Raw genomic sequence first — 230686 nt, forward strand, 5'->3', positions numbered from 1 at the left:
GGCCGCCAACGTTTTGGATGCGCACCTGGCGACGGCCCGGGAGCGGCTGGCGGGGGCGCTGGAAAGCCGGGTTCTATCGACTGTCCCGGAGGAAAGCGCCGCGGTATAGCCGCCATCTTCGTTCGGCCGTGACGGTGGATTTGGCGCCATTTGGCAGCGTTCTCTGGGACCTCGGGGCGCCTTGGCCGATGCACAGACCATCACGACCTATATCCGCAGCAAGTAAGTCCTCTTCTTGCTGATCTGCCAATCGCGGGCGGGTCGATTTCCGAGCGTAGCCGATCAACTTCGTCACGACACTCCGGTGTCTGGCAGCTAATAAATAGCACTGAGATTCAGCGACAGCGTTTCGACACATGGTTATGAGAATCTCCGCCAGCAGCGTACTGCCGTTCCTTTTGTCATTTTTCGAAGTCGTCTGCACGGAATGGCCGAAGCCGTCTGCACAACTCCGTATGGTCTTTGGATGCTGATCGCCGGCCACGGCACATTCCTGCCCGGCCATGCCAGCCGGCGCGGATCCGTGGCAGCCGTAGTCCTCGCTGATTCACGTTAGGCGACGCCGTAGAAGTGGTGCAGACGACTTCGAAAAATGACACTTGAGTCTCCTCGGTTGCAGAGTCATTTTCCACCTTCACCTACAGTCGACAAGCGGCCGACGAGTACAGGCCACTACGGCCTATTTGCCGACGGCCGTGGCCAGCGAACCACTCCCGTCCACAATGGCCCGGCGAAGCATGGCAGTAAAAGTCACATAGTCGCAATCCATTTGCCGCTGTCATTGCCCGATCCAGAGGTTTCACCCTGGGGCGCCCGGCCGATGGGATGCCGACGCAGTGGATTGTGAGTCGTGGCGGATGTCGCTATCCAGGATGCCGCCCAGCGTTTCGAAGGCCCTGGTTCCGCCTTCCAGAAATGCCCGGGGGATGCTGACCGGCGGAATTTTGGCGAGGATGCTCATGCGATGCGGCGGAGTTTGTCATCGACCAGGCCCTTCCCCCGAAACCGGGGAGCCTGCGCAGGGCGGTTAGGTGCCCACAACGCCCAAGCAATCACGGCTTCACCATTGCCATTACCCTTGCCCTTGCGGTCCACCAACACGTCCTCGTTCGTGATGAAGAAGACCTTGAAGAGTGGCGGATTTATAGAGTAATACCGTCAAGTTAGGCGAGCATCGGTAGTTGATTGCGTATATGTGGCGGATGTGCCACAATGTATTGAACGTGAACTACGCCACACAATCTTCGCCTCAAAGGAACAATGATGTCTCTTCGATCAGCCGGGCATGCCCCCCAAAGTGATCTTGATCTTTCAGAGGGTGCCTTCCTTGATGGGCGAATCACCGCTTTGGAAGGTGCCGAATCGGTCCCCGTAACGAGCCCGCGCGACGGATCCACGCTCGGGTCGATTGACTCGGCCGGGCCCGAACATGTTGACCAGGCGGTGGCGATTGCCCGCCGGGCGTTTGAATCCTCTGGATGGGCGCAGGCCACGGCGGCCAACCGTGGGATCGTCCTCAAGAAGTGGGCCGATCTCGTGGCGCAGAATGCCCGGGATCTGGCGGTGACCATTTCTTTGGAGATGGGAAAGCCGCTCATGGATGCCCAGAATGTTGAAGTTGCTGCGGTGGAGCGATGCCTGCGGTGGTATGGGGAGCTGTGCGACAAGGTCACGCACTCGCTTCTCGCCAACGAAGGCTCGGCCTTTGCCTACTCTTTCGAAGCGCCGGCAGGTGTGGTCGCTGCCGTGGTTCCGTGGAACTTCCCGTTGACCATGCTGACGTGGAAGATTGCCCCAGCCCTGGCAGTGGGGAATTCCGTCGTTGTGAAACCGTCCGAGCAGACGCCCTTCTCCGCATTAAAGCTGGCTGCCCTCGCTGTCGAGGCCGGGCTCCCCAACGGTGTCCTCGGAGTTATCAACGGCCGTGGTCCCGTCACAGGGCAGGCCCTTGGCCGTCATGGCGATGTCGATGTTCTGACGTTCACCGGCTCGCCCGCGACCGGCCGGGCGTTCTTGAAATACAGTGCCGAATCCAACGGGAAGCGGGTATGGCCCGAGCTGGGTGGAAAATCCGCCACCATCATCCTTCCGGGAGCCGATGTCAAAGCAGCAGCGTCCTCTGCCGCCTGGGCAGCGTTCTACAACCAGGGCCAAATGTGCAGCGCATCGGCCCGGCTCATCGTGCTGGAAGAGGATGCCGATGAGGCTGTGGCGGCAGCCTGTGAAGTGGCTGCCACCATGCAGCCGGGCGATCCCCTGGAGGAGGCAACCGTGTTCGGCGCGATTGCCAGTGCGGCATCGGTGGCAGCAATCGAAGCCAAGGTTGCTGACGCCCTCGCCCAAGGCGCAAGCCTCATGGCTGGAAGCCCTGACCGCACTGTCGTCCAAGGGCTGGAGAGCGGTTCCTACTTCGCCCCGGTCGTTCTGGACCATGTAGACCCTGCATCGCGCATTGGGCGTGAAGAGGTGTTTGGTCCGGTGCTCTCCGTTATCCGGGTCAGTAGTGAAGAGGAAGCCATCGAGGTAGCCAACGGAACCCGGTACGGCCTGGCCGCCGCGGTCTGGAGCAATGATATTTCCACCATCCACCGGGTCACCCGATCCCTACGGGCCGGGGTGATCTGGGTCAACTGCTATGAGGAAGGCGACATGCGCTTCCCCTTCGGCGGAGTCAAGGAGAGCGGGTTTGGCCGCGACAAGGGTGCGGACGCGCTGAAGAAGTACACCGACACGACATCCGTTTGGATGAACCTCGATGTCTAGCCGGCCCACCGTTGCCATGACGGTATGGCGCAGGGAACTCCCCACCTACTTGGGTGAACATACGGATCTATACACCCTCGGCACGGAGTATGTGCAGTTCATCTCGGACGCTGGGCTGAAGGTGATCCTGATCCCGGAGTGCGACGCGTTGGAGGCAACGGATCTTTTGGCCTCCGTGAGCGGACTGGTGCTCACGGGCGGGGAGGATCTGGGCTCATGGATTGCGGATGGAACGGCGTCCCTGGCGCCGGCCGAAGCCAACCCCCGGGATGCTACAGAGCAAGCTTTGCTGGTGGCAGCGAAGAATGCAGGGCTGCCGGTGTTCGGGATATGCCGTGGAATGCAGCTCTTGGCCGCCCATCATGGCAGCCGGGTGATCGACCTGCCGCACCACCGTGGCGAGCACCCATATGGGCTGATGCCCGAGAACCAGCTGGACCACCGCCATCGCGTCCTGGTCCACCAGCCGCAAGCAACCAGTCCGAAGGAAATGCTGGTGAATTCCATCCACGAGCAAGCCATCTCGCACTGCCCGGAAGGCTTTGTGGTCATGGCAACCGCTGAGGACGGCGTCATCGAGGGCATCGAGTCGACTACCCCCTGGTACGCGGCAGGGGTTCAATGGCACCCGGAAAAAATGCGGAACCCCGAGGAACAGGCCGGCCAGATCGGCCTCATCGCTCCGTTCGTCACCGCCGTACAGACTTACCAATCACACAAAACCCATCAATCCCGTAAGGAAAACTGACATGACTGAGAACCGCAAACTGTACTTCGAGTACGAAAATGGCCCGCGCGCCATTGCAACCTTCCACACCGACCTTGCCCCCAAGACCTGCGAGACGCTCTGGAATGCCTTGGAAAAGCCGGTGACCATGGACGCCATGCACGCCATGTATGCCGGTCCCGAGGTCATGGTCGGACTGCCCGAAGAAGCGCAGACCTTCGACCCGGAATCGATTCCCTTTGAAAACCAGCAGGTCATCCCTGGTGTCGGCGACGTCATCTGGTACTACCAGCGTCCGTACCAGATGGGTGGGCTGCCATTCGAGTGGTGGGAAATCGGTGTTTGCTACGACCGTGGCGTCCGTACGCTCGGCCCGCTCGGCTGGACCCCCGTCAACATCTTCGCCACCATCACCGAGGGCCTTGCCGAGTTCGCCCAGGAATCGGCAGACATCAGGGTCACCGGCCAGAAAAAACTCACCATCGGCCGTGCCGAATAACTTCCCGAACAAGAAGGATCTTCCGATGAAACGTCGTACAGCACTGATTGCTTTCACCTCCACAGCCGTCCTGGCATCGCTCACGGCCTGCATGCCAGGCACCGGGTCGGGTTCGGCTGCGGGCGCCCCGACCGAGCTGGTCATTACCACCTTCGGTGGGGACTGGCAGAAGAACTTCACCGACGCCGTCGTGAAGCCCTTCGAAAAGGCCAACAACGTGACCATCAAGCAGGTCACCTTGTACAGTGCGGACGCACTGGCGCAACTGCAGGCGCAGAAGTCCAGCCCCCAGATCGACGTCGTCTTTTTCTCCGGCGGCCAGGAAGCCACCGCGGCCAGGGACAAGCTGATCGCACCGATCAGTGCATCCTCGCTCAGCAATGGCGCTGATCTGATCGACTCGGCGAAGTCCGGATTGGAGCAGGGTGAAGGGCCGGTCATCCAGATCAGCCCCGTTGGCCTGACCTACCGGACGGACAAGATCGACAAGCCAACGTCCTGGAACGATGTCTTTGACCCGAAGTACAAGAAGCACGTCGCCTTCACGGACCTTTCCAACAGCTATGGCACGCTCGGCATGCTCTCCATCAACCAGGCCAAAGGGGGTACGGCGGATGATGTAACCCCGGGAATCAGCGCCATGGGCCAGGCAGCCAAGGCCGGCGATGCGGTGGTTATCAAGACATCCTCCGATCTCCAGCAGGCCTTCAGCTCCCGGGACATCTGGCTGGCACCGTACGCCCAGGACTACGCCGAGACCCTCCGCAAGGCCGGGCAACCGGTCGAGTTTGTCCTCCCTGCGGAAGGATCCATGGCATCGTTCATCACCGCAAACGCCGTTGCCGGCAGGGCCAATATTCCCCTGGCAACGAAATTCATCGACTTTGCCCTGAGCTCCGATGTCCAGGCGAAGTTTGTGAGCGGCATGACGTACTCGTCGGTAAACCAGAAGACGGAAATTCCGGAGGATCTGAAGTCGAAGGTCGTCTGGGGAAGCAGCCTCGACAAGCTGCAACGCCTCAGCGGAGCCACCTTTGGCGAAAAGTCGGCAACCTGGCTCAAACAATGGAATGAAGCCATCGCCCAATGAACAAGTCACGCACTGAACCCTGGCTCCTGGTGCTGCCGGTCATGGCACTGCTCGTCATAGCATTCGTCATACCGGTTGCCAGCTCCCTGATAGCCAGCTTCACCAGCACCGGGAGCCCGGGGTTCACCCTTGCCAACTTCTCGGACTTCTTTGAGTCCAGCGTCCACCTCACCGCCTCGGCGCGCACGCTGCGGATGGCGTTCATCCAAACGATCGCGTCCATCCTGATTGCCGTTCCGCTGGCCTACATCATGTCCCGGCTGTCGGCCCGGGCCCGGGTGGTCATGATGATCGCGACGATCCTCCCTCTGATGACCAGTGTGGTCATCAGGACCTTCGGCTGGGTGATCCTGATGGGCCCCAGCGGACCCCTCGCCCGGATTCCAGGCTTTTTGGAGCTCAGCAATTCCCACCAGGGATTGTTGGGAACTGAACTCGGCGTCAACATCGCCATGGTCCAGGTCCTGGTGCCGTTCGCCGTGCTTTCGGTGCTGGGCGTGATCAACGGAATCGACGTCCGGCTCCAGGAAGCATCCCGCACCATGGGGGCGAGCTTTCTTCGCAACTTCTGGCATGTGGTGCTTCCACTCGCTCTTCCCGGCATCGTTTCCGGTGCAACGCTCTGCTTCGCACTCTCGATCAGTTCGTTTATCACCCCGAACCTCATTGGCGGCGCCCAACTGCCGGTCATCGGTGCGTTCATCTACCAGGACGCCACAGTCAACGGCGATCTTCCCTTCGCCGCTGCCCAGGCGATGCTCATGCTGATGGCCGTCCTGATTACCATCGCCGCAACCAACCGTCTTGCAAGTTCAAGGATGAAGTAATGGTCCGCTCAACTCCCCTGCCCCTGAGGATCGCTTCACGCGTTTTCCTCGTCGCCGTTGCCGTCTTCATGCTTGGCCCGCTTGCCGTGGTGGTCGGGGCCGCTTTCACGACCAGCAGGTTCCTTTCCTTCCCCCCGACCGGTTTCAGCCTGCAATGGTTTGCCGAGGCACTCTCCGATGCCACCTACATCGCACCGTTCCTCTTCAGCCTTCAAGTTGCCGTGGCCACTGCGGCAGCAACGGCAGTTCTCGGAACGCTGTTCGCCCTCGGAATCGCCCGCCACAGCATCCCTGGATCCGGCGTCCTCCAAGCAATCGCGATGTCCCCGCTGACCATGCCCAGCATCATTTTCGCCATTGCGATGCTGCAGACGGTCTCGCAAGTGCTGGGCGGCTCCGCGTCCTGGATTCTGGTCCTCGCGCATGTCATTGTCACCGTCCCGTACGTGATCCGGACGGTACTGGGCGTTATCGCCAGATCGGATTCCTTCACCGAGGAAGCGGCCCGCACCATGGGCGCGCGTTGGTGGCAAAGGTACTGGCATGTGCTTCTGCCCATCTGCCGTCCGGGCATCGTGGCCGGCGCCTTCCTGGCATTCATCGTTTCCTTCGACGACGCGGTGCTTGCCCTTTTCCTCCGCACACCCCAGTTCGAGACCTTGCCCCTGGCGATCTACGGGCAGCTCGAATTCAGTGCATCCCCCACCGTCGCGGCGGTCTCGACCATGTCGATGGCCCTCACGGCTATCTCTATCCTGGCGATCGAAAAGATCGTCGGCCTTGGAAAGGTCTTTAGTTAACATGGCTGATCTCGAAATCCTCGATGTCCGCAAAACCTTCGGAGACATCGAAGTGCTCAAAGGCATCGATGTCCACGCCCCGTCCGGCAGTTTTGTTTCCCTTCTCGGGGCCAGCGGATGCGGCAAGTCCACACTCCTGCGCTGCATCGCAGGACTGGAAGCCGTGAATTCAGGAACAATCTCCGTAGGAGGCGAGGACGTCACAGGCCTCGCTCCGGAGAAGCGCCGGCTGAGCATGATGTTCCAAAGCTATGCCCTGCTGCCCCACATGAACGTCCTGGAGAACGTCCGCTTCCCGCTGCGCATGCGCGGAAAGCAGCATGGAACCAAAACCGCCCAAAGGGAGCTGGCGGTTCATGCGCTGGAACAGGTCCAGATGGATCACTTGGCCTCGCGGATGCCCCGGCAACTCTCGGGAGGGCAGCAGCAACGCGTCGCGCTGGCCCGCGCGATCGTCGGGGACCCGCGCCTGCTCCTTTTGGATGAGCCCCTTTCCAACCTCGATGCCCGGTTGAGGGAGGACATGCAGGTTGAACTCGTCTCGCTTCAAAAACGGCTTGGCCTGACCACGATCTTCGTCACCCACGACCAGGACGAAGCACTCAGCATGTCTGACCAAGTCATCCTCATGCGCGGCGGCGTCGTGGAACAAGCCGGTACGCCGGAAGAGCTTTACGCCAGACCAGCCACAAGTTTCGCGGCCGACTTCCTTGGTGCCGCGAACCTCCTGAGCGTGACATCTGACGGTGTCCGCCGGGCCCGCCTGGGATCGGCTGTTGTTCCCACTCCCACGGAATTTAGCGGTGATGTAAACCTCATGATCCGCCAGGAGGATTTGAAAGTGAACAATGCCGAAGGCCTTGACTCGACAGTCCCGGCAGTCGTGACGGCGCGCGTGTTCCGGGGAAGTGAGCTCCTTCTGGTGCTCGATGCCGCCGGCCAGGAAATCCGTGCAGTTGCCCCTGTATCCACGGCCGCCGAACCAGGAACGGAAGTCACTCTTTCCTGGAATAGCCGCCAAAGCAGGGTGCTGGCGAAGTAATGGTAGCGTTTGAACCGTCAAGCGCCGGTCGAATCATATGCTGAGGTCAGCCACCATGGAATCCCGCAACCACGACGGCCCCGACCTCGACCACATCATCGCCAATGCCTTGCAGGTGAACGGGCGGGCCTCTTGGGAAGCGATCAGCCGTGCAATCGACGTCCCGTCCCGGACCGTCATGCGGCGCGGGCAGAGCCTACTTGAGACCGGTCGAGTGCGTGTGTCCACCTATGTCGATGCGAGCAAGCTGCTGCATGCTCGGGGCGTGCTGCTTCGCGTCCGCGCTGAAATCAGCAAAGTTGCTTCGGTCGCACGGAGCATAGCTGCGCTGCCCGACGCCTCCTCCGTTTCAATTCTGGAAGGCGCCGGAGACATCGCGGCACTGGTTCTCGTCAGGAACACCGGAACCCACCGGACGTTGCTTTTGGAAACCCTTCCTGACATCGCCGGAATCGAATCCTTCGAAGTCAGCACCGTGCTGCGTCCCTATCGGATCGGCTTGGACTGGCAGGCAGGCCTCCTTTCAGATGACCAGATCCGGATCCTGAGCAAGGGCCTGCCCGACCAGGGAAACATGTCCGGCCCGGGACCGGTTGTCCTCGACGAACTCGACCAAACCCTCATCCAGCAATTGAGCGAGGATGGCCGGGCCACGATTTCCATGCTCGCCTCACACGCCAATATCAACTCCCAGACCGTCCGCCGGAGGCTGGATGCTCTCTTGGGTGTTGGCGTTCTCCGGGTCAGGACCGAAGTGGATCCTGAATTCTTCGACTACAAGGTCGAAGCACTGATATGGCTGCACATTAACAGCGGAGACGTCGAAACCATCGGCTCCGGCCTTGCCACGCATCCACTCGTCCGATACTGCGCCGCCACCACCGGCCACGCCGGGCTCCTCGTCGATGCCCTGTTCAAGGACGAAGAAGCGCTTTTCCACTTCCAGAATGACACCATCGGTGCACTCAGCACCGTCGAAATAGCCGAATCACGGGTCGTCCTCGAAGCAGTCAAACGGGGTCCACTGCTCATCGGTGAGCATGCAGCCTGAACTGAGGCTGTTGGGGTCTGCCCCGGCTTTTGTTGACTCGGTCAACAAAACCGGTGGCAGACCCTCTCGTCGCGTCGGAGACAGGCGGTTAGCTGGCGGAGGATGGATCGTCCACCTGGTGAAGCTGCCTACCGGCCCTCCTCCGTCGGCCTCGCACGCCAGGCCCCAATCTCAGCACCCGCTTGTTCATTTTTTATGAATATTCAATTAGAGTGAATGTTCAGTCCAAATGAACAGAGGAGGCGACGTGCTGGAAAGCAGCATCGCCATTGTTGTTCAACATCTGACCCGCTACGGCATCGACGCACGCGCGGAAGAGTCCGATTGGTCCCGCCCCGCGTTCGAGCACCCGCTTCTCACACTGCAGCGCGGAGCCGAACGCCAGACCTTCATGATCCTGGATCATGCCCTGACACAACGACCCCTTCCCTCCGGAGAGCAGGCCAAGCCCCTGATCATCCAGGACTACATCGACGAACGGCAGGCCCGAGACTACCGGGAACGGCACCTGAATTTCGTCGATGAGGCCGGCAACGCCTTCATCGCCTTCGGGAACGTCTATGTCGACGTCAGAGGCCGCCGCCTCAGCCGCCGGATACCCGGGCGGAAGGACGCCCGGACCGGCGCTTCCGCCCCGGGTGTGAATCTGTTCAGCGCAGGCAGATCCCGTCTGCTGTTCGTCCTGCTGACCTGGCCCTACGTCCCGCGCCTGACGATCAGGGAGATCAGCACACTCTCCGGGGTATCGGTCGGCCTTGCCCAGGAAACCCTGAAAGTGCTCCAACGGGAGGAATACCTCTCCCTCGGGCCCGGCCCGCAACTGCTGAGGCAACGCGAGCTCTTCGAACAATGGGTCATCACCTATCCCCACCAGCTGGCCCCCAAGCTGGCCCTGGAATCCTTCAGATCATCAACTCCGGGCCTTCACGGGCCCTTGGCGTCGGGGATGGAAGTCAGCGGAGAAAGCGCCCTCCCCGATCTGCTCAAACCATCGACACTGACCATCTACGTCGACGAGTTCACCCCCCGCATGGCAGTGGAGAACAAGTGGCGCAGGGATGAGCACCCCAATGTCTTCCTCAGGCACAAATTCTGGACGGACCCGGGCAGTCTCGACATCGAAGCCCCGACACCGGCCGGGACCCTGCCCGCTGTTCCCAGCACCCTCGTGTACGCCGATCTGCTCGCCAGCGGCGAACCCCGACAGCGCGAAGCCGCCTCGATCCTGAAGGAGCACGATGACCGACTTCTCCGCATCTTCCGCTCATGAGTTCGGCCCCCTGTGCACCGTCCTGCGCAGCATCATGGGCATCGCCGCCGGACCGGATGAGCAGATCATGCTCGTAGGCGCGCCGGCACGCGACCTGATCCACAAGGGCCTGGGGTTTGATTCGGAGCTGGCCAGCACCACCGACATCGACATTGCCGTCGCCGTTGCCGACCGTTCCGCCTACCAATCCCTCACCACCGATCTCGAACCCGAGGGAGACACCCGGATCCGTTTCCGCATCGACAACCGGTCCGTGGACCTCATACCCTTTGGCGGCATCGAGCACCCCACAGGAACAGCCATCCCCCACATGGACGGACACACGGTGGACGTCTTCGCCTTCCAGGAAGTCTTCGACGGAGCCGACCTGTACCGGCTGCCCGAGGGCATCGAGGTTCGGGTGCCCACGGCCGCCGGCTATGCCGCCTTGAAAATCAAGGCATGGGTGGACACGGGAGCCCTGGGCTGGACAAAGCATGCCCGGGACCTCAGCTACGTCTGCATGTGGTACCAAAACAGCCCGTCCCTCCACGACTCCCTCTACGACTATGAGAAGGACGCCGACCTGTTCGAGCGTGCCGACTTCGACCAGGACCTGGCCTCCACCCATCTGTTGGGCAGGCACATCCGCACCGCCATCGGGGACGACCTTGCCGACCAGCTGGGGACTCTATGGAACCTCGAAAGCCGGAAACTCATGGCATCAGCTGAACGAAACGACAGGTTCCTCACCATGGCAAAGGCCCGGGACTACGACACCAGACTTCAGTATTTCCACGCGATCCATACCGCCCTCTCAACTACCCGAAGCCAGGGACACGCGGATTGATTCGACGGCCGCCACTCCCGTTACATTTGTTGGCACCCCGGTAACCGGGGTTTGGTCGCCAGGTCCGGTATGACTGTCCTGCCCCGTTAGTCGATGACCTGGGGGTGTTGTCGCCGGGCCATGACCATCTGGCTGGCCGCTTTGGGAGATGCGCTCTAGTGGTCTTGAGCATCGGGGCCGCGTACTTTTCGTTGGTCCGGGGAAGCAGCTACAGGTCCAAAGCGCGGACACGTGCCCCACGACGTCGGGCCGAGGTGCCGGCAAACAGTACGCACAGCATCGGCCGCGGGCCGGTGAACCCCGGGGTTCACCGGCCCGCGGCCGATGCCGTCGCCAGGCACGACTATGCTCCGCACATCGTGGAGCTGCGTGCAGATCGGAATCAGGGGCCACGACCGGAGGCGCACCGAGGGGCAGCCAGATGTTGGCTGCCCCTCGGTGATGCCTGTCAGCAGTTCCGGCGGGTTCTGCCGGCCTGTCTGCCCACGGAGGGTTGACGTGGGTACGCGGCGTACCTTCGAGTAGTCAATGCGCCGCTGTCAGATCAGCGGGCCGGGCCGAAGTCAGGGAACACGAACGCACTGAACAGCGCGGTTTCGCCCGCGGAGGCACCGCGCAGGCGCAGGGCGTAGCTGAGCAGGGCGTGATCGATCATGGAGACCCGGTCGCCTTCCACCAGGGCGTCGTCGGAGAGGTTGTCGATGGCCCAGGTGATGGCGGAACGGCCTTCGTAACGTTCCCGCGGGGTGAAGAGCAGCTCTGGTTTGCCGATCTCTCCGAGAATATTGAGCACGTAGCTGACCGGGAAAGGACGGTTTTCCCGGTCGAGGGGGCTGTCCAGGTCAGGGAACGAATCGGCCATGCGTTCCAGCGCCTCGTCCGGGATCAGGTCCATCCGGCCGGTCATCATCGCCAGTTCGATGATGTACGGGTAGGCGTTGCCCCGTGGCGAGTAGTTCTCCCCAGGGTCCACGATGTCCAAAACAGCGGCGACGTCCTCCATGAAGGAGTCAAGGTCCGGGATTTCCTCGGCCAGGCGGCCCAGGTTGTGCAGGGCAATGACGTAGTACTGGGCCATGTGGACCCGGATGTTCCAGGGGATCTGGCCCATCAGCTCCTTGGCCACGGCCAAGGCGTCCACCGGCCGGGTCAGGTACTCGGGCCTGCCGCACATGGCGACCGCGTTGAGCATGGTCAGGAGGGGGTAGACCTTTTTCCAGGGGATCGTGAGGTGGTTGTCGAAGGCTGGCCAGTTTTGGATCTCGTCGGCCCTCGTCAGGTATTCGAGGACTTCCTGCATGTAGTCGCGATCGCCGTCAAAGATATGCTCCGTGTAGCCGAGCAGTGCGATCACGGACATCAGCATCCCGCCGGCCCTGCCGCAGAAGTAGGGAATGGGGATCCGGTCCAACAGGTCCAGCGCCTCGATGATGTGGTTCCGTTCGGCGGCAACCAGGCGGTCGCCCAGGCCCAGCTGGCCGAGGGCGAGGAAGACAGCGCTGCTGGCACAGACACGTTCGTATTCTCCGTGGCGGCCCTGGTTGTCGTCCGCGATCTGGTCCGGGGCGATCTCGTCGAGCATGCCAAGCACCTCCGCGGGGAAGTCACGGTCCGCTGTAAGGAGCGGTCCCAGCCCAAGTTTGGCGAAGGCGTCCATGAGGATGCTTCCGGCCATGGCACGGTAGTACGCGTTGGGCACCGAGCGGACGGATTCCAGCAGCGGATCCACCGCGGATTCCACCCAGCTATGGTCGCTGCCCGGTTCGGCAGTCTTGAGCGTGAAGTCCGCCAGCTCGCGGCAGGACCGCGTGTAGGTGTCCAGCGGGGACACTTTCGCGACCAACTGATCGAAGGTGTCCCGGATGTAACCGGCGACGGTCTGGTCATAGTCGATCGGGTACTGACCCAGGCCGATGCCTCGGAGCATCCGGCTCCACGGGGTCGCGATCATCCGGGATTCGATAGGCATGTCGGCCAGCCCGGAGATGGGAAGGGAACGCAGGACAGGGTTCATTTGTCAGTCCTCAGATAGGAATGGTGTTCAAGGAGTTTTGGGTTCGGCGGTGCTACGTAGTGGCCGCGTTTCCGGTCGCCGGGACCGGAATTCCGAGGAACTCGGTGCGGGTGCCTTCGAGCATTTCAAGAGCCCAGTTCAGCCACTTGATGCCTTCGGCGTAGATCGCGACCGGTCGGCGTTGCGCCAGCGGAGTGTCTGTCAGGGACCCGTCTACTTCGGAGAGGAAGTGGAACGGCGGCATCGCGGTGAAGTGCGTGCCCATGGTGAACACAAAGCGGGTCAGCCAGTGCGGGTCGTCCCGGTGCTGGGCGGAGTCGGGATCGTCGAGCTGGTAAACCGATCGCATTACCCGGGCGAAGTGTGCCTCCATCCCGGACTGGTCGGTGATTGGTTCACCCTGCTCGACGACGTCGCGGACGTTGTACGCGCGTTGGTAGGGATTGCCGGTGCGGAACCGGACGTCGATGGTGGGCACCCCGTCGACGGTGCGGGTGTCGAGCTCGAACTGTTCGTAGTGCATCTCGTCGTAGTGTCCGAGGGAGTTGTGCCACGGCTTGTTGTCGTACATCGGGTCATCGCTGGTGTCCGCGCCGTCGCTGCGGTAGCCGATGGCGCGCGGGTCGAGGAACATCACCCCGATCGAATCGGCGGTGATTGCTTGAAGTGCCGAGTCGACCTCGGCGGGGGCGGCGCCGGATTCGATGACCCGCTGGGCGGTGAGCAAGGGTTCGACGTTGATGATCTTGACGTTTTCCGTGTTCGTGTCACCCATGACCAGGGCGTGGAAACAGGGTTCCAGGGTGTCCTGGAATTCCTTGCTGGCCCGCAATGCCACCAGGAGGGGCCCCACGTTGCGCAGGGTCCGCCCGTTGATCACGATCTGTTCCGGGTCAAGGAGCCATGACCCGAAGGTTTCCGGTGCGGTGCGTCGGCAGAGTTCCAGGCGGTGCTCGATCTTGGTGAGGTACTGCTCTTCGAGCGTTTCCCCGGGAGCCGGCTGGCGCCGTACCGTGTGTACGTCCCGGTGCAGCACGCCGAGGATCACTTCGTACACGCGGGCAACGACCGCAGACGGCGGGCTGGTCCTTTCGACCCATCTGCTGACTTCTTCGCCGGGAACATAGGACATTTCGTAGATGAGTTCCCGGAACTCTTCGGAGCGGTCCGCGGCGAGGTGCAACGGCACGGGGAGGCCACGGGCGGTGATTTTCCCGACCTGGGGGAACACCCGGCCGAGTGAGGGAGGTAATGCCCGGAGGTATTCTGCCTGACGTTGTGCCTTCGCGAACGGCGGCAGCATCACTCCCGTCCCCTCCGGGTCCCAGTTCACGGTGGTAAGGGCATCGCTGAGGACCTTGCGCACCCGGACTCCCGGGACGTCGTCGTGTTCGAAGAACATCGTCATCGATTCGCTGCCCCCGGCGCCGAAACCGATCACGGTCTCGCCCGGCTCAATGTACGCGTTCACGGTGCTGCTGAGGATCTTCCGACCCTGGGCATACCGGAGGACCCGTTCACCTTCGTGGGAGCGGACGAGGGACGAACCTTCGTCCGCCGCATCGAGTGCACGGTTGATCCCTTTCCGCCACAGTTCCGCAGGTACCCGGACGGAGACGACCCGGGCCTGGTGCGGGGTCGACCGGACCCGGTACGATGCCAGCACGGAGCCGAGCGAGACGACCAGGCAGGCACCGTTGAGCTGGACGAGCCGTTCGGGGCGGTCCAGGGCGGCGTTGTGGAACACCCGGGCGGTGGCGTCCTGCAGCTCGCGCCGTGTATGCAGTGGCACCCCGTCGGGCGACAGCACGGGAATCGTGGAATCACCGATCTCGGGCAGGAGCCTTTCCAGCTCCGCGTTCACACGGTCCGGCCAGGGCTCAGGGTCGAACGTCAATGCCACCAGGGGGATGATGCTCGCCGGTGTCACCGAGTGGGCCACGGCGAGGGCTAGCAGCCAGCCGGACCGGTCGCTGCCGGCGAGGTTGTGGTCTGTTTGGGCTATCAGCGACGGGCGGTAGATCCGCAGCAGTTCAAACAGGGCAAGCCGGTGCGCCACGAAGGCGACAGCGGCCTGGATGCTCACCAATCCGTGACCGGCCTGCCGCAGGCGCGGGGTCACGGAGGCGATGTCGGTGTAGATCCGGTCTGCTGGCGGTTGGGCCCGGGCCAGGGCCCGCGCGGCCCGGACAATCTCATCCGCGCTGGTGTCGGGGGACTTTTCGAAGTGGAACACTATTGATTCGGCGTGGCTGGCCCGGTCCAACAAGACCACCTCGACTTTGCCGTCCGGGTGCAGCGCCTCCAACTCGGTCGCGGCGTGGCCGAGCGTCGAGGCCTCCCCGTTCAGCCGCTTCTTCACCCTGGATCGTGCGACAAGCAGGCCTTCGGCAATGTCTTCCCGGTGTGCCAGGGTGTGTCGGAATAGATCGAGGAAGCGGCGCAGCCCGTCAAGATCATCACGGCGGGGCCGGCTGACTACGTCGGTGATCGCTTCCCCGATCACGCGCCGCACCCAGAGCAGCGGCAGCGGCGAGGCGGACGGACCGAAGACGTCACGCAACAGTTCCAGATGTGCCGGACTAATGGAGGCGCCCGGTGACCGCAGTTCACGCAGCGCGGAGCGGAAGCGGTCGGCGACGCTCATCGCGTCCAGGACGCCGGTGTCATCGGCCGTCCATGACGTGGCGGGCACGTCGACCCCGTTCGCCGTCAGCAACTCCACGGAGCGGTTCCCCAAACCGATTTCCAGGATCACATCGGGATCGATGTGCTTGATCTCCTCGGCGGTGCCCTCGGAGTCCATGATCCGGTCGGCCATGGCGAGCACGGCGTCGCGGATCTCCTCGGCGGACGTCAGCACCGCCTTCCGGTGGTTCGCGATGACTGGTGTGTGCGGTGTGCGGAACTCGATCCGCTGCGAGGCCATCCAACTCGATAGAGCATCCCGGACAACGCTCATCCGTGCGGAATGGGCCAGGAATGTCGTGGGCGTTTTGAGCTCGGTCGCTTCGATGAGCGGGTAACGCTCAAGCCTCTTCATGAAGCGAGGCAGATAGCCGCCGCGGACGTACACATTGGCCTGGCGCCACGAGTACCGCTTATGCACCTCCACGTCCGTCGACAGAACAGACGAGGCGAGGTCCTTCAGTAGTTCCTCCAAATGCTCCGGGTCGCCGACAAGCCCCAGGACGTGTGCCGGTTCCTCGACCGGGAATTCCCCGGGCGTGAACGGGGGCAAATGTCCGCGCAGTTCCTGCAAAAACTCGTCCCCGGTGTCGGCTGCCCCGGCGTCGGGGGCGGAAGCGAGGAGCATGAGAGGTGTGAACGCCTCCGCAATGCGGACGCCCTCTCCCACCGTCAGCGCTCCCGAGGCGACTGCAGCGCTCAGAACCCCGAAACTCTCCCCCGTGAATGCGGCGAAGGAGTACCCCACCCCGCGGATTGCGGCCAGATGTTCGAATCGGTCGGCCAGGGCCAGGTTTGCGGCAAGTACGCCTGCGCCGATCCTGCCCTGCCTGCGCAGTCGGTCCGGCGGCAGGCTGCCCTCAAGCAGCAGCTCTGCTTTTGTCGCCGGGTCCCGCAGGGCCGCTGCCGCTTCGTCCAGAAGCGTCAACGTGCGCAGCGGCGCGTCGTTCAGAATCGCGGCCGCCGCCCCACGGTATGCGGCCCGGCTTCCCAGGCCGGGAAAGAATCCGACCAGCCGGGCCTGCGCCGGGGCTGGGTCTTGGATTGGGATGCCGGGTGTTCCCTTTGGAACGGCCGGCAGAACGGAAGTTGCCATGAACATGCCTTACCCCTTTACTTCAACACGAAGACGATTCCTGGTTTACTTCGGCACGGTCCAATTCTGTGCCTTTCTGACCGCCAAGGTTTCCGTGGGGGACGGCCGCATCATTCGCGGCGGGTCCCCGCGTCAATCTGGCGGCGGTGGTGTCCTCAGGCCGTGGTTTTGCTGCTGGCAGGCAGTCGCAGGAAGAGCGCGACCACGACGGCGGAGACCAGGCAGATGGCCGCGTTGATGCCGATTGCGGCCTGGAGTCCGGGGAGGAGCGTTGAGGCAGCGAAGGCAGTGACGATTGCTGACATGACGGGGGTGCCGAGGGTGATGCCGACCTGCTGGCTCATGGTGATCAGGCCGGTGGCGAGGCCCTGCTGTTCGGCCGGCACTCCAGTGGTGGAGGCGACGGTGTAGCCGACGATCGCGACCAGGTTGGCGACGCCGCCGATGAAGGTGACGGCCAGCAGCGGAATGACCCAGGCCTGGTTGTCGGAGACGAAGGCGAGTGGGAGGGTCGCGGCGCCCTGGATGATGAAGCCGATGACGATTGCGTTCTTGGAGTTGATCTTTCCGATGACTTTCGGAGCGATGAGTCCGCCCAGGACGGTCCCGATGCCGAGCCAGGCGAAGATCAGGCCGGCGGTGACGGCGTTGAATCCGAGGGTTTCCTGCAGGTAGAGGGTGAGCGGGAACACCAGCGACGTCTCGGTCGCGAACGCAAGGAGCCCGGCGAAGTTGCCCCAGGCGATGTTGCGGCGCTTCAGCAGCGCCGGGTCGAGAAGGGGTTCGGCGACGCTGGATTCGATCCACAGGAAGACCGCGAACAGGATCGCAGCTGCGAGGATCGGGCCCCAGGCGAGCGGGTCGGCCCATCCGGCCGCGCCGGCGGTGGTAATGCCGTAGACGAGGGAGACCAGGGCAAGAGTGACGGTGATCGCGCCGGGAGTGTCCAGGCGGGGTCGGCGTTCGGTGGGCTTGTCGGTCAGCGCGAACGGGGCCGTGGCCAGGACGAACAGGGCGATGACGACGTTGATGAAGAAGGCCCAACGCCAGCTCACCAAGCCGGCGAGCACACCGCCGAGGGCGGCACCGGTGGTGAACCCTGCGGCCATGAGGGCGCCGCTGAGGCCGAGGATGCGGGCGCGGGCCGGCCCTTCGGTGAACATGGTGGTGAGTAGTGACAGGGCCGCCGGGGTGACCATGGCGGTGGCGAGGCCCTGCCCGACGCGGGCAGTCAGCAGCAGCACGGGTTCGGCGGCGAGGCCGGCGACAAGGGAGGAGGCACCGAGAAGGACGATGCCGAGGATGAATAGGCGTTTGCGGCCGAACAGGTCGGCGACGCGGCCGAAGAACAGGGTGAAGCCGGCCGCGCATAGGGCGAACGCGGTGACGATCCATTGCAGGTTCGCGGTGGTGAAACCGAGGTCGCGGCCGATGTGCGGCAGGGCGACATTGAGGACGGAGAAGTCCACGGCGAGGGTAAAATTCGCCGTGAGCAGCACGGCGACGGCCAGACGCTGGCGGCCGGTAAGCCGTTCCGCCGCCCTGGTCGCGAGCAAAGTATTCGCGGTCATGGTGGTCTATCCCTTTCTGGTGCGGTATCCGGAAGTCCGGATGGGCGCAGTTGAGCTGCGGACGGGCATGATGCACTGTCCGCTGTCGTGATGGTGAGGTAGTTAGGAAGTGGCGGCCAGGGCGCGGTAGCGCGTGGAAGCCGCCAGGGGCCTGTGGTGAAGATTGCTGAAAGCGTCCCGCACCCGGTGGAGCGCTTCTGCCCGCAGGGCATCGTCCAGGTGGGCCGGGCCGTAAGTGATGATTGGTTCGAGGGCGGCGTAGCCGACGAACTCGAACATTCCGCGGTTGATGTGGAAGAGGAAATCATTGATGTCCCCGAACGCCCCGTCGGGGGCGAAGGCAGCGGCCGAACCGCCGGTCGTGGCCAGGACCACGGCTCGCCGCCCGGTCAAAGCGGCCTGCTCGAAGGCGCCGAGGTCGCCGCCGCTGACGCCGCCCATGACGAAGACCCGGTCCAGCCAGCCTTTGAGGATCGCCGGCAGGGAGAACCACCACAGCGGGAACGACAGCACCAGTAGATCGGCGTGGAACACCGCGTCCAGATCGGCGCGGACGTCCGCCGGCAGGGTCCCGTCCTTCACGGCATTCCATTGCTCGCGCTGCGGTTTGAACGGCCCCTCGAACGGCTCGAACTCGTCCCGGCCCAGGACAGGCTCCCATTTTTTTGCGTACAGGTCGATGAACTTGACGGCGTAACCCTGCGCCCGCAGGGACTCGGCGGCGGCGTGCGCCTGAGAGGTGGAAAACGAGTCGGTCTCGGGATGGGCGTGGATGATGAGCGCCGAGGCGCGGGTGTCTGGTTGCGTGCTCACCCGCCCAGCATATCTACAGATCGCGATATGTCGATATGTTGCTAAGTGTTGCCCGCAATCTTGTCCCCCACTTGGCGCAGGAGAGTCTCGTTGCGCCTGTAGTGGGTCCACTTGCCCACACGAGTGGATTGGACCAACCCGGCACGTTCCAGGGTGGTCATGTACGAGGAGACCGTCGATTGGGCGAGGCCGCTTTTGGCTTTGATGTGGCTGCCACAGACCCCGACTTCGATCCGGTCGGCGATGGGATCATACTCGGCGAATTCAGCGACCGGGTCACGGAGCCAATCCATGATCTGCAGGCGCACAGGATTGGCCAGTGCCTTGAGCGCATCAAGCAGCTCATTGGCAGAGAGACCGTCTTTGTCACTCATGGCACACACCTCCTCGGCAAACAGTCTATCCACCCGGTTCGCACCCAAAACAACCGATACACACCGGAGATCCGGAATTCAGGTGAACCGTCTGTAAGTGTTGGTGGTGGCTGGCCTGGGGCTAGCTGGCAGGGTAGTACTGGTTCCTCCGACCAGGTGTGACTCATGAACCGTCTGACCCCGGTGGGGTGTCATTCCCGGGATCTGTCCGCCTGGTCGCAAGGGCCGGCGCCGTCCCGGCCCACCACGATGGCTTGACTAGAAGCCTGCCCAACCCCTTTGGGGTTGTGGCCCCTTACAGACGGTTCACGTTGGCAACGCCGATCGTCCGTTGCAATCTGCGCCTTTCCTTTACGTGGCGACAGCCATCGAGGCGGTCGACCGCCCCAGGGCGTACTGGGCCGTGGGGTCGTTCTTGTCGCCGCTGATCAGGACGCCCACCGCCGGGGCATGCGCGGGGCGCCGAAGCTTGTCATCAACTAGGCCACATCGAAGCCTAGCTTCCCGGCCTGCACGGGCTGGAAATCCCCTGTCTCTATTTCAATCACGAAGCAGCCCGTTGACCGCACTAATCGTAGGCACGCCCATTCACTGTCGATGGTCCTCTTCAGGCTGGCGTATACCCCAAGATGACATCAGGGGCCAGATCCAGGCAGATACCGTGACGGGCAAATGTCCATGGGAACCGGTGCAGAGCTGCCGGTGCCGTGGGTGCGGTGTGGCCTATACGGTGGCGTAGGGCTGTTGTTGGGGTTCGAGCAGTCGTGTCTGGAGTTCTGCGGAGGTTGGGGGGTTGGCTCCGGGGCGGCTTACGGTGATGGCGGCAGCCAGGGAGGCGGTTTGTCCGATGGTTTCGAGCGCGGCGGGTGTGAATCCTTCTTCGTTCCGGGACAGGAGTCCGAAGATGAGCGCGGCCATGTAGGCGTCGCCGGCGCCGATGGTGTCGGCGACAGCTGTTTTCACGGACGGGATGCTGAAGCGGGCCCCGGGTGTAGCCAGCAGCGATCCCTGGCTGCCTTGGGTGATGACGGCCAGGCGCGCGCCCAGGCCCAGCAGGTGCGTGGCGGTGTCCTCCAGATCTTGTCCGGGGTAGAGCCAGCGGGCGTCCTCGTCGCTGAGTTTGAGGACGTCGGTCAGTGGGAGCAGGTCTTCGAAGATGGTCTTTGCCTCGGCGTGGCTGCCGAGCAGGGCGGGGCGGATGTTGGGGTCATAGGTGACCAGGCAGGAGCGGTGGGAATGCTCCAGAAGGGAGCGGACTGCGGCAGCACCGGGGGCCAGGAACGTGGCTATCGAACCGGTGTGAAGGATCTTCGGGATCACTGCCGGTGCGATCTGTCCCAGTTCCCAGGTGATGTCGAAGTCATAGCTGGCGGAGCCATCTGCAGCTAAGGTGGCCGTGGCGGTCGCTGTCCGTTCCAGGGACGTGGATCCAGGCAGCAGCCTGACCTCGGCGCTGTGGAGGTGGTCGGTGATGGCGGCGCCGTGTTCGTCGTTGCCGATCGCCGTGAGCAGCCCGGTGCGGACGCCGAGGCGGCCCAGTCCGTAGGCGACGTTCGCCGGGGACCCGCCGGGGTACCCGATGGATCCGTCGGGGGCATTGACGATGTCGATCAGGGCTTCGCCGATGACGATGACGTCGAGCAGGTCGTGGGCGTAGCCGCCCGTTTGAGGCTTGTGCATCTGGATTCTTTCGTCGGGGTGTACCGGTGGCCGGTCCTGGGATGGATCCGTCCGCGGACCGGTGAGCAGGTCCGCGGACGGAGAAGGACTGCCCTGGTGGGAGCAGGAGATGGCCGGGCCGGTCAGGCCGTGGCGGCGCCGGTCATGATGGCGACGGCGCCGCTCATGGTGTGGGATTGCGGGGTGGGCGCGGCCGGATTCTACTCCTGATCTTCCACAGCGTTCCACAGCAAAGAGACCAGGCAAGCAGCGCGAGTGACCACATCCAGGCGGGCTGTCCACTCATCTGGACCACCACGGTGACAATGACCAGGACGAGGCCGGCGAAGGCGAGGAGCCCGAGCAGAACGTCGAGGTTTTCGCCGATGCGTTGGGCCTTCCTGTCCCGGTAGCCGCCGTTGGCCATTACTTGACGGCTCCGGCGGTCAGGCCGGCGACGATCTTGCGCTGGAACACCAGCACCAGGATCACCAGCGGGATGGTCACCACTGTGCCGGCCGCCATGACGGCGGTGTACGGCTCCTGGTGCGGCTGCGCCCCGGCGAAGTAGGCAATGGCCACTGTGACGGTCTTGGTCGATTCGTTGGAGAGCTGGCTGGCAATCAGGAACTCATTCCAGGCCGCGATGAACGCCAGGATGGCCGTGGTGAACACCGCCGGTGCGGCCAGCGGCATGATCACCTTGCGGAAGGCCTGGCCCTGCGTGCAGCCATCGATGCGTGCCGATTCCTCAAGCTCCCACGGCATCTCGCGGAAGAACGAGGTCAGCGTGTACACGGTCAGCGGGAGCACAAAGGAGATGTTCGGAATGATCAGCGCCTGGTAGGTGCCGTACCAGCCAATGTTGGTGAACAGCTGGAACAGCGGGGTCACCAGTGCCACACCGGGGAACATCGAAGCCCCAAGGACAAACCCCAGCACCAGGAACTTGAAGCGGAACTCCAGCCGGGCCAGGGCGTAGGCGGCAAAGACGCCGAACAGCAGGGCGACGATGGTGGTCACGCCGGCCACGAGGAGCGAGTTGAGCAGGTTCCGGGCAAAGTGGTTGCCCAGATCCTCGGAGAACACCGTGGTGAAGTTGTCCCAGGTGACGTGGGTGAAGAACGGCGTGGGGTCGAAGGTGTAGCCGACATCCCGAAACGCCGTGACGATCATCCAATAGAACGGCAGCAGGCACCAAATGAAGATCAGTGCGGCGCTGATGTAGGTGCGGCCGTTCGCCCAGCGTTCACGACGCTTGGCGGCCAGATGCGGCGCCGCGGCGGCGGCACTGGCGGCTTTGGCTGTTGAGATGCTCATTTGCCCTTCCCCTTTCCGGGGCCGGTGGCGGATTGGACGGCATTGGCCCCCAGGAAGCGGACAAAGATGAACGCCACGAGGAAGATGACAAGGAACGTGATGGTGGACAGGGCCGCGGCGGAGTTGAAGCCCTGCCTGATCTGGTCCACCACGAGGATGGACAGCGTGGTGGTGCCGTTGGCTCCTCCGGTCATGATGGCCGGAAGGTCGTACATGCGCAGGGCGTCAAGCACACGGAACAGGATGGCCACCATCAGCGCCGGCTTCACCAGCGGCAGCGTGATCTGGGTGAAGCGCTGCCAGGCGGAGGCGCCGTCCACCTTGGCGGCTTCGTAGACCTCGGCCGGGATCATCTGCAGACCGGCCAGGATCAGCAGCGCCATGAACGGGGTGGTCTTCCAAACATCGGCAATGATGATCGCCGTCCGGGCGGGTCCCTCGGAGCCGGTCCAGAGGATGGCGGTGCCGAAGAGCTTGTTGGCGATGCCGTCAAAGGCAAAGATGAAGAACCACAGCTTGGCCGTGACGGCCGTGGGGATGGCCCACGGAACCAGCACCGCGGCCCGCAGGGCGCTGCGGCCCTTGAAGGTCCGGGCCATGATGATGGCCATCCAGAAGCCCAGCACCGTTTCCAAGACCACCGTGACAACGGTGAAGAAAAACGTGGTGCCCATGGCGGACCAGAACTGCGCGCCAAGGCTGCCGGGCGAGCAGGCGGTGGTTCCGCCGTCGGGGGCGGGGCACTGTTGGAACAGCCAGTGCACGTAGTTGGCCACCCCGGCGAAGCCGCCGGCCACAAAACTGCCGGTCACCGGGTCCAGGCCCTCATCCTGTTGGAAGGACATGATGATCGCATTGACCACCGGATAGACGATGACGATGCCCAGCACGATCACGGTGGGAAGGATGAGTGTCGCCGCCCACCGCCCCTGGGTTTTGGCCTTGCGGTCCTGGCCTACTTCTTTGTTTTCGTGTCCTGCGTTGGGGCCGGCGGTCCCGCGAACCGTCGTTGGCTGCGCGTGGGTGGACATGGCCTCTCCTTTCACCGTATGGATGGCAGCTGTGCGCCCGCTGCCGGGACATGGCGCCGGATGGCGCCGTTGGTGGTGCCGCAGCACCCACCTCTTGCCTGGCCGCTGGCGGCACGGTGCTCAAGAGCCGTGTGCTGCGGGAGGCGGGGAGGCCACCCGCAGCACACGGACGTCGGCGGCTACTGCGAGCCGGCGGAGGCGATGGCGTTCTGCATGTCCGCCAGGGCCGCGTCAACGCTCTTCTCACCCTTGATGGCGGAATAGGCATTGTCCTGGATGGCCTTGGTGACCGCCGGGTAGAACGGGGTGACCGGACGAGCCACGGCGTTCTCGATGGAGGTCTTCAGCACGGGGAGGTACGGCAGCTGGGCCACCAGGGCCGGGTCGTCGTACAGCGAGGTGAGGACAGGGGCCAGCGAGCCCTGGGTGGCGTAGAACTTCTCTGTTTCCTCGCTCGTCATGAAGGCCAGGAAGTCCTTGGCGGTGGCCTTGTTCTTGGAGTAGACACTCACGGCCAGGTTGTGCCCGCCCAGGGAGGAGGCGCCGGGGCCGTCCTTGCCCGGCAGCGGGGCGATGCCGAAGGTGTCCTTCACCGTGGAGGCGCCGTCGGCCTTGGCCAGGTTGTAGACGTAGGGCCAGTTGCGCAGGAACAGCAGCTTGCCGTCCTCAAAGGCCTGCCGGCCCTGCTCCTCCTGGTAGGTGATGCCTTCGGTGGGGATGTTGCCGTCCTTGTAGGCGGCGGCCAGGTTGTTCAGGCCTGTCTTGGCGTCGGCCGTGTCGAGGGTGGGCTTGCCGTCCTCGCCCACGATGGTGCCGCCGGCGGTGTTGATGGCCTCGGCCACGTTCACCGTCAGGCCCTCATACTTGGCAAACTGTCCGGCATAGCAGCCGATGTTGTTGGCCTTGGCGATGGAGCACATGCCCATCATCTCGTCCCAGGTCTTGGGCGGGGTGGGGACCAGATCCTTGCGGTAGTAGAGGATGCCGCCGTCGGAGGTCTGCGGTGCGGCGTAGAGCGTGCCCTTGTACGTGGCGGTCTTCACCGTGGCCGGCAGCATCTTGGAAGTGTCGACGGCCATGGTGTCCTTCAGCGGCTGGAGCCAGCCCTTGGCGGCGAACTCCGCCGTCCAGACCACGTCGACATCGACGACGTCGTAGTCGGTGGCCTTGGCCTGGAACCGCTGGACCAGGTCATCGTGCTGCTGGTCCGCGTTGTCGGACTGCTCCTTGAACGTGACGATCTGGTCCGGGTGCAGGGCGTTCCACTTGTCCAGCAGCGGGCGGACAACATTGGAGTTGTCCTTGCCCTGCACATAGGTGATGGGGCCGCGGTCGTTGAGGCCGTTCGCGGCATCGCCGCCACCGGCGCTACTGGCGGCAGGGGTGCCTCCGGCGCATCCGGAGAGGGCAATGGCCCCGACGATCAATGCCGCTGCCGCGATGTTCAGACGTGCTTTCATGGGTACTCCTCGTTGAGTTGCAACTGTTGGGGATTGGGTGTGGGGATGGAGGCGCGGATTAGACGATCCAGGCCGTGGTGTTCCTCGGGAGCTTGCCGCCCTCCAGCGGACCGCTGCTGAGGATGACGGTGCCAGCGGGCAGTTCCACGAGCCCACTGCCGAAGTTGGTCACCGACTGCCAGCCGTTGGGGCGGCTGAAGTGCAGGACCGATGCATCCGCACGCACCCATTTGAGCTGCTCGGCGCTCTGCAGGTGGCGGCGGTACAGCAATGCTTCACGGTAGAACTCCAGGGTGGAATCCTCGACGTTTTCCTGCGCGTCCACCGCGTAGCCGGCGAACCATTCCGGCTGCGGCAGGTGTGCCCCGCCGTCGCCGAATCCGAAGGAGGTGCCCTCGGACGTCCACGGCAGCGGCACGCGGCAGCCGTCACGGCCGATGTCCACGCCCGGGTTGCGGAAGAACGCCGGGTCCTGGCGTGCGGAGTCGGCAATGCAGCCCACTTCCTGCAGGCCCAGTTCCTCACCCTGGTACAGGTAGGCGGAACCGGGCAGGGCGAACATCAGCAAGGAGGCGGCGCGCGCACGGGCCAGGCCCAGTTCGGTGTCGACGGCGGATGCCGAACCGCCCTGGCGCAGCCAATCCTGGCCGTGGCGCCCGCTGCCGGCTGGCAGTCCGTAGCGAGTGGCGTGGCGGACGACGTCGTGGTTGGAGAACACCCACGTTGACGACGCGCCCGTCGCCTCGGCCTCGGCCAGGTTCTTGGTGATGATGCTACGGAAGGCGTCGGCGTCGAAATCGGCCTGCAGCAGGTCGAAGTTGAACGCCTGGCCCAAGCCCTCGGGGCTGGCGTAGCGGGCGCGGCGGGAGGCGTGCACCCAGGCCTCGGCGACGGCGGTGCGCGGCGGGGTGTACTGGTTGAACAGCTTGCGCCACTCGGCGTAGATGCCGTGGACGTCGTCGCGGTCCCAGAACGGGTGGGATCCGTCGGCCAGACCATCCGCACCGGTTCCTTCCACGGGCAACTCTGCTTTGGAGGGCAGCGGCTCGGAGAGGTCCTTGACCAGGGCGTGGGCGACGTCGATGCGGAAGCCGTCCACGCCGCGGTCCGACCAGAACTTCAGCGTCGTCAGGAAGTCCTCGCGGACCTCGGGGTTGTCCCAGTTGAAGTCCGGCTGCTCCTTGGCGAAGATGTGCATGTACCACTGGCCCGGGGTGCCGTCGGCCTCGATGATGCGTTCCCAGGCCGGGCCGCCAAATTTGGAATCCCAGTCCGAGGGAGGGACTTCCCCGTCCTTGCCCAGCCCATCCCTGAAGATGTAGCGCGCACGGGCAGCGGAGCCCTTCGGTGCGGCCAGTGCCTCCTTGAACCACTCGTGCCGGTTGGAGGAGTGGTTGGGGACGATGTCGGCGATCAGCTTGATGCCGGCGGCGTGCAGCGCGGCGGTCATCTCGTCGAAGTCGGCCAGCGTGCCCAGCTTCGGATCCACGTTGCGGTAGTCGTCCACGTCGTAGCCGCCATCGGCCAGCGCCGAGGGGTAGAACGGGCTCAGCCACACGGCGTCGATGCCCAGGGCCTGCAGGTAGGGCACCTTGGCGGTGATGCCCTTGAGGTCGCCGATGCCGTCGCCGTTGGAATCGGAGAAGCTGCGCGGATAGATCTGGTAGACCGCCGCCTGGCGCCACCAATCCGGGCCGGTTGTTGCGCCGGCGGCGGATACAAGGTTCAAAGAGCTGGAACTGGGCAAAGAAGCATTTCCTTCACTTGTGCGCACGGATGGAGCTCATTCTCCGGTCCGGGAAGTGGTGTTTGAAATCTATCGACGCGCGTCGATAACGAGCATAAGGGAGTGCCTCAAAGCGTGTCAAGGGTCACGTCGTGTATTTCGCCGGCGCCCGGCCGTGGAGGCAGGGCCGCAAGGCTGCAATGCCAATTGCCCAGCCGGGAAGGCTTGAGCGCGGCCGCAATGTCCCGAAAGGTCAGTGGGAGCGGGCGGGGGCCGTGCTTTCACGCACCGTCAGGAATGGCTGGACCAGGGTTTGGAACGAGGAGCTGTCTTCGCCGCGAAGGGACCGCAGCAAGTAGCTGGTCGCGAGTCGGGCTATTTCCCGGTGGTTGGGAGAGACGCTGGTGAGTGCGGGGCGGCCTAGCCGCGCTGCCGCCTCGCTCGTGTTGAGCGCAACGATGGCAAGGTCCCGGGGCAGGCTGAGGCCATGTTCGATGGCCACCCCCATCAGACCCAGCGTCGCGGGCCTGTTGATTTCGATGAGCGCCGTGACCGGCGGCGCGGCCGCCAAGATCCGGTCAAGGACGTCCCGGCCGGGCGGATGCGTCGGTGGCGCAGCGAGGACGGTGACGTTCATTCCCCGGATTTTTGCCGCAGCCACCACCGCGTCGCGCGATCTGACGAAGGGGCCAACCCCGGCGTCCAGGTACTCCTGGGACTGGGAAAGGAACACTATTTCTGTGTGTCCGAGATCGGCAAGATGTTCCACCGCCAAGGCGCCCGTGGCCTCAAAATCTGTGTCGACATAGGACAGGCCGCCGGGATCGGCCGTCCGGCCGATCATCGTGAAGGGAATGTCCGCCTCACTGAGGACGGCGACACGTTCGTCGACGGTCCGGACCTCCATCAGGAGCACGCCATCGACCAGGCCCTGGCTGACGACCTTGCGGATTTCGTCGAGGTCATCGTAGCCAATGGGCCACAACAGCAAGTGGTAGCCGTCCTCGCGCGCTCGTTCCGCCGCCGCATTGATGTATTCAAACTCGGTGAGGTTCAGTCCACGCTCACCGGCCGGAAACAGCAAGGCGATCAAGCCGGTGCGTCGTCCCGCCAAGCCCTGGGCCAAGGCATTGGGGGTGTAGGCGAGCTCCTTCATGGCACTCAGGATCCGCTCACGGGTCGGGTCGGAGATGGGCCGTGCCCCGCTGAGCACGTACGAGACGGTGCTCCTGGACACGCCCGCCATGCGCGCAACATCGGCCATCGTAGCCACTGGACAATCTCCTCCTTCACCGAATTCATACCGACGCCGGGCATCTTGGCGTCAACAGGACCACCGCGGCCATTGAGGCACTCGATCCCGAAACCAGACGTTCATCCCACCTAGGACCACCGTGATGGGCCCACGAGGATCCTCCCATGGTAATTGGACAGGAGAATGTCCGCGTCCTGGCAGCAACCGGCCGCAAAGTCACCGAAGGCAGTTCTTCCACCTACCAATACGGGCCCGGAGGCTCACCTCTGGGCACAGACCCTAGGCAGGGGGCACGCGATGGCGACGTGCAGCGCTGTTGTCTCGGTGCGGCTGTAGGCTGAAATTGACGTAGAACTTGTTTGCCTTTCATGGCGGGTTTGCCGCTCCGGCCGGCGGCCTGTCGTCATTCACTGGCCCGTCAATGATGGACCGCCGACTCCGAGGGGATCATTTTTTGGTAACTATGGCCGATGTTGCACGGATCGCTGGCGTGTCCAGGAGCACCGTCTCGTACGTGCTCAGCGGGGCACGGCCCATCTCCCCCGAGACGCGTGAGCGCATCCTGCACGCCATGGCAGACCTGGGCTACACCCCGAATCTTCTGGCCCAGGGCCTGGCGGGAAAGCGGACGGGCATCGTCTCGTTGATATTCCCGGTCGGGGAACACGGAATGAACACCACAGAGTTTGAATATGTGCAGGGCGCCGCCGAACAGGCCCGTGCCGACGGCTACCATCTCCTGTTGTGGCCCATCAATGCCGAGGACGTCGGCGAGATCCAACGGGTGGTGGCCCAGGGCCTGGTGGATGGGATCGTCTTGATGGAAGTCCGGTCGGTCGACAAGCGGATTCCCATCTTGGCGGAGACGGGTGTTCCGTTCACGATGATCGGACGGCCGACGGCGGCGGAGGGACTCGCGTTTGTGGACGCGGACTTCGAAGCCATGGGTGAGCTGGCCGTGGCGCACCTGGCAGCCCTGGGCCACACGAAGATCGGCCTCGTGACGCATTCACAGGAATCCCTGGACGCCGGGTACGGCCCCATGGTCCGATCGCGGGACGCGGTTGCGGCCTCGGCGGCCCGGCACGGCATCGGCGTGCGGTTGTTTCCTGCCCTGAGCACGCTCGCCGGTGGGCGCGAGGTCTTCGATCAGATCCTGGCAACGGCTCCGACAACCACGGGCATCGTGGCCGTCAATGAGGCCGCCACGGTCGGTCTTCTGGGTGCGGCGGACAACCACGGCTGGAAGGTCCCCCGGGACCTTTCCATCGTCGCCATCAACACCAGTGCAGGCGCCGCGGAGCGTACCATGCCCGCCCTCACGACGGCCACCGCCGACCCTCGGGCAATGGGCCGCCAGGCAGCACAATTTCTGTCCCGGCGACTCAAGGGCGAGGATGCGGCGGGCCTGCAGGCCCTGGCCGCACCCGTGCTGACCGTGCGCAACAGTACGGCGGCGCCACGCACAAACCTACCCTAGCTCCCTGCTCAGGCCCGGGCGGAGCCGGCAGCCACCACGCATGCCCCTTCCCGGGCACACCCGCCCTGATTGTGACATTTGACACAGTCCCCCGCATGGCTCTAATGTCACGGATATCGAAGCGCGTCGACAAGGCGCGTCGACGATGCAGCGATGAGATTCCTCCCGGTACAACCTCGGTGGACGGTCTTCGTTCGACATTTGTCAGAGGCTTAGGAATCACGACGTGTTCGAAACCATTCGTTTTCCATCCAGGTTGCCTGCGCCGCAGACCGCCGGCCATGACCGGCAGGGCCGGGCGGCCGCTCCCGGGCACCGCATCACTGGCTACCGCATCGGCGCGAACCTGCGGCACGCGCGCCACAGCGCGGAACATCACGGCCCAGGCCGGCCCGGTCCGCGGTGCACTGGCCCGGGCTTTACGACCTGGGCCGCATCACACCCGGATCCGATCATGAGCGGCAAACCCCCGTCGTCGTCGCCCGGCAGCTGAATCCCCGCCGGCAACGCACAACGCACACTGTTGCGGCATAACACCGTCGCCTGTCCCGTCGCCACCCCAAACACCGGTCTCGCACCTGGTCCGGCAGCAAGCCCGCGCACAGCCCCTGCCACCAACCGGACCAACAACAGGCTCTTCCCGTGGCCGTACAGACGGAAACATTCCGTCTCCAGCCAACGGCTGGCATCAACGTCCCACCCATGAATATGACAACTTCCCGGAGGTATACAGCATGGAAATCATGACCGCACCGGCCATGGCCCGCCAGCACAGGACCACGCCCGCCGGCTGTGAAGGCCCGACCTTCAGCAGCCTGGCCAAGACGACCTTCCCACTCGGCACCCCTGACGCAGGAGACACCAAGTGAAGGCCATCCGCAGGTTCACCGTCCGCACCGTTCTGCCCGAGCCCATCGCGCCGTTGTCCCGTCTGGCAACCAACCTGCGCTGGTCCTGGCACCTGCCCACCCGCGAGCTCTTCGCTTCCCTGAACCCGGCCATCTGGGCCGAAAGCGGCGAGGACCCGGTCACCTTCCTGGGCACCGTGAGCCGCGAGCAGCTCCAGCAGCTGGCCGCCGACCCCGCCGTCGTCGAACGAGTCCGGGCCGCCGACGAGAATCTGAACCACTACATCCAGTCCCCGCGCTGGTACCAGACGCTGGGCGAGGAAGCGCCGGAGTGCGTTGCGTACTTCTCCCCCGAGTTCGGCATCACGGAGGTGCTGCCGCAGTACTCCGGCGGTCTGGGCATCCTGGCCGGCGACCACCTCAAGGCCGCCTCCGACCTCGGCGTGCCGCTCATCGGCGTCGGGCTGCTGTACCAGGCCGGGTATTTCAAGCAGTCCCTCTCCCGCGACGCCTGGCAGCAGGAGACCTACCCGCTGCTGGACCCGGACGGACTGCCGCTGACGCTGCTGCGCGAGGCCGACGATTCCCCGGCCCAGGTGTCCCTGCCGCTGCCGGACGGGCGCCGGCTGCTGGCCCACATCTGGCGCGCCGACGTCGGCCGCGTTCCGCTGCTGCTGCTGGATTCCAATGTGCCCGGCAACGACGACGCCGCCCGCGCCATCACCGACAGGCTCTATGGCGGCGGTGGCGAGCACCGCCTGCTCCAGGAACTGCTGCTGGGCATGGGCGGGGTCAAGGCGCTGCGCGTCTACGCCCGCCTCACCGGCGCTCCGGCACCGGAGGTGTTCCACACCAACGAGGGCCATGCCGGCTTCCTGGGCATCGAACGCATCCGCGAGCTCATGGACCCGGCCGTCACGGCCTACCCGCTGGACTGGGACCAGGCGCTGACGGCGGGCCGGGCCTCGACGGTGTTCACCACCCACACCCCCGTGCCCGCGGGCATCGACCGCTTCCCGCGCGCCCTGGTCAAGCACTTCTTCGATGCCGGTCTGGCCCCGGGCGTACCGCTGGAGAAGGTGCTGGCGCTGGGCGGCGAGAACTACGACGGCGGGGATCCGGCCATGTTCAACATGGCCGTGATGGGGCTGCGGCTGGCCCAGCGGGCCAACGGCGTCGCCAAGCTGCACGGCGTGGTGTCCCGCGAGATGTTCTCCGGGCTGTGGCCGGGCTTCGACCACGAAGACGTGCCCATCGGCTCCGTGACCAACGGCGTGCACGTGCCCACCTGGGTGGACCCGCGGATGAGTGCGCTGGCGGCAAAATACTCTGGCGGCTCCGATGTGGACGCCACGGGCTGGGAAAACGTCTACGACGTCAGCGACGCCGAGCTCTGGTCCCTTCGCAAGGAACTCCGTGGGTCCCTCGTGGAAGACGTGCGCCGACGCCTGCGCGCGTCCTGGAAGAAGCGCGGCGCCTCCGACGCGGAGCTGGCCTGGACGGACAATGTGCTGGACCCCGACGTGCTCACCATCGGCTTTGCCCGCCGCGTGCCCACCTACAAGCGGCTGACCCTGATGCTGCGCGATCCCGCCCGGCTCAAGCGCCTGCTGCTGGATGAGGAGCACCCGATCCAGCTGGTCATCGCCGGAAAATCCCACCCCGCCGATGACGCGGGCAAGAAGATGATCCAGGACCTGGTCCGGTTCACCGACGACCCCGAGGTCCGGCACCGGATCGTGTTCCTGCCCAACTACGACATCGCCATGGCCCGCACGCTGTTCCCGGGCTGCGATGTCTGGCTGAACAACCCGCTGCGCCCCCTGGAGGCCTGCGGCACCTCCGGCATGAAGGCTGCCATCAACGGCTCGCTCAACCTGTCCGTGATGGACGGTTGGTGGGACGAGCTCTACGACGGCGAGAATGGCTGGGCGATCCCCACGGCCAACAACGGCGCCGACCCGGAAGAACGTGACGACATCGAGTCGGCGGCGCTCTACGAGCTGCTGGAGACCCAGGTGGCGCCGCGCTTCTACGGCGACACCGTGGCCGACAGCGCCGGTGCTGCCGGACCGTCCCTGCCCGCCCCGGGCGGTGTGCCCACGCACTGGATCTCGATGATCAAGCACACGCTGGCCCATCTGGGCCCGGCGGTCTCCGCCGAACGCATGGTGCAGGACTACGTCAACCGGCTGTACCGCCCGGCAGCGGAGTCCGGCCGCAGTGCCCGTGCGGACGGCTACGCCGAGGCCAAATCGCTGGCGGCCTGGATCGGCAGCGTGCGCACCGGCTGGCCGCGGGTGGCCGTGGACCATGTCGACTCGGTCGGGGTCACGGACGATCCCCAGATTGGCGATGCGATCCAGGTGCAGGCCTATGTGGCCCTGGGCTCCCTGAGCCCAGACGACGTCAGCGTGGAGGTGGCCTACGGCCGCGCGCTGGACAACGACGAGCTCAGCGAGACCACCCTGGCGCCGCTGGCACCGGTGCGCGATCTGGGCAACGGCCGCCACCTGTTCGAAGCCGGCGCCGTCATCGACCGCTCGGGCAGCTTCGGCTACACCGTGCGCGTGCTGCCGGCCCACTCCGCATTGGCCTCCCCGGCCGAGCTGGGATTGATAGCCAACGCCTAAAAAGGCATGCCACCCCCGCAGGCGGTCGAGCCGCAGGGGTGGCATGCCTCCACCCATCCTGGCCACATGCACCGCCTGGGCCAGGTCAACAGCAACATCAAACACCAGGGAGTGAAGATGGCTTCGAAGAAGGTTCTGGCAATTGTTCTCGCCGGCGGTGAAGGCAAACGGCTCATGCCGTTCACGGCGGACCGGGCCAAACCGGCGGTCCCGTTTGCCGGCGGCTACCGGCTGATAGATTTTGCCTTATCCAATCTCATCAACTCGGGCTACCTGCAGGCCGTCGTCCTGACCCAATACAAGTCACACAGCCTGGACCGCCACATCTCCGAAACATGGCGGATGTCCACGCAACTGGGCAACTACATCGCCTCGGTCCCGGCCCAGCAGCGCATGGGCAAAAGCTGGTTTCTGGGCAGCGCCAACGCGATCTACCAGTCCCTGAACCTCATCCATGACGCCCGGCCGGACATTGTGGTGGTGGTCGGCGCAGACCATGTCTACCGCATGGACTTTGAGCAGATGGTACGCAGCCACATCAATTCCGGGGCGAAGGCTACGGTCGCCGCCGTACGCCAGCCGTTGTCGATGGCCAACCAATTCGGTGTAATCGAAGTCGATGAATCCGCCGAATCAGATGCAGGCACGGCCCACAGGATTTCCGCCTTCATCGAAAAGCCGGACTCGACACCGGGACTCACCGATGACCCGTCCCAGTTCCTGGCCTCGATGGGCAACTACGTCTTCGATGCGGACGCACTGGAGGCCGCGCTGGAACACGACTCCCTGCGTGAGGACACCGAACACGACATGGGTGGGGACATTGTCCCGTATTTCGTGGGCCGCGGCGAAGCCTTCGTCTACGACTTCACCACCAACGACGTCCCCGGCGCCACTGACCGCGACCGCAACTACTGGCGTGATGTGGGCACCATCGATTCCTACTTCGATGCCCACCTGGACCTGGTCTCCCCCCTGCCCGTGTTCAACCTGTACAACTCCAGCTGGCCCATCTACACCAGGCAGAGCATCTCGCCACCGGCAAAGATGGTCCGCGGCAACACTGACACCGCCGGAACCGCCCTTGACTCCATCCTTTCCAGCGGTGTCGTCGTCTCCGGCGGGGCCGTGGAGAACTCCGTGCTCTCCCATGACGTATACGTCTCCAGCGGGGCGCGGGTAATGGACTCGGTGCTCATGGACAAAGTCTCCATCGGCGAAGGGGCCGTCGTCAGACGGGCGATCCTGGACAAGAACATCAACGTCCCGGCCGGGGCAACCATCGGCCTGGACCCAGACCATGATCGCCGACGCGGCTACAAGGTCACCGAGTCCGGGATCACCGTTCTTGGCAAAGACCAACATGTCCCCGCCCCCGACGAACGCGACAAGGAACTGGCACGGGCGGCATTGGCAGACCCCCTCCCGGCCGGAACCCGCTGACACAGCGCATCCGTACGTCCGGCCGGGCTGGGATCCTGAACGGCCCCACCGCCACCCTGCGGTGGGGGGATTGTCCAAACCAGCCCTGGGGGATGCGGCATATGTTGGACCTTGCCACGATGAGTATGGTCTTTGCGGTCCTGACGTTTACCATGCTGGTTCTGTTCTTTGTGGAGACCTACCGGCGCACCTCGGCCCCGTATTGTGCGTGGTGGTGTGGAACCGTGACGGCGTTCCTGATCAATGCCGTGCTCCAAATGGTGGGAAGCACTGGAGGCCAGGAGTGGCCTCGGCGATCTGTTCCCTCTATTTCCTGACCCGCGCCGTGGCGCTGGGTGCCCTGGGCCATGATGCCGTGGCCGGCATCATGATCTTCGGTCCGGGAGCGGGGACCTCACTGGCATTGTTGCTGCTCATCGTGGTGACCTTCAGCATGGCGTCGCTGAGCAGTGAGCAGCGCCTGCGGATCCTCAAGACCCAGGCCGCCCACGATGGGCTGACAGGGCTCCTCACCCGCACGGAGTTCCTCAAGCAGGCCCGGATGCGGATGCGGCTGCAGGCCGCCGCCGGGTCCGGGACACCGGCAACACTGGTGATAGCCGATCTGGACCGCTTCAAGTCCATCCACGACACCCTCGGGCACGGGGCCGGGGACAAGGTGATCGAGGCCTTTGCCGCGGCCTGCCGGGAATCCGTGCGCTCCACCGACCTCATCGGACGCCACGGCGGGGAGGAATTCCGGTTGCTGGTGACCGGTGCGGATGCGGACGGTGCGGCGCGCATTGCCTCCGGCATCAACCAGAGGCTGTGTCAAGCTCCGTTTGATGGAGGCTCGGTTACACCCGTCTCACCGATGTGGTGGCGGGCTGGTTTGAATAGAAGTTGGATTCGGCCTCCACCGGCGGAATGTGGCCGATCTCCCCGTGGAGGAGGCGGTGTACCAATCGATGTATTCAGCGATGGCAACTTCGAGGTCGTTGATGCCCATCCACGGCCCCTTGTTGCGGACCAGTTCAGCCTTGAACAGCGAGTTCTGCGCCTCGGCCAGCCGCTCGGTCTGGCGGATGGTCCAGTACACTTCGATCCGGTACACCGACACGCTGGAGGGCCTTAAGCCCTCGATTGGGTCTGTCGGGGACTATGACAACGCCACCGCGGAGACCGTGATGGGCTTGGTCAAGAACGAAGGGGTGGCCATGGGATCCCCGTTCCGGACCGGGCGTTGAAGGCCGAAGCGGACGTGATCGAGGTCGTGTTCGAGTGGGTGCACTGGTACAACAACCACCGCCTGCACTCCGCTCTGGGACACCGGACCCCGAGGAATATGAGCAGGCATACTATGCTCGATAAATCGGCTCGTTTCCCGACGCCGCCAACAAGCAGGCGGCATGATTCCCGGGATGCTTCACGCTGGCAACGCCGATCGTCCGTTGCAATCTGCGCCTTTCCTTTACGTGGCGACAGCCATCGAGGCGGTCGACCGCCCCAGGGCGTACTGGGCCGTGGGGTCGTTCTTGTCGCCGCTGATCAGGACGCCCACCGCCGGGGCATGCGCGGGGCGCCGGGTATCCATTCTTATCGCGAATCGTCCAGACTGTCCGGTGGGCCAGGACTTCGTCGTAAAACGCGCTTGCTTGTGCGGCACTGATTCCCATTCAAACACCATGCCATGCCGGAGATGAATTGCTTCGGCCCGCGTTGGTAATGGTCGGGCAGGTGCACGCATATGATCAATTGTGAATGCTGCACCGCAGCCGAATTGGGGGAGAAATGACAGTGGACGAGGTCCATAGCCGGAACCTGCTCAAGGGACCCTCGGCTTTCCTACTCCTGCGCTGGCGATACGCAGCTACGACCCTGTTCCTCATCATCACCCTCGTGATGTTGGCTTTTATGCACCTACTGCACATACCGCAGTCATGGTTCACCAACACCCTCGTTGCCATCTGGTTTGCTTCTACGATCCCGGTCCAGATCCTGGTTGCACGGTCCAACCGCAAGATCCTCGCTGAACGGAAGGCCGGCTACACCACGCGGCAAGGCAAGAATGGAGATTTGGAACAGCGCGACCCCTACGTCGGACGGGTCATCCGCGAAGTAGGCGGCGAGTACCTGACTGGAACAACATTCCGCGCCCTCATCCAGGCCGCCAAACGAACCCAACGGTCGCATGCCGCGGCGCCCGCACACGACAGGCAAACAACCGCCGGGTAGGCTGGCCGCAGCAACCGCAGCCCCACAAGAGGAGCCCGAATGAGCATCGCCACCGCCGACCTTTACGACGAACGCGGCCATGAATTGGCCTCCGTCTCGCTGCAGCTGCGCAACTACGGCGGCGTCACGGAGTTCAACGGCCCGGTCCGCACGGTGGTCTGCTTCCAGGACAACGCACTGGCCAAATCCATCCTCTCCTCCCCCGGCGGTGGCGCGGTGCTGGTCATCGACGGCGGCGGCTCGCTGGAGACGGCGTTGATGGGCGACATGATCGCCCAACTGGCGCTGGACAATGGGTGGGCCGGCGTCGTCATCAATGGCGCCATCCGCGACTCCGTGGCCATCGCTGCACTCCCCCTCGGCGTGAAGGCGCTGGGCACCAACCCGGCCAAGAGCTCCAAGACCGGCGCCGGCGAGGCCGACGTCGTCGTACTGCTGGGCAGCGTGGCCATCCGCCCGGGCGCCCACCTCTGGGCCGATGCCGACGGCATCCTGGTGGAACCCTAACCGGACCGCCCACGGCGATGGACCTGGACTTCAGCGGCACCATCTTCTACTGGCGCGGCCCCGCGCCGTTCCACTTTGTGTCGGTCCCCGAGGAGGAATGCCGCGAATTGGCGGCGGTCTCCGCCCTGGTCACCTACGGCTGGGGCATGATTCCCGTGACGGCACGCATCGGGGGCACGACGTGGACTACATCCCTGTGGCCCAAGGACGGCGGCTACATCGTGCCCCTGAAAGGGCGGATCCGGGACGCCGAGCGGATCGATGTCGGCGACACCGTCGAGGTCCGGCTGACCGTCGGCGGCTGAGGACCGAATACTGGGCCCTAGATGGTGCGCGGCGCCCGGGCCAGGTTTTCCGCCAGTTCGACGGCGTTCTGCCGCACCACGTAGGCGGGACGGTCCCGCTCCACGCGCCAGCTCTCATCCAACGGCCCGATGTTCACGGTGTCGAAGCCGAAGTCGTCGTACAGCCGCACCACGAAGTCCGCGGCGTCGGCGAAGTCGCTGGCCGTGGCCAGGGCGCGGCGGTTGGCCGTGCCCGCCGGCGTGCCGTCGGTGGTGATCTGCGCGGCGGCGATGTGGTTGAAGCCCTTGGCCACCTTGGACTGCGGCAGGTGCTCCTGGAGCAGCCCGGAGGTGGTGGCCTCGCCCTCGTCCAGTGCGGGGATGCGGCCGTCGCGCTCCCAGTAGTAGTTGTTGGTGTCGATGACCACCTTGCCCGCCAGCGGCTCCACGGGGATGTCCCGGTAGCTCTTCAGCGGGACCGTCACGACGGCGACGTCGCCCGACGCTGCCGCCTCGGCCGGGGTCGCGGCCCGGGCCTTGGGCCCCAGCTCCGCCACCAGATCCGCCAGGGTTTCGGGGCCCCGCGAGTTGGAGATGACGACGTCGTAGCCCGCTTCCACGGCCTTGCGCGCCACCTGGCTGCCAATATGTCCTGCACCGATGATTCCAATGGTTGTCATGCCCTGTGCAACCCGGTGCCTGGGCGCCCTATTTCCCTGTGACGAACTGTTGCGGGCATCGGCGGCGGGTGGAATGCACGGCGGGTGGAATGCGCAAAGGGGCGCCCTCTCCGTGGGAGAGGACGCCCCTTCCAGCGTCAGCGAGTGGCCGCTACGGCTGGCGGCCGGCCGTTGCGCGGCGGCGGACCATCACTGCCCCGCCGGCGGCGAGCAACAGGACACCTGCCAGGGCAAGCCCGAGCGAAGTGAATCCGGTGCTGCCCAGGGCCTCGGCACCACTCCCGGCGGGCGGAACCGGGAGAGCCGGCTTCAGGACGAACCCGAAGTCCAGCGTGGCATCCTGGTCGCCATTGTTGGTCAACCCCTGGGAGGCGGACGTCCACGTCGAGGAATCGTCCCCACGGCTGCCCTCCGTCTCCTTGGTCGGCACATAGGGGGCCAGAGCCTCTGCGGAGGCGGTCCTGTCGATCGAGACCGTGTAGGACTGGCCCTCCTTCAGCACGGGCAGTCGGGCGAAGAGGTACCCGCCGTTGCCGTCCGTGGACACCGGGTGGACGGCGTTGCCGTCAATGTCCGTGACGGGCTTGCCGTCGGGGCCCGCCAGCGTCAGGACGACGCCCGGGATGCCCTTCTCGCCGGCACCCTGGCGGCCGTCATTGTTGGCATCGACCCAGACGTAGTCGCCCACGGAGACCATCGGCACCACAAACCCGAAGTCCAGGGACGGATCATGGTCGCCGTCCTTGGCCAGCCCCGTGGAAACCGCCTGCCAGGTTGACGAGTCGGTGCCGCGGCTGCCGTCCGTTTCCTTGGTCGGAACGTAGGGTGCCAGCACCTCGTGTGAGGCCTTGCGGTCGATCAGCACCGTGTAGGACTCGCCGCCGGCCAGGGCCGGCAGGTTCTCAAAGATGTAGGCACCGTTGGCGTCCGTGGCGGTTGGCAGCACCGGGTCGCCGAAAACATCTGTGACCGCCTTGCCGTCGGGGCCGGCCAGTATCAGCACGACGCCGGGGAGGCCCTTCTCGCCCGCGCCCTGCAGGCCATCGCGGTCGCCGTCGATCCAGACGTAGTCGCCCACGGAGACCTTCGGGAGGACAAACCCGAAGTCCAGTGACGAATCGTGGTCGCCATTGCTGGACAACCCTTCCGAGGAGGACTTCCAGGTGGAGGAGTCGCCGCCGCGGTTGTCGTCGGTTTCGATGGTCGGGATGTACGGGGCCAAGGCATCTGCCGAGGCCTTGCGGTCGATCGAAACCGTGTAGGACTCGCCGTCGGCCAGCGTGGGCAGGTTCTCAAAGACGTACCAGCCATCGCCATCAGTGGTGGTCGGGAGCACCGGGTCGCCGAAGACATCTGTGACGTCCTTGCCATCCGGACCCACCAGTGTCAGGACAACTCCTTCAATGCCGGGTTCGCCCTTGCCCTGGCTGCCATCGCGGTCAATGTCGTTCCAGACGTAGTCGCCCAGCGAGACCATCGGCACCACAAAACCAAAGTCCAGCGTCGGATCACGATCGCCGTCGTTGACCAGGTCCTGCGAGGACGCCGTCCACGTTGAAGAATCATCCCCACGGTGCCCGGCGGTTTCCTTGGTCGGGACATAGGGTGCCAAGGCCTCGGCCGAGGCGGCCTTGACGATCTTGACGGTGTAGGACTGGCCGGCCGTGAGCACCGGAAGATCATTGAACGTGTACTTGCCATGCTCGTCCGTGGCCACGGCGCCAACGGTCCTGCCGTAGATGTTGGTGACAGGGTTGCCCGTCGGGCCAACCAGTTCCAGCACGACGCCCTCGATGCCGGGCTCGCCCTTGGACTGCAGGCCGTCACGGTCCTCATCAACCCAGACGTAGTCGCCCACGGAGACCTTGGGCTTGAGCACGAAGCCGAAGTCCAGGGTCGGGTCGTGGGAGCCATTGCTGAGCAGCGGAACCGTCGACTCCGCCGACCCCGTGGAGGAGTCCTTGCCGCGGTCGCCGCCGGCACCGGCAGTAGTAGGCAGGTACGGGGTGAGCGCCGTCTTGGAGGCCTCGGCGTCAATGGAGACGGTGTAGTGCTGGCCGTCCGTGAGCACCGGCAGGTTGGCGAAGATGTACTTGCCGTCCACGTCGGTGGCCACCGGTCCCACGGGATTGCCGTTGATGTCGGTGACGGGCTTGCCATCCGGGCCCGCCAGCGTCAGAACGACGCCGGGGATGCCCTTCTCGCCCGACCCCTGCAGGCCGTCGCGGTCGGCATCGAACCAGACGTAGTCGCCCACGGAGACCATCGGAACCACAAAGCCGAAGTCCAGCGACGGATCGCGGTCGCCATCGCTGGCCAGCCCCTGCGAGGAGGCCGTCCAGGTGGACGAGTCCGAGCCACGGTTGCCGGTGGTTTCCTTCGTCGGCACATAGGCCGCCAAGACCTCTTCCGAAGTCTTGCGGTCGATCGAGACGGTGTAGCTCTGGCCGTCCTTCAGGACGGGCAGCTTCTCAAAGGTGTACAGGCCGGCCGTGGTGGTGGCCACCGGCCCCACGGGATTGCCGTTGATGTCGGTGACGGGCTTGCCATCCGGGCCCGCCAGCGTCAGAACGACGCCCGGGATGCCCTTCTCGCCCGACCCCTGCAGGCCGTCGCGGTCGGCATCGAACCAGACATAGTCGCCCACGGAGACCATCGGAACCACAAAGCCGAAGTCCAGCGTCGGATCGTGGTCGCCATCCTTGGCCAGCCCCTGCGAGGAGGCCGTCCAGGTGGAAGAGTCGCCCTCGCGTCCACCCTGGTTGGCCAGCGTCGGAATGTACTGTGCCAGCACGACCGCCGAGGCGTCCCTGTCGATCGAGACCTTGTAGGACTTGCCAGCCGCCGGGACCGGCAGGTTCGCAAAGAGGTAGGCGCCGGCGGCATCTGTCATGGTCTCCAGCACAATGTTGCCGTAGACATCCTTGACCTGATTGCCGTCCTGGTCCGTGAGCTTCAGGACAACGTCCTTGATCGCCGGTTCGCCCGCATCCTGGCGGCCGTCACGGTCCACATCCACCCAGACGTAGTCGCCCACGGACACCATTTCCTTGGCCTCGGGCCGGAAGGTGATGCCCGTCTTGATGGGCTCCTGCACGCGGCGGTCGACCTTGCCGTCCACCGTGGCCTCGGCGTAGTAGCCGAAGGAGTTCCAGGCGGGGGCCAGGCCAGCCACCCCCGCCGGCATTTCCGTGGCCGATTGGGTGCGGAAGGTCAGCGATGCGCCGTCGGTCGGGGCCAGGCCCTGGGGAAAGTCCAGGACCAGCTTGAGTCCGAAAATGTTCTTCGGGTTCGCCGGCTTGTCCTTGACCCAGCCCTGGCTGCAGCCCGCCCACGGATCGCCGCTGGTCGCGGTGCCAGTGGTCTTGCAGGTGTCCGCAGCAGACGTCAGATACTCGAGAGTGTAGTCGGCCCCCTTCACATCGAGGCCGGTGACGCCCAGGAACGTCGGGGTCCACTGGGAACCGCGCGGGGAGTTGGCCAGGGCGGCGACGACGCCGTGGTCTCCGGCCCACGGGAAGATGTCGACAAGCTCCACGTGGCTACTGTCAACATTTCCGGCGTTGGTGAGCTCAATCTTCCACTCGGCAACGCCGCCGGGCTTGGTTTCCACGACACAGGGCGCACGGTAGAAACCGCCCTTGAACTCGTGGCACGCTGCGGCAGCGTTGATCGTGTTGTGCACGCCGGTGGCCTTGTCGCCGTCGGCGGGGACTTCACGGACCAGCTTGCGGCTGTCGTAGGCCTGGCCGGACATGACGTCGACCTTGGCCGTGGACTGGCCGACCGTCACTTCGCCGGTGGTGATGGCAAGGGTGTTGACCGGATCAATGGAACCGGGCAGCCCCGCGCGCACGCTCATGGGCACGGTGATGGTGTAGCTCTCACCGGGATAGAGGACTGTGCCGCTGGGGAAGCTGAAAACCAGCTTCGCCGGATCGTCCGCAGTGGCCACCACCTTCGTGGGGTCAACGGTGATCGACGCGGTGTCGGGTGTCTTGGTGAATACCAGCCGCGAGGCGAAGTCCTCGGCCAGGACCAGCTGCGGGCCTTTGGCGTCGGTGGGGATGGAGTCAGTGAACACGGGGTCGACAAGAGGTTCGGAGCCCTTGTTCTCGATCTGCAGCGTGTACGTCAGCTCCTCACCGGCGGAGGCCTGGACGGAGGCCGCGCCGTTCACCTTCTTGGACACCTTGCCATCCATGACTCCTGGCAGGAAGTGGCGCTCGGCGGTGGCATCGGCAGGCTTGTGCTCCTTGCCCAGACGCCAGGCATCACCCGAGACGGTATTCGCTACTGTCGAGTTCTTCGCCTCGGATGGGTTGGCCGACTTCTGGTCGGTGCTGTTCAGTCCACCGCTGCGAAGCGTGTAGCGCGGGGTCGCGGAGAACACGATCTCGTGCTTGGTGCGGTCCAACTCGGTGTAGTCGTCCCCGGCAATGGTGATGCGGAAACCCTGGATGTCACCGCTCGGCAGACCGTTCTTGGTGGTCTTCCCGGTATAGGTCTTCCACTCGCCCCCGGTGGCTGCCAGCGGGCCGCCGGCCGTGGAGAAGGTGGCTCCGGTGAGGTATTCGAGCGTCAACGTGGCCTTGGTGGGACCCGAGTTGATGGCCTTCCACGCCGTGAAATCGAAGGCATTCCAGAAGGTCGGATCGGTGTCCTCAAAGAGGATCTTGTCCGCCTTGTCGGTGACGGTGTCCAGTCCCAGAGTGACGTCGATCGGCTTCCGCGCCCCGCCGGTCGGGAACAGCGTAGTGTCCTGGCCCGGGGAGAAGGACTTGGTCAGATTCTTTCCGATGGTCACGGAGTGCTGCGTGATGACCTGCAGGTTCGCCGTTTTGGGTGTGTCCACGAGTTCGTCGGCACCGCGGGAGATCGACGCGACAGCGGTGTTCGGGATGGTGTACGCCGGGGACAGGGCCCGCAGGGCGGTGTCGATGTCAGTCGCGGAGCCACGCAGCGTGCTGCGCAGTTTGGTCTTGACGGAAAGGTCGAATCCCGAGTCGCGCGGAACGGCAGTATTGCCGGTCTTCTGGAGGGAGAACTCAATCCCCGTGACCTGGGCCCACTGCGCCGCGGTGACCGAGGCGGGAGTGACGGCCGCGGCACCGGAGAGCTCGATGGTTGTCGTGTCGGCCAGGGTGAGCTTCAGGCGTGCCGTTTCAGGGGTGGCTCCGCCGACCAGATAGACCTCCACATTGGTGGCATCCACATAGTCGAAGGGCCGGGCGCCGCCCTGCGGGTCGGTGATCGTCAACGAATCCACCGCGTAGGTGGAGGTGTTGGTGGCCGAGAGGTTCACGCTCGTTTTCGGGTTCAGGTCCGAGGGTTTCTGGGTGATGGCCCGGTCCTGCCAGCTCTTGCCGCTGGAAATGTGGAGCTTCTTGTCTGCTGCGACGGAGGCCGCGGCTGAGGTGCCGTTGGGAACCACCAGCACGTTCTCGAACGCGCGCAGGTCCGCCACGGTGGCCTTGAGTTCCACACCAAGGTTTGCCTTGACGGCGGCACCAACGGGGAAGCTGCCGGCGTTGCGGGTGTAGGTGACCCTGATGCCCGCGGCATCAGCCGGCGGGTACGCCTTCCCGGGCAGGGCGCCGGGGACGGGAAGCCAGGCACCGCTGGAATTCTTGTATTCAGCGATGACGCTGTCAGCGCCCTGGACCTCGTTGGCCTTCACCTCAAGGAAGGTTGTCCTCCAGGCGGCGGAAAAATCGCTCGAAAATTCATCGCTCAGGACAATCTTGCGGACATCGACATTGGTGGTGGAATCCACAGCGCCGGACAGCGTGGCAACCGTGGCGTCGCCGGCAATGCCTTCAACCCTGTTGGGTGAGAAGGACTTTCCACCTGTGGTCTTCTCGATGGGCGCACGGACCTCAAGGGTGGCGCTCTCCTCATCCACCACGGGGGTCCCGCCGGCACTGCCGGCAGCCTGCACCGTGTTGACATAGTTGCCCTTGGCGTCGCCTGTCACAGTGAACTTGATGCCGACACTGCTCTGCGGAGCGAAGGTTCCAGTGAACGCGACTTCGAAGCTGGAAATCGTTTCGGGGAGTCCGGCCGGGAAGACGATGTTGCCCCCGGCCTGCACCAGCGGATACTCCGTCTTGCCGATGGTCAGCACACCCGACTGGGCGCCCGCCGGCCAGGGAGTGGCGACAAACGATTTGAAGCTGATGCCCTTGCCAAAGGGGTCGGTGCCGGCGGCAGGCTCCTTCACGCCAAGCGTGGTCAGCGGCTGCTTGGAGGTGTTCTTGGCACCGAGCGTCACGGTGGAGGTGTTCGGGCTGCGGCCCTGCGTTTCGGCCGTCTCTGCCACCACAGACGGGGGGGTGAATGACTTCGCGGCTTCGACCGAATAGCCCGCGATGGTGAACTTCGCAGTGTCCGTCGCCGGGGCGGAGGTGTCCTTGGGGGTTTCGGCAGTGATCGACACGGTGTTGTCCACCGTGCCGGTCTTGGCACCGGCACGGACATTGGTGTTCAGCACGATGCTGCCGGCGGTGCCATTGGAGACAATGCCGCCCTTGGCGTCGGTTGATGCCGTGGAGGTGAACAGGAACTTGAAGCCCTTCACATCGGCTGCCGCAACGCCGTTGGGGAGCACCGCTGTGGCCGCGGCGGCGCCGCGGACCTCGCCCGCGCTGGTGATGGCGATGACCTGGATGCGGTCGGCACCCTCGGGGAAGACCAGCTGCCCAAAGCCGGTGAACTGCACCGCGGCGAACGGGTCCGTTCCGCCGGACGGCTCGGTGATGGTCAGCGAGCTGGCACCAACGTTTGAGGTGTTGGTGATGCTGTGGAGGGTCAACGCATTGCTGGTTGTCGCCCCCTCCTGGATGTTGGGTTCCGCCCACGATTTCTTGATCGAGGCGCCCAAGGTGGGCTTGGCGTTGACCACCACGGCGGGGGCTTCCGCCGGCACAGAGGTGGCGTTGTCGGCCTTGATGGTGGCCGCGTTGACCAGCTTGGTGCCATCCAGCTGCGGGCTGGTGCCAGCCGGGAGCTGGACCGTCAGCAGCACGGTGCGGTCGGAACCAGCCGACAGCACCGGGATCCCCGGGTAGTCCTCCGCGGATTCCTTCATGGTGATGGTGATATTGCGGTCGCCCTCCCCGGCCCGGACAATCACCGGCAGCTGCGCGGGATCGAATCCGACCGCCGCACGCACATCCGTGACCACCAGGGGCGCTGGAACCACATCTTCGAGGACTGCATTGAAACACGGCACATCATTGGAGGAGCAGCCGAACTGCAGCGAATAGGTGGCCGATTCGCCCGGCGCCAGGGAGGTCTTGTCAACGGTCTTTGACAGAGTCAATGACGCATTGGCCAGTGGGGCGGGGTCTGCCAACGCCGGCACCGCACCGCCGATGCCAAGACCCAGTGTCGCCACCAGCAGGGCGGCCAGGGCGCGCCTCCACCGATGCCGTACGTTTGCCGGATTTCTGCTGTCCAAAACGATCTCCCCCAGAATTTTGCTGGCGGAATCGGCGCGCACGAAAGCGGCGCGGATTCCACGAATTCGTGCTCAGAGTTGATCATTGCGTATTGAAATACCGGTTTATGGCCTAAAAGTGGCCAAAATCCCCAACTGGCACAGAATGTCCACTACTGGTGCACAAAAGCGGCGGCCCGGCAAAAATCCGCCGTTTGCTGTCAATTTCTGCCAAGCGACGTCGACTATTGGAACGACGGTGGGGCCGTCGGGGCAGAAGCCCGGCCCAGCCGGTATTGCGACGGAGTAATTCCGGCCAGCTCCTTGAAGGCCCGGGACATGGCGGCCGGCGTGCTGAACCCGGACAGCCGGGCGATCCTGGCCAGCGACAGATCCGCAGAGCCGGTGCGCAGCAGGGCCACGGCTTCATCCATGCGGCGCGTCTTGATCAGGGAGGCGACCGACAATCTGCGGCCCTCGAACAGGCGGTAGACATAGCGGCGGCTGGCCCCCAGCCTCCGGGCCACGGTGTCTACGCTGAAAGCCGGGTCGGCAAAGCCGCCCTCCACCAGGTCCAGGACGCGGTCGCGGCTGGTCTGGGCGGCGTCGTCGTCCAGCGCGAACCCCGACTGGAAGCCGCCCAGCAGACCGGTGGCCAATTCCAGCACGGCGCGTTCGATGAAGGGTGCGTGCCGGGCGCCCTCATGCTCCGGCAGGTCCAGGGTGGATGACACCAGGGCCCGCACGGCGTCGACCATTGGGCCACCGGAGAATGCGGCGCCCTGCAGTTGGTCCGTGTCGATCCCGCGGTACTCCAAATAGCCCACGGGGATGTGGAGCAGCGTGGCGTCGGTGCCGTCCAGATTGTGGACCGCATAGGGAGCCCGGGGCAGCACGGTGGCCACATCGCCGGGCCCGGCGCGGAACTCCGCTCCACCCTGGACGGCAATGATGCCGCCGGCGTGCACCAGCACCAGGTGGACAAAGGCGTCAAAGGGATCGCCCAGATGGTGTTCGCGGCGGAACAGGCTGCTGGCATCGCCCCGGCAGTGCGTAATCATCAGCCAATCGCAGTACCAGGTGGTCGCGGTGGCTTGATAGCCATCGGGCTGGGCGGGGACCATGTCCCAGGCGGCAGGCGCCGTCCACAGTTCCGCGGCGCTGCTGTGCGCCCCCCGCCGGCGGAATTCGTCCCCATAGGCGCGCACGGGCGTCTCCACCACATGATCTGCAACTGCCACGTTCTGCATCCCCCAATGACCCAACCGACACTTGCTACGATGCTAGCCGAGGCAAGGAAAGGGGTGCGCCACGTGGCCGGCACCAATTTAAAAGAAGTGTCCGATCGAACCCGCGCCCTGCCGATGCTGCTGCGCGGCGCCCCCTGGTGGCTGCCCGCCGCCGTCGGTGCCGCCGCCGTCGTGCTGGGGCTCTTCCTGCTCACCCGCCCCCTCAGTGCCCTGTCCACCCTGGCCATCTACATCGGCCTGAGCTTCATCGTCTCCGGGATTGCGGACCTGCTGTCCCCCGGTGCCACCACGCCGGCGTGGATCAAACCAATGCTGGCCGGGCTGTGGATGGCCGGCGGCGTGGCTGTACTGGTGGCCATTGGCACGGCCATTGACCTGTTGGCACCGTTTGTGGCCATCTCGCTGATCGTGTCCGGCGTGCTGCGCGGGTTTGGCGCCGTCCGTGGCGGCTCCGTACGTGCGACGGGTGATTCCCGGATTGCCACGGGCATCGCCGCGGCCGCGGACCTGCTGCTGGGCGTGGTGGCCCTGTCCTGGCCGGATGTGACGCTGCTGCTGGTGGCCGTCCTCTTCGGCGCCCGCACCGTGTTCTTTGGCCTGGCCAGCCTTTGGGATGCCGGGGTAGCCCTGCGGACCGGGCGGCGCCGGGACGATGCCGGCACTCCGGCCGGCCGCATCCAAAGGTTCGTCCGGGTGTCGGGCGCCGTCGTCTCCCTGGTGCTGGCCGTGGCGGCGGTGGGGATCGGCCTGAAGTTCAGTGCCGGCTCCCCTGTCCTGGACGCCTTCTATGCGGACTCCGCGCCACTGCCGGATCAGCCGGGGCGGTTGATCAACGCCGAGCCGTTCAGCAGCGGCATCCCCGAGGGCGCCACCGCCTGGCGCGTGCTCTACAGCACCCGGCTGAACGACGGCGGCATGACCCTGGCCAGCGGTCTGGTGCTGGTGCCCACAGCGCCGTCGTCCCAGCCGCGTCCAATCATCGCCTGGGCGCACGGCACCACCGGCTACGGGCCCAACTGTGCTCCGTCAAACCTGCCCGATCCCTTCACCGCGGGCGCCATGCCCGCCTTGGGCGAGGTCGTGGCCAACGGCTGGGTGACGGTGGCCGCCGACTACCCCGGGCTGGGCACCGCCGGCGACCAGCCGTATCTGGTGGGCACGGGCGAGGGCCAGGCGGTGTTGGACAGCGTGCGGGCCGCCAAGGAGCTGCTGGATCCCACCACACCCACCGGCGCCACCACCATCTGGGGCCATTCCCAGGGCGGCCACGCGGCACTCTGGGCCGGCGGGTTGGCCGCCGGCTACGCCCCCGAACTGGACATCGCCGGCGTTGCCGCGATGGCCCCGGCCAGCGATCCCATTGGGCTGGTGCGGAACCTGCCCAATGTTCCCGGCGGCAGTGTGTTCGCCTCCTATGTGGCGTCCGCCTATGCCGGCGCCTACCCGGACGTGAAGATCAACAACTACGTGGATCCGGCCGCGCGCACGGTGTTCCGGGAGATGTCCACCCGCTGCCTCTCCGAGCCGGGCGTGCTGGTCTCGATCCTGGCAGCCCTGTCCCTGGACAAGGACCGCAGCATCTTCAGGACGGACCCCAGCACCGGGGCGCTGGGTGCCCGGTTGGAGGAGAACACGCCGACGGCGGCCATCGCGGCCCCGCTGCTGCTGGCCCAGGGCGCCACGGATCCCCTTGTCACGCCGAGCGTGCAGGACGGCTATGTGGCCTCGCGCTGCGCGGCCGGGCAGGCCGTGGACTACCGCACCTACGCGGGCAGGGACCACATGGGGCTGGTCACCGGCGACTCCCCGCTGCTGGGCGAACTGGTTGATTGGACCAAGGACCGCTTCGCCGGCCGCTCCGCCACGCCCACCTGCCAAGGCTCCCAGTAGCGGCGCGTAGGGTGGGCTGATGAACCTTCTCCACCGCCCACTGTCCGGCCCCGGCACGTTGAAGGGGCGCATCACGCAGGTTGACCGTGCCGTGGTGGCCAAGGTGGTGGCCCTTCCTCCGGGCCCCTGGGACGGGGGTCTGCGCTGGCTGACCAATGCCGCCACCAAGGGCAAGCTGTGGTTTGCCGCCTCGGCCGCCATGGCCGTGGTGCCCGGAACTCCGCGCCGGGCCGCGGCCCACGGATTAATGGCCCTGGGGGTGGCCTCCGCCGTGACCAATCTGGTGTTCAAGACCGCCCTCCCCCGCCTGCGGCCCCACCCGGGGCTGTGGCCGGCGTTCCGCTTCAACCACCCCCAGCCCACCAGTTCCTCCCTGCCCTCGGGGCATTCGGCCTCGGCTGCCGCCTTCGCGACGGGCGTTGCCTTCTCCAGCCCGGCGCTGGGGCTGGCCGTGGCGCCGGTGGCCGCCGCGGTGGCCTATTCGAGGGTCCACACCGGGGCCCACTGGCCCTCGGATGTGGCACTGGGCTCGGCAGTCGGCGTCGGAGCTGCGTTTCTCACCCGCGGCTGGTTCCCCGCCGCCGGACCCGTGCCGCCGCCGTCGTCCACGGCCGCCGAGGCGCCCGCCTTGGGCAGTGGCGAGGGCCTGGTGGTGGCCATGAACACCATGGGCGGCTCCTTCTCCCCCGAGGCCGTCCAGTCGGTCAAGGAGGCATTCCCTGAGGCCGACGTTGTGGAAATCGGTCCGGGTGAGGATGTGGCCCAGGCGTTGGCGGACGCCGCCGGACGGGGGACGACGACGGCGCTGGGCGTCTGGGGCGGCGATGGCACCGTGGGTGCCGCGGCACAGGCAGCGGTGGATGCCGGGCTCCCCCTGCTGGTGTTCCCCGGCGGAACCCTGAACCACTTTGCCCGCGACATCGGCGTCGACAGCGTGGAATCCGCCGTCAACGCGGCCGCCCGCGGCCAGGCCGTGGTGTCCGATTTGGGCACAGTGGATCTGGAACGCGGCGACGCCGGCAACCCGGAACACCAGAGCCGCCCCATGCTCAACACAGCCAGCGTGGGCGTCTACCCCGACCTGGTGCGGCGCCGCGAGCGCCTGCAGGGTGAACTGGGCAAGCCGCTGGCGGCCCTGATCGCCGGGCTGCGGACGTTCGCCTCGGCGCAGCCCGTGCTGGTGAAGATCGACGGTGTGCCGCACAAGTTGTGGACCCTGTACATCGGGCGGGGGCGGTACTACCCGCACGATCTGGCACCCCTGCTGCGCCCGGTGATGGACGATGGGCTGCTGGACATCCGGATGGTCTCGGCGGACAGGCGCTTGGCCAGGACGCGGCTGCTGTTCTCCGTCTTCACCGGCACCACCGCCACCTCCCCCGTGACCACGCTGCGCACGGCCCGGACCATCAGCGTGGAATCGGACGGCGCACCGTTGTCCCTGGCGATCGACGGCGAAGCGCTGGCCGGCGTCCACGCCGCACATTTCGCGGTGGAAGCGGCGGCGCTGCGCATCTACGCGCCGGCCGCGCCCTGAGCCTCAATCCCTGAAGCGGGGGCCGCCGCGGACAGCGGCAGTCAGCGGAAGTTTGCCGCCCCCAGCAGCGGTTCCAGATGCCGCTTCTTCTGCTCCGAAATGCGCAGCAGGCGCCCGGACCCGGGGTTGAAAAAGGCCAGCACCGTCTCGGCAATGACGCATTTGGCCCCGTCCACGGGATCGAAAATGGCATACGCCACGGTGAACGATGCTCCCTTGACGGCGCTGATCCAGACCTCGATCCGAGCCGGGACGTTGCGGTAGTTCAGCGGCGCGAGGTACTTCACCCGGTGCTCCACCACCAGTGCCTGGGTGCCCTCGGGCAGGTCGTTGAAGACGGGCAGGTCCACCTCGACGCCGGGCAGCCCGGTGCCGGCCGGCGGGCCGAAGGCGTGGACGCGCGCCTCCTCCAGAATGCGCAGAACCTCCACATTGTTGATGTGCCCGTAGGCATCCATGTCTCCCCAGCGCATGGGGACGCTGAGCACCAAGCGGGTTCCGCCGTCGTCGTTCATCGATTCCTCCACCGTCCAGCACCTCGGCTCCCAGACTATCGCTGGCCGGTGCCGCCGGGGCGGAGCAGGCACGCACCACGGCAGCGGACGGCCGCCGTGGTGCGCCGGGATCAGCTGCCGGTGTAGACCGTCTTGCCCCAGGTGTAGAAGTCCACCGCCGTGCGGCCCTGCTCGCGGAAGGTGTTGGTGGAGGAATCCTTGACGCCGCCAAAGGGGACGTTGAGATCCAACCCGGCCGTGGGCCTGTTGACCTTCACCACGCCGGCCTGCACGCGGGCGGCGAAGTCGGTGGAGAGCTTGAGGCTGTCCGTGCAGATGCCGGCGGTGAGCCCGTAGCGGGAATCGTTGACGGCGGCGAGCCCGGCCTCGTAGTCGGGCACCTCCAGCACCGCGACCACCGGGCCGAAGATCTCCTCCGTTACGGCAGGGTCGTCGGCCGCCAGACCGGTGAGCACCGCGGCCGGGAAGAACAACCCGGCCTCCGGATCGGCGTCGACGCTGCCATGCAGCAGCGTGGCGCCACGGTCGACGGCGGTGCGGACGGCGTCCAGATCCTGGTCGAACTGCGCCCGGCTCACCACGGCGCCCAGACGGGTGCCCGGTTCCAGGCCATCGCCCGGCAGGTACCCCGAGGCCTCCGCCACCAGCGCGTCCAGGAACGTCTCCCGGATGCCGGGGGTGACATAGACCCGCGAGGTGGCTGTGCAGGCCTGGCCGGTCAGCCCAAAGGCACCCGCCGCCACCACCTGCGCGGCGGCCACAGGATCGGCGTCGTCCAGCACCAGGACGGCGTTCTTGCCGCCCATTTCCAGCTGGACCCGGGCCCGGCGGGCGTTGAGGACCTCCTGCAGGCCCAGGCCCACGTTGGTGGAGCCGGTGAAGGACAGTCCGGCGACGCGCGGATCACTGGCCAGGGCGGCCCCCACCACCCGCCCCTTGCCGTGGACCACGTTGAAGACGCCGGCGGGCAGGCCCGCATCGTGCAGGGCGCGGGCCAGGTGGGTGGCGGAGAGCGGGGTGAGTTCCGCCGGTTTGAGCACGACGGCGTTGCCGGAGACCAGCGCCGGGGCCGCCTTCCAGGCCGGGATGGCGATCGGGAAATTCCACGGGGTGATGAGCGCAAAGACGCCCATCGGTTCGCGGCGGGTGGTGATGGTGGTGCCCGGGAGTCCGCTGGGCAGCACCTCGCCCGTGGCGGCCCAGCCGAGGGAGCCGAAGAAGCGGAGCACATCCACAGCACGCTTGACCTCGCCGCGGGCCTCGGCGAGCGTTTTGCCCTCCTCCCGGACGAGGTCGGCGGCCACCGTGGATTCACGCTCCTGCAGCAGGCCGGCCGCCGCGATGAGGATGGCGCCGCGGGCCGGGGCCGGCAGTGCCGCCCAGCCGGGCTGGGCCGCGGCGGCAGCGGTGATGGCTGCGTCAACGTCGGCGGCACTGCCGATGGGCGAATATGCCGCCACCTCCTGGGGGCGGGCCGGGTTCATGCGCTCGGTGTCTGCCGCACCGAGCCATTGGCCGTTGATGAGATGCTGCGCGGTGGATGCAGCAGCGGACGAGGTTGAGGTGGAGGAGGCAAAGGCTGTGGAAGTCATGGGGATTCCTTAATGATGGTGGGCCGCCGGATGTCGGAAGCGGATTAGAGGCTGCGGATCAGGCCGCCGTCGCAGCGCAGTGCAACGCCTGTGACGTAGGAGGCCGGCGCGCTGCACAGGAAGGCTGCAGTAGCGCCGAATTCCTCGGGGTTTCCATAGCGGCGCACGGGGATGGTCTTGAGGGATTCGCGTTCGATGTCAGTCACCGTCACACCGCGCCGTTTGGCGGCGGCATGGTCGAGTTCGGCCACCCGGTCGGTGGCGATGCGGCCCGGCAGGAGCAGGTTGACCGTCACGGAATCCAGGGCAACCTCCGCCGCCAGGGTCTTCAGGTAGGCCGCAAGTGCTGCGCGGCCGGTGTTGGAGACTGCGAGGTTGGGCAGCGGTGCCACAACACCGGAGGAGCCGATGGCCAGCACCCTCCCCCAGCGGCGCTCGCGCATGCCCGGCAGAACCTTGGAAATCAGGCCGTGGTGCGGGCGCACCAGCAGGTCCAGGGCGGCGGTGAAGTCGCCGGCATCCATGGAGGCCGCCGCGCCGGGCTTGGGGCCCGGGCCGTTGAGCACCAGGATGTCCACCGGGCCCAGCAGTTCCTCGGTGCGCTCGACGGCGGACGCCGCCCCGTCCGGTGCCGACAGATCGACCTCGACGGCGACGGCGCCGGGCAGTTGCGCGGCGATCTTCTCGGCGAGTTCACGCCGTCGTCCGGTGATGGCCACCCTGGCGCCCTCGGCCGCGAGGGCCCGCGCCACAGCAAGTCCAAGCCCTCCCGTGGAGGCGGCCACCAATGCCGTCTTTCCTGCGATGCCCAGATCCATCAGAAACCACCTACGGCAAGAGTGTCCAGCGCGCGAAGCGCCTCGCCGGCTTCCGCCAGATGGGTGTCCAGCCCCGCCCTGAGCACCTCGGGGAAGGGTGCGGCCGGGGCGCGCACCGAGGCATCCTTGAGCAGGCCCCTGCTCTTAAGCAATTCCTTGCGCACCGCCAGGGCGATCCTGGCCTGTTGTTCAAAGTTGATGAGCGGCAGGAACGGCGCCAGGACATCCCGGGCCGGGGTGTAGCCGCCCTGCTGCCAGGCCCGCACGCAGGCAACGAGCGCCTCGGGGTAGGAGAAGCCCGTCATGGCGCCGGCGGCACCGGCGGCCAGTTCGTCCAGCAGCCCCTGCCCACCCAGGCCGCCAAACACGGGCACGTCCACCGCGGCGGCGAGTCCGGCGATCGCCACGGAGGTGGGCGGCGCCTCGGCCTTGACGGCCACCACAAAGGCGCACCGCTGCACCACCTCGGCCAGGGCGGCGCCGCCAATGGCGACGCCGCTGGCCAGCGGGTAGTCCTGCAGCACGATGGTGGCGCCGGTGGCCCGGTTGATGGCCTGCAGGTGCTCCACCACGACGTCGGCGTTGGCACTGTTGGCCTGGACCATGAACGCCGCGATGCGCTCCCCCGCCACGGCCTGGGCCGCACGGACCTCCTCGATGACCACCCTGGTGCCCAGCGAACTGGCGCCCACCACCAGCGGCAGGGTGGTGGATTCGACGACCGTCTCCAGCACCAGCGCCCGCTCATCGGCCGTCAGGGACGCGGACTCGCCGAAGACACCCAGCACCGTCAGGCCAACGGCCCCGATGGATTCGTAGTGCTCGGCCAGCCCGGCCAGGCTGTCGCTGTCGATGTCCAAGGTGCTGCCCTGGAATGGCGTGGCGAGGACTCCCCACACGCCCGGTTCTAGTGGATTCCGCATTGTTTGTTCCTTCCTCAAAGTCTGTTCAAGGCCCTATTCGCCGGGCCAGACGGGGGCGCGCTTTTCCTGGAACGCGAGCACTCCTTCGGCGGAGTCCTTGCTGTCCAGCGCGTCCATCAGGGCCGGCAGCCGCAGGCCGCGGGCCTCTGCGGCGCTCAAATGCGCAGTACGGGTGACCATCTGCTTGACGGCGCGCACGGAGGTGGGGGCGCAGGCCAGGATCTGCTCCAGCCAGCGGTCGACGGCGGCGTCCAGCTCTGCCGCGTCAACCACCTCGTTGACGAGGCCCATGGCCTGCATTTCCGCCGCATCGGCCTTGCGCCCCGTCACCAGCAGTGACATGGCCTGCGTGTACGGGATCCGGCGCACCAGCTGGTGGATGCCGCCGTCCAGGGCGAGGCGCCCGACCCGCGGCTCCGTCAGGCCGAACTTCGCATGGGAGGCCGCGACGACGATGTCCGCGCCGAGCACCATTTCCATGCCCCCGCCCAGCGCATAACCGTTGACCTTGGCGATCACCGGAACGTCCAGGGTGGTGCGCAGGCTCAGCCCGCCGAAACCGTTGGGGTCCAGGCCGGCCCAGTACTGCAGGCCCGTCTCATCGACGGCGGAGGCGCTCATGTCCGCGCCAACGCAGAAGGCCTTGGTGCCGGCGCCGGTGAGGACCACCGCGCGGATGCTGCGGTCCCCCTCAAGCTGGGCCCAGATGGCGTTCAGCGCGGCGGTGGTGGGACCGTCGACGGCGTTGAGCACCTGCGGGCGGTCGATCACCACCGTGGCCACGCCGTTCTCGATCGTCAGCGACACCTCGCTGCCGGCGCTGCCCTGTGCTGCCTCATTCATCGTGTTCACCGCAGCACCCCCAGCTCCACCAAGCGGGCGATCGCGTCGTCGTCGAACCCGTTCTCCTTCAGGACCTCGGCATTGTGCTCCCCCAGCCGCGGAGCGCTGCGCCGGATGGAGGCCGGCGTGGCCGAGAGCCGGATGGGGGCGTTGAGCATCTTGACGGTGCCCACGGTGGGGTGGTCCACCTCCACCACCATGTTGTTGGCGCGGGTCTGCTCATCGGCCAGGGTCTGCTCGAGCGTGTGCACCGGGGCGTTGAGCAGCCCCTCCTCCTCCAGCCGCTGCGTCCAATAGGCGGTGGTGTTGGTGGCGATGCGTTCGCGGAAGATGGCCTGCAGAGCGGGCTTGTTCTCAAACTGGTGTTCCAGGGTGGAGAACTCCTCCCGCAGAGTGAGGTCCTCGTCCAGACCCAGTGCGCGGGAAATGTGCAGCAGCGGATCCGCGGTGAACCCGCCCACCATGCAGACGGCGCCGTCGGTGGTGGTGAACACGCCGCTGAGCGGCATGGCACCCCAATTGACCTCATAGCCGCGGTTGAGCTGCATGCACGCCTCCTGCATCTGCATGTGAAGCATCGAGTCGTACATGGTCACCTCCACCTTTTGGCCCACACCCGACAAATCGCGGGTGCGCAGGGCCAGCAGGATCCCCTGCAGCAGATGCATGCCGGTGGTGTAGTCGCACAGGGTGGTGGGGTAGATCGTGGGCGCCGTCTCGTCCGAGTCCCGGCGCCACATCACCCCCGAGTAGGCCTGGGCAATGGCATCCTGGCCGCCCTTGTGCGAGTAGGGGCCCTCGGGGCCAAACCCGGTGCCCGAGGCCCAGATGATGCTCGGATTGTGCTCCTTGAGGTCCTCGTAGCCGAAGCCCATCCGCTCCATGACGCCGGAGCGGAAATTGCTCACCACCACATCGGCGTCGCGCATCAACCGGTGCAGCACCGCCCTGCCGTCCTCGGTGCGCGTGTCAACGCTGATGCTGCGCTTGTTGCGGTTGATGGACAGGAAGATCGGGTTGTCCTGGCCGTCCGGGTCGGGAAAGGAGTTGCGCGAAATGTCCCCGGCGCCCGGGCGCTCCACCTTGATGATGTCAGCACCGTAGTCGCCCAGCAGCTGGGTGCAGCTGGGGCCCATGAACACCTGGGTGAAGTCCACAACCTTGATGCCGGCCAGCGGCTGCGGCGGGCTCTGGAGCTCCAGGGCCAGTTCCGCTGCTTCCTCTACAACAGTGCTCATGCCGACACCGCCGCATCGGCGTCGATGGTGGCATTGGCCGAAGGCACATCGCCCGGATCCGCATTGTGGCGGCGCATCCCGGTCTGGATGTCCAGGGCCGAGACGTCCCGGACCAGCACGCCGTCCTGGACGGCCAGCGCAGCGGCAACGCCCACTGCCTGGCCCATGGCCATGCAGGGCGGGATTTCGCGGGACATCTTCTGCGCCTCCGGGGTGGCGGAGTAGTGGCGCCCGGCAACGAGCAGCTGGTCCACCTCCTTGGGCAGCAGCGAACGGTAGGGGTAGTAGTAGTCGCGGCCTCGGGCCACGGAGTCGGCAAAGTGGCGGCGCTGGGTGACGTCGTCCTTGGTCATGACGTACTCGCCCTGGAGCAGGCGGGTCTGGCGCACACCCATCTGCGGAGCGACGTCGAGCATGTAGCAGTTGCTGAAGCCGGGCAGGTTGGCCTTGACGTAGTCCACGGCTTCGCTGATGCGGTCGCGGGCGGCAAACTCCGCCGCCGTCAGGTCGGCCGGATCGGTGCCGTCGAAGCCGCTCATGTGCGGGGCGTTGCACCAGACCACACCCTCGATGGGGGTCTTGAGCCACCAGAGTTCCCAGGCCCCGCCCAGCAGCCGCTTGATCTTGCGGTTGATGGCCCGGGCCTCCTTCGGGTTGGCCTGTTCGAAGCGCTCGGCTTCGGCGGTGTCCACGCCGCCCAGGCGGAAGACCAGGGTGGTGATGTAGCTGTCCTTGATGTGGCTGGCACCGGCGCGGGAGGCAACGTCGATGTCGCCCGTCGTATCGATCACGACGTCGGCCAGGAAGGCCTGCGGACCGGACTTGGTTTCACAGACCACGCCCTTCATGACGCCGTTGTCGACGATGGGGCGGGAGAACCAGGAGTGGAGGCGGAGGGTGACGCCGGCCTCGCGGACGAGGTCGTTGGAGACCCGCTTCCAGCCGTCCGGATCGAACGCGGCGGCGTAGCAGATGGGCTTGGGGGTGGTGTGGGAGTGGAAGTCGAAGGTTCCGTAGCGGCCCCACTTGTTCCAGAGTTCCTCGGAGGTTTTGCGGTCCTCGACCGGGGGGACGACGGCCAGGCCCAGGGCCTGCAGACGCTCAACGTATTCGGACACGATGCCTGTGACGGTGATGTCCTGGCCGTTGATCATGTCATCGAGCACCAGCACCATGCCGCCGGAGGCCAGACCGCCCAGGGAGGAATAGCGTTCCAGCAGGGTGACTGTGGCACCGGACCGTGCGGCCGTGACGGCTGCCGCCACACCGGCGGGTCCACCGCCAACGACAAGCACCTGCGAGCGGTTGATGACGGGGGCTTTGAGGTCGTCGCTGGAAATGCGCAGATCAAGAGTTGTCATGGTGTGTATTCCTTACTTTCCGACGAAAATGCCGTTGGCCCGGCGGGCGAGCAGATAGAAGACGATGCTGAGGATTGACAGCACTGCCACATAGACCGGGAAGACCCAGTCCAGGTGCAGGGACTGGAGCCAGACCAGCAGGTAGGACGCAGTGCCGCCGAAGACGGCGACGCCGATGCCGTAGCCGAGCGACACCCCGGCTCCGCGGAAGGTCTTGGGCATCAGGGAGGTGCTGATGACGTTGTAGAGGGTCATGTTCAGCACCAGGACCACCGAGCCGCCCAGCAGCACCGCGGCAAAGCCGCCGATGCCCGGCTGCGTGTACATCAGCATGAGGAACACCGAGGGGACGGCCAGCCACCGGGTCCACAGGAACCAGCGGGACATGGCCCGACCGTCCGCCAGCTTGCCGATGATCCAGCTGCCCGCCACCAGGACGACGCCGAGCGCCGTCGTGAGTGCGAAGACGGCCGTGGGGTCTTCCTTGAAGTTGCTGCGGGCGGCGCTGGGCAGGCCGACGTTCCACGCGTAGTTGTAGGCCTGTGCCGCTCCCACAATGAAGACGATGGCCAGGACGCTGAGCCAGTGCTTGCGGACGCCCGTCCAGACGGCGCCGGTGGAGTTGTTTGCCAGTTCCTCCGGGTGCATGGTCTCCGGCAGCGAACGGCGCAGGTACAGGACCAGGAAGCCGAAGAGTGCGCCGACGATGAACGGCAGGCGCCAGCCCCATTCGCCCATGGCGGCTCCACCGATGGCGAGGCTGCACAGGAAGCTGACCAGGGATGCCAGCAGGATGCCGATGTTGACGTAAAAGGACATCAGCCCTGCGACCATGCCCTCGCGCCCGTCGGGGACGAGTTCGACGGCGTGGGCTGTGGAGAGCGGTGCCTCCACGCCGGTGGAGACTCCTTGGACGATGCGGCAGGCCACCAGGATGATGCCGGCCCACGCGCCAATCTGTTCATAGCCCGGGGTGACGGCGATGACCAGCGTTGTCGCGGCCATCATGGAAATGGAGACCAGCATGACCCGGCGGCGGCCGATCCGATCCGCCACGGTGCCCAACAGGATGCCGCCCAGGGGCCGGAAGGCGAATCCGACGGCGAAGACGGCCAGCGTGTTCAGCGTTGAGGACAGGGGGTCGGTGGAGGGGAAGAAATTCGGTCCGATGTAGGCCGACAGGAGTCCAAAAATCATCCAGTCGTACCATTCAAGGGCGTTGCCCAGGCCGAGGCCGAGCAGGCCCTTGCGGACAGCGGGGGTGAGCCGTTGTGGCTTGCTTGGTGCTTTGACGACGGTGTCCAGCATTGTCTTGTCCTTACTGCGGCGCCCATGGTGGGGTGCCAGAGGGTATGACGCATCACGGCATGGGGGTGCACAGAGTGGATGCGAAGGTGGCAAGGATTGTCCTGGGCCCGATGTGGGCGGAGGACAGCAAGGGTTAGGGAGCAGACGCCGGCAGGGGTGCCGGCATCACCACGCGTGTGGTGCGTTAACCCAGATCGCTACGCATACCTCTTCGTAGCTGTTTTTGTACCAGTGCGGGGTGTCGGAGGCGAAGGTGATCGAGTCCCCGGCTTCCAGGGAATGGCATTCGCCATCCAGGTAGATGTCCTTGCGCCCGGAGATGATGATGCCGAACTCCTCGCCACTGTGCCGAAACGGTGTGGCGCTGGTGTCGTGTCCGGGCGGGCTGACAATCCACTGGGCCTCCAGGGCCCCATTCAATCCGGGGGTCAGCAGTTCGTAGACGGCTTCGCCCACTGACTTGCTGGTGATGCCCTTGAGATTGCGACGCTCGGATTTCCGGACCACCGGGGACCGGGTTTCCTCCTGGCCGCTGAAGAACCTGCCCACGGGGATGTCGAGTCCATGGGCAAGCTGGGCCAGCGTCGTAAAGGAGGGGTTTGCCAGACCGCGTTCGATCTGGCTGACAATCGCCTGGCTCAGGCCAGTGGTCTCCGAGAGCATTGCCAGCGTCATACCCTTTTCCTTGCGCATGGAACGGACCTTGTTGCCGACAGTCATCAGCAGGGCGCTCGTCGCGGGCGGGGTGTGGGTGGTGCTCTCGGTAGTCATTGGCCTAGCCTCCATTGAGTGATCCAACTCACACAACTATAGTGAAGATCTTCAGCGAGTCAATGATTTTCTTGATTATCGTGAAAAAATTTACGAAAGTACGTGTTTTGGCCGGTTGGTCGACCGCACAGCCGTACTCGAACCGGGCGCTACGCCCGGGCGGCGCGGGGCGCGCGGCGCTCCGGCAGCGGACTGGCGTCAAAGAGTTCGGGGCGCTTGAGGCGCATGGCGTCCACATCATCCAGGACAAAGCGCAGGTGCATGCGCAGGGAATCCTCCGCCGCGGCAAGGTCCCCGCGCTCAATCGCGTCCACAATGGATCTGTGGTCGTGCACGTATTCTTCGATGCCGCGGAAGCCGCTCAGCCCCAGATAGCGGGCGCGGTCCAGATGCCCCTTGGCATTGGCGACGGTGGCCCAGGCCGTCTCGTGCCCGGCGATGGCCAGCAGCATGCGGTGGAACTGCTCGTCCAGCGGATAGAACTCCTCGCGGCTGGTGCACAGCTCCTGCTGCGCCAGTACAGCCCGCAGTGGCTTGGCATGCTCCGGCTGGAACTGCCTGACGCATTCACGCAGCGACGCAATCTCGATGGCCTCGCGGATGAACTGCGCCTGGGCGACGACGGCGGGGTTGATGTAGGTGACATAGGTTCCGCGCTGCGGGCGGACCTCCACCAGGCCCTCCTGGGCGATGAGCAGCAGCGCCTCGCGGACGGGCGTGCGGCTGAGTCCCAGCACCACAGCCAGTTCATTTTCGGACAGCAGCGCCCCCGGCTGCTCCTCGCCGGAAATGATGCGTTCGCGGATCCGGCTGTAGGCCACGTCGCGGGCCGATGTCCTGGCAGGGGTGGCTTCTGGCATGCTCCCAGCCTATCCCCACCCGCTCCCCCACTCATCCGGTCCCTCCGGCCCACGGCGCGGAGGCAGCCCACCTTTGGGGAGGAACGGCGTCGAACATCGGCCAAAGATGGGCTGGTTCAGCGCGGCCCGAACCGGCGTCACAATGGGAACGCCCTTGACGGACTTGTATGGCAGTGCTTGAATGGCAGTGATTTGTTTTGAGACGCAGGCCACACGGCCGCCCAATGATGGGCGGATCGGGAACAGAGGAGTTCATGACGGCAGCAATCCAGGTCGGGCACACCACCCGGTCAGTAAAAGACCTCACCAAGGCAGCGGTGTCCGGCTGGTTGGGCACCGCCATGGAGTACATGGACTTCCAGCTCTTCTCGCTGGCCGCTGCCATCATCTTCAATAAGATCTTCTTCCCCACCTTTGATCCGGCCGTTGGCCTGCTCGCCTCCTTCCTGACCTACGCCGTCGGCTTCCTGGCCCGCCCACTGGGCGCCTGGTTCTTTGGCCGGATGGGCGACCGCCTGGGCCGCAAGAAGGTTCTCGTCATCACCATTTCGCTGATGGGCTGCTCCACCATGCTGATCGGCCTGCTGCCGACCTATGCCCAGATCGGCTTCCTGGCCCCCGCACTTCTGGTGGCCCTGCGCCTGGTCCAGGGCTTCGGCGCCGGTGCCGAGCTCTCCGGCGCATCGGTGATGCTGGCCGAGTACGCCCCGCCCGCCAAGCGCGGCCTGGTGGCGTCCTTCGTCTGCCTGGGCACCAACTCCGGAACCCTGCTGGCCTCCGGCATGTGGGTTCTGCTGACCATGCTCCCCGAGGACGCCCTGTTCAGCTGGGGCTGGCGCATTCCGTTCATCCTGAGCATCCTCATCACCATCTACGCCCTGTGGATGCGCCGGAACCTGAAGGAAAGCCCCGTCTTCGAAGAGGCCAAGCAGCACGCCGCCGTCCACGCCAAGGCGGGCACCGGCGTGAAGGCCCGCAAGGGCAAGGCCTTCCTTCTGGCCGTCTGCCTGCGCATCGGCGAGAGCGGCAACTCCGCACTGATCCAGACCTTCCTGGTGGGCTATGTTGTTTCGGCGCTGAAGATGGACAAGGGCGTGGGCACCATGGCCCTGCTGATTGGATCCATCATCGGCTTTGCCACGGTTCCCCTGGCCGGCTGGCTCTCGGACAAGATCGGCCGCCGCACCATGTACCGGGCCCTCTCCGGCTTCCAGCTCGTCTTCGCCATTCCCGCCTTCCTCATGCTGAACTCCAAGGATCCGCTGCTGGTCAGCCTGGCCCTGATCATCGGCCTCTCGGTGTCCGTACTGGGCATGTTCTCGGTGCAGTCCGCCTATGTCAATGAGCTCTTCGGCTCCCGCAACCGCTACACCCAGGTGGCCCTCGCCAAGGAAATCGGCGGCGTCGTCTCCGGCGGTGTTGCACCGCTGATCGCCGGCGGCCTGCTGGTCGCATTCACCAACTCCTGGTGGCCGATTGCCGCGCTGATGATGTTCTACTCGGCCATTGCCTTTGTGGCCACGTTCTTCGCCCCGGAAACCAAGGGCCGCGACCTGACACTGGTGGAGGATGCAGCATGAAGGCCGTAGTGGTCCACGGGCGCAATGACCTGCGCCTGGATGAGCTCCCCGAGCCCGCCTGCGGACCGGACTCCGTGGTGGTCCAGATCGAATTCGGCGGCATCTGCGGCTCCGATCTGCACTATGTCAGCCACGGCGCGTCCGGGCTCAGCGAACTGCACCACCCCATGGTGCTCGGCCATGAGGTGGCCGGTCGGATCAGCGCCGTCGGCGGCCAGGTCCTGGGGCTGCAGGTGGGCCAGGCCGTAACCATCCACCCCGCGACGCCCTGCGGCAACTGCGAGGCCTGCCGCGCCGGCCGCACCAACCTCTGCCCCGAGGTCACCTACTTCGGCAGCGCCGCCCACGATCCGCACACCGACGGCGCCTTTGCCAGCGCCAAGGAGGTGCCGGCGTCGCAGATCAGGGTGGTGCCCGACGGCGTCAGCACCCGCCGCGCGGCCGTGGCGGAACCGCTGGCAGTCGCCATCCACGCCGTCGCCCGGGCGGGGGACATCCGCGGCAAGTCGGTGCTGGTCAACGGCTGCGGTCCCATCGGCGCGCTGGTGGTGGCCGCCGCCCGGAAGGCCGGGGCCTCCTACATCTATGCCAGCGACGTGGCCGAGAACTCGCTGCTGATCGCCAAGGCGATGGGTGCAGACGAGGCCATCAACGTGGGCCAGGGCGCGCCCCTGCCCGAGGTGGACGTGGCCTTTGAGGCCTCGGGCGTCGCCGCGGCCCTGGGCTCCGTGATCCTCGCCGTGCGCCGGGGCGGCGTGCTGGTCCAGGTGGGCAACCTGCCCGCGGGCCCGGTCAGCGTGCCGCTCGGCGCCCTGGTGTTCCGTGAAATCGACTACCGCGGAACGTTCCGCTTTGTCGATGAGATCGCCACGGCGCTGGAGTACCTGGCGGACGGTCTGGACGTGGAGCCTCTGCTGACCCACACATTCAGCATCGACGACGCCGCCGAGGCCTTCCGGATTGCGGGCGACCGCAGCACCGGATCCTCCAAGGTCCTCCTGGCGTTCTAACCCGGGGTTTCATGATGGTGCCACCCGCCGGGTGTGTTTGGCCGGGAAAGGTACCTCCCCGGCGGGGGCCTGGGCCGTGGCTGCTGGTTGTTTGCCAATCTCCCAGCTTGTGTCGGCATACTTTTGCCCATGACCTCCCCGTACCAGCCCTTTCCAGCGCGCCCAGCTGGCGTGGCCACCCTTGACCCGGTCCGGACCGCAGCACTCAAGGTTCCCCAAGTCACTGCACTCTTTTGGATCATCAAGGTGTTGACCACCGGCATGGGAGAGACCACCAGTGATTTCCTGGTCCGGCAATTCGATCCCGTGGTGGTCATTCCGGCCACGGCCCTGGCACTGGCAGCAGCGCTTCTTCTGCAGCTGAGGCTCACACGCTATGTTGCCTGGGCCTATTGGCTGGCGGTGGCCCTGGTCAGCGTGTTTGGCACCATGGCAGCCGACGTGCTGCACGCCGGTGCGGGCATCCCGTATCTGGTTTCCACGGGATTCTTTGCGGCGGCACTCGCCGCGGTCCTGTACCTGTGGAAGCGGACGGAAAAGACACTCTCGATCCACAGCATCAACACAAGGCGCCGCGAAGTCTTCTACTGGCTGACCGTCCTGGCCACCTTTGCGCTCGGGACGGCGGCCGGGGACCTCGCCGCCAGCACCTTCCAGCTCGGCTACCTGGGCTCGGGCATCCTGTTTGCCCTGCTCATTGCCATTCCGGCGGTGGGGTTCCACCGGTTCAAGATCAATGCCACCCTTGCCTTCTGGTCCGCCTACATCCTGACCCGGCCCCTGGGTGCGTGCTTCGCAGACTGGATGGGCGTCCCCGCCACCCGTGGCGGACTCGACTGGGGTACCGGGCCGGTGAGCCTGGTTCTCGCCGCGGCCATAGCCGTTCTGGTGGCCTTTCTATCCATCACCCGGGCGGACCTGCAGAAGGAACCCTAGAGCGCCGGGCCGCCAAGGCACGAAGCAGGCGTCCGCGCCGCCCTGGCACTATGCGCCCCCGGCCCGCCGGGGTCGGGTTTGTGGCAGCGCTTGATCTGCCGGAGTCCGTCCGCACCGTGGGCCCCGTGCCGTTCAACGGGGACGAGGGCTACCGCACCTGCTGTTCTTCCCTTTCGGCCAGGCCCGCCAGATGACAGCCCGCCTACGGACGCTGAAGGCCGCCAACGCCGCCAAGAAGCTGCCCGGCGTCCAGGTCTGCTGTGATGGGCTGGACGTGCTGCAGGCGCAGTCCCCGGAGGCTCTTTCCGGAGGCGGTTTTTTGGCGGGAACTTCGCTCGCACACCTGTTCTAATCAACAAACATGGAATAGAATAAGATCATGAGCGTTCCGGTCGGCAGTTCCGGTGGCGCCGCCACCACGGCAGGGCCGACGATGGCGGAGCAATTGGCCGCGCTGAGGCTCCCCACCCTGCCACCGGCCGCCCCCGGCACCCGCGGCGAAGCACGTGACGCCCTTGGGGCGGTGCGGGCGGACTACGGCGCCTGCGTTGACGCCCTCGCCGAGGTCGCAGCCCTGGAAGCCCGGGTAGCGGCCTGCAAGGCCGCCCTGATTGACAGGCTCGCCGCCGCCGGCACCGCCGAAGCAGCGGCGTTGGGCTTCGACACCCGGCAGCAGGGCATCGGCGACGCCTCCACCACCGCGGAACTGGCCACCGTGTTGTGCATCCCGGAACGGAGCGCCGCGAACCTGCGGGCCCAGTGCGTGGCGCTCGTACGCGAGCACCCCCACACCCTTCAGGCCCTGGGGGCGGGCAGGTTCTCCTGGCAGCACGCCCTCGCCATCCTGGACCAGGCCCTCTCCATCCAGAACGTGCCCGACATGCCCCGGGACGTGGTCGACGCCTTCGAACGCGACCTGGTCGAGGCCGCCTGCGGGGTGACGGTGACCCGGTTCACCGCCGCGGCCAACCGCCGCCGTGAACGCCTGCACCCCGAGAGCATCCAGACCCGGGCCACGGCCGCCCGGGCGGGCAGGTGCCTGGACCTGCAGCCGGGCCGGGACGGCATGTCCTACCTGGGCCTGTACCTGCCCGCCGAAACGGCCCAGGCCGTGTGGAACCACGCCACCGCCGCCGCCCGCGCCCTGCAGGGCCCCGCCGAGCCGCGCACCCTTACCCAGCTGCGCCTGGACGTCGCCGCGGCCCTGCTGCTGGGCCAGGAGACGGCCGACGCCAAGGCCGGGCACCCGGCACCCCGGGCCCAGATCCTTCTCACCGTGCCCATCCTGTCCCTGCTGGGCGTCTCCGACGGGCCGGCCGAGCTGGAGGGGTGCGGGCCCGTCCCGGCCTCGATCGCCCGCCGGCTGGCCGCGCAGGCCCCCTCGTTCCAACGCCTGCTCACCGACCCGCACACCGGGGAGCCCGTGGCGCTCTCACCGGGCACCTACCGGGTGAGCGAGGCCATGCGGGCCTGGCTGCGGGCCAGGGACAGGACCTGCACGTTCCCCGGCTGCAGCACCGTCACCGCCGACACCCAGCTGGACCACCTGCTGGCCTGGGAACACGGCGGGAAAACCAGCGAGGACAACCTGGCCAGCGAATGCCCCAAACACCACCTCGTCAAACACCATAAGGACGGGAAGACCCGCACCGGCCCCACAAAGACAAACCCCACGAAAACAAAACAGCCGGGAGGTGCGCCCGCCGGGCCCGGGATTAGGGGCTGGACACCGCAGATGACCGAGACCGGGCGCCCCGGCTGGACCTCACCCGCGGGCCGCTACCACCCGCCCGAACCGCTGGATTCCACCCCGCCCGACTACCCGGACTGGCTTCAGGACAACATCAACGGGCGGACGGGCACCGCGGACTACAGCATCCTGGAGCACGCCGTCACCGTGCGCCTCGCCGGATGACGTGCGGCGGGACAGGCAGCCCGATGGGACAGGCCGCGGCCGAAACAGACTTGCCGGCACGGTGGCACCAAGCCGGCACCGAAGTCGGACGACTCCACGAAGGACCAACGCCGAAGCGTCGGGACCAAAGTGCGTCGACTCATCGAGGAACCTTCCACGACGGACCAACAGGGGAACGCCGGCACCGAAGCGGGTCGGCTCCGCGAGGAACACTCCGTGAAGGACTAACGGCGGAAACTCGGGGCCAGCGTCGACAAAACTCGAAAGCGGCCCGCCGCCTGTGAATTGGACAGGCAGCGGAGCGCTTTTCGCGTGCCGTCGGTGCTGCCGCCGTCGCCAGCGCAGGACCGCGGCGCTAGTTCGACCGGCGCTGCGCCGGCCGGCGCCAGCGCAGGGCTGCCACGCCCCAGACCGCTAGGAACACGGCCACGAGGGCCAGGCCGGCGTGGCCCAGGTCCAGCTCGGCCAGCCAGGTAGTGACGGGGTCGTTAAGGTCCAGCACGGTGTGCAGGACGCCGCCAATGGTGATGAGCGAGATGAAAAGGGCCGAGGTCGCGGACATGCCGGTGATGACCATGTTGAAGCCGATCCGGCGGACCGGGTCCACCACGGCCGAGCGGTACATCTTCATCATCGCCATGCCGTTGGCGGTGTCGCAGAGGGTCATTGCAGCGGTGAAGCCCAGCGGCAGTGCCATCAGCGCGATGGGCGAGATGCCGGCGAGCGCTGCGGAGGCCGTCAGCAGCAGGAAGGCGATGGTGGAGGCGGTGTCGAAGCCCAGGCCAAAGAGGAAGCCGAGCACGTAGATGTCACGGGGGCGCTTGACCTTGGAGAGCGGCTTGTTCAGCAGCCGGGCGACGGCGCCCGTGGGGGCGAGCTCGTCCTCGGTGACGGTGCCGCCGCTGCGCACGCGCCGGTAGAGGACGTTGGCGCGGCCGAAGGCAGTGCCGTTGAACAGGCCGATGGCCAGCAGGAACAGGGCGGAGACTGACGCGCCGAAAACGGCCAGCACCGTGTTGGCGGCCGAGCCGTCCTCGAGCACATTGGCCATGACGCCCGCGCCCGCCACCACGAGGATGCCGGCTAGGACCACCACGGAGCTGTGCCCCATGCTGAAGGCGAAGCCCACGCTGACCGGTGCGCGGCCCTGGGCGGCGAACTTGCGGCTGGCGTTGTCGATCGCGGCGATGTGGTCCCAGTCGTAGCTGTGCTTCACCCCGGCCAGGTAGGCGGTGACGAGCAGGCCCAGCGCCAGGGGGTGCGCGTCGGACAGCAGTGAATAGGCGAGCAACCCCAGCACGGCAAGGTGCAGCAGGACGACGGCGCCAAAGGTGGCGCCGATGCGGCGGGCCGCCGGGAGCTTTTCGCGGTCCAGATAGTGGGTGCGTGCCAGTAGTGCCATTAGTACTTCCTTAGGTTCAGCGGCTGCTGGCCGTGCCAGCGGGCGCGGAGCAGATCCCCCGCAGCCCCAATGAGCGCATTCAGCGGTTCCGTGGCCGTGGACAGTGCGCGCACCACCAGCCCCGGGCCCTCCAGCAGCGAAATGCCCAATTGGCCCGCGGGGTCCATCGGGGCCAGCAGGGCGTGCAGCTCCTCCACCAGGGCGGCGTCCACCCGGGCGTCGATCACCAGCAGCGAGCCCAGGTGCGTGTAGTGCTCCATGAAGGCCATGCCGTCCACCGGGGAGCCGGAGCCGGGGGTGATCTGCAGATTGTCCAGCACCACCAGCCGGCCGTCGACCCAGATGTCGGTGCGCAGGCGCACGGTGTCGTAGCGGAACAGCCGTCCGTCCGGGGACCAGCCGGGGGTCACCACCTCGGCCATGACCAGCGAGGCCGTGGAGTCCATCTCCACCACCGTGTGCTGGAGGTAGGAGGCGCCCTCATAGGCGATCAGCTGGTCCGGCATGAACTCCACGGCGCTGCCGGGGGCCAGCTTCAAGCGCATGTCCTGCCGCGCCCGGCTGCCCGGGGTGCGGTAGATCTTGGTGGCGGACTGGGTGGTCAGCAGCAGCCGGGCCTCGGGCTGGACGTCGACGTCGATGCCGTAGCGGTCCCCGCCCAGGTAGGCGCCGCCGGGGTTCACGACGACGTAGCAGACCTGGTCGCCATCGTCGAGGTAGTGCGGACGCAGGATCCGCAGCGCACCGCGGTGGTACTGCTCCGTGGCGATGGCTCGCCCGGCCCTCAGGCCGATGCTCATCCGCAGCTCGCCCACCAGCGATTCATCGCGCGAGCCTGGCATCGGGCCTGGCGCCGGCAACATCCGCGGCACCGGTGGAGCCACCGCGGTGCGCTGGCTGGTCACGGGGCCAGGTCCAGCATCAGCACATCGTGCTTGATCCAATCGAGAACGGCGTCCAGGCCCTCGTCCGTCTTGAGGTTGGTCATGCAGAACGGCTTGTCGCCGCGGAATTCCTTGGAGTCGGACGCCATTACGGACAGGTCCGCACCAACATAGGGGGCGAGGTCCGTCTTGTTGATGATGAACAGATCGCTCTTGATCATGCCCTGGCCGGCCTTGCGCGGGATCTTCTCGCCCTGGGCCACGTCGATGATGTAGATGGAGAAGTCCACCAGCTCCGGGCTGAAGGTGGCGGAGAGGTTGTCGCCGCCGCTTTCGATGAAGATGATCTGCAGGTCCGGGTGGCGGTCCTTGAGCTCCTGCACGGCGGCGGAGTTCATCGAGGTGTCCTCGCGGATGGCTGTGTGCGGGCAGCCGCCGGTCTCGATGCCGATGATGCGGTCCAGCGGCAGGATGCCGTTGGCGGCCAGGATCTTGGCGTCCTCGATGGTGTAGATGTCGTTGGTGATGGCGGCCATCGAAATGGTCTCGCTCATGTGGCGGGTGATGCGCTCCACCAGCTGCGTCTTGCCGGCGCCTACGGGGCCGCCGACGCCGATTTTGATGGGTTCCATGGTGTTCTCCTTGCTCCGGCCCGCGGGGGCCACTTCGTTAGGACATGAAGATGCGGGCGCGTTGGCGCTCATGCCGCATCTGGGCGATTTCCAGCCCGGGGGCCGCCGCACCGAATTCGCTCTCATCCAGCGCCGCGATGGCAGCCACGGCCTCCCCCACCACCGAATGGGCGCCGCGCAGCACGCGCTGCCCGGCGTTCTGCCCGATCGGGATGGCGCGGATGGCGTTCTGCGTCAGCGAGGTGACGGTGGAAAAGAGGTAGGCGGCCACGAGTTCGGGCGCCGGGATGGACAGCGCCCGCCCCACGAGGCCGACGGCGATGGCCGGGTGCCCGGCGCAGCGGCCGTCGGCCACTCGGACGGCGTACTCGTCCAGCTCGGGGCCGGGGGCCACCTGCCGGGCGATGTCCAGCATGCGCAGCCCCATCTTGGTGCCGGCCTCGCGGATCTCCCGCGGCAATGCGGCGGCCGCCAGCATGGCATCGAGCCGGAAGACGTCCTCTACCGGGCCCGCCTCCAGCGCCAGCCGGATGGCCAGGCCGTCGTTGTGGACCAGCTGGATGGCGACAAACTCCCCCAACCAGCGGGCAAAGTCCGCCTCGTTGGTGATCAGCCCGCGCTCCAGGTACATCTCCATGCCAAAGGAATGGCTGAAGGCGCCCGTGGGCAGGGCCGAGTCGCTGAGCTGCAGCAGGGCCAGCAGGTACGACGGCGGGCCCGCGGGAGTCTGTTCCACGGCTCTAGTGCGTGTGGCCGGCGTGCCGGAACGGCACCGGCATCACGCGGTCCTGGCGGGTGTAGGGCACACCCACGTGGATGAGGTGGTCCACCACTGTGTGGTCGTACTGCACCACCATCACCTCGGCGCCGTACTCGCTGACGGCGTCGAAGAACTGGGCTTGCAGGTGCTTGTTGCCCAGGTTGTGGGCCACCGTGCCCATCTCCAGGATGCTGCGCGGGGCGATGACCAGCACATCGGTGGATTCCACCGACACCACGATGGCACCCTTTTCATCGCGGAAGAGAATGTCGCCGTCGCGCAGATCGCCGGCGGTGCCGGCCGTCGCGTTCAACCGCAGACCCAGCTCGCGGCCGTGGTCCGTGGTGACGCGCTGGATCCGCTTCACCAGGGCGGCGCTGGGCAGCACCACCTTTTCCAGGTGCAAGCCCTCCAGCTCGCCGGAGGGCAGCTCGTGCACATTGCCAAGAACGTTTTCAACAATCAAGAGGTACTGCTTTCACAAGAAATCGGCCGGCCCCTGGCGGGGTCCGGTTCTAGAACAGGAAGTAGCGCTGGGCCATCGGCAGCACGGTGGAGGGTTCCGCCGTCGCCGGGACGCCGTCCACGGTGACTGTGTAGGTCTGCGGATCCACCTGGATGTCCGGCGTCTCGCCGTTGAGCTTCATGTCCGCCTTGGTCAGGTTGCGGATGCCGTGGCAGGCACGGATCTCGTGCTGCAGACCCAGCGCCGCCGGGACGCCCGCTTCCACGGCCGCCTTCGACAGGAAGGTGATGGAGCTGGAGTGCACGGCACGGCCCAGGGCCGCGAAGTTGCCGCGCAGCGTGCGCGGCTGCGGGGTGGGGATGGAGGCGTTGGGATCCCCCATCACGCTCATCACCATCTGGCCGCCCTTGATGACCATTTCCGGCTTCACGCCGAAGAACGCCGGGTCCCAGAGCACCAGGTCGGCAAACTTGCCCTCTTCGATGCTGCCCACGTAGTCGTCGATGCCGTGCGCAATGGCCGGGTTGATCGTGTACTTGGCGACGTAGCGCTTGAGCCGGGCGTTGTCGCCCACGGCCGGATCGTCGTCGAACTTTCCACGCTGGCGCTTCATGGCGTCGGCCACCTGCCAGGTGCGCAGCACCACCTCGCCCACGCGTCCCATGGCCTGGGAATCGGAGCTGGTGATGGAGAAGACGCCCAGATCGTGCAGCACGTCCTCGGCTGCGATGGTCTCCTTGCGGATGCGCGAATCGGCAAACGCCACGTCCTCAGGGATGTCCGGGCTCAGGTGGTGGCAGACCATCAGCATGTCCAGGTGCTCATCGACGGTGTTCACCGTGTACGGCAGCGTGGGGTTGGTGGAGGCCGGCAGCACATTGGACATGCCGGCCACCTTGATGATGTCCGGGGCGTGCCCGCCACCGGCACCTTCGGTGTGGAAGGTATGGATCACGCGGCCGGCGATGGCGGCGATGGTGTCCTCCACGAAGCCGCACTCGTTGAGCGTGTCCGAGTGGATGGCCACCTGGACGTCGTATTCGTCCGCCACACGCAGGGACATGTCGATCGAGGAGGTGGTGGAGCCCCAGTCCTCGTGGACCTTCAGGCCGATGGCACCGGCGCGGATCTGCTCGGCCAGCGGCTCGATGGAGCTGGCGTGGCCCTTGCCCAGCAGGCCGATGTTGATGGGCAGGTTGTCCACGGCCTGGAGCATCCGGGAGATGTGCCAGGGGCCGGGGGTGACGGTGGTGGCCTTGGAGGCATCCGAGGGTCCGGTGCCGCCGCCGATCATCGTGGTGACGCCGGAGGCCAGGGCCACCGGCACCTGGTCCGGGCTGACGAAGTGCACGTGGGTGTCGATGCCGCCGGCTGTGAGGATCTTGCCCTCGCCGGCGATGATGTCCGTGGCCACACCGATGGTGATGTTCACGCCCGAGGAGATCTGCGGGTTGCCCGCTTTGCCGATCTTGAAGATGTGCCCGTCGCGCAGCGCCACATCGGCCTTGTAGATGCCGGTGTAGTCCAGCACGATGACGTTGGTGATGACGGTGTCGGGGATGTCTTCCTCGCGGATCAGCTGGCCGTTTTGGCCCATGCCGTCGCGGATCACCTTGCCGCCGCCGAACACCACTTCCTCACCGTAGTTGGTGTGGTCGTACTCGATCTCGGCGATCAGCTCCGTATCGGCCAGCCGGACGGCGTCGCCCGTGGTGGGGCCGTACAGGTCCGAGTACTGCTTGCGGCTCAGTTCAAAGCTCATTTGGTGTCATCCTCCAGGGAAACCAGGCCGCGGGAAGCGTTCAGGGGGCCGTTGACGGCGTCGCGGAAGCCGTAGACCTCGCGGCTGCCGCCGAGCGTGACAAGGTTGACGGTCTTGGCGTCGCCGGGCTCAAAGCGCACGGCGGTGCCGGCGGGGATGTCCAGCCGGAAGCCGTAGGCGGCGCCGCGGTCGAACTCCAGCGCGTCGTTGACTTCGGCAAAGTGGTAGTGCGAGCCCACCTGGATGGGCCTGTCACCGCGGTTGGTGACGGTCAGGGAAAGGGGAATCAGCCCCGCATTGCAGCTGATGTTCTCATCCAGCAACAGGTATTCACCGGGTTTCATGGTCGTCCTCCTGCACTCAGCGGATCGGGTTGTGGACGGTTACAAGCTTGGTGCCGTCGGGGAAGGTCGCTTCCACCTGGACGTCGGCGATCATGTCCGCCACGCCCTCCATGACATCCTCGCGGCGCAGGATGGTGGCTCCGTAGCTCATCAGCTCGGCCACGGTGCGGCCGTCCCGGGCGCCCTCGGCCAGCTCATAGCTGAGAATGGCGATGGCCTCTGGATGGTTGAGTTTCAGGCCGCGGCCCTGGCGCCGGCGGGCAAGATCGGCTGCGACAACGATCATGAGTTTTTCGTTCTCACGGGGCGTCAAATGCACTAGGAACTCCTTAGTCCACAATGAATAAATGAGCGTCCACCCGTTATCTGCGACCGGCCAAGAGAAGGCCGGGAGGTCCGTGGATACGGCTAGGTTATCAGAGATACTACGCCCGGAAACGCCGAATGCCAGCGGACCGAGGGGAACAACCCCCGGCACGCTGGCACCCGGTTGCCGATGGTGGTATCGGCAACGTGTTGTGTTTTTTTGCTACCTCGCGGACGCCAAGGCATCCCAGGCGAAGCTCGCCAGCCAGTGGCTGGACATGAACTCCTCCGTGATCACTGACTTCATGCCGGCGGACAGCAGCGGCTCCAGCGCGGCGTCCAGCACGGCGACAGTGCCGGCCGCGCCACCGGCGGAGGCGGCCAGCGCCTTGCGGATGCGGATGATCTGGCCCGCACGGGTCAGGTTCAGCCCGTTCAGGTGCGCCAGGTAGCCATCGGACTCATCTGTCACGGTGGCCTTGGCCACGATGCGCGACTGTGGGGACAGCTCCGGCAGGAAGGCGGCAAACCAGGCGGCGAAGGCATCGGCGTCGAGCACGCGGGCCATCAGGTCCGCCTCGCTCAGACCAGCGGACAGGAAGTCCTGGCCGCTCATTTCCCACTCGCCCGGCCAGCCGGCGTCGTTCGCGAACCAGCCAAGGGCGGCCTTTTCACAGACGGCGGCAGCCTCGTCCCGGCCCAGCATGCGGAAGGAATCCAGCATCATGCCCAGCCCGAAGGCGGCGTTGGTGTGCAGACCGTGGCGCACCGGGAACTCCGCCTTGGCGGTCCAGCCGGCCACCAGGGAGGCGACGATGTCCACCAGCGGCTCAAGGGCAGCGCCCCAGCGGCTGATCTGCTCGTCCGCCGAGGTGCCTGCAGCGGCGGCCAGGCGCACCAGCCAGGCCCAGCCGTACGGGCGCTCCCAGGAAGGGTTCGCCAGCAGGTAGGCGCCCTCGACGGCCAGGTTCTCGGCCGTCAGGTTCGCCTCCAGGGCGGCGCGCAGGGCGGCGTCGCGGTCGGCGTCGAGCCCGTGCTCCAACAGGCTCACACCCAGCCACGTCATGTGCACGCAGGAGTGCCAGTCAAAGGATGTGTAGAACGCCGGGTGCAGTTCCTGCGGGCTCGGCCGGTCATCCAGGGACGTCTCCACGTGGTGGGAGGCGTACGGGTAGGGCCGGGACAAGTTGTCCAGGACGATGTCCGCGTAGACACCAGCAAGCTGGTCCATCTGGGCGGCGGCGTTCTCGGTCATGAATGCTCCTTTGAACTGGTTTGTACGTTAGTTGAAGGCGAGGAAGTACATCAGGACGATGTTGGCGCCCAGCAGCGGAACGGCCGTGGCCCACTGCGCCTTGATGACACCGAACTTGTTCTTCATCTCCAGCAGGGCCGCCGGCACCAGGTTGAAGTTGGCGGCCATGGGCGTGCACAGCGTGCCGCAGAAGCCGGCGAGCATGCCGATGGCGAAGATGATGGCCGGGGTGCCGTCAAAGGTCTGCACCAGAACCGGCCAGCCAACGGCGGCGGTCATGATCGGGAAGGCGGCGAACGCGTTGCCCATCAGCACGGTGAACAGGAACATGCCCACGGAGTAGACGATGACGGCGGCGATCAGCGAGCCCTCGGGCAGGACGCCCTTGGCGAGCGTGCCGACGGCGGTGCCGACACCGGCCTTGGTGAAGAGGATGCCCAGGGTGGAGAGCATCTGCGGCAGCAGTGCCGCCCAACCGATGGACTCCAGGATGCGGCGGCCCTCGAACACGGGGGCGAGCTTCTGCTTGGGCTTGAGGATCACGACGGCGACGACGGCTGCCGCAACGGCGCCGATGGCCAGGGCCACGAGGGTGGTGTTGGTGGGATCGATGATCGGCTGGCCGCCGACCTTCAGCACCGGGGCCAGCAGCACGATGAGCACCGTGACCACGGGCAGGACGAGTGCCGGGATGAAGAGCTTGTTGCCGAACTTGGCGGCAAGCTCGGTGCGCCGCTCAATGCTGGTGGTCTTGGTCTTGCCGTCACCGAGCACTCCGGTGCTGGCCAGGGCGACGAGGACGAGGACCGCCACACCCAGGATCCAGGCCGGTGCCGTCTTGGCCTGGACCCAGGTTCCGTAGAAGAAGCACAGGCCCAGGATGCCCCAGAAGGCGGCGCTGCCCCAGCGCTTGGGGTGGGTGGTTTCGCGGGCGATCAGCAGCGACCACGCGACGAAGAGAATGCCAATCAGCCAGAAGACTGCCTCAACCTTGATCATGCGTTGCCTCCGGCGGTGACAGTCTCATTGTTCTTCTCTTCTGCTTCGATCGCGCGGACTTCCTTGTCCAGCTGGCGGTCGAGGCGCAGCAGGCGGAAGCCGTGGATCAGGAAGGCGATGATGGCGGTGGGGATGGCCCAGACGGCCAGCTCCAACGGCTCAAGGTGCAGTCCGTAGGTGGTGTCCACGAAGGTGGTGATCAGCAGGATGGAGCCGACGGCGACGAAGACATCTTCACCGAAGAACACGCCCACATTGTCGGCGGCGGCGGAGTGGGCCTTGATCTTCTCCTTGACCTTGTCCGGGACCTTGCCATAGCGGCGCAGCGCGGCACCCTCGGCCATCGGGAACACCAGCGGACGGACGGCCTGGGCGTGCCCGCCAATGCCGGTCAGGCCCACGGCTGCCGTGGCCTGGCGGATCAGCAGGTAGCCGAGCAGGACGCGGCCGGCAGTGAGCTTGGCCAGCTTGGAGATCAGCGTCTTGGCCTGCTCCTGCAGACCAAAGCGCTCGATGATGCCGATCACCGGCAGGACCACCACAAAGATGGTGACCGAGCGGCTGCTGGCGAAGCCGGTGCCAAAGGCCTCAAGGATTTCCATGGGCGACAGGCCACCCAGAAGGGCCGTGACGATGCCGGAAACTGTGACAACGATCAGTGGGTTCAGGCGGATGGCAAAGCCAACAATCACCAGCAATACCCCGATGAGTACGAGCATGATCTTCCATTCCCGCGTGGACCTGGAGCGGTCCGCGGTCGAGTGTAGTTATTGAGGCACGGCGGCCAACGGCCTGGTGTGGATCGAGTGTCCCCCGGATAGTGGTGCCTATCACTGTGAACCACAGCATATGCTTTTGTTGAACAATCTGGCAAGATTCGGCCAACAACAAATTTCGGCCACTGGGGCCGTCGCAGGGGTTGTTTAGACCGGTCTAGCCAGCCATGGCGCGCAACAGCTGGGCCTCCGCGCGGTCCAAATAGGTGCGCATGAACGCCGCCGCAGCGGCATTTTCTCCCGCGGAAACCAGCCGGATCAGCTCCGCATTGTCCTCAACGTAGGGCTCATGGAACTCGGGATTGGCCCCCATGGCATGGAACACGAGGCGCATTTCGGCCAGGACCTGGGCCATCAGGGCATCAAGGCGTTCACTGCGGGCACGGGCCACCAGCGCCCGGTGGAAGCTCTGGTTTGCGCCGGCCATGCCGGGGATGTCCCCCTGCGAGGCGGCCACGCGGGCGGTGGCCACGATGGCTTCAAGATCGTCGACCGCGGCGGGCTCATGCCACATGATGGCCGCCGGCTCCAGGAAGCGGCGTACGCGGTAGATTTCCTGGACGTCTGCGGCGCTGGGCTGGGCCACGAACACTCCGCGGTTGGGGATGCGGGTGATGATGTGCTCGGCGTTCAGCGAGGTGAAGGCCTCCCGCAGCGTATTGCGCGAGACGCCGAGAGCCTCGCCCAAGGCCTCCTCTGAGAGCTTGGTTCCGGGGGGCAGTTGGCCGTCGGCAATCCGCTGGCGCAGCTGCTGGGACACCCACAGCCCGGTGTGCGCGTGCTTGGCACCCTTGGCCAGGGGCCGCAGCTCTTCCAGTACCGCCTCAAACGTCATGGCACCAAGCCTAGTGTTTGTTGCGGCGCGCATGGCCAAGCCGGCCGCCACGTGCGTTGACGGGTGGCGCCTGCGGGGACAGAATCGCAGCATGGCCGAGGAGAAGATCACGCACCCCAGCGTCGAGGAACGCACCGCGGCGGGCAAACGGCTCCGGGATGCGGTGCCCGTCGCCAGCCACGCCGGCTGGGCCCCGGTGCCCGGCCGCCCGGATCCGGTGGCGCTTCTGGAGGAGCAGAACCGCACCCGCGAACAGGACCTCGTGCCGGTGCGCCATGGCCGGATGCTGGCCTCGCCGTTCGCGTTCTACCGGGGCGCCGCCAAGATCATGGCCGCCGATCTGAAGGACACCCCGCGGGCCGGGCTGGCCGTCCAGCTGTGCGGCGACGCCCATCTGGCCAATTTCGGCTTCTTCGCCTCCCCGGAGCGGAATCTGCTCTTTGACCTGAACGACTTCGACGAGACTCTTCCGGGGCCGTTCGAGTACGACGTCAAACGCCTGGCCGCCAGCTTCACCATCGCAGCGCGGAACAACGGCTTTTGGGAAAAGGACGTGCGCAAGGCGACCCTCACCGCTGTGCGGACCTACCGCGAGGCGATGGCCAGATTCGCCCGCATGCGCACGCTGGACATCTGGTACGCCCATTTGTCCGAGGAGCAGCTGTCCGCGGCCCTGGATGCCGCCGTCGCATCCCAAAAGGGCAAGGCCCTGAAGAAGGCCCGGAACGGTGCCATTGCCGCCCGGCAGAGCGTGGCCAAGGCCCGCTCCCGGGACAGCATGCATGCACTGTCCAAGCTCGCTGAGCTGGTGGACGGGACGTACCGGATCGTCAGCCAGCCGCCGATCATCGTCCCCGTCCGTGAGCTGGGTGAACTGTATGGGCTGTCCGGCGATGACATTGGGCGCGCCATTGCCGAGCAGCTCCGTTCCTACCGGGCCACCCTGCCGGACGACCGCCGCCACCTGCTCGAGCAGTTCCAGATCATCGATGTCGCCCGCAAGGTGGTGGGCGTCGGCAGCGTGGGCACGCAGGCGTTCATCGCCCTGCTCCAGGGGCGGGACCAGCAGGATCCGCTGTTCCTCCAGGTCAAGGAGGCAACGACGTCGGTGCTTGAGGACCACCTGCCCAGGAGCCGGTTCAGCCAGTCCGGCGAGCGCGTGGTGCGGGGGCAGCGGATGATGCAGGCCGCGAGCGACATCTTTCTGGGCTGGAGCCAGGGCTCGATCGACAACAGATGCCTGTACTGGCGCCAACTGCGGGACATGAAGGGCTCGGTCGTCGTGGAAGGGATGCGGCCGCCCGGCATGACGTTCTACGCCGGCGTGTGCGGCTGGACGCTGGCACGCGCCCACGCCCGATCGGGCGACCCGATAGCCATCGCCGCCTACCTGGGCAAGAGCGGCAAGTTCGATGAGTCGATCAGCGATTTTGCCGAGCGGTATGCAGACCAGAATGAACGCGACTACGAGGCCTTTGCGGCAGCCGTCCGGTCAGGACGTTTGGAGGCGGCCGACGGCGTTTAGGGCGCGCACACGGTGGCCGAGCCTGTCGAGACCCCGCCAGCGTCTCTTGGCTCCGCACAATCAACTGTTGGAGGGCCCCGCTCGCAGCGCCATCCACTCGCGGCGCAGCATGCCGTAGTAGCAGAGGGTGGACCAATCACCCTTGAACCAGTCCGCGTCCTTGAAGGTGGCCTCGCGCCGCATGCCCAGTCGTTCCATCAGGGCCGCGGAGCGAACGTTGCGCTCATCGCAGATGCCTTCCACGCGGTGCCAGCCAAAGTCCTCGAAGGCAATGCGGAGCGCCTCGGAAACCGCCTCCTGGGCGATGCCCTGGCCGTGGACCTCGGGGTTGAAGACAAAGCCGATCTCGCCCTGGCGCGGGTCGCCGGCGTTCCATTTCAGCAGAACTTCGCCCACCGCCGTCGGGCTTCCCTCCACCTCAACGGCCAGGTCCAGCCACTGCCCCGGCACCTGCAGCCCGGTCTGGGCCGTCATGGAGCGCAGCGTGGCCTCGGTGTCGGCCATGGTGTGCGGCCCGTGCGGCAGGTAGCGGGTGACCTCCGGCAGCGAACGGTAGGCGTTGATGGCCTTCAGATCCCGCATGCGCACGGGGCGCAGGCGCAGGCGCGCGGTGTGGACGGGGTACTTTGGCTGCACAGGAGTGCTGGCCTTGGGCATCTCGGACGGCAGCATGGACCGATCTTAGCGCGCCGGCCGTTTTTTGACTCCCGCTTCCTGTGGGCCACCCCTGCGGCCACCCCGGAAACGGTCGGAATCCTCCCGGCAGACGTCCAGCCTGCGCCGGTAGCATGGCTGGAATGCGGGTCAGAACTGAGAGCCGGCACCGGATTGAGCTCATTGTGGTGCCCGTCGTGGCAGCCATTGCCATGGCGTTGATCATTGGCGCCATCATGCGCGACTCCACCCCCGGCGCCTGCCCCGCCATCGGCTGGGGCAACAGCCTCACGATCACCACCACCGGCAACAGCGCCGCCGTCGCGGCCATTACCGTCTGCGGCATTGGCGACTGCGGCCCCGGTGCGGCCGCGGCCACCACGCCGGCCTCCCCCGTCCTCGGCGAGGACCGGGCCACCCGCGCCGGTGGCACCGACTGGAGCTTCCAGGTGGGCATGAACACCCCCGGCACCCTGACCTTCCAGGCCCTGGACGCCGGTGGCGTCATCCTGACCCAGAAGACGGTTGACCTGAACTGGAAAAGGGTGGGCGGCACCGACCAGTGCGGCGGCCCCGCTGTCACCAACGACGTCGTCCTCGCCATCCCCTAACGGCCGGCCCGCCGGGGATCACCCCGCCAGCCCCGTCAGGTCGGGGATGGCCCACGAATCGCCCGCCGGCTCCAGCGGCAGCACCGAGGCAATGACGGGCTCCTCCATGGGCAGCGCGCCCATGATCCGCGGCCGGGGATTCGCATCCGACGTCGGTTCCCAGCGCAGCTCGATGCCGGCGTCGGCGAGCGCCCCGGCGTCGACCACCACCAGCACCAGCGATTCGCGGATCCCCGCATAGACCCTTTCAAGCACCGCCGGCAGCGGCCCAGGGGTGCAGGCGTGGATGAACCCCGTCTCGTCCAGGGGCACCCCGCGGGTGGAGACCTCATATTCGCCGAAGCGCAGGCATGCCTCCCAGTCGTCGGCGAGGGCAACGTGGAGAATCCGGTTTCCTGTCATGGCCGTCCCTTCTAAAATGAAACGTCAGCGTATCATTAATACTTCGGGCATCAACAAGAGGGTGGGCATGGGCATGGAAACCAGCGCCAGGCGGGGCCGTCCGGCGGCCGCGGAGCAGGCTGCACGGCGCGAGGCAATCCTCAACGCCGCCACGGCGGAGTTCCTCGCGAACGGCTTTGCGGGCACCACCATCGAGGCTGTGGCGACCCGCGCCCAGGCCACCAAGCGGACCATCTATGTCCACTTCACTGACAAGACGGGGCTGTTTGCCGCCGCCATCGGGCGCCAGCATGAGTACATCCGCCAGTACGACGGCGGCGGCGGCCTTGAGGATGCCTCCCTTGCCATCGTGGCAGCCCTTCACAGCGACCAGGCCGTGGCCCTGCACCGCCTGGTGATGGCCGAGGCGCTGCGCTTCCCGGAACTCGCGGCCGCGTTCTACGAGAACGGGCCCGCCCGGTCCATCACCTTCCTGGCGGACCGCCTGGGCCCGGCGGATGCAGCGGCCGCCAAGGCCCAGTTGCTCTATACGCTGCTGCTCGGGGAGAACCACCGGCAGCGGCTCCTGGGATTGGCGGATGCGCCGAGTCCGGCCCAGGCGCGGGCTCAGGCCCGCGAGGCGCTGGCGGCACTGGGCCTGGGCTGACGGACGCGGTCACGCATCGCGGCTGCGCCGCGCGTAGCGGGCCGGGCTGGTGCCCACGGCGGCGGAGAAATCCCTTGTGAAGTGGGCCTGGTCGTACCAGCCCAGGCCAAGGGCCAGCTCGGACAGATCCCGCCCGGGGTCCGCCTGGAGGTCCGCAAGGGCGTCGTGCAGCCGGTAGCGGCCGATCAACCACTTGGCCCCCACCCCCACATAGCGGCGGATAAGCCGCTGCAGGGTGCGGACGCCGATGCCGTGGCGGCGGGCCAGCTCCTCCACGGTGGTGATGGAGCGCTCGGCCAGGGCGTCGGCGATGATGGCCAGCACCTCGGGATAGCGGGGGTCGGGATCCGGCAGCCGCTCCACCAGAAACCCGTCCAGCGCACGGCAGCGGGCGCCGTCGTCGTCGCCCTCCGGCACCAACCCCAGCAGCCCGGCGGCAGCGGGCCAGAACGACTCCGCGGGCCGGACGGCGTCGGTCAGTCCATCCACCGCCAGACCGGAGAACGCGGCGAAACCGCCGGGGCGGAACTTGGCGCCGAGCACCCGGCCCTGACCACTGAGCCCGATCTCGAAGCGGCGGGTGGGCACGCCGTGCAGCAGGGCCGCCGGCATCGCCACGCCAAAACGGTCGGCGCTGCCCTCCTCAATGGTCAGGTGGACGGCCGGATGCGAGAGCACCTCCGAGGGCTGGACTGCGGCCTGCGGGAGGGACCACGCCACGGCCCAATAGTGCTCGATGTAGGGCTCCAGCGCCGGGTGGCAGGCGAAGCGCTCCAGCGCGAAGGCCCGCCCCACCAGCTCCGGCCGCAGGATTCCGACGTCCGTGGTGGTGGGCGGCGCGGTTGTCGCGTCTGTCCAAGACTCCATAGGGGCAGTCTAGGCAGGATGGATTTCATGACAACAGAACCCACCGCCACCGCGCCCATCCCCGCCGGCTACACCTCCATCACGCCGTATCTGGTGGTCGCGGACGGCAATGCCGCCATAGCCTTCTACACCTCCGTCTTTGGCGCCACGCTGGTGGGCCGGACGGACGGGCCGGAAGGCACGGTGGCCCACGCCGAGCTGGATTTCGGCAATGGCCGCCTGCAGCTGAGCGACCCCGTCCCGTCGATGGGGCTGCTCCCGCCGGACGGAACCAACGCCGTCAACCACTCCTATGTGCTCTACTGCACCGACGTCGATGCCATCTGGCGTGCCGCCGTCGACGCCGGGGCCACGGCATTCGAAGAACCCTCCACCTTCGTCACGGGCGACAGGTTTGGCGCCGTGCTGGACCCCTTCGGCCACCGCTGGGCCATCATGACCCGTGTGGAGGACGTGGACCCGGCCGAGGCCCAGCGCCGCATCGACGAGTGGATGGCCACCCAGCTTTAACCACATCTGTCCCGCACTTGGCGGACCAAGTGCGGGACAGTTTGGGGTGTTTAGCCGATGGTGGTCAGCACCGTGTTGAGCACAACGGCGCCGCCGGCTGCGATGGCCGGCTCGCCCAGGATGCCGGCGCGGTGGGCGCTGACGGTGGTTTCCATCTTCATGGCCTCCAGCACCAGCACGGCCTCGCCCTCGGCGACCTCGGTGCCCGGGGCCACCAGCCACTTCACCACGGAGCCGGCCATGGTGGCGCGCAGCTCGGCGGGGTCCTCGGCGTCGTCGTCATCCGTGTCGGCGAAGCGCACGCCGGCAGCCATGCCGCCGTTGCGCAGGCCGTCCAGCAGTTCGGCGGGCAGGCCCAGGGCCACGCGCTTGCCATCGAGCTCGATGCTGATGGTGCGGCGCTCCCCGGCGGGGGCCTCCACGCTGAACTCCGGGTCTGCGGCCAGGCGCTCGGCAAACTCGTTCTCGATCCAAGTGGTGTAGACGCCAAACTCTTCGGTCTTGGTGAAATCGGCGTCGCGGACCACGGCGCGGTGGAAGGGCAGCACGGTGGCGAGGCCGCCGATGGTGAACTCGGCCAGTGCACGGCGGGCGCGGCGCAGGGCCTGGGTGCGGTCGGCACCTGTCACCACCAGCTTGGCCAGCAGGGAGTCGAAGCTGCCCGGCACCACGGAGCCGGCGCGCACGCCCGAGTCGACGCGGATGCCCGGGCCGGTGGGCACGGTGAACTCGCCCACGGTGCCGGGAGAGGGCAGGAAGCCGCGGGCCACGTCCTCGGCGTTGATGCGGAACTCGAAGGAGTGGCCGCGGGGCTGCGGGTCCTCGGTCCAGGGCAGCGGCTCGCCGGCGGCGATGGAGAGCTGCACGGCCACCAGGTCGATGCCGGCGGTCTCCTCGGTGATGGGGTGCTCCACCTGCAGGCGGGTGTTGACCTCCAGGAAGGAGACGGTGCCATCGGCTGCCACCAGGTACTCCACGGTGCCGGCGCCGGTGTAGCCGGCCTCGCGGCAGATGGCCTTGGCGGAGGTGTAGATGCTCTCGCGCTGGGCGTCCGTCAGGAACGGGGCCGGAGCCTCTTCCACCAGCTTCTGGTGGCGGCGCTGCAGCGAGCAGTCGCGCGTGCCGACGACGGAGACGTTGCCGTGGGTGTCGGCCAGGATCTGCGCCTCCACATGGCGGGGGCGGTGCAGGAACTTCTCCACAAAGCACTCGTCGCGGCCGAAGGCGGCCTTGGACTCGCGCACGGCGGAGGCGAAGGCCTCCTCGATGGCGTCCATCTCCCAGACGACCTTCAGGCCTCGGCCACCGCCGCCGAAGGCGGCCTTGATGGCCACCGGCATGCCATGGATTTCGGCGAACGCGCGCACCTCGGCGGCGGAGGCCACCGGGCCGTCGCTGCCGGGGGCCAGCGGGGCGCCGGCACGGACGGCGATCTCGCGGGCGCTGACCTTGTTGCCTAGGGTGCGGATGGCGTCCGGGGACGGGCCGATCCAGATGAGGCCGGCGTCCAGCACGGCCTGGGCGAAGTCAGCGTTCTCGGCCAGGAAGCCATAGCCGGGGTGGACGGCGTCGGCGCCGGAGGTGGCGGCGATGGCCAGCACCTTCTCCACGTTCAGGTAGGTGTCGGCCGGGCTGTTGCCGCCCAGCGCGTAGGCCTCGGTGACGGCGCCCACGTGGACGGCGTCGGCGTCGACGTCGGCGTAGATGCCCACCGACTCCAGCCCGGCATCGTCGCAGGAGCGGGCGATCCGGACGGCGATTTCGCCGCGGTTGGCAATGAGGACCTTGTGCATGGGAGTTTCCTTCGTGAAAAAGCTGTTGCTAGATCGACCTCAGTCAGATCTGGCCGGATGTGCGTGGGTGCCTGGATCAGGCGGTGCCGGAGACCGGGACAAACCGGATCCGGGATCCGGGCGGCAGCTGGGCGGCCTTGTCCAGATCAGCGGTGGCGACGACGCCGATGACGGGGTAGCCGCCCGTGACGGGGTGGTCGGAGAGGAACAACACGGGCTGGCCCGACGGCGGGACCTGGATGGCGCCGCGGACGGTGCCCTCGCTGGCCAGTTCGCCCTCGCGGCTGCGTTCCAGCGCATTGCCGGACAGGCGCAGGCCGATCCGGTTGGACTGCGGTGTGACTGTCCATTCCCGCTCCCCGAAGCCGGCGACGACGGCGTCGTCGAACCAGTCCTGGCGCGGGCCGGGGACCATGTGCAGGACCGTGACCTCGTCCGCGGCGGGGCCGGGCAGTTCCGGGCTGCCCACCACCGATGACGGCGGCGCCGGCACCACGGCCAGCGGCATTCCGGCCGCCAGCGGAGCCGGGCCGATGCCGGACATCGTGTCGGTGGAGCGGCTGCCCAGCACCAGCGGGACGTCGATCCCGCCGCGGACGCCCACATAGCTGCGCAGTCCGGCGGAGGGGGTGCCCAGTTCCAGGACCTCCCCGGCAAGCAGGGCGAACGGCGCCAGCATCGGTACGTCGCGCACCTCGCCGTCGGGGTCGGTGATGGTGAGCCCAACGGCGGCACCGGCAACGGCCAGCACCTGGTCCGCGGCGGCGGCCAGCACCAGGCCGCCGTGCAGCACCTCGATGCCGGCGTGGCCCACGGGGTTGCCCGCCAGCCGGTTGGCCTGGCGCAGTGCGCCGCGGTCCATGGCGCCGGCGGTGGTGACGCCCAGATCGGCACTGCCGGGGCGGCCGAGGTCCTGGATGGTGGACTGCAGCCCGGGGCGGACCACCAGCAGGCCGGCGGCGTGGTTCTTGTCGACAGCCGGGGCTGCGGCAGCGGGGGCGGCGCTGGGGGCTGCGACGGTGGCGCGGACGGCGTTGAAGCGGACCTTGTTGCCCGGGCGGATGAGCGCGGGGCTGCTGCGGTCCAGATCCCACATCACGGCCTCGGTGCGGCCAATCAGCTGCCAGCCGCCGGGCGTCTGGCGCGGGTAGACGGCGGAGTAGGCGCCGGCCAGGGCCACGGCACCGGCGGGGACGGCGGTGCGCGGCGTGGAGCGGCGCGGCACCTCCAGGCGGGCATCGCCGCCGGCGAGGTAGGCGAAGCCGGGGGCGAAGCCGCCGAAGGCAGCGGTCCAGATGGTGCCGGTGTGCGCGGCGATGACGCCGTCGGCGCCCAGGCCGGTGAGCTCGCCGACGGCGGCCAGGTCCGCGCCGTCGTACACGACATCAATGGACACCTCGGTGGCGTCGGTGGCGGCCTCGCCGGACAGGTCCAGGGTGCGCACGTGGGCGGCGATCTGCCGGGCTTCGGCGGCGGTCTTGGCCGTCACCAGAACGGTGGAGGCCGCTGCCACCACGTCGATCTGGCCCGGCTGCGGACGCGACTGCAGGGCAGCCTGCAGGGTCAGCACGGTGGCCAGGGAGTCCAGTTCCACCAGGATGGCGCGGTCGCCCGCGGGGAGGATGGCGAGAATGCCTGCATCGGTCACGGCAGCCACCTACGCAAAACTTTCAATGCTGACACCGGCGGTGCGCAGGGCCGCGTTGACGGCCTCGGCCATGGCGACGGCACCGGGGGTGTCGCCGTGCAGGCAGATGCTCTCGGCAGCCACCTCGATGACGGTGCCGTCGATGGCCGTGACCGTCCCCTGGGTCACCATTTGAAGGACGTGGGCGACGACGGCGTCGGTGCTGTGCAGCACGGCGCCGGGTTCGCGGCGGGAGACAAGGGTGCCATCGGCGTTGTAGGCGCGGTCGGCAAAGGCCTCCGCGACGGTGCGCAGGCCGGCAGCCTGGGCGGCACGCTGGATTTCGGAACCGGGCAGCACCATCAGCGGCAGGGTGGGGTCAACGGCCAGAATGGCTTCGACAACCGCCTGGGCCTGGGCCTTGTGGTGGACGATGGTGTTGTAGAGGGCACCGTGGGGCTTCACGTACTTCACCGAGGTGCCGGCGGCGCGGGCCATGCCCTGCACGGCGCTGATCTGGTAGATCACGTCGTCGGTGAGTTCCTGCGGGTCCATATCGAGGAAGCGGCGGCCGAATCCGGCCAGATCGCGGTAGCCGGGGTGGGCCCCGACGGTGGTGCCGGCTGCGGCGGCGGCGGCGCAGGTGGCGCGGATTCCAATGGGGTCCCCAGCGTGGAATCCACAGGCCACGTTGACGCTGGAGACCTGGCGGATGATGGCGGCGTCGTCGCCGAACGTCCAGTTGCCGAAGGACTCCCCGACGTCGCTGTTTAGATCAATGGTGGGCATTGTGATCCCAGTCTCTAGGGGTGTGGTCACTCCAGAATGCCGCATTAATCCAAATTGTTCAACAATCTTGAGGTATCAGTTTGCCTCTTGTTGGTTTTCCGGACCCCGACACAAGGGTCGGGCGGCCAGAGCCGGTCAGGGTTCTGGCCCCGATCCGGCGGCGGATCCACCCCGGAACCCGCCCAACCCCTCATCTGTGTGACAGTTAACGCTGTTCTGAGGCCTCAGAACAGCGTTAACTGTCACACAGATGGTTAGATCCAGGCGTGCGGGGCGGGGCGGCGGGAGCCGGGCAGGGCGTTGGCCTCGCGCCAGCCGTGGATCCACTCCGGCAGAATGAGGTCCGACGGCGGCTGGCCAATTTCGGCGAAGATCTCCTCGTTGCTGATGGGCCCCTTTTTACCCACCAGGCGTGCGGCGATGTAGGCGCGGGCGTAGATCTCGCCGCCGGCCACCATGCGCTGCTCGAAGTACATGGCCTTCTCATCGAAGCCGAGGACCTTGGATTCGATGGTGTAGCGCTGGCCCAGTTTCAGTGACTTCCTGAAGGCGATGGTCTCCGCGTTCACCACGGGATTCCAGCCCTTGCGCCGGGCCACCTTCCAGGCCCCCGAACGCACCAGCAGGTCGAAGCGACCCAGGTCCATCAGCGAGAAATACATGCCGTTGTTGATATGCATATTGATGTCGACATCCGTGAAAAGTACGCGCATCGGCATGGACGAGGCGTCCCACATGGTCAGCCGGGACTGCCGGCTGGACGTGAAGAGGTGCCAGAGGGTGCGGAGAAGGAGGTGCATGGCCCCATGCTACCCACCAGTAACTTATGTACGGAAGTGCCGCACGGGCCCGCCCGGCAGCCGGTAGGCTCACTCCATGCCCCACGACCACAGCAAAGACGCCCCCGCCGCCGCACACCCCGCCGACACCGCCGCAGATGCGCCGGCAAGCGATGACTTCGCCACCCGCTCCCACGCCCTCCCTTCCGGACTGCGCTACACCAGCACCGCCGGACGTCTGGTGCTGCGCCAGGAGGAGACGAAGGACGGAAAGACCAAGGGTTTCAAGCCCAAGGCGGAGATCTTCGTGGTCAGCTACGTCAAGGAGGACGACGGCGCCCCGGCGGCAGATGCCACCCCCCGCCCCATCGTGTTCGCCTTCAATGGCGGCCCCGGCTCCTCCAGCGTCTGGCTGCACATGGGGCTGCTCGGCCCGCGCCGGGTGGACAGCGGCGACGTCGGCACGCTCACCCCGGCCCCGTTCGCCGTCGTCGACAATCCGCAGACCATCCTGGAGCACGCGGATCTGGTGCTGATCGACCCGGTGAACACTGGATTCTCGCGCGTGGTGGACGGTGGCGCGGCGGATGAGTTCCACGCCTTCATCGAGGACCGGGACCTGGTGGCCGAGGTGATCCGGCTCTGGACCACCCGCAACAACCGCTGGCTCAGCCCCAAATATCTGGTGGGTGAGAGCTACGGGACGCTGCGCGCAGTGGCCGTGGCCGGGCGGCTCTTCGACGCCTACGGCATGGCCGTGAATGGCCTCGGGTTGATCTCCACGGTGCTGAACCTGTCGACGCTGGATTTCCAGCCGGGCAGCGACACCCCCTACGCACTGCACATCCCCACCTACGCCGCGATTGCCCACTTCCACGGCCGCCACCCGGGCCGGGAACTGGAGGATGTGCTGCGCGAGGCCGAGGAGTTTGCCGCCCGCGGCTTCGGCTACGCGCTGACCGCCGGTGCCCGGCTCAGCGCCGAGGAGTTCGACGACGTCGTCCGCCGCCTGGCCGCGATCACCACCCTGGGCGAGGACTTCATCCGGCGCGCCAATCTGCGCTGGGACTACTCGGAGTTCTCTGCGGAGCTGCTGCGCGCCGAGGGGTTGACGGTGGGCCGGATCGATGGCCGGTTCACGCAGCGGCACCTGCGCGGCCACGCCTCCGTCAACTGGGACGATCCCTCGATGGCGGCCATCACCGGCCCCTATTCCGCCGCGATCAACCACTATGTGCGCGCCGAACTCGGCTACGAAAACGACCTCCCCTATGAGATCCTCACGGCCCGTGTGCACCCGTGGAGCTACAAGACCTTTGAGGGTGCGCCGGTGGATGTCACGGGTGATCTGGAGCGGCTGCTCAACTACAACCCGGCCCTGCGCGTGCACGTGGACTACGGCTACCACGACGGCGCCACGCCCCACTTTGCCGCGGAGTACGTCTGGGCGCACCTGAACATTTCAGACGATGCGAGGGCCCGGTTCAGCCACCACTACCACCAGGCCGGACACATGATGTACCTGAAGGACAAGTGCCGGGCGGACCAGCTGGCCGCGCTGGCGGCGTTCGTCACTCACGGTGGTTGAGCCCGTCGAAACCACCGGTCGGGTCAGCGGCCGGCGAAGTGGAACCAGACGCCGGCCGCCCAGGTCCCCGCGGCCAATGAGGCGAAGCCGAACTCCACCAGAATGCCCAACCCCGTTGCCTTCAGGGCGGCGCCGCTGGAGGCCAGGGCCGGTTTGAACTGGCGGTGCCGTTCCAGTTCACTGAGGAAGAGCCCGACGGCGAACCCCAGCAGGAGCCCCACCACCGGGACCACGAAGAAGCCGACGATGCCCAGCACCAGGGCGGCGATGATGGAGCGGCCCGGGATCTGGCGCGCCTTCATGGTCCGCCCGGTCAGGACGGCGCTGGAGAGCATCCCGGCGGCCACAAAGGCCGCGCCGATGCCGAACACCACCCAGCCCACCGGCTGGCCGATCACGATGGCCCAGACCAGCAGGCTGAGTCCGATCAGGATGCTGCCCGGCAGCACCGGCACGATGACGCCGGTGGCGCCGACAGCGATCGCCAGGCCGCAGACAATGGTCCAGATGAGCTGGGCGTCCATCTAGGCCCGCACGGCGGGGGCGCCCAGCAGGGTGCCCAGGTCCACGAACACGGCGCGGTTCAGCTCGAAGGAATCCGCGGCGTAGGCCAGGATGGCGTCCTTCTGGGTGCGGGTGAAATCGGCGCCGTCCAGGCGTTCGCGGTAGGCGTCCTTGTACGGCTTTGTCTTCTCGATCGCCGCGAAGTGGTAGAAGTTCAGGCCCTCGGCGGGGATGCCGTAGTGGCGCTGCACCAGGGAGGCGATGATCTGGCCGCCGGAGAGGTCGCCCATGTAGCGGACGTAGTGGTGGGCGAGGATGAACTCCGCGGATTCGCGGCCCAGCGTGTCCAGCAGTTCGGCGTAGGCCACCGTGGCCGGGGCGATGGCAATCCGGCCGCCGGCCAGCTGGGCCTCCCAATCGGCGCCGTAGTGGAACGCCATGTCGGCCTCGAGGGCTGCGACACGGTCCAGCTTGGCATCGATGAAGCCGCCCAGCTGGGGGTGGTCCACATGTGCCGTCTGGGCCTTTTCCAAGGCCCGGTAGATCACCAGGCTCTGGGCCAGCAGGCTGGCCAAGGCGGCGGCGTCGCGCTTTCCACCCATCAGCTCGGCCACGAAGGTGGCCTCCTCCGCGCGGGAGTGGGCGGCGGCGGTGTGGGACTTCAGTTCTTCAGACAGTGGTGCAGACACGGGCACTCCTAGTTAGGCAAGGTTTCCCTTACCTAATCAGGGTTGGTGACACCGTGTCAACATATTTCCCATCTTAGCGACAATGTGTCAGCGATGTCTCAATCAACGCCCCGGATTTTGACGACAAACACGGCCCCCAGCAGTCCAATGACGGCCGCCACGACGTAGAGCGTCACATAGCCGCCCAGCGAATAGACCAGCGGAAACGCGATGACCGGGGCGATCACCTGGGGCAGCGAGTTGGCCACGTTGATGACGCCCAGGTCCTTGCCCCGGCTCAGGGCCGAGGGCAGCACCTGGGTCAGCAGGGCAAAGTCCACGGCCAGGTAGGCGCCGTAGCCCACACCCAGCACGGCGGCACCCACCAGCGCACCCGCCCAGGTGGGGAAGAAGGCCAGAATGAGGGCCGCGAGTGCAATGATCACCGAGGATCCGATGACGAAGGGCTTGCGCCGCCCCACCCGGTCCGTCCAGCGCCCGCCGATCACGGAGGTGATGAGGGTCATGATGGCGTAGATGCCCGTCAGAATCAGGACTCCCAGCTCCGGACTGTCGTACCCCACGGCGTCGCGGAGGAAGAACAACAGGTACAGCGTCACCAGGTGGTTGCCCACATTCACCAGGAAGCGGGTGATCCAGGCCCAGCCGAAGTCCGGGTACTTCCGCGGCGAGACCCAGAAGCCGGTGAAGAAGGCATGCCAGCTGAAGGCCGGCCGGAGTGCCGGGTCGAGGCGCTGGTCCTCGCCGACAAAGAGGTAGTAGAGGACGCCCAGCAGCAGAACGGCCGCGCACACGGCGTAGCCAGGGACGAAGTTGGTGCCCACGGCGGCGGCAATGGCCGCTCCCACGAGGATGCCCAGCACCGTGCCCATCGAGGCCATGCCGCCGATGGTGCCGCGCTGGCGGATGGGCACCCGGTCCGGGACGGCGGCGGTGATGGCGGCCAGCGCCCCATTGCAGCCCAGCTGCACAACGCACCACAGGGCCGCCATGGCCGCCACAGTGGGCGCCACGGCCAGGCCCAGCAGGCCGATGACGCCCAGGATGGCGCCCAAGAGGACCCAGGGAATGCGGCGGCCAAAGCGGGAGGTGGTGCGGTCGGAGAAGGTCCCGAACAGCGGGTTGGCCACCAGGGAGACGGCGGCCCCGCAGCCGGTGACCAGGGCCAGGATGCCTTCCTTGTTGGCCTCGTCCATCGCGATGGCCTGCTGGCCCAGCAGCACCTGGATGGGGCCGAAGAAGGCGGCGTTGATGCCGACGTTGACCAGCACGACGGCGGTGGTCCAGCGGGCCCGGACGTTCACCTGGGGCTCGTCCAACGCCGTGGGAACGTTGGCGTACTTTTCTGCGCCGGCTCCTGTCGGTTGCGCTTCCAATGCCACGTCTCCCCCTCGAATCCAGCGCCGCCACCGGGCGCCCAGAACGCCAGAATATCTGTCCGGAGCCCATTCGGCCCTGCCGGATGAAGGAATTGTGGACGGCCGAGGCGTCGCCGTCGGCCATGGAGCGTAGCCTAGGACTGAAATTGCAGGATCCCATTGCGCCCCTTGGAGCCCCCGCCATGTCCAACCGAACCAACGCCGCCAACAAGGCAGGGGCCGTCCGGCGTTCCGGCCGGCCCGCTCCCGGACCCGCCGCCGGTGCGGACGGCGCTCCGTTCACCCACCGCCAGATCATGACGGTCCTGGTGGGTCTGCTGCTGGGCATGTTCCTGGCCTCCCTGGACCAGACCATCGTTTCCAGCTCGATCTATACGATCGCCAACGATCTCAACGGCCTGTCCCTGCAGGCCTGGGCCACCACCGCCTACCTGGTCACCTCCACCGTCAGCACTCCGCTCTACGGCAAGCTCTCGGACATCTTTGGCCGCCGCCCGCTGTATCTGACGGCCATCACCATCTTTCTGGCGGGGTCCATCTACGCCGGCAGCGTGCACAGCATGGGCGAGCTCGCCGTCGCCCGCGGCATCCAGGGCCTGGGCGCCGGCGGCCTGATGGCGCTGGGCCTGGCCATCATCGGGGACATCGTTCCGCTCAAGGACCGCGGCAAGTACCAGGGCTACTTCATGTCCGTCTTTGGCGTCAGCTCGGTGCTGGGGCCGGTGGTGGGTGGGTTCTTTGCCGGCAGCGGCGAAATCCTGGGCATCACCGGCTGGCGCTGGGTGTTCCTGGTCAACATTCCCATCGCCCTGGCCGCGCTGGCCGTGGTGTGGATCTTCCTGCACCTGCCCGCCAAGCACGTGCGGCAGAAGATCGACTACTACGGCGCCGCCGCCATCACCCTTGCCCTGGTGCCGCTGCTGATCGTGGCCGAGCAGGGCCGCATCTGGGGCTGGACGTCCTTCGAATCCTTCCTCTGCTACGGCCTGGGCGTTGCGGGCATCGTGCTGTTCCTCCTTGCGGAAAAGCGCGCGGGCGATTCGGCGCTGATTCCGCTGCGCTTCTTCAGGATCCCCGCGTTCGGCATTTCCGCGCTGCTGAACTTCATCATCGGCATCGGCATGTTCGGCGCCATCGCGATGATTCCCATGTACCTGCAGCTGGTCAAGGGGCTGACCCCCACGGAGGCCGGCCTGCTGATGATCACCTTCACCGTAGGCATCCTGATCGGCTCCATCTCCAGCGGCCAGGCCATCTCCCGCACCGGCATCTACCGGATCTTCCCCATCCTGGGAACCTTCGTCCTCGCGGTTTCCTCGCTGGCGATGGGGCTGAGCCTGGGCGTGGACACCTCGCTGCTGGTGCCCGGCGGCGTCACTGTGGCCTTTGGCCTGGGCCTGGGGTTCTGCATGCAGCCCCTCACCCTGTCCATGCAGATGGCCGTCCCGCCCAAGGACATGGGGGTGGGGACGTCGACGGCGGCCTTCTTCCGCTCGATGGGCGGCACGGTGGGCACGGCGGTGTTCATCTCGATGCTCTTTGCCAATGCCGCGGACAAGATCGGCTCGGCCATGACCGCGGCCGCCAAGGACCCCGCCTACCTTGCCGTGCTGAAAGATCCCGCGGTGGCCAAGGATCCCGCCAATGCCAAGCTCTTTGATTTCTTCAAGAACGGCGCCAACCAGGATTCCCTCAACGACACCAGCTGGCTCCACCACGCCAATGAGACCCTCACCCGGCCGATCCGCGAGGGATTTGCCGAGTCCATCGACATCGTCATGCTGACGGCTGCAGTCCTGGTGGCCGCGGCGTTCGCGATCAGCTTCCTGCTGCCCAAGGGCCGGCTGGTGGACTCCCGGGAGATGCCGGCAGCCCTGCCCGAATAGGAGATACACACATGACAAACATTGCACTGGTCACCGGCACCTCCTCGGGCATGGGTCTGCATGCCGCCGTCGAGCTCGCCCGCAGGGGATTCACGGTGGTTGCGACGATGCGCGACGTCGGGCGCGCCCAGCCGCTGCGCGATGCAGCGGCTGAGGCGGGCGTCACCGTCGAGGTCCGCGCGCTCGACGTCGTCGACCACGCGGCAGCGGCACGGGTGGTCGAGGGGATCATTGCCGATTTCGGCGGCATCGACGTGCTGGTGAACAACGCCGGCCGCGGCTGCGTGGGTACGGCAGAGCAGCTGGACATGCAGCAGGTGCGCGACCAGCTCGACGTCAACTACCTCGCCCCGGTCAACCTTGCCAAGCTGGTTCTGCCCGGCATGCGTGAACGCGGCAGCGGAAGGATCCTGACGGTCACCAGCGTCGGCGGGGTGGTGGGCCAGCCGTTCGCCGATGCCTATTGCGGGGCGAAGTTCGCCGTCGAGGGGTTCATGCAGTCGCTCGCCGTCGTGGCCGAGCGCTTTGGCGTTCTGGTCAGTGTCGTCGAACCCGCGGCGGTGTCCAGCTCGTTTGTCGGCAATGTCGACCGCCCCGACGACGGCGGACCCTACTCCGAGCTGTTCGATGCCTACGTTTCCCGCACCTCGGGGGCGTTCGCGAACGCGCAGACTCCCGAGTCCGCCGGTGCGGCCATCGCCGATGCTGCGACAGCCGAGGAGTACCGGTTCCGCTGGCAGACCTCGGACGGCGCGGCTGCCTTCATCGGCACTTCGCTGGCCGATGTGGACGGCAGCCGGGTGCTCGGGTTCACCCGCCCGTGGATTGCCTCGGACCAGGCACCCGCCTAACCCTGCTGCGCCCGCACCTCTTCGATGATTCGCAGAGCGGCGACGGAATCAGCCGGATCCACCGGCACCGGCCCGCCGTCCAGCAGGGACGCTGCCAGCTGCGTGTAAAAGTCGGCAAAGTTTCCGCGCTCCGTGGGCACCGGCACCAGCGCGCCGTCGCGGCCCAGCAGACCCCAGTTGGCCTCGGGGTCCACGCCGTAGTCCGCGTGTCCGGGCAGGATTCCGGCCAGGATCTGCGCCTCCTGCTGGTCCGGCACCCGCTTGGTGTAGGCCGCCTCGGAGCCCAGGACACGGAGGCGCGGGCCCAGCTGCGGCGTGGAGAGGTTCATCCACAGATGCGAGCGCACGCCGTTCTCGTGCTCGAGGGCGACAAAGACGTCGTCGTCGACCTTCTCTTGTGGGCGGCGGGCGTCCAGCTCGCCATAGACGCGGCGCACCGGCCCGAAGAGCTGCAGCGCCTGGTCGATCAGGTGCGTGCCGAGGTCGTAGAGGATTCCGCCACCCTCCGCGGGACCGGCCGCCGCCTTCCAGGCCTTGGCGATCTGCGGGCTCCAACGCTCCAGGCGCGATTCAAAGCGGCGCACCTCCCCCAGGGAACCTGCGGCCATCAGCTTCTTCAGCGTCAGGTATTCGCCGTCCCAGCGGCGGTTTTGGTAGGTGGTGATGAGCAGTCCGGCCGCCTCGGCCTTGGCAATCAGCGCCTCGCCCTCGGCGGAGGTCACCGTGAAGGGCTTGTCGACGACGACGGCGGCACCGGCGTCGAGCGCGGCCTCCGCAAGGGTCACATGGGTGGCCGGCGGGGTCGCCACCACCACCAGATCCACCCCGCGCTCCCAGAGCTGCGCGGCCGAGTCCAGCACCACGGCGTCCGGATGGGCGGCGCGGGCCTTGGCCTGCCGGCCGGCGTCAGAGGTGACGATGTAGTCCAGCGAGAGCCGGGGATCGGCGGCGATGGCGGGGGCGTGGAAGACGCTGCCGGCCAGGCCAAAGCCCAGGACGGCGGTGCGGATCGGCTCAGTCATGGCCACCACCCTACCGGCGCTCCGGCGCCCGGGCCCGAGTGTGTCGGACGGGGTCCGCCGGGCCGGTACCGTGGAGCGAGCAGAACGAAATGTGCCGCAGCAAACGCGGCCCCCGATGGAAAGAGTGCTGGCATGAGCCTGATCGAACCGCGCGCCACCGACGCCCTGCCCGCGGCAGAGCGCGATGCGCTGGCCAGGGCCTTGGCGGGCAGCGACGACGTCACCTTCTTTGTCGACGGCACGGCCCACCGGCTCGGCGACGGCGCACGCGGCGCCGTCGTCGACCTGCTGGCCCGGCTCGCGCGCGGCGAGGCTGTCACGGTGGCGAGCATCGAGGACATGCTGACCACCTCGCAGGCGGCCACCCTGGCGGGGATCAGCCACACCTTCCTGCGGAACATGACGGACCGCGGCGAGATTCCGGTGCAGTACCGCGGCTCGCACCGGCGCATCCGCCGGGCGGATGTGCTGGCCTGGCTGGCCGAGCAGAAGAACGCACCGGGTGCGGGAACAGACACCGGCGGCGGCACGGCCTAGCTGTCTTGGCCGTCTTGGCCAGCGGCGCGTTCTGCCAGCCAAGTATGGAAATTGGCAGCATAGGAGCGATCATTCTCGGCCCACGGCAGGTCGATGCCGGCCGCTGATGCGACGAGAGAGTCCATATTGTCGGTGGCTTCGTTGAAACGGCCCATCAGTGCCAACAGAACTGGTTTGGAACGGGAGCTCACGCCGGAATTAAGTACCAGATTCTGCGCCATGGCGGACAGCATCGCCTCGTTGGTGGCGTACTTGCGGATGAATGGCAGGCCATAGTCGCGGATGGCATCAACCATGTCCTGGGCATTGAGATCAGCCCCGGGAAACGTTCCCATCTCCCATTGGAGGGGGTTCCCCCGGTGCGGGGTGAGGTACCTCAGCGGGTTGCCGATCTGTGGCACGTGATAGGGGTGGTATTCCCGTCCGGCCAGTTGCGCCGCAATTCTCGATACTTCCTGGTGGCGGACGGCAATGTTGGGCTGGCCTGCCCACCTCGGCTCCGACATGTATTGCGCCCTGGTCGCGATGCTCACCCAACCCAAGAATCCGGGTGCCACCTCCATGGTGAAGATCAGGCCGGCACGCTTCCTGAACCCAAGGGCCAGCATCGGGGCCTTGACCAGGGGCGCGACAATCGAATGGCTGCTCATGTGCCGAATCTACTATCTGGGCCGTCCCATACCGGGCGCTGCGAGCACGCTAAGGCACCCCATGCAGACCCTCCGGCCGCCCGCCGCACGGCCCCAGGGTCATAAGAAACGCTTATCCGTCCACGCAGATTAGGTCTTATCCATTCGTTCACCGAGTCCCTACGCTCGAATGAATGAACCGTTCTTTGGTTGCACCCACTCAAGAACTTGGAAGAGACCATGACTGACTTTGCGCCGGCGGAGCGAGTACTCCGCATCAAATCCTCCCCCAGCGTGGCCGCGGCCGCCCGGGTCCGCGAGCTCAAGGCGGAGGGGCGCCGGATCCTGGACCTGACCGTGGGCGAGCCGGATTTCGACACCCCCGCCCACATCAAGGACGCCGCCAGTGCGGCCATCATGGCCGGGGAGACCAAGTACACCTCCGTCAGCGGCACGCCGGCGCTGCAGCAGGCCATTCTGGGGCGGCTGGAACGGCACACCGGCATCCGGTACTCAGCGGATGAAATCACCATCGGCGGCGGCGCGAAGCAGGTCATCTTTCTTGCGCTGATGGCCACTCTCGACGCCGGGGACGAGGTCATCATTCCCGCCCCCTACTGGGTCTCCTATCCCGACATGGTGCTGGCCAACGAGGGAACGCCAGTGATCGTGCCCTGCCCGGAGGACGCCGGTTTCAAGCTGACGCCGCAGGCCCTGCGCGATGCCATCACGGAACGCACCACCTGGCTGATCCTCAACTCCCCCTCCAACCCGACCGGTGCCGTCTACAGCCCCGCCGAGCTGCGCGCCCTGGCGGAGGTGCTGGCTCAGTTCCCGCAGGTGTACGTGCTGACGGATGAGATCTATGACGAGGTCTACTTCGGCGAGGGCCGGATCTCCAGCCTCGTCGAGGTGGCGCCGGAACTGCGCGAACGCATCTTCCTGGTCAACGGCGTCTCCAAGGCCTACGCCATGACCGGCTGGCGGCTGGGGTACGGCGCGGGCCCCGCGGCCCTCGTTGGAGCGGTGAACAAGCTGCAGTCCCAGATGTCCTCCTGCCCCTCCTCGATCAGCCAGGCCGCGGCGGCCGCGGCGCTCTCCTCGGACCAGCAATTCGTCCGGGACAGCGTTGAGGTGTACCGCCGCCGCCGGGACGCCGCTGTGGCCGGGCTGAACACCATCGACGGACTCTCCTGCACCCCGGCGGAGGGGGCGTTCTACGCCTACGTCAACTGCTCCGGCGCCATTGGCAAGACGACGCCGGACGGCGTGCAGATCGGCACCGACGAGGACTTCACCCTCTACCTGCTGGATGCGGCCCTGGTCGCCACGATCCACGGCTCCGCCTACGGCCTCGGCCCGTACTTCCGCATCTCCTTTGCCACCAGCCTCGACGTTCTCGATGAAGCCATTGCTGCCATCGACAAGGCCGTCCGGGCCCTCAGCTAGCCCCCTCCAACCAGCCTAGCCTCCCCCAACCAGCAAGGACCCCTCATGATCCACGTCAAGACCACCATCGAGCGCCCCACGGCCGACGTCGTCGGCCGCCTCGCCGCCTTCTCCTCGGCCACCATCCACGAGGCCCAGGGCCGCAAGGGTGCGCTGAACTCCAAGATCAAGCCGATCGACCGCACCATGTCCTTCTGCGGACCGGCCGTCACCGTCCGCTGCGCTCCGCAGGACAATCTGATGCTCCAGGTCGCCATCCACTATGCCCAGGCGGGCGACGTCGTGCTGGTCGCCGCTGGCGAGTACGAGGAAGCCGGCACCTTTGGCGACGTCCTAGGCAATGCGATGAAATCCAAGGGCATCGCCGCGATGGTCACCGACTCCGGCGTGCGCGACACCGCGGACCTGATCGAACTGGGCCTGCCGGTCTTCTCCGCCAATGTCTGCATCAAGGGCACCGTGAAGGAGACGCTTGGCCCGATCAACCACCCCGTGGTCTTCGGCGACGAGATCATCTACCCCGGCGACATCCTGCGCGGCGACGCCGACGGCGTGGTGGTCATCCGGCGCGAAGAGGCCGAGGAGGTCATTGCCCTGTCCCAGGCCCGCGACGACGCCGAGCGGGAGCTGATCAAGCTGTACCACGACGGCGGCACCACCATCGAGCTGTGCAAGCTCACCGACGTCTTGAAGGCCAAGGGCCTGTTGGTGGAAGACTAGGCGGGACAACTCCGCACCCGGAAGGCACTTTCATGGCGTCCCCCTCGTTCCTTGTCACCACAGCCCTGCCGGCCCCCGGTATGGACATCCTCGCGGCCGCGGGGTCCGTCACCCTCGTGGGCGGACCACTGCCTGCGGATGAACTGGCGGCGGCCTGTGCCTCCGGGCTGTACGACGTCCTGGTGTCCCAGCTTGGGGACGGACTGGATGCCGGTCTGCTGGAACGCGCGCAGTTGAAGGGTGTCTCCAACTACGCCGTCGGCTACAACAACATCGACGTCGACGCCGCCACCCGCGCCGGGATCATGGTGGCCAACACCCCCGATGTGCTCACCGATGCCACGGCCGACATCGCCCTGCTGCTGATGCTGGGCACGGCACGCCGGGTGGTTGAGGCCGAGCACTACATGCGCTCCGGCCAGTACACAGGGTGGCATCCCGAGCTGCTGCTGGGCGCGGATGTTTCCGGCCGGACGTTGGGACTTGCGGGCTTCGGCCGGATTGCGCGCGCCACGGCCCGCCGGGCGCTGGGGTTTGGCATGGAGGTGCTCTTTTCACCACGGCCGCCCGGGGACCGTGTGGTCTCCGCGGAGGAGCTGGGCGAATTCGCCGGCAAGGTCCGCCAGGTCGAGTGGACCGAGCTGCTCGCCGGCAGCGATTTCCTCTCGCTCCATGTACCGCTGGCCGCTTCCACACACCATCTGATCGATGCGGCGGCCCTGCGGGCCATGAAGCCGAGCGCCATCCTGGTCAACACCGCCCGCGGCCCGATCGTGGACGAGGACGCGCTGGTCCACGCCCTGCAGACCGGCGAGATCGCCGGAGCGGGGCTGGACGTCTACGAGAACGAGCCGGCCATGGCCGCCGGGCTGGCCGGGCTGCCCAACGCGATGCTGCTCCCCCACGTGGGCAGCGCGACGGTGTCGGTGCGTTCGAAAATGGCCAGGCTATGCGCCGAAAATGCCGTGGCGATGGCCCTCGGGCGCCGGCCGGCCCATCTGGTCAATCCCTAAAGGCGTTTATCCACGGCCGTTAGTATTGCTATTCGCTGAGCATTTCCGCGAGCACTTCCTTTAATACCATCAATACGGCCGACGCCGCCTCGGAAAGCGGTTCGTGGTCCGGTGTGCACAGCGCAATTTTGGATTGCAGGGCCGGCCCCGTGATCCTCAGAACCTGGAAGTCTTCCTCATGGAACAGGGCGTCGGCTGCCGACTTGGGCAGGATGGTTGCGCCAAGATTGGCCCGCAGCAGGCGCGCCAACGATGGAACGGATTCCACCTCGCCCATGAGCTGAAGCTCCAGCCCGTTCTCGCCAAAGCCCTTCTCCACGATCTGGCGCAGCGTGTGGATCTTCTCCGGGAGGAACAGGCGGTGGCTGGCAGCCTCCCGCAGGCTGATTTCGCCGTCGTCCGTGGCCACAGCGGCGTCGCGGTTGGCGACGAAGTACAGGTCCTCGACGATCACCGTGGTGAATTGAACGCCGTGGATCTCTCCCGGCTCATAGATCAGGGCCATGTCCAGGCGGCCGTTCTTGATGGCCTCGCTGAGCACCCCGCCAAAGATCTCCGTCAGGTGGACCACGATGTCCGGGTACCTGGCGCTGACCTCGCTGATGATGCGCGGAGCAAGGCTGGAGGCCATGCTGTAGGGCGCAATGGCAATGGATACGCGGCCCGCGGGCGCTGCACCGGAGGTTTCGACATCCTGGCGGGCCTGCTCCACCTGGCGAAGGATCATCTGGGCGTGGCGGTACAGGGTGTGGCCGGCGGCCGTGGGTTCGACGCCCTTCTTGCTGCGGATCAGCAGTCGCTGTTTCAGCTCCGCCTCCAGCCCGGAGACCTGCTGGCTCAGGGCCGGCTGGGCAACGTGGAGGGCCGCGGCGGCCTTGGTGATGCTTCCGGAGTCAACGATCTTGACGAAGTAGGCCAGCTTCCTGGTATCCATGTCCACCACCCTTTCCCGGCACTGCCCTGGGGCAGGCGGCCGTAGCTCGATTCTATGCCGTGCGCCCCAGCGGAGCCGTCCGCCCCGGGTCATAAGGAATGCCTATCGCATGACACAAATCGCGTCTTTGTGTGATGTGGACCGCAATGCCAGAATTTATCAATCGGAGAAAACGGAAATGGCCGGCAATGTCGACAATTTCCACCGGCGGGAAATCCCCCACCGGCATTTCCCGCACCAATGAAGAATGTGCCCAAGGCATGATATTTGCCCGGCAATCGACCACCTCCGGATTAGGGGAAGCAGACATGAATCCAATGGTTGACCTCGTTGCGGATCTGGGCGAAGGATTCGGCACCTACTCCCTGGGCGATGACCATGCCCTCCTAGGCATTGTGTCGAGTGCAAACATTGCCTGCGGATTCCACGCCGGCGATCCGGACATCATGGACGCCACCGTGGCCGAATGCGTCAGCCGCGGTGTCGGCATCGGCGCGCACCCCAGCTTCCCGGACCTGCGCGGCTTTGGCCGCCGCACCATGGACCTCACCGCTGCCGAAGTCCGCACGGACATCCTCTACCAGCTGGGAGCCCTGGCCGCCTTTGCCGCTTTCCACGGCACCCGTGTGGCCCACCTGGCCCCGCACGGCCGGCTCGGCAACCTGGTCGGCACCCGCGCCGACTACGCCGCCGCCGTCGCCGATGCCGTCCTTGGCGTGGACCCCGGAATCATCATCGTGGCCCAGGACGGGGAATTGGCCCAGGCCGCCCGGCTCAGAGGCCTGCAGGTGGGCATCGTCGGCATCGCCGACAGGGCCTACCAGAGCGATGGCACCCTTGTCCCCCGCGGCCAGAGCGGCGCCGTCCTCCACGACCCCGCCGCCATCGCGGCACGGACGGTGCGGATGGTTGTCGAGGGCCTCATCGACACCATCGACGGAACCGACATTTCCATCACCGCCGACACCATCCTCCTCCACGGCGACAACCCCGGGGCCGTTGATCTGGCCCGCCGGATCCGGACGGACCTGGAAGCCGCCGGTGTCACGATTGCCCCACTGGCCCGGGTTTTGGCCGCCAAGGCACAGGTCTAGCGCGATGTCACCGATGACGGCCGCAACAGTTGAGTTGCACGAGTCTGGAGACGCCGCACTGCGTGTCGTCGCCGTCTCGGACGACAGCGAGCGCAACTGGTCCACGGTCCACCGGCTGGCCCAGTGGCTGGAGTTCGCCGGGGCCGAGGGCGTCCACGGGGCCGTCCCCACCTATGATTCGGTGCTGGTGGAATTCGATCCCTGCGCCACCTCGGCCCGGCAGGTGGGCGCCTATGTGCGCATGGGCCTTCGCCAGCTGGATTCCGATGGCATTCCGGCCCGCATTCCCAGGGAATTTGACGTCCCCGTCGTCTACGGCGGGCCGTACGGACCCGACCTGGAGTCCGTCGCGGCACAGCAGCAGCTGAGCCCCGAGGGGATCATCGCCCTGCACAGCGCCAAGACCTACGTCATCCGCTGCCTCGGCGCTCCTGCCGGGTCGCCGATGATGGACGGGCCGGATTTTCCGTTCCCCGTGCCACGGCTGAAGGACCCCCGGCTGAGCGTGCCCGCGGGCGCCGTCGCCGTGGCGGGCCGGCAGGCAGTGATTGCCCCGGCCACCGCCCCCGGCGGCTGGTGCGTCATCGGACAGACCCCGCTGGGCCTGTTGAACATCGCCACCGAGCCGCTGGTTCCCTACCTGCCGGGCGACGTCCTGCGCTTCCGCCCGATCCCCGCCGAGGAGTTTTCCGTCTACGCGGGCCAGGAACTGAGGGCAGTGCAGTGAACTCAACCCTGACCATCCTGCAGCCGGGAAACTCCGTGGTGACGGATCTGGGCCGCGTGCGCGGACCCCAGTATGGGCTCCCCGTGAACGGCGCACTGGACCAGTTCTCCGCCCGCGCCGCCAACATCCTGGCCGGCAATGACGACAATGCCGCCCTGATTGAAATCACCGCCCTCGACTTCCGCCTGCAGACCGACGCGGACCTGCTGGTGTCCGTGACGGGCGCCGCCGTGACGCTGACAGTGGGCGGGCGGGAATGCCAGCAATGGGAACCGGTGTCCGTCCGGGCCGGGGAAATCCTCGCCATCCGGGGCATGACCGGGGGCCTGCGCACCTACCTGGCCATCCGGGGCTCGGTCTCGGCACCCCTGCTGCTGGGCAGCTGCGCGCCGGACACGGTGGTCGGCTTCGGGCTCAGACTCCTCGAAGGCACACGCCTCACCGCCCTGACCAGCACCGGGCCCATCCGCCAGCCCTACTTCGACCTGCCACTGTTCCGACTCGGCCTGGAGCGTCCCCAGTTCGGCACGGAGCTGGTGGTCGAGGTCACCGACGGACCTGACATCGAGGAGTTCGGCGGCTCGGCGGAGCTGCTCTTCAACTCCAGCTACACGATCAGCGCCAGAAGCAACCACATCGGACTGAGGCTCGGCGGCGAACTGCCGGAGCGGATGTCCAGCACTGAACTGCTCTCCCGCGGCGTTCCCGTCGGCGCCATCGAGGTGCCATCACGGGATGAGCTGCTGGTGCTGCACCGGGGGCGCGGCGTCACGGCCGGATACCCCGTGCTCGCCGTCGTCACCAGCCAATCGCTCGACCTGCTGGCACAGGCGCGGCCCGGCCACACCGTCACCTTTCGAAAAACGTCAGTCGCCGCGGCAACCGCCGCCCACCGGGCCTCAATGCACCGGCTCGAATCCCTGCGAAGGGCCGTTGCCACGGTCTTTGGTCTGCTGGGAATCGGGGAACCGGCGCATTGGACCGATCTCGCCCCCGCCATAGGAAGCTAACAGCCCCTCGTCACCACCTGCACTCCTTTGCTACTCTGCCCCTAGTTAGGAAAATCATGTCTACATCAACGCGCTCGGACACTGAGCAGCACTCGCGGCTCGACGGCCGACAGACCCGCAAGGTCGTAGCCGCTGGATGCGTCGGCATTTTCGTGGAACTCTACGACAACGGCATCTTCGCCTTTATGGCCGGCACTCTGGCGCTGGTTTTCCTTGCGCCCGGCAACCCCGACAACGCCCTGCTGTTTGTCTTCGCCGGCTACGCCGTCTCCTTCTTCGTCCGGCCCCTAGGCGCGGTGGTCTGCGGCTATCTGGGCGACAGGATCGGCCGGCAGAAACTGCTGGTCTTTGTGATCATGCTGATCAGCATCGCGACCGCCGGCATCGGTCTGCTGCCCACCTATGCGGCCATCGGCGTTGCGGCTCCGATCCTCATGGTGCTGATGCGCCTGCTGCAGGGCTTTTCCGTGGGCGGCGAGTCCGCTGGTGCGATGACCTTCCTGGCCGAGCACGCCCCCGAGGGCAAGCGCGGCATCATCACCTCCTATGCCCAGATTGCCTCCTTCGCCGCACTGCTGACGGGCACCATGGTTGCCTATGCCATGTCCCCCTGGCTGAACCAGGCAGCGATCGACGGCGGCGGCTTCGGCTCGTTCGCCTGGCGCATCCCGTTCCTGGTCGCCATTCCCATGGGCGTCATCGGCTGGTACATCCGCAAGGCCATCAGCGACACCCCCAACTTTGAGCGGCTCAAGGAGTCCGGCGGACTGTCCAAGAACCCGCTGAAGGAAGCCTTCTCCTCCCGCGAACACCGCCGCGCCATGCTGCTGGCCCTGTTCATCCCACTGATGAACGGCTCCGGCTACTACGTGCTGTTCTCCTACATGCCGACGTTCCTCAAGGGCAAGCAGTTGAACTTCAGCATTGGCGACGCCCTGATCGTCACCGCCTGCTCCCTCGTCGCCATCTGCATCGCGATCCCCTTCATGGGCGCCCTTTCGGACAGGATCGGCCGCAAGAAGGTCATCGCCGGATCCGCCATCGCCATGGCCATCGTCGGCATCCCGGCCTACGCCCTCATCACCACGGGCAACATGGCACTGGCCATCCTGGGTGCCTGCATCATGGCAGTCGTCTTCGCCGGCCACACCGCCGTCATCCACATCCTGATCGTGGAGCTGTTCCCCACCCGTGTGCGGTACTCCGCCTACGGCCTGGGCTACAACATCTCCTCGGCCCTCTTCGGCGGCACCGCGCCGCTGCTGATGACCTGGCTCATTTCCTCCACCGGCAACATCTACATGCCGGCGTTCTACGCCGTCGTCACGGCCCTGGGCACACTGATCGCAGTAAGCACCGTCAAGGACCGCGCCCACGTGCCGCTCCGCGACGCCTAGGCCGCACCTCCCTCCTTCGGCCCCACCGGCCGCCCCCTTTCCACCCTCGTTCTTGGAGACCCACATGCCTTTTTCCGACTACACCACAGCCCTCGTCACCGGCGCCTCGACCGGAATGGGCGCGGCGATTGCCGAGCACCTCACCAAGCGCGGCCTGACCGTCCACGCACTCGCCCGCAATGAGGAGCGCCTGGCCGATCTGGCCGACCGCACCGGAGCCATTGCCCACGTCGTCGACCTCACCGACACGGCCGCCCTGACGGCGTCCCTGGCCGGCCTCAAGGTCGATGTCCTGGTCAATTGCGCCGGCGTCTCGCGCCCCGGCAACATCCTCGATTCCTCCGAGGAGGACATCGACGAGCTTGTGGACGTGAACCTGCGTGGACTGCTGCACCTGACCCGACTGGTCCTCCCCGGCATGGTGGAGCGGGACAGTGGCCACGTGGTGAACATCAGCTCGATCGCCGGCATCTACAACTTCTACGGCCACACGGTCTACCACGCGACCAAGGCCGCTGTGCACCAGATCTCCCGGCAGCTGCGCAACGACACGGTGGGCAAGCGCATCCGCGTCACCGAGATCTGCCCGGGGCGTGTGGAGACGGAGATCTTCGGCCGGAACATGGGCGGCACCCCGGAGGCCCTCGATGAGGCGTGGAAGACCTACTACGAGGGCTACGAGTCGCTGACCACCGACGACATCGTCAACGCCCTGGACTTTGCCATCGCGGCCCCGGCCCACGTGAACATGGGGATGATGGAAATCATGCCCACCTTCCAGGTCCCCGGCGGGCTGGTCTTCGACAGGCGCGAGGGCTGAGACTCCCGCCCCGCCAGAATGCTTCCGGCCCCCCGTTGCCGGCAGGTGCCTTCGGCCGCGGCCTCGTGTCGTGGCCGAAGGCATTTAAGCCCACCGGATCGTCGCTGCCGTCGGCGTTGGTGCCCAGATCCTAGCTGCGGACGCGGCGGCCGGCCCGCGCGGCGAAGTCATCCAGCGCGGCGATGATCTGCGGGGCGACCCAGACGCTGACGCCGCGGATCTTCCCGGCCGGGACCAGGATCCCGTCAGCCTCCAGCCGTTCGATGGCACGGTAGGCGGTCGCAGGGGCCATCCCCACCTGCTCTTGCACCATCTCCGCTGTGACGGCCGGCTCACGCGGCAGCATCTCGGCGACCGATCTGGCAGACCGCGGGGCTGCGCTGAGGACCGCCATGTAGCCCTCCTCGGCCGCCTCGATGTCCTTTGCCAGCAGGCGCCCGTTGTCGACGGCGCTGGCACCTGACTCTGCGAACCGTTCAACGATGGGCTGGACATTGCCGCTGCGGTAGGACCCCAGCGCGTCGAAGTACAGTCCTGTGTTGGTCAGCAGCCCAGAGGAGACCGGGATGGTGACCTTCTCGGTGACGCCTTTGGCGCGCAGCAGGGCGCTGACGATGGCGCGGCCGGTGCGTCCATTGCCATCGGTGAACGGGTGGATGGTTTCGAATTGGGCATGGGCGATCGCGGCCTGGGTCAATGCCGGTATGTCGTCGCGGCGCATGAACGCGACCAGATCATCCATGGCCGCACTGACCCGCGATGGGTGTGGCGGGACGAATTCCGCCGTATGGGGAGCGTTGCCGCGGATCCAGACCTGGGCATCCCGGTATTCACCCGCGATCACCTGGTCGGAGGCGTTCAGCAGCGCGTGGTGCATGACGGCGATGTTCTCCACCGACAGGTCTTCGGACAGATCGATGGCCGCCTGCAGGGCACGGACGTTGGAAGCGATCAGAGCGGCATTGGAGCTGGAGGTGTCCCCCAACTGCGCCAGGGCGATCTTCCGTGCGCCGGCAGTCAGGTCTTCGATCTGGGAACTGGAGGCTGATTCGCTGCGCAGCAGCAGGGCTGCGAAGGGAGCGGAATCCTTGCCCAGCTCCGCATCGAAGCGGACCATGTCCATGGTGGCGGCTTCGACCAGCGCCTGCGTGCGGGAGTCGACCTGCGGATCCAGGTCCGCAATCTCAGGAGCAACCGCCGACTGGTAGGGACCTCGGGCCAGCAGCCGCTGGCGGCGGGAGGCGCCGTGCTCTGGTTCGGCATCCCAAGGGTGCTCCTCGTACGTGATCCCTGGCCACGCGTGGAGGCGACCTGTGGACATGCCGCGCGGCTCTCGTGTCTGGCGCATGGTTCTCCTCCGAGAAAGCTAGGTCACTATTTTCTCATAAACTATCAAAGAAGATAATATTAGCTACTTAAATTCTCTCCATTCAACCTTTCTGATACGGCTAAAGCCGCGGCCGGGTTGCCCAGCGAGCGGCCTTGAGCGCCAGATGCAACTCCAGACGCACGCGGCCGGAGAGTGGATCCGCGCCGGTAAGCGAGCGGATCCTGCCCAGCCTGTTGTAGACGGTGGAGCGGTGCAGGTGGAGCTTCTCCGCCACATCCGCCACGGCGCCGTCGTTGTCGTAAAGCAGTTCCAGCACCGGCAGCAGCAGGCCGGATTTGCCGTGCACCCTGTCGTGCTCGCGGAGAAGACGGAAGTAGACGCTGGCGGGCGGTTCCGTGCCCTGCCCGGAGAGCAGTTGGTAGACGCCGGTGGTGCGCACATCCACCAACTGGCCCAGTCCGGGGTCCACGGCGGAGGCCTGCGCGGCCACCCGGGACTGCCGGTAGGCCTCGGACAGATGCCGGAAGGCGCTGAACGGTTCGCTGATGCCCATGATGACCGACGACGGCGGCAGTCCGGTCCGCTTGGCCAGTTCGTCGTGGAAGCGCTCCAGCACCGCTTCGTGGCTTGAGCGGCCCGTGGAGGAGCGGAACAGCAGCACGGCATGGGTGCTGGCCCCGGCACTGAAGAGGGCGTCATCCACACCGATCGTGGCCTGCAGCCCGGCACTGCGCTGGACCAGCGTGGCCGCCAGCGGATCCCTGTGCGCATCCAGGGGCGCGGCCGCGGCGGCTGCGGCGCCCGGCGCGGCAAGCACCGTCACCACCTGCCACGGCCCGCGCTGGAACACCTCCGGCCACTCGGACACCGCACCCATGGCAGCCTTGTCCGCGGCGCAGGCGGCGAGGAAGAGCTGCTCGCGGGCCCGGCGGTGCTCGGACTCGGCGGTGTTGGAGTCCAGCAGCAGGGCAGCCAGCAGATCCAGCTCATCCCGCACGCCGGGCAGCTGGGCGAGGATCGCCGTCGCACTCGCCTCGTCCTCGTCCTGCTGGACCCACAGGTAGCCCACCCGGAAACCGCGCACCAGCAGCGGCACGCAGACGCGGCCCAGCATGCCCAGCTCCTCATTGGCCGGAATCACCACCGGGCGCACCGCCGCCGCGATCCCGTGCGAGAGCTGCCAGGCGCTCACATCCGCCGGGACACGCTTGCTGAGCAGGAAGTTCACCCGCACGCGGTCGGCGTGGGATTGGTTGGAGCTGTAGGCCAGCAGCACGCCGTCGAGGTCCTCCAAGGACAACCCGCGGCCCAGCCGGAGCGCCACCCGCTCCACAATCTCCTCAACCTCTTCGTTGCGCATGGTTCCAGCCTACGGTCCCGGCGCGGACAGCAGGCGACACTTGACCCGCCGTCATGCGACATTTGTCGAACCGCTCCGCCAAGAATCCCCTAGATTGCGCGGCTTCCGCCGAGCCGCCCCAGCACTTTCCTGTCTGGTGGGTCACAGCCGCCCCTAATCTGGAAAAACCAAAAACGGATAAAGCCGGGAGGCCTCGAGCCCCCGCCACCAGCAGGAAGAATGCCATGATCATCGGTGTCCCCAAGGAAATCAAGAACAACGAATTCCGCGTCGCAATGACAGCTTCCGGCGTCCATGAATTCACCACCCACGGCCACACCGTGCTGGTTGAGCGCGGCGCAGGCCTGGGCTCCTCCATCTCCGACGACGAGTACGCCGCCGCCGGTGCCGAGCTGGTCGACACGGCCGCCGAGGCCTGGAACCGCGCCAATATGGTCGTCAAGGTCAAGGAACCCATCGCCAGCGAATACCAGTACTTCCGCAAGGATCTGGTGCTGTTCACCTACCTGCACCTGGCCGCCGAGCCCGAGCTCACCGCTGCGCTCATCGACTCCGGCATCACGGCCATTGCCTACGAGACCGTCCAGGAGGGGCGCGCGCTGCCGCTGCTGGCCCCGATGTCGGAAGTAGCCGGACGCCTGTCCGTCCAGGTGGGTGCCCAGTGCCTCACCAAGCCGGCCGGTGGCCCGGGAATCCTGTTGGGCGGCGTCCCGGGCGTCCGTCCGGCCAAGGTTGTGGTGCTGGGCGCGGGCGTGGCCGGCACCAATGCCGCAGCGATGGCTCTGGGCGCCGGCGCCGATGTGACCATCATGGACATCAACATCAACCGCCTCCGCGAGCTGGATGCGGTCTACGCGGGCCGGTTGAAGACCGTCGCCTCCAACAAGTTCGAGATCGAGCGCTCCGTCGTTGAGGCCGATCTGGTGATCGGCTCCGTGCTGATCCCCGGCGCCAAGGCCCCCAAGCTGGTCACCAACGCCCTGGTGGCGAAGATGAAGCCCGGCTCGGTGCTGGTGGACATCGCCGTGGACCAGGGCGGCTGCTTCGAGGACACGCACCCCACCACCCACGAGAACCCCACCTTCAAGGTGCACAACTCGCTGTTCTACTGCGTGGCCAACATGCCCGGTGCGGTGCCCAACACCTCGACCTACGCACTGACCAACGTCACCCTGCGCTACGCCGTCGCCCTCGCCAACAAGGGCGTCAAGGCAGCCCTGGCAGCGGATCCGGCACTGGCCGCGGGCCTGAACGTGGCCGCCGGCCAGGTCACCCACCACTCCGTCTCCACCGCGCACAACCTGCCGCTGGCCGAAGACTGGGCCGCCCTGGTCTAACCCACCACACACGCCCCACCCCTCCCGCGAACAAGCAGTTGGGGACAATGTTGAAGCCCGACACTGTCCCCATGTGATTGTTCGCGGAGGGGTTTAAGGGGTGGTTGCGGTGGTTGACGGCATTGGCGGGAGGATGGCGTCCACAAGGAAGTTCCAGTGGGCGGTGATCCGCTCCGGGTCCAGACGCTGGTCGTTGAGGTGGTGGGCAAGGGCCGACGGCGTGAGGGTGCCCAGCAGCGTGTAGGCCAGCAGTTCAATGTCTCCGGTTGCGCCGCCGGCGCGCAGCAGCATGGCCACATGCTGGCGCAGCAGGTGGAAGGCCGGAACGGCGTAGGGGCTGTGGTCGCCGGCGGTGGCGGCCAGTTGGAGGTCCCCCACCATGCGGAAACGGTTGACGGCGGCGCGGCCAAAGGCCTTCAACCGCTCGGCCGGCTCCGCACCCGGCCCCAGCGGCGGCGGTCCGGAGAGGAAGCCGCGCTGGAATTCCGTCTCGGAATGCGTCAGCAGCTCCAGCATCAATCCAGAACGGCTGCCAAAGTGCCTAAAGACCGTCCCCTTGCCCACGCCGGCCGCCTGGGCGAGGCCGTCCATGGTCAGCGCGTCCGCCCCCTCGCGGGAGATGATGTCGACGGCGGCATTGAGCAGCAGCTCGCGATTGCGCAGGGCGTCGCCGCGGAGTCCCGTCGGCGCGGACGGACCCTGCAATGGAATGAGACGCAGATCACTCAAAAGATTTTCCTCCTCCCGGAATAGAAAGCGGACCGCGGTCCGTTTAGACCTATGAGCTGTTCGATGAGCCTATCAACGTCCAGCGGATCCATTTCGGCTACTCATAAGGAATACCTGTGACCACCACGAATGTTTTGACCCTCGTCGGCAGCCTCCGCAGCGGCTCCACCAACGCCCAGCTCGCCCAGACCGCAGCCAGCCTGGCTCCGGCCGGCGTTGAGGTCACCATCTACGAAGGCCTCGCCGACGTTCCCTTCTACAACGAGGACATCGACGTCGAAGGCTCCGTTCCGGCCGCCGCTGCCAAGCTGCGCGAGGCCGCCAACGCCGCCGACTCCTTCCTGCTGGTCTCCCCGGAGCACAACGGCACCATGCCCTCCGTGCTGAAGAACGCCATCGACTGGCTGTCCCGCCCCTACGGTGCAGGCGCCGTTGCCGGCAAGCCCGCCGCCGTGATCGGCACCGCCTTTGGCCAGTTCGGTGGCGTGTGGGCGCACGACGACGCCCGCAAGTCCCTGACCATCGCCGGCGCCAAGGTGGTTGAGGACGCCAAGCTGTCCGTGGCCAACTCCGTGGTCCGCTTCGCCGAGGTCCACCCCTCCGACGACGCCGAGGTTGCCGGCCAGGTTGCCGAGGTCATGACGACCCTGGCTGCCGCCAGCGCCAACTAGCACCCAGCGACACCAACGAATGCGGGGCCCGCCATCCGGCGGGCTCCGCATTTGTCATGTCCGGCGTCTTTTCCCGTGGCCTGCGGCCGTGCCGCAGGCTCCGGGAGAAGGCCGTCGGGTCTAGCTGTGCCGGCTGCTGCGGCGGGAGCGGACCAGCGCCAGGCATGCACCGACCATCAGCACCAGGACGCCCAGCCCTGTCAGCAGGGCCGCCGGTGCGCCGGTGGACGCCAGCCCATCGCCGGGGCCGCCGTCGGCCGAGCCACCCTGGCCGGAGCCAAGACCGTTGCCGTTGCCGTTGCCGTTGCCGCCGTTGGAACCGCCCTGAACCGGGAGGGTTCCCGGATCGTTGCCAGGGTTGGAACCCGGATCGGTGGGCGGCGTCGTCGTTCCCGGGTCCGTGGGCGGGGTCGTACCCGGGTCGGTGGGCGTCGGCGTCACACCCGGATCCGTCGGCTCAACCTCCGGTTCCGCAACCGTCACCGCGGTGACGGCCACTCCCCCGGCACCCACGGCGCGGATGTGGTGGCTGCCGGCAGGCGCCGCGGCCGGGATGGCCACGGTGGTGCTGAAGGCGCCATTTGCGTCAGTACGCACGGTTCCCAGCGCAATGGGGTCCGAGTGCAGGGTCAGCGCCACGTCCTCATTGGGCTTCAGGCCCGAGCCGGACACCGTCCACTTCCCCACACCCGCGGTTGCGGCCAGGGAACCCAGCCGGGAGTCCGCGGCCGGGGACAGCAGCGCCTGGGCACCGCTTGAATCCACACCGGAGACGGTGGCCGAGTTGCCACCGGCGACGGCGGGGGCGGAGAAGCTGAACGGTCCGGAGGCCGTGAGCGGGTGCGCCGTTCCATTGACCGTGGCCACCAGCTGGGCGCCGGAGCCTGCCACGGTGCCCGTCACGGTGAAGACCGGGTTGCCGCCGCCGTCGAACGTGATGCTGGAGGCCAGATCGGACAACGTCACGGACGCTGCGGCCGGCAGCGCCGGAGCACCCACGGCCTTCCACGGCACACCCGCCGCACGGTAGTAGCCAATGCCCTCGGCGTCCCAGCCCTGGGCGTGGTTCACCAGCCGGGCCTGGAAGTCGTCAAACTGGGCCGGATCGTTGGCCCTGTCGGCCTTGGCACTCCAGGCGATCTCCGCCACGGCGGGCAGACGCGGGAACAGCATGTGGTCCATGTACTTGGAGACCGGGTCGAACGGCTTGTCGGCAGCCCACGGCGTCAACGTGCCGTTCTGGTTGGTGGCGTCGGCCCACAGGGCCGCCTCCACACCGAGGATCTGCTCCTCGGCCACGGCCATCTTGCCGCCGCCGCTGACGGCCGGAACTGCCGTCGTCGGCTCCCACTGGTAGGCGCGGGCCAGGTCGATGTAGCGTCCATTGATCCAGGTCAGGCCGTAGGCGGTCGTGGCGTCGTACTTCATGTCGAGGTACGTGCGGTCGGCCGGGGACATGATCAGCTGGTTTCCATTGGCCAGCGCCGATGCAACATTGCCCACCAGCGTCGGATCGCCGGATGCCTGGGCGTAGTTCTGCAGCACGCCGCCGGCCGGCAGGCCCACGCCGTCCGTCCAGGAGTTCCAGGCCATGACCTTCTTGCCCGTGGCCGTGACGGCGTCGTTGACGAACTGGGTGTAGTCCGTGAACTGCGGCGCCGTGATGCCGGCAGACTCGTCACCGCCCACGTGGATGTAGTTGCTCGTGGTGGTCTGGCCCGCCACATCGGCGAACACAGTGGTCAGGAAGGCCTTGACGTTGTTGCGGTGGGTGGGGTCGGACAGGCAGAAGTTCGGTCCCCGGCCAAAGGCCGTCCACGGCACCAAGGCCTGGTCGTTGCAGTTCAGATTGGGCACGGCGGCCATCGCGGCACCGGCATGGCCGGGTCCGTCGATCTCCGGAATGACCTCGATGAAGCGTGCGGCGGCGTAGTCCACCAGCTCCTTGTACTGGGCCTTGGTGTAGAACCACGGTCCGGCCGCGCCGTTGTCCACGGTGCCGGCGGGAATGCCGCTCTGCACCGAGGCACCCACCTGGGTCAGCGCCGGGTACGCGTCAATCGCCAGACGCCAGCCCTGGTCCTCGGTGAGGTGGAAGTGGAAGGCGTTGAGCTTGTACTCGGCCATGTAGTCCAGGAACTGCTTGACGTCGGCCATCGGATAGTAGCGGCGGCCCACATCGAGCATGGCACCGCGGTAGCTGAAGCGCGGCTTGTCGGCAATCTCCACCGGAGCCACGGTCCAGGCGCCGGCCTGAACGGTGCGAGCGTTGATCTGGGCCGGCAGCAGCTGGCGCAGGGTCTGGATGCCATTGAAGACACCCTCGGCTGTGTGGCCGGTGATGACGACGCCGCTGCCCTTGACGCTGAGCGTGTAGCCCTGCTCGCCGAGGTCCGCCGGGCCGGCTGCGGAGAGCGTGATGGCCGGGTAGGTGGCCGGGGCGCTGCGGACAGGGGTCAGCGTGAAACCGGTGGCGGGCTTGAACAGATCGGCCAGGTAGCGGCCCTGGGCGGCGGCTGCCTCGTCGGTGACCAGTGGAGTGTTTGCACTCAGGCCAAAGCTAGGACCCGTACCAGCCGTGACGGAGTTCGGCTTCGGCAGCAGTGCCGGCAGCCCTGTGGGGGCCACATAGTTGGGGTCGACGGCCTTCAGGGACAGTTCAGCCACGGTGGTGGTCTCCGTCTTGGCAGCGCCAATGTCGCTGTAGGACACCAGCTTGACGTAGCGGCCCGTGGCGGGGGCGGCAAAGTGCACGCTCTGTGCAGCGTTGCCGGTGGTGAAGCGACCGCCGGCGACGGGCGTACCAAAGGAGGACGCATCGTCGGATACGTAGATGCGGTAGTCGCCGATGTTGCCGTTGGAATTGTTCTGCCGCGCCACATAGGTGAGCCCGCAGAGGGTTTTGCTGGTGCCGAGGTCCGCGGTGATCCAGTTCGGGAACTCGCCGGTTCCCACACCCCAGCCGGATGACCAGAAGGTGGCGTTGTTGCCATCGACGGCAAAGCTGGCCGGAGTGTTCTCCTTGCCGTTGGTGGCCGTGGATTCCTCGGTGTTGGCGACGGCGGACACCGGGCGGACCGGCGTCGGGGCGCAGCCGCCGGGGGCGGCGGCCAGGCCTGCCGGAGCGGCCGGAAGCGTGAACGGCTCCGGCAGCACCACCGTGTCGCCATTCGCGGTGGCCGTGAAGGGCGCACCGGCGGCCGTGGCCGTCACCGTGACGGTGGGGGTGTAGCCGCGGGCATCGACGTCGGCCTGGGTGAAGGTGTGCTTCACGGCCCGGCACAGCAGATTGGCGCCCGGAGCCAGCGTTCCCGTGACGCAGCTGCCCAGCTCGATGCTGGACGTGGCGGCCAGGCCGGTGAGCGGCACGTTGCCGGTGTTGGTCAGGCGCACCATGTAGGAGCCCTTGTCATTGATGCCCAGCCCCGGCGGGGAGGTGTAGTTGTAGACGTCCAGGATCGGTTCGATCTTCAACGACGGCGCGGGCGTCAGGACTGCCGGGCCGGTGGCCGGGGCGGTGATGCTGACGTTCTTGATGGTGCCGTTGAACTTCCACTGCTCCGTGGGGCCGGCGTCGGCGCTGGTCTTGAAACGCACGCCACCCATGGTCAGCGTGTCCAGATTGGGCAGCGAGGCGAAGAAGTACTCGCCGTTCTTGGTGTAGATCTGGGTTCCGTCCACGGAGAAGGTGGTCTTCCCGCCCGCGGCGGTCAGCACCATGGTGTGGTCGCTCCCGTCGGCGACATTCAGGGTCGACGCCGGGCTCTGGTTGGCCAGGTAGCCGGTGGCACGCGAGGGCCGGATCTCAAAGTACGGCCTGCCACCGTTGTTGATGGTCATCAGCAGATCGTGGTCATCCACGCTGCCCTGGGCGGCGCCGAAGAGCACCTGCGGCTTGGCATTGGCCACGGCCGTGGTGTTGAAGGTGATGGAGACGCTGCCGCTGGCCAGGGACTTCACGGCCGGCAGCTGCGCGGTGATGTCCGCCAGCGTGGTGCCGGTGAAGGTCTGGGTGGTGCCGTTCGAGTACACGGACACCGGAGCACCCGTGCCGACAGCCGTCGTGGCGTTCTGCACCGTGGCCGAACTCTTGCCGGCGGCCGTATATGTCGCCTTCAGGGGAACGGTCTGGGCTGCCTGGTCCTTCGTCACGGCCACGGGGACTGGCACGACGGCGCTGGCGCCGGGGGCGATGACAGGGGTCGCGGCGGTGCCGGCGATGTAGGAACCGCCATCAATGGCCAGCTGGCCGGCGGGCAGCGCCGTGGTGTTCTGGTTGGTGATGGTCACCGGAACGTTGGTGGTGGCGCCGGTGTTCAGGGTGGTGGAACCCGGAATGGACAGCGGTGCGCACTGGCCGTCCAGCTCGCTGAGCGGGAAGGAGGCGAAGGTGATGTTGGCGTAGCCCTTGCGCTCATAGAGCACTGCCACGGTGTCCGCATTGAGCATGTCCGCCGTGGAATAGGCCGACGCACCCGTTTCAAGCACCTTGGCGATGGGCCAGGTCTGGCCGTCGTCGCAGGAGAGGCGGATGGTGGTGTTCATGCGGATCTGGGAATCGTTGTTGTTGGTGGAGATCATCCACTTCGACTTCGGGTCCGACGCCGGCAGCTTGGGGTAGACGCGGGTGATGGAACCGTTGTCGGCAGGGTCCACGAGGGCCGGGTCCGAGGTGATGGGGCCGTAGCTCTGGCCGCCATCGGTGGAGATGGCGCGCTTGCGCAGTCCACCGGCGCGCAGGTTCAGCAGCAGGTTTCCATCGGAGGTGGCGGCAGTCTTGTTCTCATCGGCAAAGCCAAGGGCCGTGGCATCGCCGTAGTGCCAGGTGGCGCCATTGTCGTCGGTCCAGGCGCTGGCGAGGCCGTTCTGGCCACCCACGCGGAGCACGTACTGGGCCACCATGCGGCCCTTGTAGGGGCCGGTGGAGATGAAGGTTGTCATGCCGGAGGAGACGAAGGTTCCGGCCCAGGCCGGGTTCTTGGTGCCCTCGGTGATGTTGACGTCGGTCCAGGTCTCACCGTTGTCATCGGAGTAGCTCATCAGGTTCTGCACGACGGCGGGGTCGGTGGCGCTGGTCCCCACGGCTCCGGCAAAGAAGCCGGTGGTCACGGAGCCGGAGTAGAAGCGGAACACACGGTTGGTCTCTGGGTTGTAGCCCATCGCCGGGTCGCCGTAGGCGCGGGGGTAGGCGCCCGCCCGGGCCACCACCTGGTCGCGCCAGGTGGCGCCGCCGTCCTTGGAGATGCGCACAATGTTGTCGATGTTCGAGGGCAGGTCCGCCACCGTCTTGCGGCCATCGTAGGTGGTGATGATGGTGCCATCGTTCGTGACGATCATGCCGGGAATGCGGTACTGGCGGTACTGGCGGTACTCGCCGTCCTGGCTGGTGGCAATGTCCACCTTGCGCATGGTGTTGATCTCCCCGGGCCCGGGAGGCGTGGGGTCCGCCACGGCGGGCGCGGCCGGGGCGGCAACGGCCGGCGCGGCAGCAGCGGGCGCTGCTGCAGGCTGGAAGGCGCTGGAGACGGCGGCCTGTGCGGGTATTGCGGAGGTGGCAAGGGCGAGCAGTGCTGCAGCCGTTGCGGTCGTAAGGAACCAACGATTCATGTATCCCCCCAGGGATGGGCGTGGAACTGGTCAGTGGACGGTGGAGCGAAAGTGGGTGGGACGTCGGATATCCCACCCACGACGATATCCAGAGTGTTTCCCATCACAAAGGGATTTGTGAATCTTTCTGCGTATTACTCAGCCATATCGATCACCTTCCTGCGACGGGACGTGCCATCAAACCGTGTCGCGGTTGCAGTTCGGCGGCATTTTCCACCCACCCCTCCCCCGTGTCGGCACACCGGCCTAGGCTCGATGCACCGCAGATACCGCTGCATTCGACGGCGGCCGCGGCTTTGGAGGGATCCCATGGGAAAGACCAGCACCTTGGTCCTGGCGGCCGCCGCAGCAGCGATTGTGGCCCTGGCGGGATGCACCGGCACGCCACCCGGCCCCACGCCAAGTTCCAGCACCTCGGCCGCCACTACTACCTCGTCGAGCCCCGGCACCGAGCCCGGCACTCCCAGCGCCACCACACCGCCGTCGTCGCCACCGGCCTCCACCACGGCGCCGCTGACCATCTACTACATCGCCATGGCGGACAACGGCGCCTCCGGGCCGATGGTGGGCTGCGGAGACAGCGCCGTCGCCACCACCTCGGCCCCGCAGACATTCACCGACCCGGTGGCCGCCGCCATGACGGCGCTGCTGGCCAACCACGCCGCGCAATTGGGGCAGTCGGGGCTGGACAACACGCTGTGGCAGTCGAATCTGGCGGTGGATTCCGTGACCCGCTCCGGCGGCATTGTGCTGGTGGCGCTCAGCGGGGGCTTTGTGCAGGGCGGCGAATGCGACACGCCCCGGATCATCGCGCAATTGACCCTCACGGCCCAGGCCGCCGCGGGCTCCGAAACCGTGGACATCACCGTCAATGGAGTGCCGCTCCAGGAGGCCCTGAGCCTGAAGTAGCCCGTCTGCGCGGACGGTTCCAAAAACTTTTGATGCCTATTTAGCAACAGGAGCGCTATCCTGAACCGGTGACTACCAGTGCATCCCGCGCCAATGACGCCGCCGAACAGCTTTCCGAAGAGACCGTTGACGCGCTGGCCCGCGCCACGGCCCGCACCCACCCGCATGAGGCTTTGTTCTCCCAACGTGCGGCCAACATCAAGCAATCCGCCGTCCGGGATGTCTTTGAGATCTCCATGCAGCCCGGACTGGTCTCGCTGGCCGGCGGCAACCCCTACCTGCAGTCCCTGCCGCTGGAACGCCTGGGGCAGACCGCCGCGGCCATCATTGCCGAGCATGGCCTCGAGGCGCTGCAGTACGGCGGCGGCCAGGGCACACTGGAACTCCGCCGGCAGATCTGCGAGGTGATGGCCGCCGAGGGCATCACCGACGCGGACCCCGAGAACGTCGTCGTCACGGCCGGCTCCCAGTCAGCCCAGGATGTTGCGGCCAAGGTCTTTTGCAACCCCGGCGATGTGGTCCTGATCGAAGACCCCACCTATGTGGGCGCGCTGAACACCTTCGAGGCATACCAGGTGGATGTGCAGCCCGTGGCCGTCGACGGCGACGGCCTGGTCCCGGCCGTGCTGCGCCAGCGGATCGCGGAGCTGACGGCGGCCGGCAAGACCATCAAACTGCTCTACACGATCCCCAACTTCAACAACCCCTCCGGCGTCACTCTGGCGCCGTCGCGCCGCCAGGAGATCGTGGACATATGCCGTGAGGCGAATATCTTGGTCTTGGAGGACAATCCCTACGGTCTGCTGAAGTTCGACGGCGAAATGGCCGCCCCGCTGCGCGCCGGCAATGCCGCGGACGTGCTGTACCTGGGCTCCTTCTCGAAGATCTTCGCCCCGGGCCTGCGGATCGGCTGGGCCCTTGTCCCGGCGCACCTGAAGCAGCGCTTCTACCTGGCCAGCGAGGCCGTGACCCTTTGCCCGCCGTCGTTCAACCAGATGCTGGTCAGCGCCTACCTGCGCGACTACGACTGGCAGGGCCAGATCCAGACCTACCGCGAGCTCTACCAGAGCCGCTGCACGGCCATGCTGGATGCGCTGGCGGAGTTCATGCCCGACGGCGTCAGCTGGACCACCCCCACCGGCGGCTTCTTCGTCTGGCTCACCCTGCCCGAGGGCGTGGACACCTACCCGCTGCTCTACCAGGGCATCGACGCCGGCGTGGTGTTCGTCCCGGGCGCAGCCTTCACCTCGGCCGACGGCCCCAGCAACAAGCTCCGCCTGGCCTTCAGCGCCGCCACCGCCGAGAACATCCGCGAAGGCGTCAAGCGCCTCGCCCCCGTCCTCAAAGCAGCAATCGAGGCTTAACCGCAAAAATCGCGCCTGTTCGTCATTTTCGCGCCCGGTGACCCGGCGCGAAAATGACGAACAGGCGCGATTTTCGTTGGTAGGGCTACTCGAGCAGGAGCGCCGGCTCCTCGAGGATCGCGGCAACGTCCGCCATGAAGCGGGCCGACAGATCCCCATCCACCACGCGGTGGTCGAACGAGCCGCCCAGGGTGGTGATCCAGCGCGGGATGACCTCCCCGTCCAGCACCCAGGGCTTCTGCTTGATGGTGCCGAAGGCGACGATCGCCACCTCGCCCGGGTTGATGATCGGCGTGCCCGTATCGATGCCCAGGGCGCCGATGTTGGTGATGGTCAGCGAGCCGCCCTGCATCTCCGCTGGCTGCGTCTTGCCCGCGCGGGCGCGCACGGCCAGATCGTTCAGCGCGATGGCCAATTCCTTCAGGGACAGATCCTGCGCGTCCTTGATGTTCGGCACCATGAGCCCGCGCGGGGTGGCCGCGGCAATGCCGAGGTTCATGAAGTGCTTGACGATGATCTCATCGCCCGTCCACGTGGCGTTGACGGAGGGGTTGCGCGCCGCGGCCCAGATGACAGCCTTGGCCAGGATCAGCAGCGGCGAAACCTTGATGCCTTCGAAGTCGCGGCTGGTCTTCAGGCGGCGGACAAACTCCATGGTGCGGGACGCGTCGACGTCCACGAAGATCGAGACATGCGGGGCCGAGAAGGCACTGTCCACCATGGCCTTGGCCGTGGCCTTGCGGACACCCTTGACCTTGATCCGCTCGATCCGCTGCTCCTGCGAGGCGGAGCCGGCCGGGGCCGGCTGCCAGAACGTGCCCGCAGCGGCCTGCTCGTTGGCGCGCTGCTCCTGGTAGCTGAGCAGATCCTTCTTGGTCACCTCGCCGCGCTGCCCGGTGGGCGAGACGTCGGAGAGGTTGATGCCCAGATCCTTGGCGGCCTTGCGGACCGGCGGCTTGGCGAGGACGCGGGCGCGGAGCTCGTCTTCTGCCGAGGCCGGTGCCGAAGCGGGCGCCGAGGCCGGAACGGGAACGACGACGGCGGGCGCGGCGGGGGCCGCTGCTGCCACCTGGGCGGCAGCGGGCGCAACGGAACCGCGGCGCGGCCGGCGCTGGACGGCGTCGGCCTTCGGACCGGAGCCCACCAGCGGCTTGGCACCGGTTTCGGTCTCCGTCGGGCGGGTCTGGGTGCCCAGGGGCTTCGCCTCCAGCACGACGCCGTCGGGCAGTCCCTGGTGCGGCACGGCCTTGGCCAGCGCCGGCTCCTCGGACCCGATGCTGATGATGGGCGTGCCCACCGGGACGGTTTCGCCCTCTTCGACCAGCAGCTGGGCCACCATGCCGGCGTACGGCGAGGGCAGCTCCACGATGGACTTGGCGGTTTCGATCTCGACCAGGACGTCATTGATGGCAACGATGTCGCCCAGCTTGACCTTCCAGGAAACGATCTCGGCCTCGGTGAGCCCCTCGCCGACGTCGGGCAGTTTGAAGGTGTTCAGTGCTGTCATGGCGCGCCTCCTAGTAGCCCAGGGCGCGGTCCAGCGCCTCGAGAATGCGGTCGATGTCCGGCAGGTAGTGCTCCTCGACGCGGGCCACCGGGTACGGCATGTGGAACCCGCCCACGCGGATCACCGGGGCCTCCAGGGCGTAGAAGCTGCGTTCGCTGATGCGTGCCGCGATCTCGCCGCCGATGCCGCCGAAGGTCGGGGCCTCATGGGCCACCACCAGGCGGCCTGTCTTCTCCACCGACGCCGTGATGGTGTCGAAGTCGATCGGCGAGATGGAGCGCAGGTCGATGACCTCCACGCTGTGGCCGTCCTCGGCCGCGGCGTTGGCGGCGGCCAGCGCCACCGGCACCAGCGGGCCGTAGGCCACCACCGTGGCGTCGGTGCCCTCGCGGACCACCTGCGCCTTGAACGGGTCAAGCTCCGTGGACTCGGTGTCCACCTCGCCCTTGAGCCAGTAGCGGCGCTTGGGCTCGAAGACGATCACCGGGTCCGGGCATTCCACGGCCTGCTGGATCATCCAGTAGGCATCGTGGGCGTTCGACGGCGTGATGATGCGCAGCCCGGGGGTGTGGGCGAAGAGCGCCTCCGGGGATTCGGAGTGGTGCTCGATGGAGCCGATGCCGCCGCCGTACGGAATGCGGATCACCACGGGGGCGCTGAGCATGCCGTTGCTGCGGGTGCGGATCTTGGCCAGCTGCGTGGTGATCTGGTTGAAGCCGGGGAACACGAAGCCGTCGAACTGGATCTCGCAGATGGGCTGGTGGCCGCGCAGGGCCATGCCGATGGCCGTGCCGATGATGCCGGACTCCGCCAGCGGCGTGTCCATCACGCGGTCCGCGCCGAACTCGGCCTTCAGACCCTCGGTGACGCGGTACACGCCGCCCAGGGATCCGATGTCCTCGCCCATCAGGAAGGACTTGGGGTGCTTGGCCAAGGCGGCGCGCAGGCCCTCGTTGATGGCCTTTGCAATGGTCATGGTCTTCATGCGGCACCGCCCTCGTTCTCGGCGTCAACGAAGGACGCCTGGTACTGCTCAAACCACGCCAACTCCTCCGCCACCAGCGGGTGGGGGGCGCCGTAGACGTCGGCAAACTTGTCCCGGATGTCCGGGTTTTCCATGGACAGAACGGCCTTGCGCACGTAGGTGGCCAGCTCATTCGCCTCGTCGGCCACCTGGGCGAAGAACGCGTCATCGGCCATGCCGGACTCGCGCAGGTAGCGCTCGTAGCGGGCCACCGGGTCCTTGGCGCGCCAGTGCTCCTCCTCGGCCGCCATGCGGTACTTGGTGGGATCGTCGGCGGTGGTGTGGGCACCCAGGCGGTAGGTGGAGGCCTCGATCAGCACCGGGCCGTTGCCGGAGCGTGCGTGCTCCAGCGCCCAGGCGGTGACGGCGTGCACGGCCAGGACGTCGTTGCCGTCCACCCGGATGCCGGGGAAGCCGTAGCCGCTGGCGCGGTTCACCAGGGGCACGCGGGACTGCACCTCGAAGGGGACGGAGATGGCCCAGTAGTTGTTCTGGCAGAAGAAGACGACGGGCGCCTGGTAGGAGGCGGCGAAGACCATCGACTCGTGGACATCGCCCTCGGAGGAGGCGCCGTCGCCGAAGTAGACCATCGCGGCCGCAGGCTCGGTGGTGGGATCGGCCTTGATGTCGCGCTGGATGCCCATGGCATAGCCCACGGCGTGCAGCGTCTGGGCCGCGAGGACCAGGGTGTACAGGTGGAAGTTCTTATCGCGCGGGTCCCAGCCACCGTTGGAGGTTCCGCGGAAGAGGCGGAGCAGATCCGCAAGGTCCAGGCCGCGGGTGAGGGCGACGGCGTGCTCACGGTAGGTGGGGAAGATGTAGTCGTGCTCGCGGCTGGCCCGCCCGGAACCCACCTGTGCGGCCTCCTGGCCGGTCAGCGGAACCCACAGGGCCAGCTCGCCCTGGCGCTGCAGGGCGGTTCCCTCGGAATCAAAGCGGCGGGCCACGGCCATGTCGCGGTAGAAGCCCCGCAGGGTGTCGGCATCCAGGGCCTCGATGTACGGACTGAAGGCCGGATCGTGCTGCAGCACGCCCTGCTCATCAAGGAGCTGGACCATGTCGCCCTCATCAACGCCGCTGGACGCCAGCGCCGCGAACCCATTCGTGGGAAACGGTTCCGCCAGGGGTGCCGGGAGCACCGCCTCCTCGGGTTCGTCGAACTCGGTGGTGGGTAGTTCAGCAGCGCTCATACCGTCTCCTTGTCTGCCGCATCTGCACAACAGCACTTCGGTGGGATATATGCCGTCAAAGGAATACATTCCATTCGATGCATATATTTCTGATTTCGATTTCCAACTCTATCCGCCCCGGACGGCATTGGCCGCCTGTGAACCGCTAGGAACGCCGCGGCACTTTTGTAGAGGACGCACAGAGGGCCAGAAAGCGTGCATTGGCCTCCGGCTCGCCAATCGTGACCCGGACACCCTCGCCAGCGAAGGCCCGCACGGAGAGTCCATGCTCCCCCGCCAGTGCCGCAAACCCGGCGCTGTCCACCCCCAGCGGCAGCCAGACAAAGTTGCCCTGGGCGTCGGGGATGTCCCAGCCCAGCCCGGCCAGACCGGCAACCACCTTCGTCCGTTCGGCCACCAGGCTTTGTACTCTTTCTACAACCTCGGCCACGTGGGCCAGCGAGGCGGCTGCCGCGTGGGCCGCCACCGTGGACACGGCGAACGGGACGGCGGCCGCGCGCAGATGTTCGCTCACCCCCGGCCGCGACAGCGAATAGCCCACCCGCAGCCCCGCCAGCCCATGGGCCTTGGAAAAGGTTCGCAGCAGCACCACGTTCGGGTGCCGGCGGTACAGCTCCAGCCCGTCGACGGCGCTGTCGGAGCGGACGAATTCCCGGTAGGCCTCGTCGACCACCACGAGCACGCCGGAAGGCAGGGCGGCAATGAAATCCTCGGTCTGAGCGGCGTCCAAGGCCGGCCCCGTGGGGTTGTTGGGCGTGCAGAGCAGCACCACCTTGGTGCGCGGGGTCACCGCCGCCGCCATGGCTGCGAGGTCGTGGGTTCCGTCCGGCCGCAGGGGAACCTGCACGCTGCGGGCGCCGCTGAGGCCAACGCTGATCGGGTACGCCTCGAACGAGCGCCAGGCATACAGCACCTCGTCCTGGCTGCCGTCCTCGTTCTGCCCGGCGAAGGCCGCCAGGATTTGGTTCAGCGCACCCAGGCTGCCGGCACCGGCCACCACATCGGCAAAGGGCACACCCAGATGGTCCGCCACGGCCTGGCACAGCACCGCCGACTGCGGGTCCGGGTATCTGTTGACCGCTGTCTGCGCCGCGATGGCTTCAAGCACGGCCGGCAGCGGCGGCAGCGGATTCTCATTGGAGGAGAGCTTGTAGCTTTGGAGCCCCGGCACGGGCAGCGGCGCCTTGCCGGCGGCATAGTGGGGAAGACCGGCGACCACGGGGCGGGGGCCGATGGGGGCAGTGTTCGATGAGTTCCCGGTGCTCATGCCCCCAGCGTAGACCCGCCTGCCCCGGCGTGTCCGGGCGGCCACTGTGGAAGTATGGCGGCATGGGTTACTTCATTGCGCGCGTTCTGATCAATGCCGTGGCACTGTGGCTGGTCACGGTGATTCTGCCGGGTGTCGACATGATCGATTCCGGCACCAGCGGACTGGAAATGGGAACCAGCACCCTCGGCACGGCCCTCGGCTTCGTGTTTGTTGGGCTGGTGTTCGGCATCATCAATGCACTGGTCAAGCCGATCGTGAGCCTGCTGTCGCTGCCCGTCACCATCCTCACCCTTGGCCTGTTCACGGTGGTGATCAATGCCGGCATGCTGTGGATGACGTCCTGGCTGACCAGCTACACACCCGTCCACTTCAGCATCGACGAGTTCTGGTGGACAGCCGTGTGGGCAGCGCTGCTGATGAGCCTGTTCTCCATGATCGCCAACGCCCTGACGGGCATCAACCGCCGCTGACCCGGAATGCCTCCCTTTCCGGCATCAACAGCGACGGCGGCGAAGCTTGAGACGGACCGGTCAGCGGCCGGATCCCCAGTCGCGGCGGCTCGGCGGTGTCAAGGGTTTGGGCGGCGGTTTGGGCGCCGGCGGCTTGGGCACATCCGTTCCTTGGTAGATGGACTGCTTGAAGGCCACGCTGCCAGCGGCCGCTGCCCCGGCGGCGGCGGCGCCGGCTCCCAGCAGTGCGGCCAAGCGTTCCTTGGCGGCGGCATAGGCCGGGTCGGCACTGTTGTCGAAGGCCTCGGCATCCCCCAGATAGCCATCCAGCTGGTGCGCCTGCAGGGCCAGCGCGCCCAGATTCGCGGGATCGGCCCCCGGCCGCGGTTCCGAGACGACTGTCATCCAGCTGTCCGTCTGCGCCGGCTCCGCGCCGGACAGGCCCGTCACGATGTCATGCACATTCACCAGATCCACCGCCGTGATGCCCGGCTGCAGCTGCCGTTGGGCGCCGGGCGAGCCGGCAATCACGATCATCTTGACGTTGACCTCCGCCACGAAGGCCGGGTCCGCCGCCATCATGGCCGCGTGGATGCCGCCGCCGCTGTGGCCGGTCAGGAGCACCTCGTCCCCCGCTGCCGCCCCGGCGTCGGCGAGGGCCGCCTTGACCAGTTCCTGCACCAGCACTGACTTCTGGGCGAACTCCCCGCGCTGGGCCGCCGTCATGGCTTCCAGATCACCCTCGACGTCCCACAGGTTTCCGGTGTCGAGCCCCCAGTCTTCGGTTCCGGGCAGGTTGACGATCCACACGGTGGCTCCATCGCCCCGGTCCACCTGCTTGACGATGATCGACGACGGCGGCGCCACGGTGTACGCGTCAGCGGAACTGGCGAGCACAGCGTGGACCGTCGGTGCCATGGAGCCCTCGGCCCAGCTGCCCTCGGCATCCATCCGCAGCCCGGCAGTCGAGGGTCCCGCCGGCCCGGAGGGTCCGTCCGGGTGCGCTGGCCGCCACTCGGCAGGGGGCACCCTTCGGACCCGGAGATCGCCGGGCGTCAGGAGGCCCATTCCCTCCATCAGCCTGCGCAGACCCACGGTCATGGCCCCGGTCGTATGGGCGGGCCTGGCCGCCCCCGTCCACCCGGCCACCAGGGCAGCCAGCCCCATATCCGGCCCCAGCCAGGCCGACAGGTATCCGGGCGCATGACCCAAAGCCCCCATGCCAGCCTTCCGGAGCCCTTCCCGGCGAACGCTTTTCATAAAGGCCTCCGCCTGTCCCCAGGCGACCAGCGGAGCAAGACATCCCGCCAATCGAAGCTGCATACCCAGGCTCCACGCGCTGTGGGCCTGCTGCAGCTCCATGAGCCTGGCGTTGCCGCGTTCCGTCTGCGCGTAGTTTTCCGCGGCCGCCCTCGCGTCCTCCCCCAGGGTGCGTACCTGGCGGCTGGCAATCCTGCAGCCATCCCTGGCCTGGGCCACGGCCTCCATCTCCTGGAAGGGGTGCGGGCGGATCCCCAGCACCGCCTGCTCCATGGAGAACCTGATGCCTTCCACCTGCGCTTCAACCTCCTCCAGCTCGCCGGCGATGACGCCGATGGACACCCCGGCGACGGCCACCACCTCCAGCTCGGCGGAGATCGAGGCGGCGCTGGACAGCTGGTCCGGGGTGGTCACGGCACGGCACCCATCGACGCGGCACATTCGGCGATTTCCAGACGCTTGGCATAGGCCTGCAGCAGGTGGGCGGCATGCCCCAGGGCACCGGACGCTGTCCGCAGTTCCGCCTCCCGCTGGTCCAGCGCCGCCCGGAATGCCGCCGATGCCCGCCCGGACCACTGCAGCTGCCCGGCGTTGTGCAGGCGGCGCAGCAGCGAATCCACCGAGTCGGCGGCCCGGACAAGCCCGGCGGCGAGCGCCGCCATGTCGGCGGAGTGGGGCGCGGGATCTGGTGCAGCATCGTTCATGGCCGCCCTCCTTCACTGGTCCGCACAGGCGCCCGGTGCGCCGGCGTCGTACGGGTCCCTCCACGCTAGAAGCCGCCGGCCGGCGGTGGCAGCGGGCGCGGAGTTCATGTCCATGACGTGAACCCCGTAACGCGTTGTGGAGGGCTGGAGCGGGGTTCATGGAAGAATTGGGGCATGTCTGATTCCGCATCTGCCACCACCCGCATCCCGTCCGGACGGCTTTCGCTGGCCGCCTCCGACGAGCGCATTGCCCTGGGCCCGCTTGACGGCCGCTACTTTGGTGCCGTGGCACCGCTGGTCGACTACCTCTCAGAGGCCGCCCTCAACCGCGACCGCGTGGCCGTTGAGGTCGAGTGGTTCATCCACTTGACCAGCAACAACGTGCTGCCGGGCACCTCCCCGCTGACCGCCGAGCAGCAGGCCTCCCTGCGCTCCATCGTCACCGAGTTCGACGCCGCTGCCGTGGCCGAACTGGCCGAGATCGAGCGCGTCACAGTGCACGACGTCAAGGCCGTGGAGTACTACATCGGCCGCCGCCTGCCCGGCATCGGCCTGGACGAGCTGACCGCGTTGGTGCACTTCGGCTGCACCAGCGAGGACATCAACAACCTCTCCTACGCCGTGGGCATCAAGGGCGCCGTCGAAGACGTCTGGCTGCCCGCCGCCAAGACCCTGGTGGCCAAGATCGCCGCCATGGCCGAGGAAAACCGCAACATCCCGATGCTGTCCCGCACCCACGGCCAGCCGGCCACGCCCACCACCCTGGGCAAGGAACTGGCCGTCACCGCGCACCGTCTGGGCCGCCAGCTGGCACGCATCGAAAAGACCGAGTTCCTCGGCAAGATCAACGGCGCCACCGGCACGTACGCCGCGCACTACGCGTCTGTGCCGTCCGCCGATTGGCAGCAGGTGGCCAAGAGCTTCGTGGAGGGCCTGGGCCTGTCCTGGAACCCGCTGACCACGCAGATCGAATCCCACGACTGGCAGGCCGAGCTCTACGCCGACATGGCCCGCTTCAACCGGATCCTGCACAACCTCTGCACCGATGTGTGGAGCTACATCTCCATCGGCTACTTCGCGCAGATCCCGGTGGCCGGCGCCACGGGCTCCTCCACCATGCCGCACAAGGTGAACCCGATCCGCTTCGAGAACGCCGAGGCCAACCTGGAGATCTCCTCCGCCCTGCTGGACACCCTGGGCGCCACTCTGGTCACCAGCCGCTGGCAGCGCGACCTCACGGACTCCTCCAGCCAGCGCAACATCGGCGTGGCCTTCGGCCACTCCCTGCTGGCCATCAACAACGTCCTGGGCGGTCTGGGCCGCCTGGACACCGCGGAGCCCGTGTTGGCCGAGGATCTGGACCACAACTGGGAGGTGCTCGGCGAGGCCATCCAGATGGTGATGCGCGCCGAGGCCATTGCCGGCGTCCCCGGCATGGAGAACCCCTACGAGCGCCTGAAGGACCTCACCCGCGGCCAGCGCGTGGACGCCGCCCGCATGCAGGAGTTCGTCTCCGGCCTGGGCCTGTCGGCCGAGGCCCAGGAGCGCCTGCTGGCCCTGACCCCGGGCAGCTACATCGGCATCGCCCCGGCCCTGGTGGACCACCTGGCCGGCTAGCTCCACCCCGTATGTAGAAACGCTATGCACGACGGCGGCTCCCACCAATCGGTGGGGGCCGCCGTTCGTTGTAGGGCGCTTGCCCGTCTACTACCACCACCGCGGGTACCCATAGGGTCTGGGCAGGCCAAGCCACAGCGAACACGGTTGGGTGGAACCGACGCGGACGCCGAAGCAGGCCAGCATGGGCTGGTCAATGACCTCCCCATGGTCGTCCGTGGCAAAGAAGCGGGGGTTCGGATCGAACACATTCATCATGAGTTCGCAGTCGCAATACCCGCCGAGCAGGGCCATCCGCCGTTCCAGCGCCGTTGCCCGCGGTGCCCGTAATTCCTGGTAGCGCAGCATCCACTGCGTCCCATGGCAGCCGAACTCCAGCATCCGATGGACGTAGCACGCCAGGCATTCGTGGCTCCGCGGGATCGTCAGCGCCACGGAAACCTCCCGCAGCTCCGCTTCCATGCCGTCAAAAGAATTCGATTCCATCTCAGTTCCTTCCTCCACCGCCAAGCCTTGTGCCGGCCTGCGGAGGCAGCCAGCCCCGTACCGGCGCTCGGGGACGGCGGCGGCCCAGGGTGCGGCTGTGCAGGCTTCCCAGGACTTCCAAGCACCGCTCAGAACATCGGATGTTGCGGCCACCAACTAAATTATCAACCCCACGAAATATCCCTAGTTATCGGTAACATTCTTTGCTAGCGTGGCCTTATACATCAGATGTCTATGGAACAGCGTTGTTCACTTTGAGCTAGTCTGGACTACGTGATTCCAGGTATGGAGCCACATGAATTCGCGCACTGCACGCCACCGTGTACACCAGGACCCGCCCATCCGCCGCAGGCGCCGAGCCGGCGGCCGGACTTTGAGAGGACTCGCACTGCTTTCCGCAGCCAGCCTTTTCACCAGCCTTCTGGCGCCGGCCCTCTCGGCCCAGGCAGCCCCGGCCGACTCCTTGAACGTGGGGTTCAACGGTTCCCTTGTTGGCACCACGGCCTACACCACCACCGAGGGCGAATCCATGCACGGCGTCCTCCGCCGCGTCAATGGCAACGAAACCCAGGTGCCCGGCAAGGGTGTCCAACTGGCCGGCGGCACAGCGGGCATCCGCTACGTTCCCACCGATCTGAGCACGGGCACCGACACAGCGGACCGCGGCTTCCTGGGTGAAGTGAAGTTCACGCCCCTGGGTTCGGACAGCATGTCCACGCTGTTCTCCGCCGGCGGCAACTTCTACATCCGCGCCCAGGGCGGCAAGCTGCGCTACGGCTTCGATTCACTGGCCGGCTCCACCTGGTCCTCCCACAAGGAGGAGGTGGACTATCCCACCCTGGGCAAGGAGCACGCGCTCTCCTTCCACTACCTGCCCTCCGCCTCCGGTGTGGCACTGAACGTCTGGCTCGACGGCGTCGCGCTCCCGGTGGTGGCCAGCCCGGCACCGGCGAAGAACGCCACCAATTTGGGCAGCACCTTCGGCTTTGGCCAGGAGGTCAACAGCCAGGCGGCGGACCGCGGCTTCACCGGTCTCCTGCACCAGGTGCGCCTCGCGGCAGCCACGGCGGCCTTCGCGCCGTCGGACTTTGAATTCCAGCCGCGCCCGGCCTCCACCACGCTGATGGACGTCTCCTACGATGGAACCTTCACCGCGGGCGCCTACGCGGCCACCGGCACCGACGTCCTGCTCGGCTCCCTGCGCACCCGCGCCGGCACCGAAGCGATCGTGGGCGGCAAGGCCACCCTGGCCGGCGGCACCCAGGGCCTGGGCTTCACCTCCACCGATGTTTCGCTCGGCACGACGGTGCTGGACAAGGGTTTCGTGGCCGAGGCGGTGTTCACGCCCACCACCGGCCAGGCTGCCCAGGGCACGCTGATCGCCGTCGGCGGCAACTTCTTCGTCCGGTACACGGTGGATGGATCCTCGCTGGAGTACGGCTACAGCACCAATGCCAGCGGCAGCTGGGTGGACTACAAGGCCTCCGTCCCGGCCCCCGCCACCGGCGCGGCCCACACCGTCTCCATCGCCTATGTTCCGGGCACCACCGGCAAGGCCACCCTGGCCGCTGCCCTGGACGGCAGGGAACTGGCGCCCGTGGAAGGCACCGGCCTGTCCACGCGCAATGGATCGGTCACCCAGACCGCCAGCTTTGGCAACGACCTGGTGGGTGCAGCGGCCTCCCGCGGCTTCAAGGGCTCGCTCGACAAGACCCGCTTCGCGATGCTGGTGGACGGGTACAAGCCCGCCGCCTTCGCCTACCAGGAGATCGTCCCCACCGAACCGGAAACCTGTGAGCCGCTGCTGGTGGATCCGGCCAACTACATTTCAGTCAGCACCGGCGACTGCACGGAGAACATCATCGCCAAGGCCTCCATGGTGCGGCCCACGCCAGCCCAGCTTCAATGGCAGGAGGCCCGCCAGACGGCATTCCTGCACTTCGGCATCAACACCTTCTACGACCAGGAATGGGGCCACGGCACCGAGGATCCGGCACGCTTCAACCCGACCGATTTCGACGCCGACAGCTGGGTCAAAACCCTGCGCGACAACGGCTTCCGCTACGCGGTCCTGACGGTCAAACACCACGACGGCTTCATGTCCTACCCCTCCCGCTACACCGACTACACCGTGCAGTCCTCCCCGTGGCGGAACGGCAAGGGCGATGTGGTGAAGGAGTTCACCGACGCCGCGCACAAATACGGCATGAAGGTGGGCCTGTACATGTCCCCCGCCGACTCCAACCAGGAGGTCGACGGCGTGTTCGGCAACGGCAGCGCCAAGAGCCTGCGCACCATCCCCACGCTGGTTCCCAATGATGACCGCGCCGGCAAGGACCTGCCCCAGTTCCACTACCAGGCCACCGACTACGGTTCCTTCTTCCTGAACACCCTGTACGAGATCCTGACCCAGTACGGCCAGGTTGACGAGGTCTGGTTCGACGGCGCCCAGGGCAACACGGCCAAGCAGGAAATCTACGACTATCCGGCCTTCTACGACATGATCGCCAAGCTGCAGCCCAACGCCCTGGTGGCCGTGGGCGGCAACGATGTGCGCTGGATCGGCAACGAGGAGGGCGTGGCCCGGCCCAACGAATGGGGCGTGCTGCCCATCAGGCAGCCCACCGACGGCGGCAAGATCAACGGCCTGAACCCGGATTCGAACGACAACCTCGGATCCCGGAACTCGCTGGTCAATGCCGTCAAGAGCGGCGCGGCCAACAGCCTGCACTGGTGGCCGGGCGAGGCCGACATGAAGCTGACCCAGGGTTGGTTTGCCCACCCGAACGACTCGCCGAAGTCCCCCACGGCCATGCTCACGAAGTACCACGAGTCCGCCGGGCGCAATGCGATCCTGCTGCTGAACGTGCCGCCGACGACGACGGGCAGGTTTGCGCCGTCGTCCGTCGCGGCCCTGCAGGGGTTCACGGCGGAACGGCAGAAGGCCTTCACCGAGGACTACGCCCTGGGCCTGCCGGCCACCGTGGACGGCGAATCCACTCCGCTGCTCACGGACGGCAACTTCCGCACCGGCGCCGCGCAGGGGCTGGCCAATGGCGGCGTCGTCCAGTTCGATCTGGGCAGCGCCAAGACCGTCAGCCGGATCGCCCTCTCCGAGGATGTTCTGAACCACGGCCAGAACGTGGAGAAGTTCACGGTGGAGGCCAAGGTCAACGGCACCTGGAGCAAGGTCGCGGAGGCCGGCACCATCGGCGTGCTGCGCATCCAGCCCTTCACGGCACCGGTGACGGCACAGGAGTTCCGGGTCACCGTCGTCGCGACGCGCACCCCGGCCTTCCTGGCCAATGCCTCCCTCTACGGCACGCTGTCCGCGGCCCCGGCACCGGTGATGGACCTGTACGTCGATTGCACGGCCCCCGTGGCCGGCACCGGCACGCAGGAGCGTCCGTTCAACTCGCTGGAGCAGTTCCGCCAGACGGAGATCGCCTCGGGTGCCACCATCCACTTCAAGGCGGGCACCAACTGCGCGGCCTCGGACACGCCCTTCTGGGGCTACGGCACCAAGGATGCACCCACCACCGTCACCACCTATGGCGGCGGCGAGGCGGCACACATCGGCGGCCGGGCGTTGGATGAGGAGCTTTCCGCCCTCGCCGCCCAGGGCTGGGTCTTTGACCTGCCCGAGGTCGTCGATCCGCTGGAGCCGCAGCTGGCGCTGTCCTTGGGCGCCGTTGAGGCCGGCAAGCCGGTGGAGGTCTCGCTGACCGGGTTTGCCCCCGATGAGGAGATCCGCATCGAGCTGCACTCGGACCCGGTCCTGCTGGGCACCGTGGCGGCCGACGGCGATGGCAGTGCCACCTTCACCGGCACCATCCCGGCCGGCACGCCCGCCGGCGGGCACACGGTGGTGGCCATCCAGGGCAGCACCAGCGTTTCCACACCGGTCACCGTCACGGCCGCCGCCGTCGAGCCTCCCGTCACGGAGCCGTCCCCGTCCACACCGCCGCCCACCACGGGTGGAACAGACCCCGGAACCGATCCGGGAACCATCGCACCGGGCGGCACCACACCCGGCGGTTCCGCCGGGGGCGCCGGCGCCGGTCTCAATGCCAATGGCGGGGCCGACGGCGGTTTGGCCGCCACCGGCGCCAACGTTCTGGCCGGGAGCATCGCGGCATCGCTGCTGATGATCCTGGGCCTGGGTGTGCTGGTGGCGGCGCGCAGGAGGCGACGGCACGGCTGATCCACACTCCGGCCGGATGTGTTCCGGCCGGAACCACGCTCTGGCATGAGCGGCGGCGTCCCCCCCCCTCGGGTGGGCGCCGCCGCCGTGTTGGCCCGGCCACGGGCCCCTGTGTTGTTGCGGACATTGCGGACTTTCGTCGCGCATTTGGCGGTAGCTTCGAAGCATGACCAAAGGCGACATCACCTTCCACACCCGCAAATGGGTCCGCCCCGAAGACCTCAATGCCAACGGCACCCTGTTCGGCGGCAGCCTGCTGCGCTGGATCGACGAGGAGGCGGCCATCTACGCCATTGTGCAGCTCGGCAACGGGCGGGCCGTCACCAAGTACATGTCGGAGATCAACTTCGTCTCCTCCGCCCGCCAGGGCGATCTGATCGAGATGGGGCTGACGGCGACGGCGTTCGGCCGCACCTCGTTGACCATGCGTGCCGAGGTGCGCAATATGTTCACCCGGGAGTCCATCCTGACGATCGAGAAGATCGTATTCGTGAATCTGGGCGATGACGGCAAGCCCGCCGCCCATGGCTTCACCGAGATCACCTACGACCGCGACAGGGTCCCCCACCAGCATCTGGGCCACTTCACGCCGTCGGAGTGATCCCCACCCGCTCCCGAAGCTCGCTGCGCTCGCTTCGGGTCCCTCGCGGGCGTGGGCCCTTGCTCAGGACCGCAGGGCGCGCAGGATGTCCTCCACGCGTTGTTTGGCGTCGCCGAAGAGCATCTGGGAATTGTCCCGGAAGAACAAGGGGTTCGGCACTCCGGCATAGCCGGCGGCCATGGACCGCTTGAACACGACGACGTTCTCGGCCTCCCAGACCCGGAGCACGGGCATGCCGGCAATCGGGCTGGAGGGGTCTTCAGCAGCGGAGGGGTTGACGGTGTCATTGGCGCCGATGACAAGAACCACCGAGGTCCCGGCCAGGTCCTCGTTGATCTCGTCCATCTCCAGCACAATGTCGTAGGGGACTTTGGCTTCGGCGAGGAGCACGTTCATGTGGCCCGGCAGCCGTCCGGCCACCGGGTGGATGCCGAACCGGACGTCCACCCCGCGCTCCCGCAGCTGGTGGGCAAGTTCGGCCACGGGATACTGCGCCTGCGCCACCGCCATGCCGTAGCCCGGGGTGATGACGACGCTCGCGGCGTTGGACAGCAGCTCGGCGGTGGCCTGGGCCGAAATCTCCCGGTGCTCCCCCTGCTCCGCCGCGGCGCCCGTGGCGGGGGCTGCGATGCCGAAGCCTCCGGCAATGACGGAAATGAAGGACCGGTTCATGGCCTTGCACATGATGTAGGACAGATAGGCGCCGGAGGATCCCACCAGGGCACCGGTGACGATGAGCAGGTCATTGTTGAGCAGGAACCCCGCGGCGGCCGCGGCCCAGCCCGAGTAGCTGTTCAACATGGACACGACCACGGGCATGTCACCGCCGCCGATCGACGCCACGAGGTGCCAGCCCAGTCCCAGGGCCAGCAGGGTGACGGCAACCAGCAGCCGCACCTGGGAGTCGTTGACATACCAAATGGTCAAGGCCACGAAGGCGGCCAGTGCGCCGAGGTTGATCGCGTTCTTTCCGGGCAGCATGAGCGGAGCGGACTTCATCCGGGCCGACAATTTCAGGAACGCCACGATCGATCCGGTGAAGGTCACAGCCCCGATGAAAACGCCGATGAACACCTCCGCGTGGTGGATGGCCGCCAGGTCCGCGGGCAGCTCCGGGGCTGCCAGATGGCCGTTCCAGCCGACAAGCACCGCGGCGAGGCCCACGAAACTGTGCAGCAGGGCAATGAGTTCCGGGATGCCCGTCATCTTCACCACCCGGGCCCGCCACAATCCAATGGCACCGCCCACCAGCATGGCCACCGCCAGCAGCACCAGTCCCAATTGGACCTGGTCCGAACCCCAGGCACCCTGGATGGTGAGCCAGATGGTGGCCGCCAGGGCCATGGCCATCCCGGCGATGCCGTAGATGATGCCGCCGCGGGCGCTCTCGTGTTTGCTGAGGCCGGCCAGGCTGAGGATGAACATCAGGGCGGCCACAATGTAGGAAGCCCCCGCGATGGACTCCGCGGTCAGAGGACTGGAAACGGCATCAGGCACTGGTGTCCTCCTCGGTGGTGGTCCGGCAGCTTCCCGTGCGGCGCTCAGTCATGGCCCTTGTCCCCCTTGGAGAACATGGCCAGCATGCGCCGGGTGACGGAAAAGCCGCCGAAGATGTTGATGCTGGCCAACAGGACCGCGACGGCGGCAATGATCTGCGTGGCGAGGTTGCCCGAGGTGACCTGCAGCAGGGCGCCGACGACGATGATCCCGGAAATGGCGTTGGTGACGGACATCAGCGGGGTGTGCAGGGAATGGTGGACCTTTCCGATGACGTAGAACCCCACCACGATGGAGAGCAGCAGGACAGTGAAATGCTGCGGCAGCGGAGCCGGGGCGACGGCGTTGATGCCGAAGAGGACGGCGATGCCGCCAACAATCACTGCGGCCTTGCCGCCGCGGCTGGGACCCTTCTTTGCCGCCGCACCGCCGCTTGGCCGCTGGCCCTCGCCGGCGGCGGCGCTCTTCACAGCGGACGCCGCCGAGACCTGGACCGGCGGCGGGGGCCAGGTCTTCTCGCCGTCGCGCACCACCGTCACCGACCGCTGCACCACGTCGTCGAAGTCGATCCGCAGCTGGCCGTCCTTCGCCTTCGTGAGGAGCTTGAGCAGGTTCAGCATATTGGTTCCGTACAGCTGTGATGCCTGGGCGGGCAGCCGCGCCGGCAGGTCCGTGTAGCCCAGGATCACGACGCCGTTGTCCGTGACCACGCGCTCCCCGGCCACCGAGCCCTCCACATTGCCGCCCTGCCCGGCGGCCATGTCAACGATCACGCTGCCGGGTTTCATGGCCGCCACGTCCTCGGCCGTCAACAGCTTCGGCGCCGGCCTGCCCGGGATGAGGGCCGTGGTGATGATGATGTCCACATCGCGGGCCTGCTCCGAGTAGATCTCCGCCGCGCGCCGGTTGTAGGCCTCGGAGGTGGCCTTGGCGTACCCGTCCGCGGAGGCCATCTCCTCGGCGGCCTCCACCTTGAGGTAGGTCCCGCCGATGGACTTGACCTGGTCGGCCACCTCGGGCCGCGGGTCCGTCGCGCGCACGATCGCGCCGAGGCTGCTGGCCGCTCCGATCGCGGCCAGACCGGCAACCCCCGCGCCCGCGACCAGCACCTTGGCGGGCGGCACCTTGCCGGCAGCCGTCACCTGCCCCGTGAAAAACCGGCCAAATTCATGCGCCGCCTCAATGACGGCCCGGTACCCGGCAATGTTGGCCATGGAGCTCAGCACATCCATCGACTGCGCCCGGGAGATGCGCGGCACGGCATCCAAGGCCAGCGCGGTGATGGGGCGCGCCGCCAGGGCCTCCACCAGGTCCGGCCGCAGCCCCGGGCTCAGCATCCCAATCAGCGTGGCGCCGTCGGCCAGTCTGCCAATCTCATCCTCCGAGGGCGGATTGATCCGCAGCACCACGTCGCTGGCCCATGCCTCGTCGGGGCCGACAACCAGGGCCCCCGCCGCGGTGTAAGCGTCATCCGGGAAGGACGCGGACTCCCCCGCGCCCTTTTCCACCACGACCTCGTAGCCCAGGGCCAATAGCTGCCGTACGGTGGCCGGTGTCGCCGCCACCCGTGTCTCGCTGCCCATTTCCGCGACGATTCCCAGACGTGCCACTTCCGCTCCCTCCCATCAATCCAGGATGCCGGGTCCACGGAACGGAAGCTGGCATCAGCATCAGCGTAAGGCTCCGGCTGCCAACCCGTAAGGGGCCGGATCTACGACACGTGCCGCGGCCGGGGCCCCTTGTGTGCAGCGGGGACGCAGCACCCCGCGTGGGATGCGGAAATGGACGCATCCTGGGCGGGAAACTGCGTCCCGGATGAAGGCACTGTTCCCTCAGCCTGGGGTGGAACCTGCAGTGATGGCGCATGCGGTGCTTTCCGCGACCGGCAGGCCGGGCAGCAGGACCGCCTGCAGCGCGTGGTAGACATCCGGCTTTCCGGACCACATGGAGTAGCTCGGGCGGTTGTCCGGGTCCAGGAGATGGTGCCAGCTGCCGTGCTCCGCATCGACAAGGTGGCGTTGGGCGTACGCGCTCCAAGTTTGAAGGTGCCCGACGTACCGCGGGTTGCCCGTGAGGGTGGACCACACCGCGGCAGCGGAGATCGCCTCGGCCGCCACCCAGTGCGGGCGGTCCCGTACGACGGGCACTCCATCCCAGTCGACGGTGTACACAAAGCCGTCCCGTCCGTCCACGGCCCAGCCGTGCTGCACGGCCGTTTCGTACAGGCCGGAGGCTGCCTCCCGCAGCCAGGATGGGGCCACGTCAAACGTCGATTCGAGCTGGAGCAGCAGGCGGCTCCATTCGAACAGGTGGCCTATCGTCATGCCGTAGGGGTGGAATTCGTCGCCGGGATTGCTCCGGTTGAAGTCCGGCAGCGGCGTCCAGTCCGGCCCATAGTGTTCGTTGAGCCACCAATCCGCCGCACGGGCCCGCAGATTGATAAAGGTGTCGGCGACCCGCAGCGCACGATCCCGCCACACCATGTCCCGGGTCTGGCCGTAGAGTGCGAGCATCGCCTCAAGCCCATGCATATTGGCGGTGGCTCCCCAATACGGTTCGGGTTCGCCAAACCCCCGGTCCCAGGATTCAACCAGGGCCCCGGCGTCCTCGGACCAGAATCGGTTCGCCAGTGTCTCGGCCGCCTTTGCCATCAACTCGTTGGCGCCGGGGATGCTGGCCGCAGCGGCGGCGGAGGCTCCCAGCACAACGAAGCAGATGTCGTAGGCGCGCTTGCGCTGCGACGACGGCGTTCCCGCCAGGGACCCCAACCAGCCGCCGCATTCCTCATCCCAGAAGGCACCGGACAGGCAGGCAACCCCGTGGGCCGCATGGCTGCGGACGTCCGGGAGGCCGAGCAAGGCAGCGATGCTGAAGCAATAGGTCATCCGGGCGGTGACAAAACACGCGGTGGGACGGTCCGTGTCGACGTTCCCATACCGGTCCAGGAAACCGAAGCCTGAGGGGACGCGGGCAGCCTTGGCGAACCCGACCAGCCCGCCGGGTCCGCCGTCGTCGAGGGGATCAGGGTGCAGCAACTGGCACAGCCACGGCAGGGGCCGGCTGGCAGGACTGGCGTTCGATCAGCTTGACCGAGAGGACGTTCTTCCGCCGGAACCTCTTGGCCGGCGTCGCAATCCGGGCGAGGATGCGTTCGGCGGCCACACGCCCCACGTGCCGCGGATCCTGGTCGATGACCGACACCGAGGGTTGGAGGACATCGGCCATCGGGAAGTCGCCGAAGCTGATGAGTGCGATGTCGGTTCTGCCCATTCGCTGAAGGGCAGGGAAGACGCCCGTTGAGAACCGTGCGTTGGAGGAGAAGATGGCGGTGGGCGGATCGGGCAGGGCCAGCAGCCGCTGGCAGACCTGGGCGGCGGCGTCGGCGTCGCGCGACCCGAGCGCAATCAGTTCCTCGGAGTGTTCCATGCCGGCGGCGTCCAAGGCGGCCAGGTACCCCTGGAAGCGCAGCCGCGTGGTGGGCACCTCCGTTGAGTCGCCGACAATTGCGACCCGGCGGTGGCCATGCGCGATGAGGTGCTGCGTTGCGTCAAAGGCTCCGCCGAAATCGTCTTCGACAAAGTAGTCCGCGTTGAGTTTGCTCGGTGCCCGGTCAATGAAGACGATGGGGAAACTGTCCTGCCAGCGGGCCAGGTAGGACTGGTCATCGGCTATCGGCGCCATGATGAGCCCGCCGATCTGGTGGCGGACCGTCGTCTCAATGATGCTCTGCTCCAGGGACGGGTTGTCCCCCAGACTGGTGACGACTATGGCCATGTCGTTTTCGCGCGCCGCCAGTTCAATGCCCTTCGTCACGGCAGCGAAGAAGGGATCCGCGACGTCGGGCACGGCTATGCCGATGACGGCCGATTTTCCCTCGCGGAAGGTGCGCGCCATCATGTTCGGCACGTACTTGAGTTCACGCATGGCCGACTGCACCCGCTGCCGGGTGTCCTCCGTGACGTGCGGATCGTCATTGAACACTCTGGACACCGTCTTGGCACTCACCTTGGCGCGCGTGGCCACGTCCTGCATGGTCGTCACTATTCGGCTCCTTCATCGTCCACTGGGATCAGCCTGCTGGCTCGACCGGCCGGATTGGCATCCCCCGAGGGATGTCACCGGTGACAATCAACCGCCCACCCCATCCTGCCCGATGTTTACCGTAACTTCAAGCAAGTCATGTCATCGATGTCATGGAATTCTGAAATCTCCTTGACATCGATGACATGGTGCCTTTAGATTGCTGTAATGCGGGTCACACCGAAGCCCGCCGGGGCAGGTTCAGACCCCCATTCCTGGCTTTCCACACGTGATCCAGACAGAGCTTCAATGGTGCAGCAGCAGAGCTTCTCCACCGCAGCACGACGAACGGAGGAGGCACCATGAACAGCACCGAACACGGGAACTCCGGTCCCGCCCAGGACGTCCAACACCGCAGGTCCACACTGGTTGAGCTCGTTGGCCGGGCCCGCACTCTGGCCTCCGGCGGAACACGGCGCATCCTGGGGATCACGGGGGCACCCGGGGCCGGCAAGTCCACGGTGGCCCAGGCCATTGCGGACGCACTGGGCAGCCAGGTGGCCCTCGTCGGCATGGATGCATTCCACCTTGCCGGCCAGGTCCTGGCCGCCCACGGCTCGCTGGAGCGCAAGGGCGCTCCGGACACCTTCGATCCGTGGGGCTACGCGCACCTGCTGCGCCGGCTCAAGGCCAATGCGGAACCGGTGGTCTACGCTCCGGTCTTTGAGCGCAGCCTGGAGGAATCCATCGGCTGTGCGGTTCCGGTCCCCCGCCAGGTTCCGCTGGTCATCACCGAAGGCAACTATCTGCTGCTGGACGCCGAGGGCTGGCGGGAGGCCAGAAGCCAGCTTGATGAGGTCTGGTACCTGGATGTCGGGAACGACGAACGGCAGCTCCGGCTGCTGCGGCGCCACAAATCCTTCGGGAAACCGCATGCCCAGGCCCAGGCCTGGGCGCTGGGCAGCGACCAGCGCAATGCCGACGTCGTTCATGCCACCCGCGGGCGGGCGGATCTGATCATCGAGCTGGACCACTCCCACAGTCTGAAAACTTTCGTACAAGCCTGAACGAAGAGGAACCCCACGTGAGACCACAACGAAGTGTCCCCGCCCGGTTGGCGGGGGCCGAGGAAACCGTCCCGTACCAGCTGACAGGTGTTGCACCATGACAACCATCCCCGTTCTTGAAGCCCGCGGCTTGACCCGCAGTTTCGGCAATGTACGCGCTCTGGATGGCGCCGACTTCGATGTCCACGCCGGCGAGGTCGTTGCCCTGATCGGCGACAACGGCGCCGGAAAATCCACCCTCGTGAAGGCCCTGTCGGGAAACCTCGCGTTGGACTCGGGCTCGATCCTCTTCGCCGGCGGCGAGGTTGACCTCAACTCGCCCACCCAGGCCAGCAGCCTCGGCATCGAAACCGTATACCAGGATCTTGCCCTGGCCCCGCACCTGAACGCCGCCCAGAACATGTTCCTGGGCCGGGAGATCCCCAAACCCGGGTTCCAGGGGCGGCTGGGCTTTCTGGATAACAAGTCGATGCGTGCCAAATCCCGGGCGGCCTTTGATGAGCTGGGTGCCACAGTGCGCAGCCTGTCGGATCCCGTCGGCGCCATGTCGGGCGGCCAGAAGCAGGCGATTGCGATTGCACGGGCCGTGGCCTGGGCCAAGGGCGTGATCTTCCTGGACGAGCCGACGGCGGCCCTGGGCGTTGTGCAGACCAAGAACGTGCTCGAAACAATCCGCCGCGTCCGGGACAAGGGCGTGGGCGTCGTGTTCATCAGCCACTCGATGCCGCACGTGCTTGATGTCGCCGACCGCGTCCAGGTCCTCCGCCTTGGACGCCGCGTGGCCACCTACGAGGCCAAGAAAACAACCGTGGAAGAACTAGTCGGCGCGATGACCGGCGCACTTGATGGAGCACACTCATGACGACGACCCAAGTCAAACCCCTCACGGCAGGCACCGCCGGAACCCCGGACCGCACGAGTTCCCTCCGCCAGCTGATGCAGGTCCAGTCGTTCCAGATTCTGCTCGTTCTGCTGGCCATCTTCCTGGTCTTCGCGGCGCTGGCTCCCGAGGTGTTCCCCACCTGGGGCAACGTCCGCCAGATCATCCAGAATGTCTCGATCCTTGGTGTTCTGGGCATCGGCATGACGTTTGTCATCGTCACCTCCGGCATCGACCTGTCGGTGGGGTCCAATCTGGTCTTCTCCGGCGTTGTTGCGGCCAAGGTTATGCAGGCCATGGGCGATGCGGGGTGGGGGACGGCCGCCGTCGGCATCCTCGTTGCCGTGGGCTGCGGACTTGGCTGGGGACTCCTCAATGGCATCCTCATTGCCAAGGCAAAGGTGCCGCCACTGATCGTCACCCTGGGAACGCTCGGCGCGGCCCTGGGCCTGGCCCAGGTCATCACCGGCGGCGTGGACATCCGCGAGGTCCCCGCCGTCCTCCAGGACACCATCGGCTACGGCAACGTTCCAGGCACCACCTTGCCGACGATCTCCCTGGTCGCGCTGGCGCTGATCCTGGTCTTCGCGGTGGTGCTGCACAAGACCCGGTTCGGCCTGTACACCTTCGCCGTGGGATCCAGCGAGGAGTCCGCCCGCCGGGTTGGCGTGAAGGTGGACCGCCAGCTGATCTCCATCTACGCCCTCTCCGGCGCCCTTGCCGGCGTGGGAGGCATCCTCTCCCTCTCCCAGTACGGGACCACCGCCATTGCCGGGCAGTCCGCGACGAACCTCAATGTGATCGCCGCCGTCGTGATCGGCGGAACCTCGCTCTTCGGCGGCGTTGGCACCATTTTCGGGACCGTCGTCGGCCTGTTCATCCCGGCGGTGCTGCAGAACGGCTTCGTCATCGTCGGCGTCCAGCCCTTCTGGCAGCAGGTCGCCGTGGGCGCCGTCCTCGTTGCCGCCGTGTATGTCGACCAACGACGGCGTGCGGCGGCGGCCCGCGGCCATTCCTCCAAGACCGAAGGCAGGAAGAGACTGTTCGGCCTTCGATCCAGCTGATTTCCCCCACCCCCATCACAGCAAGCAAGAAACAGGAGCTACACAATGAAGTTGACCCCTAGGTTCACCCTGCTCGCAGCCGGCATCCTTGCCGCCACCTCCCTCACTGCCTGTTCCGGCGGCACCGCCTCCGCTGGAGGCGCCGCGGGAGCCGCCCCCAAGCTCGTCTTCATCCAGGGCGTTGCCGGCGATGAGTTCTACGTCAGCATGGGATGCGGCATCGACGCCGCGGCCAAGAGCGCCGGTGCCACCGTCAACACCCAGGGACCCGCGAAGTTCGACCCAACCCTGCAAAAGCCCATCGTCGACTCCGTCACGGCAGCCAAGCCGGACGCCATCCTCATTGCACCGACCGACGTCGCCGCCATGCAGGCTCCGTTGAAGGCCGCTGCCGCCGCCGGCATCAAGGTCGTCCTGGTGGACACGACGGTGCAGGATCCCGCATTCGCCGCATCGGCGATCTCCTCCGACAACAAGGGCGGCGGCCTTGAGGCCTTCAAGGCCATCAAAGGCCTCAATCCCAATGGCGGCAAGGTCCTGGTGATCTCCACCGACCCCGGCATCTCCACGGCCGATGCCCGCGTCGCCGGCTTCGAGGAGGGCGCCAAAGCGGACTCCGCCTTCACCTACCTGGGCGTGCAGTACAGCCACAATGATCCGGCGGAAGCGGCCAGGCTGGTATCCGCAGCCCTGGCCAAGGACCCCGACATTGTTGGCGTCTTCGCCGCCAACACCTTCGCAGCGGAGGGAACGGCCACGGGCATCCGCCAGGCCGGCAAGCAGGACCAGGTCAAGATCGTCGGCTTCGATGCAGGGCCGGCCCAGGTCAAGCAGCTCAAGGACGGCGTTGTCCAGGCCCTGATTGCCCAGGAGCCGGCGTCCATCGGCACCCAGGGTGTCGAGCAGGCCCTCAAGGCCATCAAGGGCGAATCCACCGAGAAGGACATCCAAACCGGGTTCAAGCAGATCACGGCGGCGAACCTCACCGCTGAAGGTGCCCAGTACGTCTACAAGTCCACCTGCTAGAACCCGGGTTTGGGGTGCTGCTGCCCGCCCCTTCGGGCAGCAGCACCGGCCCGGCGACCCCGCTCCCAGAAAACCGACCAGAGAGCTGACATGACTTTCCTGAATGAAGCGGCCCTTCCAGACGTGGCGGGCCGGCTGCCCACCCCCTCGTATGACCGCCGCTCGATCCGGACAGGCATTGTCCACTTCGGCGTCGGCGGATTCCACCGCTCGCACCAGGCCATGTTCATCGACCGGCTCCTGAACCTCGGCGGCTCCTCCGACTGGGGGATCTGCGGGGTGGGTGTTCTGCCCTCCGACGCCCAGATGCGCGATGTCCTCGACGCCCAGGACGGCCTCTACACCCTGGTCCTGAGGGACGCCGGCGGCGGCGAGGATGCCCGGATCATCGGTTCCATCACCGAGTACCTGTTCGCCCCCGACGACCCCCGCGCCGTCATCGGCAAATTGGTGGATCCCGCCACAAGGATCGTCTCCCTGTCCGTCACCGAGGGCGGCTACAGCATCAACGACGCCACCGGGGAGTTCGATCCCCGGGCATTGGATGTGCGCCACGATCTGGAACCCGACTCCATTCCGCAGTCCGTGTTCGGATTTCTCACAACCGCCCTGGCCCGCAGGCGTGCGCAGGGCGTTGAGCCGTTCACCGTTCTGTCGTGCGACAACATCGCCGGAAACGGCAACGTGGCCCGCAAGGCCCTGGTCTCGTTCGCAGCGCTGAAGGATCCGGCCCTCGCCGAATGGATCAACGACACGGTGGCGTTCCCCAATTCCATGGTGGATCGGATCACCCCGGCCACCACCGATGCCGACCGGGCCGCCGTCGCGCAAACCTACGGATTTGTCGATGCATGGCCCGTGGTCGCCGAGCCCTTCGAGCAATGGGTCCTGGAAGACCGGTTCGCGGCCGGGCGCCCACCGCTGGAGGCTGTCGGCGTGCAGCTGGTGGACGACGTCGAGCCCTACGAGCTTCTGAAGCTTCGCCTGCTCAACGCCAGCCACCAGGTGATGAGCCACCTCGGCGCCCTCGCCGGCCACCGCCACGTGCACGAGGTCTGCGCCGATCCCGCATTCGCAGGCTTCATCCTCGGGTACATGGAGGCGGAGGCAGCACCCACACTCCAGCCGGTGCCCGGCATTGACATCAAGGCCTACTGCCGCGGACTTCTCCACCGTTTCGCCAACCCCGCCATTCGGGACACGCTTGCCCGCCAACGGGTCGATGCCTCCGAGCGCATCCCCAAGTTCCTCCTGCCCGTGGTGCGCGAGCAGCTCGAGCTGGGAGGTCCGGTGGACCGCGCGGCCCTCGTCGTCGCGGCCTGGGCGCGGACGCTGGCGGGTGCCGACGACGACGGCGGAACGATCGAGACGACCGACCGGCGCCTGGAGCAGCTCCGGGCGGCCGCCCGCCAGGACGGCGAAAACCCCGGTGCGTTCCTGAACTTTGCCGAGGTCTTCGGAGACCTCGGCAGCAACGCCCGTTTTGCCGCTGCCTACCGGCAGGCCCACGCGGCCCTGCGGCGCTCCGGGGCGGCTGGCGCCGTTGCGGGCCTCTCCACATCGTCGATTTCCACATTCCAGAACCAAGGGGGAATTTCCTTGAACGATTCACAAGCAACAGGCACGGCCACCGTTGGCCGGACGCCAACAACCGGCTTCAAGGGCCGCACCATCCTCGTCACTGGGGCCAGCGGCGGGATCGGCGCGGCCACCGTCCGCCAGCTCACCGCCGCCGGCGCCAAGGTCATCGCCAGCGCCCGCACCCTCGACTCGCTGGCCGGGCTCTGCGATGAAACGGGCGCACAGCCGCTGGCCTTCGATCTGGCGTCCGAGGACAGCATCAGGGACGCCGTGGAGGGGCTCGAGCTGTGGGGCATCGTGAACTGCGGCGGATTTGGCGGCGAAATCGCCTCCCCGCAGGACACCGACATCGACATCTTCGACAAGGTCGTCAGCATCAACGCCCGCGGCGCCCTGCTGGTCATCAAGCACGCCGTTCCATCGATGATCCGCCAGGGTGGCGGCGGTGCCGTCGTCAACGTCTCCAGCCAGGCCAGCCTGGTCGCCCTCCCCGGCCACATCTCCTACGGCTCCTCCAAGGCCGCCCTGGACAACATCACCCGGGTCTCGGCCCTGGAGCTTGGCCGGCACAACATCCGGGTCAACAGCGTCAACCCCACCGTCGTCATGACCGATATGTCCAACTTCCACTGGGGACGCCCCGACATCGGTGGACCGTTCCTGGAACAAATGCCTCTGGGACGCTGGGCCACCGTCGACGACGTCGCCGCACCCATCGTGTTCCTGCTCAGCGACGCTGCAGCCATGATCACCGGCGTCGCACTCCCCATCGACGGCGGATACTCCAGCCGCTGACAGCAGTCCCGTCGGCAGGACTGCCGCACCCCCCACCCCCAACCGAAAGGGACGGAAACCCTCATGACCGAAGAACCCACCTCCCAGGCCATCATCGTCTGCGGCGTGCCCGCAAGCGGCAAAACAACGTTTGCCCACGACCTGTCGCGTGAACTCCGCTGGGCCATCCTGGACCTCGACACCCTCACCAACCCCCTGTTTGAACACATGGGCGGCGAGTTCCTGGTCGATGTCCCCACGGCACAGCCGGCGGTGCGCGCCAGCGTCAACGACATCCGCTACACCTGCCTCTTCGACACGGCCCGGGAGAATCTCGCGCTGGGCAACAGCGTCGTCGTCGTCGCTCCCTTCACCTCGGAGCGCACCTTCCCGGCCGCGTGGGCACGGCTCGTCGACCGCCTGGGCATCCCCGCCGCCCGCGTGCATCTGGCCTGGATGGACACTCCCCCGGAGGAGGTTGTGAACCGCATGCGTCTCCGCGGCGCCGACCGCGACCTCGAAAAGGTGAAGGAGCCGGAGCGCTTCCTGACCCCCGATGTGACACGTGCACCCGGCGTTGAGCACATCCGCATCGACGGGCTGCTGACTCCGGGCGGGCAGCTCGAGCGCTTCCTCACGGACCTTGGTGTGCGCGAGTCCGTGCACTAGGCCCACCCAAGACCACCCATACACCACAACCATCCACAGTAGGAGAACACCGTGAACACGCTTACCACCCTCGAACGCCGCGGCATGGCAGCCATCTCAACCCCCGGCGGCATGATGCTCATCGTCGCAGCCGACCAGCGCAATGGCATGAAGGCCGTCATGAACGACGCTCCGGATGGACCGGGGTCGATCACCACCGAACAGCTCTCCGACGCCAAGGCGGACCTCGTCCGCTACCTGGGCAACGCCGCACCGGCCATCCTGCTCGACCCCGAGGTTGCGCTCCCCCGGGTCTCGGATGAAGGTGTCCTGGCCCGCGACACCGCGCTCGTCGTCGGCCTCGATGCCTCAGGTTTCGACACCGTTGACGGCCTGCGCTACACCAACTTCGTCCCCGGCATGTCGCCGCGGAAGGTGCGCGATCTGGGCGGCGACGTCGCGAAGATGCTCTGGTACATGCGCCCCGACCTCCAGGATGCCGGCTCGCGGGTGGCGGATGAGATCCGCGAACTGGTCGCCGCCTGCACGGCGGAGGGGCTGCTCCTCATCGTCGAGATCCTCGTCTACCGCCTCGACGGTGAGAGCGAAGAAGACTACGCCGCAGCATTCCCCGGCCTCGTCAGGGATTCCGCCCGCCTCTCCGTGGAGTGCGGCGCGAAGGTGCTCAAGCTCCAGTACCCGGGATCCGCCGAGGCCAGCGCAGCCGTGACCGAGGCCGCCGATGGCGTGCCGTGGGCCGTGCTGTCCGCCGGTGTGGACCACGAAACCTTCATCAAGCAGGTGGAGATCGCTGTCGCAAACGGTGCCGGCGGTGCCATGGCCGGCCGTTCGCTCTGGAAGGACAGCCTGGCCGTGTCGGCGGAGGTCCGCGAGCAGCTGCTCACCACCCGGGCACTCCCGCGGCTGCAGGAACTCGAAGCCATCGTGGACGGCAGGCTCGTCGCCTCCTAGCGGACGACTCCGGCCCTAACACCACCGTGGCCGGGGCACCTGTGCAGCCGGGACGCAGTTTCCCGCCCAGGATGCGGAAATAAACGCATCCTGGGCGGGAAACTGCGTCCTCGATGAAAAAGCGCAGTGGGTCAGGCGGTCGGGCGCTGCGCCGCCTGGAACCTGTCGATCCGCTCGACGGCCTCCAACACGGCATCCCGGCCGGCGGCGAAGCTCAGCCGCACTGCTTTGGTGCCGCGTTCGCCGTCGAAATCCCCGCCCGGCACCAGTGCCACACCCTCGGCCTCCAGCAGGGCGGCGCAGTAGGCGGAGGAATCCGCAAAGCCGGCCAGGGCCGGACCCAGCTCGGCATAGAGGTAGAACGCCCCGTCGGCCGGTGCCGCCGCACCCCAGCCCAGCCGGGGCAGGCTGGCCAGCAACGCGGCGCGGGTGGCGGCAAACTCCGCCACGGCCGATTCCGCCTCGGCATAGGAGGCCTCGGTGAACGCCTCCACCGCGGCAATCTGCGCGGGGGCAGGCGGGCACAGGGCCACATTGCCGGCGAGCGCATCCACCGCTGGCAGCAGATCATCGGGAACCAGCGCCCAGCCCAGCCGCCAGCCGGTCATGCCCCAGTACTTGGAGAAACTGGAAATCACGACGGCGTTGGGGTCCAGTTCCCAGGCGCAGACGCCGCGCGGATCCGGTGCTCCGGGGACCGGATAGGTGATGCCGTGGTAGATCTCGTCGCTGATCAGACGCACGTTCTTGGCCTCGCACCAACGGGCCAGGGTGGTGAGTTCGGCCCGGGAAACCATGGTGCCCGTGGGGTTCGCCGGGGAGGCGAGCATCAGCCCGGACAGCGGACCGTGCACGCGCTCGGCGGCGTCGAGCAGCTCCGGCGTCGGCTGGTACCGGCTTTCCGGGCCGCAGTCCAGCTCCACCACGTCCACGCCCAGGGCGCGCAGGATGTTGCGGTAGGCGGGGTAGCCCGGGCGGGCCAGGGCCACGCGGTCACCGGCGTTGAAGGAGGCCAGGAACAGCAGCATGAAGGCGCCGGAGGAGCCGGTGGTGACGGCGACGTTGCGGGCGGGCACGTCCAGTCCGTACCAGCGCTTGTAGTGCACCGCGATGGCCTCGCGCAGCGGGGCGATGCCCAGCGCCGGCGTGTAGGTCAGCGCCGTGCCGGAGGCATGCAACGCGGCGGCCGCCGCGGACACCGCGGCAGGTGCCCCGCCGCCCGGCTCACCGGCGCAGAGGGAGACGACGTCCCGGCCGGCGGCGCGCAGTTCCGCCACCCGGGCCAGGATGTCCATCACCTGGAACGGCGGCACCAGGGCGCGCGATGCCGCCGCAAGAACCACTGTGGCTACTCCGCCGCGGCGAGCTGGCCGCAGGCGCCGTCGATCTCCTTGCCGCGGGTGTCGCGCAGCGTGGTCGGGATGCCCGCGTCGATCAGGCGGTTCACGAATTCGCGCGTAACGTCGGCCTCGGAAGCGGTCCAGATGGATCCGGGCGTCGGGTTCAGCGGGATCGGGTTGACGTGCACCCAGCCGCGGCCGCGGGAATTCAGCTTGCGGGCCAACAGGTCCGCACGCCAGCCGTGGTCGTTCATGTCCTTGATCAGCGCGTACTCGATGGAGACGCGGCGGCCGGTCTTCTCGTAGTAGCCGTACGCGGCATCCAGTGCCTCGTCCACCTTCCAGCGGCTGTTGACCGGGATCAGCTCATCGCGGAGTTCATCATCCGGGGCGTGCAGGCTCAGGGCAAAGGTGAAGGGCAGGTTCTCATCGGCCAGCTTGTTGATGGCCGGCACCAGGCCCACGGTGGAAACGGTGATGTTGCGGGCGCTCATGCCCAGACCCTCGGGGGCCTCGTCCACCATGCGGTGCACGGCTGTCATCACGCGTTTGTAGTTGGCCAGCGGCTCCCCCATGCCCATGAAGACGATGTTGGTGACGCGCTCGGCGTCGTGCCCGCCGTCCTTCCGCTTCCCACCCAGGCCGCCTTCGGCGATCACCCGGTTGGCCTGGACAATCTGGTCCAGGATCTCCGCGGCGGACATATTGCGGGTCAGGCCGGCCTGGCCGGTGGCGCAGAAGGGGCAGTTCATGCCGCAGCCGCACTGGCTGGAGACGCAGAGCGTGATCCGGCCGGGGTAGCGCATCAGCACGGACTCCACCAGGGAGCCGTCAAAGAGGCGCCACAGGAACTTCACGGTGTCGCCCTTGTCGGTGGACAGGCGCTTCACCTCGGTCAGCAGCGTCGGGAACATGGCCTTGACCAGCTCCTCGCGGCCGTCCTTGGGCAGATCGCTCATCGCCGCGGGATCGGTGGTGTAGTGCTGGAAGTAGTGCACGGAGAGCTGCTTGGCGCGGAAGGCCGGCAGGCCCAGCTCCTTGAGCTTGTCGGCCCGCTCGGCCAGCGTCAGATCGGCCAGGTGCAGCGGCGGCTGGGAGACGCGCGGACGCGAGGCAAACTCCAGCTTGGGGCGCCCCTCGGCGTCCATGGCCTGCTTCCAGCCCTCGGCCGTGGGGCGCACCTGGGTGCGGCCCTCCAGCTTGGCGCGGCCCTCGGAGATGCGCTTGGCCTCGGCCTCCTCCGCGTGGCGGGTCTCGGAGGCCTGGTGTTTGGCGGCGCGGTCGGCCCGTGCGGCAATGGCGTCGGAGGTCCGGGTGCGGTGGTGTGCGGGGGCGTCAGGGGTGTTTTCGGGGGAAGTCATCTTCTCCATTGTCCCATCCTGTGTCCAATGGCTGATTGTGTCCACTGGCCAGCTGTGCCCACTGGTTGCCGCCGGCATCCCCGGTTGGCTCTTAAGGCAGCTAGTCGATGAACTGGGACTGGGTCTCGATGAAATCCCACTCCTTGGCGGTCAGCGTGCCGTTGGCCAGCTCGCCGCCGGCGGCCACCACCTCCATGGCAACATCCGGCGGAAGGGAGGCGGACTCGGGGTTCTCCCTCAGCCACTCCTTGGCGCGGACATCCAATGCCAGCCACCACATGTGAATTTCCATTCCGGTCATCCCCTCCAGCTTGTTGCGGGTCAATGTCTGGATTCAACGCTATGCCTGCAACGCCGCCTCGACAAGGGTCAGAGGGCCAGTCCCAGGATGGTAAGCACGACGGCGATGGCCGGGAATGCCAGCTGCACCAATGCGGCGCGCGCCTTCGACGGTGAACTGATCAGCAACACCAGACCGGCCAGCACCATGGAGCCTGCACCGGCCAGGATCAGGGCCGCCCCCACGGACTTGGCCCCGGCGGCGAGCGCGATGATGCCGGCCACGGCGACGACGCCAAGGAAGAGGTTGTAGAAGCCCTGGTTGAAGGCCAGATCCTTGGTGGCCAGGGCATCGGCCTCGCTGGTGCCGAAGGTCTTCCGGGTCGACGGCGCCGTCCAACGCAGCGACTCCAGAACAAAGATGTAGACGTGGACCAGAGCGGCCAGGGCGGCGAAGACGGAAGCGGCGATGAGCATGGTGGACCCTTCCAAAGGGGGCCCAGACCATTCTGGACCGAATGGTTCAAATGTACGATAATGGACAGACCGTTGCAAAACCGATCGGTTCAGAAACAACGCCGGGAGGGTCCATGGGGCGAAGCCAAGCCTTCGACAGCGCCGCAGCAGTATCGGCCGCGCGGGACTGCTTTTGGCGCCAGGGGTACGAAGAAACCTCGCTGGCCGACCTTGAGCGGGCCACCGGACTGAACCGCTCCAGCCTGTACAACACCTTCTCTTCCAAGCGTGGACTCTACGATCTGGCAGTCCAGGACTACCTGGACGCGGTGGTGCGGCCCCGGCTGGAGCCGCTGCTCACCGCCCAGCCCGGCAGCCACGCCGCCGCCGGCTGCTTCCGCACCATGTCCGCATGGGTTGCCGCCTCGGCAGCCGAAACCGGGTCCGCCCCCGGCTGCCTGCTGCTGAACAGTGCCGCCGGGCTGGCCGCGCACGACGAGCGCCAACGCGCCGTCGTCGACGCCTACTACGCCCAGCTCACCGAGGCCATGGCCGCGGGGCTGGCTGCCGACTCCCCCGCCGGCGCATCTGGACAGCTGGCCGCCCGGGCCAGGCTGCTGGTCTCGCTGCTGATCAGCGCCCTGCTCCTGAGCCGGGTCAATCCGGCGGCTGCCCAGGAGGTCCTGGCCGAGGCTGCCGCACTGGCCACCACCACCTGATCCAGTGCCGCCGTGGGGGCCGTGCGTTAAGTCCCGCGGGCCGGGTGCGGCCCAGTCCTATGGGCAGGAGATTCCCGGGTAGTCCGCTGTCGTGGAGGCGCCGGCCGGCACACCCGCCTGCATGGGCGTGGCAGTGATGTGGCCCGCAGGGACCACCGAAGCCCGGCTGTTCAGCGCGAGCGAAGCGCTCTTCCCCGGCTTGACCGCCAGGAACAGCTTCGACCCATAGGGCGTGGCCACTGTGACATCGACGGGGGCGGCGCCGGTGTTCAGCACAGTCGCCGCCAGATTGGCCTTGTTCCCGATGCACCGCAGCGAGACGGTCGGCGCCAGCGAGACGGTGGGTGCCACGGGACCCGCCGGGTCCGCGGCACTGACGACAAGCCAGCTCAGCTGCACATCGGATCCGCGCGTCCGGGCCAGGGAAAAGGCCAGCTCGCCGTTGGCGCCGACGACGACGTTTCCGTAGGCAACGGCCTGGTTCTGCGATGAATAGTCCTGATCGGCGGCGCGCACTTCGCCATTGATCGTCACCCGTGCTCCCCTGTCGTCCCAGGACCAAGGGTCGGAGTATCCGGCGAAAACCGTGTACGTGCCCGGTGCCAGGCCGGAGAAGCGGTAGGCGAGGTCGCGGCCCGACACCGCATAGCGCAGGGTGGAGAACATGTCTCCGCCTGCGGATCCGTCAGTCCCGCTGCCGTCGCTGATGTAGCCCCAGGAGGCGCCGGTGCCGGCGTCGGACCCGAAGGGCTGCTCCGGAACACTGTTCAGGAGCCCGCCGCCCGAGGCGGCTCCGGCGGCCAGCGCAAGCCAATCCGCACTCTGCTGCCCGCCGGCGTTCACCGCGTAGCGGACCTTGGCGGACTCGATCGGGTCCTGGATGCCGACGGCGTCGACGGTCCAGAACGAGCTGTTCTGGCCCGTGTACCGGAAGCGGAACTGGGCCGTGTGGGCGCCGGCCGGAACGGCGAACGAGAGGTGTTCGACGGCGTTGGCCGCGGTGGAATAGTCCTTGAGGATCTGCGTTTCACCGGTGTCGAAGCTGACAGTGACGGTGGCCGACTGCGGGCCGTCGATGGCGTAGTCGGTGGCGTAGACCAGGTTCGCACGGTTCAGCCCGGCCACTGGATACGCCGGGCTGACGAGCGTTGAGTCGAACTGGCCCGATGCGTGCGTTTTGTCATCCCATTCGTCGGAGTCGGCGACGGCGAAGACGCCCCGCGCACGGACGTTCGTTTCCCGGCCCTGGTCCCGTTCCGCCGATGTCCAGAAGTCATCGGTGGCGAGGGTCCAGCCACGCCATTCCGCCACTCCACCGGCGGGCATTGCAGAGTTGTCGATCGACCAGCCAGCCGGCGTCGTCTTCGTCCAGCCGAGGAGCGACGGGGAGATTCCACTCTCGTCCACTGCCGGCGCAAGCGCGGATTCCATCGAGTCGAAGGCCTCGGTCTTCAGGCTGCCCAAGGGAGTGCCGTCCAAGCCCCACGACGGCTGGACCGCCACGCCCGCGGCGGCAATCATCGTGGGGGCCAGATCCACTTGCTTGGCGTCGTGGCGGGTGGCATTGGCGGGGATCCCCGAGCCGGCGACAACCATGAACACCCGGCGCTCGGCCAGCGAACTGCCCCCATGCCCACCGGCAGCAGTGTGCCCGTGGTCGGTCGTGACGGCAATCGTCCAGTCTTCATTCGATGGGCGCGCGGCGACCGCGTCGAGGATCCGGCCCAGCCGAACATCCGTGGCAGCGAGGGCCGCTCCGTAGGCTGCGCCGCTGGTGCCCACGAGGTGCCCGGCGTGGTCGACGTCGTCCAAATGGACGAAGAGATCGTCCGCTGTGCCGTCCGAGACCGCGTGCACGGCGGAATCCGTCGTCGCGGCATCGTCGGCGAATGCGGTGCGCACGTCCACACCCGGCCCAAAGATGTCGGTGGTGATGGAGCTCCAGGTGCCCACCGCAACGGTTGCCCGGGAGGGCGCCGCCGCGTTGATGCGGGTCAGGTAGTCCGGGTAGTCGGCGAAGTGCGCCGAGCCAAAGGCATTGCCCGTCACGTTGTGTTTGTCCGGCCAGACGCCTGTCGCGATGGTTGACCAGCCCGGGCCCGACCAGGTCTCCGACATGGGCGCGGCGTACAGATTGCTGACGGCGGTGGTGCCCGCAGCACGCAGGCCATCCAGCCGCGGCATGTCGGCTGGACCCAGCGAGTCGAACGTGGCGCCGTCGATCCCGACGATGAGCGTCTTGGCGATGGGGGCCCCGGCAGCCTCCGCCGAGGACACCAAGGGTCCGGTGGCCGTGAACGCAACGGCCAGGGCTGTGGCGAGGGCAAAATTGCGCAGACTGTTTGCCATGGATTGTTGATCTCACTGTCTGTCTCGAGTGGATGGCGACGCGCTTGAAAAGCGCCACCGCCCGCAGAAATGCGGTGATGGCAACGTAAACATTGTTTGCGTTGCCATGTCCGATGTCAACACTTCGGACAGGGAAATTCCAAAGGAGCCAGCGGCCACCGCGCGGCCCGGACGGCGGAGCCTAGCCGGTGCCAAATCCGGCGAAGCCGCCCTGGGCCGGGCCATACTCCGCCTCGATCGCGTCGATGAATCCGGGCGAATCCGGCGATCGCAGCCAGGCAAGCAGTGCCGCAGCCTGGGGCCGGGCCCCTTCGGCAATGATGCCCACCGAGCCATCCGCCCGGTTCACCGCTTCGCCCACCAGCCCCAGCGCCCGCGCCTTCCGGGCCGTGAGGTAGCGGAAGCCCACACCCTGCACCACCCCGGAAACCCGCACCGTCAATCGGACGCCGTTGTGCGCTGCCGCCTCAGCCATGGCCCCAGCCTACGTCCAGCGGCGCCCTTGGACCCGCGTACTCCTAGACAGGATTTGAGGCGGCGGACATGCTTGAGGTGGGATGATTCCGCGTCGGCACCATGCTGGGGATGGTTGGCCTTCCAGTGCCGCGGGGCGTCCCGGAACGAAAGGAACGGGCCATGCTTACGCTGGACAACGTTGATCTGGAAGATCTGTCCATGGCCCTCGAATCCCAGACGGACCATGAAAGCTTCTGGTGGCTGGACCCGGAAACGGGGTCGGTGGGCTACTGGTCCGAGGTGGTTGAGGACGAGCTCGGCGAGTCGGCGGAGGACCTCGACGAGCGGGGGATCCTCAGGATTGATCCGATGCCTCCGAGTGAGGGCTATCTGGATATGGAATCGTTTGTCGCCAATCTGGCGGAAGGTCCGGCACGGCAGCAATTGCAGCAAGCCCTCGGCACCAAACACCCCTTCCGGCGGTTCGGCGCCGCACTGGGCCCCTTCCCCGAGGTGTTGGGCCAGTGGCGCGATTTCCACAACGTGGCCATGCGCCGGCGCTGCGTCTCATGGCTCGTCGACGCCGGTGTCCTGGATCCATCGGCCGGCCTGCCCCAGGTCGAGGCCCGCTAGCCTCCGGCCGCCGGCTGGAGGTCCGCCGCCGCGCCGGGCGATTGGGTTTCAGTCGGACTGCGACGCTGGCGCCGCCCACCCGACAAGGCCATGGCCACCGCAGCGAACCCGATCCCGAGCAGATTCATGGCCAGCCCACAGACGAAGACCGAGAGGATGCTTCCGGGCACCGGGCCGAAATGGCCCAGGTGCGTGGCCAGCACCGTGGAGAATCCGATGAACATCCCCGGGATCAGGGACAGCGGCGCCCACCGCCCCAGCAGCAGCATTCCCGGGTTCATCACCAGAATGGACACCAGGGCCGCTGCCCAGACCGGGAGCCCCAGCCCCGATCCCAGCATCCCCTCCAGCCAAAGCGTGGCCAGGGCAAACAACCCTCCGACCACCAGCGTCCGCCCCAGCGCTGCGATGGTGGAGCGCGAGGGGCCGCCGGCCAGCATGGTGGCGGCCCAGCCCAGGAAGATCCCCCACGTTGGCAGATTCAGCGAGGCGCCGCCGATGAAGATGGTGGAGGCCGCCAGCAGCGTGGCCGAGGCTTCGATGGGCATCCGCACTTGCATGGGAAAAAGTCCTTAGAAATGTAGAACGGCGCCCTCCGGAGGAATTCCGGGGGCGCCGATCCACTGTGGTTAGTGCTCTACTTCGGCATTGGTGGGCTTGGGAATGAGCAGGGACATCAGGAAGGCGGCTCCCGTGATGGCCGCGCCCACCAGCATGGCGGATGAGTATCCGCCCAGCGTCGCTCCGCCGGAGGCCATCTGCACGGCCGGCAGGATCGCGAAGCTCAGCCCCGCGCCCAGGCCGAATCCGGAGGCATTCAGGCCAGGCAGGAAGCCAGGGTTGTCCTTGGGTGAGAGGACGACGCCGAGGCCGTTGAGCATGATGTTGGCCATGCCGGCATAGGTGGCGCCCAGCAGAACCGTGCCGCCAATCAGCAGGGGCATCGAGTGGACGCCCCACACGGCCAAGACCACAATACCGACGATGCTGCCCAGCAGGCCGATGCGCAGGATGGTGCGGTAGCCCAGGATCGGGGCCAGCTTTCCGGCGAAGGGCCCCACCAGCCAGCCCACCAGCGCATACGGCGTCAGCAGGAGCAGGGATGCGGCGTCGGCCTGGAGGTTGAAGCCAACCTCGGCGTTCTGGGCCAGCGACATGACCACGCCGTTGGCGGTGGCGAAAACGCCCGTCATGGTCAGGATGGTGGTCAGCACCATGGCCCAGGTGGAGCGCTGCTTGAGCAGGGCCGGGGAGGCCAGCGGCTCGGGGGTCCGCGTCTCGAGCCACCAGAACACGACGCCGGAGGCCAGTCCCAGCAGCACGAAGATTCCCACGTGGACGAAGTTGGCGGAGGTGAGCTTGCCGGTTTCATTCACCGCCATCTGCAGGAACAGGATGGCGAGCACCAGCGGGACAACGCCGCGCCAGTCCATCTTGACCCCTGCGGACGGGCGGGAATCCGGAGCGATGCGCACCACCAGGTACACGGCCACGAGGCCGACGCCGGTGATCACCCAAAAGATGGAACGGAACCCGAAGGCGGTGGCCAGGAAGCCGCCGGCCAACGCGTCCACGCCGGCGATGCCACCGTTGACGGCCGCGACGATGCCCATCATGGTGCCGTACTGCTTGCGGTCGGTGATTTCGGTGCGCAGCATCAGCAGGCAGACGGGGATGATCGAGCCGGAAACGCCCTGGACGGCGCGGGCCGCAAACATCATTTCCATGCTGGTCGACATGGCCGCCATCACGGCGCCCACTGTCATTCCGGCAATCATCAGAATGAGGATCTTGCGCCGGCCGGCAATGTCGCTGAGCCGCGGCAGGAACAGGCCAAAGAGCGCCGTGCTGGTGAAGAATGCCGTCTGCGAGAGCCCGATGCTGACTTCATCGGTGTGCAATTCCCTGGCCATGACGACAAGGGCCGGGCTGAGCATGCTGGCATTGAGCTGGAAGGCGGTGCAGGCGGCCAGCAGGGCCACCATCAACGCGCCAGTGCGGATCTTCTTGGGTGCAGCCAAAAGCGGTGCAGCAGTCGACGTCATTGTGACTACCTTTCATCGGGCATGGGGGTGGCAGGGAGGCAGCTGGAAGGGCTGAAGAAAGGAAGGCTCAGCAGGCCTCGGCCATGGAGGCCCCGGGCGAGGCAAGGACCTTTGCCGCTGTGGCATGGCCCAGTTCGCAGGCGTCCCACAGCTGGCCGGTCTTGAGGTAGCCGGCCAGGAATCCTGCCGCGAAGGCATCGCCGGCGCCGGTGAGGTCGCGGATGCATTCGACAGGCGGCACCGGGACTGTCATCCGCTCGCCGCCGGGGATGTGCACCACCGTGGGTTCGGGGCCGTATTTGGCGACGACGATGGTCTTGGGCAGTCTGGCCAGGTTGGCCCCGCCGTCGCCGGCGTCGGAGAGCTGCAGCAGTGCGGCTTCGCTTTCGTTGCCGATCAGGAAATCGGGTGCCAGCTCCGCCATCAGATCCAGGAACGCGTCCACACCAAAGTGGGTCAACATTCCCGTGGAGGAGGCATCCACCGACACCTTGCCGCCGCGCTTTTTCATCCGCCGGATCAAATCGCAGGCGGTGTCCTGCAGCGGTCCGCCGTCGAAGGAATAGGCCGGAACATGGAGGATTTCCAGACCGTCCAGCCACTCATCGGGCACGTCCTGCAGCAGGGTGGAGGCGCCGCGCTGGGGCAGCATGGTCCGCTCGCCGTTCTGGTCGATCAGAATCACGATGGTGCCGGACTTGCCGCGGCGCTGGACCTTCACGTCAACGCCGCGGCCCCCCAACTCATCCACCAGGAAGCGGCCCACGTGGTCATCCCCCACGCAGCCCAAAAAGCGCGTCGGATGCAGCGCGGCGGCAAACCCGGCCACGTTGGCCCCGCTGCCGCCGCGGGTGTGGAAGATTTCCACCTTGCTGTCCGTGCCGTGCTTCACCGGTTCCCCGAGCCACACGATCACGTCCTCGACCAGATCTCCCACCACACCAAGCATCGTCATACCTCCAGTACTAACGCGGAACTAACGGGCCAACGCCGCGGCAACGTCGCCGCCGAGGGCAACATTTCCGCGGTAGACGTCGACATTGACGGTGAGGCTGCGGCCATGGGTGTCGCGCTGGATGAAGTCCAGCAGGAACGGCGTGGTCTCGTTGCCGGTGATGCCGTTCTTCTCCGCCTCGCCCCAGGCGCGGGCCAGGATGTCATCGAGCTCCTCGGGCGGGAGCTGCTTGTCCTCGGCCACCGGGTTGGCCAGCAGGATGGCGGAATCGAGCTTGAGGTCGTCGCGGGCGTTGGCGATGGCCGCAACCTCCTCGGCGGTGTCGACGGCGTAGCCGATCTCGAAACCGGAATCCGAGACGTAGAAGCCCGGGTACTTCTTGGTCTTGTAGCCGATCACCGGGATGTTCAGCGTTTCGAAGCGCTCCAGCGTGGCGGCAACATCGAGGATGGACTTCACCCCGGCACTGACCACGATGATGGGCGTGTGGGCCAGCGTGGTGGTGTCGGCGGACTCGTCAAAGCTGGTGGCTGCGCCGTGGTGGACGCCGCCCAGGCCGCCCGTGGAGAAGACCTTGATGCCGGCGCCGTGCGCGAGGAAGGCCGTGGCTGCGACGGTGGTGCCGCCGTTCAGACGCAGGGCTGCGGCCACGGGAAGATCGCGCAGGCTGACCTTGGTGACGGCGTCGTCGTTGGAGAGTTCCTCGATCTGCTCGATGCTCAGACCAACGGTGGGGACGCCCTTGTAGACGCCGATGGTGGCGGGGGTGATGCCGCGGGCCCGCAGGCCGGCTTCGGCCTCCAGCGCAACCTCAATGTTGCGGGGGCGGGGCAGGCCGTGCGTGAAGATGGTGGATTCCAGTGCGACGACGGGGCGGCCCTCGGCGACGGCCGCGGCAACCTCTTCGGAGACGTGGACTGTGGTGGCAAGCGTGGAGGACATGGCTGGGTCTTTCTGTTGTGACGTTGATTACTGCGATGTACCCAAGCTATGGCCCCCAATATGCGTAAACAAGAATGAATCTGATCATAATTGATAGTCTTTGCCTATGAAGATCACGTTACGGCAGATCGAAATCTTCCTCGCCGTCGTCGCCGAAATGCACTTTGCGCGGGCCGCCGAGTCGATCCACATCTCCCAGCCCACGGTAAGCCAGGAGATCAGACGGTTGGAGCGTGGGCTGGCGGTCAAGCTCTTCGACAGGACCACCCGGGCCGCCCACCTCACCCCGGCCGGCGAATCGCTGCTGGCCGATGCCAGGAATCTGGTCGCGGCCGCAAACGCCCTGACGGAGAAGGCCCTCCTGTTTGCCCCGCAGCATGTGAAGAAGCTGCGCGTGGTGGCCTCGCCGAGCGTCGTCAACCGGCTGCTGCCGGACGTCATGAGCCAGTGCGAAAGGCAATTGCCCGAGCTGAGCATTGAAGACATTCCCGTGGACACCGGAAACGTTTCGGCTCGGCTGGCGGCCGAGGGCGGGGACATCGGCCTGGGCCGGTTCCTGTCCGCCCCGCCCGGGTTCGAGCAGGAGGTCCTGGCCCGGGAACCGGTGGTGGTGACGCTGAGTTCCTCGCATCCGCTGGCCGGCCGCGAATCCATTGATCTGCAGGATCTGGGCGATCTGCCCCTGCTGCTGTGGCCCCGCGAGCAGAATCCCGAGTACTACGATGCCCTGCTGCAGATCTGCACCGACCGCGGCCTGTCTCCGCTGATTCTGGTCAGCCCGCCATTGATCGTGGGGGCGCGCTCCTATTTGATCGCCGAGGGCCGCGCCTTTTCGCTGGTGCCCAACTCGGCAGCCAGCCACCTCTCCACCAATCTGCGCGCCGTGCCGCTGGCGTCCCCTGCGACACTGCCGCTGGAAATGCTCTGGCGCAGGCACGACCCCCGGGTCATCGTGCCGGAGTTCCTGGACATTGTCCGGGCCAAGGCCCGCGCCCTCGACGCCCGGAGCCTCGGCTGAGAGGAAGCCCGCCGGGGCGCTTTTCGTCGTGGCGTCGTCACAATTGGCACCGCCGGCCACAGCCATTCTGCGCATCCGCGGCCCCGTGCAATACTTCTTGCCGATATCACTGGCATGAGAATTGGGGAGCCCACATTGTCCGAGAATACTGAACCTGGCTACGGCCAGACCGCGCCCGTCCCGTACATGGAAACCACTCCGCGGCCCCGGCCCACGGAGGACGTCCTCCGCGGCGCCATTTTTGCCTCCATCGTCATTCCCCTGGGTGTGCTTGCGTGGATGATCATCTGGAATTTCGGCTTCGTAGCTTCGCTCGTGGCCTGGGTGGTGGCCTTTGGTGCCGCCAGAATGTATGGACACGGTGCGGGCCATCCCACCAGGCGCGGCGTGTGGGTGGTCTTGGGCATCGTGCTGGTGACGATGACCCTCGCCTTCGTCGGCGGCATGTGGCTGGACATGATCAACCAGTTCGGCATGAGCCCCGTCCAGGCCCTGACGGACGGGGAAATGTGGGACGTTTTTGGCACCAACCTCATCGACAATCCAGAACTGTGGGAAAGCTACAGCAAGGACATCCTGATGGCCGCGCTGTTCTCAGCGCTCGGCTGCTTCTTCACGCTGCGGAAGCTGTTTGCCTCAACGTCGGCTGCCACCGCCTGAGCCCAGTGGCTTGCCGCCGGCCGGGTGTCAGCCGCCGGCCACGGACTGGATGACCATCACTTCCTGGCCGGGCAGCACCACTGTGGCCAGCCCATCGCGGCGCCGCACATCCTCGCCCGCCACGTAGATGTTGACATAGCGCCTCAGGGCGCCGGTTTCATCGCGCACCCGGCGGTTGAAGATGGGATGCGCGGCGCCCACCGTGTCCAGCAATTCGGCCACCGTCGCCGGACCCTCAACGGCGAGCGCAAGTTCGGCCGCTCCGCCAGTGAATTGGCGCAGCAGGCTGGGGACAAGCAGGGCAACATCGCCGGCGTCGGCCATGGCTCAGCCGACGACGGCGGCGCGCACGCAGAGCACGTCTGGCAGGTGGGAGATGGCCTCCGCAAAGCTGGCCCCCTCATCGGCGCTGGCATAGACCGAGCCGCCGCGGGTGCCGAAGTACACGCCCACGGGCTCGGCGGTGTCCAAGGCTGCGGCGTCGCGCAGCACCACGTTGTAGTCCGGATCGGGCAGGCCGCCGTCGAGCCGCGTCCAGCTTTCGCCGGCGTCGTCGGTGCGGTGCACCGCCAGGTGGCCGTCCGGCGGGATGCGCTCGGAATCGGCCTTGATGGGCACCACCCAGGCCGTGCCCGAACGCCGCGGGTGCGCGAGCATGACAAAGCCAAAATCAGCGGGCAGGCCCTCGGCAATGGAGGTCCAGGTGTCGGCGTTGTCCTCGCTGCGGTAGACGCCGTGGTGGTTCTGCGCAAAGAGCCGCTCGGGCAGGACGGCGTCGCGCGCCACCTTGTGCACGCACTGGCCGAACTCCGGCAGCGGGTCCGGCAGAAACGTGGCCCCGATGCCGTGGTTGCGGGGCTGCCAACTGGTGCCGCCGTCGGTGCTGCGGTAGACCCCGCCCGTGCTCATCGCGATGTGGATGGTGTCCTCGTCCACCGGGCTGGGCAGCACCGTATGGGCGGCCGCGCCGCCTGCTCCGGCACCCCATTCGGCGCGGTGCGGATGGTCCCAGAGCCCGCGGTTCAGCTCAAAGTGTTCGCCGCCGTCGGTTGATTTCCACACCGAGATGGGCTCGCAGCCGGCCCAGACCACCCCCGGGCGCTGCGCTGTGTCGGGGTGGATCTGCCAGATCCGCTCCAGCGCCGCCCCGGTGTCCGGCGGAAAGGTGATGGCGCCGTCCTCCGGTTCGGTCCAGGTGGCGCCAAGGTCGTCCGAGTGGGCCACCGTGGGGCCCCAATGCTCCGAGCGGACGCCCACCATAATGCGGGTGCGCCCATCCCTGGTGTCGATGCCGATGCTGGGGATCTCATTCATGAGGAAATGCGGTCCGGTGAAGGTGAACTCGGCCCTGTCTGTGCTGGTGCCCAGCCAGAGCCCCTTCTTGGTGCCGACCGCCAAAAGGATGTGTGCCGCGCCGTTGCTAGCCATGCCCCCATTCGACCACCGGCCCGCTGCCTGCGGCAAGGGTCTGCCGTCGATCCACCATGGGTTTCGGACGGCTTCCGTGACCTCCGCCACATACCCCCTAGGGGTATTGACCGATACCCCCTAGGGGTATAAATTCAAAGCATGGAAGACCACCAGGAACCCCAGGAACCGCACGGCTACACCGAGGAGAAACAGGCCTATCTGCGCCGGCTGAAGCGGGCCGAGGGCCAGGTGCGCGGCATCGCCCGCATGGTGGAGGAGGACAAGTACTGCATCGACATCCTCACCCAGATCGCGGCGGTCAACAAGGCCCTGCACGCCGTCAGCATTGGGCTGCTGGAGGACCACATCGCCCACTGCGTGGTGGGGGCCGCCCACGAATCCCTGGCGGAGGAAAACCCGCAGATTGTCCAGGACAAGGTCTCCGAGGCCACCGCCGCCATTTCACGACTCTTGAGGAGCTAGCCATGAGCACCACCCACCAGCCCGTCACCACCACCGTCAACATCTCCGGCATGACCTGCGGCCACTGCGTCAGCTCCGTCACCGAGGAGCTCAGCGCCCTGGCCGGCGTCACCGGCGTGGCCATCGAACTGAACAAGGGCGGCATCTCCCGCGCCACCGTCACCTCATCGCTGACGCTCTCCCCCGAAGAAATCGGCGAAGCCGTGGCCGAGGCCGGCTACCTGGTCGTCGCAAATCTGGCCTAAGCGCCCATCACCAGCATCCTAAGGAGCGCCATGAGCGCAGAGATCGATCTGGCCCACATCACCCGGCCGGACGCACCCCGCATTCTTGAACTCGACATCGACGGCATGACCTGCGCGTCCTGTGTCTCGCGGGTGGAACGCAAACTTGCCAAGCTCGACGGCGTCAGCGCCTCGGTCAATCTGCCGCTGGAATCCGCCCAGGTGACGGTTCCGGCCGGCATCACCGACCAGCAGGTCCTCGACACCGTGAACGCCACCGGCTACAAGGCGCGGTTGAAGAACCCGCCGGCAGCGCACGGCGGACACGGCGCGGGCCACGCGCACATGGGCCATTCAGGCATGGGGCACGGCTCCTCCGGCATGGAGGATGGCCCAGCCGACGGCACTGTCGACGGTGCCAGCCAACATTCCGGCAGCCACGAGGACCACATGTCCCACGGCGGCGCGGCCGCCGCGCTCAGGCCCCGCCTCATCACCGCGGCCGTCCTGACCCTGCCGGTGTTCCTGGTTTCCATGATCCCGGCACTGCAGTTCCCGCAGTGGGGCTGGGTGGTTGGTGCGTTGTCGCTGCCCGTGGTGAGCTGGGCCGCGTGGCCCTTCCACCGTGCGGCGGCCATCAACGCCCGGCACTTTGCCTCCACCATGGACACGCTGGTCTCCCTCGGCGTGCTGGCCGCCTACATCTTCTCCGCCGCCGCCCTCATCGCAGATCCGATGCTGACGGCCCACGGCGGAGCCATGGGCGGAGCCCACGCGGCACTGTACTTTGAGGTGGCCGCCGTCGTTGTCACCTTCCTGCTGCTGGGGCGCTACCTGGAGGCAAACGCCAAGGCCAAGGCCGGCGATGCCCTCAAGGCGCTGCTGAGCCTGGGCGCCAAGGATGCCACGGTGCTCCGCGGCGGCGTGGAGGCCAAGGTTCCCGCCGACACCCTCTCGGTGGGCGACATTCTGGTGGTCCGTCCGGGTGAAAAGATCGCGACCGATGGCGTGGTGGTGGAGGGCTCCTCCGCCGTCGACGCCTCGCTGATCACCGGCGAATCGCTGCCGGTTGATGTGGGGGTGGACGATGCCGTCACCGGCGCCACCGTGAACACTTCCGGCCGTCTGCTGGTGCGCGCCACCCGCGTGGGCAGCGAAACCACGCTGGCCCAGATGGGCCGGCTGGTCAGTGCCGCGCAGTCCGGCAAGGCACCGATTGCCCGCCTGGCGGACCGGATCAGCTCCGTCTTTGTGCCGATCGTCCTCGGCCTGGCCGCGCTCACCTTCATCCTGTGGCTGCTCGTCAGCGCCCCGGTGATTGAGCCTGTCGAAATCCAGGCGGCGTTCACGGCCGCCGTCGCCGTCCTGGTGATTGCCTGCCCCTGCGCCCTGGGGCTGGCCACGCCCGTCGGCCTGCTGACCGGCACGGGCCGCGCCGCCCAGCTGGGCATCCTGATCAAGGGTCCGCAGATCCTGGAGGACACCCGCACGGTGGACACCATCCTGCTGGACAAGACCGGCACCGTGACCAGCGGCAAGCTGTCAGTAACCAACGTTGCGAGCTTGGATGACCTGGAGGCCGCCGAGGTGCTCCGCCTTGCGGGAGCCGTTGAGGCTGCGAGCGAGCACCCGATTGCCCACGCGATCGCTGCCCACGCCCGCCACGAATCGGCCACGGGCACGCTGCCCGCGGTCACGGACTTCCGCTCCTCCCCCGGCGGCGGAGTCCTCGGCCAGGTTGAGGGCCGCACCGTGCTGGCCGGCCGCGCCGGCTGGCTGGCCGAGAACGGCGTCGAGCCCACCAAGGCCCAGCTGCAGGCTCTGGCCCAGGCGCAGTCCGCCGGTGCCACGGCCATCTGGGTGGCCGTGGACGGCCGCCCGGTGGGGCTGCTCAGCCTGCGGGACACCATCAAGGACGGCTCCGCCGCCGCGATTGCCCGGCTGAAGGCACTGGGGCTGCGCCCGATGCTGCTGACCGGTGACAATGCCGCCGTCGCCGCCCAGGTGGCGGCCGCCGTCGGCATCGCGCCGGAGGATGTGCTGGCCGATGTGCTGCCGCAGGGCAAGGTGGACGCCGTCCGCCGGCTCCAGGCGGCCGGGGCCACGGTGGCGATGGCCGGCGACGGTGTGAACGACGCCGCCGCCCTGGCCCAGGCCGATCTGGGCATCGCAATGGGCTCCGGCACCGATGTGGCCATCGAGGCCGCCGATCTGACGGTGATGGGGAACGATCTGGGACAGGTGGCCACGGCCATCGAGCTCTCCCGGCGCACGCTGTCCACCATCAAGACCAACCTGTTCTGGGCGTTCTTCTACAACGCCATCGGCATTCCGGTGGCAGCCCTGGGCCTGTTGAATCCCATGATCGCCGGCGCCGCCATGGCCGCCAGCTCCGTGCTGGTGGTGGCAAACTCGCTCCGGCTTCGCCGCTTCGGCCGCTAAGCCGACCCCAACTGAGTGACAGTTATCCCACATTCCGAGGCCCGGAACGTGCGATAGCTGTCACTCAGTTGGGTGCGTTTAGAGGGCGTCGTCGCGGTGGCGGAGGTCCACCGGCACCACCAGCACGGGGCGGTCCTGGCGGTGGGTCAGGTGCGCCGCCACCGAGCCGATCAGCAGTTCCTCCAGCCGGGCGGCCAGGCTGCGCTCCCGGGTGCCGACGACAATCATGCCGGCATCCAGCGTCTCGGCCAGCCGGCCCAGGGCCCGCGCCGGATCACCCTCCAGAACCTGGAACGACCAGCGCAGGCCCCCACCGTCAAGTTCCGCGGCCACCACCGCCTTCAACTGTTCCGCCACACTTTCGGCGTCGTCCAGCGGAGGCCCCGGAACCAGCGGCAGCGGCGGGGGCCCCTCCCGGGGTTCGGGGATCAGGAATGTGGTGACGTCCACGTAGGCGAACACCAGCTCGGCATCCAGCGCCGCGGCCAGCTCGGCGGCACGCCGGCGCACCATGGCGGGCTGCCCGGGCACAACGCCCACCACGATGGGGTTCTTCATCTTCTGTGCATCCACGGCTGCCCCCTGCGGGTTCGATGTTGCCCTAAGGCTAGCGCCCCCGGGCCCCCGAGGTGGAGGGCTGGACGGAGGGAATTGCGTCAGGCTCGACGGCGGCGGCGGCGGACGGCTCCACCGCCCCAGTGCCGCGGAGCTCGTCCAGGCGCACCAACACCACACCGCCCATGATGAGCACGCCGCCCAGCAGCTGGATGGGCCGGGGCAGTTCGCCCAGCAGCAGCCACGCCCAGATCACGGCGAAGAAGACCTCAAAGAGCGCCACGAAGGAGGCGATCTTGGAGCCCAGCCCGCGGGTGGCGATGATCCCGGCCACGTACGCGAACACGGTGGTGACAAGCACCAGCCCCAGAATGGGCACCAGCACGCTGACCTCGTGGCCGGCAAAGACGGTGTCGGCACTGGAGAACGCCAGCGGCATGACGCCGGCCAGGCCGAGGCCCAGAATCAGCGCGGCGCCCACCAGCATTCCGCCGCCGGCCATCAACACCGGCGGGACATTGTCGTTCTGCCGGGCGGACATGATGAAGAACGCCGCCGAGCACACCGCCGCCGCCAGACCCCAGAGGATGCCTTCGGTGTTGATCTTTTGGGCCCCGGCAAGGTCCAGCACCAGCACCAGTCCACCCATCGCCAGGACCGCACCCAGAATGGTCAGCAGCCGCGGGCTGGTGCGGGTGGTGGCCCAGGCCAGCAGCACCAGCAGCACCGGGGAAAGGTATTCCAGCAGCAGTGCCACGCCCACGGACAGGTGTTGGACGGCATTGAAGTAGAACAGCTGGCACAGGGCGATCGGCACCATGCCGTAGAGCGCCACCCGCGGCAGCGACCGTTTCACGTCATGCCAGTGGCGCACCAGGACCAGAACCACCGGAACCAGCAGGACGACGGCGCCGCCGCCAATGCGGACGGCCACCGCGGCGCCGGGCGACCAGCCGCTTTCAAAAAGCGATTTGGCAAAGGATCCGGAGAGCGCAAAGGCCGCCGCGGAAACCAGGGCGATGAGGAGGGCCGGCGAGGCCCAGCGGGTGGGGTTCAGGGTGGAAGTCATGGTCTATCCGTCACAGGTATGTCATGAGTAAAAGTAGTTATACTGGTGACAGTACGCCCGCCCATTGTCAGGAGTCAATATGATCTTTGCCTATGACACAGAAGTTGCCCTGGTGTCTGCCGCGGCGCTGATCAACACCGCCGAGGCAACACCAGATTCGCTGTCCACGCTGGCCGAACTGGATGTGTTCGTGCAGGAGCAGCAGTTCAGCGGATCCCGCACCCACGATGAGGCGGAACTGCGCGCAGTGCGGCGCATGCGCGGCCAGCTGCGCGCCATCTGGACGGCCGGCGAGGACGAGGCCGCGGAGCTGGTGAACCAGCTTCTGGCCCAGGCCAAGGCGCTCCCCCAGCTGGTCAAACACGACCAGTGGGACTGGCATCTGCACGCCACCACCCCGGCGGCGCCGCTGGCCCTGCGCATGGGCACGGAGGCCGCCATGGGCCTGGTGGATGTCATCCGCTCCAAGGAGCTGGAGCGCCTGCGCATCTGCGCCGCTGACGATTGCGAGGCGGTGCTGATAGACCTCTCCAAGAACCGGTCCCGGCGCTACTGCGACACCGGAAACTGCGGCAACCGCGCCAATGTGGCGGCCTACCGCCGGCGCAAGGCCGGCTCCGCCGCTTAAACGCAACGGCGGGCCTCCCCGTCCCGGGAGGCCCGCCGTCGTCGTAGTGGAACGGGTGGTGCGCTACTTCATGGTGCCGGCCGAAACCGACCCCTGCAGCTGGCGCTGGAAGATGATGTAGATGATCAGCACGGGGACGACCGTGATCACGGAGGCTGCGAACAGCGCTCCGAAGTCGACGGCGTAGCCCATCTGGCCGGCAAAGGCACCGATGCCCTGGGACAGGACCTTTTGGTCCTCCTTGGTATTCAATGCCACCGGGATCAGGTACTGGTTCCACAGGCCCAGGAAGTTGAAGATGGCGACCGAGGCGAGGCCCGGCTTGGCCATCGGCAGCATCACCTGGAAGAACGTCCGCCATTCGCCTGCACCGTCAATGGACGCCGCCTCACTGATTTCGTGGGGCAGCGACTTGAAGAAGGAGAACAGGAAGAATACGGTGAACGGCAGGGCGAACGCCACGTAGACGATGATCAGACCGGGCCGGGTGTTCAGCAGACCGGTGTTCTTCAGGATGAAGAACAGCGGCACGATGGCCAGGAAGATCGGGAACGTCAGGCCGGCAAGCATCAGTGTGTAGATGGCCTTGCTGCCCGGGAAGACGAACCGCGCCAGCACGTAGGCGGTCATCGACCCCAGGGCCATGACGATGAACAGCGCCAGGCCCACGATGATCACCGTGTTGATGAAGTACGAGCCGATGCCCGCCGAGGTCCAGGCCGTGACGTAGTTCTTGAAGCTCCACTCCGCGGGAAGCCCGAAGGGAGAGGCAAAGATCTCGCTGGTGGTCTTGAACGAGGACAGGACCGTCCACAGCAGCGGCAGGATCACGATCAGCGCCCAGATGGACAGCAGAGCGTGCGAGACGCCGGCTACTGCCTTGTCGCCTGGGGTGTCCTTGGCCTTGCGCGGGATGATCAGCGAGGCATCGGAAACGGACTTCGAGGTGGAGGCAATTTTCGTGGACATTAGAGGGACACATCCTTAGCGCCGCCGGAGAGCTTGTTGACCAGGAAGACGATGCCGGCAAAGATCAGCGTGATCACGGCCAGCACCACACCCATGGCACAAGCAAGGCCGAACTGGCCCTTGGTGAAGGCGGTGGAGAACAGCTGCTGGCTCATCACCAGCGTGGAGTTGTTGGGGCCGCCGCCGGAGTTCAGCGCGGACATGTAGACGAAGGCATCCAGGGCAAGGATGCCCATGTAGATGTAGGCCGTCTGGATGTTGTCGCGGATCAGCGGGATGGTGATGCTGACGGCGGTGCGCAGGCGTCCGGCACCATCGATGCGGGCGGCCTCGAAGATCTCGGCCGGAATGCCCTTGATGCCTGCGATGAACAGCACCATGTAGAAGCCCACGAATCCCCAGACGATGACGAACATCGAGGCGATCATGGCGGTGCTTTCATTGCCCAGCCAGGCAAAGTCCTTGAACTGCTCCAGGCCGACGCCGGTCAGCAGACCGTTGAGCAGGCCGGAGCTGGGGTCGTAGACCGCTGCCCAGATGATGCCCACGACGATCGCGGGGATGACGTACGGGAAGAACGAGATGACACGGTAGAAGCTTGATCCGCGCAGGCCCTTGATCTGGCCGCGGCTGCTGCCGCCCACCGTCACCAGCGATGCCAGCACGAGGCTGAGCACAATGGTGATGATGGGCAGGAAGATGCCCAGGACGATGCTGTTGCCCATGGATTTCATGAAGATGTCGTCCTGGAAAAGCTTCACGTAGTTGTTCAGGCCGATGAAATCCATCTTGGCGCTGAACCCGGTCCAGTTCGTGAGGGAGTAATAGACCGCTTGGATGAACGGAGAGATCACAAAGACCAGGTAGATGACCACGGGGATGCCGAGGAACACCACCATGAAACTGACTTTGTCGAACGAGAGGTTTATCCGGCGCCGCCGGGCAGCGGCGGTATCGCCGCTGCCCGGCTTCACTTCAGTGCTGAGGTGGGTCACTTCACTTCAATCTTCTTAACGGAATCGTCGTTGCGGACCTTGTCAGTGATCTTCTGCAGGTCTGCGGTGAGGGTGGCAACGTCGCTCTTGCCATCCAGGAAGGTGTTCCACACAACCAGCTGGTCCTTGTTCGTGCCGTAAAGGTCGATGAAGTTCCAGGTGAAGATGTTCTTGCCGGCGCCGTCGAGCAGCGTCGTCTGGGACACCAGGGCGGTGGAGCCGAAGCCATCGGCCGGGACGGTGCCCTTGACGATGGTCGGAGCCAGCTTGGTCTTGGCGAAGTTGGTTGCCGCTTCCTTGGAAAGCATGGTGCGGAGCAGTTCCTTGCCACCGGCAACGTTTGCACCCTTGGAGGGGATGATGAACGGCTCGCCGGAGGCGCTGTGCAGGCCCGCGAACGGGATCTTGGGGCTGGCGGTCACGGTCGGGACCGGAGCACCCGTCATCTTGAAGCCGGCCTTGGTCTGGTCCTTCATCTCGTTTTCGATCCACGAGCCGGAGGGGTAGAGCAGGGCGTCCTGGTTGTTGCTCCACTGTGCCTGGGCGGCAGTGAACTTGGTGCCGGCGCCACCGGGCTTGAACAGGCCGGCGTCGACGATCTTCTTGATGGAGGTGAAGACGCTCTGGATGGCCGGGTTGGACCAGCAATCTGCCTTCAGGTTCTCCAGTGCCAGACGAACCTCGTCGCCGCCTTCCTTGATGGCGGAGGCAATGGCCATTTCCTGGTAGTACGTGGCGGCTTCCATGCCCCAGACGAAGAGGAACTTGCCCTTCTCCTTGGCCTTCATGCCCAGATCATAGGCCTCGTCCCAGGTCTTGGGAACGGTCCAGCCATTCTCCTCGAACAGGGAGGCGGAGTACCACATGGCGTAGACGGTCAGCACGTAGTTCAGTGCTGCCAGCTTGCCATCGAAGGTGCCCGGAGCCAGAACGCCCGCGTAGAGGGTGTCCTTGATGACAGTGCCTTCGAGGTTCTTGGCCTCGGTGACGCTGGTCAGGTCCTCCAGCTGGTCCAAAATGGTGGAGAAGCCGATGGACTTGGCGCCGGAGTTGTCGATCAGGTCCGGCGGGTTGCCACCGACGAAGCGGGGCTGCAGCTCCTGGGAGATGTCCGTGGAGGGGGAGATCTTGGCGGTGGATCCGGCGTGGTTCTTTTCCAGGATCTTGCCGGCGAACTCGACGTAGTCGATGCCGTAGCCGCCCTTGAAGATTACTGCGTCAACGTTGGCCTTGTCGGCCATGCCGAACGGGTTGTCGGCCGAAACCGCACCACCGGGAGCGGAGGACTCAGTAGCGCCGCCGCCACCAGCACATGAAGCCAGGGCGCCGCCCACGGGAACAAGTACAGCGGTGGCCAGGACGCCGCGCAGGAAGCCGCGCCGTTCCAGAGGTTTGTTCTGAATGCTCATTCTTTTACTGCCTTCCATAGATGGTGCGAATTTTGTTCGGTGATGCCGTTCGTACTGCAGGTGGATCATCAGGCGCCGCAGGCTGGGAATGCTGCAACGGGCCCAAGGTCATGCGTCGCGCCTGATTCGGTCCTTGTAAAGGTCTTCAAGTGCTTTGTTGTGCTCGTCGCCGCCCGGAATATTTGCGGAAATATAGATGGGCGGCGTTTTCCCGGAGGTGGCAAGGCGGTTGACCGTTCCAATCGTCAGCAGCTGCGCAATGAATGCGGCTGTGATGGATGAGACGGCCCCGACACCTCCCCCACCGGAAACCTGGAGGGTGGTGTCGCCATACGGTGCCTTGTTATCGATAACAATATCCGCAACTTCACTGAGACGCACACCACTTGGGTGTTTTGTGTCGACTGCATTGGTGTGTTCCAGGGAAGTTACGGCAATCACCGTGTGGCCCGCTTCCTTGGCCCGCAGCGCCAGGCCCACAATGGACCCATTCACGCCGGAGTTGGAAGCGATGATGAAGACATCCCCCGGGCGCACCGGGGAGAGGTCGAAAAGTTCGTCGACGACGGAGGGGTCGCGTTCCAGCGAAGCGCCGGAAAGGATGCTCGCATCGCGGCTGCCGCGCAGGACCACATCGCGCAGGGCGATCTTGTTGGTCGGGATGAGCCCGCCGGCCCGGCCGGCGATCTCCATCGCAAAGGCCTCGGAGTGGCCGGTGCCGAAGGCCTGCACCACGCCGCCGGCCAGGATGGACTCCACCATGGCGTCCACGGCGGCATCCAGGGATCCATTGCGCGCCTCGGCGGACAGTGCGTCCAGGCGGGCGGAAACCTCGGAGTGGAACGCGGTGATCGACTCAGACATGATTCTTCCTTCTGCTCACGCCGGTGTGGACGGAATGGTGGCCGGCGTCGGCCTTGGCCTCGGCACGTGTCGGGCGGCGGTGCGGGGAGACGGCCATGGCCGAGGAGGCCAGCTTCGAGGTGGTCTGGGAGAAGTTGACCTGGGCCACCAGCAGGTAGATCAGGTCGAGGACCAGCAGCTGGACGTGCTTGGCCGAGAGGTCGTCCGGCTGCAGAAACTGCTCGTGGACGGAGGTGATGATCTGCAGATCCGCGGCCTCCGCCAGGGGCGAACTGGGATTGTTGCTCAGTGCCACGGTCAGCGCACCGGCGGCCCCGGCCTGGCGCAGCATCTGGATGGTCTCCTCGGTGCGGCCGGTGTTGGAGATGCCGATGGCCACGCAATTGCCGTCCTGGATCGCGGCGCTGGTCAGGCCAGCGTGGACCTCGGACCAGTGGTGGGCATTGACGCCGATGCGGTACAGCCGGGACTGGAGCTCCTTGGCCATGACGGCGCTGCCGCCGATGCCGTAGATGTCCACATGGGCGCACAGGGCGATCCGGCGCGCAATCTTGTTCATCAAGGCCAGATCCATCACGGCCGCGGTTTCCTCGAGGGAGCGCGTGTGGGCGTTGACCAGGGTGCTCAGCACATCGCGGGGTGAATCATCGGGGCCAAAGGCGCGGCCGATGTCGGCCTTCCAGGACTCGCGGGCGTCATTGCGTCCCATGTCCGAGGCAATGCTCACACGGAACGGCACATAGCCGGCGTAGCCCAACAGCCGGCAGAAGCGCGTCACCGTAGCCGGGGACGTGCCAGTCTTCTCCGCCAGCTCCATGATCGAGAGCTGCAACGGTGCCTGCGGGTGCTGCAGCAGGAACGATCCGATCTTGGCCATGGCAGCAGGCATCTCGGGTAGTTTTGCCTGAATGCGGTTCACCAGACCGACAGCATTGCCTGCTGACGAGGGGGCGGTGAAGGCTGACATGTGAAAATCCGTTTCTTGATCGGGGCTGGTGCTTGAAAACTATTCTCACTGCCAGTGTTAGTCAAGTCACACTTAGGACACGGAATGATAACGATGGAAAAATTTCTTGCAATCGACGCCGGCGGAACCTCCACCCGGGCGGTGGTTGTCGACGCCTCCGGGACCTGCCTGGGCTACGGCCGATCAGGCGTAGGAAACCCTATTTCCAGCGGAATTGAGGCCGCTTTGGCCTCTCTGGAAGACGCCGCCACGCAGGCCGTTGAGGCGTCCAGAAAGGGGGCCGTTTCGCTGTCCGGAGCGGCCGTCGCCATGGCGGGTGCATCCGTGCAAATTCATGGTCATCTTTTTCATGAACGCTTTATTACCCTCGGCCTCGACGGAAACACCGTGATTGAATCTGATCTTTTGGCTGGTTATTACTCCGGTACATTCCACACAAATGGCTACGCGCTGATGGCCGGCACCGGTGCCGTGGGGGCCCGCATCAAGGACGGGGCGCTCGATGCCGTGAGCGACGGCGCGGGGTGGCTTCTGGGCGATGACGGCTCGGGATTCTGGCTGGGCCGGGAGGTGGTTCATGCCGCAGTGGCAGCCCTTGATGGACGCGGTGCGCCGACGGCGTTGACGGCGCTCCTGCTGGATTCGCTGGACATTGCCTGGGATCCGAAAAACCGCATCGACGGCCGGGTGGCGGCCCAGCAGGCGCTGATGAAGGCGGCCTATGCGCTGCGCCCGGTGGAGTTGAGCCGCTTCGCACCCCTGGCCTTTGCCCCGGCTGCAGATGCGGTGGCGCAGGACATCCTGGCCCGGGCGGCGGGCCATCTGGCGCGCACACTGGCGGCCGTGGCGGATCCCGGCGTCCAGGGCCCACTGGTGTTCGGTGGCAGCGTGTTGACGAAGGGCGGCGCCGTGGGGGCGGCCGTGCTCGACGCCGTGTCAGGAGCGTTTGGCGCGGGCGGGGGGCCGGCGCAGGCGGTCCTCGTGGAGGACGGCATGGTGGGCGCGGCCGTGATGGCGCTGCGGGCCGCCGGCATCACCGTGGATGCGGCGGTGCACGAACGGATCACCGGGACCCTGTCCACCCTGAGGTGAACACTCCCGGGGTGAACGCTCCCGGGGTGGACGCTCCCGGGGTGGACAGGCGGGTGGGAGGTGCGTCTAAGCGGAGGAGGCCGGACCGGCGTCGTCGTTGCCGGCCTTCCTGTCGCGTTCCTGCTGCTGCGCCAGACGCTCCGCCGAGGTCAGGTTGATGCCCGAGCCCTGGCCCAGGTGCGGGGCGTTCTCCTTGTGGCTCATGGAGAGCATGGCGGCCACCACCAGGGTCACGATGAATGCCACGCCGAAGGCAATGGCTGCAAGGTCCCAGCGCAGTTCGTGCCGGGTGCCGCCGGTGGAGACCACCAGGGTGACGATGCCGGCGACGGCGGCCAGGGCGGCCGAAAACATCAGCGGTGCTTTGACCGACGTCTTGGGTCCGCCGGACTGCTGCGGTGCGGGGTTGGCCACGTCGTTCCTCCTGGTTGGCCGCGGGGGCGGCGTTCATTCTGCGGGCCGGGGCCCGTGCCGCACGCCAAGCGCCGGCATTGGTTCTACGCAACGTAGAACCATATGTCTCTAGTTTACGGCCTTTGCCGATGCGCGGCCGTCGTGCCGGATGGTCAGCGCGCACAGCAGCCACAGCGCCCCGGTGATGAGGGCCCCTCCCCCGGTCACACCCAGGACGGCCTTGGCACCCGCGGCGGCCACGAACGGCAGCACGGCGGCGGTCCCCAGCATCACGACGCCGGAGACCAGCCAGTCGCGGGACAGGACGGTGCGCCCCTTCAAGGCCACCGCGGCATACAGTTCGCCCAGGCCGAGAAGGGCCAGGGCAAAGGCCCCGTACCAGCCCAGAAGCTCCGGCGAGCCCGCCACGGCCGCCACGACGCCGGCCACGGCCAGATGGGCGGCGGGGACCGCCAGGGCAAGCACAGGCGCGCTGGAGGCGGACAGGGACAGGCTTGCGGCCAGGCGCCGCACCACCAGCAGCAGGGCAGCGCCAACCAGCACGAAGTAGGCGCCCGCGAGCACGCCCATGCCGGCCGTCGTGGGCACCGTCAAGAAGACGGTGGCGGCGCCGAAGGCCAGGGCGGCCACGGCGCGCAGCAGCACCGGCTGCCAAAGGACGGCGTCGCCCTCGGTCACGGTGGACGGGGCGGGGCGGGGTGCGGGGTGTTCACTCACCCCTCCAGTTTAGGGGGCGCTCAGTGCGCCCCCGGGCGGATCCACGCCTCGGTGCGGGCGCGCAGGCCCAGGGTGGCGGCACGGGCGGCCATGTAGCCGACGCTGAAGGCCAGCCACAACCACATCAGGCCCGACGGCGTTCCGCCCTCTGCTGCGGCCGCCACCCACCACAGCAGAGGCAGGTACAGCGCCAGGTTCACCAGCCCGGCCAAGGCCAGGTACCGCGCGTCGCCCGCCCCGATCAGCACGCCGTCGAGCACAAAGACGAAGCCGGCCACCGGTTGGGCCAGTGCCATCACCACCAGGGCGGCGGCCAGCGCCCGGTGCACGGCCGGATCGGTGCTGAAAACCCAGCCGGCCCAGGGCGAGGCCGCCAGCAGCAGCACGCCCGTTCCGGCGCCAAAGCCCAGCCCCCACAGCACCATGGTGCGGGTCAGCAGTTTCACGGCGGGCACATTTCCGGCCCCCAGCTCCTTGCCGATGAGCGCCTGGGCTGCGATCGCCAGCGCATCCAGGGCGAAGGCAAGGAAGGTGAAGATGGTCATGGCCAGCTGGTGGGCGGCCAGATTGACGGGCCCCTGGGCCGTGGCCACCAGAACCGTGGCCAGGATGGCCAGGCGCAGACTCAGCGTGCGCAGCATCAGCCAGCTGCCCACCCGCGATACGGCGCCCACCCCCGCCCAGTGCGGACGCAGCCCCACGCCATGGGCCCGCACGGCGCGCCCGACCATCACCAGGTACACGGCGGCCATGCCCCACTGGGCCAGCGCCGTCCCCAGCGCGGAGCCGGCAACGGAGAGGTCCAGGCCGTAGACCAGGAACAGGTTCAGGAGGATGTTGACGAGGAATCCAGCTCCGGCCACCAGCAGCGGCGTCTTTGTGTCCTGCAGGCCGCGGAGCACACCGGTTGCCGCCAGCACCACCAGCATCGCCGGCACGCCGGCCATGGAGATGCGCAGATACTCGCCGGCGTAGTCCAGCACGGCGCCGCTGGCGCCCATGCCCGCCAGCAGCGGAGCGGCGGCCAGATACCCCGCCACCGCCAGCACGGCACCCAGCAGTGTTGCCAGCCAGATTCCATCGCGGCCCACGGCCAGCGCCTCCGGGCGCCGGCCGGCGCCCACCAGCCGGGCGACGGCCGGGGTGGTGGAGTAGGCCAGGAAGACCATCAGGCCCACCACGCTCTGCAGAACCGTTGCGGCCAGGCCGACACCGGCGAGCTGGTCCACGCCGAGGTGGCCCACGATGGCCGAATCCGCCAGCAGGAACAGCGGCTCGGCAATCAGCGCGCCAAAGGCGGGCACCGCCAGGTGGAGGATCTTGCGGGCAACCGGTTCTTTTCTCACCGGTCAACCCTAGCCGTCCCAACTGGGTGACAGTTATCTCACGTTCCGGGGCCCGGAACGTGAGATATCTGTCACCCAGTTGGGTCCACGGTGGATGTGGAATCGGCGTGGGTTTCTTCGATGACGGCGGCCATGATGGTCTGCAGGGCTTGAACCACCTGTGCCGCGCCGCCGCGCTCCAGCGCCTCGGGCCGGGCCAGGATGTCGATGTGCCGGCCGAGCACCGGGGCCGCCAGTGGACGCAGAACCAGTGCCGGGAACAGCCGGCGGGCCACCGTGTAGCGCGGAATCAATGCGGCCAAGCCGCCACCCTCCACCAGGGATGCCGCGACAAAGAACTCGTTGATCCGATGCCGCACCACCGCCTCCTCCCCCGCCAGCGTCTGGATGAGCTCGATGGCACCCTGCAGCGGGAACCCCTCGTGGACGGCCACCCATTCCGCCCCGCGCAGATCCGCCGGCAGCAGGGTCGGTTTGGCCGCCAGCGGGTGGCTGCGCGCCAGGGCGATGTCCAGCGGCTCAAACGCCAACGGCACCACGGCCACCGACTCCGGCCAGGGAGGGCTGTTGGGCAGCCTGTGGGCCAGCACCAGGTCATAGTCGGCCGCAAGCGCCGGGAAGTCCTGTTGCGCCACGTCGGCATCGCCGAGCACCAGCTGCGGACCATCCTCGTGGACAAACTCCGCCGCCAGCCGGCGGAAAAGCGCCAGCCCGGCGCTGTGGAAGGCGGCCACGCGCACCTGGGCGCGGGCATCCTGCCGGAAGCTCCCCACTGCCGACTCGGCCCGTTCCATCGCCACTTCGACTCCGACGGCGGCCCGCGCCAGGGCCAGCCCGGCCGGGGTGAGTGAAGTGCGGCGCCCGTCCCTGAAGGTCAGCGGGGTGCCGGCCCGGCGGGCCAGGGCGCTGAGCTGCTGGGAGATGGACGACGGCGTGACGTGCAGTGCCCGGGCGGCCGCGGCGATGCTGCCCCGCTCGCTGAGCTCTCGCAGGGCACGCAGCTGCCCCAGCTCCATCATGGGCGGTCCCCGCCACGGATCTTCTGCCAAGACATAATTCCAAGCTAATGGATCGGACATCGAATAGGTATCTTGTCCTATTGTTATTGCCGCCAAAGACTGGAGCGGTGAAGACTTTCTGGACCCGCTTCGGCGTAGACATGGCATTGATGGGCGTGGCCATCGTGTGGGGAACAAGCTATGTGGCTGCGAAGGAGCTGACCGAGGCGGCATCCGTACCGGCGGTTTTGGCTGTCCGCTTTGGCATCGCCAGCGCCGCGCTCGGCGGAGTGTGGTTCCTCTGGGTTCGACGGCTGCCGGGACCGGCCGAACTCGCCACCGGGGTGCTGCTGGGCCTGACCCAGGCAGCCGTACTGCTGTTGGAGACGGCGGGCGTGGCACAGACACAGGCGACCAACGCCGGGCTGATCATCTCACTGGCGGTCATTTTCACCCCGCTGGTGGACTCGGCCGCCCAACGCCGCTGGCTCCCGCCCGGCTTCTTCGCGGCAGCCGTTGTCTCCGTGGTGGGCGTGGCGCTGCTGGTCTCACCCCAGGGCTTCCGCGTGCCGAACGCCGGGGACCTGCTGATGCTGGCTGCGGCGGGCGTGCGGGCCGTGCATGTCACGCTGCTCAGCGCGCTGACACGCGGCAAACCCTACAGTTCGGTGACTGTGACGCTCATCCAGAGCACAGTGTGCGCGGTGCTTGCTTTGTCCCTGGACCCGCGTGGCACGCTGTCCGCCGTCGCCGGTTTTGGCCCGGCGCAATGGGGCTGGGCGCTCTATCTGGGTCTGGCGTGCAGCGTGTTCGCCTTTCTGGCGCAGCTGTGGGCCGTGCGGCGCACCTCGGCCTCCCGGGCCAGCCTGTTGATGGGCACGGAACCCGTCTGGGCCGTGGCCACTGGGCTGCTGGTGGCAGGCGATCGGCTGGGCTGGATGTCCGCGTGCGGGGCTCTGCTCATTGTCGCCGCGGGCTGCGCAGGCCAGCGCATCGAGGCGAAGTTCCGGCTGCGCACCCCAACTGGGTGACAGCTATGACACGTTCCGTGGCCCGGAACGTGTCATAAGTGTCACTCAGTTGGGTCAGTAGCCGCCACCGCCGGCGCCGGCGTCCGCGGCCATGTTGGAGAAGCGCGAGTAGTGGCCCTGGAAGCCCACCACCAGGGTCTTCGTGGGGCCGTTACGGTGCTTGGCCACAATCACATCGGCCTCACCTGCGCGCGGTGATTCCTTGTCGTAGATGTCCTCGCGGTGCAGCAGGATGACCATGTCGGCATCCTGCTCGATGGAGCCGGATTCACGAAGGTCGGACACCATGGGCTTCTTGTCCGTACGCTGCTCGGAACCACGGTTCAGCTGCGAGAGCGCCACCACAGGAACCTGCAGCTCCTTGGCCAGAAGCTTCAGGGCACGGGAGAACTCGGAGACCTCCTGCTGGCGCGATTCGACCTTCTTGCCGGAGGACATCAGCTGGAGGTAGTCCAGCACCACGAGTTTGAGGTCGTGCTGCTGCTTCAGGCGGCGGCACTTGGCGCGGATTTCCATCAGGGACATATTGGGGCTGTCGTCAATGAACAGCGGGGCATCGTTCATCCGGCCCATGGTGGTGGCGATCTTGGACCACTGGTCGTCCTTGACCGTTCCCTTGCGCAGATCCTGCAGGCTGATGGTGGCCTCGGCGGAGAGCAGACGCATGGCCAGCTCGTTGCGGCCCATTTCCAGGGAGAAGATCACCGTTGCCATGTTGTGCTTGATGGCCGCCGAGCGGGCCCAGTCCAGGGCAAAGGTGGACTTTCCGACGGCGGGGCGCGCGGCGATGACGATCATCTGGCCCGGGTGCAGACCGTTGGTGAGCTCATCGAATTCGTAGAATCCGGTGGGCACACCCGTCATGCCCTGGCCGCGGTGCCCGGAGGCCTCGATTTCGTCCACGGTGGACTCCATGACGTCCTTCAACGCCACATAGTCCTCGGAGGTGCGGCGCTCGGCCACCTTGAATATCTCCGCCTGGGCGGCGTTGACAATGTCCTCAACCTCGCCGTCGTTGGCGTAGCCCATCTGGACGATCTTGGTGCCGGCGGTGACCAGGCGGCGCAGCACGGCGCGCTCGGAGACGATTTCGGCGTAGAAGCCGGCGTTGGCCGCGGTGGGTACGGACTGGATGAGCTGGTGCAGATAGGCCGGGCCGCCCACCTTGGCGATTTCCTGGCGCTTGGTGAGCTCATCGGCCACGGTGACGGCATCGGCGGGCTCGCCGCGGCCGTAGAGGTCAAGGATGGCCTCGTAGATGGATTCATGGGAGGGCCGGTAGAAGTCATTGCCCCGCAGCACCTCGACCACATCGGCGATGGCGTCCTTGGAGAGCATCATGCCGCCGAGCACGCTCTGCTCCGCAACGAGATCCTGCGGCGGGGTCCGGGCAAAATCCGGCTCGCGGGTGAGTCCCGGTTGGTCTGTCGCTGGCGCTGACATGGTTTCCTGCCCACTTTCCCGGCCGCTGGGCCGGACTGCGGCGAACCGCTGGCGGGTCCACCTGAATTGCTGCTCTAGTCCTACCACCAGGCACCGACACCGAGGTTCTGAAACCGGGGTTCGCTAGTGGGGGATGCTGCAACGTTATGCCCTGCAGGGGCCTCCGCCAACCCCGTTATCCACCGCTCCTGTGGATAACGTGTGCATAATGTGCCATGCCTTGTGCACAGGCTGGGGAGAAGGTTGTGGATATCTGTGGGCAAATGTCAACAACCGGCCCCTGACCTGCGGAAACGTTCCACACAGGCTGTGGATGAAAAGTATTTTTGACCTATTTTTCATCCACACCCGGCGGTTTCTGCCATGTTGACAGGACTGAAAAACAGCTATACCTCAGGGGATATCCACAGCACATATGCCTGTGTTGTGAATTACCCCTGCGGCATCTCTGACCAGTCGTTATGCCCGTTTGGGCATGTGCCCCCGGCGGGAACGGTGGCGGATGAGCGCACCGGCGGCAAGCACCAGAAGCGCGAATCCGAGGAGCAGCGGCAGCTGCCCCGCACCCGTGTTGGCCAGATCCGGATCCTGCGGAGCCTGGGCCGGGGCGTCAGCGGATGCGAGCACCACCACCGGCACCTCGACCACCAGCCGGGAGGCCAGGCCCGTCAGCACCACGGTGTGGCTGCCTGTGGCGAAGTCGGCGGGGACCTGCCACGTGGCACTCACGGCACCTTCCGCCGTGGCGGAGAAGGTACCCATGTCGGTCGGATCCGAGTGGATCACGGCCTTGACGGACTCCCCCGCGCCGAATCCGCCGGCGTTGACCACCAGGCCGGAGCCGCGCGTCACCGTGACGGGCGGGGCCGGCGTGGTGCCGGGGCCATCCGTCGGGGCGTTGGTTGCGGTGTCCGACGCCGACGCCGTCGCGGTGGCAGTTGACGGGGCGGTGGACGTTGCCGTCGCCGTAGTGGTGGCAGTCGCCGTCGGAGCGGCCGTTGTGGTGGCCGGCGCGCTCGTCGTGGCCGGAGCCGACGTCGTCGCAGCAGCAGTGCGCTCCTTGGCGGTGAACTCCCCGCAGGCGACCCACTGGCCGTCGTACGAGGTGACGCCGGTCATCCGCAGGAAGCGGGCCGGGGACCCATCCAGCGAAACCGTCTGCTCTCCCGTCGTATTGGTCCAGACGGCAGTGCCGCCAACCTTCCACGCGACGCCGTCGACGCTGGTTTCCATCTTGACGTCCTTGATGCGGCCGTTGGCCGAGGCCCGGGCGATGCAGCCGGCTGACACCACATTGCGCGCCTTGCCCAGGTCCACAATCACCCAGTGCGGCGGCGGAGTGCTGCCGGTGCTCCACGCGGAGTGCCACGGCGAGTTGGAATCGCAGTCCGTCAGGTTGGTGACGGGATCCTTTTCGCTGGCGCTGTTCTCCGCACTGGAGGCCGCGATCGCCGTCATGGCGGTGCACTGCACCACCGTTGGGTCGGTGATGGTGAGGGACCGCTGCGCCAGCAGGGTGGTGCCGCCGCTGGACAGCGTCGCCTTGAGCGTGGCGTCGCCCAGCGGGCTGGTCGGTGCCTTGACGGTAAAGGTCTTGGTGGCGCTGGTGCCGGCCGGCACGACGGCGGTGGCGGCCGTTGCCGGCTCCACCGTCCAGCCTGCCGGAGCCAGGACGGCGAGCTGGACGGCGGCCAGGTCGGCGCCGGAGGCGTTGAGCGTGACATCCACAGTGAAGGACTTGGCACCGGGCACGGAGGCCGGGGCCGAGAGCGCGATCCATGCCGTCGCCGTGATGACGAAGTCGTGGCCCGCGACGCCGGCAAAGCTGACGGTGCCGTCGGCATTGCGCGTTCCGGGAACGGTGGCGGAGGTGGTCTTGTCCGAGATGGTGAACTTGCCGTCGAACAGGGTCGAGCGGGCGGTGACCGTGCCGTCGACGGCGGGCTTGATGACCGCCGTCGACGCCGCGCCGTTGGCCCAGCTGACGCCAACCTCGGATCCGCCGCGGGCCTTCAGACCGGAGACGGCGCCCTCGGTCCACTTGGCCGGCAGGGCCGGGAGGATGTCGATGGCGTTGGAGTGGGACTGCAGCAGCATCTCGGCGACGCCGGAGGTGGCGCCAAAATTGCCATCGATCTGGAACGGCGGGTGCGCGTCCCAGAGGTTGTCGTAGGTGTTGTTCTTCAGCAGCGTGGAGAGCATGCGCTCGGCGTTGTTGCCGTCCAGCAGGCGGGCCAGGAAGTTGATCTTCCAGGCCTTGGACCAGCCGGTGGCGCCGTCGCCGCGGGCATCCAGGGACGTGCGCGCCGCGGCGGCCAGGACCGGATCGTTGCGCACGTCGATCGCATCGCCCGGGTAGAGGGCGAAGAGGTTGGAGGCGTGGCGGTGCTGGTTGGTGGGGTTGTCCAGCGTGGTGGCCGGGTCCTCGTACTTCCATTCCTGGATCTGGCCCCAGGAGCCCACCTTCAGGCCCGGATCGAGCCGGTTGATGGAATCCTGCAGCTGCGCACGGAAGGGGGCGTCGGCGTTCAGCTTGGTGGCCGCCTCCAGGGTGTCCTTGAAGAGGTTGGCGACAATCTGCTGGGAAATGGCGGCACCGGCGGTGAAGTCGCCCTGCTCCGGGGAATAGCTGGGGGTGACCACCAGGCGGTTGTTGTCGTGCGGGTCCGGCTTGAGGTTGTGGATCCAGAACTCCGTGGCCCCCTTCATCATCGGGTAGGCCGTGTCGCGCAGGTAGTCCAGGTCGGCGCTGAAGGCGTAGTGCTCGTACACCGGCTGCATCATCCAGGCCGCGGCCTCGGGCATCCAGAAGGAGGTGGACCAGTCATGCACGCCAGTGAAACCGAAGATGTTGGTGTTCTGGTTGACGATCCAGCCGGGCGAATCCGCACCAAAGATGGACTGGGCCGTCTTCTTGCCCGGCTCCACCAGGGCTGCCATGAAATCGTTCAGCGGCTCTTCGGTCTCGGACAGGTTGGTGACCTCGGCCAGCCAGTAGTTCATCTGCAGGTTGATGTTGGTGTGGTAGTCGGCCTGCCACGGCGGTGCGTTGGTGTTGCTCCAGATGCCCTGCAGGTTGGCCGGCAGGGAGCCCGGGCGGGAGCTGGAAATCAGCATGTAGCGCCCGTAGTTGAAGAACAGGGCCTGCAGCGCACGGTCCGAGGACGAGCTGCCGCCGGTGTAGGTGGACCGCAGGGTGTTGGTGGGGACGTCGGCCGGCAGGTGCCCACCCAGGTTCACGCTCATGCGGTTGTACAACGCGTGGTAGTCGTCCAGGTGTGCGGCACGGACGGCGGCAAAGCCCTTGGCCGTGGCGGCATCGACGGCGGCAGTCACCCCGGCGTGCGGGTCAACACCGCGGTACGTCGGGTAGTTGTCCTTGTAGTTGGTGCCCATGGTCAGGAGGACCGTGGCGCTGTTGGCACCCGCCACGATGACGCCCGTGGCAGTGGTGGCCAGCGTCCCGCCGTCGACCACCACCTGGGCCTGCATTTCATACTTCAGGCCGTTGTCAGCGACGACGCCTGTCACGGTGATGCGGCCGTTGGCGGCGGTGACGGTGGCATTGTTGGGCGAGGTGAAGCTCGTGGAGAAGCTGATCTGTCCAGGGCGGTCCGCCTCGAAGTGGCTGACCACGCTGTTGTCCGGGTTGGACGCCAGGTACTGGCGGCTGACCTTGGCGCCCGCGGCGTTGGTGTAGCTGACGCCGGCCACAGAGTCCGCCAGATTCAGGTCGCGGCGGTAGTTGGCCACCGTGGCGGCATCCGGGACATCGTAGTAGAGCTGCCCAAAGTCCAGGTACGAGCCGAAGCCGGGAATGACGCCGGTGCCGGGCTGGCTGTAGGACGGGTTTCCGAGCAGGCGGGCCACGCCATCCGGGTTCATCGAGCCGTTGGCGGTGATGGTGTCCTGCACACTCTTCAGAGCGCCCTGGTGCGTCCCGGCAGGCCAGCCGCCGCCGGTCCAGCCCGCGGACCCCGGACCGCCGGACCAGAGGCTGTCGATGTTCAGGCTGAGCTGGTCGCTGGTCTTGCCGCCGAACACGCTGGCACCCTGGCTGCCGTTGCCGATGGGCAGCGACTGCGTCTCCCAATTGGTGGCGGGGGCGTTGTACCAAAGCGTCTGGTCTGCGGCACTGAGCTGCGACGCGGCCTTGATCCCTGCGCTGGTGGCCGGCGCCACCGCCGGAACCGCAGCAGTTGCGCCCGCCATGGTCCCCACGCCAATGCCAGCAACCAGGGCGACGGCGGAGGCCGTCGCTATTGGTCTGATCAAAGACTTTCTGAACTTCTGGAAAACCATGCTACCTCTGATGATCGGGGCCACACTGACGGCAGGGGCGGAGAGGGCAGGGGGTGTTATCCATAACACGCGTGATGCTGCCCACACTATAGGTCGGATGTTTGAGCGTCCAGAGTTCCGTCGAACACCCATCGAATTTGACCATTCGTGAACCGGCGGCACCGCATTCACCCGGTGGCAATCGTGGCCTAAGCTCAGGGTATGGATTGGATCATTGTGGCCGTCGTTGCCGCCGTAGGCATTGCCCTCCTCATCTGGGCGGCGAAGGCCGGCGGGCCCAGTTCCACCGGCCTGTCCGATGCGGACAAATACCAGCAGGAGCTGGCCCGCCGCTCGGCGGCCGCCACCGCCGCGGCTGCGCAGGCCGCGGCAGCCCACCGTGGGACCCACCCGGCCGGCCGCACTGGCTACTCGGGCAGCGGCGCCTTCCGCACCACACCGGTCCAAGGGCAGAACGACACCCACGGCCAGAACCTGCCGGCGCAGGGCCAGAACGCGGCGCCGCAGCCCCCCGGGGTCAACCCGGCCCTTGTGATGCAGATCCAGGGCATGGTCCGCGGTGGTCAGAAGCTGCAGGCCATCGCCCTGCTGCGGCACTACACGGGCATGAGCCTGGCGGACGCCAAGACCTTCGTCGAAAGGATGTAGCCATGGCGGACAACAAGACGGTTGCCACCACAGTCCCGCCACGGGAGTTCATTGCCGGTGTCGTGCCGGAGGTGCGGCGCAAGGATGCGCTGGTGCTGCTGGAAATCATGGAAGAGATCACGGGGCAGCCCGCCACCATGTGGGGTCCATCCATGATCGGCTTCGGAAACCACCACTACGCCTATGAATCCGGCCGCGAGGGTGACACCTTCGCCGTCGGATTTTCACCCCGCAAGACCAGCCTTGTCCTCTATGGCCTGCTCTTCGACGGCGCAGACATGTCCCGCCTGGGCAAGTTCAAAAGCAGCGTGGCCTGCGTCTACATCACCCGGCTGTCCGACGTCGACATAGATGAACTGGAGCGCCTCATCCGCGAGGGCTTCGAGCTCTTCCACAACTCCTAGCCGCCCCCACAACCCCCGCGAACAAACACTTGGGGACAGTCCCGGCGCTCCACACTGTCCCCAAATGCCAGTTCGCGGAGGGTGGCAGGGCGGATCAGAGGAACGGGACCCGGGCACAACGAAGGGCCCCCACCGAAACGGTGGAGGCCCTTCGACGTTTGCTAAGGACTACTTAGCTGCAACAACGTCCAGAACGATGGTTGCCGACACGTCGTCGTGCAGACGCACGATTGCGGTGTAGGAGCCGGTGCTCTTGATGTGTGCAGGCAGTTCAACCTTGCGCTTGTCAATGGTGCCCAGACCTGCAGCCTCAACGGCAGCAGCAATGTCGGCAACCTTGACGGTGCCGAACAGGCGGCCGGACTCGCCGGCCTTGACAGCCAGCTTGACCGGCTTTGCGGTCAGAGCGGCAGCCTGGGTCTGAGCAGCTTCAACGGAAGCGTGCTCGCGGGCAGCGCGGGCAGCCTTGATGGACTCAACCTGCTTCTCGCCACCCTTCGTCCAGGTCAGGGCGAAGCCGCGGGGCAGAAGGTAGTTACGTGCGTAACCGTTCTTCACCTCAACAACGTCACCTGCAGTACCGAGACCGGTAACTTCGTGGGTCAAAATGAGCTTTGCCATGTGTTTTCTCTCCCTTAACCGCGGCCAGCGCCGGAGTAGGGCAGCAGTGCAACTTCGCGGGCGTTCTTGATTGCCTGGGCGATCTTGCGCTGCTCCTGAACGGTGACACCCGTGACACGACGTGCACGGATCTTTCCGCGGTCAGAGATGAACTTGCGCAGCAATGCTACGTCCTTGTAGTCGATGACGGTGATGTCAGCGGCCTTCAAGGGGTTGGACTTTGGTTTGGGCTTACGGAGTTCAGCCTTAGCCATCGTGGAGCTCCTTAATATTCGTGGAGCCCGTGGACGTTAATCCGCGGGATGGTGTGTGCACGGCGGTTGCCGCACAAAGTTTGTTTTTTAGAAGGGAGGCTCGGACGAATCCGGGCCCGCGCCCCAACCCTGCGATCCACCAGAGGGCTGTGCCCACGGGTCTTCTGCAGGAGAGGACTGGGTCTGGCCGCCGCCCCAACCGGAGTTTCCTCCGCCGGAGTTGCCACCGAAACCACCAGCGTTGCCGCCCTGGTTGCCGCCGCCGAAGTTGCCGCCACCGCCGCCGGAGCGGGGGGTGCGGTTGACCTTGGCGTTGGCGTAGCGCAGCGAGGGGCCGATCTCGTCGACCTCAAGCTCCATGACGGTGCGCTTTTCGCCTTCTTTGGTGTCATAGGTACGCGACTTGAGTCGGCCGGAGACGATGACGCGGGTTCCCTTCGTCAGGGACTCCGCAACGTTCTCGGCCGCTTCGCGCCAAATGGATGCGCGGAGGAACAGCGTTTCGCCGTCCTTCCACTCATTCGACTGGCGGTCAAAGGTGCGCGGGGTGGATGCGATGGTGAAATTCGCTACTGCTGAACCGCTCGGTGTGAACCGGAGTTCGGGGTCATTGGTGAGGTTACCAATGACTGTGATAGTGGTTTCGCCTGCCATCTGCTCCTGCTTCCTTGTGTTCCTACGGGTGAAAGCTTCAAAAAGTTGAGGCCGAGATTACTCGGCAACGACCTTCTGGTCTTCCGGACGGATGATCTTGGTGCGCAGGATGGTCTCGTTCAGACCAAGCTGGCGGTCAAGTTCCTGAGCGGTAGCAGGCTCAGCGGTGAAGTTCACCACGGCGTAGATACCTTCGGACTTCTTCTTGATGTCGTAAGCCAGTCGACGACGGCCCCAGATGTCAACCTTTTCGATGGTTCCACCATCGGTCGTGATGACGTTCAGGAACTTCTGAAGCGACGGCTCAACGGTACGCTCTTCGACATCGGGGTCGATGATTACCATCAATTCATAAGGACGCATATGTGAACCCACCTCCTTTGGGCTAAGCGGCTACGGTCTTTCCGTAACAGGAGGTTCATTTGCGGTGTCTGCGGACGGTGGACCGCAAGGAATCGCGGGCCGGTGCCAGCACAGACTTATCTATCTTACCGTACTGACGACGGCGGTCCGGCGCGGGTGGTGCCGCCCACCCCGTATCCGTACATATGGCAGCGGCGTAGTGTTTTCAGTATCGGCGCGGACCAGCGGTGTCCGGCGCCCCTGCGGGCCAGCAATGGCCGGAAAACAACCGCGCGTTTGTCGTCGGGAAGACAAACGATCAGCGGGCAGCATCAGCAATCGAGCAGGATCATCAACAGTGAGGTTGAGATGTCAGGCATCATCCGCAAGAGCCTCGATTCACCCGAGGAAACCCGCCCCTTCGAGGGGAACACCGGCCAGCTCCAGCTGGTGAACATTGCCGACGGCGGCGTGGGACGCGCAACGTTCCTTCCGGGATGGCGGTGGTCGGAACACGTCAAGCCGATCGCCAAGACGGACAGCTGCCAGGCCGCCCACATGGGCTACTGGATTTCCGGCCGGATGAACGTGGTCATGGACGACGGCGAAGAGGTCGAGTTCGGGCCCGGCGACTTCGGCATCATCGCCCCCGGGCATGACGCCTGGATCGTGGGCGACGAACCGTGCGTCGTGATCGACTGGCAGGGGTTTGCCGACTACGCCAAGCGGTGATCCGCACGGCGCGGCACTGGACAGTGGAGGCACGGGCCTGGAGCAATTGGCTCCGGGCCCGTGGCATGATCGGGCCATGAACGATTCAGCTCCTTCGGCGGCTTCCCGGCGGGCCGTCCACGCCCGGCTGCGGCTGGCTGCGATGGCAACTGCCGGAGTACTGGCGGCGGTTTCGACCGGCCTGGCCGGCCAGTGGATCTACGCGCCCGCGGTGGGCTGGGCCATGGCCGCCCTGATCTACAACGTGTGGGTGTGGCTGGCCATTGCCCGGATGGACAACGTGCAGACCGCCGCGCACGCCCAGGCGGAGGACCCCCGGCGGAGCACCTCGGATCTGTTGATCCTGCTCGCCGCGCTGGGCAGCCTGGCCGCCGTCGGACTGGTGATGGTCGGAGCCAGCGGCGCCCATGGAACCGACAAGCTGCTGCTGGCGCTGCTGGCCCTCGGCAGCACGGCCATGTCCTGGCTGCTGGTGCACACCCTTTTCACCCTGCGCTACGCGGAGATCTACTACACGGGCGGCGAACCGGGCGGCATCAGCTTCAACCAGGAGGAGCTCCCCCAGTACACGGACTTCGCCTACATGGCCTTCAGCCTGGGCATGACCTACCAGGTCTCGGACACCAACATCACCACGCGCAGCATGCGCTCGGCGGCGCTGCGGCACAGCCTGCTGGCGTTCGTTTTCGGCACCGGCATCCTGGCCACCACCATCAACCTGGTGGTCAGCCTGGCCCAGTAGGCGCCAAAACCATCCAGCCCTAGATGGTGACGTTCAACGCCGCCGAGTAGCCGGCCGCGGCGGAACCGCTGGTGGTGGCGAGCTGGTAGTTGCCGCCGTCGTCGCCGAACACGTTGTCCTGGGCCAGCGGGGTGTTGGGGAAGTTCCGGGCGCTGCTTTCGTAGCCCGCGGTGGCGTAGACCTCGTTGCAGCTGGCCTCCGTCATGGCGATCTGGGACGTCTTGAGGATCTGCCCGGCGCTGGTGGCGTTGGACATGCTCTCGAACACCTCGAAGTGGATGTGCGGCCAGCGGCCGTTGTAGGCGCCGGGGAAGATCGAGGTGAACGTCACCTGGCCGTTTTCATCCGCCTCCTGGACCCCGCGCAGGAAGTTCTCATCCGGCAGGTCGTAGAGCGAGTATTCGCCGTCCTTGGTGGCGTGCCAGAGGTACACGGCCGCCCCGGCCAGCGCCTTGCAGCCGTTGGAGTTGTCCAGCAGGGTCAGCGTCACGGTCAGCGGCACACCCTCCGCCGTCGTGGTGGAGGTGCCGAAGCTGCTGGTGATGTCCTTGCGGACGACGCCGGAGGCCGTCAGCGCGTCCGGGCCGTTGGAGCCGTCTCCCGGGTACGGGCCGGCCGTTTCATCGGGGGTCTCCACAACGCCGCATTCGGCGATGGCCCGGGTGACGGTGGCCGTGGCCGACGACGACGCCGTGGCGCCGGCCGTGGCGGTGGCGGAGCTGGTGCCGGCGGCCGACGTCGTGGCGCTGGCTGTGGTGCCGCCGGTGGCGGTGCTGCCGGCCGGGGCGCACGCGGCCAGGCTGGCGGCCGCACCGGCGCCCAGGAACAGGCCCAGGGTCCGGCGGCGGGTCAGCAGCGTCTTCAGGTCGAATTCAAGGCCGCGGTCGTGGTTGGGGTGTGGTGAAGTGTTCATGATTCAAGCAAAGCCGCCCTCTCTGTGCGGGGCCCAAACCCAAAGCTATGTGTTTGCTGTGCAGCCGCTGAACGTGCCGGTTCAGCCGGCCAGTTGGGCGAGCCAGGCCGTGACGGCGTCTTCGTCAAGGTCAGCCGTGGAGGACAGCTTGACGGTGGCCATCTGGGCCGAGCCCGACGGCGTGAGGGCGCCGCTGGGATCCTGGAGCGTCTGGCCCTGCCAGACCATGAGCGTCACATAGCGCGGAAATGCCTTGAAGCCGGCGATGGGCTCCTTGTCCTCCATCCACACCGGGTGCCCGTGCCACAGCTTCCCCTCGGCGGCGGGCAGGCCGGCGTCCAGCAGGGCTTCCAGCCGCTCCGCCACCGCCTTCAACGGCCCATCGAGGGAGGCGGCGTAGGTCTGGACGTCATTCATGGTGGCTCCTGGTTCCGGTGGTCGGTGATTGAGCCCGTCGAAATCCGGCGGGGTTAGACGGCGGTGCGGAAGAACTCCTCGGTGGCGCGGGCCAGGTAGAGCGGATCCTTGGTGCCGCAGAGTTCGCGGGCCGAGTGCATCGACAGCAGCGGCACGCCGACGTCGACGGTCCTGATGCCCAGCCGGGTGGCCGTCAGCGGGCCGATGGTGGAGCCGCAGGGGACGGTGTTGTTGGAGACGAACTCCTGGTACGGCACGGCCGCGGCGGCGCACAGCCGGGCCCAGACCGCAGCGCCCGTGGCATCGGTGGCGTAGCGCTGGTTGGCGTTGATCTTCAGCAGCGGGCCGCCATTGAGCACGGGGTGGTTGGCCGGGTCGTGGCGCTCCGGGTAGTTGGGGTGGACGGCGTGCCCGGCGTCGGCGGAGACGCAGAAGGAGTTCGCAAAGGCCCTGCGGCGCTCGCTCACCGAGGCGCCCAAGCCGTCGGAAATGCGGACGAGGATGTCCTCCAGCAGCGGCCCGCAGGCGCCGGAGCGGGAGGCGCTGCCGACTTCCTCGTGGTCGAAGGCCGCCAGCACCGGCACCACGGGCAGACCGCCTGCAGGCACAGCGCCGTCGGCCACGGCCAGCAGCGCCGCCAGGCCCGCGTGCACCGAGGAGAGGTTGTCCAGCCGTCCGGAGGCAAAGAACTCGCCGTTGGCGCCGAACACGGCACCGGGCTGGGTGTCGGCCACCACGATGTCGAAGCCGCCCACCGCCGCCGGGTCGACGCCGGCACGATCGGCCAGCAGACCCAGCAGGTCCGCCGTGGCGGGCGTCCCCTGGCCCCAGATGGGGTTCATGTGCCGCTGCTTGTCCAGAGCGAGCCCCTCATTGGCGGCCCGGTCCAGATGGATGGCCAGCTGCGGGAAGCGCAGCAGCGGCCCGGTTGCCACCAACGACTCCACGCCGTCGGTGGCCACGAGGCGCCCGGCCAATTGCAGTTCGCGGTCCAGCCAGGAGTTCAACAGCGGCCCGCCGTAGACCTCGACGCCGGCCTGCAGCCAGCCAAAGGCGCTGGTGGTGGGCTTGGGCTTGAGTTTGAAGGAGGGCGAATCGGTGTGGGCGCCGAGGATGTTGAAGGCCGTGGTGGGCCCGGCGGACTCCGGCAGCACCCAGGCGACGATGGCGCCGTCGCGGATCACAAAGTACTTCCCGGCGGTGGCGGGCCACTGCGCGGCCTCGTCCAACTGGGCGAAGCCGGCGGCTGCCAGGCGGCGGCCGGCCTCCGCGGCTGCGTGGAAGCTCGACGGCGATGCGCCCACAAAGGCGGCCAGGTCCTGGATGTGATCGACAGTCATACACCGATTCAACCAGATGCCCCCGACGGGGTCTCGACGGGCTCGACCAGCGGGACCGCTAGAAGTCGGGGTTGCTGGGGGTGACGAGGCCGGTTTCGTAGGCGTAGACCACCACCTGCACGCGGTCGCGCAGGTGCAGCTTGGTCAGGATCCGGCGCACGTGGGTCTTCACCGTGGCCTCGGACAGGAACAGCGTGTGCGCAATTTCGGCATTGGAGAGCCCCTGCGCAATCGATTCCAGCACCTCCAGCTCCCGCGGCGTGAGGTCCTCCAGCAGCGGGTCCCGGGGCGCCGCTGGCCGCTCCGGCGAGGAGCGCACAAAGTTTTCCAGCAGGCGCTGGGTGATCCGCGGCGCCACCACGGCATCGCCGGAGTTCACCAGGCGGATGGCGCGGACCAGCTCCTCGGGGGCAACGTCCTTGAGCAGGAAGGCACTGGCCCCGGCCTGCAGCCCCGCAAAGGCATACTCGTCCAGATCAAAGGTGGTCAGGATGATGATGCGCGCTGCACCTCCGGCGGAGGTGATGGTGCGGGTGGCCTCGATGCCGTCCAGCACCGGCATGCGGACATCCATCAGAATGACGTCGGGCTCCAGCTCGGCGGCCAGGGCGATGGCCTCGGCGCCGTCGGACGCCTCCCCCACCACCTCGACGTCGTCCTCCCCGTCCAGGATCAGGGCGAACCCCATCCGCAGCAGGGATTGGTCGTCCACCAGCAGCACGCGGATGCGGGTGCCGGCCTCGGGCAGTGTCGTCATGGGGCGTCCTTCAGTGGTTGGGTGCCGGCGTCCGGGCGGGCCAGCGGGGTGGGAGCGGCGCCGGCCTCATGGACCTGCACCGACGTTGCCTTTGGGCAGACGATGGTGGGGTTCAGCACGGCCTCCACGATCCAGCCGCCGCGCGGCCCGGGGCCCGCGGTGACCGTGCCGGCGTAGATTCCGGCGCGTTCCTTCATTCCGGTGATGCCCTGGCCCGTGCCCATGGAGCCCTCCTCGGTGCCGCGGCCGTCGTCCGTGATCCGCAGCAGCACCTGGCTGGCGCCGTCGGGCTGCACCGTATGCGCGATCTCCACGCTGACCCGGTAGACGGAGCGGCCGTAGCGGAGCGTATTGGTGAGGGATTCCTGCAAAATCCGGTAGACAGTGAGGGCAAAGGCGGGATCCACCGGCAGCTGTGGGCCGCTCTGGGATACATGCAGCGGCAGGCCGACGCGGCGGAACCCTGCCAGCAGCGGCTCGATCCCACCGCCGTCGGGCATGGGCTCCAGCGCCGCCTTTTCCAGGGAGCCGTCCTGGCGCAGCACGCCCAGCACGCGGCGCATGTCCGCCAGCGCCGTCCGCCCGGTGCGGGAGAGCTCCTCCAGCACCGGGCCGGCGCGGCCGGGATCGCGTTTGACGACGACGGCGGCGCCGTCGGACAGCGCCACCATCACCGTCAGGGAGTGGGCGACGACATCGTGCATCTCCCGGGCGATGCGGTTCCGTTCGGTCACCGAGGCCAGCTTCGCATGCCTGTCGGCCCAAACGCGCAGCTCGGCCTCGTGCTCCCGGTTGCGGCGCACGCTCAGGCCAATGCCGGTGGCCACCACGTTGGAGAGCACAATGACGATGCTGGAAATCAGCCCCGTGGTCTGCTGGCTGAGTCCGCCCTCATGGATCAGCTCGGCGGGCATGCGGAAGAAGAAGAGGAACACCACCACCAGCGGCAGGCTGGCCGCGGCGGCCGCGGCAAAACTGAACAGCGGCCGGCGTGCCAGGGCCACGGCGTAGAGGGCAAACCACAGGCTGGCCCCGGCATTGGAGGAATACGGTTCCACCGCCAGCAGCACCGTTTCGAAGACGAGCAACACCGCGAGCACGGGCACGGGGTGGGTGCGCCGGAACATCAGCAGGCCCGCCGACGCCAGGATCAACACCGGGTGGAGCAACTGGCCCGTCATCAAGGAAGGCACCACAGCAAACAGCGACAGCAGCAGATAGACAGCCGCCACCACTGCATCCATCACGCGCGGGTGGTCGTAGAAATAGCGCCGAAGCGGGCCGCGGCGCTTGGCGGAAAATTCCGCCGGGGACAGTGCGGCAGGGGCGGTGGCCGTTCGTTCCACCGCCCCTGCCGGGTCTTGGGTGCGCGTGCGCACTATCTGGGCTGCCTCCTTAGGCCAGCTGGCCGCCGTCGCAAAGGACCAGGGTCCTAGACGTCACGCTTCTTGAAGATGGCCACAGCGGGAACCAGGAACACCAGGATCCAGCCCAGGAAGATCAGTCCGCCCACTGCAGGATCGATGAACCCATCCTTGTGGCCAATCTCGAGCATCCGGCCACCGGCCACGCTGGGCACGTATTCGTTGACGTGCATCCAGAAATCACCGGGGATCAGGCTGGCCAGCTGGGTGCCAAAGGGCAGGACAAAGAAGAGCGCCACCAGCACCATGATGCCGCCGGCGGAGTTGCGCAGCAGCGTTCCCAGCGACAGGCCGATCAGGGCCACGCCGGCCACGTACAGGCCGCCCAGGAAAATCCCGGAGACGACGCCGTCACGATCGAAGCCCATGCTGATGACGTAGGCGTCCAGAATCGGAACGGAGATCAGGAACGTGGCCAGCGAGGCCACCAGGGTCAGCACATAGGACACCACCACCAGCACAATGGCCTTGGCCCAGAAGGCCGGCAGGCGCTTGGGCACGGCGGTCAGGGTGGAACGGATCATGCCGGTGCCGAACTCGGACGCGATCAACAGCACGGCCAGCGAACCCAGCACCAGGATGCCGATCTGCAGGCCCGCGTTGGGAATACCGTAGATGTTCAGCCCCTGGGCAGCCATAACGCTTTCGGCCTGGTCCATGGTCATCGCCGGCGCGCCGGACCCGGTGGCGGCCTCGGGCCGGCCCGCCCCGAATTTCATGACCTGCTCAATGGCAGTGGCTCGCAGCCAGGCCGACAGGACGCCGACGCCGATGACGGCGAGAAAGGTGAAGAGCACCAGAAGCTTGGTGGAGGTCAGGGTGTGGAACTTGATCCATTCGCTGCGCAGCACGCCGCCAAAGGTCAGCCCGGTGCTGCCCGCGCTCGAGCGGGCCGGCGTCTTCGCCATCGATGTGGTGCTCATGGTCAGCGTCCTTCCGGGGAGGCCTGCGCGGACACGGATTCCAGGCCGGCCGTCGTGTGGGAGTGGTATTCGACTTCATCCTTGGTCAGGTTGAAGTACGCCTCCTCCAGGGAGGCGCTCAGCGGCGTCAGCTCGTAGACAAGGATGTGGTTGTCCATGGCAACCTGGGCGATCTGGCGCGGATCGAGCCCCGTCACTTCCAGGGTCTCGTTTTCGCTGCTGTCCAGCGTGACGCCGGAACCGGCCAGCAGGGAAGCCAGCTGAGGGAGCGACGGCGTGCGCACCAGTGTGCGCGCGCCCGTCTTGCCGGCGATGATTGTCTCGATCGGGGCATCCGCGATGATCCGGCCGCGGCCGATCACGATCAGGTGGTCGGCCGTCTGGGCCATTTCGCTCATCAAGTGTGAGGAAAGGAAGATCGTCTTGCCCTCGGAGGCAAGGTACTTGGCCAGGTTGCGGACCCACAGGACACCCTCGGGGTCCAGGCCATTGACCGGCTCGTCCAGGATCAACGTCTGGGGATCCCCCAACAGCGCCGCGGCAATGCCCAGCCGCTGGCCCATGCCGAGCGAGAAGCCGCCGGCCTTCTTCTTGGCCACAGCGCCCAAGCCGGTCATCTCGATGACCTCATTGACCCGCTTGGTGGGGATGTTGTGCGTGGCGGCCATGGCCAGCAGGTGGTTGTAGGCGCTGCGGCTGGTGTGGACAGCCTTGGCATCCAGCAGGGCACCGACCTGGTGCAGGGGGTCGCGGTGCTCGGCAAAATGCTTGCCGTTCACCGTCACGGTGCCCGTCGTCGGCCGGTCCAGCCCGACGATCATACGCATGGTGGTGGACTTGCCGGCGCCGTTCGGCCCAAGGAAACCGGTCACCATGCCCGGCTTGACGGTGAAGCTGATGCCGTCAACGGCCCGCTTCTCCCCGTAGGTTTTTGCGAGGTTTACTGCCTCGATCATCGCTGCATCCCCTTATGTGCGTGGACCGCCCGGAATGAAAGCTGCGTGGAAAATTCCCGGTGCGGCGGCCGAAAACCGGCCATCACGTTCCACGCTACGCAATCGGGGCGGCAAAAACGCCTCTCTTAGGGATGATTCAGGGGTCTTTCAGGGTCCCCCCTAGGGATGAGACGGCGCGCCGCGCCGCTCACAGGGGTAATGTGCCACCTATGGCCGTGAGAGAACGCTGTCGATTTTGGTGGGATCGCGTTCGATGACGGGGCCGAGGATCGCGTCGATTCGTTTCATCGTTGAGTCCTCCAGCTTCATCCCGGAGGCCTTTGCGTTCTGCCGTATCTGTTCGGGGCGGGATGCTCCGGCGATCGCGGCGGAAACATTCGGGTTTTGCAGCACCCATGCCAGCGCCAGTGTTCCCATAGGGACGCCCGCGTCGTCGGCCAGCGGCTGGAGCAATTGGACTCTGGTGAGAACGTCAGTGGTCAGCCAGCGGGCCATGGTGTCCTTTCCACCTTTTTCGTCGGTGGCGCGCGATCCCCGTGGCAGGGACAGGCCCGGAAGGTATTTGCCGGTGAGTATTCCTTGCGCGAGGGGAGACCAAACTATCTGGCTGATGCCTAGTTCTTCGCTGGCGGGGATGATGTCGTGTTCAATCACCCTCCACAGCATGTTGTATTGGGGTTGATTGGAGATGAGCTCAATGTTGAGTTCTTTGGCCAAGGCAGCACCTGCGCGGATTTCGTCCACTGTCCATTCGGAGACACCGATATAGAGAGCCTTGCCGGCACGGACGACGTCGGCGAAGGCCTGCATCGTCTCTTCGAGGGGCGTTTCGTTGTCGTAGCGGTGTGCCTGGTACACATCAACGTATTCAGTTTTGAGCCTACGCAGGCTGCCGTTGATGGCCTCCACGATGTGCTTGCGTGACAGTCCGCGGTCGTTGCGTCCTGGGCCTGTGGGGAAGTAGACCTTGGTGAAGATTTCAATGCTTTCGCGTCTGATGCCATGGAGGGCTTCGCCCAGGGCGGTTTCTGCGCGGGTCTCAGCGTAGGCGTCGGCGGTGTCAAAGGTGCTGATGCCGACATCGAGTGCGGCATGAACGCATTGAATTGCTGTTTCCGTCTCGATTTGAGATCCGTGCGTCAGCCAATTCCCGTAGGCAATTTCGCTGATGTACATGCCGCTTCGGCCAAGCTTTCTGTATTCCATGGGGATCTTTCGGCGTCGCTCGCTGTGTGGACAGATTCATGCGAAGTGTGGACTTGTCGTGGTTGGGGCGGCAGAACGGCAGGATGGGACCTGCCGTTCTGCCGCCCCAGGGTGATCTAGAGGTCGGGCGAGAAGACGCCCTTCATGGTTTCCCATGCTGCTGCTCGGACGAAGACGGGAACGCGGTTAAGGGGAGCCGGGGTGTCCACCGCCTGGTTGCCGCTGTAGTTGTCGCCGGACCAGGCGTCGACCCAGTCGCCGCTGGGAAGGTAGACCGTCCAGGTCATCGCCCCTTCTTCAGTGACTGGGGCTACGAGGAGGTCATCACCGAGCATCCACTCAAGTGGGTGCTTCCACACCTCTTGGTCTTGAGCATGGTCGAAATACAGGGGCCGCATGAGCGGCGCTCCTGTAGCGATTGTCCTGCGGGCCTGTTCCGACAGATAGGGGATGAGTCGTTCGCGCAACTCGACCAGTTCCCGGAAAACAGGGATGACAGTATCGTCCCCTGTCCGTTCCTGGATGTTCCAGGGTGTGCGGTCACGTGAGGGTTTCCGATGATGATTGAACTCCGAATGGTACTGCATGACGGGGACGAAGGCGGCCGCAGCGGCTGACCGCAGGTACAGTTCCGAGCTCGGAATTTCACCTGAGAAGCCTGCGAAGTCCCAGCCCCAGTAGAGGACGCCGCATGCAGATGCGGACAGCCCGGCAAACAACGACCAACGGAAAGCGTCCCACGTTGAGTTTTCATCGCCGGCCCAGAATGCCCCATGTGCTTGGGAACCAGTGAAGCCTGCGCGGCTGAAGGTAACGGGGGCCTTGCCCGCGGATTTGAGGAGGTCTCCGTAGGCTTTGGCGTACGCAACGGGGAACAGGTTGTTGCCCTCGTCTCCGCGCATGCCGCTGAGATATTGGAGTTCCTCTCCCCAAGCGTGCTCTCCGCCGTCGGTCTTGAACCCATCGATGCCGATCTCTTCGACAAGGTAGCGGCGTTTCTCTGTCCACCAACGTGCTGCTTCCGGGTCGGTGAGGTCTGGCATCAGGCTGAGCGGGAACCACCAGCCACGATTGCGGTATGGGCGGAGGCTGCCGTCTGGAGCCTCCTCCCGGATGAGCCGTCCTTCGCGCACTGCTGCGTCGGCGTCGAAACGGGCCTGGCCCTGTGGGTGCGGGCGCATCTTGATGAGCGGGATTTGCCATAGGACTACTCGGATGTCCCGGGAACGCAGGTCATCGACCATGGCCTTCGGATCAGGCCAGGCGCCATGCTCTGGGAAGGTGAAGTCACTGAGGCGGTGCGGGGAACCGTCGGAGTTTGGCTCGTACTGAGCGTCGCGGAACGCAGTGAAGGTCGACTCATCGCTCCAGGCTTCGATGACCACCGAACCGACGGGAATGCCTGTGTCCCGGTGGAGATCCATCTGGCGCAAGACTTCGGCCTGGGTGTTCCACTCATTGCCGCTGGCCCAGAGCTTGAAGACCCAGTCGGGAAGCTCCGTGGGGCTGCCGGCATGGGACAGGAAAGACTGCAGGACGGCGGTCGGCGTGCCTTCGAAAAACTTCAGGTTCAAGAGGGTGTTCTCGTGTAGCGGTTCGGGCCCAACTTCAGCCTCAACGACCAGACGGTGTTCGTCCGTGGCGCCGATGTCGTACCAGGTGCGCCGGGACGTTTCGAGATGGAATCCCCAGCCGTCCCCGCCCACGACGTGGGCGAAGGGCATGGGCATGTAGGTCTTACGGTTCGCACCCTGGCTCTTGTACTGCTCGAAAACGACGGAGTCCAGCTGGGTTCCGCGGTGGTCCAATGCATCGAACCGTTCTCCGAATCCGGTGACGCGTTCGTTCGGAGCCAGAGGCAGGGCGAAGCGGACGCGCAACGGCCGAACGCCGTCGTGCAGGACTTCCACGGAGTCGGCGATGACGCGGTCCGTTCCAACGACGCCGAGGGCATGGCTGGTGCGTGTCCAGGAAGCTGGGCTGTAGCTGGCCCATCGCGTCTTTTCTGTCCCGCCGTTCTCGTTCTGTCCAATGAAGCGGTACTTGTAGGTTGTCCCTGGCTCCGCGGGGGCCAAGGTGATCTGCCAGCCGCTGGCTGCGCGGGCGAGTTTGGCCTGGGCTGACGCGAGGTGCCCTCCGTCGATGACCTGTCCCCGGGAGGCGGCTGGTACCCGGGTGAGGGTTTCGGTTGCTTTCGTCACGGAGCCGTCGCTGCCTGTGATTTCAAGTTCGCAGATGACATTGGTGAGCTCCGGTGAGGTGCGCACGCCCAGAGCGACCGGCTCCCCGGCGATGGGGTGCCTGGGGCTGCGCTGGTCGGTGTCATCAACGTAGGGGTGGCCGGAGCCAAGGGGCTTGTGGCGGATCATTTAGCGTTCTCTTTCGGTGCTGAAGCCGGAGTCAAACCAGCAGTGTCATGGGGAATGCCAAGGGCTGTGGTGAGGCGGATGAACATGGCGTGGCTCCACAGCAGCGGCTTGGCCGAGCTTCCCCAACGCTCGTTCCATGGCTGAAGATGGTTGGGATCAAGGAGGTGGCGTTCCACCTGTTCCGGCAGTTCGTCATTCTCTCCCGCAGTAGATGCGGCCCACTCCAGGAGCTCAAGTGCCCTGGTCCGGTTGCCGGCCGCAGCGTGGGCCAAACCGAGAAAGCAACTCAGCAGGGGCCATTGGCCGCCGCCGTAGTAGGTGTCAGCGAGATACCGGTGCACTCCGTTCTCGACGGTGAGTTGCTCTTCAATGGCTGCGATCGTCCCAGCGGCAACAGGGCTGTGTGGCGGGAGGAAGGGCATCGGAGCTATCAGCGCCAGCAGACTTGCGTCCACAGTATCGGTGCCCAACCATTTGGTGAGGTGGTTGTCCCGCACGCCTTCGCTTTGGACGTGGCGGCGGATCTGCTCTGCCGTGGAAGCGGCCCGCTCCGCAAGGAGTTCATGGATCAGCCCAGTGTGGGCGATTCTTTCCAGACCAGCGGCGATGCAACCGAGCGTGCTGACGTGGACGTGCTCGGAAAACTCCTCCCACCAGTCGTAGCAAGGGCGTTCCCAGGAACATGCGAGGTAGTCGATTGTCAGGTTGATCGCCTCTGCCCAGGCTGTCAGCGGCCGGTCGTGGCGGGCGCTGTGCTCAGCGAGGGCCCAAAGCCACGTGCCGTAGCCGTCTAGTTGGAAATCCCACCAATCGTCGGTGCCTTCAGCGCCGTCGAAGGTGAAGCGGGTTGGCATCATGTCCGTGTCCACTGGTGCCCGGCCGGCCAGCGATTCATCGATGATGCGCCTGATTCGCTCGTTGCGTGATGTCAGGACGTTCGAACACCAATCAAAGAACCGTTCGGCAGATTCAATTTCCCCGGCGGCGGACATCGCATCCGCGATGTAGGCACCGTCGCGGAACCAGCAGTATCCGGCGTAGGCGGAAAAGTCTGGCGATGCTGGGTAGGCTCCTGAGGGTGTTTGCTGCTGGCGGATCAGGGCGATGCTGTTCCGGATGAGGCCGCCGAACGTGTTGTCGGCGGTTGTTGAAGAAATTGGTTTAGCTGCATCGATCATGTTTCTTGTCTTTCAAGTCGTGGGCGGGCCGTGGCGCTGTCCGGAGTATCGCGGCACGGCCCGCTGTCGGGAGCTCTTGGGCTGGCGGCCTATTTCAGCAGCGCGTTGACCTTGTCGGCGGCTGCCTTCAGAGCATCTGAGGCGCTGGAGCGCTTGGCTTCAACTTCGCCCAGCGCGGTGGTGACGATGTCAACCATTTCCTGCTGGTTCTCGCCAATAACCGGAGTCAGCGCGACGTCTTCCAGGGCGTCGAAAACGGCCTTCCGGTTGGCTGGCTTGTCCTTGGCGAGATAGTCCTTGAGGACGGACTCGTCAGACGTCGGGGGAAGCTCCCAGGAGGACTCGATCCTTGTCGTGGCCGCCAGATCGGAGTTTGTCATGTATTCGGCCCAACGCTGTGCGGCGGCCTTGTTCTTGGAGTTGGACGATACGCCGACGGCGTTGGAGAACGTCGCGCTTGCCTTCTGAGTGTCCCCCGGCTCAACTACGATGTCCCAGTTCTTGGGGGCATCGCTGAAGCTGCTGGCGACCCAGATGCCGCTGTGGAGCATGCCGAGTTTGCCGTCCTTGAACAGTTTGGTGTCGAAGTCCGGCGTCCCTGCACCCTGGGCAAGAGTGGGCATGGTCGTGCCACTCTTTTGCGCCAACCACTCGGCGGCTTTGATGCCCTCCGGTGAGTTGAAGGCCACAGACTTGCCATCATCGCTGAGGAACTTGCCGCCGGTCTGGGCCAGGGCCTTGTAGAACTCGTAGAACGTCACGTTCTGGAAGTCGCCGAAGACGCCCGCGCTGCTGTCCGTGATCTTCTTCGCGGCAGCCGTCTCATCAATCCAAGTCCAATCGGCTGTCGGGTACGATACACCGGCGGCGTCGAAGAGGTCCTTGTTGTAGTAAAGGACGACGTTGGAGAAGGAACTGGGCAGCGCGTACTGAGTGCCGTCGACGCGGTACGACTCAAGAAGTGACTGACGGTACTTGGTGTCATCCACACCATCAAGGGGGGCAAGGACGCCGCTGTTCACGTAGGTCGCAAGGTTCGCGTATTCAATGTCAAAGGCATCGGCCTGAGTCCCTGCTGCCAGGTCTGTCTGCAGTGCGGTTGCGTAGTCTTTGTAAGGCAGCGTCGTTACCTGAACGGTGATGTTCGGGTTTTCCTTCTGGAACGCCTGAACGATTGCGTCCAGATCCTTTTCGTGGCCTCCGTTGGAGACGAAATTCGAGTACTTGATGGTGACTTTTCCATTGCCCGATGCGTCAGTTTGTCCTGCAGGTGTGCAGGCGGACGACATCAGGGCCACGGCCAGGGCTGCGCCCAAAACTGCCAAGGGTTTCTTGTTCATTGGGTATCTCCATTGATGGGTGCGGGAGCGAGGCAATGTCCGGACTATTTAAGGCCGGTGCCGGCAACCCCTTGGATGATGTATTTCTGGGTGAAGATGTAGAGCGCGAGCATGGGCAGGATGCTGACGACGGAACCGGCCATGACGATGTCCCACTGGGTGGTGTACTGGCCTTGCAATCCGGCCAAAGCCACGGGCAGGGTTTTGAGGGCCGGGGTCCGCAAGATGATCAGAGGCCACAGGAAGCTGTTCCAGCTGTTCAGGAACGCGAAAACCGTCAGTGTGGCCAGTGCCGGACGGACGAGGGGCAAAACAATGAGACCAAAGATCCTGAAGTGGCCTGCCCCGTCCAGGGTTGCTGCCTGGTCCAGGTCCTGTGGGATCGAATTCATGGCCTGCCGCAGGAGGAACACCCCGAAGGCGCTGGCAATACCTGGCAATAGGACGCCGAGGTACGTGTCGATGAGGCCGAGGCTTTTCATCTCCACGAACAGCGGGACGACCAGGACCTGCAGTGGGACCATCATGGTGGCCAGGTACACGGCGAATACCGCATTCCGGCCTTTGAACGGCATCCGGGAGAAGACATAGGCGGCCAGTGAGCTGGTGACCAGCTGGAAGATCGTTGTAAGGACAGCCAGCAAGAGGCTGTTAAGAACAATCTGTGCGAACGGCAGCCGGTCGAACAATTGCGCGTAGGCCGACAGGCTGGCATCCTCCGGGATGAGCTGTGGTGTTGCGGACAGTCCCGCGCCCGGGCTGATGGAGGTCACGAACGCCCAGAGGAACGGGAAGACCATCATCAGGGCGCCGAGGAGGACGAGGATGTTCAAAGTGATCGAGGGACGCTGCTTACGCATAGTGCACCCATTTCTTTTGGCCGCGCACCTGGATCAGGGTGATGACCAGGATGAAGAGGAAAAGTAGCCATGACAGGGCAGATGCCTCGCCAGCCTTGCCGTACCGGAAGGTGAGGTCATAAATCTGTTGGACCACAACCTGTGAGGAGTTGTTCGGGCCGCCTCCGGTCATGGCATAGACCTGGTCGAAGACTTGGAATCCATTGATCAGCGACAGGACAACGACGAAGAACGTGGATGGGGACAGCATGGGCAGTGTGATGCTGAACAGCCTTCTCCACCGGCCCGCGCCATCGACAGTGGCAGCCTCATACAAGTCCTCGGGAATGGCTTGGAGGCCGGCGAGAAGTATCACCATGACGAAGCCAAGGTCCTTCCATGCCGAAGCCAGGATGATCGAAGGCATCGACCAAGCCGGATCTGTCCACCACCCGGGTCCCGCCACACCGATCAAGCCGAGGAGCCAATTGACGATTCCCGTGCTGGGGTTCAGCAGCCACCGCCAGACAAGTGCAACGACAATCCAGCTGGTCACAACCGGGAGGAAGTAGAGGCCCCGCATCAAGCTGCGGCCCTTGATCCGGGAGTTCAGGGCCAGAGCTATGGCAAGCCCACCTACGTACACCAGCGGAAGGTAGCCAACGATGTAGTAGATGGTGTGGAGGAATGCGCCTTGCGTGTCAGGGTCGCTGACGAGCTTGCTGTAATTGTCCAGTCCTACCCATTTCATTGGGCCAACCAGATTCCATTGATTCAGGCTGATCCAGAATGCGGCAAACATGGGAATGATCGTGAAGAACAACAGCGGCACTGCGCTCGGGATGAGGAAGGCTGCGATCGTCAAAGCGTATTTCAGCCGTGTTCCTGTGGCTTTCCGCCGCAGGCCGGGTCCTTGGTTGCGCTTCGTAGTTGCCGTGGGTCCGGGGCTTTCGGCCCTCGAGTTTTGCAAAGCCGTCACTGTCCCACTACCTCCGCAGGGACGTTGGTGAGCCGGGCCCGGACTCGTCGGCCCTGTTCACCTGAGCTTTCTTCGCTATAGAACGGGGCAGACGCCACGAGGGCAGCGGCTCCCCGCGCCCACGCCTCGTCGTCCCAGGACTCGACGATCACGGGAATGCTCCGGCGGTCGGCTGTAAGAGCAGCCCGGAACGAGCGTTCGAATCCTGGCGCCCAGTGGCGCCATGCCCGGGTTCCTTCCCCGCTGACAATCACGATCTCCGGATCCAGGATCTGGACGAGACCGGCTACGGTGCGCCCGAGAGGCTGGCCTGCGCCGCGGAAGATGTCCTGGGCCAGCGGGTCCCCGGCGTCTGCGTGTTCCTGCAAAGCTGTGATGGTGGCGTCTGGTGCAATGAGCCCGGACTCCCGGGCGTGTTCGACAAGGGCCCTTTCGCCAATCAGAGCCTCGATGCAGCCGTGGTTGCCGCAGGTGCAAAGGGGGCCGTCAATGACGGCAGGGATGTGGCCGATTTCTCCGGCACCGCCCCTGCTGCCGCGCACGACTGCGCCGCCGGTGACAAATCCTGCGCCAACGCCTTCGCCGATGGTGACTACAAGAAATTCGGAATGCTTGCGTCCGGATCCATACAGTCGTTCCGCGACCGCGAGGGCGTTGACGTTGTTCTCAACCAGCACGGGCACATGGAGTTCGCGGCTTAGGACAGCTCCAAGCGGGACTTGGCGCCAGCCCAGCAGGCTGGAATCAACGACACCGCTTCCCTGTGCGTCCACGGACCCAGGGACACCGACACCGACACCCAAGAGGGGGGTGTTGCGGTCTTGGTCGACGAAGGACTTCACAAGAGCGACGAGGTCGGAAAGCGACGTTACCGAGGAAGCATCGAACGCCCGGCTGTCGGCACGGACAACCTGACCACTGAGCTCCGTTTCCACGAAGGCGACATGATCCTTCGAAACCTTCATGCCCACCACACGCCCCGCTGCGGTGGCCAGCCCAAGCATTCGGGCAGGCCGACCGCCACTGGACGGGGACATGGCCAACTCTCTTACGAGCCCGTCGGCAAGAAGGTCCTTGACCAGTTGGGTCATGAGTGCCGGGGAGACTTCCAGAGCCCGTGCCAAGTCAGCACGGGATGCGCTGCCGGAAGTGCCCAGAAATGCCAGGATTGCAGACCGCGTAACGTCAGCGTTGCCGCTTGGTCGTGCCATTGTTGTTCTCCTTTGTTTAGAACTTAATAAAGTCTAGAACTATGATCGAGCTCACGTCAACACATGTCTGGACTGGATTACCCTGAGCGCCGACAGGTCGTTAGGACTTGGGAGTGTGCAGGGTCGCGACGATGGACGGCGGGAACTTCCGCACGTCGATACGCTCGCGGAGCCCGCCAGCGCCACACCAGCCGATCCACCGTGAGCCGAAACCGCATAGGTCAGCAGTCTCCCGCCGCCCTGCCGCCTAGCGGGAACTGATCGAGGCGAACTTGCGGATGCACAGCGGCACAAAGACCACCAGCATCAGCGCCGCGCCGATCAGCACCGTCTCCACCGCATGCTGGAGGGGCCAGACATCGGGCACGGGGGCGGAACCGAGGTTCCCAAACAATTCACGCGCGGCGTGCACCAGAGCCGAAACGGGGTTCCATTCGGCGAAGATCCGCAGCGGGGTGGGCAGATTGGAGGACTGGACGAAGGCGTTGGAAATGAAGGTCAGGGGGAACAGGATCATGAACGAGGCATTGTTGATCACCTCGGGGGTCTTCACGCTCATGCCCAGCAGCGCCATCACCCAGCTGAACGCATAGCTGAACAGCAGCAGCAGCCCGACGCCGGCCAGGGAGGAGGACAGCGAGGTGTTCACCCGCCACCCCACAAGCAGGCCCGTGCCCATCATGATCAGCACAGAGATGGCGTTCAAGACAAGATCCGCATTGGTGCGGCCGATCAGCACCGCCGAGCCGGACATGGGCAGCGTCCGGAACCTGTCGATGATGCCGTCCTTGAGGTCCTGGGCCATGGCGGCACCGGAAAAGGTGGAGCCGAACACCACAGTTTGGGCGAAGATGCCGGCCATCAGGAATTGCGTGTAGTCGGTCCCCTCGACGGCGATGGAGCCGCCGTAGACCTGCGAAAAGAGCAGCACAAACATGATGGGCTGCAGCACGGCGAAGAGCAGCATGTCCGGGGAACGCTTCATCTTCAGCAAGTTCCGCTTGGTGATCATCCAGCCGTCCGAGAACCACATCACCAGTGCGCCCGGCTCGGTGTAGTCCAGCGTCCGGGTGCTCACCGCGCCTCCTGGAGCTCGTCGTCGTCCGCGCCGGCCTCGGCCTTGTGCCCGGTGAGCTTGAGGAAGACATCATCGAGCGTGGGCCGCCTGATCCCGGCGTCGTGCAGCGCGATGCCGGAGCTGTTGAGCTCCCCCAGCACCGACTGCAGGGCGGCCGGACCGTTGTCCACCCGGACCCCCAGGGACCGGCCCTCGGAGGAGCTGGTCACCTGGCCGGCACCGTGCCGCGCCAGAATCCCCTGCACCCGCCCGGCGTCGGCGGCATGGACCAGCGTGACCTCAACGCGGTGGCCGCCAATCTGGGCCTTGAGGGCATCGGCAGTGCCGTCGGCGATGACCCTGCCACCGTCGATCACGGAGATGTGGTCGGCCAGCTGGTCCGCTTCCTCCAGATACTGCGTGGTCAACAGCAGCGTGGTGCCATCGGCCACCAGGTTGTGGATGACCTCCCACATGGCCATCCTGCTGCGCGGATCCAGGCCCGTGGTGGGCTCGTCCAGAAACAGCACCCGCGGACGGATCACCAACGCGCCGGCCAGATCGATGCGGCGCCGCATGCCGCCGGAAAAGCCCTTGACGGGACGGTTCTGCGCCTCCGTCAGCTCAAACAGGTCGATGAGCTCGGCGGCCCGTTCCCGGGCGCGGCGGACGCCGAGGTGGTAGAGCCGGCCCACCATCTCCAGGTTTTCAAAGCCGGTGAGGTTTTCATCCACCGCTGCGTACTGGCCGGAGACTCCGATGATCCGCCGCACGGCCTTGGGGTCACGGAGCGCATCGATGCCGTCGACGACGGCGGTGCCGGCGTCGGGTCTGGCCAGGGTCGCCAGAATCTTGACCACCGTGGTCTTTCCCGCGCCGTTGGGGCCCAGCAGCGCCTCGACGCTGCCCTCCGCAACCGCGAGGTCGAATCCATCCAAGGCGTGAATGCGCCCACCCTTGGCCTTGTATGTCTTCACCAGGGCGGAGGTTTCAATGATGTTCATGGCTGGCATCCAAGCTGACATCCAATGTGGGCCTCGCGCGATTCGGGTAGGCCACACCCTACGCCGGCCCGGCCGCCAGCGGAAGATTTTCCCCGGACCTATGATGGGCTGATGCCTACATTCCCGGCTCCACGCCAGCTGCCGCCGCGCCGCCTCCATTGGCTGGCCGGCGCCCTGCTGGCTGTGGTGTTGGCCGGTGCTGTGGTGCTGGCGGCCACCGGAAACCATCCGCCGTTCCAACCGATCGATGACTGGTGGTACGCCACTATCCATGCCAGCCGGACGGCGGCGCTGACGGCCGTGAACCTGGCGCTGAACTTTGTGGGCAATTGGGGCATGGTGCTCTACTGCACCGCGCTGTTTGCCGTGCTTCTGCGCCGCCACCGGTTCCCGGCCCTCTATGTGGCGGCGGTCAACCTTGGCACCCTGGGATTGACGCACCTCATCAAGTTCCTGCTGGCCCGCCCCCGCCCGGGCGACAGGCTTGTCTCTGTGGATTCGGGCGCATTCCCCTCGGGGCATGTGAGCGCCACGGCGGCCGCGGTGGTCTGTACTGCCCTGCTGGCCGACAGGCTGTGGATCTGGGTGTCGGGATCACTGCTGGTCGTGGCCATGATGCTCAGCCGCGCCTATCTGGGCGCCCACTGGCTCTCCGACACCGTGGCCGGCGCAGCGCTGGGCGCGGGCGTGGCACTGCTGCTCTGGGGGCTGCTGCAGGATAAATGCCTCCAACGGCATGAAAGCAGCCCCCAGCTGGCGGACCGGCCCTAGCGCAGATCCTTCGCGCCGTCGGGCACCCCATCCGAGGACACGGCCACCGGAAGCGGTTTGGCGGCCGGCGCGGTGAGGAGCGATGCCACAATGGCCACTCCAATCGCCAGCAGTGCCCAGCGCACCGTCACGAGATCGCCCAGGAAGCCCAGCAGCGGCGGCCCGGCGAGGAACGCGACATAGCCGATGGTGGACACCACCGAGACGCGGGCTGCCGCGCGGGCCGGATCGTCGGCGGCGGCGGACATGCCCACCGGGAAGCCCATGGCGGCGCCGGCGCCCCAAAGCACGGCACCCACCCCGGCCAGCCAGACATTTGGTGCCAGCACAAAGAGCACCAGGCCGGCCAACGCCGCAGCCAGGCTGCCCAGCAGCACCGGGACCCGGCCATAGCTGTCGATGAAACGCCCGCCGACAAGGCGGAAGGCCGTCATCGCGGCAACAAACACGGCGAACATGATGGCTCCGGCGGATTCGCTGGTGCCCAGGCCGTCCACCGTGGCCTTGGCGATCCAGTCGTTGGCAGCACCCTCAGTGAGGGCCGCCCCCAGCACCACCAGCCCGACCAGCAGCGTCCGGCGTTCGGTCCAGGCACTGGCACCCTTCGGTTCCCCGGCTCCGGACGCTGGGGCACCCACCTCCGGCAGGAAGAACCGGGGCAGCACCACCATCACTACGACCACCACCGCGGTGATGCCCAACAGGTGCACGGGCAGCCCCACCTCCAGGGTGGACAGGCCCGCCCCCAGCAGCGCACCAATAAACGCTCCACCACTGAATCCGCCGTGGTACTGCGGCATGATGGTGCGGCCGAGGTGCCGCTCGACGTCGGCTCCCTCAATGTTCTGGGCCACGTCCCACAGGCCAAAGCCCACGCCATAGAAGAACAGTCCGACAGCCGTCAGCGGGACGGACACCGTCGCCAGGCCCAGCGAGACCAGCACACCGCCCATCGCGGAGGTGAAACCGCCCAGACGGACGGTCCATGCCGTCCCGACCCGGGCCACCACCGTCCCCGCCAGTGGCAGGGCAATCACCGAGCCGGCGGCGATGGTCAGCAGCAGCAGACCCATCTCCGCCGCGCCGAGGCCAAGCGTCCGGGTGACCGAGGGGATGCGTGCGGCCCAGCTGGCAAAGACCAGCCCATTGAGGGCAAAGATGGCAAACGTCGCCGCCGAAGCCCGGCGGACGGCTATTGGATTCACTACTGGTTCCCCTCACGGTGCTGCCTGGACGGCGCCCGGTTTCAGGCGCGCTGTGTTTCTGCCAATCCGGGAACCTCGGCCACAGAACCAAGGATGTAGTGGTGCGGGTGCCCGGCAAGATCCTCGCGGCCCAGCTTGCCGGTCAGCACTCCCACGGAAATGGCGCCGGCGTTGGTTGCAGCTTGGATATCCACCACGGTATCCCCTGCCGCCAGTACACGGCGGACATCGAGCACCCCGGTGCGTTCCATGGCGCGGTGGATCATGTACGGTGCCGGACGGCCGGCGGCCACATCGGAGGTGGTGACGACGGCGTCAACGGTGTCGTGGGCGCCCGGGCCGACGGTCCAGCCGAGGGACTCCAGCAGCGGCAGGGCGACGTCGGTGGAGAAGCCGGTGGTCAGGGCCACCTTGATGCCGCGGCTGCGCAGCCGTGACATGGCATCCTGGACGCCGGGCAGGGCCACGGGCGGCTGGGCGGCGTAGCGCTCGGCGAGGATGGCCCGGAAGCGGTCGAAGGCAACCGCCACTTGCGCGGGCGTTGCCTGGACACCGCCCAGACGGGACAGCGCGGTGATGGCGGAGACCTTGTCGGCGCCCATCCACTCCTGCAGATCGGCGGGGGCCACTGTGGCGCCCAGTTCCTCGACGGCGTCCTGAAGGGCCATATAGACCTGGCCGTGGTCGTCGATGGTGGTTCCGGCCATGTCAAAGGCGGCGAGTTCAATCATGGGGTTCTTCCTTAACGTTCGGGGGTGCTTGGCACCCGGGCCATGTTGGCCCGCTGGTGCACGGTGTTGTGGATCATGAAGTTGGCCATATCGGGCCGGTACCTGTCTTCGGCATATTCCAGCGGACGTCCCTCGGCCGTGTACGTGACGCGGCGTTCACGCAGCAGCGGCGCCCCCTGCGCAATTTCCAACAGGCTGGCATCCGTGGCGTCGGCTGCCACGGCGTCGATGGTGTGTCTGGCGCTGTGGAGGTCCACGCCGCAGTCGAGCAGATAGCGGAAGGTGGAGCCGGAGTCGGTGTCGAAATCAAAGAGCAGCCGGCCCACATCAGCGACAAAATGGGAGCGCTCCACCATGGCCGGCTCGCCGTCCAGCAGCCTCAGGCGCAGGAGGGAAACCACCGGATCGCCCTCCGCGCAGCGGAGCTGGACGGCAATTTCCGGCGCCGCTGCCCGCCGGGCGATTTCCAGCGTCCGCTGGCCCGGCTCCTTGCCCAGTGTTTGGGCCCAGTCCGTGAAGGACATGAAGGTTTCCACGGATTGGGAGACCACGGCGGAGCGCACACGCGGCGGCTTGCCGCGGCCGCCCACCACGAGTTGTTCGGCCCGAAGGGCTGCGAGTGCCTGCCGCACAGGTCCACGGGAGGCGCCGAATTCCCGGCACAGCTCCGCTTCGGAGGGGACCTGGGTGCCCTCCGCCCATGTGCCGTTGGCTATCCGGGCGCGGAATTCCTCGCCGAGGCGCTGGTGCAATGGGACATTCATGAGTTGATCATACAAGTCACCGGTGGCTGGAAACCGTTAAAATATGGGGGCGTTATTGAACAAGAAATGAACAGTCGGCGCCCAAAGCGAACCGTTCCTTAACTTGTATATACATCTGGCATTTTGACTTGAATTTCCCCGGGGCAACAGGGCACAGTCATTGCCATGACCTCAACACTTCCCGCCGCCGACGCGTGCGACATCCTGATTGTGGGTGCCGGCATCACCGGCCTGGCCCATGCCGCGGAGGCCGTGTCCCGCGGCCTAAGCGTGCACATCATCGACCGTGATTTCCACGCGGCCGGCGCCTCGGTGCGCAACTTCGGACATGCCTGTGTCACGGCACAGTCGGGCGAACTGCTGGAACTGGCCCGGACGGCCCGCGAAGGTTGGCTGCGGCACAGCGAATTGGCCGGTTTCTTTTCCGTTGAGTCCGGGGGGCTGGCCGTTGCCCGCAGCGGCGCCGAGCTGGGTGTCATCGAGGAACTGGCGGCGGCCCGGCCGGGCGAAGTGGAACTGGTCCCCGCCCATGATGTCCACCACCGCCTCGGCGGCTCCGGCGATCCGGCCATCGTGGGCGGCGCGCTGCTGCACAGCGACGTCAGGGTGGACCCCCGCGAAGCCGTGGGCAGGCTTGCCCTCTGGCTGGCGGCCCAGCCCAATGTCACCTTCTCCTGGCGCACCAGCTACCGGGGCAGCAGCGACGGCGTGGCCCAGACCTCCCGCGGCACGATCAAAGCCGCGCACACCCTGGTGTGTGTGGGGCACGACCTGGACCAGGTGTACCCGGAGCTGGCCGAGGAGTTCGAAGTCAAGCGCTGCGGGCTGCAGATGGCGCTGGTCGAGGCACCGGGCGGACGCCGGATCAGCCAGGCCGTGCTCTCGGGCACCTCGATGCTCCGCTACCCGGCCTTCGCGGAGACCGCCGCGGCCGCCGCACTGCGGACGGAGATGGAAGAGCGTTCCCCCGAGCTGCTGTCCATCGATGCCAACCTGATGTTCACCCAGCGCCCGGATGGATCCCTGATTGTGGGCGACAGCCACATCACCGCCGCCACGATGGACCCGTTCCTGGACGAGGCCACCTCGGACACCCTGCTGAGGGCAACCGCGACGCTGCTGGGCACCGGCCCACTGGCCGTGCGCCAGCGCTGGCAGGGCATCTACGCCACCTCCGCCCGGCAGAGCTTTCTCATCGAGAGCCCGTCGGCAACTGTCACGACCGTCACCGTCACCTCCGGCATCGGCATGACCATTTCCTTCGGCCTGGCCCGCAGGACGTTCGAGACCCTGGGCAGCACCAGGCGCCTGGCGGCGTCGTCGGCTGGTGGCGCCTAGCGGGCGCGCTGCACCCGCTTCTCGTCCCAAACCGGCTCGGAGTTCTCGTAGACCTTGCCGTCGGAGCCGAAGACAAAGAACCTGTCGAAGCTGCGCGCAAACCAGCGGTCGTGGGTGACGGCCAGCACCGTGCCCTCAAAGGCATCGATGGCCTTCTCCAGCGCCTCGGCGGAGTGCAGGTCCAGGTTGTCGGTGGGCTCGTCGAGCAGCAGCAGCGTGGCGCCGGAGAGCTCCAACAGCAGGATCTGGAACCGCGCCTGCTGGCCGCCGGAGAGCGAGTCGTACTTCTGCTCGGAGCTGGAGGCCAGTCCGTAGCGGTCCAGCGCACCGGCTGCGGCCTCGCGGCCCAGCCCGGAGCGGTGCTCGTCGCCACGGTGGAGGATGTCCAGCAGCACCCGGCCCAACAGATCGGGGCGGGCGTGCGTCTGGGCAAAGAACCCCGGGCGGATGCGCGCCCCCAGCTTCACGGAACCGGTGTGCGGCACATGCTTGATCTCCACCTCGGAGACCGGCTCGTGCTCCTTGTCCGGATCCGAGCCGCCGGCGGCCAGCAGCCGCAGGAAGTGCGATTTTCCGGAGCCGTTGGAGCCCAGGACTGCCACGCGGTCGCCAAACCAGATCTCGGCGTCGAACGGCTTCATCAGCCCCGTCAGTTCCAGCTTCTGCGCGACGATGGCCCGTTTGGCGGTGCGCCCGCCCTTGAGCCGCATCTTCACGTTCTGCTCGATCGGCAGCGCCTCGGGCGGACCGGCCTCAAGGAACTTGGCCAGACGGGTCTGGGCAGCCTGGTACCGGTTGGCCATGTCGGAGCGGAACGCGGCCTTGTTCTTGTACATGTTCACGAGCTCTTTGAGCTTGATGTGCTCCTCGTCCCAGCGCTTGCGCAGCTCCTCGAAGCGCGCATTGCGGTCCGCGCGGGCCTGAACATAGGACTCGAAGCCGCCGCCGTGGGTCCAGCTGGAGGCGCCGTTGATGCCCGGCTCCAGGGTGACGATGCGGTCCGCGGCATTGGCCAGCAGCTCGCGGTCGTGGCTGACAAACAGCACGGACTTCTCGCTGGCGGCCAGCTTGGCCTCCAGCCAGCGCTTTCCGGGCACGTCGAGGTAGTTGTCCGGCTCATCGAGCAGCAGGATCTCGTCCGGGCCGCTGAACAGGGCCTCCAGAACCAGGCGCTTCTGCTCGCCGCCGCTGAGCGTGGAGGCCAGGCGGTACTGGGCCTTGTAGAAGTCCACGCCCATCGCGGCCATGGTGACCTCGTCCCAGGTAGTCTCCATCTCGTAGCCGCCGGCGTCGCCCCAATCGGCAATCGCCTGGGCGTACGCCATCTGGGTGGGCTCGTCGTCGTGCTCCAGCATGGCGGCCTCGGCGGCGTCGACGGCGGCACCGGCGGCGGCCACTGCGGGCGCGGCCACCGAGAGCAGCAGCTCGCGGACCGTCGTGTCATCGCGCACCTGGCCGACGAACTGGCGCATCACGCCCATGTTCCCCGAGCGCGACACCACGCCCTCATCGGCGGAAATGTCCCCGCAGATGATGCGCAGCAGGGTGGTCTTGCCCGTGCCGTTGGGCCCGATCAGCGCTGTCTTGGCGCCGTCGGCCACACGGAAGGCCACTCCGTTCAGCAGCTGCCGGCCGTCGGAGAGAAAATAGTCAATGTTTGCCACGTCAATATGTCCCACACTTCAATGGTCCCATCCGGCGTCCAATCGCCCGCACGGTGCCGGGGTGGGGTTAACCCGAGGGCATTCTGGGATGCTGGCCGGATGGCTGCCGGCCTGCGCACAGGCAAGGATGGAAGCATGACCTATTCCGCAGCAGCACCTGCACCCCGTGGCTGGTTCATCGGCCGCCCCTCCACCTGGCGCATGATCGGCGCAGACCTGGCGTATCTGCTGCCTGGATTCTTTGTCTCCCTGGTCTCCTTCATCGTGCTGGTGACCCTGCTGGCCACCGGGGCGGGCACCTTCATCATCTGGATCGGGCTGCCCATTCTGGTGCTGTCCCTCTCCGCGGCCTCCTTCTTTGCCGGCATCAACCGGGCCGCGCTGCGGCGTTGGGCCGGCGCAATTCCGCCCGTCCACTACCGGCCCCTGAAGCTGCGCACCATCAAGGGCATGCTGGCGGGCCTGGCCGACGCCCAGCGGTGGAAGGACGTGCTGCACGGAACACTGGTGTCCTTCCCGCTGCGGACCGTCGCCTTCTCCTTTGTGGTGTCCTGGCTTGCGACAGCTGCCGCAGGGCTGACCAAGTGGTTCTGGAGCCCGTTCCTGCCCCAGGACAGCGTTGAACTCGCACAGTTGATGGGCCTGGATGTGCGGTGGGGCATGAACGCCGCGGATGTGCAGCTGTGGCTGGATCTGGCGGTTGGCGTGCTGTTCCTGCTCACGCTGCCCTTTGTGGTCCACTTCTTTGCCGTGGCGGACGCAGGCGCCGCCAGGTTCCTGCTGACCAATGAGAACGCGGCCCTGCGTGCCCGCAGCGCCGAACTTTCGCAGCGCCGCGCCCAGGTGGTCTCCGAGGAGGCCCAGACCCTGCGCAAGGTGGAGCGCGACCTCCACGATGGACCCCAGCAGCGGCTGATCCGCCTGCAGATGGACGTTGAGGCGGCCAAGCGGCAGGTGGCCAGCAACCCTGAGCAGGCTGTCACGCTGATGGATGGGGCCATCGAGCAGAGCAGGGCCGCGCTGGCCGAACTGCGTGCCCTTTCCCGGGGCATCGCCCCGCCCATCCTGGCCGACCGCGGTTTGGCCGCCGCCACCGCATCCCTGGCGGGCCGGTGCCCGGTGCCAGCCACGGTTGCGGACAATCTGGGCGCCGATGCCCGGCTTGCGGAGGGTGTGGAGAATGCCGCCTACTTTGTGGTCTCGGAGGCACTGGCCAACGCCGCCAAACACTCCCGGGCCGGTGCGGTGTCGGTGGCGCTGCGCCGCCTGCCCACCGAGTTGGCCGTCGTCGTCCGCGACGACGGCGTGGGCGGGGCCCATGTGGGCAAGGGCCACGGCCTGGCCGGGCTGGTCGACAGGCTGGCGGGTGTGGACGGCACACTGGGCGTGGACAGCCCCGACGGCGGCCCCACGACCATCACGGCCCGCATCCCACTGGAAGCACCACTGGCAGCACCACCGGAAGGTGGCGGCCGCTAGGCTGTGGGCATGCGTGTTGTCCTCGCCGAAGATTCAGTCCTGCTGCGCGAGGGCCTCGTCCGGCTGCTCACCGAGATTGGCGCGGAGGTCTGCGCTGCCGTGGGCGACGGCGACGAACTCCTGCTGGCCGTGGCCCAACACCGGCCGGACCTGCTCATCACCGATGTCCGCATGCCACCGTCGCACCGGGATGAGGGGCTGCGCGCCGCCGTCCAGGTCCGCCGGATGAACCCCGGCACGGCCGTCCTGGTGCTGTCGCAGTATGTGGAACCCAGCTATGCCACAGAACTCTTTGGCACCGGATCCGGCGGTGTTGGCTATCTGCTCAAGGACCGCGTTGCCCGACTGGAGGACTTCGCCGACGCCATCTCCCGCATCTGCCGCGGCGACACAGTGCTGGACCCGGAGGTCATTGCCGCACTGCTGCGCCAGCGCAACGCCGCGGACCCGCTGGCCGCTCTCACTCCGCGCGAGCATGAGGTTCTGGCGTTGATGGCGGAGGGCCGGACCAATGCGGCCATCGCCGCGGCCCTGGTGGTTGGCGCCGGCGCAGTGGAAAAGCACGTCACCTCCATATTCACCAAGCTGGCGCTGCCGCCATCGGAGCAGGACCACCGCCGGGTGCTCGCGGTTCTGGAGTACCTCCAGCAGCGCTGACATCTGTCGCGCGGAAGCCGAACGCAGAAGGCCGCCACCCGCCGCACTTGGACTGTTTCCCCCGTGCGGCGGCCGGCGGCCGGATCTATGCGGTCATGCTTAGGCGCGGCGCCTGCGCACCACCACCGTGGCCACCGCACCGGCGGCAACCAGCAGCAGTGCAAGGCCGGCGGGCAGCAGCACGTTGGCCCCCGTGGAGGCGAGCCCGCCTTCGGTGGTGGCCTGTCCGCCTGCGGTGGTGCCGCCACTCGTGGTCCCACCGCCTATGGTTCCGCCGCCCGGCGTCGTCTCGCCGGGGTCGACGGCGGCAGCAACAGTGAGTGCGCTGCTGGCCAGCGTGGCGCCGCCGGAGACGACTGTCAGCGTGTGCGTCCCGGCCTCCAGACCCGCCGGCAGGGCGGCGGTGATGGTTGCTGTGCCATCGGCGCCGACCACGACCGCGCCCAGCAGCACGGGCTCGGAGTGCAGCCACAGCTCCACCGTGGAGCCGGGCACCAGTCCACCCAGGGCCACCGTGATGGTGGAACCCGGCGTGGCAGCGGTCGGAGCGTCGATGCTGGGCGTGCCCGGCTGCGGCGTTTCCTTGGCCGCCACGACGGCGTCCGCGGTGGATCCGCCCACGAGGCCGGCCTCATCCGTGGCGCGGTAGGCGACGGAGGCTCCGCCGTCGCCGGCCTTGATGGGAGCGGTGTACGTGTTCCACGTGGAACCAGCATCGGTGGAGTACTCCACCGAATCGATCCCGGAACCCTCATCCGTGGCATCGATGGCGACGGTGCGGGCCGCGGTGTCCACGGTGGCGGAAACCTCCGGAACCACTGTGTCCACGTTGATCTCACCGAGCGTCTTGGTGGACTCCAGATTGGCTGCCGCATCCGAGGAGCGGTAGTTGAAGACGGTGCTGCCCTCGGGCAGTTCCACCGGCTCCGTGTACTCGGTCCACTCGCCGTCGTCGAACTGGTACTCGGTGGCGGCGACGCCCTTGTTGTCCGTCGCGGACAGCGTCACGGAGGGGGCGGTGGTGAACCAGCCGTTCTCCGGTTCCTCCTCGGAAAGGACCGCAGTTGTTACCGGGGCCGTGGTGTCGGCAGGCTCGCAGGTGAACTTTGCATCGCCCCAGACGCCGTGGGCGCCGTTGATGGAGCCGGCATTGGCCGGGTCCACCGTCAGGTCGATGTAGGCGACGCCGCTGACGTCCAGATCAATGTGCTCCGGCGCGAACTGCGGGGTGAAGGTGCGGCTCTGGTACTTCTGCGCGCCATCGCTGGCCACGCGGAAGATGATGTTGCCACCGAAGCCCTTTTCCAGGCCGACGTCGGCCGTGAAGCGGCTGCACTGCCCACCCAGGTAGTAGGTGATCTTGGAGGCTGCGTGCACACCCAGGCCCTTGGCGTAAGTGGGGTACTTGTTCGTTGCCGGGTCGAGGAAGTTCACGCTCAGCGGGACGTCCGGGGAATTGGCGGCGTCCTTGTTCGCCACATCCTTGCCGATGACGCCCCAGCCGGTGGTGGCGGACATCGCCGTCAGATCCGAGGCAAAGGCATCGGTGGCCGGCGCGGTGGGCAGCGGCCAGTCGACCACCTTCCAGTCGAAGAACTTCACGTTGCCGGCCGTCGGAAGGGTCACCGACGCGATGGTCTTGGTCGGGTTCAGACGGATCGAGTTGGAGAAGGCCTGGTAGCTGTACTGCGTGTACTCCGGGGAGGCGCCGGTGGCGTTGTTGCGCCCGGCCTCGGAGACGGCCAGCGTGGCGCCGCCCTTGTTGGCCGGCTGCAGCCAGTTCGGGAAGAACACCGTGGATTTCTGCACGGACCCATCGGTGTACTTGATGGTCAGCTCCGGGCTGACGCCGCTGCCGGACGCCGCGGCGCCCAGAATCGCCAGCTGGGTTCCCTTGCCGCTGAGGGCAATGGTCTGTCCGTCAAGGGCGACGGCGTTCTTCACATCCGGCCCTGCCGAGGGCCAGGTGTAGTCCACCTTGGTGGGCAGGCCGGCGTCGACGGTCACCGTGGATCCGGGGCGCACGCCGCCTGCCGGCGTGGCGGCCGTGGCGAGCTGCTCGGCGGCAAAGCTGGCGCCGCCGCCGTCGAAGTTGCCGGTGGCCTTGCCCGCAACGGTGGTCACGGAGATGTGGTTGTAGGCACCTGCCAGGGAGCCGAAGGCCACGTAGAGCTGGTTGGCACCGGACACGCTCTGGGCGCCGCCGGTGGAATCCTTGTACGTGGCGGCGGCCCCAACCGTCTGCTGGCCCGCAGCGGAGCTGGCTCCCGGGGACACCACGAACGTTGCCGCGAGGCTTGCGCCGGGGGCCACCGAAGCGGCCGCCGCACCGGTGCTGGACTTGACGGTCCAGCCCTCGGGCAGCGTGGCGGCGACGGCGACGTCGGTCTTGGCCTTGGCACCGGTGTTGGTGAAGACGGCCGTGGCGGTGGTCTCGGCACCTTGGAAGACCTGGGCGCCGAGCTTGACGGACACCTCTGCCGCTGCGGCGTCGGAATCCTTGCCGCCGGTGGCGCTGGCGTTCTTCAGCACCACGCTGGAGGCGGCGGTGGCCCCAACTTGGCCGGACTTGACCAGTACGGTGCCACCGGCGTCGGCAGCGTCATAGAACCAGCCGGTCGCGGCGGCGTCGAAGGCCGCCCTGGTGGCAGTCCTGGCCAGCGTGGTGGAACCCACTGTGACGGCGTCCGGCGCGGAGCCGGTGTGCACCTCAAGGTTGTAGGGGCGGCTGGCGGCCATGCCGGTGTAGCTGCCCTGGCGGGCGCCGATGGTGACTGTCACATCGCCGGCATTCTTCTCCGGTGCGGCAACGGTGAACGTCTGCGTGCTGCTGCGGCCGTTCTTGTACTCGCGGGTGGTCTTGTCATCCTCGTTCAGCACCACCGTGGAGGTGCCGGACGGGGTGACGTCCAGCGTCAGCGCGGCGTCCTCGGGGACCAGGCTGGCGTTGCGGGCCACGATGCCCTTGGGCACGACGGAACCGACCTTGACGAACATCGGCAGCGTTTCCAGCGGCGCTTTGTAGCCGTTGAGGACCTGGCCGCCGTTGTAGACCTTGCCGCTCCAGTAGTCCATCCACTGGCTGCCGGCCGGCAGCACAATGCCATTGCGGACGTCGGTGGACTGGTAGACCGGGGCCACCAGGTAGTCCGAGCCGAGCATGTACTGGGTGTTGGCCTCGGCGCTGTAGGACAGCGGATCGTTGGGGAATTCCAGGGCCATGGTGCGCATCATCGGCAGGCCGGTCTTGTTGGATTCCACGGCCATGGAGTAGATGTACGGCATCAGTTCCTGGCGCAGCTGCAGGTACTTGCGGTTGATGGCCGTGGCGGCATCGCCGTAGAGCCACGGGCGCTTGTCCACGGCGGCCCAGCCGCTCATCGAGTAGAGGGCCGGGGACAGCGCCTTCCACTGCAGGTCGCGGACATAGCTCTCCGGCGAACCGCCAAAGATGCCGTCGACGTCGGAGGTGGTGAAGGCCAGCCCCGAGTTGCCGGAGCCGGCCATGGCCGAGACGGCCCAGCGGACGGCGTCCAGATTGCCGGAGTGGTCGCCCGTCCACTGCATGCCGCAGCGCTGGGAACCGGCCCAGCCCTCGACCATCAGCGCGGTGCCGCGGGCCGGGGAATACTGCTCAATGCCGTCATGCGCAGACATGCACGAGGTCAGGGCCATGCGGTAGCCCGCGCCCACCCACGCCACATCCAGCTTGCGCATAGCAATGCCGTCCTGGCCCACCTCGGTGGGGGTGTTCACCAGCGACCGCTGGGTCCACAGGCCGGTCTTCAGGTCTGCAGCGTCCTTGATCGCCTTGACGGTGCCGCCCAGGCCCTGGCCCGGATTGGCCGGGTCATAGGGAACGGGGTCCGGCGTGTACTCGCAGCCGTAGCCGTCATTGACCAGCATCCAGCCGGCCGGCATGTCATTCGCCTTGAACTCCGCGGCCGTCTGGACGGCGTCGAAGGTGTGCTGCTTGGGCGAAACGGTGCTGCCGCCGGAGGAGCTGTAGGACGGGTTGGAGCGGTTGTAGCAATCCGCATCGCCGTATTCCAGGGCGTACACCGGCGGCAGGTGCGGGCGGCCGGTCAGCTTGGTGTAGCTGTCCAGGGACTGCTTGTAGTCGCCCACGAAGTAGTAGGCATCAAAGCGCGCCTCCTGGTGCGTGGTGCTCTCGTTCGCGGTGAAGTTGTACGAGCCGGGCGCGAAGGTGTTGCGCAGGACGCCGTAGCCGGCATTGGTCATGTAGTACGGCACCGCGTTCGGGTTGCCGCCGTCGTCCCAGTCGTAGTCGCGGGCCACGTTGATGGTGGAGCCGGTGTGGACGCTGCGGCCGTTCTGCATGCCGCCGCCCAGGAACTGCTCGCCCTCCTTGGGCTTGAGGTGCTGGGTGGTGGAGGTGGCGCCGAAGGTCAGAGCGGAGGATTCCTGCCACACGATGGACCCATCGGTGCGCTTGAGGGTGAACTTTCCGGTGGACTTTTCAACCTCCAGGACCAGCGCGCTGGTCTTGAGCTTGAGCGTCCCGCCGTCCTCCACCGCCACGGCGGCGGCGGTGAACTGGTCGGCGCCGACGATGATGTTCGCGTTGGCCGTGGTGTCGGCGGTGGGGCTGTTGGCCGGGTCGGTGAAGGCGCCCGCGGGTACGGCCTCGACCCGGAAGTTCTTGGCGTCAAGGAAGGTGACGCGGATGGCGCCGCGCGCTGGGGTCAGGTTGACGACATTGCCCACCTGGCTGAATCCGGAGATGGCACCCAGGCTGGTGCCGGCCGGGTCAACGGGGTACTGCGCCGTGATGCCGGAGGGGCCGGCTGGGTCTCCCTGTGCGGCCGCCGCCGGGGCCGCCGGGAGGGCGAGGGAGAGGGCCGGAACGGCCCCCAGGCTGAGGAGGGCGGCCATGGCAAGGGAGGTTCCCCGCTTGGCAAACCCCCTCTTGGCTCCTGGCTGTGGCGATGGGGAGGGACGTCTGTCTTTTAGAAACGGGGACATGCACACACTTTCCATTGAAATGATGATTCGTGACGTGTAATTCCGTATAACGTGCACTAATAATCAATCAAGAATGTGATCTGCGTCAACCCCTATCAACAGAATGTGACAAGGGTGGGGATCTGCCCCCTGCCCGCCGGGCACAACAAAGGGGCCGCGGCCTCCGGTTCACCCGGGGGCTGCGGCCTCTTGTTCGTCACTGGCATTTGACCGGCCGCTGCCTCTGGCCGCCATTTTGGCGGCAGACCGGCGGTACCGGGGCCGGCGGCTACGGCTCCTGGCTGGCCGGCACCGCCGTCGGCGAGGCGGATCCGGTGGCGGTGGCGCCGCTCGGATCGGCGCCTGATGCCTCGGTGGACAGCGCCGTGGGCGAGGCGGATGCCGGCGCCGTCGGCGATCCACTGGCCTGCGCCGTGGCCGTTTCCAAGGCCGTGGCCTCGGGGCTGGGTGCGGCCGTCTCCACCGGCTCCGGCGACGGCGTTCCGGTGCCCGTGGCAGGTGGTTCCGTCGGAGTGGGGTCCGGGGTGGGGGTGGCCGTGCCCGGGTCCGACGGGACGGGAGGCTCGGTGCCGGGGTCCGTCGGCGTGGGCGACGGCGACGGGCTGCCCGGCGCCGAGGGCGACGGCGAGGGGCTGCCCGGCGCCGAGGTGGCCGGCGGCGTCGTCGGCGTTCCGGTGCCCGGACCGGTGGTCCCGGGCGCCGACGACGACGCGCTCGGGGACTCCGTCGCCTTGTCCGTTTCCTTTGGGTCGGTATTCGGGTCCACCATGGTGAAATACATTGATTTTCCGGCGATTTCGGTGGCCGCAACGGGCAGCAGCACGGTCCCCACGGCGGGGTTCAGCGCACTGATCATCCTGCCCTCGCCGATGTAGATCCCAATGTGCGCCCAGTGGTTGGGGCCGTCGGGGTTCTGCACCACCAGGTCGCCCGGCTGCGGGGTGGAGGTGGCCGTCAGACCCTCCCACTGTTCGGTGCGGGGCAGTTGGAGTCCGGCCTGGCGGTAGGCCCACTGCACGAATCCCGAGCAGTCCCAGCCGAGCTGGTAGCTGGTGCCACCCCAGACGTAGGGGTGGCCCAGACCCTGGTAGGCGGACTTGATGATGGCTGCCTGCACCGAGGCGGACATGGTCCCCACCACGCCGGGAATGCTGCCCGGCTCCGGGAAGTTCATGGTCGGCGGAACGGCATTGGCCTGGGCCAGCACGAGGACACTAGCGAACCCAAGGTTGGCTCCGGCCAGCGAGCCGGCCTTCGCCTCGGCCCAGGGGTTGCCCGCCGCACCCGCCTCGGCGACGGGCTGCTGCAGCGAAACTGGTTCGGGAGCCTGGGCAAAGGCAGTGGCGGTGAAGAATCCTGCTCCGGACAGTGCGGCACAGACTAGTGCCATGGTTGTTCGATATGCCCTGCCGGGGGCTGCCGGATCCTTCACAAGGAGACCTCCTGTTGGGGCATGAACGGTAGTTCAGAGGGTACGCCCCAGACAGGGGCGCCCAACAGGGCCGACGGATTATTACGTGGGATTGAATTAATCCCGTGCCACGGCGGCAGCACGGTGGATCCGGGGGGCTGCGGTGGAGTCCCGAACCACCAGCTCCGTGGCCAGCTCGACGTGGTCCGCATCAAGGACTTCACCGTTGGCCAGGCGAAGCACCGAGCGGAGGGCGGCACGGCCCATCTCAAACAAGGGCTGTGCCACGGCCGTCAGCCGGGGCAACGTCTGCTCAGTCAGGGCGGTGCCGTCGAATCCCACCAGGCTCAGGTCGTCCGGAACGCGCACGCCTTGGCGCCGCGCCTCGTCCAGCACGCCAAGAGCCGTCGCATCGCTGGCGGCAAAAATGGCCGTGGGTGGCTCATCCAGCGCCAGCAGGCGCCGCGTCCCCTCGACCCCAAAGCCGGCGGAAAACTGCCCCATCAGCACATAGTCCGGGATCGATTCGATGCCGTGGCTCATGAGCGCCGCCAGATAGCCATGCAGTCGGGCAACGTTGCATTCGGCCGCATTTGGTCCGCCCAGGAAGGCGATGCGCCGGTGCCCCAGCCCAATGAGGTGCTCCGCCGCAGCCTTGCCGCCGGCCCAGTTGGTGGCGCCCACGCTGACGATGCCGCTGCGGGGCGGATTAAGGGGATCAATGACCACCACCGGGATGTTGCGGCGGGAAAACGACGACAACGCTTTGGCCGTGATTTCGCTCGTGACCAGAATCAGGCCCTTGCGGCCGGCGTCGGCCATCCGCTGGGCCCACTCTTCATGGTTGGCGCTGTGCAGCTTGGCCGGCGTGACATTGCTGACCACCACTTCCACGTCTTCACTGGCGGCAAAGTCAAGCAGCCCGGTAAGCACCTCAAGGGCGTATTGGTTGTTCAGGCCGTCGATGACCAGATCCACCATTGCCGGGCCGTGGGACTTGGCCCGGCGCTGAACGGGCGATTCATAGCCCAGCTCCTCCAGTGCCGCCTGCACCCTGGCCCGGGTGCCCGCCGCTACATCGTCGCGGCCATTGATCACCTTGGACACGGTTGGTGCCGACACGCCGGCCAAAGCGGCAACTGTTGCCAGAACCGGCTTGGCTGCCGGCTTCTTTTCGCGCATTTCCACTCCAGCCATCGAAAACTTTCACTCCCTGAAGTGTGCCCGAAGGGTGTGAAATTGGCAACATTATCCGCAAACAGTCCTTGACATGTGACGCAGCCCACGGCTAGGTTCTATCCAATCGCGAAATTAGTTGCGAAATGTTTCGAACGATTCTTTTGGAGCAGGTGCTCCAATGCACCGCACATCGGCCCAGGTCCCCTGGCTCTTTTCAATGGAGATAAGAATGAAACACACACCCACGTCGCGCCGTACATTCCTGTCCCTCGCGGCACTGGCGCCCTTCGCTGCCTGGGGTCTGACCGCCTGCGGCACGTCCGGACCCGCAGGCAGCAGCGGCGGGTCCGGCGGAGCCACAATGTGGTCGCTGACAGGCAAGCCCAACGAGACGATCAGGCAGAACACAGTTGACGTGTTCAACAAGGAGAATTCGGCCAGCCAGATCAAGGTCACGGTGTTCCAAAACGATGCCTACAAGACCAAGATCAAGACGGCCATCGGCGCCGGGCAGGCTCCCACCATCATCTATGGCTGGGGCGGCGGAACGCTGAAGTCCTACGCAGAGGCCGGCCAGGTGGAGGATCTGACCAGTTGGTTCACCGCCAACCCCGAGGTGAAGAACAAGCTCTTCCCGTCCTCGTTCGGCGCCGCCACCGTTGATGGCAAGATCTACGCCATGCCCTCCCAGACGGTCCAGCCGATTGTCTTCTACTACAACAAGGAACTCTTCGCCAAGGCCAACGCGCAGCCACCCAAGACCTGGGACGATCTGATGGCGCTGGCAAAGACGTTCAACGACATGGGCATCGCGCCCCTGTCACTGGGCGGCCAGTCACGCTGGACGTCGATGATGTGGCTTGAGTACATGTTCGACAGGGTGGGCGGCCCGGAGGTGTTCACCGATATCTACAACGGCAAGGCCAATGCCTGGTCCCACCCGGCGGCGCTGGAGGCACTGGCCAAGATCCAGGACCTGGTGTCGGCGGATGGATTCATCAAGGGCTTCTCCTCCATCACTGCCGACAGCAATGCGGACCAGGCGCTGCTGTTCACCGGCAAGGCGGCCATGATGCTCCACGGCGGCTGGACCTACGGCAGCATGAAGAACGACGGCGCCGGGTTTGTCCAGGACGGAAAGCTGGGCTGGGTGGACTTCCCCACCGTCACCGGCGGCAAGGGCGACCCCAAAAACGCCGTGGGCAACCCCGCCAACTACCTGTCGATCTCGGCCAAGGCCACCGATGCGGAAAAGGAAACTGCCAAGAAGTACTTCAAGGATGGGCTGTTCACCAAGGAGGAGGTCGCCGGCTACATCGCCAGCGGTGCGGTGCCGATTGCCACGGGCATCGAGGACCAGCTGGCCGCCACCGACGACAAGGACTTCCTGACGTACGTCTACACCCTGGCCAAGGACGCGCCGTCGTTCCAGCAGTCCTGGGACCAGGCCTTGAGCCCCACCGCGGCCGAGGCCCTGCTGAACAACATCGACCAGCTGTTCATCAAGGCCGTCACTCCCGAGCAATTTGCCGCCAACATGAATGCGACACTGGGCAAATGAGCACTGTCTCTGCCCCGCTCGGCACGCGGCGCAAGGCGGCCTCCGCCCGGCCGGAGAGGGGAACCGGCGGCGCGCTGGCGTGGCTGGTGCTGCCGGCCCTGGTGCTGTTCCTCGTCTTTGCCATCGTTCCGCTGGTGGGCGTCCTGCTGCTCAGCTTCACCAACTGGGACGGCATTGGCGCCATCACCCTGAACGGCATCGGCAACTGGCTGGCCGTCTTCTCCGACCCTGTCATGTACAATGCCCTGTGGCTGACGTTCGTGGTCATGGTGGTCTCGTGGCTGGTCCAAACGCCCATCAGCCTGCTGCTGGGCGTTTTCACAGCCGGCGCGCAGAAGTACCGGGCGGTGCTGGCCGTGATCTACTTCCTGCCGCTGCTGCTGTCCTCGGCGGCCATCGCCATCGCCTACAAGGCCCTGCTGGACCCCAACTTCGGCCTGGCCGAGGGGCTGAAACTGCCCGCCCTCGCACAGGACTGGCTGGGAAACCCGCAGTTGGCCCTCGGCGTCGTGATCTTTGTGATTGCCTGGCAGTTTGTCCCCTTCCACACGCTCATCTACCAGGGCGGTGTCCGGCAGATTCCGCGGTCCCTGTACGAGGCGGCGGAGATCGACGGCGCCGGCCGGGTGAAGCAGTTCTTCTACATCACCGTTCCGCAGTTGAAGTACACCATCATCACCTCCTCCACCCTCATGACGGTTGGTGCGCTGACGTACTTCGATCTGATCTTCGTCCTCACCGGCGGCGGACCCGGTAATGCCACTCGGATCCTGCCGCTGGACATGTACCTGACCGGATTCAAGGCCAACCTGATGGGTCCTGCGAGCGTGATTGCCGTCATCCTGGTGGGCATCGGCCTGGCCTTGGCGCTGTTCCTGCAGCGGCTCGGCGGCAAAGACAACAACGGCAGCCAACTGGAAGGCATGTAGCATGACCACCACCTTGCCCAAGTCGGCAGTGTCCGCACCGGCAGCCGCCCCAGCACGGAACGCCGGGTTGAAGCGGAAGCTCCGGAAATTGAACCTGCCCGCTGGTGCCGCCGGGTGGATCTGGCTGGCCGTGATCATCCTCCCGATCTACTACATCGTCATCACCAGCCTCAAGACCCAGGCCGGATACTTTGGCCAAAACCCGCTGGCGCTGCCCACCGCTCCCACGCTGGAGAACTACGGGATGGTGCTGGAGGCCGATTTTGCCCGGTATTTCCTCAACAGCGCGATCATCACTGTCGGGGCGGTTGTCCCCACGGTGCTGTTTGCCTTCATGGCCTCGTTCGCCATCGTGCGCGGCAAGGGCCGCTTCCTCAAGGGTGTCAACGCCCTGTTCCTGATGGGCCTGGCCATTCCGCTGCAGGCCACCATCATCCCCGTGTACCTGATGATCATCCGGCTGAACCTGTACGACAGCCTGCTGGCCATCATCCTGCCCTCCATCGCCTTCGCCATCCCGTTGAGCGTGTTGATTATGGCGAACTTCATCCGCGACGTGCCCAACGAGCTCTTCGAGTCGATGCGCCTGGACGGGTGCAGCGAATGGCAGACCATGTGGCGGCTGGCCCTCCCTCTGACCAAGCCGGCCATCGTCACGGTGGCCATCTACAACGGTTTGGGCGTCTGGAACGGCTTCCTGCTGCCGCTGATCCTGACCCAAAGCCCCGAACTGCGGGTTTTGCCGCTGGCCCTGTGGACGTTCCAGGGCGAGTTCAGCGTCAACATCCCGGCGGTGCTGGCCTCCGTGGTGCTGACCACCCTGCCCATCCTGGTCCTCTACATTGTGGGCCGCCGCCAATTGCTCAGCGGCCTCACCGCAGGCTTCAGCAAGTAGCCATGGCCACCGAAAGGACCACCGACATGCCACAGAACCAAACACCTTCCCTGCGTGTGGGAATGGTGGGGTACGCCTTCATGGGCGCTGCCCATTCCCACGCCTGGCACACCGCGCACCGCTTCTTCGACCTGCCGCTGGCCCCCGAGTTGACGGCCCTGGCCGGCCGGAACAAGGCGGCCGTCCAGGAGGCCGCCGGCCGCATGGGCTGGGCGTCCACGGAAACGGACTGGCGCGCCCTCATCGAACGCGACGACATCGATCTGGTGGATATCTGCACACCGGGAAACACCCACGCCGAGATCGCCATTGCCGCCCTGAAGGCAGGCAAGCACGTGCTCTGCGAAAAGCCGCTGGCCAATACCGTGGCGGAGGCGGAGGAGATGGCCGCCGTCGCCGCCGAGGCAGCGGCCAAGGGCGTCTACGCGATGTGCGGATACTCCTACCGCCGCACCCCTGCCCTGGCCCTGGCCAAGAGGATGGTCGACGACGGGCGGCTGGGCACCATCCGCCACGTGCGGGCCCAGTACCTCCAGGATTGGCTCTCGGACGAGAACGCACCCCTGACCTGGCGGATGGACAAGGAAAAGTCCGGCTCCGGCGCCTTGGGCGACATCGGCGCCCACAGCATCGACGCCGCACAGTTCGTCACGGGCCAGCGCATCACCGGCGTCTCGGCGCTGATGGAAACCTTCACCACCGAGCGGCCTGTGGGCGGGCAGTTTGTCGGCCTGGGCGGCCACGGCGAAACGGACGAAAACACGGCCAAGGGCCCCGTCACGGTTGATGACGCCGTCATCTTCAGCGCCCGGTTCGACGGCGGACCCATCGGCGTGTTTGAGGCCACCCGCGCCGCCCTGGGCCGCAAGAACGCCATGCGGTTGGAGGTCAACGGCTCCCTGGGCTCGCTGGCCTTCGACTTCGAGGAGATGAACTTCCTCCAGTTCTACGACAACGCCGATGCCGCCGGGGACCGCGGATTCCACCGGATCATGGTCACCGAGCCCGAGCACCCCTATGTGGGCAATTGGTGGCCCACCGGCCACGGCCTGGGCTACGAGCATGGCTTCACCCACCAGGTGGTGGACCTCGTGCGGGCCCTGGGCAGCGGCACCGCGCCGACGCCGTCGTTCGCCGACGCCCTCCAGGTCCAGCGGGTGCTGGCCGCCGTCGAGCACAGCGCGGGCAACAGCAGCACCTGGACACCCACCTACCAGACCACCAACAGCTAAGGACCCTTCGTGACAACAACGGCGACAACAACAAAGAATGCCCTGGTGGTGCGCGGCGGCTGGGACGGCCACCAGCCCATCGAGGCCACCGATCTGTTCATCCCGCATCTGGAAGCCAACGGATTCACCGTCCGGATCGAGGAAGGCACCGCCGTGTACGCGGACGCGGACTATCTGGCCACTGTGGACCTGATTGTCCAATGCAACACCATGACCACCATTGAGCCGGGCGAATTCGCCGGCCTGCGGGCAGCCATCGAAGCCGGCACAGGGATGGCCGGGTGGCACGGCGGCATTGCCGACTCGTACCGCAACAACTCCGACTACCTGCACCTCATCGGCGGCCAGTTCGCCTGCCATCCGGGAAAGCACGCCAGCGAACATGTCGGGGACGCCTCGGACAACTTCCTCCCGTACCGGGTGGAGATGCTGCCGGCCGCCGAAGAACACCCGATCACGGTCGGGATCGGTGATTTCGACCTCACCACCGAGCAGTATTGGGTGCTCGCCGACGACTACATAGACGTCCTTGCCACCACCACCTTGCCGGCCCGGGAGTGGGATGCCTGGACCCGCCCGGTGACTGCCCCGGCAATCTGGACGCGCCAGTGGGGTGCAGGGCGGATCTTTGTCGCCACCCCCGGGCATTGTGTTGAAGTCCTCCAGGATCCGAACGTCAAAACCATCATTGAAAGAGGCATGCTGTGGGCCAGCCGCTAAACACTCCCCTGAACATTGGCATCATCGGCTGCGGAAACATCATCAGCCAGTATCTGGAGACCTTCCCGGTGCTGGATGCCGTCCGGCTGGTCGCCGTCGCCGACCTGGACCACGCGCGGGCCCAGGCCATCGCGGCCGGACACCCCGGGGTCCGGGCACTGGGGGTCAGTGAACTGATCGCCGACGACGAGGTTCAGCTGGTCCTGAACCTCACCATCCCGGCCGCCCACGCCCAGGTGGCGTTGGAGGTGATTGCCGCGGGCAAGCACGTCTACGGCGAAAAGCCGCTCGCCGCGACCTCCACAGAGGCGGCTGGGGTCCTTGCCGCCGCCGCGGCCGCCGGGGTGGTGGTGGGCTGCGCTCCGGACACGGTTCTGGGCACCGGGACGCAGACGGCACGCCGCGCCATCGATGACAACCTGATCGGCAGGCCCATCTCGGCCACGGCCACCATGGTCACGCCGGGGCACGAACGCTGGCACCCGAACCCGGACTTCTACTACGCGCCCGGCGGCGGCCCGCTGCTGGACATGGGCCCCTACTACGTCTCGGCGCTGGTAACCCTGCTGGGACCGGTGGCATCGGTGGTCGGGGCCGCGAGCCACACCCGCACCACCCGCACCATCGGCACCGGTCCACGGGCCGGGGAATCCGTGCCCGTCACCACAGACACCCATGTCAGCGGCGTGCTGGTCCATGAATCCGGTGCACTGTCCACGCTGGTGATGAGCTTCGACGCCGTGGCCACGCAGGCGGCCAATCTGGAAATCCACGGCGAAACGGGCTCGCTGATCGTGCCGGACCCCAACCACTTCGACGGGGACGTCAAGCTGCGCACCCTGGGCGACACCGAATGGCGCACGCTTCCGGTCTCGGCCGGATACGCCGGGTCCAGCCGGGGCATTGGGCTGCAGGACCTGGCCCTGACGCCGCCAGGAACCGAGCCCCGGGCCGGCGGCAGGCTCGCCTTCCACGCCCTGGACGTCATGGAATCCCTGCTCCGGTCCGCCGAAACGGGCACCTCCATCACCGTTTCGAGCAGCTGCGAGCGGCCCGCTGCCGTTCCTCTCACGGAGCCGGCGGCCCTGGCAGCGCCATAGCCGGCACACCCGGAGCCGCTGCCGCATTCTCGATGCGGCAGCGGTCCAGGACAGCGGCCCCGGGCACGGCAATCCGTCCGGGGCCGTTTCCTGTCGGCAGGACTGTCTAGTTGCCTTCGGCATGCCCCAGGGGATCGGCCAAAAGGCCGGAGAACGCAAGCTCGGCGGCACCCACCATCATCAGGTCCGAGCCCAGCACCGCCGGGGAGAGGCGCACCTCGGCGCCGGGTCCGCGCATGGATTCAGCCCGGAGGTTGTCCTGCAGCTCCCCCGGGGCTGCCGCAAGGAGGGCCGCCAGGAACCCGTTCAGCACAATGGCCTCGGGGTTGAAGATGTTCACGATGTTGCGCAACGCCGTGCCCAGATGCCCCAGCTGGCGCCGGACTTCGGCCATGGCCTCCATGCCCGGGGCGGTGCGGAGCGCGCCGGCCAGCTCGCCAGGCTCGCCGCCGTCGAGCCCCGCCATTTCAAGCAGAGGCGCCTGGCTCACCTCGGTTTCCAGGCAGCCCAGGGCGCCGCAGTGGCAGCGCCGGCCGTTGGCGGCAACAAATGTGTGGCCAAACTCGCCGGCATAGCCGGACACCCCCGTCAGCAGCCTGCCCTCGGTGATGATGCCGCCGCCGATGCCGCTGGCCCCGCCGTTGAGGTAGATGAGGTTGCGGAGGCCGGTGGCCGCGCCAAAGACCATCTCCGCCTCGGCCGCGAGGGAGGCGTCGTTGGCCACGGTGGCAGGGTAGCCGGTGGCCTGGGTGAACATCCGGGCCAGCGGCTCGTCCTCCCACCCAAGGTGGGGTGCCAGCCGGACCATGCCGTCGACGGTGGTGACCAGCCCGGGCACGGCGACGCCGAGGCCCACTATCTTGTAACGGGCCTCAAGCTCGGAGCGCATTCCCGCAATCACCGCAGCCGCAATGTTGACCGCCTCCGACGCCGTGGGGATGCGTTCGGTGGCGTAGCGGATCTTCTTCAGCACCTGCCCGCCCAGGCCCACCAGGCCGATGGTGACGGCGTCGATCTCCGTGTTCACTGCCAGCGCCGCGACGGCAGGATTGGCATGGACGTCGGGGCTGGGCCGGCCCACCTGGGACTCCCCCGATGCGGCAGCCTCGTACACCAGCCCCGCCGCCGCCAATTGGCCCACGAGCACGCTGACCGTTGACCGGTTCAGGCCGGTGAGCCTGGTCAGCTGGGCCCGGCTGAGTTTCCCGTGGTGGTGGACCAACGTCAGGATCCGGGACGGGTTGGCCGACCGCGAGGCGTCGCCGGGCGGCGCAGGGTGCGGCAGGTCGATGGCGGTCATGGCCCTATTTTCCCTCATTCAGCGAAGACGGTGCGGTCCAGGAAGTCGTTGCGGAACTTTCCGGCCGGATCCAACCGTGCCGCCAATGCCTTGAAGTCGGCAAACTTCGGGTAGAGCGGAGCCAGCTCGGCGGCCCCGGCGGCAAACACCTTGCCCCAATGCGGGCGGGCGGCAAACGGCGCCAGGGCCGCCTCGATGGCCGGAAGCACCGCCTCGACCGCGCCCTGGTCCCGCTTCCAGGTCAGGTGCAGGCCGATGCCGTCGCGGCCGTAGTTGCCGCTCAGCCAGAGGTCGTCCGCGGCAATGGTGCGGATCTCGGACACGAGCAGCAGCGGGGAGATGGTGTCCGAGAGGGCGCGCATCGCCGTGATCGCCGCCACGGCATGCCCGCGGCCCACCAGGTACTCGGACTGGATTTCATCGCCATTGCTGGGCAGGTAGTCCATCCGGAAGTGCGCCAGCCTGTCGGCCCACGGGCCCTGGACGCCGCGCTGCTCGGTGCAGTTCTCCGCCGACACCCCCGGCAGCGGGTGCATCGGCTGCCCTGCCGCCGTGCCGCCAAAGAGCGACGCCGGCCACGCGGCGGGGCCGGCGCCGCCCACGCGCTCCTTGAACCACGCCTGGCCCACCGTCTCGCCGCGCCAGTCCGTGAACAGGCTGACGGAATAGGCGGCGGAGGTCACGCTGTCCAGGTCCGCCAGCACCTGGTCCCAGGGCAGGTCCAGGTAGACGTGCTGGGCCACCGTGAACAGCGGCTCGATGCGCAGGGTCACCTCCGTGACGATGCCCAGGGCGCCCACGCCCACCACATAGGCCGGGAAGTCCGCCGTCGTACTGCGGCCGACGGTGCGGACGCGGCCGGCGGCGTCGACGAAGCGCAGGCCCACGACGGCGGTGGCCAGGTTCCCATTTCCGTCCCCGGAGCCGTGCGTCGCCGTGGCAATGGCGCCGCCCACGGAGATGTGCGGCAGGGAGGCCAGGTTGTGCAGGGCAAAACCGCGCCCGGCCAGCTCCGTGGCCACCGTCCCGTACGTGGCGCCGGCACCGACGGTGGCCGTCAGGGCCTCCTCGTCGATGGTGATGGCGGCCGGCAGCCGGTCCAGGCACACCAGCGTGCCGGCGGTGTCGGCGATGGCGTTGAACGAGTGGCGCGACCCCAGCGCCCGGACCCTCGCCGAACCGGCCACCAGCGCCGCCAGCTCGTCCTCGGATTCCGGGTGGTGGATCCCCGCGGCCCCGTAGTGGTGGTTGCCGGCCCAGTTGGATTCAACGGTCCTCTGCTGCACGGGCATGACTGCTCCTTTGGTGGTGTGAACGATCGATTTTTGGTGTTTGACACAACATATCAGCTTTCGGTCTCGATTTCCCTAGGCCTTTCCAACAATTCATGGACCCGAGCGGGAAGTAATCCCCTGGGAAAAATCTCTTGACTTCCCGAAAAAACCTAATATGTTTGACACCAGAACTTATTAATTTAGAAACCAACAACCACCTCACCTTGGAGCATTCAATGGCGATCCAGCCCACCCGTGACGACAAGTTTTCCTTCGGCCTCTGGACGGTGGGTTGGGAAGCCCAGGACCAGTTCGGCTCCGCCACCCGGCCGCCGCTGGACACCGTTGAAGCCGTCAAGCGGCTCAATGACCTGGGCGCCTACGGCGTCACCTTCCATGACAACGACCTCTTCCCCTTCGACGCCACGCCCGCCCAGCGGCGGGCCGAGATCGACCGCCTGAAAGTCTCCCTGGAGGCCACTGGCCTCGTCGTGCCCATGGTCACCACCAACCTCTTCAGCCACCCGGTGTTCAAGGATGGCGGATTCACCAGCAATGACCGCGGCGTGCGCCGTTTCGCCCTGCGAAAGGTACTGGAGAACATCGACCTCGCCGCCGAGCTGGGCGCCCAGACCTTTGTGATGTGGGGCGGGCGCGAGGGCAGCGAATACGACGCTGCGAAGGACATCCGCGGGGCGCTGGAGCGCTACCGCGAGGCCGTGAACCTGCTGGGCGACTACGTCACAGACAAGGGCTACGACATCCGCTTCGCCATCGAACCCAAGCCGAACGAACCCCGCGGCGAC

201 protein-coding genes and 4 pseudogenes (2 of these 205 only partly in view) are annotated in these 230686 nt (G+C 66.7%); 82 read left to right on the forward strand and 123 right to left on the reverse strand.

Going from position 1 to position 230686, the window contains the following annotated elements; all coding sequences use genetic code 11:
- Positions 1–109, forward strand: the 3' portion of a protein-coding gene (locus K254_RS0115835) for a GntR family transcriptional regulator (protein ID WP_026556199.1). 578 nt of this gene lie to the left of the window's left edge; 109 of the gene's 687 nt are visible here — the last part of the coding sequence; its start codon lies off the left edge, out of view; it ends in the stop codon at positions 107–109.
- 690 nt (positions 110–799) lie between these two features.
- Here the strand turns inward: K254_RS0115835 and K254_RS25785 are convergent.
- The gene (locus tag K254_RS25785) at positions 800–961 is read right to left on the reverse strand and encodes a hypothetical protein (protein ID WP_155848595.1); all 162 of its coding nucleotides are present in this window, start codon (positions 959–961) and stop codon (positions 800–802) included.
- A gap of 302 nt (positions 962–1263) precedes the next feature.
- Between K254_RS25785 and K254_RS23585 the strand changes: the two genes are divergently transcribed.
- From K254_RS23585 to K254_RS0115885, 10 genes are all read left to right on the forward strand, one after another.
- The gene (locus tag K254_RS23585) at positions 1264–2763 is read left to right on the forward strand and encodes an aldehyde dehydrogenase family protein (protein WP_051389287.1); all 1500 of its coding nucleotides are present in this window, start codon (positions 1264–1266) and stop codon (positions 2761–2763) included.
- Positions 2756–3511 (forward strand): gamma-glutamyl-gamma-aminobutyrate hydrolase family protein, encoded by a 756-nt coding sequence (locus K254_RS24915; RefSeq protein ID WP_026556200.1) that lies wholly within the window; start codon positions 2756–2758, stop codon positions 3509–3511. Before K254_RS23585 ends, K254_RS24915 begins: the two co-directional genes overlap by 8 nt.
- Before the next feature lies 1 nt (position 3512).
- Positions 3513–3989, forward strand: coding sequence for a DUF3830 family protein (locus tag K254_RS0115850; RefSeq protein WP_026556201.1), 477 nt, complete (start codon positions 3513–3515; stop codon positions 3987–3989).
- 25 nt (positions 3990–4014) lie between these two features.
- On the forward strand, positions 4015–5079 hold the full coding sequence (locus tag K254_RS23600) for an ABC transporter substrate-binding protein (protein WP_051389288.1): 1065 nt from the start codon (positions 4015–4017) through the stop codon (positions 5077–5079).
- Positions 5076–5906: an ABC transporter permease gene (locus K254_RS0115860; RefSeq protein ID WP_026556202.1), complete on the forward strand. Its 831-nt coding sequence runs from the start codon at positions 5076–5078 to the stop codon at positions 5904–5906. The genes K254_RS23600 and K254_RS0115860 overlap by 4 nt, the downstream gene beginning before the upstream one ends.
- Entirely contained in the window at positions 5906–6706 is an 801-nt protein-coding gene (locus tag K254_RS0115865; protein ID WP_026556203.1) for an ABC transporter permease, read from the forward strand. Before K254_RS0115860 ends, K254_RS0115865 begins: the two co-directional genes overlap by 1 nt.
- 1 nt (position 6707) lies before the next feature.
- Positions 6708–7748 carry an ABC transporter ATP-binding protein gene (locus K254_RS0115870; protein ID WP_026556204.1) on the forward strand — a complete coding sequence of 347 codons (1041 nt, stop codon included), beginning with the start codon at positions 6708–6710 and terminating at the stop codon, positions 7746–7748.
- Between the two features lie 55 nt (positions 7749–7803).
- The gene (locus K254_RS24920; protein ID WP_196810979.1) at positions 7804–8799 is read left to right on the forward strand and encodes an Lrp/AsnC family transcriptional regulator; all 996 of its coding nucleotides are present in this window, start codon (positions 7804–7806) and stop codon (positions 8797–8799) included.
- Positions 8800–9046: 247 nt separating this feature from the next.
- Positions 9047–10069 (forward strand): type IV toxin-antitoxin system AbiEi family antitoxin, encoded by a 1023-nt coding sequence (locus K254_RS0115880; protein WP_026556205.1) that lies wholly within the window; start codon positions 9047–9049, stop codon positions 10067–10069.
- Complete coding sequence (locus K254_RS0115885) at positions 10038–10898, forward strand: hypothetical protein (RefSeq protein WP_026556206.1); 861 nt, start codon at positions 10038–10040, stop codon at positions 10896–10898. Before K254_RS0115880 ends, K254_RS0115885 begins: the two co-directional genes overlap by 32 nt.
- Before the next feature lie 544 nt (positions 10899–11442).
- Here the strand turns inward: K254_RS0115885 and K254_RS0115890 are convergent.
- From K254_RS0115890 to K254_RS23625, 11 genes are all read right to left on the reverse strand, one after another.
- The gene (locus tag K254_RS0115890) at positions 11443–12912 is read right to left on the reverse strand and encodes a hypothetical protein (protein WP_026556207.1); all 1470 of its coding nucleotides are present in this window, start codon (positions 12910–12912) and stop codon (positions 11443–11445) included.
- Between the two features lie 52 nt (positions 12913–12964).
- Positions 12965–16528 (reverse strand): ACP S-malonyltransferase, encoded by a 3564-nt coding sequence (locus K254_RS23610; RefSeq protein ID WP_155848596.1) that lies wholly within the window; start codon positions 16526–16528, stop codon positions 12965–12967.
- A 323-nt stretch (positions 16529–16851) separates the two neighbouring features.
- Positions 16852–18267, reverse strand: coding sequence for an MFS transporter (locus tag K254_RS0115900; RefSeq protein WP_026556208.1), 1416 nt, complete (start codon positions 18265–18267; stop codon positions 16852–16854).
- 102 nt (positions 18268–18369) lie between these two features.
- Complete coding sequence (locus K254_RS23615) at positions 18370–19080, reverse strand: NAD(P)H-dependent oxidoreductase (RefSeq protein WP_051389291.1); 711 nt, start codon at positions 19078–19080, stop codon at positions 18370–18372.
- A 41-nt stretch (positions 19081–19121) separates the two neighbouring features.
- Entirely contained in the window at positions 19122–19454 is a 333-nt protein-coding gene (locus K254_RS0115910) for an ArsR/SmtB family transcription factor (RefSeq protein WP_026556209.1), read from the reverse strand.
- A 723-nt stretch (positions 19455–20177) separates the two neighbouring features.
- Positions 20178–21134 carry a carbohydrate kinase family protein gene (locus tag K254_RS0115920; RefSeq protein ID WP_026556210.1) on the reverse strand — a complete coding sequence of 319 codons (957 nt, stop codon included), beginning with the start codon at positions 21132–21134 and terminating at the stop codon, positions 20178–20180.
- A 405-nt stretch (positions 21135–21539) separates the two neighbouring features.
- Positions 21540–22433 carry a carbohydrate ABC transporter permease gene (locus tag K254_RS0115930; RefSeq protein WP_026556211.1) on the reverse strand — a complete coding sequence of 298 codons (894 nt, stop codon included), beginning with the start codon at positions 22431–22433 and terminating at the stop codon, positions 21540–21542.
- Entirely contained in the window at positions 22430–23464 is a 1035-nt protein-coding gene (locus K254_RS0115935; RefSeq protein WP_026556212.1) for a carbohydrate ABC transporter permease, read from the reverse strand. The genes K254_RS0115930 and K254_RS0115935 overlap by 4 nt, the downstream gene beginning before the upstream one ends.
- A 179-nt stretch (positions 23465–23643) precedes the next feature.
- Positions 23644–24924 carry an ABC transporter substrate-binding protein gene (locus K254_RS0115940; RefSeq protein ID WP_026556213.1) on the reverse strand — a complete coding sequence of 427 codons (1281 nt, stop codon included), beginning with the start codon at positions 24922–24924 and terminating at the stop codon, positions 23644–23646.
- 58 nt (positions 24925–24982) lie between these two features.
- Entirely contained in the window at positions 24983–26671 is a 1689-nt protein-coding gene (locus K254_RS0115945; RefSeq protein ID WP_026556214.1) for a glycoside hydrolase family 13 protein, read from the reverse strand.
- Positions 26672–26903: 232 nt separating this feature from the next.
- Positions 26904–27914, reverse strand: coding sequence for a LacI family DNA-binding transcriptional regulator (locus tag K254_RS23625; RefSeq protein WP_035750253.1), 1011 nt, complete (start codon positions 27912–27914; stop codon positions 26904–26906).
- A gap of 454 nt (positions 27915–28368) precedes the next feature.
- On the opposite strand from K254_RS23625, the gene K254_RS23630 reads away from it, so the two are divergent.
- The 6 genes and pseudogenes from K254_RS23630 to K254_RS26495 all read left to right on the forward strand — a co-directional run.
- The gene (locus tag K254_RS23630) at positions 28369–29385 is read left to right on the forward strand and encodes a LacI family DNA-binding transcriptional regulator (protein ID WP_035750255.1); all 1017 of its coding nucleotides are present in this window, start codon (positions 28369–28371) and stop codon (positions 29383–29385) included.
- A gap of 734 nt (positions 29386–30119) precedes the next feature.
- Positions 30120–30254, forward strand: coding sequence for a hypothetical protein (locus tag K254_RS26340; protein ID WP_269209036.1), 135 nt, complete (start codon positions 30120–30122; stop codon positions 30252–30254).
- On the forward strand, positions 30251–32866 hold the full coding sequence (gene glgP, locus K254_RS0115965) for an alpha-glucan family phosphorylase (RefSeq protein ID WP_026556215.1): 2616 nt from the start codon (positions 30251–30253) through the stop codon (positions 32864–32866). Before K254_RS26340 ends, glgP begins: the two co-directional genes overlap by 4 nt.
- A 111-nt stretch (positions 32867–32977) precedes the next feature.
- A pseudogene (gene glgC / locus K254_RS23635) lies at positions 32978–34250 on the forward strand (glucose-1-phosphate adenylyltransferase); the annotation flags it as partial.
- A 342-nt stretch (positions 34251–34592) separates the two neighbouring features.
- On the forward strand, positions 34593–35423 hold the full coding sequence (locus K254_RS24925; RefSeq protein ID WP_026556216.1) for a GGDEF domain-containing protein: 831 nt from the start codon (positions 34593–34595) through the stop codon (positions 35421–35423).
- Between the two features lie 126 nt (positions 35424–35549).
- A pseudogene (locus K254_RS26495) lies at positions 35550–35615 on the forward strand (hypothetical protein); the annotation flags it as partial.
- Positions 35616–35759: 144 nt separating this feature from the next.
- On the opposite strand, the gene K254_RS26345 reads toward K254_RS26495, so the two are convergent.
- Positions 35760–35882, reverse strand: coding sequence for a hypothetical protein (locus K254_RS26345; RefSeq protein ID WP_269209037.1), 123 nt, complete (start codon positions 35880–35882; stop codon positions 35760–35762).
- Positions 35883–36049: 167 nt separating this feature from the next.
- Between K254_RS26345 and K254_RS0115985 the strand changes: the two genes are divergently transcribed.
- The 3 genes from K254_RS0115985 to K254_RS0115995 are packed head-to-tail and all read left to right on the forward strand — an operon-like array spanning position 36050 to position 37335.
- A complete protein-coding gene (locus tag K254_RS0115985; RefSeq protein ID WP_155848600.1) occupies positions 36050–36523 on the forward strand; it encodes a hypothetical protein in 474 nt (157 codons plus the stop codon).
- 39 nt (positions 36524–36562) lie between these two features.
- The gene (rraA, locus tag K254_RS0115990; protein WP_026556218.1) at positions 36563–37030 is read left to right on the forward strand and encodes a ribonuclease E activity regulator RraA; all 468 of its coding nucleotides are present in this window, start codon (positions 36563–36565) and stop codon (positions 37028–37030) included.
- Between the two features lie 17 nt (positions 37031–37047).
- Positions 37048–37335 (forward strand): DUF1905 domain-containing protein, encoded by a 288-nt coding sequence (locus tag K254_RS0115995; protein ID WP_026556219.1) that lies wholly within the window; start codon positions 37048–37050, stop codon positions 37333–37335.
- A gap of 17 nt (positions 37336–37352) precedes the next feature.
- Here K254_RS0115995 and K254_RS0116000 read toward each other — a convergent pair whose 3' ends face one another.
- From K254_RS0116000 to K254_RS24930, 3 genes are all read right to left on the reverse strand, one after another.
- Positions 37353–37994 (reverse strand): NADPH-dependent F420 reductase, encoded by a 642-nt coding sequence (locus tag K254_RS0116000; protein ID WP_026556220.1) that lies wholly within the window; start codon positions 37992–37994, stop codon positions 37353–37355.
- Positions 37995–38145: 151 nt separating this feature from the next.
- Positions 38146–45456 carry an SdrD B-like domain-containing protein gene (locus K254_RS23645; RefSeq protein ID WP_155848601.1) on the reverse strand — a complete coding sequence of 2437 codons (7311 nt, stop codon included), beginning with the start codon at positions 45454–45456 and terminating at the stop codon, positions 38146–38148.
- Between the two features lie 224 nt (positions 45457–45680).
- Positions 45681–46676, reverse strand: coding sequence for a helix-turn-helix domain-containing protein (locus K254_RS24930; RefSeq protein ID WP_196810982.1), 996 nt, complete (start codon positions 46674–46676; stop codon positions 45681–45683).
- Between the two features lie 96 nt (positions 46677–46772).
- On the opposite strand from K254_RS24930, the gene K254_RS0116015 reads away from it, so the two are divergent.
- Positions 46773–48575, forward strand: a complete 1803-nt coding sequence (locus tag K254_RS0116015; RefSeq protein ID WP_026556221.1) for a lipase family protein — start codon at positions 46773–46775, stop codon at positions 48573–48575.
- A gap of 19 nt (positions 48576–48594) precedes the next feature.
- Complete coding sequence (locus K254_RS0116020; protein WP_051389295.1) at positions 48595–50112, forward strand: bifunctional phosphatase PAP2/diacylglycerol kinase family protein; 1518 nt, start codon at positions 48595–48597, stop codon at positions 50110–50112.
- A 41-nt stretch (positions 50113–50153) separates the two neighbouring features.
- Here K254_RS0116020 and K254_RS0116025 read toward each other — a convergent pair whose 3' ends face one another.
- The 10 genes from K254_RS0116025 to K254_RS0116070 form a co-directional block, all read right to left on the reverse strand.
- On the reverse strand, positions 50154–50627 hold the full coding sequence (locus tag K254_RS0116025) for an acyl-CoA thioesterase (protein WP_026556223.1): 474 nt from the start codon (positions 50625–50627) through the stop codon (positions 50154–50156).
- Positions 50628–50737: 110 nt separating this feature from the next.
- A complete protein-coding gene (locus K254_RS0116030; RefSeq protein WP_026556224.1) occupies positions 50738–52219 on the reverse strand; it encodes an aldehyde dehydrogenase family protein in 1482 nt (493 codons plus the stop codon).
- Between the two features lie 44 nt (positions 52220–52263).
- The gene (locus tag K254_RS0116035; RefSeq protein WP_026556225.1) at positions 52264–53037 is read right to left on the reverse strand and encodes an SDR family oxidoreductase; all 774 of its coding nucleotides are present in this window, start codon (positions 53035–53037) and stop codon (positions 52264–52266) included.
- Complete coding sequence (locus tag K254_RS0116040; RefSeq protein WP_026556226.1) at positions 53037–53960, reverse strand: dihydrodipicolinate synthase family protein; 924 nt, start codon at positions 53958–53960, stop codon at positions 53037–53039. Before K254_RS0116040 ends, K254_RS0116035 begins: the two co-directional genes overlap by 1 nt.
- 33 nt (positions 53961–53993) lie before the next feature.
- Positions 53994–54803, reverse strand: coding sequence for an enoyl-CoA hydratase-related protein (locus K254_RS0116045; protein ID WP_026556227.1), 810 nt, complete (start codon positions 54801–54803; stop codon positions 53994–53996).
- Positions 54804–54808: 5 nt separating this feature from the next.
- Positions 54809–56041, reverse strand: coding sequence for a CaiB/BaiF CoA transferase family protein (locus K254_RS0116050; RefSeq protein WP_026556228.1), 1233 nt, complete (start codon positions 56039–56041; stop codon positions 54809–54811).
- On the reverse strand, positions 56038–57402 hold the full coding sequence (locus K254_RS0116055; RefSeq protein ID WP_026556229.1) for an FAD-dependent oxidoreductase: 1365 nt from the start codon (positions 57400–57402) through the stop codon (positions 56038–56040). The genes K254_RS0116050 and K254_RS0116055 overlap by 4 nt, the downstream gene beginning before the upstream one ends.
- Before the next feature lie 12 nt (positions 57403–57414).
- Positions 57415–58710 (reverse strand): MFS transporter, encoded by a 1296-nt coding sequence (locus K254_RS0116060; RefSeq protein ID WP_026556230.1) that lies wholly within the window; start codon positions 58708–58710, stop codon positions 57415–57417.
- A 165-nt stretch (positions 58711–58875) separates the two neighbouring features.
- Entirely contained in the window at positions 58876–59481 is a 606-nt protein-coding gene (locus K254_RS0116065) for a helix-turn-helix domain-containing protein (RefSeq protein WP_026556231.1), read from the reverse strand.
- Positions 59482–59630: 149 nt separating this feature from the next.
- The gene (locus K254_RS0116070) at positions 59631–60341 is read right to left on the reverse strand and encodes a GntR family transcriptional regulator (RefSeq protein ID WP_026556232.1); all 711 of its coding nucleotides are present in this window, start codon (positions 60339–60341) and stop codon (positions 59631–59633) included.
- Positions 60342–60595: 254 nt separating this feature from the next.
- Here K254_RS0116070 and K254_RS0116075 point away from each other — a divergent pair, with 254 nt between their 5' ends.
- The 3 genes from K254_RS0116075 to K254_RS23655 all read left to right on the forward strand — a co-directional run bounded on the left by K254_RS0116075 (position 60596) and on the right by K254_RS23655 (position 63867).
- On the forward strand, positions 60596–61921 hold the full coding sequence (locus tag K254_RS0116075; RefSeq protein WP_026556233.1) for an MFS transporter: 1326 nt from the start codon (positions 60596–60598) through the stop codon (positions 61919–61921).
- A complete protein-coding gene (locus K254_RS0116080) occupies positions 61918–62931 on the forward strand; it encodes an L-idonate 5-dehydrogenase (RefSeq protein WP_026556234.1) in 1014 nt (337 codons plus the stop codon). The genes K254_RS0116075 and K254_RS0116080 overlap by 4 nt, the downstream gene beginning before the upstream one ends.
- A gap of 129 nt (positions 62932–63060) precedes the next feature.
- Entirely contained in the window at positions 63061–63867 is an 807-nt protein-coding gene (locus tag K254_RS23655; protein ID WP_051389296.1) for a COG4705 family protein, read from the forward strand.
- Positions 63868–63999: 132 nt separating this feature from the next.
- On the opposite strand, the pseudogene K254_RS26500 reads toward K254_RS23655, so the two are convergent.
- Positions 64000–64122 (reverse strand): annotated as a pseudogene (locus K254_RS26500) (hypothetical protein); the annotation flags it as partial.
- A gap of 124 nt (positions 64123–64246) precedes the next feature.
- Between K254_RS26500 and K254_RS23660 the strand changes: the two are divergent.
- Positions 64247–65782: an HNH endonuclease signature motif containing protein gene (locus K254_RS23660; protein WP_051389297.1), complete on the forward strand. Its 1536-nt coding sequence runs from the start codon at positions 64247–64249 to the stop codon at positions 65780–65782.
- Positions 65783–66137: 355 nt separating this feature from the next.
- On the opposite strand, the gene K254_RS0116100 is transcribed toward K254_RS23660, so the two are convergent.
- From K254_RS0116100 to K254_RS0116155, 12 genes are all read right to left on the reverse strand, one after another.
- The gene (locus K254_RS0116100) at positions 66138–67184 is read right to left on the reverse strand and encodes a HoxN/HupN/NixA family nickel/cobalt transporter (protein ID WP_026556235.1); all 1047 of its coding nucleotides are present in this window, start codon (positions 67182–67184) and stop codon (positions 66138–66140) included.
- Entirely contained in the window at positions 67184–68026 is an 843-nt protein-coding gene (locus tag K254_RS0116105) for an urease accessory protein UreD (protein WP_026556236.1), read from the reverse strand. The genes K254_RS0116100 and K254_RS0116105 overlap by 1 nt, the downstream gene beginning before the upstream one ends.
- A 59-nt stretch (positions 68027–68085) precedes the next feature.
- Positions 68086–68700, reverse strand: coding sequence for an urease accessory protein UreG (gene ureG, locus K254_RS0116110; protein WP_026556237.1), 615 nt, complete (start codon positions 68698–68700; stop codon positions 68086–68088).
- Positions 68701–68737: 37 nt separating this feature from the next.
- A complete protein-coding gene (locus tag K254_RS0116115) occupies positions 68738–69436 on the reverse strand; it encodes an urease accessory protein UreF (protein ID WP_026556238.1) in 699 nt (232 codons plus the stop codon).
- Positions 69437–69440: 4 nt separating this feature from the next.
- A complete protein-coding gene (gene ureE, locus K254_RS0116120) occupies positions 69441–69926 on the reverse strand; it encodes an urease accessory protein UreE (protein WP_026556239.1) in 486 nt (161 codons plus the stop codon).
- A 49-nt stretch (positions 69927–69975) separates the two neighbouring features.
- On the reverse strand, positions 69976–71688 hold the full coding sequence (gene ureC, locus K254_RS0116125; protein WP_026556240.1) for an urease subunit alpha: 1713 nt from the start codon (positions 71686–71688) through the stop codon (positions 69976–69978).
- Positions 71685–72032, reverse strand: a complete 348-nt coding sequence (locus K254_RS23665; RefSeq protein ID WP_035750260.1) for an urease subunit beta — start codon at positions 72030–72032, stop codon at positions 71685–71687. The genes ureC and K254_RS23665 overlap by 4 nt, the downstream gene beginning before the upstream one ends.
- A gap of 16 nt (positions 72033–72048) precedes the next feature.
- Positions 72049–72351, reverse strand: coding sequence for an urease subunit gamma (locus K254_RS0116135; RefSeq protein ID WP_026556241.1), 303 nt, complete (start codon positions 72349–72351; stop codon positions 72049–72051).
- Between the two features lie 210 nt (positions 72352–72561).
- The gene (locus tag K254_RS0116140) at positions 72562–73593 is read right to left on the reverse strand and encodes a DUF2891 family protein (protein ID WP_035750261.1); all 1032 of its coding nucleotides are present in this window, start codon (positions 73591–73593) and stop codon (positions 72562–72564) included.
- Positions 73594–73620: 27 nt separating this feature from the next.
- The gene (locus K254_RS0116145) at positions 73621–74592 is read right to left on the reverse strand and encodes a DUF979 domain-containing protein (protein ID WP_026556243.1); all 972 of its coding nucleotides are present in this window, start codon (positions 74590–74592) and stop codon (positions 73621–73623) included.
- The gene (locus K254_RS0116150; protein WP_026556244.1) at positions 74589–75311 is read right to left on the reverse strand and encodes a DUF969 domain-containing protein; all 723 of its coding nucleotides are present in this window, start codon (positions 75309–75311) and stop codon (positions 74589–74591) included. The genes K254_RS0116145 and K254_RS0116150 overlap by 4 nt, the downstream gene beginning before the upstream one ends.
- A 214-nt stretch (positions 75312–75525) precedes the next feature.
- Complete coding sequence (locus K254_RS0116155) at positions 75526–76203, reverse strand: GntR family transcriptional regulator (RefSeq protein WP_026556245.1); 678 nt, start codon at positions 76201–76203, stop codon at positions 75526–75528.
- A gap of 91 nt (positions 76204–76294) precedes the next feature.
- On the opposite strand from K254_RS0116155, the gene K254_RS0116160 reads away from it, so the two are divergent.
- On the forward strand, positions 76295–77728 hold the full coding sequence (locus K254_RS0116160) for a DUF2252 domain-containing protein (protein ID WP_026556246.1): 1434 nt from the start codon (positions 76295–76297) through the stop codon (positions 77726–77728).
- A 60-nt stretch (positions 77729–77788) separates the two neighbouring features.
- Here K254_RS0116160 and K254_RS0116165 read toward each other — a convergent pair whose 3' ends face one another.
- The gene (locus tag K254_RS0116165) at positions 77789–78400 is read right to left on the reverse strand and encodes a GNAT family N-acetyltransferase (protein WP_051389298.1); all 612 of its coding nucleotides are present in this window, start codon (positions 78398–78400) and stop codon (positions 77789–77791) included.
- A gap of 125 nt (positions 78401–78525) precedes the next feature.
- Here K254_RS0116165 and K254_RS0116170 point away from each other — a divergent pair, with 125 nt between their 5' ends.
- A complete protein-coding gene (locus K254_RS0116170; RefSeq protein ID WP_155848603.1) occupies positions 78526–78993 on the forward strand; it encodes a hypothetical protein in 468 nt (155 codons plus the stop codon).
- A gap of 18 nt (positions 78994–79011) precedes the next feature.
- Here K254_RS0116170 and K254_RS0116175 read toward each other — a convergent pair whose 3' ends face one another.
- Positions 79012–79395 carry a DUF952 domain-containing protein gene (locus K254_RS0116175; RefSeq protein ID WP_026556249.1) on the reverse strand — a complete coding sequence of 128 codons (384 nt, stop codon included), beginning with the start codon at positions 79393–79395 and terminating at the stop codon, positions 79012–79014.
- Between the two features lie 16 nt (positions 79396–79411).
- On the opposite strand from K254_RS0116175, the gene K254_RS0116180 reads away from it, so the two are divergent.
- Entirely contained in the window at positions 79412–80041 is a 630-nt protein-coding gene (locus tag K254_RS0116180) for a TetR/AcrR family transcriptional regulator (RefSeq protein WP_196810983.1), read from the forward strand.
- A gap of 9 nt (positions 80042–80050) precedes the next feature.
- Here the strand turns inward: K254_RS0116180 and K254_RS23670 are convergent, their stop codons facing one another.
- The gene (locus K254_RS23670; protein WP_051389299.1) at positions 80051–80908 is read right to left on the reverse strand and encodes an AraC family transcriptional regulator; all 858 of its coding nucleotides are present in this window, start codon (positions 80906–80908) and stop codon (positions 80051–80053) included.
- Positions 80909–80935: 27 nt separating this feature from the next.
- Between K254_RS23670 and K254_RS0116190 the strand changes: the two genes are divergently transcribed.
- Positions 80936–81418 carry a VOC family protein gene (locus K254_RS0116190; protein WP_026556251.1) on the forward strand — a complete coding sequence of 161 codons (483 nt, stop codon included), beginning with the start codon at positions 80936–80938 and terminating at the stop codon, positions 81416–81418.
- A 50-nt stretch (positions 81419–81468) separates the two neighbouring features.
- Here K254_RS0116190 and K254_RS0116195 read toward each other — a convergent pair whose 3' ends face one another.
- From K254_RS0116195 to K254_RS0116210, 4 genes are all read right to left on the reverse strand, one after another.
- Positions 81469–83211 (reverse strand): acetyl/propionyl/methylcrotonyl-CoA carboxylase subunit alpha, encoded by a 1743-nt coding sequence (locus K254_RS0116195; RefSeq protein WP_026556252.1) that lies wholly within the window; start codon positions 83209–83211, stop codon positions 81469–81471.
- 76 nt (positions 83212–83287) lie between these two features.
- Positions 83288–84868, reverse strand: coding sequence for an urea amidolyase family protein (locus K254_RS0116200; protein ID WP_035750262.1), 1581 nt, complete (start codon positions 84866–84868; stop codon positions 83288–83290).
- Positions 84869–85627, reverse strand: coding sequence for a LamB/YcsF family protein (locus K254_RS0116205; RefSeq protein ID WP_026556254.1), 759 nt, complete (start codon positions 85625–85627; stop codon positions 84869–84871).
- A gap of 254 nt (positions 85628–85881) precedes the next feature.
- The gene (locus tag K254_RS0116210; protein WP_026556255.1) at positions 85882–86427 is read right to left on the reverse strand and encodes an acyl-CoA thioesterase; all 546 of its coding nucleotides are present in this window, start codon (positions 86425–86427) and stop codon (positions 85882–85884) included.
- A gap of 76 nt (positions 86428–86503) precedes the next feature.
- Here K254_RS0116210 and K254_RS0116215 point away from each other — a divergent pair, with 76 nt between their 5' ends.
- Positions 86504–87994 carry a S10 family peptidase gene (locus K254_RS0116215; RefSeq protein WP_026556256.1) on the forward strand — a complete coding sequence of 497 codons (1491 nt, stop codon included), beginning with the start codon at positions 86504–86506 and terminating at the stop codon, positions 87992–87994.
- 23 nt (positions 87995–88017) lie between these two features.
- On the opposite strand, the gene K254_RS0116220 is transcribed toward K254_RS0116215, so the two are convergent.
- The 3 genes from K254_RS0116220 to K254_RS0116230 all read right to left on the reverse strand — a co-directional run bounded on the left by K254_RS0116220 (position 88018) and on the right by K254_RS0116230 (position 90569).
- Positions 88018–88518, reverse strand: a complete 501-nt coding sequence (locus K254_RS0116220; RefSeq protein WP_026556257.1) for a DUF456 domain-containing protein — start codon at positions 88516–88518, stop codon at positions 88018–88020.
- Positions 88519–89187, reverse strand: coding sequence for a biliverdin-producing heme oxygenase (locus K254_RS0116225; RefSeq protein ID WP_051389300.1), 669 nt, complete (start codon positions 89185–89187; stop codon positions 88519–88521). It lies immediately after the preceding gene.
- Positions 89188–89285: 98 nt separating this feature from the next.
- The gene (locus K254_RS0116230; RefSeq protein ID WP_231391882.1) at positions 89286–90569 is read right to left on the reverse strand and encodes an MFS transporter; all 1284 of its coding nucleotides are present in this window, start codon (positions 90567–90569) and stop codon (positions 89286–89288) included.
- Positions 90570–90862: 293 nt separating this feature from the next.
- Between K254_RS0116230 and K254_RS23675 the strand changes: the two genes are divergently transcribed.
- Together K254_RS23675 and K254_RS0116240 are read left to right on the forward strand one after the other, a co-directional pair.
- Positions 90863–92452 carry an MDR family MFS transporter gene (locus K254_RS23675; protein ID WP_051389489.1) on the forward strand — a complete coding sequence of 530 codons (1590 nt, stop codon included), beginning with the start codon at positions 90863–90865 and terminating at the stop codon, positions 92450–92452.
- An 11-nt stretch (positions 92453–92463) separates the two neighbouring features.
- Entirely contained in the window at positions 92464–93303 is an 840-nt protein-coding gene (locus K254_RS0116240) for an SDR family NAD(P)-dependent oxidoreductase (protein WP_026556260.1), read from the forward strand.
- Here K254_RS0116240 and K254_RS0116245 read toward each other — a convergent pair.
- Entirely contained in the window at positions 93300–94325 is a 1026-nt protein-coding gene (locus K254_RS0116245; protein ID WP_035750756.1) for a Gfo/Idh/MocA family protein, read from the reverse strand. The genes K254_RS0116240 and K254_RS0116245 overlap by 4 nt on opposite strands.
- Positions 94326–94457: 132 nt before the next feature.
- On the opposite strand from K254_RS0116245, the gene K254_RS0116250 reads away from it, so the two are divergent.
- Positions 94458–94862 carry a helix-turn-helix domain-containing protein gene (locus K254_RS0116250; RefSeq protein ID WP_026556262.1) on the forward strand — a complete coding sequence of 135 codons (405 nt, stop codon included), beginning with the start codon at positions 94458–94460 and terminating at the stop codon, positions 94860–94862.
- Here the strand turns inward: K254_RS0116250 and K254_RS0116255 are convergent.
- On the reverse strand, positions 94859–95512 hold the full coding sequence (locus tag K254_RS0116255; protein WP_026556263.1) for a hypothetical protein: 654 nt from the start codon (positions 95510–95512) through the stop codon (positions 94859–94861). The two genes, K254_RS0116250 and K254_RS0116255, sit on opposite strands and share 4 nt — an antisense overlap.
- 219 nt (positions 95513–95731) lie before the next feature.
- Here K254_RS0116255 and K254_RS0116260 point away from each other — a divergent pair, with 219 nt between their 5' ends.
- From K254_RS0116260 to K254_RS0116270, 3 genes are read left to right on the forward strand one after another with little or no spacing between them, the layout of a single operon-like run.
- Positions 95732–96940 carry an aspartate transaminase gene (locus tag K254_RS0116260; protein ID WP_026556264.1) on the forward strand — a complete coding sequence of 403 codons (1209 nt, stop codon included), beginning with the start codon at positions 95732–95734 and terminating at the stop codon, positions 96938–96940.
- A 45-nt stretch (positions 96941–96985) separates the two neighbouring features.
- Positions 96986–97660: a 4-carboxy-4-hydroxy-2-oxoadipate aldolase/oxaloacetate decarboxylase gene (locus tag K254_RS0116265; RefSeq protein ID WP_026556265.1), complete on the forward strand. Its 675-nt coding sequence runs from the start codon at positions 96986–96988 to the stop codon at positions 97658–97660.
- Between the two features lie 32 nt (positions 97661–97692).
- Positions 97693–98673 (forward strand): 2-hydroxyacid dehydrogenase, encoded by a 981-nt coding sequence (locus tag K254_RS0116270; protein WP_026556266.1) that lies wholly within the window; start codon positions 97693–97695, stop codon positions 98671–98673.
- Between the two features lie 28 nt (positions 98674–98701).
- Here the strand turns inward: K254_RS0116270 and nac are convergent, their stop codons facing one another.
- Positions 98702–99607, reverse strand: coding sequence for a nitrogen assimilation transcriptional regulator NAC (gene nac / locus K254_RS0116275; RefSeq protein ID WP_026556267.1), 906 nt, complete (start codon positions 99605–99607; stop codon positions 98702–98704).
- Positions 99608–99659: 52 nt separating this feature from the next.
- A complete protein-coding gene (locus K254_RS25800) occupies positions 99660–99917 on the reverse strand; it encodes a hypothetical protein (protein WP_155848604.1) in 258 nt (85 codons plus the stop codon).
- Between K254_RS25800 and K254_RS0116280 the strand changes: the two genes are divergently transcribed.
- The 5 genes from K254_RS0116280 to K254_RS0116300 all read left to right on the forward strand — a co-directional run bounded on the left by K254_RS0116280 (position 99916) and on the right by K254_RS0116300 (position 104655).
- A complete protein-coding gene (locus K254_RS0116280; protein ID WP_026556268.1) occupies positions 99916–100701 on the forward strand; it encodes a LamB/YcsF family protein in 786 nt (261 codons plus the stop codon). The two genes, K254_RS25800 and K254_RS0116280, sit on opposite strands and share 2 nt — an antisense overlap.
- Before the next feature lie 4 nt (positions 100702–100705).
- On the forward strand, positions 100706–101428 hold the full coding sequence (locus tag K254_RS0116285; RefSeq protein ID WP_026556269.1) for a 5-oxoprolinase subunit B family protein: 723 nt from the start codon (positions 100706–100708) through the stop codon (positions 101426–101428).
- Entirely contained in the window at positions 101425–102438 is a 1014-nt protein-coding gene (locus K254_RS0116290) for a biotin-dependent carboxyltransferase family protein (RefSeq protein WP_026556270.1), read from the forward strand. The genes K254_RS0116285 and K254_RS0116290 overlap by 4 nt, the downstream gene beginning before the upstream one ends.
- A 56-nt stretch (positions 102439–102494) precedes the next feature.
- Entirely contained in the window at positions 102495–103835 is a 1341-nt protein-coding gene (locus K254_RS0116295; protein WP_026556271.1) for an MFS transporter, read from the forward strand.
- A 64-nt stretch (positions 103836–103899) separates the two neighbouring features.
- A complete protein-coding gene (locus K254_RS0116300) occupies positions 103900–104655 on the forward strand; it encodes an SDR family oxidoreductase (protein WP_026556272.1) in 756 nt (251 codons plus the stop codon).
- A gap of 130 nt (positions 104656–104785) precedes the next feature.
- On the opposite strand, the gene K254_RS26350 is transcribed toward K254_RS0116300, so the two are convergent.
- Positions 104786–106003 carry a Fic family protein gene (locus K254_RS26350; protein WP_051389303.1) on the reverse strand — a complete coding sequence of 406 codons (1218 nt, stop codon included), beginning with the start codon at positions 106001–106003 and terminating at the stop codon, positions 104786–104788.
- Positions 106004–106103: 100 nt separating this feature from the next.
- Complete coding sequence (locus tag K254_RS0116310; protein ID WP_026556274.1) at positions 106104–107345, reverse strand: PucR family transcriptional regulator; 1242 nt, start codon at positions 107343–107345, stop codon at positions 106104–106106.
- Positions 107346–107569: 224 nt separating this feature from the next.
- Between K254_RS0116310 and ald the strand changes: the two genes are divergently transcribed.
- Positions 107570–108682, forward strand: coding sequence for an alanine dehydrogenase (gene ald / locus K254_RS0116315; RefSeq protein WP_026556275.1), 1113 nt, complete (start codon positions 107570–107572; stop codon positions 108680–108682).
- A 93-nt stretch (positions 108683–108775) separates the two neighbouring features.
- On the opposite strand, the gene K254_RS23680 is transcribed toward ald, so the two are convergent.
- The gene (locus tag K254_RS23680) at positions 108776–109411 is read right to left on the reverse strand and encodes a TetR/AcrR family transcriptional regulator (protein WP_081710196.1); all 636 of its coding nucleotides are present in this window, start codon (positions 109409–109411) and stop codon (positions 108776–108778) included.
- A 116-nt stretch (positions 109412–109527) separates the two neighbouring features.
- Here K254_RS23680 and K254_RS0116325 point away from each other — a divergent pair, with 116 nt between their 5' ends.
- Positions 109528–110082 carry an NAD(P)H-dependent oxidoreductase gene (locus tag K254_RS0116325; protein WP_035750265.1) on the forward strand — a complete coding sequence of 185 codons (555 nt, stop codon included), beginning with the start codon at positions 109528–109530 and terminating at the stop codon, positions 110080–110082.
- 120 nt (positions 110083–110202) lie between these two features.
- Here the strand turns inward: K254_RS0116325 and K254_RS24935 are convergent, their stop codons facing one another.
- A complete protein-coding gene (locus K254_RS24935) occupies positions 110203–115689 on the reverse strand; it encodes a family 20 glycosylhydrolase (protein WP_051389304.1) in 5487 nt (1828 codons plus the stop codon).
- Positions 115690–115998: 309 nt separating this feature from the next.
- Between K254_RS24935 and K254_RS25460 the strand changes: the two genes are divergently transcribed.
- Both K254_RS25460 and K254_RS0116350 read left to right on the forward strand, forming a co-directional pair.
- A complete protein-coding gene (locus tag K254_RS25460) occupies positions 115999–116598 on the forward strand; it encodes a GerMN domain-containing protein (RefSeq protein WP_081710197.1) in 600 nt (199 codons plus the stop codon).
- 68 nt (positions 116599–116666) lie between these two features.
- Positions 116667–117962, forward strand: a complete 1296-nt coding sequence (locus K254_RS0116350) for an aminotransferase-like domain-containing protein (protein ID WP_026556278.1) — start codon at positions 116667–116669, stop codon at positions 117960–117962.
- 85 nt (positions 117963–118047) lie between these two features.
- Here K254_RS0116350 and K254_RS0116355 read toward each other — a convergent pair whose 3' ends face one another.
- The 4 genes from K254_RS0116355 to K254_RS0116370 form a co-directional block, all read right to left on the reverse strand.
- Positions 118048–119469, reverse strand: a complete 1422-nt coding sequence (locus K254_RS0116355) for a dihydrolipoamide acetyltransferase family protein (RefSeq protein WP_026556279.1) — start codon at positions 119467–119469, stop codon at positions 118048–118050.
- A 10-nt stretch (positions 119470–119479) separates the two neighbouring features.
- Positions 119480–120454 (reverse strand): alpha-ketoacid dehydrogenase subunit beta, encoded by a 975-nt coding sequence (locus K254_RS0116360; protein WP_026556280.1) that lies wholly within the window; start codon positions 120452–120454, stop codon positions 119480–119482.
- Entirely contained in the window at positions 120451–121683 is a 1233-nt protein-coding gene (pdhA, locus tag K254_RS0116365; RefSeq protein ID WP_026556281.1) for a pyruvate dehydrogenase (acetyl-transferring) E1 component subunit alpha, read from the reverse strand. The genes K254_RS0116360 and pdhA overlap by 4 nt, the downstream gene beginning before the upstream one ends.
- Positions 121684–121828: 145 nt before the next feature.
- A complete protein-coding gene (locus tag K254_RS0116370) occupies positions 121829–122950 on the reverse strand; it encodes a histidinol-phosphate transaminase (protein ID WP_081710198.1) in 1122 nt (373 codons plus the stop codon).
- 62 nt (positions 122951–123012) lie between these two features.
- Between K254_RS0116370 and K254_RS0116375 the strand changes: the two genes are divergently transcribed.
- Positions 123013–123423 (forward strand): phage holin family protein, encoded by a 411-nt coding sequence (locus tag K254_RS0116375; protein ID WP_026556283.1) that lies wholly within the window; start codon positions 123013–123015, stop codon positions 123421–123423.
- A 60-nt stretch (positions 123424–123483) separates the two neighbouring features.
- On the opposite strand, the gene K254_RS0116380 is transcribed toward K254_RS0116375, so the two are convergent.
- Positions 123484–125076: a hypothetical protein gene (locus K254_RS0116380; protein WP_155848605.1), complete on the reverse strand. Its 1593-nt coding sequence runs from the start codon at positions 125074–125076 to the stop codon at positions 123484–123486.
- Entirely contained in the window at positions 125073–125366 is a 294-nt protein-coding gene (locus K254_RS0116385) for a putative T7SS-secreted protein (RefSeq protein ID WP_026556285.1), read from the reverse strand. The genes K254_RS0116380 and K254_RS0116385 overlap by 4 nt, the downstream gene beginning before the upstream one ends.
- Before the next feature lie 174 nt (positions 125367–125540).
- Here K254_RS0116385 and purB point away from each other — a divergent pair, with 174 nt between their 5' ends.
- Complete coding sequence (gene purB / locus K254_RS0116390; RefSeq protein ID WP_035750268.1) at positions 125541–126983, forward strand: adenylosuccinate lyase; 1443 nt, start codon at positions 125541–125543, stop codon at positions 126981–126983.
- Positions 126984–127073: 90 nt separating this feature from the next.
- Here purB and K254_RS0116395 read toward each other — a convergent pair whose 3' ends face one another.
- Positions 127074–127469 (reverse strand): DUF2695 domain-containing protein, encoded by a 396-nt coding sequence (locus K254_RS0116395; protein ID WP_026556287.1) that lies wholly within the window; start codon positions 127467–127469, stop codon positions 127074–127076.
- 295 nt (positions 127470–127764) lie between these two features.
- On the opposite strand from K254_RS0116395, the gene K254_RS23695 reads away from it, so the two are divergent.
- Both K254_RS23695 and K254_RS0116405 read left to right on the forward strand, forming a co-directional pair.
- A complete protein-coding gene (locus K254_RS23695) occupies positions 127765–131673 on the forward strand; it encodes an alpha-L-fucosidase (protein WP_051389305.1) in 3909 nt (1302 codons plus the stop codon).
- A 166-nt stretch (positions 131674–131839) separates the two neighbouring features.
- Entirely contained in the window at positions 131840–132274 is a 435-nt protein-coding gene (locus K254_RS0116405) for an acyl-CoA thioesterase (protein ID WP_081710199.1), read from the forward strand.
- 63 nt (positions 132275–132337) lie between these two features.
- On the opposite strand, the gene pntB is transcribed toward K254_RS0116405, so the two are convergent.
- The 4 genes from pntB to K254_RS0116425 form a co-directional block, all read right to left on the reverse strand.
- Positions 132338–133771, reverse strand: coding sequence for a Re/Si-specific NAD(P)(+) transhydrogenase subunit beta (gene pntB / locus K254_RS0116410; protein ID WP_026556289.1), 1434 nt, complete (start codon positions 133769–133771; stop codon positions 132338–132340).
- Between the two features lie 44 nt (positions 133772–133815).
- Positions 133816–135381 carry a Re/Si-specific NAD(P)(+) transhydrogenase subunit alpha gene (locus K254_RS0116415; protein ID WP_026556290.1) on the reverse strand — a complete coding sequence of 522 codons (1566 nt, stop codon included), beginning with the start codon at positions 135379–135381 and terminating at the stop codon, positions 133816–133818.
- Between the two features lie 222 nt (positions 135382–135603).
- A complete protein-coding gene (locus K254_RS23700) occupies positions 135604–136806 on the reverse strand; it encodes an AGE family epimerase/isomerase (protein ID WP_196810984.1) in 1203 nt (400 codons plus the stop codon).
- Entirely contained in the window at positions 136793–137803 is a 1011-nt protein-coding gene (locus K254_RS0116425; protein WP_231391949.1) for a LacI family DNA-binding transcriptional regulator, read from the reverse strand. The genes K254_RS23700 and K254_RS0116425 overlap by 14 nt, the downstream gene beginning before the upstream one ends.
- 350 nt (positions 137804–138153) lie before the next feature.
- Between K254_RS0116425 and K254_RS23705 the strand changes: the two genes are divergently transcribed.
- From K254_RS23705 to K254_RS0116460, 7 genes are all read left to right on the forward strand, one after another.
- The gene (locus tag K254_RS23705; protein ID WP_051389307.1) at positions 138154–138858 is read left to right on the forward strand and encodes a nucleoside/nucleotide kinase family protein; all 705 of its coding nucleotides are present in this window, start codon (positions 138154–138156) and stop codon (positions 138856–138858) included.
- A gap of 97 nt (positions 138859–138955) precedes the next feature.
- A complete protein-coding gene (locus K254_RS0116435) occupies positions 138956–139720 on the forward strand; it encodes an ATP-binding cassette domain-containing protein (RefSeq protein WP_026556292.1) in 765 nt (254 codons plus the stop codon).
- Positions 139717–140802: an ABC transporter permease gene (locus K254_RS23710; protein WP_051389308.1), complete on the forward strand. Its 1086-nt coding sequence runs from the start codon at positions 139717–139719 to the stop codon at positions 140800–140802. Before K254_RS0116435 ends, K254_RS23710 begins: the two co-directional genes overlap by 4 nt.
- A gap of 45 nt (positions 140803–140847) precedes the next feature.
- Positions 140848–141828, forward strand: coding sequence for an ABC transporter substrate-binding protein (locus K254_RS0116445; RefSeq protein WP_026556293.1), 981 nt, complete (start codon positions 140848–140850; stop codon positions 141826–141828).
- A gap of 90 nt (positions 141829–141918) precedes the next feature.
- Positions 141919–144204, forward strand: a complete 2286-nt coding sequence (locus tag K254_RS26000; RefSeq protein ID WP_196810985.1) for an SDR family oxidoreductase — start codon at positions 141919–141921, stop codon at positions 144202–144204.
- A 63-nt stretch (positions 144205–144267) separates the two neighbouring features.
- Positions 144268–144852, forward strand: coding sequence for an AAA family ATPase (locus K254_RS24940; protein ID WP_026556294.1), 585 nt, complete (start codon positions 144268–144270; stop codon positions 144850–144852).
- Positions 144853–144903: 51 nt separating this feature from the next.
- Positions 144904–145803, forward strand: coding sequence for a tagatose-bisphosphate aldolase (locus tag K254_RS0116460; RefSeq protein ID WP_026556295.1), 900 nt, complete (start codon positions 144904–144906; stop codon positions 145801–145803).
- A 131-nt stretch (positions 145804–145934) separates the two neighbouring features.
- Here K254_RS0116460 and K254_RS0116465 read toward each other — a convergent pair whose 3' ends face one another.
- The 4 genes from K254_RS0116465 to K254_RS0116480 form a co-directional block, all read right to left on the reverse strand.
- Complete coding sequence (locus K254_RS0116465; RefSeq protein ID WP_081710327.1) at positions 145935–147098, reverse strand: aminotransferase class I/II-fold pyridoxal phosphate-dependent enzyme; 1164 nt, start codon at positions 147096–147098, stop codon at positions 145935–145937.
- 53 nt (positions 147099–147151) lie between these two features.
- Positions 147152–148504, reverse strand: coding sequence for a 23S rRNA (adenine(2503)-C(2))-methyltransferase RlmN (gene rlmN / locus K254_RS0116470; protein ID WP_026556297.1), 1353 nt, complete (start codon positions 148502–148504; stop codon positions 147152–147154).
- Positions 148505–148604: 100 nt separating this feature from the next.
- Positions 148605–148796: a hypothetical protein gene (locus K254_RS0116475; RefSeq protein WP_026556298.1), complete on the reverse strand. Its 192-nt coding sequence runs from the start codon at positions 148794–148796 to the stop codon at positions 148605–148607.
- Positions 148797–148873: 77 nt separating this feature from the next.
- Positions 148874–149260: a DUF1304 domain-containing protein gene (locus K254_RS0116480; RefSeq protein ID WP_026556299.1), complete on the reverse strand. Its 387-nt coding sequence runs from the start codon at positions 149258–149260 to the stop codon at positions 148874–148876.
- Between the two features lie 113 nt (positions 149261–149373).
- Between K254_RS0116480 and K254_RS23725 the strand changes: the two genes are divergently transcribed.
- A complete protein-coding gene (locus K254_RS23725; protein ID WP_035750271.1) occupies positions 149374–149958 on the forward strand; it encodes a TetR/AcrR family transcriptional regulator in 585 nt (194 codons plus the stop codon).
- 57 nt (positions 149959–150015) lie between these two features.
- Here the strand turns inward: K254_RS23725 and K254_RS25465 are convergent, their stop codons facing one another.
- Positions 150016–152307: an alkaline phosphatase family protein gene (locus K254_RS25465; RefSeq protein WP_081710201.1), complete on the reverse strand. Its 2292-nt coding sequence runs from the start codon at positions 152305–152307 to the stop codon at positions 150016–150018.
- A gap of 181 nt (positions 152308–152488) precedes the next feature.
- Entirely contained in the window at positions 152489–152782 is a 294-nt protein-coding gene (locus tag K254_RS0116495) for an acylphosphatase (RefSeq protein WP_026556300.1), read from the reverse strand.
- 161 nt (positions 152783–152943) lie between these two features.
- Between K254_RS0116495 and K254_RS0116500 the strand changes: the two genes are divergently transcribed.
- The gene (locus K254_RS0116500; RefSeq protein ID WP_026556301.1) at positions 152944–153396 is read left to right on the forward strand and encodes a UPF0158 family protein; all 453 of its coding nucleotides are present in this window, start codon (positions 152944–152946) and stop codon (positions 153394–153396) included.
- On the opposite strand, the gene K254_RS23735 is transcribed toward K254_RS0116500, so the two are convergent.
- The 4 genes from K254_RS23735 to K254_RS0116520 all read right to left on the reverse strand — a co-directional run bounded on the left by K254_RS23735 (position 153393) and on the right by K254_RS0116520 (position 157338).
- Positions 153393–153944 (reverse strand): DUF1097 domain-containing protein, encoded by a 552-nt coding sequence (locus tag K254_RS23735; RefSeq protein WP_051389309.1) that lies wholly within the window; start codon positions 153942–153944, stop codon positions 153393–153395. The genes K254_RS0116500 and K254_RS23735 overlap by 4 nt on opposite strands.
- 81 nt (positions 153945–154025) lie before the next feature.
- On the reverse strand, positions 154026–155441 hold the full coding sequence (uriT, locus tag K254_RS0116510; RefSeq protein ID WP_051389310.1) for a uridine transporter UriT: 1416 nt from the start codon (positions 155439–155441) through the stop codon (positions 154026–154028).
- A gap of 67 nt (positions 155442–155508) precedes the next feature.
- Positions 155509–156396 carry a carbohydrate kinase family protein gene (locus K254_RS0116515; protein WP_231391884.1) on the reverse strand — a complete coding sequence of 296 codons (888 nt, stop codon included), beginning with the start codon at positions 156394–156396 and terminating at the stop codon, positions 155509–155511.
- A gap of 21 nt (positions 156397–156417) precedes the next feature.
- Positions 156418–157338, reverse strand: a complete 921-nt coding sequence (locus tag K254_RS0116520) for a pseudouridine-5'-phosphate glycosidase (protein WP_026556304.1) — start codon at positions 157336–157338, stop codon at positions 156418–156420.
- Between the two features lie 106 nt (positions 157339–157444).
- Between K254_RS0116520 and K254_RS0116525 the strand changes: the two genes are divergently transcribed.
- Positions 157445–158356: a LysR family transcriptional regulator gene (locus K254_RS0116525; RefSeq protein WP_026556305.1), complete on the forward strand. Its 912-nt coding sequence runs from the start codon at positions 157445–157447 to the stop codon at positions 158354–158356.
- Between the two features lie 135 nt (positions 158357–158491).
- Complete coding sequence (locus K254_RS23740) at positions 158492–159016, forward strand: hypothetical protein (protein ID WP_051389311.1); 525 nt, start codon at positions 158492–158494, stop codon at positions 159014–159016.
- Positions 159017–159043: 27 nt separating this feature from the next.
- Here K254_RS23740 and K254_RS0116535 read toward each other — a convergent pair whose 3' ends face one another.
- Together K254_RS0116535 and K254_RS0116540 are read right to left on the reverse strand one after the other, a co-directional pair.
- The gene (locus K254_RS0116535; RefSeq protein WP_035750274.1) at positions 159044–159340 is read right to left on the reverse strand and encodes a MoaD/ThiS family protein; all 297 of its coding nucleotides are present in this window, start codon (positions 159338–159340) and stop codon (positions 159044–159046) included.
- A 3-nt stretch (positions 159341–159343) separates the two neighbouring features.
- Positions 159344–160444: a WD40/YVTN/BNR-like repeat-containing protein gene (locus K254_RS0116540; protein WP_026556307.1), complete on the reverse strand. Its 1101-nt coding sequence runs from the start codon at positions 160442–160444 to the stop codon at positions 159344–159346.
- A gap of 141 nt (positions 160445–160585) precedes the next feature.
- On the opposite strand from K254_RS0116540, the gene K254_RS0116545 reads away from it, so the two are divergent.
- From K254_RS0116545 to K254_RS0116555, 3 genes are read left to right on the forward strand one after another with little or no spacing between them, the layout of a single operon-like run.
- Positions 160586–160909, forward strand: coding sequence for a metal-sensitive transcriptional regulator (locus tag K254_RS0116545; protein WP_026556308.1), 324 nt, complete (start codon positions 160586–160588; stop codon positions 160907–160909).
- A 2-nt stretch (positions 160910–160911) separates the two neighbouring features.
- Entirely contained in the window at positions 160912–161154 is a 243-nt protein-coding gene (locus K254_RS0116550) for a heavy-metal-associated domain-containing protein (protein WP_026556309.1), read from the forward strand.
- A 30-nt stretch (positions 161155–161184) separates the two neighbouring features.
- Positions 161185–163575, forward strand: coding sequence for a heavy metal translocating P-type ATPase (locus K254_RS0116555; RefSeq protein WP_051389312.1), 2391 nt, complete (start codon positions 161185–161187; stop codon positions 163573–163575).
- Positions 163576–163653: 78 nt separating this feature from the next.
- Here the strand turns inward: K254_RS0116555 and K254_RS0116560 are convergent, their stop codons facing one another.
- Together K254_RS0116560 and K254_RS0116565 are read right to left on the reverse strand one after the other, a co-directional pair.
- Positions 163654–164148, reverse strand: coding sequence for a universal stress protein (locus tag K254_RS0116560; protein ID WP_026556311.1), 495 nt, complete (start codon positions 164146–164148; stop codon positions 163654–163656).
- A gap of 34 nt (positions 164149–164182) precedes the next feature.
- On the reverse strand, positions 164183–165199 hold the full coding sequence (locus K254_RS0116565) for an EamA family transporter (RefSeq protein WP_026556312.1): 1017 nt from the start codon (positions 165197–165199) through the stop codon (positions 164183–164185).
- Positions 165200–165278: 79 nt separating this feature from the next.
- Here K254_RS0116565 and K254_RS0116570 point away from each other — a divergent pair, with 79 nt between their 5' ends.
- Complete coding sequence (locus K254_RS0116570; protein WP_026556313.1) at positions 165279–165827, forward strand: CGNR zinc finger domain-containing protein; 549 nt, start codon at positions 165279–165281, stop codon at positions 165825–165827.
- A gap of 63 nt (positions 165828–165890) precedes the next feature.
- On the opposite strand, the gene K254_RS0116575 is transcribed toward K254_RS0116570, so the two are convergent.
- From K254_RS0116575 to K254_RS23745, 5 genes are all read right to left on the reverse strand, one after another.
- Positions 165891–166796: a carbohydrate ABC transporter permease gene (locus K254_RS0116575; RefSeq protein WP_026556314.1), complete on the reverse strand. Its 906-nt coding sequence runs from the start codon at positions 166794–166796 to the stop codon at positions 165891–165893.
- A complete protein-coding gene (locus K254_RS0116580) occupies positions 166796–167695 on the reverse strand; it encodes a carbohydrate ABC transporter permease (RefSeq protein ID WP_081710328.1) in 900 nt (299 codons plus the stop codon). Before K254_RS0116580 ends, K254_RS0116575 begins: the two co-directional genes overlap by 1 nt.
- A gap of 92 nt (positions 167696–167787) precedes the next feature.
- Complete coding sequence (gene ngcE / locus K254_RS0116585) at positions 167788–169200, reverse strand: N-acetylglucosamine/diacetylchitobiose ABC transporter substrate-binding protein (RefSeq protein WP_026556316.1); 1413 nt, start codon at positions 169198–169200, stop codon at positions 167788–167790.
- Positions 169201–169308: 108 nt separating this feature from the next.
- Entirely contained in the window at positions 169309–170064 is a 756-nt protein-coding gene (locus tag K254_RS0116590) for a sugar isomerase domain-containing protein (RefSeq protein ID WP_026556317.1), read from the reverse strand.
- Positions 170057–171031, reverse strand: a complete 975-nt coding sequence (locus tag K254_RS23745) for a MurR/RpiR family transcriptional regulator (RefSeq protein ID WP_051389314.1) — start codon at positions 171029–171031, stop codon at positions 170057–170059. The genes K254_RS0116590 and K254_RS23745 overlap by 8 nt, the downstream gene beginning before the upstream one ends.
- 93 nt (positions 171032–171124) lie before the next feature.
- On the opposite strand from K254_RS23745, the gene K254_RS0116600 reads away from it, so the two are divergent.
- On the forward strand, positions 171125–172123 hold the full coding sequence (locus K254_RS0116600; protein ID WP_035750277.1) for an N-acetylglucosamine kinase: 999 nt from the start codon (positions 171125–171127) through the stop codon (positions 172121–172123).
- 66 nt (positions 172124–172189) lie between these two features.
- On the opposite strand, the gene K254_RS23750 is transcribed toward K254_RS0116600, so the two are convergent.
- The 4 genes from K254_RS23750 to K254_RS23755 all read right to left on the reverse strand — a co-directional run bounded on the left by K254_RS23750 (position 172190) and on the right by K254_RS23755 (position 175619).
- The gene (locus K254_RS23750; protein WP_051389315.1) at positions 172190–172537 is read right to left on the reverse strand and encodes a hypothetical protein; all 348 of its coding nucleotides are present in this window, start codon (positions 172535–172537) and stop codon (positions 172190–172192) included.
- Between the two features lie 108 nt (positions 172538–172645).
- A complete protein-coding gene (locus K254_RS0116610) occupies positions 172646–173254 on the reverse strand; it encodes a hypothetical protein (protein WP_051389316.1) in 609 nt (202 codons plus the stop codon).
- A 20-nt stretch (positions 173255–173274) separates the two neighbouring features.
- Positions 173275–174600 (reverse strand): MATE family efflux transporter, encoded by a 1326-nt coding sequence (locus K254_RS0116615; RefSeq protein ID WP_026556320.1) that lies wholly within the window; start codon positions 174598–174600, stop codon positions 173275–173277.
- A gap of 71 nt (positions 174601–174671) precedes the next feature.
- Positions 174672–175619 (reverse strand): LysR family transcriptional regulator, encoded by a 948-nt coding sequence (locus K254_RS23755; protein WP_231391886.1) that lies wholly within the window; start codon positions 175617–175619, stop codon positions 174672–174674.
- A 107-nt stretch (positions 175620–175726) separates the two neighbouring features.
- On the opposite strand from K254_RS23755, the gene K254_RS23760 reads away from it, so the two are divergent.
- Positions 175727–176629, forward strand: a complete 903-nt coding sequence (locus tag K254_RS23760; protein WP_196810986.1) for a DMT family transporter — start codon at positions 175727–175729, stop codon at positions 176627–176629.
- Positions 176630–176683: 54 nt separating this feature from the next.
- Here the strand turns inward: K254_RS23760 and dnaB are convergent, their stop codons facing one another.
- A complete protein-coding gene (gene dnaB, locus K254_RS0116630; RefSeq protein ID WP_026556321.1) occupies positions 176684–178072 on the reverse strand; it encodes a replicative DNA helicase in 1389 nt (462 codons plus the stop codon).
- 459 nt (positions 178073–178531) lie between these two features.
- The gene (locus K254_RS24945; protein ID WP_051389317.1) at positions 178532–182347 is read right to left on the reverse strand and encodes a glycosyl hydrolase family 95 catalytic domain-containing protein; all 3816 of its coding nucleotides are present in this window, start codon (positions 182345–182347) and stop codon (positions 178532–178534) included.
- Between the two features lie 228 nt (positions 182348–182575).
- Between K254_RS24945 and K254_RS23770 the strand changes: the two genes are divergently transcribed.
- Positions 182576–183022 (forward strand): hypothetical protein, encoded by a 447-nt coding sequence (locus K254_RS23770; RefSeq protein WP_035750278.1) that lies wholly within the window; start codon positions 182576–182578, stop codon positions 183020–183022.
- 2 nt (positions 183023–183024) lie between these two features.
- Positions 183025–183426, forward strand: a complete 402-nt coding sequence (locus K254_RS0116645; protein ID WP_026556322.1) for a DUF1801 domain-containing protein — start codon at positions 183025–183027, stop codon at positions 183424–183426.
- A 168-nt stretch (positions 183427–183594) separates the two neighbouring features.
- On the opposite strand, the gene rplI is transcribed toward K254_RS0116645, so the two are convergent.
- From rplI to rpsF, 4 genes are all read right to left on the reverse strand, one after another.
- On the reverse strand, positions 183595–184047 hold the full coding sequence (gene rplI, locus K254_RS0116650) for a 50S ribosomal protein L9 (RefSeq protein ID WP_026556323.1): 453 nt from the start codon (positions 184045–184047) through the stop codon (positions 183595–183597).
- Between the two features lie 14 nt (positions 184048–184061).
- The gene (gene rpsR, locus K254_RS0116655) at positions 184062–184301 is read right to left on the reverse strand and encodes a 30S ribosomal protein S18 (protein WP_003800144.1); all 240 of its coding nucleotides are present in this window, start codon (positions 184299–184301) and stop codon (positions 184062–184064) included.
- An 87-nt stretch (positions 184302–184388) separates the two neighbouring features.
- Positions 184389–184955 carry a single-stranded DNA-binding protein gene (locus K254_RS0116660; RefSeq protein WP_026556324.1) on the reverse strand — a complete coding sequence of 189 codons (567 nt, stop codon included), beginning with the start codon at positions 184953–184955 and terminating at the stop codon, positions 184389–184391.
- Positions 184956–185012: 57 nt separating this feature from the next.
- A complete protein-coding gene (gene rpsF / locus K254_RS0116665) occupies positions 185013–185318 on the reverse strand; it encodes a 30S ribosomal protein S6 (RefSeq protein ID WP_026556325.1) in 306 nt (101 codons plus the stop codon).
- Between the two features lie 348 nt (positions 185319–185666).
- Between rpsF and K254_RS0116670 the strand changes: the two genes are divergently transcribed.
- Entirely contained in the window at positions 185667–186029 is a 363-nt protein-coding gene (locus K254_RS0116670) for a cupin domain-containing protein (RefSeq protein ID WP_026556326.1), read from the forward strand.
- Positions 186030–186105: 76 nt separating this feature from the next.
- Positions 186106–186771: a DUF1345 domain-containing protein gene (locus K254_RS0116675; RefSeq protein ID WP_026556327.1), complete on the forward strand. Its 666-nt coding sequence runs from the start codon at positions 186106–186108 to the stop codon at positions 186769–186771.
- A gap of 19 nt (positions 186772–186790) precedes the next feature.
- Here K254_RS0116675 and K254_RS0116680 read toward each other — a convergent pair whose 3' ends face one another.
- From K254_RS0116680 to K254_RS0116755, 17 genes and pseudogenes are all read right to left on the reverse strand, one after another.
- Positions 186791–187684, reverse strand: a complete 894-nt coding sequence (locus tag K254_RS0116680) for a dioxygenase family protein (RefSeq protein WP_026556328.1) — start codon at positions 187682–187684, stop codon at positions 186791–186793.
- A gap of 81 nt (positions 187685–187765) precedes the next feature.
- The gene (locus tag K254_RS0116685; RefSeq protein ID WP_026556329.1) at positions 187766–188101 is read right to left on the reverse strand and encodes a DUF1801 domain-containing protein; all 336 of its coding nucleotides are present in this window, start codon (positions 188099–188101) and stop codon (positions 187766–187768) included.
- 53 nt (positions 188102–188154) lie between these two features.
- The gene (locus K254_RS0116690) at positions 188155–189441 is read right to left on the reverse strand and encodes a M18 family aminopeptidase (RefSeq protein WP_026556330.1); all 1287 of its coding nucleotides are present in this window, start codon (positions 189439–189441) and stop codon (positions 188155–188157) included.
- Positions 189442–189499: 58 nt separating this feature from the next.
- Positions 189500–190198, reverse strand: coding sequence for a response regulator (locus K254_RS0116695; RefSeq protein ID WP_035750280.1), 699 nt, complete (start codon positions 190196–190198; stop codon positions 189500–189502).
- Complete coding sequence (locus K254_RS23775) at positions 190195–191577, reverse strand: sensor histidine kinase (RefSeq protein ID WP_231391887.1); 1383 nt, start codon at positions 191575–191577, stop codon at positions 190195–190197. Before K254_RS23775 ends, K254_RS0116695 begins: the two co-directional genes overlap by 4 nt.
- Before the next feature lie 53 nt (positions 191578–191630).
- Positions 191631–192545, reverse strand: a complete 915-nt coding sequence (locus tag K254_RS0116705; protein WP_026556332.1) for an ABC transporter permease — start codon at positions 192543–192545, stop codon at positions 191631–191633.
- Positions 192546–192547: 2 nt separating this feature from the next.
- Positions 192548–193501 carry an ABC transporter ATP-binding protein gene (locus K254_RS0116710; protein WP_026556333.1) on the reverse strand — a complete coding sequence of 318 codons (954 nt, stop codon included), beginning with the start codon at positions 193499–193501 and terminating at the stop codon, positions 192548–192550.
- A gap of 207 nt (positions 193502–193708) precedes the next feature.
- Entirely contained in the window at positions 193709–194707 is a 999-nt protein-coding gene (locus K254_RS0116715) for an aldo/keto reductase family protein (RefSeq protein WP_026556334.1), read from the reverse strand.
- Between the two features lie 116 nt (positions 194708–194823).
- Entirely contained in the window at positions 194824–197076 is a 2253-nt protein-coding gene (locus K254_RS0116720; RefSeq protein WP_026556335.1) for a glycoside hydrolase family 31 protein, read from the reverse strand.
- On the reverse strand, positions 197073–198254 hold the full coding sequence (locus tag K254_RS23780; protein ID WP_051389318.1) for a glycoside hydrolase family 15 protein: 1182 nt from the start codon (positions 198252–198254) through the stop codon (positions 197073–197075). Before K254_RS23780 ends, K254_RS0116720 begins: the two co-directional genes overlap by 4 nt.
- Before the next feature lie 89 nt (positions 198255–198343).
- Positions 198344–199594 (reverse strand): ABC transporter substrate-binding protein, encoded by a 1251-nt coding sequence (locus K254_RS0116730; protein WP_026556336.1) that lies wholly within the window; start codon positions 199592–199594, stop codon positions 198344–198346.
- Positions 199595–199638: 44 nt separating this feature from the next.
- Positions 199639–200427 carry a carbohydrate ABC transporter permease gene (locus tag K254_RS0116735; protein ID WP_196810988.1) on the reverse strand — a complete coding sequence of 263 codons (789 nt, stop codon included), beginning with the start codon at positions 200425–200427 and terminating at the stop codon, positions 199639–199641.
- Positions 200428–200446: 19 nt separating this feature from the next.
- Positions 200447–201298: a carbohydrate ABC transporter permease gene (locus K254_RS0116740; protein WP_231391888.1), complete on the reverse strand. Its 852-nt coding sequence runs from the start codon at positions 201296–201298 to the stop codon at positions 200447–200449.
- A 110-nt stretch (positions 201299–201408) separates the two neighbouring features.
- Complete coding sequence (locus tag K254_RS0116745) at positions 201409–202377, reverse strand: ROK family protein (RefSeq protein ID WP_231391889.1); 969 nt, start codon at positions 202375–202377, stop codon at positions 201409–201411.
- A gap of 93 nt (positions 202378–202470) precedes the next feature.
- Positions 202471–202623 (reverse strand): annotated as a pseudogene (locus tag K254_RS26505) (hypothetical protein); the annotation flags it as partial.
- A 247-nt stretch (positions 202624–202870) separates the two neighbouring features.
- Positions 202871–203656: an ABC transporter permease gene (locus K254_RS0116750; RefSeq protein WP_051389494.1), complete on the reverse strand. Its 786-nt coding sequence runs from the start codon at positions 203654–203656 to the stop codon at positions 202871–202873.
- Between the two features lie 41 nt (positions 203657–203697).
- Positions 203698–204684, reverse strand: a complete 987-nt coding sequence (locus K254_RS0116755; RefSeq protein ID WP_026556341.1) for a daunorubicin resistance protein DrrA family ABC transporter ATP-binding protein — start codon at positions 204682–204684, stop codon at positions 203698–203700.
- Between the two features lie 111 nt (positions 204685–204795).
- Between K254_RS0116755 and K254_RS23785 the strand changes: the two genes are divergently transcribed.
- Complete coding sequence (locus K254_RS23785; RefSeq protein WP_051389319.1) at positions 204796–205455, forward strand: phosphatase PAP2 family protein; 660 nt, start codon at positions 204796–204798, stop codon at positions 205453–205455.
- Here the strand turns inward: K254_RS23785 and K254_RS0116765 are convergent.
- From K254_RS0116765 to K254_RS0116775, 3 genes are read right to left on the reverse strand one after another with little or no spacing between them, the layout of a single operon-like run.
- Complete coding sequence (locus K254_RS0116765; RefSeq protein WP_026556342.1) at positions 205452–206660, reverse strand: MFS transporter; 1209 nt, start codon at positions 206658–206660, stop codon at positions 205452–205454. The two genes, K254_RS23785 and K254_RS0116765, sit on opposite strands and share 4 nt — an antisense overlap.
- 41 nt (positions 206661–206701) lie before the next feature.
- Positions 206702–207391, reverse strand: a complete 690-nt coding sequence (locus K254_RS0116770) for a phosphonatase-like hydrolase (protein WP_026556343.1) — start codon at positions 207389–207391, stop codon at positions 206702–206704.
- Positions 207392–207402: 11 nt separating this feature from the next.
- Entirely contained in the window at positions 207403–208155 is a 753-nt protein-coding gene (locus tag K254_RS0116775) for a GntR family transcriptional regulator (protein WP_026556344.1), read from the reverse strand.
- Between the two features lie 165 nt (positions 208156–208320).
- On the opposite strand from K254_RS0116775, the gene K254_RS0116780 reads away from it, so the two are divergent.
- Positions 208321–209493: a TIGR03364 family FAD-dependent oxidoreductase gene (locus tag K254_RS0116780; RefSeq protein ID WP_051389320.1), complete on the forward strand. Its 1173-nt coding sequence runs from the start codon at positions 208321–208323 to the stop codon at positions 209491–209493.
- Here the strand turns inward: K254_RS0116780 and K254_RS0116785 are convergent.
- On the reverse strand, positions 209490–211172 hold the full coding sequence (locus K254_RS0116785) for an ABC-F family ATP-binding cassette domain-containing protein (RefSeq protein ID WP_026556346.1): 1683 nt from the start codon (positions 211170–211172) through the stop codon (positions 209490–209492). The two genes, K254_RS0116780 and K254_RS0116785, sit on opposite strands and share 4 nt — an antisense overlap.
- 120 nt (positions 211173–211292) lie before the next feature.
- Between K254_RS0116785 and K254_RS23790 the strand changes: the two genes are divergently transcribed.
- Both K254_RS23790 and K254_RS0116795 read left to right on the forward strand, forming a co-directional pair.
- Positions 211293–212636 carry a sensor histidine kinase gene (locus K254_RS23790; protein ID WP_196810989.1) on the forward strand — a complete coding sequence of 448 codons (1344 nt, stop codon included), beginning with the start codon at positions 211293–211295 and terminating at the stop codon, positions 212634–212636.
- 9 nt (positions 212637–212645) lie between these two features.
- Positions 212646–213293 (forward strand): response regulator transcription factor, encoded by a 648-nt coding sequence (locus K254_RS0116795; RefSeq protein WP_026556347.1) that lies wholly within the window; start codon positions 212646–212648, stop codon positions 213291–213293.
- 99 nt (positions 213294–213392) lie between these two features.
- On the opposite strand, the gene K254_RS23795 is transcribed toward K254_RS0116795, so the two are convergent.
- The 3 genes from K254_RS23795 to K254_RS0116810 form a co-directional block, all read right to left on the reverse strand.
- Entirely contained in the window at positions 213393–218189 is a 4797-nt protein-coding gene (locus tag K254_RS23795; RefSeq protein WP_231391890.1) for an NPCBM/NEW2 domain-containing protein, read from the reverse strand.
- Positions 218190–218547: 358 nt separating this feature from the next.
- Positions 218548–219669 (reverse strand): NlpC/P60 family protein, encoded by a 1122-nt coding sequence (locus K254_RS26400; RefSeq protein WP_051389322.1) that lies wholly within the window; start codon positions 219667–219669, stop codon positions 218548–218550.
- 138 nt (positions 219670–219807) lie between these two features.
- A complete protein-coding gene (locus K254_RS0116810) occupies positions 219808–220872 on the reverse strand; it encodes a LacI family DNA-binding transcriptional regulator (RefSeq protein ID WP_026556348.1) in 1065 nt (354 codons plus the stop codon).
- A gap of 226 nt (positions 220873–221098) precedes the next feature.
- Here K254_RS0116810 and K254_RS0116815 point away from each other — a divergent pair, with 226 nt between their 5' ends.
- The 6 genes from K254_RS0116815 to K254_RS0116840 are packed head-to-tail and all read left to right on the forward strand — an operon-like array spanning position 221099 to position 227306.
- On the forward strand, positions 221099–222430 hold the full coding sequence (locus tag K254_RS0116815; protein ID WP_026556349.1) for an extracellular solute-binding protein: 1332 nt from the start codon (positions 221099–221101) through the stop codon (positions 222428–222430).
- Entirely contained in the window at positions 222427–223359 is a 933-nt protein-coding gene (locus tag K254_RS0116820; protein WP_026556350.1) for a carbohydrate ABC transporter permease, read from the forward strand. The genes K254_RS0116815 and K254_RS0116820 overlap by 4 nt, the downstream gene beginning before the upstream one ends.
- Position 223360: 1 nt before the next feature.
- Positions 223361–224254, forward strand: coding sequence for a carbohydrate ABC transporter permease (locus K254_RS0116825; protein ID WP_026556351.1), 894 nt, complete (start codon positions 223361–223363; stop codon positions 224252–224254).
- Positions 224255–224280: 26 nt separating this feature from the next.
- Positions 224281–225486 carry a Gfo/Idh/MocA family protein gene (locus K254_RS0116830; protein WP_035750834.1) on the forward strand — a complete coding sequence of 402 codons (1206 nt, stop codon included), beginning with the start codon at positions 224281–224283 and terminating at the stop codon, positions 225484–225486.
- A gap of 9 nt (positions 225487–225495) precedes the next feature.
- Positions 225496–226206: a ThuA domain-containing protein gene (locus tag K254_RS0116835; RefSeq protein ID WP_026556353.1), complete on the forward strand. Its 711-nt coding sequence runs from the start codon at positions 225496–225498 to the stop codon at positions 226204–226206.
- Positions 226191–227306, forward strand: coding sequence for a Gfo/Idh/MocA family protein (locus tag K254_RS0116840; protein WP_026556354.1), 1116 nt, complete (start codon positions 226191–226193; stop codon positions 227304–227306). Before K254_RS0116835 ends, K254_RS0116840 begins: the two co-directional genes overlap by 16 nt.
- Before the next feature lie 106 nt (positions 227307–227412).
- Here the strand turns inward: K254_RS0116840 and K254_RS0116845 are convergent, their stop codons facing one another.
- Both K254_RS0116845 and K254_RS0116850 read right to left on the reverse strand, forming a co-directional pair.
- Positions 227413–228606 (reverse strand): ROK family transcriptional regulator, encoded by a 1194-nt coding sequence (locus tag K254_RS0116845; RefSeq protein ID WP_026556355.1) that lies wholly within the window; start codon positions 228604–228606, stop codon positions 227413–227415.
- Between the two features lie 14 nt (positions 228607–228620).
- Entirely contained in the window at positions 228621–229898 is a 1278-nt protein-coding gene (locus tag K254_RS0116850) for an FAD-binding protein (protein ID WP_026556356.1), read from the reverse strand.
- Between the two features lie 218 nt (positions 229899–230116).
- Here K254_RS0116850 and xylA point away from each other — a divergent pair, with 218 nt between their 5' ends.
- A protein-coding gene (gene xylA / locus K254_RS0116855) for a xylose isomerase (RefSeq protein ID WP_026556357.1) crosses the window boundary here: on the forward strand, positions 230117–230686 show its 5' portion. 621 nt of this gene lie beyond the right edge of the window; only the first 570 of its 1191 coding nucleotides appear in the window; its start codon is at positions 230117–230119; the stop codon falls past the right edge of the window.

It is taken from the genome of Arthrobacter sp. 35W, from assembly GCF_000482545.1.
GTDB lineage: Bacteria > Actinomycetota > Actinomycetes > Actinomycetales > Micrococcaceae > Specibacter.

What these genes read in the sequence shown, in the direction of transcription:
- K254_RS25785 (WP_155848595.1), bottom strand. Translation starts at nt 961, where the DNA reads ATGAGCATCCTCGCCAAAATTCCGCCGGTCAGCATCCCCCGGGCATTT.
- K254_RS23585 (WP_051389287.1), top strand. Translation starts at nt 1,264, where the DNA reads ATGTCTCTTCGATCAGCCGGGCATGCCCCCCAAAGTGATCTTGATCTT.
- K254_RS24915 (WP_026556200.1), top strand. Translation starts at nt 2,756, where the DNA reads ATGTCTAGCCGGCCCACCGTTGCCATGACGGTATGGCGCAGGGAACTC.
- K254_RS0115850 (WP_026556201.1), top strand. Translation starts at nt 3,513, where the DNA reads ATGACTGAGAACCGCAAACTGTACTTCGAGTACGAAAATGGCCCGCGC.
- K254_RS23600 (WP_051389288.1), top strand. Translation starts at nt 4,015, where the DNA reads ATGAAACGTCGTACAGCACTGATTGCTTTCACCTCCACAGCCGTCCTG.
- K254_RS0115860 (WP_026556202.1), top strand. Translation starts at nt 5,076, where the DNA reads ATGAACAAGTCACGCACTGAACCCTGGCTCCTGGTGCTGCCGGTCATG.
- K254_RS0115865 (WP_026556203.1), top strand. Translation starts at nt 5,906, where the DNA reads ATGGTCCGCTCAACTCCCCTGCCCCTGAGGATCGCTTCACGCGTTTTC.
- K254_RS0115870 (WP_026556204.1), top strand. Translation starts at nt 6,708, where the DNA reads ATGGCTGATCTCGAAATCCTCGATGTCCGCAAAACCTTCGGAGACATC.
- K254_RS24920 (WP_196810979.1), top strand. Translation starts at nt 7,804, where the DNA reads ATGGAATCCCGCAACCACGACGGCCCCGACCTCGACCACATCATCGCC.
- K254_RS0115885 (WP_026556206.1), top strand. Translation starts at nt 10,038, where the DNA reads ATGACCGACTTCTCCGCATCTTCCGCTCATGAGTTCGGCCCCCTGTGC.
- K254_RS0115890 (WP_026556207.1), bottom strand. Translation starts at nt 12,912, where the DNA reads ATGAACCCTGTCCTGCGTTCCCTTCCCATCTCCGGGCTGGCCGACATG.
- K254_RS0115900 (WP_026556208.1), bottom strand. Translation starts at nt 18,267, where the DNA reads ATGACCGCGAATACTTTGCTCGCGACCAGGGCGGCGGAACGGCTTACC.
- K254_RS0115910 (WP_026556209.1), bottom strand. Translation starts at nt 19,454, where the DNA reads ATGAGTGACAAAGACGGTCTCTCTGCCAATGAGCTGCTTGATGCGCTC.
- K254_RS0115920 (WP_026556210.1), bottom strand. Translation starts at nt 21,134, where the DNA reads ATGCACAAGCCTCAAACGGGCGGCTACGCCCACGACCTGCTCGACGTC.
- K254_RS0115930 (WP_026556211.1), bottom strand. Translation starts at nt 22,433, where the DNA reads ATGAGCATCTCAACAGCCAAAGCCGCCAGTGCCGCCGCCGCGGCGCCG.
- K254_RS0115935 (WP_026556212.1), bottom strand. Translation starts at nt 23,464, where the DNA reads ATGTCCACCCACGCGCAGCCAACGACGGTTCGCGGGACCGCCGGCCCC.
- K254_RS0115940 (WP_026556213.1), bottom strand. Translation starts at nt 24,924, where the DNA reads ATGAAAGCACGTCTGAACATCGCGGCAGCGGCATTGATCGTCGGGGCC.
- K254_RS23625 (WP_035750253.1), bottom strand. Translation starts at nt 27,914, where the DNA reads ATGGCCGATGTTGCGCGCATGGCGGGCGTGTCCAGGAGCACCGTCTCG.
- K254_RS23630 (WP_035750255.1), top strand. Translation starts at nt 28,369, where the DNA reads ATGGCCGATGTTGCACGGATCGCTGGCGTGTCCAGGAGCACCGTCTCG.
- K254_RS26340 (WP_269209036.1), top strand. Translation starts at nt 30,120, where the DNA reads ATGGAAATCATGACCGCACCGGCCATGGCCCGCCAGCACAGGACCACG.
- K254_RS26345 (WP_269209037.1), bottom strand. Translation starts at nt 35,882, where the DNA reads ATGGATACCCGGCGCCCCGCGCATGCCCCGGCGGTGGGCGTCCTGATC.
- K254_RS0115985 (WP_155848600.1), top strand. Translation starts at nt 36,050, where the DNA reads ATGCTGCACCGCAGCCGAATTGGGGGAGAAATGACAGTGGACGAGGTC.
- rraA (WP_026556218.1), top strand. Translation starts at nt 36,563, where the DNA reads ATGAGCATCGCCACCGCCGACCTTTACGACGAACGCGGCCATGAATTG.
- K254_RS0115995 (WP_026556219.1), top strand. Translation starts at nt 37,048, where the DNA reads ATGGACCTGGACTTCAGCGGCACCATCTTCTACTGGCGCGGCCCCGCG.
- K254_RS0116000 (WP_026556220.1), bottom strand. Translation starts at nt 37,994, where the DNA reads ATGACAACCATTGGAATCATCGGTGCAGGACATATTGGCAGCCAGGTG.
- K254_RS0116020 (WP_051389295.1), top strand. Translation starts at nt 48,595, where the DNA reads ATGAACCTTCTCCACCGCCCACTGTCCGGCCCCGGCACGTTGAAGGGG.
- K254_RS0116025 (WP_026556223.1), bottom strand. Translation starts at nt 50,627, where the DNA reads ATGAACGACGACGGCGGAACCCGCTTGGTGCTCAGCGTCCCCATGCGC.
- K254_RS0116030 (WP_026556224.1), bottom strand. Translation starts at nt 52,219, where the DNA reads ATGACTTCCACAGCCTTTGCCTCCTCCACCTCAACCTCGTCCGCTGCT.
- K254_RS0116035 (WP_026556225.1), bottom strand. Translation starts at nt 53,037, where the DNA reads ATGGATCTGGGCATCGCAGGAAAGACGGCATTGGTGGCCGCCTCCACG.
- K254_RS0116040 (WP_026556226.1), bottom strand. Translation starts at nt 53,960, where the DNA reads ATGCGGAATCCACTAGAACCGGGCGTGTGGGGAGTCCTCGCCACGCCA.
- K254_RS0116045 (WP_026556227.1), bottom strand. Translation starts at nt 54,803, where the DNA reads ATGAATGAGGCAGCACAGGGCAGCGCCGGCAGCGAGGTGTCGCTGACG.
- K254_RS0116050 (WP_026556228.1), bottom strand. Translation starts at nt 56,041, where the DNA reads ATGAGCACTGTTGTAGAGGAAGCAGCGGAACTGGCCCTGGAGCTCCAG.
- K254_RS0116055 (WP_026556229.1), bottom strand. Translation starts at nt 57,402, where the DNA reads ATGACAACTCTTGATCTGCGCATTTCCAGCGACGACCTCAAAGCCCCC.
- K254_RS0116060 (WP_026556230.1), bottom strand. Translation starts at nt 58,710, where the DNA reads ATGCTGGACACCGTCGTCAAAGCACCAAGCAAGCCACAACGGCTCACC.
- K254_RS0116065 (WP_026556231.1), bottom strand. Translation starts at nt 59,481, where the DNA reads ATGACTACCGAGAGCACCACCCACACCCCGCCCGCGACGAGCGCCCTG.
- K254_RS0116070 (WP_026556232.1), bottom strand. Translation starts at nt 60,341, where the DNA reads ATGCCAGAAGCCACCCCTGCCAGGACATCGGCCCGCGACGTGGCCTAC.
- K254_RS0116075 (WP_026556233.1), top strand. Translation starts at nt 60,596, where the DNA reads ATGACGGCAGCAATCCAGGTCGGGCACACCACCCGGTCAGTAAAAGAC.
- K254_RS0116080 (WP_026556234.1), top strand. Translation starts at nt 61,918, where the DNA reads ATGAAGGCCGTAGTGGTCCACGGGCGCAATGACCTGCGCCTGGATGAG.
- K254_RS23655 (WP_051389296.1), top strand. Translation starts at nt 63,061, where the DNA reads ATGACCTCCCCGTACCAGCCCTTTCCAGCGCGCCCAGCTGGCGTGGCC.
- K254_RS23660 (WP_051389297.1), top strand. Translation starts at nt 64,247, where the DNA reads ATGAGCGTTCCGGTCGGCAGTTCCGGTGGCGCCGCCACCACGGCAGGG.
- K254_RS0116100 (WP_026556235.1), bottom strand. Translation starts at nt 67,184, where the DNA reads ATGGCACTACTGGCACGCACCCACTATCTGGACCGCGAAAAGCTCCCG.
- K254_RS0116105 (WP_026556236.1), bottom strand. Translation starts at nt 68,026, where the DNA reads ATGCCAGGCTCGCGCGATGAATCGCTGGTGGGCGAGCTGCGGATGAGC.
- ureG (WP_026556237.1), bottom strand. Translation starts at nt 68,700, where the DNA reads ATGGAACCCATCAAAATCGGCGTCGGCGGCCCCGTAGGCGCCGGCAAG.
- ureC (WP_026556240.1), bottom strand. Translation starts at nt 71,688, where the DNA reads ATGAGCTTTGAACTGAGCCGCAAGCAGTACTCGGACCTGTACGGCCCC.
- K254_RS23665 (WP_035750260.1), bottom strand. Translation starts at nt 72,032, where the DNA reads ATGAAACCCGGTGAATACCTGTTGCTGGATGAGAACATCAGCTGCAAT.
- K254_RS0116140 (WP_035750261.1), bottom strand. Translation starts at nt 73,593, where the DNA reads ATGACCGAGAACGCCGCCGCCCAGATGGACCAGCTTGCTGGTGTCTAC.
- K254_RS0116145 (WP_026556243.1), bottom strand. Translation starts at nt 74,592, where the DNA reads ATGATCAAGGTTGAGGCAGTCTTCTGGCTGATTGGCATTCTCTTCGTC.
- K254_RS0116150 (WP_026556244.1), bottom strand. Translation starts at nt 75,311, where the DNA reads ATGCTCGTACTCATCGGGGTATTGCTGGTGATTGTTGGCTTTGCCATC.
- K254_RS0116155 (WP_026556245.1), bottom strand. Translation starts at nt 76,203, where the DNA reads ATGACGTTTGAGGCGGTACTGGAAGAGCTGCGGCCCCTGGCCAAGGGT.
- K254_RS0116160 (WP_026556246.1), top strand. Translation starts at nt 76,295, where the DNA reads ATGGCCGAGGAGAAGATCACGCACCCCAGCGTCGAGGAACGCACCGCG.
- K254_RS0116165 (WP_051389298.1), bottom strand. Translation starts at nt 78,400, where the DNA reads ATGCTGCCGTCCGAGATGCCCAAGGCCAGCACTCCTGTGCAGCCAAAG.
- K254_RS0116170 (WP_155848603.1), top strand. Translation starts at nt 78,526, where the DNA reads ATGCGGGTCAGAACTGAGAGCCGGCACCGGATTGAGCTCATTGTGGTG.
- K254_RS0116175 (WP_026556249.1), bottom strand. Translation starts at nt 79,395, where the DNA reads ATGACAGGAAACCGGATTCTCCACGTTGCCCTCGCCGACGACTGGGAG.
- K254_RS0116180 (WP_196810983.1), top strand. Translation starts at nt 79,412, where the DNA reads ATGAAACGTCAGCGTATCATTAATACTTCGGGCATCAACAAGAGGGTG.
- K254_RS23670 (WP_051389299.1), bottom strand. Translation starts at nt 80,908, where the DNA reads ATGGAGTCTTGGACAGACGCGACAACCGCGCCGCCCACCACCACGGAC.
- K254_RS0116190 (WP_026556251.1), top strand. Translation starts at nt 80,936, where the DNA reads ATGACAACAGAACCCACCGCCACCGCGCCCATCCCCGCCGGCTACACC.
- K254_RS0116195 (WP_026556252.1), bottom strand. Translation starts at nt 83,211, where the DNA reads ATGCACAAGGTCCTCATTGCCAACCGCGGCGAAATCGCCGTCCGGATC.
- K254_RS0116205 (WP_026556254.1), bottom strand. Translation starts at nt 85,627, where the DNA reads ATGCCCACCATTGATCTAAACAGCGACGTCGGGGAGTCCTTCGGCAAC.
- K254_RS0116210 (WP_026556255.1), bottom strand. Translation starts at nt 86,427, where the DNA reads ATGCACCTCCTTCTCCGCACCCTCTGGCACCTCTTCACGTCCAGCCGG.
- K254_RS0116215 (WP_026556256.1), top strand. Translation starts at nt 86,504, where the DNA reads ATGCCCCACGACCACAGCAAAGACGCCCCCGCCGCCGCACACCCCGCC.
- K254_RS0116220 (WP_026556257.1), bottom strand. Translation starts at nt 88,518, where the DNA reads ATGGACGCCCAGCTCATCTGGACCATTGTCTGCGGCCTGGCGATCGCT.
- K254_RS23675 (WP_051389489.1), top strand. Translation starts at nt 90,863, where the DNA reads ATGACGGTCCTGGTGGGTCTGCTGCTGGGCATGTTCCTGGCCTCCCTG.
- K254_RS0116240 (WP_026556260.1), top strand. Translation starts at nt 92,464, where the DNA reads ATGACAAACATTGCACTGGTCACCGGCACCTCCTCGGGCATGGGTCTG.
- K254_RS0116245 (WP_035750756.1), bottom strand. Translation starts at nt 94,325, where the DNA reads ATGACTGAGCCGATCCGCACCGCCGTCCTGGGCTTTGGCCTGGCCGGC.
- K254_RS0116250 (WP_026556262.1), top strand. Translation starts at nt 94,458, where the DNA reads ATGAGCCTGATCGAACCGCGCGCCACCGACGCCCTGCCCGCGGCAGAG.
- K254_RS0116255 (WP_026556263.1), bottom strand. Translation starts at nt 95,512, where the DNA reads ATGAGCAGCCATTCGATTGTCGCGCCCCTGGTCAAGGCCCCGATGCTG.
- K254_RS0116260 (WP_026556264.1), top strand. Translation starts at nt 95,732, where the DNA reads ATGACTGACTTTGCGCCGGCGGAGCGAGTACTCCGCATCAAATCCTCC.
- K254_RS0116265 (WP_026556265.1), top strand. Translation starts at nt 96,986, where the DNA reads ATGATCCACGTCAAGACCACCATCGAGCGCCCCACGGCCGACGTCGTC.
- K254_RS0116270 (WP_026556266.1), top strand. Translation starts at nt 97,693, where the DNA reads ATGGCGTCCCCCTCGTTCCTTGTCACCACAGCCCTGCCGGCCCCCGGT.
- nac (WP_026556267.1), bottom strand. Translation starts at nt 99,607, where the DNA reads ATGGATACCAGGAAGCTGGCCTACTTCGTCAAGATCGTTGACTCCGGA.
- K254_RS0116280 (WP_026556268.1), top strand. Translation starts at nt 99,916, where the DNA reads ATGAATCCAATGGTTGACCTCGTTGCGGATCTGGGCGAAGGATTCGGC.
- K254_RS25800 (WP_155848604.1), bottom strand. Translation starts at nt 99,917, where the DNA reads ATGTCTGCTTCCCCTAATCCGGAGGTGGTCGATTGCCGGGCAAATATC.
- K254_RS0116285 (WP_026556269.1), top strand. Translation starts at nt 100,706, where the DNA reads ATGTCACCGATGACGGCCGCAACAGTTGAGTTGCACGAGTCTGGAGAC.
- K254_RS0116295 (WP_026556271.1), top strand. Translation starts at nt 102,495, where the DNA reads ATGTCTACATCAACGCGCTCGGACACTGAGCAGCACTCGCGGCTCGAC.
- K254_RS0116300 (WP_026556272.1), top strand. Translation starts at nt 103,900, where the DNA reads ATGCCTTTTTCCGACTACACCACAGCCCTCGTCACCGGCGCCTCGACC.
- K254_RS26350 (WP_051389303.1), bottom strand. Translation starts at nt 106,003, where the DNA reads ATGCGCCAGACACGAGAGCCGCGCGGCATGTCCACAGGTCGCCTCCAC.
- K254_RS0116310 (WP_026556274.1), bottom strand. Translation starts at nt 107,345, where the DNA reads ATGCGCAACGAAGAGGTTGAGGAGATTGTGGAGCGGGTGGCGCTCCGG.
- ald (WP_026556275.1), top strand. Translation starts at nt 107,570, where the DNA reads ATGATCATCGGTGTCCCCAAGGAAATCAAGAACAACGAATTCCGCGTC.
- K254_RS24935 (WP_051389304.1), bottom strand. Translation starts at nt 115,689, where the DNA reads ATGAATCGTTGGTTCCTTACGACCGCAACGGCTGCAGCACTGCTCGCC.
- K254_RS25460 (WP_081710197.1), top strand. Translation starts at nt 115,999, where the DNA reads ATGGGAAAGACCAGCACCTTGGTCCTGGCGGCCGCCGCAGCAGCGATT.
- K254_RS0116355 (WP_026556279.1), bottom strand. Translation starts at nt 119,469, where the DNA reads ATGACAGCACTGAACACCTTCAAACTGCCCGACGTCGGCGAGGGGCTC.
- K254_RS0116360 (WP_026556280.1), bottom strand. Translation starts at nt 120,454, where the DNA reads ATGAAGACCATGACCATTGCAAAGGCCATCAACGAGGGCCTGCGCGCC.
- pdhA (WP_026556281.1), bottom strand. Translation starts at nt 121,683, where the DNA reads ATGAGCGCTGCTGAACTACCCACCACCGAGTTCGACGAACCCGAGGAG.
- K254_RS0116370 (WP_081710198.1), bottom strand. Translation starts at nt 122,950, where the DNA reads ATGAGCACCGGGAACTCATCGAACACTGCCCCCATCGGCCCCCGCCCC.
- K254_RS0116375 (WP_026556283.1), top strand. Translation starts at nt 123,013, where the DNA reads ATGGGTTACTTCATTGCGCGCGTTCTGATCAATGCCGTGGCACTGTGG.
- K254_RS0116385 (WP_026556285.1), bottom strand. Translation starts at nt 125,366, where the DNA reads ATGAACGATGCTGCACCAGATCCCGCGCCCCACTCCGCCGACATGGCG.
- purB (WP_035750268.1), top strand. Translation starts at nt 125,541, where the DNA reads ATGTCTGATTCCGCATCTGCCACCACCCGCATCCCGTCCGGACGGCTT.
- K254_RS0116395 (WP_026556287.1), bottom strand. Translation starts at nt 127,469, where the DNA reads ATGGAATCGAATTCTTTTGACGGCATGGAAGCGGAGCTGCGGGAGGTT.
- K254_RS23695 (WP_051389305.1), top strand. Translation starts at nt 127,765, where the DNA reads ATGAATTCGCGCACTGCACGCCACCGTGTACACCAGGACCCGCCCATC.
- K254_RS0116405 (WP_081710199.1), top strand. Translation starts at nt 131,840, where the DNA reads ATGACCAAAGGCGACATCACCTTCCACACCCGCAAATGGGTCCGCCCC.
- K254_RS0116425 (WP_231391949.1), bottom strand. Translation starts at nt 137,803, where the DNA reads ATGCAGGACGTGGCCACGCGCGCCAAGGTGAGTGCCAAGACGGTGTCC.
- K254_RS23705 (WP_051389307.1), top strand. Translation starts at nt 138,154, where the DNA reads ATGAACAGCACCGAACACGGGAACTCCGGTCCCGCCCAGGACGTCCAA.
- K254_RS0116435 (WP_026556292.1), top strand. Translation starts at nt 138,956, where the DNA reads ATGACAACCATCCCCGTTCTTGAAGCCCGCGGCTTGACCCGCAGTTTC.
- K254_RS23710 (WP_051389308.1), top strand. Translation starts at nt 139,717, where the DNA reads ATGACGACGACCCAAGTCAAACCCCTCACGGCAGGCACCGCCGGAACC.
- K254_RS0116445 (WP_026556293.1), top strand. Translation starts at nt 140,848, where the DNA reads ATGAAGTTGACCCCTAGGTTCACCCTGCTCGCAGCCGGCATCCTTGCC.
- K254_RS26000 (WP_196810985.1), top strand. Translation starts at nt 141,919, where the DNA reads ATGACTTTCCTGAATGAAGCGGCCCTTCCAGACGTGGCGGGCCGGCTG.
- K254_RS24940 (WP_026556294.1), top strand. Translation starts at nt 144,268, where the DNA reads ATGACCGAAGAACCCACCTCCCAGGCCATCATCGTCTGCGGCGTGCCC.
- K254_RS0116465 (WP_081710327.1), bottom strand. Translation starts at nt 147,098, where the DNA reads ATGGACATCCTGGCCCGGGTGGCGGAACTGCGCGCCGCCGGCCGGGAC.
- rlmN (WP_026556297.1), bottom strand. Translation starts at nt 148,504, where the DNA reads ATGACTTCCCCCGAAAACACCCCTGACGCCCCCGCACACCACCGCACC.
- K254_RS0116475 (WP_026556298.1), bottom strand. Translation starts at nt 148,796, where the DNA reads ATGGAAATTCACATGTGGTGGCTGGCATTGGATGTCCGCGCCAAGGAG.
- K254_RS0116480 (WP_026556299.1), bottom strand. Translation starts at nt 149,260, where the DNA reads ATGCTCATCGCCGCTTCCGTCTTCGCCGCCCTGGCCGCTCTGGTCCAC.
- K254_RS23725 (WP_035750271.1), top strand. Translation starts at nt 149,374, where the DNA reads ATGGGGCGAAGCCAAGCCTTCGACAGCGCCGCAGCAGTATCGGCCGCG.
- K254_RS25465 (WP_081710201.1), bottom strand. Translation starts at nt 152,307, where the DNA reads ATGGCAAACAGTCTGCGCAATTTTGCCCTCGCCACAGCCCTGGCCGTT.
- K254_RS0116495 (WP_026556300.1), bottom strand. Translation starts at nt 152,782, where the DNA reads ATGGCTGAGGCGGCAGCGCACAACGGCGTCCGATTGACGGTGCGGGTT.
- K254_RS0116500 (WP_026556301.1), top strand. Translation starts at nt 152,944, where the DNA reads ATGCTTACGCTGGACAACGTTGATCTGGAAGATCTGTCCATGGCCCTC.
- K254_RS23735 (WP_051389309.1), bottom strand. Translation starts at nt 153,944, where the DNA reads ATGCCCATCGAAGCCTCGGCCACGCTGCTGGCGGCCTCCACCATCTTC.
- uriT (WP_051389310.1), bottom strand. Translation starts at nt 155,441, where the DNA reads ATGACGTCGACTGCTGCACCGCTTTTGGCTGCACCCAAGAAGATCCGC.
- K254_RS0116515 (WP_231391884.1), bottom strand. Translation starts at nt 156,396, where the DNA reads ATGACGATGCTTGGTGTGGTGGGAGATCTGGTCGAGGACGTGATCGTG.
- K254_RS0116520 (WP_026556304.1), bottom strand. Translation starts at nt 157,338, where the DNA reads ATGTCCTCCACGCTTGCCACCACAGTCCACGTCTCCGAAGAGGTTGCC.
- K254_RS0116525 (WP_026556305.1), top strand. Translation starts at nt 157,445, where the DNA reads ATGAAGATCACGTTACGGCAGATCGAAATCTTCCTCGCCGTCGTCGCC.
- K254_RS0116535 (WP_035750274.1), bottom strand. Translation starts at nt 159,340, where the DNA reads ATGGCCGACGCCGGCGATGTTGCCCTGCTTGTCCCCAGCCTGCTGCGC.
- K254_RS0116540 (WP_026556307.1), bottom strand. Translation starts at nt 160,444, where the DNA reads ATGGCTAGCAACGGCGCGGCACACATCCTTTTGGCGGTCGGCACCAAG.
- K254_RS0116545 (WP_026556308.1), top strand. Translation starts at nt 160,586, where the DNA reads ATGGAAGACCACCAGGAACCCCAGGAACCGCACGGCTACACCGAGGAG.
- K254_RS0116550 (WP_026556309.1), top strand. Translation starts at nt 160,912, where the DNA reads ATGAGCACCACCCACCAGCCCGTCACCACCACCGTCAACATCTCCGGC.
- K254_RS0116555 (WP_051389312.1), top strand. Translation starts at nt 161,185, where the DNA reads ATGAGCGCAGAGATCGATCTGGCCCACATCACCCGGCCGGACGCACCC.
- K254_RS0116565 (WP_026556312.1), bottom strand. Translation starts at nt 165,199, where the DNA reads ATGACTTCCACCCTGAACCCCACCCGCTGGGCCTCGCCGGCCCTCCTC.
- K254_RS0116570 (WP_026556313.1), top strand. Translation starts at nt 165,279, where the DNA reads ATGATCTTTGCCTATGACACAGAAGTTGCCCTGGTGTCTGCCGCGGCG.
- K254_RS0116575 (WP_026556314.1), bottom strand. Translation starts at nt 166,796, where the DNA reads ATGTCCACGAAAATTGCCTCCACCTCGAAGTCCGTTTCCGATGCCTCG.
- K254_RS0116580 (WP_081710328.1), bottom strand. Translation starts at nt 167,695, where the DNA reads ATGGTGGTGTTCCTCGGCATCCCCGTGGTCATCTACCTGGTCTTTGTG.
- ngcE (WP_026556316.1), bottom strand. Translation starts at nt 169,200, where the DNA reads ATGAGCATTCAGAACAAACCTCTGGAACGGCGCGGCTTCCTGCGCGGC.
- K254_RS0116590 (WP_026556317.1), bottom strand. Translation starts at nt 170,064, where the DNA reads ATGTCTGAGTCGATCACCGCGTTCCACTCCGAGGTTTCCGCCCGCCTG.
- K254_RS23745 (WP_051389314.1), bottom strand. Translation starts at nt 171,031, where the DNA reads ATGTCAGCCTTCACCGCCCCCTCGTCAGCAGGCAATGCTGTCGGTCTG.
- K254_RS0116600 (WP_035750277.1), top strand. Translation starts at nt 171,125, where the DNA reads ATGGAAAAATTTCTTGCAATCGACGCCGGCGGAACCTCCACCCGGGCG.
- K254_RS23755 (WP_231391886.1), bottom strand. Translation starts at nt 175,619, where the DNA reads ATGATGGAGCTGGGGCAGCTGCGTGCCCTGCGAGAGCTCAGCGAGCGG.
- dnaB (WP_026556321.1), bottom strand. Translation starts at nt 178,072, where the DNA reads ATGTCAGCGCCAGCGACAGACCAACCGGGACTCACCCGCGAGCCGGAT.
- K254_RS23770 (WP_035750278.1), top strand. Translation starts at nt 182,576, where the DNA reads ATGGATTGGATCATTGTGGCCGTCGTTGCCGCCGTAGGCATTGCCCTC.
- K254_RS0116645 (WP_026556322.1), top strand. Translation starts at nt 183,025, where the DNA reads ATGGCGGACAACAAGACGGTTGCCACCACAGTCCCGCCACGGGAGTTC.
- rplI (WP_026556323.1), bottom strand. Translation starts at nt 184,047, where the DNA reads ATGGCAAAGCTCATTTTGACCCACGAAGTTACCGGTCTCGGTACTGCA.
- rpsR (WP_003800144.1), bottom strand. Translation starts at nt 184,301, where the DNA reads ATGGCTAAGGCTGAACTCCGTAAGCCCAAACCAAAGTCCAACCCCTTG.
- K254_RS0116660 (WP_026556324.1), bottom strand. Translation starts at nt 184,955, where the DNA reads ATGGCAGGCGAAACCACTATCACAGTCATTGGTAACCTCACCAATGAC.
- rpsF (WP_026556325.1), bottom strand. Translation starts at nt 185,318, where the DNA reads ATGCGTCCTTATGAATTGATGGTAATCATCGACCCCGATGTCGAAGAG.
- K254_RS0116670 (WP_026556326.1), top strand. Translation starts at nt 185,667, where the DNA reads ATGTCAGGCATCATCCGCAAGAGCCTCGATTCACCCGAGGAAACCCGC.
- K254_RS0116675 (WP_026556327.1), top strand. Translation starts at nt 186,106, where the DNA reads ATGAACGATTCAGCTCCTTCGGCGGCTTCCCGGCGGGCCGTCCACGCC.
- K254_RS0116680 (WP_026556328.1), bottom strand. Translation starts at nt 187,684, where the DNA reads ATGAACACTTCACCACACCCCAACCACGACCGCGGCCTTGAATTCGAC.
- K254_RS0116685 (WP_026556329.1), bottom strand. Translation starts at nt 188,101, where the DNA reads ATGAATGACGTCCAGACCTACGCCGCCTCCCTCGATGGGCCGTTGAAG.
- K254_RS0116690 (WP_026556330.1), bottom strand. Translation starts at nt 189,441, where the DNA reads ATGACTGTCGATCACATCCAGGACCTGGCCGCCTTTGTGGGCGCATCG.
- K254_RS0116695 (WP_035750280.1), bottom strand. Translation starts at nt 190,198, where the DNA reads ATGACGACACTGCCCGAGGCCGGCACCCGCATCCGCGTGCTGCTGGTG.
- K254_RS0116705 (WP_026556332.1), bottom strand. Translation starts at nt 192,545, where the DNA reads ATGAGCACCACATCGATGGCGAAGACGCCGGCCCGCTCGAGCGCGGGC.
- K254_RS0116710 (WP_026556333.1), bottom strand. Translation starts at nt 193,501, where the DNA reads ATGATCGAGGCAGTAAACCTCGCAAAAACCTACGGGGAGAAGCGGGCC.
- K254_RS0116715 (WP_026556334.1), bottom strand. Translation starts at nt 194,707, where the DNA reads ATGGAATACAGAAAGCTTGGCCGAAGCGGCATGTACATCAGCGAAATT.
- K254_RS0116720 (WP_026556335.1), bottom strand. Translation starts at nt 197,076, where the DNA reads ATGATCCGCCACAAGCCCCTTGGCTCCGGCCACCCCTACGTTGATGAC.
- K254_RS23780 (WP_051389318.1), bottom strand. Translation starts at nt 198,254, where the DNA reads ATGATCGATGCAGCTAAACCAATTTCTTCAACAACCGCCGACAACACG.
- K254_RS0116730 (WP_026556336.1), bottom strand. Translation starts at nt 199,594, where the DNA reads ATGAACAAGAAACCCTTGGCAGTTTTGGGCGCAGCCCTGGCCGTGGCC.
- K254_RS0116745 (WP_231391889.1), bottom strand. Translation starts at nt 202,377, where the DNA reads ATGAAGGTTTCGAAGGATCATGTCGCCTTCGTGGAAACGGAGCTCAGT.
- K254_RS0116750 (WP_051389494.1), bottom strand. Translation starts at nt 203,656, where the DNA reads ATGTGGTTCTCGGACGGCTGGATGATCACCAAGCGGAACTTGCTGAAG.
- K254_RS0116755 (WP_026556341.1), bottom strand. Translation starts at nt 204,684, where the DNA reads ATGAACATCATTGAAACCTCCGCCCTGGTGAAGACATACAAGGCCAAG.
- K254_RS23785 (WP_051389319.1), top strand. Translation starts at nt 204,796, where the DNA reads ATGCCTACATTCCCGGCTCCACGCCAGCTGCCGCCGCGCCGCCTCCAT.
- K254_RS0116770 (WP_026556343.1), bottom strand. Translation starts at nt 207,391, where the DNA reads ATGATTGAACTCGCCGCCTTTGACATGGCCGGAACCACCATCGACGAC.
- K254_RS0116775 (WP_026556344.1), bottom strand. Translation starts at nt 208,155, where the DNA reads ATGAATGTCCCATTGCACCAGCGCCTCGGCGAGGAATTCCGCGCCCGG.
- K254_RS0116780 (WP_051389320.1), top strand. Translation starts at nt 208,321, where the DNA reads ATGACCTCAACACTTCCCGCCGCCGACGCGTGCGACATCCTGATTGTG.
- K254_RS23790 (WP_196810989.1), top strand. Translation starts at nt 211,293, where the DNA reads ATGACCTATTCCGCAGCAGCACCTGCACCCCGTGGCTGGTTCATCGGC.
- K254_RS0116795 (WP_026556347.1), top strand. Translation starts at nt 212,646, where the DNA reads ATGCGTGTTGTCCTCGCCGAAGATTCAGTCCTGCTGCGCGAGGGCCTC.
- K254_RS23795 (WP_231391890.1), bottom strand. Translation starts at nt 218,189, where the DNA reads ATGGCCGCCCTCCTCAGCCTGGGGGCCGTTCCGGCCCTCTCCCTCGCC.
- K254_RS26400 (WP_051389322.1), bottom strand. Translation starts at nt 219,669, where the DNA reads ATGGCACTAGTCTGTGCCGCACTGTCCGGAGCAGGATTCTTCACCGCC.
- K254_RS0116810 (WP_026556348.1), bottom strand. Translation starts at nt 220,872, where the DNA reads ATGCGCGAAAAGAAGCCGGCAGCCAAGCCGGTTCTGGCAACAGTTGCC.
- K254_RS0116815 (WP_026556349.1), top strand. Translation starts at nt 221,099, where the DNA reads ATGAAACACACACCCACGTCGCGCCGTACATTCCTGTCCCTCGCGGCA.
- K254_RS0116820 (WP_026556350.1), top strand. Translation starts at nt 222,427, where the DNA reads ATGAGCACTGTCTCTGCCCCGCTCGGCACGCGGCGCAAGGCGGCCTCC.
- K254_RS0116825 (WP_026556351.1), top strand. Translation starts at nt 223,361, where the DNA reads ATGACCACCACCTTGCCCAAGTCGGCAGTGTCCGCACCGGCAGCCGCC.
- K254_RS0116830 (WP_035750834.1), top strand. Translation starts at nt 224,281, where the DNA reads ATGCCACAGAACCAAACACCTTCCCTGCGTGTGGGAATGGTGGGGTAC.
- K254_RS0116845 (WP_026556355.1), bottom strand. Translation starts at nt 228,606, where the DNA reads ATGACCGCCATCGACCTGCCGCACCCTGCGCCGCCCGGCGACGCCTCG.
- K254_RS0116850 (WP_026556356.1), bottom strand. Translation starts at nt 229,898, where the DNA reads ATGCCCGTGCAGCAGAGGACCGTTGAATCCAACTGGGCCGGCAACCAC.